154 protein-coding genes (1 of these 154 cut by a window edge) are annotated in these 187,358 nt (G+C 57.3%); 70 read left to right on the top strand and 84 right to left on the bottom strand.

From position 1 onward, the window contains the following. Positions 1 to 227: 227 nt before the first annotated feature. The 10 genes from CLV84_RS18080 to CLV84_RS22350 form a co-directional block, all read right to left on the bottom strand. Complete coding sequence (locus CLV84_RS18080; protein WP_104421151.1) at positions 228 to 1,193, bottom strand: Fic family protein; 966 nt, start codon at positions 1,191 to 1,193, stop codon at positions 228 to 230. Between the two features lie 354 nt (positions 1,194 to 1,547). After that, entirely contained in the window at positions 1,548 to 2,033 is a 486-nt protein-coding gene (locus CLV84_RS21545) for a hypothetical protein (protein ID WP_146088863.1), read from the bottom strand. Between the two features lie 1,604 nt (positions 2,034 to 3,637). Further along, entirely contained in the window at positions 3,638 to 4,036 is a 399-nt protein-coding gene (locus CLV84_RS21540) for a hypothetical protein (protein WP_146088862.1), read from the bottom strand. Positions 4,037 to 4,487: 451 nt separating this feature from the next. Further along, positions 4,488 to 5,513: a hypothetical protein gene (locus tag CLV84_RS21535; protein WP_146088861.1), complete on the bottom strand. Its 1,026-nt coding sequence runs from the start codon at positions 5,511 to 5,513 to the stop codon at positions 4,488 to 4,490. Between the two features lie 150 nt (positions 5,514 to 5,663). Next, positions 5,664 to 6,743, bottom strand: coding sequence for a helix-turn-helix domain-containing protein (locus tag CLV84_RS18075; protein ID WP_170067763.1), 1,080 nt, complete (start codon positions 6,741 to 6,743; stop codon positions 5,664 to 5,666). Then, a complete protein-coding gene (locus tag CLV84_RS18070; RefSeq protein ID WP_104421149.1) occupies positions 6,718 to 7,335 on the bottom strand; it encodes a hypothetical protein in 618 nt (205 codons plus the stop codon). The genes CLV84_RS18075 and CLV84_RS18070 overlap by 26 nt, the downstream gene beginning before the upstream one ends. A gap of 475 nt (positions 7,336 to 7,810) precedes the next feature. Further along, entirely contained in the window at positions 7,811 to 8,293 is a 483-nt protein-coding gene (locus tag CLV84_RS21530; protein ID WP_146088860.1) for a hypothetical protein, read from the bottom strand. Between the two features lie 685 nt (positions 8,294 to 8,978). After that, positions 8,979 to 10,007 carry a DUF2268 domain-containing putative Zn-dependent protease gene (locus CLV84_RS18065; protein ID WP_104421148.1) on the bottom strand — a complete coding sequence of 343 codons (1,029 nt, stop codon included), beginning with the start codon at positions 10,005 to 10,007 and terminating at the stop codon, positions 8,979 to 8,981. A gap of 226 nt (positions 10,008 to 10,233) precedes the next feature. Continuing rightward, positions 10,234 to 10,710, bottom strand: a complete 477-nt coding sequence (locus tag CLV84_RS18060) for a DUF3368 domain-containing protein (RefSeq protein ID WP_104421147.1) — start codon at positions 10,708 to 10,710, stop codon at positions 10,234 to 10,236. After that, positions 10,707 to 10,946: a UPF0175 family protein gene (locus tag CLV84_RS22350; protein WP_104421146.1), complete on the bottom strand. Its 240-nt coding sequence runs from the start codon at positions 10,944 to 10,946 to the stop codon at positions 10,707 to 10,709. The genes CLV84_RS18060 and CLV84_RS22350 overlap by 4 nt, the downstream gene beginning before the upstream one ends. Before the next feature lie 1,193 nt (positions 10,947 to 12,139). Here CLV84_RS22350 and CLV84_RS18050 point away from each other — a divergent pair. Continuing rightward, on the top strand, positions 12,140 to 13,867 hold the full coding sequence (locus CLV84_RS18050; protein WP_104421145.1) for a DEAD/DEAH box helicase: 1,728 nt from the start codon (positions 12,140 to 12,142) through the stop codon (positions 13,865 to 13,867). A gap of 466 nt (positions 13,868 to 14,333) precedes the next feature. On the opposite strand, the gene CLV84_RS18045 is transcribed toward CLV84_RS18050, so the two are convergent. From CLV84_RS18045 to CLV84_RS18035, 3 genes are all read right to left on the bottom strand, one after another. Further along, a complete protein-coding gene (locus tag CLV84_RS18045; protein ID WP_104421144.1) occupies positions 14,334 to 15,053 on the bottom strand; it encodes a 3'-5' exonuclease in 720 nt (239 codons plus the stop codon). Further along, complete coding sequence (locus CLV84_RS18040; protein WP_104421143.1) at positions 15,053 to 16,987, bottom strand: DUF294 nucleotidyltransferase-like domain-containing protein; 1,935 nt, start codon at positions 16,985 to 16,987, stop codon at positions 15,053 to 15,055. The genes CLV84_RS18045 and CLV84_RS18040 overlap by 1 nt, the downstream gene beginning before the upstream one ends. 67 nt (positions 16,988 to 17,054) lie before the next feature. Then, positions 17,055 to 18,290 carry an ABC transporter permease gene (locus tag CLV84_RS18035; RefSeq protein ID WP_104421142.1) on the bottom strand — a complete coding sequence of 412 codons (1,236 nt, stop codon included), beginning with the start codon at positions 18,288 to 18,290 and terminating at the stop codon, positions 17,055 to 17,057. 83 nt (positions 18,291 to 18,373) lie between these two features. On the opposite strand from CLV84_RS18035, the gene lipA reads away from it, so the two are divergent. Beyond that, on the top strand, positions 18,374 to 19,258 hold the full coding sequence (lipA, locus tag CLV84_RS18030; protein ID WP_104421141.1) for a lipoyl synthase: 885 nt from the start codon (positions 18,374 to 18,376) through the stop codon (positions 19,256 to 19,258). A 271-nt stretch (positions 19,259 to 19,529) separates the two neighbouring features. After that, on the top strand, positions 19,530 to 20,891 hold the full coding sequence (locus CLV84_RS18025) for an HTTM domain-containing protein (RefSeq protein WP_104421140.1): 1,362 nt from the start codon (positions 19,530 to 19,532) through the stop codon (positions 20,889 to 20,891). On the opposite strand, the gene cysM is transcribed toward CLV84_RS18025, so the two are convergent. From cysM to CLV84_RS18010, 3 genes are read right to left on the bottom strand one after another with little or no spacing between them, the layout of a single operon-like run. Then, complete coding sequence (gene cysM / locus CLV84_RS18020; protein ID WP_104421139.1) at positions 20,881 to 21,753, bottom strand: cysteine synthase CysM; 873 nt, start codon at positions 21,751 to 21,753, stop codon at positions 20,881 to 20,883. The two genes, CLV84_RS18025 and cysM, sit on opposite strands and share 11 nt — an antisense overlap. Continuing rightward, a complete protein-coding gene (locus tag CLV84_RS18015; RefSeq protein WP_104421138.1) occupies positions 21,750 to 22,871 on the bottom strand; it encodes a helix-hairpin-helix domain-containing protein in 1,122 nt (373 codons plus the stop codon). The genes cysM and CLV84_RS18015 overlap by 4 nt, the downstream gene beginning before the upstream one ends. Positions 22,872 to 22,888: 17 nt before the next feature. After that, positions 22,889 to 23,398 (bottom strand): DUF1761 domain-containing protein, encoded by a 510-nt coding sequence (locus CLV84_RS18010; protein ID WP_104421137.1) that lies wholly within the window; start codon positions 23,396 to 23,398, stop codon positions 22,889 to 22,891. A gap of 108 nt (positions 23,399 to 23,506) precedes the next feature. Between CLV84_RS18010 and recN the strand changes: the two genes are divergently transcribed. Further along, on the top strand, positions 23,507 to 25,171 hold the full coding sequence (recN, locus tag CLV84_RS18005) for a DNA repair protein RecN (protein WP_104421136.1): 1,665 nt from the start codon (positions 23,507 to 23,509) through the stop codon (positions 25,169 to 25,171). 371 nt (positions 25,172 to 25,542) lie between these two features. Here the strand turns inward: recN and CLV84_RS18000 are convergent, their stop codons facing one another. Together CLV84_RS18000 and CLV84_RS17995 are read right to left on the bottom strand one after the other, a co-directional pair. Continuing rightward, positions 25,543 to 26,391, bottom strand: a complete 849-nt coding sequence (locus CLV84_RS18000; protein WP_104421135.1) for a methyltransferase domain-containing protein — start codon at positions 26,389 to 26,391, stop codon at positions 25,543 to 25,545. A gap of 2 nt (positions 26,392 to 26,393) precedes the next feature. Continuing rightward, positions 26,394 to 27,317 (bottom strand): methyltransferase domain-containing protein, encoded by a 924-nt coding sequence (locus tag CLV84_RS17995; protein ID WP_104421134.1) that lies wholly within the window; start codon positions 27,315 to 27,317, stop codon positions 26,394 to 26,396. Between the two features lie 161 nt (positions 27,318 to 27,478). Here CLV84_RS17995 and ppk1 point away from each other — a divergent pair, with 161 nt between their 5' ends. From ppk1 to CLV84_RS22345, 7 genes are all read left to right on the top strand, one after another. Beyond that, positions 27,479 to 29,557 carry a polyphosphate kinase 1 gene (gene ppk1 / locus CLV84_RS17990; RefSeq protein ID WP_104421133.1) on the top strand — a complete coding sequence of 693 codons (2,079 nt, stop codon included), beginning with the start codon at positions 27,479 to 27,481 and terminating at the stop codon, positions 29,555 to 29,557. Then, on the top strand, positions 29,554 to 30,132 hold the full coding sequence (locus CLV84_RS17985) for an acyl carrier protein phosphodiesterase (protein WP_170067762.1): 579 nt from the start codon (positions 29,554 to 29,556) through the stop codon (positions 30,130 to 30,132). The genes ppk1 and CLV84_RS17985 overlap by 4 nt, the downstream gene beginning before the upstream one ends. Continuing rightward, the gene (locus CLV84_RS17980) at positions 30,125 to 30,586 is read left to right on the top strand and encodes a type I restriction enzyme HsdR N-terminal domain-containing protein (RefSeq protein ID WP_245911550.1); all 462 of its coding nucleotides are present in this window, start codon (positions 30,125 to 30,127) and stop codon (positions 30,584 to 30,586) included. The genes CLV84_RS17985 and CLV84_RS17980 overlap by 8 nt, the downstream gene beginning before the upstream one ends. A 12-nt stretch (positions 30,587 to 30,598) precedes the next feature. Beyond that, positions 30,599 to 32,122, top strand: a complete 1,524-nt coding sequence (locus CLV84_RS17975) for an ABC transporter ATP-binding protein (protein WP_104421130.1) — start codon at positions 30,599 to 30,601, stop codon at positions 32,120 to 32,122. A 31-nt stretch (positions 32,123 to 32,153) separates the two neighbouring features. Beyond that, complete coding sequence (locus CLV84_RS17970) at positions 32,154 to 32,762, top strand: hypothetical protein (RefSeq protein ID WP_104421129.1); 609 nt, start codon at positions 32,154 to 32,156, stop codon at positions 32,760 to 32,762. A gap of 63 nt (positions 32,763 to 32,825) precedes the next feature. Next, positions 32,826 to 34,001, top strand: a complete 1,176-nt coding sequence (locus CLV84_RS17965) for a geranylgeranyl reductase family protein (RefSeq protein WP_104421128.1) — start codon at positions 32,826 to 32,828, stop codon at positions 33,999 to 34,001. After that, entirely contained in the window at positions 33,998 to 34,237 is a 240-nt protein-coding gene (locus tag CLV84_RS22345) for a 4Fe-4S binding protein (protein WP_104421127.1), read from the top strand. The genes CLV84_RS17965 and CLV84_RS22345 overlap by 4 nt, the downstream gene beginning before the upstream one ends. On the opposite strand, the gene CLV84_RS17955 is transcribed toward CLV84_RS22345, so the two are convergent. From CLV84_RS17955 to CLV84_RS17935, 5 genes are read right to left on the bottom strand one after another with little or no spacing between them, the layout of a single operon-like run. Next, positions 34,197 to 35,225 carry a threonine aldolase family protein gene (locus CLV84_RS17955; RefSeq protein WP_104421245.1) on the bottom strand — a complete coding sequence of 343 codons (1,029 nt, stop codon included), beginning with the start codon at positions 35,223 to 35,225 and terminating at the stop codon, positions 34,197 to 34,199. The genes CLV84_RS22345 and CLV84_RS17955 overlap by 41 nt on opposite strands. A 1-nt stretch (position 35,226) precedes the next feature. Further along, complete coding sequence (locus CLV84_RS17950) at positions 35,227 to 36,453, bottom strand: NAD(P)-dependent oxidoreductase (RefSeq protein ID WP_245911549.1); 1,227 nt, start codon at positions 36,451 to 36,453, stop codon at positions 35,227 to 35,229. Positions 36,454 to 36,455: 2 nt separating this feature from the next. Beyond that, entirely contained in the window at positions 36,456 to 37,211 is a 756-nt protein-coding gene (locus CLV84_RS17945; protein ID WP_104421126.1) for a phosphatase PAP2 family protein, read from the bottom strand. Positions 37,212 to 37,228: 17 nt separating this feature from the next. Then, complete coding sequence (locus tag CLV84_RS17940) at positions 37,229 to 38,959, bottom strand: LptF/LptG family permease (RefSeq protein ID WP_146088859.1); 1,731 nt, start codon at positions 38,957 to 38,959, stop codon at positions 37,229 to 37,231. Positions 38,960 to 38,996: 37 nt separating this feature from the next. Continuing rightward, positions 38,997 to 39,320: a hypothetical protein gene (locus tag CLV84_RS17935; protein WP_146088858.1), complete on the bottom strand. Its 324-nt coding sequence runs from the start codon at positions 39,318 to 39,320 to the stop codon at positions 38,997 to 38,999. A gap of 88 nt (positions 39,321 to 39,408) precedes the next feature. Between CLV84_RS17935 and lysA the strand changes: the two genes are divergently transcribed. Further along, positions 39,409 to 40,662, top strand: a complete 1,254-nt coding sequence (gene lysA, locus CLV84_RS17930; protein WP_104421124.1) for a diaminopimelate decarboxylase — start codon at positions 39,409 to 39,411, stop codon at positions 40,660 to 40,662. Beyond that, a complete protein-coding gene (locus CLV84_RS17925; RefSeq protein WP_104421123.1) occupies positions 40,662 to 41,495 on the top strand; it encodes an MOSC domain-containing protein in 834 nt (277 codons plus the stop codon). The genes lysA and CLV84_RS17925 overlap by 1 nt, the downstream gene beginning before the upstream one ends. On the opposite strand, the gene CLV84_RS17920 is transcribed toward CLV84_RS17925, so the two are convergent. From CLV84_RS17920 to CLV84_RS17895, 6 genes are all read right to left on the bottom strand, one after another. Continuing rightward, the gene (locus tag CLV84_RS17920) at positions 41,463 to 42,716 is read right to left on the bottom strand and encodes a tetratricopeptide repeat protein (RefSeq protein WP_104421122.1); all 1,254 of its coding nucleotides are present in this window, start codon (positions 42,714 to 42,716) and stop codon (positions 41,463 to 41,465) included. The two genes, CLV84_RS17925 and CLV84_RS17920, sit on opposite strands and share 33 nt — an antisense overlap. A 77-nt stretch (positions 42,717 to 42,793) precedes the next feature. Then, on the bottom strand, positions 42,794 to 44,854 hold the full coding sequence (locus CLV84_RS17915; RefSeq protein WP_104421121.1) for a DUF4331 family protein: 2,061 nt from the start codon (positions 44,852 to 44,854) through the stop codon (positions 42,794 to 42,796). A 63-nt stretch (positions 44,855 to 44,917) separates the two neighbouring features. Next, complete coding sequence (locus tag CLV84_RS17910) at positions 44,918 to 46,663, bottom strand: DUF4331 domain-containing protein (RefSeq protein WP_104421120.1); 1,746 nt, start codon at positions 46,661 to 46,663, stop codon at positions 44,918 to 44,920. A 172-nt stretch (positions 46,664 to 46,835) separates the two neighbouring features. Next, positions 46,836 to 47,597: a copper homeostasis protein CutC gene (locus tag CLV84_RS17905; protein WP_104421119.1), complete on the bottom strand. Its 762-nt coding sequence runs from the start codon at positions 47,595 to 47,597 to the stop codon at positions 46,836 to 46,838. Beyond that, positions 47,590 to 48,600, bottom strand: a complete 1,011-nt coding sequence (locus tag CLV84_RS17900; RefSeq protein WP_104421118.1) for a N(4)-(beta-N-acetylglucosaminyl)-L-asparaginase — start codon at positions 48,598 to 48,600, stop codon at positions 47,590 to 47,592. Before CLV84_RS17900 ends, CLV84_RS17905 begins: the two co-directional genes overlap by 8 nt. A gap of 5 nt (positions 48,601 to 48,605) precedes the next feature. Beyond that, complete coding sequence (locus CLV84_RS17895; protein WP_104421117.1) at positions 48,606 to 49,595, bottom strand: agmatine deiminase family protein; 990 nt, start codon at positions 49,593 to 49,595, stop codon at positions 48,606 to 48,608. A 41-nt stretch (positions 49,596 to 49,636) separates the two neighbouring features. On the opposite strand from CLV84_RS17895, the gene CLV84_RS17890 reads away from it, so the two are divergent. Both CLV84_RS17890 and CLV84_RS17885 read left to right on the top strand, forming a co-directional pair. Continuing rightward, positions 49,637 to 50,422, top strand: coding sequence for an SUMF1/EgtB/PvdO family nonheme iron enzyme (locus CLV84_RS17890; protein WP_104421116.1), 786 nt, complete (start codon positions 49,637 to 49,639; stop codon positions 50,420 to 50,422). Between the two features lie 599 nt (positions 50,423 to 51,021). Continuing rightward, on the top strand, positions 51,022 to 52,281 hold the full coding sequence (locus tag CLV84_RS17885; protein WP_104421115.1) for a putative DNA modification/repair radical SAM protein: 1,260 nt from the start codon (positions 51,022 to 51,024) through the stop codon (positions 52,279 to 52,281). Between the two features lie 78 nt (positions 52,282 to 52,359). Here the strand turns inward: CLV84_RS17885 and CLV84_RS17880 are convergent, their stop codons facing one another. Further along, on the bottom strand, positions 52,360 to 53,667 hold the full coding sequence (locus tag CLV84_RS17880; protein ID WP_146088857.1) for a tetratricopeptide repeat protein: 1,308 nt from the start codon (positions 53,665 to 53,667) through the stop codon (positions 52,360 to 52,362). Positions 53,668 to 53,856: 189 nt separating this feature from the next. Next, positions 53,857 to 56,421: a DNA gyrase subunit A gene (gene gyrA, locus CLV84_RS17875; RefSeq protein WP_104421242.1), complete on the bottom strand. Its 2,565-nt coding sequence runs from the start codon at positions 56,419 to 56,421 to the stop codon at positions 53,857 to 53,859. A gap of 112 nt (positions 56,422 to 56,533) precedes the next feature. On the opposite strand from gyrA, the gene ubiE reads away from it, so the two are divergent. Next, entirely contained in the window at positions 56,534 to 57,271 is a 738-nt protein-coding gene (ubiE, locus tag CLV84_RS17870; protein WP_104421113.1) for a bifunctional demethylmenaquinone methyltransferase/2-methoxy-6-polyprenyl-1,4-benzoquinol methylase UbiE, read from the top strand. Then, a complete protein-coding gene (gene porT / locus CLV84_RS17865; RefSeq protein WP_104421112.1) occupies positions 57,220 to 57,966 on the top strand; it encodes a type IX secretion/gliding motility protein PorT/SprT in 747 nt (248 codons plus the stop codon). The genes ubiE and porT overlap by 52 nt, the downstream gene beginning before the upstream one ends. On the opposite strand, the gene tpiA is transcribed toward porT, so the two are convergent. The 6 genes from tpiA to gldG all read right to left on the bottom strand — a co-directional run bounded on the left by tpiA (position 57,967) and on the right by gldG (position 65,239). Then, complete coding sequence (gene tpiA, locus CLV84_RS17860) at positions 57,967 to 58,725, bottom strand: triose-phosphate isomerase (protein WP_104421111.1); 759 nt, start codon at positions 58,723 to 58,725, stop codon at positions 57,967 to 57,969. Between the two features lie 70 nt (positions 58,726 to 58,795). Then, positions 58,796 to 59,803 (bottom strand): biotin synthase BioB, encoded by a 1,008-nt coding sequence (gene bioB / locus CLV84_RS17855; protein WP_406603344.1) that lies wholly within the window; start codon positions 59,801 to 59,803, stop codon positions 58,796 to 58,798. Between the two features lie 130 nt (positions 59,804 to 59,933). Further along, on the bottom strand, positions 59,934 to 61,367 hold the full coding sequence (locus CLV84_RS17850) for a glycosyltransferase family protein (RefSeq protein ID WP_104421109.1): 1,434 nt from the start codon (positions 61,365 to 61,367) through the stop codon (positions 59,934 to 59,936). Continuing rightward, positions 61,360 to 62,550, bottom strand: a complete 1,191-nt coding sequence (locus tag CLV84_RS17845; protein WP_146088856.1) for a zinc dependent phospholipase C family protein — start codon at positions 62,548 to 62,550, stop codon at positions 61,360 to 61,362. Before CLV84_RS17845 ends, CLV84_RS17850 begins: the two co-directional genes overlap by 8 nt. After that, on the bottom strand, positions 62,537 to 63,511 hold the full coding sequence (locus CLV84_RS17840; RefSeq protein ID WP_104421107.1) for a hypothetical protein: 975 nt from the start codon (positions 63,509 to 63,511) through the stop codon (positions 62,537 to 62,539). The genes CLV84_RS17845 and CLV84_RS17840 overlap by 14 nt, the downstream gene beginning before the upstream one ends. A 3-nt stretch (positions 63,512 to 63,514) precedes the next feature. Then, positions 63,515 to 65,239, bottom strand: coding sequence for a gliding motility-associated ABC transporter substrate-binding protein GldG (gldG, locus tag CLV84_RS17835; protein WP_104421106.1), 1,725 nt, complete (start codon positions 65,237 to 65,239; stop codon positions 63,515 to 63,517). Between the two features lie 228 nt (positions 65,240 to 65,467). On the opposite strand from gldG, the gene CLV84_RS17830 reads away from it, so the two are divergent. From CLV84_RS17830 to CLV84_RS17820, 3 genes are read left to right on the top strand one after another with little or no spacing between them, the layout of a single operon-like run. Then, positions 65,468 to 66,838 (top strand): vanadium-dependent haloperoxidase, encoded by a 1,371-nt coding sequence (locus tag CLV84_RS17830; RefSeq protein ID WP_104421105.1) that lies wholly within the window; start codon positions 65,468 to 65,470, stop codon positions 66,836 to 66,838. Then, complete coding sequence (locus tag CLV84_RS17825; RefSeq protein ID WP_104421104.1) at positions 66,835 to 67,095, top strand: hypothetical protein; 261 nt, start codon at positions 66,835 to 66,837, stop codon at positions 67,093 to 67,095. The genes CLV84_RS17830 and CLV84_RS17825 overlap by 4 nt, the downstream gene beginning before the upstream one ends. Positions 67,096 to 67,133: 38 nt before the next feature. Then, positions 67,134 to 67,526, top strand: coding sequence for a diacylglycerol kinase family protein (locus tag CLV84_RS17820; protein ID WP_104421103.1), 393 nt, complete (start codon positions 67,134 to 67,136; stop codon positions 67,524 to 67,526). On the opposite strand, the gene CLV84_RS17815 is transcribed toward CLV84_RS17820, so the two are convergent. Together CLV84_RS17815 and CLV84_RS17810 are read right to left on the bottom strand one after the other, a co-directional pair. Beyond that, positions 67,523 to 68,260 (bottom strand): ChaN family lipoprotein, encoded by a 738-nt coding sequence (locus tag CLV84_RS17815; RefSeq protein WP_245911548.1) that lies wholly within the window; start codon positions 68,258 to 68,260, stop codon positions 67,523 to 67,525. The genes CLV84_RS17820 and CLV84_RS17815 overlap by 4 nt on opposite strands. Before the next feature lie 161 nt (positions 68,261 to 68,421). Beyond that, positions 68,422 to 69,333 carry an SDR family oxidoreductase gene (locus CLV84_RS17810; protein WP_104421101.1) on the bottom strand — a complete coding sequence of 304 codons (912 nt, stop codon included), beginning with the start codon at positions 69,331 to 69,333 and terminating at the stop codon, positions 68,422 to 68,424. A gap of 142 nt (positions 69,334 to 69,475) precedes the next feature. Here CLV84_RS17810 and CLV84_RS17805 point away from each other — a divergent pair, with 142 nt between their 5' ends. After that, positions 69,476 to 70,003 (top strand): WbqC family protein, encoded by a 528-nt coding sequence (locus tag CLV84_RS17805; protein ID WP_104421100.1) that lies wholly within the window; start codon positions 69,476 to 69,478, stop codon positions 70,001 to 70,003. Here CLV84_RS17805 and CLV84_RS17800 read toward each other — a convergent pair. After that, positions 69,991 to 70,680, bottom strand: coding sequence for a hypothetical protein (locus CLV84_RS17800; RefSeq protein WP_104421099.1), 690 nt, complete (start codon positions 70,678 to 70,680; stop codon positions 69,991 to 69,993). The two genes, CLV84_RS17805 and CLV84_RS17800, sit on opposite strands and share 13 nt — an antisense overlap. A 64-nt stretch (positions 70,681 to 70,744) precedes the next feature. Here CLV84_RS17800 and CLV84_RS17795 point away from each other — a divergent pair, with 64 nt between their 5' ends. The 8 genes from CLV84_RS17795 (at position 70,745) to CLV84_RS17760 (ending at position 80,021) form a co-directional block, all read left to right on the top strand. Continuing rightward, positions 70,745 to 72,460: a dynamin family protein gene (locus tag CLV84_RS17795; protein ID WP_104421098.1), complete on the top strand. Its 1,716-nt coding sequence runs from the start codon at positions 70,745 to 70,747 to the stop codon at positions 72,458 to 72,460. A gap of 11 nt (positions 72,461 to 72,471) precedes the next feature. After that, a complete protein-coding gene (locus CLV84_RS17790) occupies positions 72,472 to 73,059 on the top strand; it encodes a pseudouridine synthase (protein ID WP_104421097.1) in 588 nt (195 codons plus the stop codon). 87 nt (positions 73,060 to 73,146) lie between these two features. Continuing rightward, positions 73,147 to 73,362 (top strand): PspC domain-containing protein, encoded by a 216-nt coding sequence (locus CLV84_RS17785; protein ID WP_104421096.1) that lies wholly within the window; start codon positions 73,147 to 73,149, stop codon positions 73,360 to 73,362. Positions 73,363 to 73,459: 97 nt separating this feature from the next. After that, complete coding sequence (locus CLV84_RS17780; protein ID WP_146088855.1) at positions 73,460 to 75,934, top strand: PKD domain-containing protein; 2,475 nt, start codon at positions 73,460 to 73,462, stop codon at positions 75,932 to 75,934. Positions 75,935 to 76,072: 138 nt separating this feature from the next. Beyond that, on the top strand, positions 76,073 to 77,323 hold the full coding sequence (locus CLV84_RS17775) for an inositol-3-phosphate synthase (RefSeq protein ID WP_104421094.1): 1,251 nt from the start codon (positions 76,073 to 76,075) through the stop codon (positions 77,321 to 77,323). Positions 77,324 to 77,398: 75 nt separating this feature from the next. Then, on the top strand, positions 77,399 to 78,259 hold the full coding sequence (locus CLV84_RS17770) for a sugar phosphate isomerase/epimerase family protein (RefSeq protein WP_104421093.1): 861 nt from the start codon (positions 77,399 to 77,401) through the stop codon (positions 78,257 to 78,259). Positions 78,260 to 78,398: 139 nt separating this feature from the next. Then, positions 78,399 to 79,385 (top strand): aminodeoxychorismate synthase component I, encoded by a 987-nt coding sequence (locus CLV84_RS17765; RefSeq protein WP_245911558.1) that lies wholly within the window; start codon positions 78,399 to 78,401, stop codon positions 79,383 to 79,385. Positions 79,386 to 79,403: 18 nt separating this feature from the next. Next, on the top strand, positions 79,404 to 80,021 hold the full coding sequence (locus tag CLV84_RS17760; protein WP_104421091.1) for an aminotransferase class IV: 618 nt from the start codon (positions 79,404 to 79,406) through the stop codon (positions 80,019 to 80,021). 2 nt (positions 80,022 to 80,023) lie between these two features. Here CLV84_RS17760 and CLV84_RS17755 read toward each other — a convergent pair whose 3' ends face one another. Continuing rightward, a complete protein-coding gene (locus CLV84_RS17755; protein ID WP_170067761.1) occupies positions 80,024 to 80,635 on the bottom strand; it encodes an START domain-containing protein in 612 nt (203 codons plus the stop codon). A 151-nt stretch (positions 80,636 to 80,786) separates the two neighbouring features. On the opposite strand from CLV84_RS17755, the gene CLV84_RS17750 reads away from it, so the two are divergent. From CLV84_RS17750 to CLV84_RS17715, 8 genes are all read left to right on the top strand, one after another. Continuing rightward, complete coding sequence (locus CLV84_RS17750) at positions 80,787 to 82,151, top strand: 3-keto-disaccharide hydrolase (protein ID WP_104421089.1); 1,365 nt, start codon at positions 80,787 to 80,789, stop codon at positions 82,149 to 82,151. A gap of 12 nt (positions 82,152 to 82,163) precedes the next feature. Then, positions 82,164 to 83,477 (top strand): Gfo/Idh/MocA family protein, encoded by a 1,314-nt coding sequence (locus tag CLV84_RS17745; protein WP_104421088.1) that lies wholly within the window; start codon positions 82,164 to 82,166, stop codon positions 83,475 to 83,477. A 33-nt stretch (positions 83,478 to 83,510) separates the two neighbouring features. Then, entirely contained in the window at positions 83,511 to 85,550 is a 2,040-nt protein-coding gene (locus tag CLV84_RS17740) for a bifunctional riboflavin kinase/FAD synthetase (RefSeq protein WP_104421087.1), read from the top strand. Between the two features lie 106 nt (positions 85,551 to 85,656). Beyond that, positions 85,657 to 86,703 (top strand): ketol-acid reductoisomerase, encoded by a 1,047-nt coding sequence (gene ilvC / locus CLV84_RS17735; RefSeq protein WP_104421086.1) that lies wholly within the window; start codon positions 85,657 to 85,659, stop codon positions 86,701 to 86,703. Positions 86,704 to 86,775: 72 nt separating this feature from the next. Then, on the top strand, positions 86,776 to 88,449 hold the full coding sequence (locus CLV84_RS17730) for a glycerol-3-phosphate dehydrogenase/oxidase (RefSeq protein ID WP_104421085.1): 1,674 nt from the start codon (positions 86,776 to 86,778) through the stop codon (positions 88,447 to 88,449). Positions 88,450 to 88,497: 48 nt separating this feature from the next. Next, complete coding sequence (locus CLV84_RS17725) at positions 88,498 to 88,962, top strand: hypothetical protein (RefSeq protein ID WP_104421084.1); 465 nt, start codon at positions 88,498 to 88,500, stop codon at positions 88,960 to 88,962. 57 nt (positions 88,963 to 89,019) lie between these two features. Continuing rightward, a complete protein-coding gene (locus CLV84_RS17720) occupies positions 89,020 to 91,407 on the top strand; it encodes an endonuclease MutS2 (RefSeq protein WP_104421083.1) in 2,388 nt (795 codons plus the stop codon). Between the two features lie 45 nt (positions 91,408 to 91,452). Continuing rightward, positions 91,453 to 92,565, top strand: a complete 1,113-nt coding sequence (locus CLV84_RS17715) for an Mrp/NBP35 family ATP-binding protein (RefSeq protein WP_104421082.1) — start codon at positions 91,453 to 91,455, stop codon at positions 92,563 to 92,565. On the opposite strand, the gene mqnB is transcribed toward CLV84_RS17715, so the two are convergent. Genes mqnB through ilvA form a run of 4 tightly spaced genes read right to left on the bottom strand, consistent with a single transcriptional unit; the run spans position 92,562 to position 98,047 of the window. After that, positions 92,562 to 93,248 carry a futalosine hydrolase gene (gene mqnB / locus CLV84_RS17710; protein WP_104421081.1) on the bottom strand — a complete coding sequence of 229 codons (687 nt, stop codon included), beginning with the start codon at positions 93,246 to 93,248 and terminating at the stop codon, positions 92,562 to 92,564. The two genes, CLV84_RS17715 and mqnB, sit on opposite strands and share 4 nt — an antisense overlap. Further along, on the bottom strand, positions 93,245 to 96,493 hold the full coding sequence (locus CLV84_RS17705) for a UvrD-helicase domain-containing protein (RefSeq protein WP_104421080.1): 3,249 nt from the start codon (positions 96,491 to 96,493) through the stop codon (positions 93,245 to 93,247). Before CLV84_RS17705 ends, mqnB begins: the two co-directional genes overlap by 4 nt. A 25-nt stretch (positions 96,494 to 96,518) precedes the next feature. Next, positions 96,519 to 96,785 (bottom strand): hypothetical protein, encoded by a 267-nt coding sequence (locus CLV84_RS17700; RefSeq protein WP_104421079.1) that lies wholly within the window; start codon positions 96,783 to 96,785, stop codon positions 96,519 to 96,521. 5 nt (positions 96,786 to 96,790) lie between these two features. Then, positions 96,791 to 98,047, bottom strand: coding sequence for a threonine ammonia-lyase (gene ilvA / locus CLV84_RS17695; protein ID WP_104421078.1), 1,257 nt, complete (start codon positions 98,045 to 98,047; stop codon positions 96,791 to 96,793). Between the two features lie 177 nt (positions 98,048 to 98,224). Between ilvA and CLV84_RS17690 the strand changes: the two genes are divergently transcribed. Then, the gene (locus tag CLV84_RS17690) at positions 98,225 to 98,731 is read left to right on the top strand and encodes a ribosome maturation factor RimM (protein ID WP_104421077.1); all 507 of its coding nucleotides are present in this window, start codon (positions 98,225 to 98,227) and stop codon (positions 98,729 to 98,731) included. On the opposite strand, the gene CLV84_RS17685 is transcribed toward CLV84_RS17690, so the two are convergent. From CLV84_RS17685 to CLV84_RS17670, 4 genes are all read right to left on the bottom strand, one after another. Beyond that, complete coding sequence (locus CLV84_RS17685) at positions 98,728 to 99,738, bottom strand: T9SS type A sorting domain-containing protein (RefSeq protein WP_104421076.1); 1,011 nt, start codon at positions 99,736 to 99,738, stop codon at positions 98,728 to 98,730. The genes CLV84_RS17690 and CLV84_RS17685 overlap by 4 nt on opposite strands. A gap of 89 nt (positions 99,739 to 99,827) precedes the next feature. After that, positions 99,828 to 100,433 carry a riboflavin synthase gene (locus CLV84_RS17680; protein WP_104421075.1) on the bottom strand — a complete coding sequence of 202 codons (606 nt, stop codon included), beginning with the start codon at positions 100,431 to 100,433 and terminating at the stop codon, positions 99,828 to 99,830. A 34-nt stretch (positions 100,434 to 100,467) separates the two neighbouring features. Further along, a complete protein-coding gene (locus CLV84_RS17675; protein WP_104421074.1) occupies positions 100,468 to 102,996 on the bottom strand; it encodes a glycoside hydrolase family 31 protein in 2,529 nt (842 codons plus the stop codon). 148 nt (positions 102,997 to 103,144) lie between these two features. Next, the gene (locus tag CLV84_RS17670) at positions 103,145 to 104,080 is read right to left on the bottom strand and encodes a DUF547 domain-containing protein (protein ID WP_104421073.1); all 936 of its coding nucleotides are present in this window, start codon (positions 104,078 to 104,080) and stop codon (positions 103,145 to 103,147) included. A gap of 1,278 nt (positions 104,081 to 105,358) precedes the next feature. Between CLV84_RS17670 and CLV84_RS17665 the strand changes: the two genes are divergently transcribed. Next, complete coding sequence (locus CLV84_RS17665) at positions 105,359 to 105,871, top strand: O-acetyl-ADP-ribose deacetylase (RefSeq protein ID WP_104421072.1); 513 nt, start codon at positions 105,359 to 105,361, stop codon at positions 105,869 to 105,871. Positions 105,872 to 105,892: 21 nt separating this feature from the next. Here CLV84_RS17665 and CLV84_RS17660 read toward each other — a convergent pair whose 3' ends face one another. Continuing rightward, positions 105,893 to 106,399: a thioredoxin family protein gene (locus CLV84_RS17660; RefSeq protein ID WP_104421071.1), complete on the bottom strand. Its 507-nt coding sequence runs from the start codon at positions 106,397 to 106,399 to the stop codon at positions 105,893 to 105,895. Between the two features lie 57 nt (positions 106,400 to 106,456). Further along, positions 106,457 to 107,527 (bottom strand): PorP/SprF family type IX secretion system membrane protein, encoded by a 1,071-nt coding sequence (locus tag CLV84_RS17655; protein WP_245911546.1) that lies wholly within the window; start codon positions 107,525 to 107,527, stop codon positions 106,457 to 106,459. A gap of 56 nt (positions 107,528 to 107,583) precedes the next feature. Between CLV84_RS17655 and CLV84_RS17650 the strand changes: the two genes are divergently transcribed. Together CLV84_RS17650 and CLV84_RS17645 are read left to right on the top strand one after the other, a co-directional pair. Then, positions 107,584 to 108,447: a C40 family peptidase gene (locus CLV84_RS17650; RefSeq protein ID WP_104421069.1), complete on the top strand. Its 864-nt coding sequence runs from the start codon at positions 107,584 to 107,586 to the stop codon at positions 108,445 to 108,447. 93 nt (positions 108,448 to 108,540) lie between these two features. Then, positions 108,541 to 110,739, top strand: coding sequence for a bifunctional alpha,alpha-trehalose-phosphate synthase (UDP-forming)/trehalose-phosphatase (locus CLV84_RS17645; RefSeq protein WP_104421068.1), 2,199 nt, complete (start codon positions 108,541 to 108,543; stop codon positions 110,737 to 110,739). 419 nt (positions 110,740 to 111,158) lie between these two features. Here the strand turns inward: CLV84_RS17645 and CLV84_RS17640 are convergent, their stop codons facing one another. After that, the gene (locus CLV84_RS17640) at positions 111,159 to 112,556 is read right to left on the bottom strand and encodes a type III PLP-dependent enzyme domain-containing protein (RefSeq protein ID WP_211295281.1); all 1,398 of its coding nucleotides are present in this window, start codon (positions 112,554 to 112,556) and stop codon (positions 111,159 to 111,161) included. A gap of 100 nt (positions 112,557 to 112,656) precedes the next feature. Here CLV84_RS17640 and CLV84_RS17635 point away from each other — a divergent pair, with 100 nt between their 5' ends. Then, complete coding sequence (locus tag CLV84_RS17635) at positions 112,657 to 114,465, top strand: acyl-CoA dehydrogenase (protein WP_104421067.1); 1,809 nt, start codon at positions 112,657 to 112,659, stop codon at positions 114,463 to 114,465. A gap of 2 nt (positions 114,466 to 114,467) precedes the next feature. On the opposite strand, the gene CLV84_RS17630 is transcribed toward CLV84_RS17635, so the two are convergent. Continuing rightward, positions 114,468 to 116,222: a carboxypeptidase regulatory-like domain-containing protein gene (locus tag CLV84_RS17630; RefSeq protein ID WP_104421066.1), complete on the bottom strand. Its 1,755-nt coding sequence runs from the start codon at positions 116,220 to 116,222 to the stop codon at positions 114,468 to 114,470. After that, a complete protein-coding gene (locus tag CLV84_RS17625; protein ID WP_146088854.1) occupies positions 116,222 to 117,979 on the bottom strand; it encodes a hypothetical protein in 1,758 nt (585 codons plus the stop codon). Before CLV84_RS17625 ends, CLV84_RS17630 begins: the two co-directional genes overlap by 1 nt. A 175-nt stretch (positions 117,980 to 118,154) precedes the next feature. Between CLV84_RS17625 and CLV84_RS17620 the strand changes: the two genes are divergently transcribed. The 4 genes from CLV84_RS17620 (at position 118,155) to CLV84_RS21910 (ending at position 123,156) form a co-directional block, all read left to right on the top strand. Continuing rightward, entirely contained in the window at positions 118,155 to 118,652 is a 498-nt protein-coding gene (locus CLV84_RS17620) for a VOC family protein (protein ID WP_104421064.1), read from the top strand. Then, positions 118,649 to 119,071, top strand: coding sequence for an OsmC family protein (locus tag CLV84_RS17615; protein ID WP_104421063.1), 423 nt, complete (start codon positions 118,649 to 118,651; stop codon positions 119,069 to 119,071). The genes CLV84_RS17620 and CLV84_RS17615 overlap by 4 nt, the downstream gene beginning before the upstream one ends. 1,115 nt (positions 119,072 to 120,186) lie before the next feature. Further along, a complete protein-coding gene (locus tag CLV84_RS17610) occupies positions 120,187 to 120,831 on the top strand; it encodes a T9SS type A sorting domain-containing protein (RefSeq protein WP_104421062.1) in 645 nt (214 codons plus the stop codon). A gap of 1,581 nt (positions 120,832 to 122,412) precedes the next feature. Next, the gene (locus CLV84_RS21910; protein WP_170067760.1) at positions 122,413 to 123,156 is read left to right on the top strand and encodes a T9SS type A sorting domain-containing protein; all 744 of its coding nucleotides are present in this window, start codon (positions 122,413 to 122,415) and stop codon (positions 123,154 to 123,156) included. Between the two features lie 85 nt (positions 123,157 to 123,241). On the opposite strand, the gene CLV84_RS17600 is transcribed toward CLV84_RS21910, so the two are convergent. Together CLV84_RS17600 and CLV84_RS17595 are read right to left on the bottom strand one after the other, a co-directional pair. Then, positions 123,242 to 124,084 (bottom strand): S24 family peptidase, encoded by an 843-nt coding sequence (locus CLV84_RS17600; protein ID WP_146088853.1) that lies wholly within the window; start codon positions 124,082 to 124,084, stop codon positions 123,242 to 123,244. A gap of 89 nt (positions 124,085 to 124,173) precedes the next feature. Further along, positions 124,174 to 125,271 (bottom strand): endonuclease/exonuclease/phosphatase family protein, encoded by a 1,098-nt coding sequence (locus tag CLV84_RS17595; RefSeq protein WP_104421060.1) that lies wholly within the window; start codon positions 125,269 to 125,271, stop codon positions 124,174 to 124,176. 135 nt (positions 125,272 to 125,406) lie between these two features. Here CLV84_RS17595 and CLV84_RS17590 point away from each other — a divergent pair, with 135 nt between their 5' ends. Continuing rightward, on the top strand, positions 125,407 to 128,367 hold the full coding sequence (locus CLV84_RS17590; RefSeq protein WP_104421059.1) for a PEP/pyruvate-binding domain-containing protein: 2,961 nt from the start codon (positions 125,407 to 125,409) through the stop codon (positions 128,365 to 128,367). A 10-nt stretch (positions 128,368 to 128,377) separates the two neighbouring features. On the opposite strand, the gene CLV84_RS17585 is transcribed toward CLV84_RS17590, so the two are convergent. Both CLV84_RS17585 and CLV84_RS17580 read right to left on the bottom strand, forming a co-directional pair. After that, positions 128,378 to 129,013 carry a deoxynucleoside kinase gene (locus CLV84_RS17585; protein ID WP_104421058.1) on the bottom strand — a complete coding sequence of 212 codons (636 nt, stop codon included), beginning with the start codon at positions 129,011 to 129,013 and terminating at the stop codon, positions 128,378 to 128,380. Positions 129,014 to 129,051: 38 nt separating this feature from the next. Further along, positions 129,052 to 129,717: a hypothetical protein gene (locus CLV84_RS17580; RefSeq protein ID WP_104421057.1), complete on the bottom strand. Its 666-nt coding sequence runs from the start codon at positions 129,715 to 129,717 to the stop codon at positions 129,052 to 129,054. 184 nt (positions 129,718 to 129,901) lie between these two features. Between CLV84_RS17580 and CLV84_RS17575 the strand changes: the two genes are divergently transcribed. After that, entirely contained in the window at positions 129,902 to 131,245 is a 1,344-nt protein-coding gene (locus CLV84_RS17575) for a dihydroorotase (RefSeq protein ID WP_104421056.1), read from the top strand. A 195-nt stretch (positions 131,246 to 131,440) separates the two neighbouring features. Here the strand turns inward: CLV84_RS17575 and CLV84_RS17570 are convergent, their stop codons facing one another. Next, positions 131,441 to 132,844 (bottom strand): S8 family serine peptidase, encoded by a 1,404-nt coding sequence (locus CLV84_RS17570; protein WP_170067759.1) that lies wholly within the window; start codon positions 132,842 to 132,844, stop codon positions 131,441 to 131,443. Positions 132,845 to 132,848: 4 nt separating this feature from the next. Continuing rightward, positions 132,849 to 133,364 (bottom strand): shikimate kinase, encoded by a 516-nt coding sequence (locus tag CLV84_RS17565; RefSeq protein WP_104421054.1) that lies wholly within the window; start codon positions 133,362 to 133,364, stop codon positions 132,849 to 132,851. 139 nt (positions 133,365 to 133,503) lie between these two features. Here CLV84_RS17565 and CLV84_RS22010 point away from each other — a divergent pair, with 139 nt between their 5' ends. Genes CLV84_RS22010 through CLV84_RS17550 form a run of 3 tightly spaced genes read left to right on the top strand, consistent with a single transcriptional unit; the run spans position 133,504 to position 135,241 of the window. Then, positions 133,504 to 133,974 (top strand): DUF1573 domain-containing protein, encoded by a 471-nt coding sequence (locus tag CLV84_RS22010; RefSeq protein WP_211295280.1) that lies wholly within the window; start codon positions 133,504 to 133,506, stop codon positions 133,972 to 133,974. A 9-nt stretch (positions 133,975 to 133,983) separates the two neighbouring features. Beyond that, entirely contained in the window at positions 133,984 to 134,295 is a 312-nt protein-coding gene (gene yajC / locus CLV84_RS17555; RefSeq protein ID WP_104421053.1) for a preprotein translocase subunit YajC, read from the top strand. Next, complete coding sequence (locus tag CLV84_RS17550; RefSeq protein ID WP_104421052.1) at positions 134,264 to 135,241, top strand: CdaR family protein; 978 nt, start codon at positions 134,264 to 134,266, stop codon at positions 135,239 to 135,241. The genes yajC and CLV84_RS17550 overlap by 32 nt, the downstream gene beginning before the upstream one ends. An 11-nt stretch (positions 135,242 to 135,252) precedes the next feature. Here CLV84_RS17550 and CLV84_RS17545 read toward each other — a convergent pair whose 3' ends face one another. Next, positions 135,253 to 136,893, bottom strand: a complete 1,641-nt coding sequence (locus tag CLV84_RS17545) for a caspase family protein (protein ID WP_104421051.1) — start codon at positions 136,891 to 136,893, stop codon at positions 135,253 to 135,255. Between the two features lie 612 nt (positions 136,894 to 137,505). Between CLV84_RS17545 and CLV84_RS17540 the strand changes: the two genes are divergently transcribed. Beyond that, positions 137,506 to 140,136 carry a M14 family metallopeptidase gene (locus CLV84_RS17540; protein ID WP_104421050.1) on the top strand — a complete coding sequence of 877 codons (2,631 nt, stop codon included), beginning with the start codon at positions 137,506 to 137,508 and terminating at the stop codon, positions 140,134 to 140,136. 2 nt (positions 140,137 to 140,138) lie between these two features. On the opposite strand, the gene CLV84_RS17535 is transcribed toward CLV84_RS17540, so the two are convergent. Next, entirely contained in the window at positions 140,139 to 140,840 is a 702-nt protein-coding gene (locus CLV84_RS17535; protein WP_104421049.1) for a DUF2490 domain-containing protein, read from the bottom strand. A gap of 90 nt (positions 140,841 to 140,930) precedes the next feature. Here CLV84_RS17535 and CLV84_RS17530 point away from each other — a divergent pair, with 90 nt between their 5' ends. After that, positions 140,931 to 141,716 (top strand): MBL fold metallo-hydrolase, encoded by a 786-nt coding sequence (locus CLV84_RS17530; RefSeq protein WP_104421048.1) that lies wholly within the window; start codon positions 140,931 to 140,933, stop codon positions 141,714 to 141,716. Here the strand turns inward: CLV84_RS17530 and CLV84_RS17525 are convergent, their stop codons facing one another. Further along, entirely contained in the window at positions 141,717 to 142,364 is a 648-nt protein-coding gene (locus CLV84_RS17525) for a hypothetical protein (protein WP_146088852.1), read from the bottom strand. Positions 142,365 to 142,372: 8 nt separating this feature from the next. Then, complete coding sequence (locus CLV84_RS17520) at positions 142,373 to 143,290, bottom strand: hydroxypyruvate isomerase family protein (protein ID WP_104421238.1); 918 nt, start codon at positions 143,288 to 143,290, stop codon at positions 142,373 to 142,375. 227 nt (positions 143,291 to 143,517) lie between these two features. Here CLV84_RS17520 and CLV84_RS17515 point away from each other — a divergent pair, with 227 nt between their 5' ends. Together CLV84_RS17515 and CLV84_RS17510 are read left to right on the top strand one after the other, a co-directional pair. Then, positions 143,518 to 145,224 (top strand): PA14 domain-containing protein, encoded by a 1,707-nt coding sequence (locus CLV84_RS17515; RefSeq protein WP_104421046.1) that lies wholly within the window; start codon positions 143,518 to 143,520, stop codon positions 145,222 to 145,224. A 41-nt stretch (positions 145,225 to 145,265) separates the two neighbouring features. Further along, on the top strand, positions 145,266 to 147,194 hold the full coding sequence (locus tag CLV84_RS17510) for a plastocyanin/azurin family copper-binding protein (RefSeq protein WP_104421045.1): 1,929 nt from the start codon (positions 145,266 to 145,268) through the stop codon (positions 147,192 to 147,194). Here the strand turns inward: CLV84_RS17510 and CLV84_RS17505 are convergent. From CLV84_RS17505 to CLV84_RS17490, 4 genes are read right to left on the bottom strand one after another with little or no spacing between them, the layout of a single operon-like run. Further along, positions 147,191 to 148,327 (bottom strand): beta-ketoacyl synthase N-terminal-like domain-containing protein, encoded by a 1,137-nt coding sequence (locus CLV84_RS17505; protein ID WP_104421044.1) that lies wholly within the window; start codon positions 148,325 to 148,327, stop codon positions 147,191 to 147,193. The genes CLV84_RS17510 and CLV84_RS17505 overlap by 4 nt on opposite strands. Next, positions 148,324 to 149,442, bottom strand: coding sequence for an aminotransferase class I/II-fold pyridoxal phosphate-dependent enzyme (locus CLV84_RS17500; protein WP_170067758.1), 1,119 nt, complete (start codon positions 149,440 to 149,442; stop codon positions 148,324 to 148,326). Before CLV84_RS17500 ends, CLV84_RS17505 begins: the two co-directional genes overlap by 4 nt. A 4-nt stretch (positions 149,443 to 149,446) precedes the next feature. Continuing rightward, positions 149,447 to 151,051: a S26 family signal peptidase gene (locus CLV84_RS17495; RefSeq protein WP_245911544.1), complete on the bottom strand. Its 1,605-nt coding sequence runs from the start codon at positions 151,049 to 151,051 to the stop codon at positions 149,447 to 149,449. Positions 151,052 to 151,096: 45 nt separating this feature from the next. Next, complete coding sequence (locus tag CLV84_RS17490) at positions 151,097 to 151,456, bottom strand: DUF1573 domain-containing protein (RefSeq protein ID WP_104421042.1); 360 nt, start codon at positions 151,454 to 151,456, stop codon at positions 151,097 to 151,099. Positions 151,457 to 151,567: 111 nt separating this feature from the next. Here CLV84_RS17490 and CLV84_RS17485 point away from each other — a divergent pair, with 111 nt between their 5' ends. Next, positions 151,568 to 151,945: a hypothetical protein gene (locus CLV84_RS17485; protein ID WP_104421041.1), complete on the top strand. Its 378-nt coding sequence runs from the start codon at positions 151,568 to 151,570 to the stop codon at positions 151,943 to 151,945. Here CLV84_RS17485 and CLV84_RS17480 read toward each other — a convergent pair whose 3' ends face one another. After that, on the bottom strand, positions 151,946 to 153,874 hold the full coding sequence (locus CLV84_RS17480) for an alpha-1,4-glucan--maltose-1-phosphate maltosyltransferase (RefSeq protein WP_104421040.1): 1,929 nt from the start codon (positions 153,872 to 153,874) through the stop codon (positions 151,946 to 151,948). A gap of 208 nt (positions 153,875 to 154,082) precedes the next feature. Here CLV84_RS17480 and lpdA point away from each other — a divergent pair, with 208 nt between their 5' ends. After that, positions 154,083 to 155,480 (top strand): dihydrolipoyl dehydrogenase, encoded by a 1,398-nt coding sequence (lpdA, locus tag CLV84_RS17475; RefSeq protein ID WP_104421236.1) that lies wholly within the window; start codon positions 154,083 to 154,085, stop codon positions 155,478 to 155,480. Positions 155,481 to 155,787: 307 nt separating this feature from the next. On the opposite strand, the gene CLV84_RS17470 is transcribed toward lpdA, so the two are convergent. Beyond that, positions 155,788 to 156,093 (bottom strand): type B 50S ribosomal protein L31, encoded by a 306-nt coding sequence (locus CLV84_RS17470; protein ID WP_104421039.1) that lies wholly within the window; start codon positions 156,091 to 156,093, stop codon positions 155,788 to 155,790. 121 nt (positions 156,094 to 156,214) lie between these two features. Between CLV84_RS17470 and CLV84_RS17465 the strand changes: the two genes are divergently transcribed. The 5 genes from CLV84_RS17465 to radA all read left to right on the top strand — a co-directional run bounded on the left by CLV84_RS17465 (position 156,215) and on the right by radA (position 161,593). Next, positions 156,215 to 157,822 (top strand): lamin tail domain-containing protein, encoded by a 1,608-nt coding sequence (locus CLV84_RS17465; protein ID WP_170067757.1) that lies wholly within the window; start codon positions 156,215 to 156,217, stop codon positions 157,820 to 157,822. A 5-nt stretch (positions 157,823 to 157,827) separates the two neighbouring features. Continuing rightward, positions 157,828 to 158,379, top strand: a complete 552-nt coding sequence (locus CLV84_RS17460; protein WP_104421037.1) for a phosphatase PAP2 family protein — start codon at positions 157,828 to 157,830, stop codon at positions 158,377 to 158,379. A 47-nt stretch (positions 158,380 to 158,426) separates the two neighbouring features. Beyond that, positions 158,427 to 159,152: a ZIP family metal transporter gene (locus CLV84_RS17455; protein WP_104421036.1), complete on the top strand. Its 726-nt coding sequence runs from the start codon at positions 158,427 to 158,429 to the stop codon at positions 159,150 to 159,152. A gap of 65 nt (positions 159,153 to 159,217) precedes the next feature. Next, positions 159,218 to 160,123 (top strand): DMT family transporter, encoded by a 906-nt coding sequence (locus tag CLV84_RS17450; RefSeq protein WP_146088850.1) that lies wholly within the window; start codon positions 159,218 to 159,220, stop codon positions 160,121 to 160,123. A 60-nt stretch (positions 160,124 to 160,183) separates the two neighbouring features. Further along, on the top strand, positions 160,184 to 161,593 hold the full coding sequence (gene radA, locus CLV84_RS17445; protein WP_104421034.1) for a DNA repair protein RadA: 1,410 nt from the start codon (positions 160,184 to 160,186) through the stop codon (positions 161,591 to 161,593). Between the two features lie 8 nt (positions 161,594 to 161,601). Here radA and CLV84_RS17440 read toward each other — a convergent pair whose 3' ends face one another. Beyond that, complete coding sequence (locus CLV84_RS17440) at positions 161,602 to 162,873, bottom strand: HlyD family secretion protein (protein WP_146088849.1); 1,272 nt, start codon at positions 162,871 to 162,873, stop codon at positions 161,602 to 161,604. Continuing rightward, a complete protein-coding gene (locus CLV84_RS17435; protein ID WP_104421032.1) occupies positions 162,863 to 165,061 on the bottom strand; it encodes a peptidase domain-containing ABC transporter in 2,199 nt (732 codons plus the stop codon). Before CLV84_RS17435 ends, CLV84_RS17440 begins: the two co-directional genes overlap by 11 nt. A 93-nt stretch (positions 165,062 to 165,154) precedes the next feature. Between CLV84_RS17435 and mnmA the strand changes: the two genes are divergently transcribed. After that, a complete protein-coding gene (gene mnmA, locus CLV84_RS17430; RefSeq protein WP_104421031.1) occupies positions 165,155 to 166,258 on the top strand; it encodes a tRNA 2-thiouridine(34) synthase MnmA in 1,104 nt (367 codons plus the stop codon). A 76-nt stretch (positions 166,259 to 166,334) separates the two neighbouring features. On the opposite strand, the gene CLV84_RS17425 is transcribed toward mnmA, so the two are convergent. Next, positions 166,335 to 167,495 (bottom strand): THUMP domain-containing class I SAM-dependent RNA methyltransferase, encoded by a 1,161-nt coding sequence (locus CLV84_RS17425; RefSeq protein WP_104421030.1) that lies wholly within the window; start codon positions 167,493 to 167,495, stop codon positions 166,335 to 166,337. Positions 167,496 to 167,549: 54 nt separating this feature from the next. Next, positions 167,550 to 168,140: a UbiX family flavin prenyltransferase gene (locus tag CLV84_RS17420; protein WP_104421235.1), complete on the bottom strand. Its 591-nt coding sequence runs from the start codon at positions 168,138 to 168,140 to the stop codon at positions 167,550 to 167,552. Positions 168,141 to 168,224: 84 nt separating this feature from the next. Between CLV84_RS17420 and CLV84_RS17415 the strand changes: the two genes are divergently transcribed. Then, positions 168,225 to 169,004, top strand: a complete 780-nt coding sequence (locus CLV84_RS17415; protein ID WP_104421029.1) for a hypothetical protein — start codon at positions 168,225 to 168,227, stop codon at positions 169,002 to 169,004. Between the two features lie 5 nt (positions 169,005 to 169,009). On the opposite strand, the gene CLV84_RS17410 is transcribed toward CLV84_RS17415, so the two are convergent. The 3 genes from CLV84_RS17410 to CLV84_RS17400 all read right to left on the bottom strand — a co-directional run bounded on the left by CLV84_RS17410 (position 169,010) and on the right by CLV84_RS17400 (position 171,577). Further along, positions 169,010 to 169,510, bottom strand: coding sequence for a GbsR/MarR family transcriptional regulator (locus CLV84_RS17410; protein ID WP_104421028.1), 501 nt, complete (start codon positions 169,508 to 169,510; stop codon positions 169,010 to 169,012). A gap of 102 nt (positions 169,511 to 169,612) precedes the next feature. Next, positions 169,613 to 171,262, bottom strand: a complete 1,650-nt coding sequence (gene groL / locus CLV84_RS17405; RefSeq protein ID WP_104421027.1) for a chaperonin GroEL — start codon at positions 171,260 to 171,262, stop codon at positions 169,613 to 169,615. Positions 171,263 to 171,313: 51 nt separating this feature from the next. Then, positions 171,314 to 171,577: a co-chaperone GroES gene (locus CLV84_RS17400; protein WP_104421026.1), complete on the bottom strand. Its 264-nt coding sequence runs from the start codon at positions 171,575 to 171,577 to the stop codon at positions 171,314 to 171,316. A 225-nt stretch (positions 171,578 to 171,802) separates the two neighbouring features. Between CLV84_RS17400 and purL the strand changes: the two genes are divergently transcribed. Both purL and CLV84_RS17390 read left to right on the top strand, forming a co-directional pair. Next, a complete protein-coding gene (gene purL, locus CLV84_RS17395) occupies positions 171,803 to 174,043 on the top strand; it encodes a phosphoribosylformylglycinamidine synthase subunit PurL (protein WP_104421025.1) in 2,241 nt (746 codons plus the stop codon). Positions 174,044 to 174,089: 46 nt separating this feature from the next. Then, complete coding sequence (locus tag CLV84_RS17390; protein ID WP_104421024.1) at positions 174,090 to 175,193, top strand: peroxiredoxin family protein; 1,104 nt, start codon at positions 174,090 to 174,092, stop codon at positions 175,191 to 175,193. On the opposite strand, the gene galK is transcribed toward CLV84_RS17390, so the two are convergent. The 6 genes from galK to CLV84_RS17360 form a co-directional block, all read right to left on the bottom strand. Further along, a complete protein-coding gene (galK, locus tag CLV84_RS17385) occupies positions 175,190 to 176,359 on the bottom strand; it encodes a galactokinase (protein ID WP_104421023.1) in 1,170 nt (389 codons plus the stop codon). The genes CLV84_RS17390 and galK overlap by 4 nt on opposite strands. Next, positions 176,360 to 177,082 (bottom strand): YebC/PmpR family DNA-binding transcriptional regulator, encoded by a 723-nt coding sequence (locus CLV84_RS17380; protein ID WP_104421022.1) that lies wholly within the window; start codon positions 177,080 to 177,082, stop codon positions 176,360 to 176,362. Positions 177,083 to 177,256: 174 nt separating this feature from the next. Further along, complete coding sequence (gene ribB / locus CLV84_RS17375; RefSeq protein WP_104421021.1) at positions 177,257 to 178,432, bottom strand: 3,4-dihydroxy-2-butanone-4-phosphate synthase; 1,176 nt, start codon at positions 178,430 to 178,432, stop codon at positions 177,257 to 177,259. Next, complete coding sequence (locus CLV84_RS17370) at positions 178,392 to 179,540, bottom strand: glycosyltransferase family 2 protein (RefSeq protein WP_104421020.1); 1,149 nt, start codon at positions 179,538 to 179,540, stop codon at positions 178,392 to 178,394. The genes ribB and CLV84_RS17370 overlap by 41 nt, the downstream gene beginning before the upstream one ends. Before the next feature lie 191 nt (positions 179,541 to 179,731). Next, entirely contained in the window at positions 179,732 to 180,811 is a 1,080-nt protein-coding gene (fbaA, locus tag CLV84_RS17365; RefSeq protein ID WP_104421019.1) for a class II fructose-bisphosphate aldolase, read from the bottom strand. 42 nt (positions 180,812 to 180,853) lie between these two features. Beyond that, positions 180,854 to 181,690, bottom strand: a complete 837-nt coding sequence (locus CLV84_RS17360; protein WP_104421018.1) for a 1,4-dihydroxy-6-naphthoate synthase — start codon at positions 181,688 to 181,690, stop codon at positions 180,854 to 180,856. A gap of 81 nt (positions 181,691 to 181,771) precedes the next feature. Between CLV84_RS17360 and CLV84_RS17355 the strand changes: the two genes are divergently transcribed. Continuing rightward, positions 181,772 to 182,470, top strand: coding sequence for an RluA family pseudouridine synthase (locus CLV84_RS17355; protein WP_104421017.1), 699 nt, complete (start codon positions 181,772 to 181,774; stop codon positions 182,468 to 182,470). Positions 182,471 to 182,491: 21 nt separating this feature from the next. On the opposite strand, the gene CLV84_RS17350 is transcribed toward CLV84_RS17355, so the two are convergent. Next, on the bottom strand, positions 182,492 to 184,147 hold the full coding sequence (locus CLV84_RS17350) for a S41 family peptidase (RefSeq protein ID WP_104421016.1): 1,656 nt from the start codon (positions 184,145 to 184,147) through the stop codon (positions 182,492 to 182,494). 125 nt (positions 184,148 to 184,272) lie between these two features. Between CLV84_RS17350 and CLV84_RS17345 the strand changes: the two genes are divergently transcribed. The 3 genes in view from CLV84_RS17345 to CLV84_RS17335 are tightly spaced (at most 24 nt apart) and all read left to right on the top strand, a layout consistent with a single transcriptional unit that may run on beyond the window. Further along, a complete protein-coding gene (locus tag CLV84_RS17345) occupies positions 184,273 to 186,570 on the top strand; it encodes an SDR family NAD(P)-dependent oxidoreductase (protein WP_104421015.1) in 2,298 nt (765 codons plus the stop codon). Between the two features lie 2 nt (positions 186,571 to 186,572). Continuing rightward, the gene (gene tmk / locus CLV84_RS17340) at positions 186,573 to 187,190 is read left to right on the top strand and encodes a dTMP kinase (RefSeq protein WP_104421014.1); all 618 of its coding nucleotides are present in this window, start codon (positions 186,573 to 186,575) and stop codon (positions 187,188 to 187,190) included. A gap of 24 nt (positions 187,191 to 187,214) precedes the next feature. Further along, a protein-coding gene (locus CLV84_RS17335; RefSeq protein WP_104421013.1) for an MBL fold metallo-hydrolase crosses the window boundary here: on the top strand, positions 187,215 to 187,358 show its start. Its footprint extends 750 nt past the window's final position; 144 of the gene's 894 nt are visible here — the first part of the coding sequence; its start codon is at positions 187,215 to 187,217; its stop codon lies off the right edge, out of view.

Genomic DNA, 187,358 nt, shown 5'->3' with positions numbered 1-187,358 from the left:
CTCTGTTTATGTTTTGATCTAATTGCCATTGATGTGTAAGTAGTAGCGGGATGCTTATAGTTGGCGACCTAAATGTCGTCTATTTCGCCCAACGGGTGCGCCACCGCTGGCCGGCTCCACCAGCCAACTTACGGATCAGTAGCATTCTAACCTAGCCGATGAAGCATCCTCGACACCCAAAAGCGTTACCGCCGGCTTGACGATGGCGCTGTGTTGGGTCCAGTCCTTTATTTTTTAATAATTTGATACTCCGACGTACGGTCTTTTCCACTTCTTTTGAAGTAGCCATTCTCCGTACCATATTTTAGATCTCTCGTTGCTGTTGCCGTGGAAATATCTTTAAAGACAGTCATATAGTCCTTCCTGGTGAATGAGTCTTTCCCACTAAACTCGATAAAGTGTTCTATTCTCTCGGTGTTGGTTAGGCTTCGCCTTTGCGTCTCGATTAGATCTTCTAAACTAAAAAATATTTGTTCCAGCATGTATTCCACAAACGCAGTGCATATTCCAGCCTTGTCGGATTTCGCCAAAGCGTCATAATAGTTTTGTTGATTCTCTTTTATTTGTCCCTCTATAGGTAGGTATTCGAAGACTGGGTTGTATTTCATCAATAAAAGCGTTTGCCATAGCCTGCCCATTCTTCCGTTCCCATCCATGAATGGGTGAACGAATTCCATTTCATAATGAAATACACAGCTTTTGATTATCAATGTATCATCCTCTTCATTTAAATAACGGAATAGATTTTTCATCAAGTTGTCTACATTCCAGGCTGGTGGCGCCATATGTGCCACCGCGCTTCCTTTAAAAATTCCTACTGACTTCGTTCTGTAGTTGCCCGCCCCGTCAATCAGACCCTTCATCAGCATCTGATGTGCTCGCAAATAGGATGCTTCATCTAATGGGTCAAACTCTCTTAGGTGATCATAAACTTCGATAGCGTTCTTAACCTCTATTATGTCTTTTGGTGGTCCAGTGACCCGCTTGTTATCTATCATATCTGACACCTGATCAACTGACAAGGTGTTTCCTTCGATCGCCAGTGAGGAGTAGATCGTCTTGATCTTATTGTCTCTTCTGAGCTTTGTAGTTGGCTTCTGCAGGTAGTTTGAGTCGACAATTCCAATCAGGCGTCCGATCTCTGTACTGAGCTCGATGATTCTACTTGTGCCCTCGTAGTATTTCTGCAACATGATGCCATCATTTGATAGCATCAAAGATACGAAACGTGCTACCTATGTCACTTCTCGTCTGGTGTGATCTGTTGTGGATTGGACCCAACGGTTACGCCGGCGCAGACCGGCTCCACCCACCAGCTCATCGGACCATCACCAACTTTATCCCCCAATATAAAACACCCTCGACACCCGCCCCCTCAACTGCCGGTTTGTCGCTGGCGTGATGTTGGGCGATTACTTCTACAATTTTGGGTCATTAAACCCTTCACGACGCCCCCTCCTTTGCAAGTTTAGCATTAAGCTTTAAATGAAAATCTTTTAATAATCTCATCATATGTATAATATACTGCATTCTGTAAGACAGTTTTTTCATTCCGCGCGTAATAATGTCTTGCTTTTCATATCAACAACTACTCTATAAGTTTTGCCAACCGATATGGAAGTAAACATTGCTTTGTCTACACGATATTTTACAAATGCATCGTTCAACTCACCTACAATTTCATATTCATTTAAAGAATACCACTTTGACTGTTTTTTCTTCACTACAAATTCTCCAGTTTGAAGGGCAATGTTAGACCATATGTTATCAACACTTTTGAAATACTTATAAATTGATATTAGTACTACTAGGAATACAGTAAACAAGTCAATATAAATTACCTCATACACCGCATCCCAATATGGCAATTCATTTATTAACGGTCCTCTACCACGTTTTCTCGGAATAAAGGGATGAACAAATATTATAATCGGATAAATGCAAAGCACCTGAATTACAATGTCAGCATACTTATGCTTTAATCCATCTTTAATTTTAGCTAGCTCTGTAGATGAAAGTTCTGTTGGTAGCATAGGTTACCGTTGTTGCTGTGTATTCTATTGATTTTATCTATACGATAATCAGAAATAAAAGATTGTAGAACTACCTTTAAAATGTCTCGGACCGCCTTGAATGGCGGTCTGTGTACCAAAGACCTGGATAATAGAAGTCAACCCAGCTGGGTAACACTTTTGACGTCACTTATTTCATCTGACTAGTTATTTTCCGCGCTCTAAACCTCTTACCTTTGCTATGTTGTCTCGCCTGCTTATGCACTATAAGTTTATAGCTAATTCTCATTTTCATTATAGACAATATAGTATAGAATTCCTATAGACATGACTATACCTAAAATCAGGTAGAAATAGATGCTTTCCTCTTAGAACATATCTTGAACTTATATTTCTTGTGCCTTCGCACTATCGAGAAATGAACTGTAGGTGTAGTTTAAAATTGAACTGGCTTTGATGGCGGTTCTTTCGCCCAACGGGGGCATACCCGCATGCCACCATTTCCAGTAGGTGCATCGGGTGGTGACGTTTAATTACGGCCGGTTGCAAAGCAATAATAGCACCCAAAAGCGCAACCGGTGGCATGACGCGGTATGCAGTGTTGGGCCCAGTGGCTTTATAGTATGGACCTTGGACCAAGGGACATTCCTTTTCTTAATTCTTCGCAGGAATAGTCTTTTCTATGATTGGAACCATCACAACTGACCTTATTAGTTCGAGGATTGTGTCCCCGGCGTCCCCACTTTTTCGGCGTTGCTACAGCTTTGATCTTTAACGGATAGTCTATTTCGGCAATGATTAGCTATTCCACCGTCGTCCCGGAAACGTCTAATTCAATTTATACTGGAGCGGCGACCCTGAATGCAATTGATGAAACTCTCTTTGGCTTCCTTCAATGTGCGGCAGCTTTTACCAGCGGCGATAAACAGTTGGCCTGTACATTCTTCCGGACGGCCAAGTTCTCCCTTTCCCTACCAGTATCCAGGTACGGTCGTAAAACCAAGCTCAAATTGCCATTTACCTGTGATGCTGGAATTTTATAATTCACCGGAGTTGGGGTGCTTTACCGTCCTGGATCAATTCGAAGGTGACTATACTATTCATAGCAGGGGTAGAGTCAATACCACCCAAGAAGAAGCGCTACGGGGCAGCTAATTTCCATTTTCATCGACCGGAATGAATTAAGCTCTTACCGGGTAATTTATCCGTAATCCAGTAGTAGTTAGGTCGTAGCTGATAGACTTCAATTACCAAGGCACACGATTTATCAGGTCCTATTTGAAGGTTTCACTACCTACCATAATCACTTTCCCTGCGTGTCTGGGCTTCAAACCCGCCAGTAACTAACCCTTCGGGTGTCTCTGCCATCGGGCCCAACGGATGCGCCACCGCAGGCCGGCTTCCACCAGCCAACTTACGGATCAAGCGATTGCTTTCCTAGCCGATAAAGTATCCTCGACACCCGCCAATTCTACCGCCGGCTTGACGATGGCGCAGTGTTGGCGGAAGTGCTTCTTTTTTGATTAATAATGTGGGCACAGTAGTGTGCAGTAGCTTTCCTATAGCTTACAACAAAGTAATTTCCAGTAGCTTCAAACTAGAAATTATGCAAGACATGTGTGATTTTATAAATATGTAACTGTGTCGATCTTTAGTGCCAGAAGGAGAGATGAAACATCCTCAATCTCTTTATAGAATATTAAGTTGACAACTGTTCCACTTGGCTTGCGATATTTGATTTCCAATGCCTCGCTGTTCCTTATTAATAATGCGTGGTCTCCTAAATTATCAAGTATACTTTGCAACAGTTCTATTGCCCGATCGTCATCAATTGTTTTTGGATCTAACGATTGTAATGCTAATCTATCTATAAATGACTCTAGATCTTCTGATCGCCAATAGTTATTCAATTCGTACTCAGAAATATGCTTTCCAGTCAAATCCATAATTTGTCTTAGTGTATGCTCTGCTGAAATTTGATCGTTCAAGTAATCAATTATCAAACTTCTTACTTGGGGTCTCATATTTCTCACTGTTCATTAATTTTTCCCTCTCTCAATGGAATGCGCTCTTTATAGCGAGAATTTAGTCCAAGGGTGGGCAGACATATAGTTGAATAGCAAGCGGTAGCTTTTCCTTTGGCTGATGGCGAAGTGACTCGCTGTAGCTTCAATTTGTTAATTCGAACTGAGTAAACTGCAGTTGCTTTTCTTTGGCTGAAGGCGGGGTAGCTCGCGGTAGCTTATTCCTGTTTTGCGGGCATTATACTAACGATTCAGTGGGCTGTCTTGCTGTGCATTTCCGCCAACGGATGCGCCACCGCTGGCCGGCTTCACCAGCTAGCATCCGGATCTCGACCAACTTTAAGATAGCCTTTAACGGCTCATCGACGCCCAAAAGCCTCACCGCCGGCTTGACGATGGCGCGATGTTGGGCGAATTTGTCTATTCCTTTGTTAAAACTTATATCTATAATTCACTGACTAGCAGATTCTTCAGCTTGAATCAATGGCCGATGCCAATCCTGAAGTTCTTTTAAAGTCTTAAAATTTGTGGGTACGGGGTTAGGCTCTCGAAACATTTCACCTGGAGAAATTGGTTGGTAGTGATGAAAAAAACTCTCACTAGTTCGGCGAGGATTTTGAGCGAGCGATGAATTAAAATAGGAATTAGTAGTGTTATAATGATGAGTATGAATAAATCCATTCCACTTCTGTCTAAGAAACTCATCAGGAGCTATATCAATAATTTCAAATTGCTCCATTTCTCGTTCTAGTGAGGTACCATAAGCCTCATTCAATAATGAGACAGCCTCAGCATCCGATTCTGGCGCACCATATCCAAAAATCGTTACCCTAACAGTCCCGCTATCTTTGGAAAGCATGTGTTTGGTAAGATCCCACTCTGACTTTATGAATTCGTCGTCATTGTAGTTTTTACGGGCTATAGGATATAACAATTTAGTTGGCTGAAAGATATTTCCATTCTTAGTTTTCGTGCCAGCATGTCCCCTAACTCCCTCTTCTTTACACAAGCCAATAATTACGCTCCCATGAAGAAATGCAAGCATTGGTGAGCTTCCAACATGATAATTTCTACTGAATGCTTGATATAAAAACGGATCCCAATTGAATGTAGCAATTAAATCTTTGGATCTTAAAGCCAAAACTAGATAGTCATATATTGTAGGTTCATCCGGCAATTGCATATCACTGAAATATGCTTTGATTCTGTTTTCTATCTCGACTAATAAATGCGACTTTGGATTGTCATTGTGAATATTTGTGTACAAATCTTCAAAATTTCGGGCTTTCAATTTATCTGGCAGACCATCTACAATATCTTGCAAGCCTACTACTTCAACAAAATTATCCATCGATGGCAATGCCTTTCCCCCTTTCTCCGAATTTCTGTAGGTAGAGGCTATACTTGCTCCAGCACCTAATATTACAACATGACCTCCACCGGCCATCACATTGTTGATACCTTCTTTCCTATTCATGTCTAAAGATCTACCTTTTATTCTTGTTTACAATAATCTCTTCCAGTTCGTCATTCAACAAAATGTTGTCACCAAAATAGCGGTAACAAACCTGCTAAATACACATTGAATTTTCGTAATTCAAGTGGATGATGAAGAGATTTCAGAATTTTAACTTTTTTTAGAATACTGCAATTTGAGATTGTTGACTCTATACATTTCTCTGAATTCATCAATTGTCAATCTAAGCAGATCCGCAAGTTGTTTCTCTGTGTATTCTAACTTTTTAATATACTGATCCACCAAGAACCGTAATAATCTTGATTCTTCCTCTGGAATACCAAAGTCTGGTTCATGTTTTCTATATCCAAGTCTACTGATCTCGACATTTAACGACCTATACCTTTGAGGTGTAATTAAATTTAAAGTATTGAGCTTTCGTAATAGAGAAGCCATGGAAACCCTCCAGTATTTCTTTAAAAATCCTAGTTCTTCTATAGTTATGTATTTCCCGACACACATAGACTTGAATTCTTGGGAAGGAACAAGGAACTCTGAAGCAAATCGATCGGCTTCATCTTCTACATCGTCATCGAGAGAAGGAATGTAATTCGTATGCATTACTATGTGTCCCAATTCGTGACTCAATGTAAATCGCCTTCTATCAATGGGTTTATTCTGATTTAGATAAATTATGGGTATATCTTCAGTGTTTGGAACAGCCATACCATCTAACTTGTCCGAAGTAGCAACATCGACTATAATAGCTCCTTTACTCTCTAAAAGGCCAGTTAAATTTTTTATAGGACCCTGAGGTATTTTCCAGTACAGTCTCAACTTTCTAGCTATAATTTCAGGATTCCCGTAATCTTCGACCCCCAACCTAGGTATGTCGTCTGAAATCTTTAGTGACGATAATAGCTTAGTAATGTGCAATCCTTTAATTGCGAGATTTGAGTCAATGTTTGAAAGTACTTTTTTTCCTATCGATTTGCGTTTCCGATGGAACATATGATTGACGGGAAGCAAACTAATCTTTTCTTCAAAAAACTCTTTCGGGTATCCTAATTGAACCGCTAAGCGATCTAAAACCTCTTCTGTAGGCTCAATAAGTCCTTGCTCAATTTTTGAAAGGTTTCCTTGTGAAATATTTGAGACTTTTGAAAGTTGCGACTGAGTGAAGCCTCTTGCTTCACGCGCAATAGTTAACATATTGGGATTAAAATTACACTGCTTGAATAAGTTGTTCATCTGATTTGTTTTCATCGTCACCCACTACAAACGTCAATTCCGGCAAACCGTAATCTGGCTGAGTATCGTCGACTACGATGTTGTCAAACAGGTCAGGTAGGTAATGTTGCCCCAACTCCTTATTCAAATTAATTGTCCAATCATTCTGGTTCTCATTTTTCGGACAAACTATATGTACATCTGTGATTGCAGCACCCACGTAATCGACCACATAACCTAATTGTAAGTGGGTCATAGGTTCCATTTCATTGAACAACTTCTGTTGCCGTAAGAAGCGATCATTGCGTCGACTTTTAATATTACTTGATTTCAGATCATTAGAAAGCTTTTTTACCTTAAATAAGAAAAGATCATCGAGCTTAAACAATTTCAATCCTTCAACAGTAAAGCAACGCAGTCTGGGGTCTGATACACTTCTTCCAGCAAGATCATGGAAGATGTGATTATGAGCCATGTTTGCTCTGGTTGTCGAGTCATAAACTATGGCATTGGAACCCATAGATTGGATGAAGGATTTGTAACCATCTACGACAGAATCGTAGAGCAGTTGGAAGTATGGTTTAAGGATGGCGCTAGCCTTTGCTTGAGTCACAATTCATGATTTGACTACAAAGCTATGTCAATTAATTTTACCCTGCAAATTATTCTTGAAATTATTTCGGAAAGCCCTGAATCCTGTTTGGTAGCTAGTAGACTGATCTCCAAGAGTCATGTTTGGGGACCGGCCTAATGCCGGTCTTTCGCCCAACGGGTGCGCCGGCGCAGACCGGCTAACACCAACCAGGTCACCGGACTTCGATCAACCTAAAGGTAACTTTTAAAGCTTCATCGACGCCTATCCGCACTTTCGGCGGTTTGTCGCTGGCGCTATGTTGGGCGATTCTCTATATCTGTAGAAAGGGAGTATTCTCTCCAAGATTATTTCTCATTCAGTATATTTTAAAACGGTTGAAAACCTAATGTCTCAAGTTCGAAGTTCTATTAGTAGATTGGCTTTTTTTTTGCAACGGCAGAAGTTATTTAATGATTATTACAAACGATTCCCTTTCTATGTCAATTATGATGTATCAATAACAGTCATTGTTGTCCGTTACGATCCTTCTTCTTGCTCTAAATTCTGCAATTTTTCTAATTGTATGAAGGCTACTATCAGCTAATATGTCTTCAGCAAGAAATTTATGAACTCTATCCCCGGTGATAATAGTCAGTGTGTCAGAACATGGTTTTTTAATCAGGGTATTACCTGGTTCAAGAAACTTTCGCAGCCAATACGCCTCAGATGACCCATGAGTAAGGCTACGACTATCGCGTATTTGAACTCGCCGATCAAACCCGGATAAAAGCACGTAATTGTAAGAACGTGCTGAGTATGTATCAATAATTTCATTATTAAACGCATCACTCAACATCAACTCTTTAAAATCTCCAATCTTCCAGCTCTGATAAATGGACATCCCTAATATAACGGAACCAAATACTATAGCGAATGTATATCTAATATACTTTAACCATTTTGCCTCGCTTTTTTCATTTATGTTTTCATGCTTCATCTTCATTGAAGTAATTAGTAAGCTAATTTTTAATAAACTACAAAGTAGCGCTCAAGTTAACCATGATTTTGCGTTCTCACCGCTCCATAATCTAAAACCAGCCATATCTTCTAGACAAAACGAATTTCCTGTCCAATTGTTATTTATTGCCATACCTCGGATTAATAAATAATAGATGATTTCTTTGTAGATAATTATTTTGAATTGCTACGCCTGATACTTAAATAATACTATTTGCTCTAACCCTGCCATCTATTTAAGTTTAAATCTTGTTAAGATATAGGCAATACAAAGAACACAAGTACATTTTACTTCTTGTGTTTAAAATAGTAGAAATGTTGAACATGCAATTGAATTCTCTCTAGCGCTCAATATTATAGCTTGGTAGGCTATCAAGACAAATTCATCTTTCGATATTTTTTTGATTAGTCTTCCCAGGTTTTCTAATTTCAAAATTCTTGTCGTGTCAGGCATTGCATGTTCGACGTCTCAACTGTATTAGTTGGCTTACCTCGGACCGCCTTTAATGGCGGTCTGTCGCCCAACGGGGGCCTACCCGACGGCCGCCTAAACTAGACAAACACTACTTAGTGTCTATTTTCATCTTGGTTGCTCATAAAGCACTGATAGCACCCAAAAGCTTCATCGGCGGCTGTACGTGGTAGGCGGTGTTGGCTGCATAATTTTATTCTTCGAATTTTTCTGCATAGCCACTGTTGTGATATATCTCTTCATATGACATATACGACAAATCTTTTAAACTTTTACCCGAGTGAGTATCTAGATAACTTTCCACTATTCGATAGCCAAGCCAGTATTGAATTGACCTAGGAGAATCTTTAAATACATCGTGCTGTTTGTTTCTCAGTAGAGGATTATTGCCTGATGTGTCATCAAAGTATTGCTTCATGGTATTGTATATCTTCTTCTCCCTCTTTACATAGTAATTCCAGTCAGTTTCTGTCATATTTTCAACTGCTTCATATTTTGTTATTTCACCTTCAAAATAATGATGAGTAAAATGGCAAGCTAAACCTTCATTTATTGCTAAGTCAAGTGCATTCATTTCCGGAACTTCGCCTAAATTTTTCTCATTGATAAAATGGTAAATTTCGTGTGGCAATCCCTTTTCTAGAGTGTAGATTATTTCAAACTCAGGATTGTTAAGCTCTAGAATAAATTGATCCCTAGCACAACCTCCAAAACCTATCCCGGGAAACGGGGTAAATGCAATAGTGATTTTGGCCTCTGGTGTCTCATAGCCTAAGGAGTCAAATCTTCTATTGTGGAATTCAAAAAGAGAATCAATATTATAATTTTGCACCACTTTAATTAATGAGTCTATCTTGCTGTCATCCTTAAATAATAATTGTTCATTCCAATTTACCATACCACTAGGCGTTTGAAATTTATCTGCATTGTCGGGCCCAAATATCATCCCATAGCAACTGTCCCACATAATTCTATGTCTATTGTAAAGCTTATCAATAATTAAGTTCGAATCAATCGAACCGTTTTTGTAAACTTCCATTTGCTGTTTGAATCCATTATAAACGACAATATCGCCAAACTTTAGACTATCAGGTATTCCTCCAACTTCTCTAGTTGATTTACTGCTATGGGGTTCTGTTATATCAGATCCCTTGCAACCTATAAAAGTCAGCAGTATAAAAAATACTAATGCAGTAGCAAATCTATGTGGTAACTTTGACATCCGATCTCGTTATATATTCTAATAGTTTGCCTAAGATAGCTAACTCATAGTTTTCCGTCTTGATAACGTAGTGTGTGGTTTAATTGCAGCCAACGGGTGCGCCACCGCAGGCCGGCTTCCACCGGCCCACTTACAGATCAAGAGATTTCTTTACTAGATGAAAAAGCATCCTCGACACTGAAAAGCTTCATCGCCGGCTTGACGATGGCGCAATGTTAGCGGCATTTTATTTTTCTCCCAGAGCAGTCAATACTTTATCTACAAGACTACTGTTCAATCGAAACCCATTGCTCATTATCGTTTCAAGTAATGATTTTATAGATTCGATGTGACCACAAGTCTTTGCCGCAATCAAAATACCCAATAAACCTACTATTTTTACCCCTTTCTTTTCTGCAATCGCTCTGCCCTTATATTCATCGATGATTAAATATTCGGCATCTAGCTCAATCGCTAAAGCTATTGCCTCTGATTCTCCTAAATCAAGATCCTCAAGCAATTCAGCTATTAGCTGTTGGTCGTGGGGATATTCTGTACTAATCCAATCCAGTTTATCAATGATTGTCTTTTGCCCTTCGATTCTGTAGAGTTCTCTTCTTACCCCGGGTGGTATAACAATGTTACCATACAACGACTTCAGTATATCAAGTCGATTAATCTGGAGAAGGTTTGTTATTGTCGATGTATCACTAACAATGATCATATTTTGATACCGAGGTTTTTCAAATCAATGTTTAGATCTTCCTCCGCATACTTGATATCAATGCTCCTCTCCGCCAGGGCCTTCTGAAACTGCAAATAATTTAGTCCACTGAGCTCACTTGCTTTGCCAAAGCTTAGCCGACTCTTGTCATACAAATAGCAGGCTAGATCCGTTAATAAATCTTCCCCGGTCATGTGGACTTTTTTTAATACTGCGTCTGATATTACTACAGCCATGGCTTACTCTTTCAGATGAAACATCAATCGGCTTCCCTAAGGTTGCCTAGAATGTTAAGTTACAAATCTTCTAGGTCTACTCGGCGTAAGAATCTTGTCACCCTTGAGTTCACGAAGCGAACATTTGGCGAAACCCGTAGCCTTGCAGAGGCTTTCGACAAATTGAGAGCGCACGGGTCAGGAGCCAGCTAAGAGGGTCGGACTCTTAATCCTCTCCTGGTTTGTGATGACTTTATGGGTCTGCATTCTTCCTGTGGTGCCTGTTTTGGTTGCCGCTAACGGGTGCGCCACCGTCTGCCCGGGATACACCGACCACGGCACGGAATTCGGCCCCCAAAACTAGCCTTTCTGGCGATTGAGAACATGGGCCAAAACCCGCAGCGGAAGCGGAGGCTTTTGGCCCATTGTGAACATCGACAGAAACGCGGGGCTACCGACCACCAGACCGTTGCTTAGCCCACCGCACGCCCGGGTTGACGATGGCGCAATGTTAGCTGCTGCGGCCGACGCACTGCACTTCCTTTTGGCGGGGATTGCGCCTTCCGCGTTGCGAGACGCAGGTGGTCGAGCCGCAGGCTCACCACTTGCCGTTTCGGTGCGGAATGGCGCAGTCCCGATGATTCCGCCACTCCCAGACCCGGGAGCGGAGTAAAGCAGCCCTTTGGAAATCATTACTCCTACGACTGACCACGCCGTTGCAGCTAACATAAACGCATCCGAATTGCGCATACGCGCACAATGGCCCCGCTATTATTGACGGGTGTGCACCCCCAGCCGCAAGTATCACGCAACTTCCAACTTTCGGAAAACGTCAATTGGCGGATATGCGGTAGTTGACGGGTGTGCACCCAATCCGGTACGTAAAGCGAAACCCGCTCGGAAGCCGAGCGCCATCCCCCCGACCCGGATCCATCTGCCACCCCACGGCTTCGCCCTCCATCTGTCGGGGGAACTGCAGTGGGTAGAAGTGGTTACTAGGGTAGGGCACACCCACCCGGCTAAAATAGCCCCACCCGGCAAAAAGCAGGCACCAAGCTCCCGTTTTAAGAGAATTCTTTCCACCCGCGCTCCGGCGCCGAAAAAAAGTGTACCTTTGCGGCTTCTTACATCACACGGGTGGTTGAGAGTCTACGCCGGGTGCTCCGAAAGCGCAATTTGTAGTAGACCGTTTCGCCCGTTTAAATACCGGTGAAATGGAAAATTTCAATGAGACCTCGCTCAGCGCAGAGGTCAAACAGGCCGTGGCTTACCTCGGCTTCACTACCCCTACTCCCGTTCAAGCCCAGACGATCCCCGCTATCCTGGATTCCGAGCGCGACCTCATCGCCCTGGCACGTACCGGCACGGGCAAAACCGCCGGCTTCGGCCTCCCCGTCGTTCACGGAATCGACGTAGACCTGGACGCCGTACAGGCGCTTATCCTTTGTCCTACCCGCGAGCTATGTCTGCAGATCTCCCGGGACCTTACCGAATTCGCCCGCTTCCGCAAGGGGGTAGAAGTAGTAGCCGTTTACGGCGGTGCCAGTGCCGGCGACCAAATTCGCGCTATCCGCAGCGGTGCGAAGATCGTGGTCGGAACCCCCGGCCGTACGCTCGACCTAATCAACCGCAAGAAATTGGTGGTCGATCAGCTAAAGCGCGTCGTACTCGACGAGGCCGACGAGATGCTCAATATGGGATTCCAGGAGGAGCTCAACGGCATCCTGGACGCCACCCCCAAGGAAAAGCAGACCCTTCTCTTCTCCGCTACCATGCCGAAGGAAGCCCGGAAGATCTCCACGGATTACATGAACAACCCCCAGGAGATCAGCATCGATCACACCGACGCGGGTAACTCCAACATCACCCACCTATACTATAAAGTCAAGTCGTCCCACCGCTTCGGACTGCTGAAGCTGCTGGTGGAACTCAATGACGACATGTACGCCGTGATCTTCTGCCGCACCCGCCGCGAAGTCGATGGCGTAGCCGAAGACCTCCGCTTTGCCGGCCACGCGGCCGACGCCCTCCACGGTGACATGAGCCAGGCTCAGCGCGACGATGTCATGAAGCGCTTCCGCAAAGGACGTATCAAGCTGCTCGTGGCTACCGACGTCGCTGCCCGCGGACTCGATGTCTCCGACCTCACCCACGTGGTCAATTACAATCTACCCGACGCCCCCGAAGTGTATGTCCACCGCAGTGGCCGGACCGGCCGGGCCGGAAAGGAAGGTATCGCCATTTCCATCGTCAGCGGCAGCGACCAGCGCAAACTACGTGACATCGAACGCTACGGCAAGATCGAATTCACGGAAGCCGCCATCCCCACGCAGGAAGAGGTGTACCGCCAGCGGGCGCTTCGCTTCGTCGACTCCGTGAAATCGGCCGAGATGCAGGATAAGCAGCTCTTCAGCTTGATGCCTGAAATCGTCGAAGGCCTGAAGGACCTGCAGCGCGACGACCTCATCCAGCAGTTCGTGGCGTTCAGTCTGGCCGACTTTAGCAAGCAGGTCGGTGCCAGCCGCAGCATTGAAGCGCCCAAGGACAAAGACCGGGATGCAAAGCCCGACCGCAAGCGCCGTACCAACGTCAGCTACACCCGTCTCTGCATGGCCGCCGGTCGCAAACAGGGCTATACCGTCCCCCAGGTGATTGGCATGCTGAACCGCAACGTGCCCGGCCGCAAGATCGACCTGGGCAAGATCGATCTCCAAAATAACCTCACCTTCATCGATGTCGACGAATCCGAAGCGAAGCGCGTAGTCGCCGCACTCGAAGGCGTCAAGGATAAAGGGAACGACCTCCGGCTGAGCATCTACGACGGCGACGTACCGCCGAGCGATGACTCCGGGCCACGGAATAAGTACAAAGCCTTTTCCAGCAACGGCCCGGCCAGCTTTAAGCGGGCTAAAAAGAAACACCGGAAGGGGCAGGGGAAGTAGCGCTGGCCTGGCCAACAGGTCATTCGGTAGGTATGTAGTGGCCTCATAGGTTACTTCTTGCCTTGGTGCGCCGCTACCGAAGTGCTGGACGCTCTCCTCTTGAGTCGAAGGCTTCGCCAGCGGGCTGGAGATAGGCGGTAGTGAGCCGGAGCAGTCGCCTCTTGGATTTGGTCGCCGTTTCTTCCACCATGGCGGCCTTACCCCGGAGCAGCTGTTTCGCTGGCTTCGCCTGCTTGTATCTTGTCTGTCACCGTCGATTGACGCCAACAACGCCAGTAGCTCTGGCGTGGGAAACAAGGTGGGTAACTCCGTCTACGGCAGTTACTAAGCAATAGGCCAATCCTCGGTTGCCGACTACCTCCGTGTGCCTTCCCCTGTAGACTGGGGGCAAGTTGCGGCCGATGACGCACTTCCTTAGCGTAGCCTATCTCCTCTGTGGCGCCAAAGGGCCTCGCCCAAACATTTTCTACCGCTTCAAAACGTCCCCCAACACCAAATCCCGATCCAGCTTGACGGCCAGGCGGCGAAGTAGTTTTAGCCAGAGGACGGCGGTAATATAACAATCGCCCAGGGCGGTATGGCGGTCGGAGAGGGGGATGGTATAGCGCTTGGCCAGGGCGTCCAGGCCGTAATCGTGCCGGGGCGTCCAGTAGCCGGCGGGCCGCAGGCGCTTGGCCAGGTCGGCGGTATCGACCACCGCATTCCGTAGAGGGGGGGCGCCATGGCGCAGGAGCGAACGGTTGATCATTTCAACGTCGAAGCCAATGTGGTGACCCACGATCACTTTACTCCCGAGGTAGGTAAGGAACTCAGCCAGTAGGGTGGGTTCGTCCGTGTGGTCGTAGCGGGAAGAATTTGGGATGATGCCGTGGATGCTCACGGATTCAGACCCATCGAATCCGTCGGGGACCGGCAAATATGCCTCGAACTTGTCCGCCAGGGATATGCTGTTTCCACTGACCCGCAAAGCTCCGAGGCTGAGGATGCGGTCGCGGCGGACATCCAGACCGGTGGTTTCGGCGTCCAGTACAACTACCGGTAGCTCGTGGAGGGGGGTACCGGGCGGTGGCGGCGACTGAAAGCTATCGGCATATTCCCGATACCAGCTCGGCCAGTCGGCACGGCGGTCTAAGCCGTTGCCCGTGAGTCGGTCCTGTATGCGACGTAACCAGCTTGTTTCGCTCATCAGCGGATGTAGTTGAGTTGGAAGCGCACTTCCAGCAATTGCTGAATCTCCTTGACGGGCGTGAAGCTGTTACGAAGGAGCAAGCGGTGAATCTGGGACAGTTCCGACGGCTTGACGAAGCGACCGTTGTCCCCCCGTTTTAGGCCCAGCTCCGTCCGCAGGCGGGTAAGTACCTCGTGGGCCTTCGCGGCTTCCCGGTAGAGCTCGGCGTTTTGGGGTTCGAGCTTCGCTAGGGCCTCGTAACGTTTGAGGGTATTGTTTATGTTGCCCTGTTTGGCCTGCAGGATCAGTACCCGGGCCGCATCCGTGAGGGGGCGCATGGCTCGTGACTTCAAATCGAAAAAGTCTTTGTGCTCTCCGGAGCGCTCGACCACGAAGTTACGGAAGAAGGTCAACGGACTCGGGTTCTGCAACGCGGCCGAAGCCAGACTCGCCAGGAAGCGCGTATTTTTGAATTTCATCTCCCCGAAGATGTGCTGCGTCAGTTTATCGGGTAGGCTACCGTCGCCCCACACCCCGCGGTAGTCGAAGAAGATGGAGGTGTTGAGCATGTTCTCCGCCGTGGTCTCTGTCATCCAGTTGGTGAACTGTTCCTTCCACATGCTCACGCTCAGGCACCACTTCGGGTTACTGGCCATCATATCGCCATCGCAGTAGTCGAATCCAACCTCGTTGAGGTATTCGGTGACGTAATCGGATAACTTCAGAAAATAGTCTTTCACGGTATTGTACCGGGCCGACGTCACATCCTCGAAAATCAGGGCATTGTCCTGGTCGGTTCGCAGCAATTGCTCGCCGCGGCCCTGACTCCCCAGTGCCAACCAATCGAAGAGCGCAGGTGGGTTACCGTGGCCCTCGGCCTGCATACTGGCCAGTCCCAGCTTAATGCATTTTCGGATAATCTCGTCGTTGATCTGAGTCATCACCGCGGTGATGTAGCCGATGGCCACCTCCTTGTCAATGTAGCTGCCGAGTAGTCGTTCGGCCCGGTCGCGGAGCTCGCGCAGGTAGGCGGTGGTACGCGCCCGACTGATTTCCTGAATGATCACCGCCGGACTGTTCCCCTGGAGAAGTAGGAGGTCATGCTCGCTGACTACCCCGGTGACCGGGCTTTTATCCGAGCCGTCCACCGTCTGTACCAGGTGATGGTAGCCCGAGCGGATCATTTCGATTTGGATTTCCGTAACGGTAGCGTCGCGCTCGATGCACAGTACCGGGCTGGACATAATCGTAAACACCGGTGCTTTGCGGCTCACCATCCCCGTGGCGACGCTGCGGCGTAAATCGCGGTCCGTAACGATCCCGATGGGCCATTGTTCGTCGTTGACCACCACGACGGAACCGACGTTCATTTCCGTCATCCGTTTAGCCGCATCGATAATCGTCTCGTTAGCTCGACAGATGACCGGTTCTCGGGATTGGTGGATGGACTGCAACGCCGGCAGATCGGGTGGCTCGTCCGCCTGGATAGCGCGATCCGGCCGGTGGGCGGCCCGGTATTCGAGGGCGTAGCGGCTACTACCGGCCATGCTAGTGGCTAAGTATTCCAGCACCCGCGGATAAGTGCCGATAAGGTCACGGAAGCCCTCGCTGTTAACGGCATACAAAAGGCTCTCCTCCGCAGCCCGCGCCAGAAAAATGTAGTTGTCCTTGGCCAGCAGCGGCCGGATCCCGAAGATGTCGCGCTCCCCGCAACGTTCCACCAAGAGTTCGTTGCCTTCCGCGTCTTCGCTGAACAGTTCGATGGCACCCTCCTTGACCACGAAAAAACGGTCGCGGGGCGGTTCCCCGGGCCGGAAGACGACGGTGCCGGGAGGTTGGTAGCGGACCTCGACGCGGCTGGCCACCCGCAACAGGTCCTCCTTCTGTAGGTAACTGAAGGGAGCGATCTCCTTGAGAAAGTCGTAAACGCGGTAGGCTACCTGGTTCGGCATGCGGGAAAGATACGGGCTGGGCCGTTTTCCGCCTATGGCCGTGACGCGGGAAAAGCATCCAACTAGATCACTCGTACCGCAATGACTCGATCGGGTCGAGGGCCGCCGCCCGCATGGCGGGGTAGAGACCGGATAGCAGGCCGACGAAGGTACAAATCACTAACGCCAGGCCGATCCATAGCCAGGGTACGATAAAGGCCCCGCCGGTGACCACGGCTACGATGTTGCCCGCCGCGACACCTAGCAGGATGCCGAGAAACCCGCCGAGCTGGCAGATCACCACGGCCTCCGCGAGGAACTGTAGCAAGATGTTTCGACGGGTAGCTCCCAGGGCCTTACGCACGCCAATCTCCCGGGTTCGCTCCGTTACCGAAACCAACATGATGTTCATCAGGCCGATGGCCGCGCCGAGCAGCGTCATCAGGCCGATACTTACGGCGGCGAGGCGGAGGGTTACGGTGTTCTCCTTGATAATGCTGACAAGGTCGGAACTGTTCTCTACCTCGAAATCGTTCTCCTGGCCGGCGCGCAGTCCGCGTACCCGTCGCAGGGTTAGCGTGGCTTCGGCCATGGCGGCATCGATGGCCGTCGGGTCGCGGACGGCTACCAAGATGTCGTAGTTCGTGCGGTTGGAAGCGTAGAAGCGCTTGGCGGATTGCAACGGGATGAGCACCCGTTTGTCGTTGCTCGTCATGCTGGCTCCCTTGCTCTTCAGGGTGCCGACTACGGTATACCGAGTTCCCGCGGCGGTAATCTCCTTCCCGATGGCGAACTGGTCGTTGCCGTTGAAGAGATCTTCCACCATGTCATAGGCCAGGATGGCGATATTGCCCCCGTCCCGGGACTCCCGTTCCGTAAAGTTGCGGCCCGCTTCGATCTCGAATCCCTTACTGGTCAGGTAGTTCGGGGTGATGCCGTACATACTCACGTTAGGATTCGTCTCACGGTCTTCGTAAGTAACGGTAGTGGCGCCCCGCGCGGAAAAGCTTACGCTAACGTCGGCGGGGAATTCATACGATTCGGCGAACTCCATGGCCTGATCGTAGCTAAAGGGCTCGGAGCGTTTGTTGTCGCCCCCCCCGCCCTGGGTCCGGGTGGTCTCCCGTTTGCGTTCGACTTCGAAGGTGTTAGCGCCCAGGCTGGAAAGGTTGGACGAAAGAGAATAGATAGCAGCGTCGATGGCCGTCAGGATACCCACTAGTGCCATGATGCCCACGGCAATGATGAGGGTAGTCAGCAAAGCCCGTAACCAGTTCGCGCTCACGCTGCTCAGGGCAACGCGGATGTTTTCCATAAAATCCATAGTGCCCAAAAGTAATGGTGGGACCTAGAAGGGCGAATGTTTTTCGACGAACAACCAATTTGGGGTAGCTTTGTAATTAGAATATGATCGATCTACCCGTAGCATCCCCCGATCGTTATCGGGGCCCCGAACGTCAACGCAAGCCCGACTGGCTCCGCGTGAAGCTGCCCATCGGTCCCGATTACAAACGGGTCCGCAAGCTCGTAGACGAATACCAGCTCCACACCATCTGCCAGAGTGGCAACTGCCCCAACATGGGCGAATGCTGGGGAGCCGGCACCGCCACCTTTATGATTCTCGGCAACGTCTGCACCCGCTCCTGTAGCTTTTGTGCCGTCAAGACCGGTCGGCCCACCGAATACGACGAAGACGAGCCCCGCCGCGTTGCCGAGGCCATCGATCTGATGCAGGTGAAGCACGCCGTCCTCACCTCCGTCAACCGCGATGAACTGAAGGACCGTGGTGCCGAGATCTGGTACCAGACCGTCCGCCAGATCAAAGACCGGACCCCCCAGGTTACCATCGAAACCCTCATCCCCGACGTCCGGGGCAACTGGGATGCCCTCTACCGCATGATCGACGGCGGACAGGAAGTAGTCAGCCACAACATGGAAACGGTAGAGGAGCTCTACCGAAAGGTCCGACCCCAGGGCCGCTATAAGCGCAGCCTGGAAGAACTGAAGCGCATCAAGGAGGTTGGCAAGCGGACGAAAACCGGCTTCATGGTCGGCCTCGGCGAAACGGAGGATCAAGTCGAACGCATCCTCGACGACCTGGCCGAGTGCGGCGTCGATGTGGTTACCATTGGTCAGTACCTGCAGCCAACGGCGATGCACCTGGCGGTCGATAGTTTCGTTACCCCTGACACCTTCGCTCACTATAAGGCCTTAGGTATGTCGAAGGGTTTTGACTTCGTGGAAAGCGGTCCGCTGGTCCGCAGCAGCTACCACGCGGAACGGCACTTGTAAAAACAAGTTCTTAGACCATCAAAACAGATTGTTGTGTGGGGCTTATTGCTCAACGTAACAGTTCATGGACGGACTGCCCACTTGAAGAGGCCAAATCCGTGCCCTAGCGCAGCGATCCGCGCAATCCGGGTTCCAAAAAAGACGAGTCGCAGGCGAGTAGCGCCGTAGGACCCACTGGCCGTCAGGCCAACACCAATTGGTACTCATCCATAGTTTTCTCAATTAGAGGATATAGATCTACCCCGGCCAAATCGCCGTAAATTCGCCGCCAATGAGCCTGACTAGCCTCCGCAGCGGATTCACCACCCGCACCACCGTACCTATTTACACCCTGGTGTGGTTGCGCATCGCGCTGGGGCTGCTCGGAGCCGGCGACATCCTAGGCAACGGCATGTACTACCACTGGTACCTCGACAGCTTTTCGGGCTTTACCTTTCGGTACCTCGGATTTGAGTGGGTACACCCGTTGCCGGAGCCTTTTCTGAGCCTCTTTTTTATTGTCGGCTTTCTGGCGGGGATCGCCGTTGCGCTGGGCTGGCGGTTCCGGTTCACCGCACCCTTTTTTGCGCTATGTTTTACCTACCTTTTTCTCCTGGAGAAAGCCCACTACCTCAACCACGCCTACCTATTTACCTGGCTGGCCTGGCTGCTGGTGTTCACGCCTGCGTGGCGGGAGTGGTCGCTGGACGTGCGGCGCGATCCAACGCAGTGGTCACCGGTCGCGCCGAAGTGGAGCATCTACGTTTTTCCGCTGCTAATGGGGCTGGTCTACTTTTTTGGGGGGATAAACAAGATCAACTACGACTGGCTCATCGAGGCTTCCCCTCTGCATTTATGGTTGCGGGGGCGGAGCGAAATGCCGGTGTTGGGTCCGCTGTTCGCCGAAAAGTCCACCGCCTACCTGATGGCCTGGGGCGGTATGTTGCTCGATCTGCTATCTCCCTTCCTGCTGCTGCACCGGCGCCTGCGGTGGGTGGCCTTAAGCCTTCTGATTTTCTTTCACGCCACCAACCACCTGATCTTCAACATCGGCATTTTTCCTTATTTGTCGTTGGTGCTGACGAGTCTTTTTTTCGAGCCCGACTGGCCGATGCGCTTCGTGAAATGGCTAGCGACTAAATCGGTCATCGTAGCCCGGTGGCGGGAGGGCTGGCGGAAAAGGGTAGGGAAGCCAATTGCTCCGGCCGAGCTTTGGCACCCGCGCCCCGCCGCCATTCTCCTGCTGGTCGGGTTGCACGTTTTTCTGCCGCTACGGAATTACCTGTTTGCCTCCGACGTGAACTGGACGGAGGAGGGGCACCGCTACAGTTGGCGCATGATGCTGCGGTCGAAACAGGGGACGGGCTACTACACGGCCGTAACCCCCGACGGAGAGAGGAAGGTGGTGAATCCGCGCGATAGCCTGGACGCCCGCCAGTACCGAAAAATGGTGACCCACCCCGACATGATCCTGCAGTACGCCCACTACATTCGGGATCAATACGCCGGACCGGTGGAGATTTACGGACACTTTCGGGTGCAACTCAACGGTCGGCAACGCCGGCCCTTCATCGATCCGGCGGTTGACTTGGCAAAAACGGAATGGAGCTGGCTTTCGCGCAAACCCTGGGTGCTCGACGAGGTCAGAGAGTAGAGAGGTATCGGTCGCCGCGATCGCAGATGATGCAAACGATGAGGGCTGCGTCCAGGGTTTCCGCCAATTTGAGCGAGGCCGCCGTGGCACCACCGGAACTCACTCCGGCGAAAACGCCGCATTCCTTGGCCAGGCGGTGCATCATGGCGACGGATTCTTCCTCGCTGACGTCGATCTTCAGGTCTACCTGCTTCTCGTCGTAGATCGCCGGCACGAATTCGGGCGACCACCGCCGGATGCCGGGTATGCTACTACCGTCGGTGGGTTGGACGCCCACGATCTTCACCCGGTCGGACTGTTCGTGGAGGTACTTTCCGGTTCCGGTAATGGTTCCGGTAGTGCCCATACTACTCACGAAGTGAGTGAGTTGTCCGTTGGTGTCCCGCCAAACTTCGGGGCCGGTGGTCCGGTAGTGGGCTTTCCAGTTGTCGTCGTTGGCGAACTGGTTGAGCTGGACGTAATCGCCGCTATCTTCCATCTCCTGGGCCAGTTCTCGGCTGTATTCGATGGTGCGGTCGGCGGGGGTGAGGATGACATCCGCGCCGTACGCTTTCATGGTCTTCACCCGTTCCTCGGTGCTATTTTCCGGCATGATAATCGTGATGGGTATGTGGAGGGCAGCCGCGATCATGGCCATGGCGATGCCGGTATTGCCGCTGGTGGCTTCCACGATCCGCTTACCGCCGGCGAGACGTCCGGCCGATAGTGCCCCCTGCACCATGCTGAAGGCGGCGCGGTCCTTAACCGATCCGCCCGGATTTTGGCCTTCCAGCTTCCCGTAGAGCTTGATGCCGGGCCGGTCGACTAACGAACTGAGATCTACCAAAGGAGTGTTGCCGATGAGATCGAAAAGATGGTTCATAACGCGAAGTTGAGGTAGGGCAACAGCTTGTCGAGGGTTTCGGTGGTGACCGCCCGCACTTTTTTCAGGTCCTCCACCGAGTGAAAGGGCCCGTGGTTGTCGCGGTAACGCACGATGATGGTGGCCGTGGACCGCTTCAGGTAAGGGTGGGCCGAAAGGGTCGCGGCGTCCGCCTGATTTACGTACAGCGGTCGATTGACGGGACTGGCCGTCAGGTAAGGCTTGATTGCCTGATAGGTGGAATCGGGAAGTCCGTAAGTTTCCGCCACTTGCTCCACGGAGGCGAACCCTCCCAGTCGTTCCCGGAACTTTACGATGCTTTCCGCGCGGTAGCTCCCGATGCCCGGCAGTTCTTGCCACGCGGCGGCGGGCGACCGGTTGACGTCGAAGGAACCGGCGGCATAAGTAGGTCCGGGCGCCGCCGGCGCAGGTGCAAAAACCGTGTCGGACGCCGGAAGGCGAATCAGTTCCATTAAATCCCTGACCTTCAGGCTGTCGATGGCCCTCACCCGGAGCAGGTCCTCCGGCTTCCGGAAAGTGACGGGACGGTAGCTGCGGTAATTGACGAGTCCTTTCGCCTCCCGCTCCGATAGCCCGAGAAGCAGCAGACTATCGAAGGGAAGGGTATTCGGGTCGAAGGCAAAACGCTCGACCGGAATTACCAGGTCGGTGCGGTAAACATCGGGCACCGCGGCCGGGTCACCGGCAATGCGCACCAGTGGAACCAACTCGCGGGCCTGGTCGGGATGCAGCACCCGTAATTGCAACATATCCTCCGGGCGGCGGAAGCGGACCTTCTGCCGGTACCGCTGAAAGGCAGTCGCCTGCTTTTCGGATAACCCCAAACGGAGAAGGTCCGGCTTACTGACGGTATTCGGGTCGAACGGGAAGCGTGCCCGCGCGGAACGTTCGCTCCTTGGTTCGGTCGGCGTAAACGACCGTAGGGTAGCGGCAGTGGCCAGTAGCTCAGTATCGTCGACCGATTCCAGTGCTCCACGATCGTTGTTGAGCACGCGGGAAACGCCGTAGCAAACGGCAATAAGGAAGAGCAACGCGACCAGTCCGATCCGTTGCTGGCGGGTGTAAGCCCAGGGATTGTTAGGGGTAGGGTGGTGCAATAGAAACGAGAATAGGATCAGCTAAGGGTAAGGTACTGACAGAGTACGCCGCCCATCAGGGCAAGGGTGATCGTCCAGTAGCCTACGTGAATGAGTACGTAGTTCCAGCGTCGTCGCTCGAAGAGGGCGTTGATGGCGAGGACCGATCCGACGAAAACGATGGCGGTGAGCGCACCGTGCAGCGCGCCGTGGCCGAAGGTCCGGTGGAGGCTCATCAAACGAGTTTGCTCGTCGAGTTCCGTGAGCTGTTGCATTACCGGGCTTCCTGATTCACCCCACCCGTGTACCTCCATGAGGAGGCTACCCAACGCCATCTGGTGAATGACCATGGAGGACAGAAAAACGGCCACCAGGATGCTGAACAGGTACGTCATACCGAAAATGATTGCGAAGTTGCCCTGCCGCAATCGCTCCGCTTCCAGGCCCGTGGCGCGCATCCACGCGCCGCCTACGATACGTTCGTTGTAATAGATTGCCCCCACGAACAGGGGAATAAGCGCCGTCATCGGAAACAACCACCAGTTCATATGTTAAGCTTAGGGTGAGGGAGGGAATGCCTCGTGAATTTAAACAAAACTCCATTTCGAAGGGCATGAATTACGTTGTAAATTTGTGCTTTTCCAACAAATACGTCTATGATCAAGCGGCTGCACATCAGTAACTATGCCATCATCGAGGAGTTGACCCTCGATTTTGCCGACGGACTGAGCATCATCACCGGTGAGACCGGTGCGGGTAAGTCCATCGTACTGGGTGCCCTTAACCTGATCCTGGGCGGTCGTGCGGACACCAAAACACTCTTCGACGAAACCGAGAAGTGCATCATCGAGGGCCGTTTCGACATTGCCGCCTACGATCTGCGGCGTTTTTTTGAGGCCAACGATCTCGACTACGAAGCCGAATTGATCATCCGCCGGGAGATTACCCCCTCGGGCAAGAGCCGTGCCTTCGTCAATGACACCCCTGCCAACTTAAAAGTGTTACAGCAATTGGGGGCTACGCTGATCGATTTGCACCAACAGTTCGATACGCTGTACATCAACAACAGCGACTTTCAACTGGAACTGCTTGACGCACTGGCCGGACAGCTGGCAGCGGTCAAGACCTATCGGAAGGATTACCAGTTGCTACAGGAGACCCGTCGTAAGCTGCGCGCGCTGCGGGAGGAGCAGGCGCAGGCCGTTCGCGAGCAAGAATTCCTTGAATTCCAGGTCAACGAACTGGAGGCAGCCAATCTGCAGGCGAACGAACAGGAAGACCTCGAAGCCGAACGCCACCGCCTCAGCAATGCCGACGAGATCAAGCAACTCACCTCCGGGGCTTTCCACTTTCTCAGCGAGGGCGACGATGCAGTGACCGATCGCCTCCTGGCCATCACCGTGAAGCTCCAGCCCCTGGCCGCCGGCGATCCTCAACTACGGGCTATCAGCGAACGCTTCGAAAGTTTGCGGTTAGAGTTGGACGAGGTGGCCGCCGACCTGGAAGCCTTTGGCGAGGAGACCGACGTTAACCCCCAGCGACTTAATGAGATCGAGGAACGGCTGAATATGCTCTACCGTCTGCACGCCAAGCACGCCGTAGCAGACAATACCGAACTGATCGCGATCTACGAGAACCTATCCGCCCGCCTCGGCCACTTTTCCGACCTCGGCGGAAAGATCAACAAGCTGGAGCGGGACGAAAAGCAGTTGCTTAAACAGTTGAGCGAGCAGGGTACGGCGTTGCGTGCGGGAAGGGAGAAGGTCGCTCCCCAGTTCGCCGGCGACGTCCAGAAGCAACTCGCCGAACTAAGTATGCAGAACGCGCGGTTGCGGGTGGATTTCGTACCACTCGATCTGCCAGGTCCGAACGGACTTGACGAGGTCCGTTTCCTGTTCTCCGCCAACAAAGGAGGGAAACTGCAGAGCATAAAGGACGCGGCCTCCGGGGGTGAGATGTCGCGCCTGGCCCTGGTGACCAAGAGCTTGGTCGCTAGCGCCATGGAGCTACCTACGCTTATCTTCGATGAGATCGATTCCGGCGTCAGTGGCGACGTCGCTCAGAAGATGGGACGTATTCTTACCGACCTGAGCCGTCACCACCAGGTAGTGGTGATCACCCACTCTCCACAGGTAGCCAGCCGCGCCCACCGCCACTATTTCGTATACAAAACCGATAAGCAGGACGCCGACCGGACCATTACCCGGGTCCGGGAGCTGGATGGCGATGAGCGGGTGCGCGCCATCGCGACGATGCTGAGCCAAAACCCGCCGAGTGAGTCGGCCCTTAAAAACGCGCGCGAGCTTATTGAGGCTGAGTAACGCGTAGCGTCCACTTTAGTGGATTGGCTGCTGGTACAACCTGAAAAAGCGGCCCCGCCTATATCGCGGCGGCTACCGCTTTTAGCAGCACGACGGCTGAAGCCGTCGCTACGCGTAGCGTCCACTTTAGTGGACTAGCTGCTGGTACGAATTGAAGAAAGCGGCTCCGGCTATATCGCGGCTACCATTATTAGCAGCATGACGGCTGAAGCCGTCGCTACGCGTAGCGTTCACTTTAGTGGACTAGCTGTTTTATCCTTCGTGTGCCTTGCAGCATGACGGCTGAAGCCGTCGTTACGCGCTGACCTAGCTGCTTTAAGTACAGGCAGCATGACGGCTGAAGCCGTCGCTACGCGTATCTACAGCCATCGCTATTTGGTGGCACTCAAAACGGCGTACCGTACGGTCCCGGAAGCGTAGCCCCGGCGCATGTATTTCATTGCCCAGGCGCCCTTGATCGTACCCATCCCGGCTCGAATCAGCCCGGGCCAGTTGCGCGGATCGAGTCCACTTCGGATCACCGCTCCCCAGAAGGGTTCCACGGCTGGCGACCAGTCGTCGGTACGGACCTGCTGGAGCCCACCTCGCACCGCCGCCTGCTCCAGTTCCGGGATACTCACCATGGGGGGAAGGTGATACAAATTGCAAATCTTCTTCAAAGTGTACTGTTCGGACGGTAGCAAGTCAGGCGGCTCGGGGCGGTGACACCAGGTGGCCATGAGCAATCGACCCCCGGGCCGGAGCAGGTGGTGAAACAACCGGAACAGCCGTTCTTTGTCTTCCATATGCTCGGCCGATTCCATGCTCCAGATGAGATCGAAGGTGCCGGCATTCTCGGGGGTGAGCTCGTAGACATCCTTGGCGATGATATTGAGTCGATCCGACAGCCCGGCTTGTCGGTTGTATCCGTTACCACGGTGGGCCTGGATCGGGCTCAAGGTGACGCCCAGGCCCTCCGCCCGCGGATAATTGCGTGCCAGGTACCGGCTACTGCCACCTACGCCGCATCCGGCATCCAGGAAACGGTCGACGCCCTCGGTCGGTGCGAGCCCCCACTCCAGCAGCGCGTCGATCATGTCGAGCTGCGCCTGCCGGTGGTTGACCTGTCGCCTGCCGTTCGCACCGTAATAGCCGTGGTGCATCTGCTCGCCCCAGGTGTCAAGCCAAAGCGGTGTGGACCGGTCGTAGAAGTCCCGGATCCGGTGATTGAGTACACTCATGGTTATCGCTTGCGGAAAATGGCACGCAGGACGAAAAAGGCCGTGACCGCGCCGAGGCCATACAGTACCGCTTTCTGTTCCCGGTTGAGGGGTTGTACTTCTCCTTCCACGCCGCGCAGCGGAGCGGTAACGTGGGCGAGCAGGGCCATCGGAATGAATAGAAAACCCGCCAGCGATCCGGCCAGCAGCCGGCCCGTCAGTAAGAGGTTGCGGCCTAACCAGCCTCCTTCGGGATCGGCTTCCACGAGGGCGTGGCTACCGCGTTGCGGTGCGGCGGGACTCCGCCCCGGAGCGGGTTTAGTGCCGATAATCGCAATGCCGTACCGTTCGTTTTCCTGCCAGTGCGGGCGGATGTAGGTATAGCGGATATCCTTAAAACCGGCCCGCTCGTAGTAGCCGTGGTATTCATGCTCGGGGGGGAAGAGCATCCAGGCGTTTGCGATAAATTTACTGATCGGATTGACCGGTTCGATGGGGCCGATGAGTAGGGCCTGACCACCTTCCTTAATCACCCGGTAGGATTCGAAAACGCCCTGCTGGGGATCAGGCCAGTATTCAATGGATCCGGCGGATACGTAGCGGTCGAAGGTGTCGTCAGCAAAGGGTAGGCGTTCGGCGTCCCCGAGCCGGAAGCGGCAGTCGTCCAAATCGGGCTTCACCATGGCCCGTTCCATTTGCTCCGGGCTCTGATCAACGCAAATGATGTTTTTGGCCGGTACCCGCCGGGCAATGCCCTGGGTGGTGAAACCGGTCCCGGATCCCACGTCGACGACTTTCAGCAGTTCCCCGCCGGACCAATCCGCCAGGTCGAGTGCTTTTTCCCGCATGGGTTCCGTCCAAAAGAGCGGATTAACTAACTTATCGTAGAAGTTGGAAAGGTAGCGGTAGAACCAGTAGGCCTCCCGCTTATGTTGCATCAGTCGCATAGGTCGAATTTATACTGGGATGTAAGTTAGACCGGCAGATATTGTTCGTGGCTCCGGTGCCGTGCGGGAACTTACTCGTGCTATTAACTATTCTTTAATATGGGCTAGGTAGCAAACTCCCGGCCGATGTGGGGCGTTCCGGCCCTGTAATCCACATCATCTTGCCGACCGATTTAGTTAAACGCGACACTTCCTGGTTAGACTTCAACGCCCGAGTTCTGCAGGAAGCCGCCGACCCACGTGTACCGCTTTACGAGCGCATTCGCTTTCTGGCCATTTACAGTTCGAACCTGGATGAATTTTACCGGGTCCGGGTTTCTTCCATGCGGCAGTTCAAAAAACTTCCCAAGACGGAACGCCGCCAACTTTTCGATTTTCGTCCGAAGCGGGAACTGAAGACGATCCGCAAGATGGTCCACCGGCAGCAGGAAGAATTTGGCCGCATCTTTCGGGAGGAGATCCTTCCCCAGCTGGCGGAGGAGAACATCCACCTTATCCATTCGGACGAAATGACCGAAAACCAGCGGGAATTCGCGGCCAAGCATTTCGACGACAACATCCGCCCCCATCTCGACCTGCACTGGCTCCCGAACGAGGACGTCGAGCACGGCGAACGCGAACTGCCCTTTCTCGACAATGCCCAGTTGTGCCTGGCCGTTTGTTTACGGGAAAAGGAAGCCATCGAAAAGAAGGAAGTAGCCTTGGTTCCCCTGCCCGTAGAAGCGTGCGGTCGCTTTTTGGTACTGCCGAGTCCGGAGAGCGATCCCGATGGGTATTATGTCATTTTTCTCGATAGTGTGGTGCGGTCCAATCTCAGCCGGTGGATGGAGCGGGACGTCGATTTCGGGTATTGCTTCAAACTGAGTCGGGACGCCGAGCTCTACATCGACAACGAGTTCGACGGCGACCTGCTGCGCAAAATCGAGCATAGCCTGGCCAGCCGCGACGTGGGCCTGCCCACCCGGTTTCTCTACGACGGCGACATGCCCAATTGGGTGTTGCGCCGGCTAAAGCAGGTGCTGCACCTGTCCAAATACGATATGATCCCGGGTGCTCGCTACCACAATTTCAACGACTTCTTTTCCTTCCCGCAACCGCCGGACCACGACCATCTGGCCTTCGAACCGTTACCGCCGCTTCCCCATCCAAAGTTGGAAGGAGCCGAAAGTTTACTCGGGGTGATCCAGGCAACGGACATCCTGTTGAGTTTCCCCTACCAGAAATACGACTACGTTCCCGAACTTATCCGGGAAGCAGCCGACCATCCCGAGGTGACGAAGATCCGCATCACCCTGTACCGGGTAGCGAAACAGTCGAAAGTAGTCACCAATCTCCTCTACGCCCTCGAAAAAGGGAAGCAAGTGGAAGCGTTCGTCGAGGCCAAGGCCCGCTTCGACGAGGCCAGTAACCTGTACTGGGGAAATCAAATGAAAGAGGCCGGCGCTTACGTACGCTACAGCTACCCCGCCGTGAAGGTCCACACGAAGTTGCTGCAAATTTACTGCCGCACGGCCGACGGCGACGAAAGTCACTACAGCTACATCGGCACCGGAAACTTCAATGAAAAGACCGCCAAGCTCTACACGGATCACGCCCTGCTGACCAGTCGCCCCGGCATCGGGAAAGACGTCGAACGGGTTTTCGACCTGCTCCGCGGCAAGCTCATTCTGCCCCGTTGCAACCACCTGCTCGTGGCACCCTTCAACATGATGGATGAGTTCCTCAACCTCATTGATCGCGAAATCGAGATTGCGAAATCCGGCGGCCATGCCTACCTTTTCCTGAAGATGAACAGCCTGGAGGAGGAGACCATGATCCGCAAGATCCGCGAAGCCGCCCGCGCCGGGGTGGAAGTCCGCATGATTGTGCGGGGCATCTGCCGGCTGCGGCCCTCCAAACGGGAGAATATCCAGATCATCAGCATCATCGACCGCTTCCTGGAGCATGCCCGCATCTTCATCTTCGGCAACGGGGGTTCGGAGCGAGTATACATGGGTTCGGCCGACTGGATGAACCGGAATCTGTACCGCAGGGTAGAGGTCGTTACGCCGATCTACGATAACCTCATTCGCCTCGAACTGCGACGCATCATGGATATTCAGTGGCGCGATAACCAGCGCGCCCGGGTCATCGGCACCGACCGGCTGAACGAATACCGCACGACCCTGCCGGGAGAGGGACACTTCCGCGCCCAGCTGGATATTTACGATTACTTCAAGCGCCAACTGGAGGAAGCGTGAACTTCCTGGCCCACCTGACGCTCTCGCATTTTTCCGCGGATCTGCAGGTCGGTAACTTCATCGGTGATTTTATCCGGGGCCGGGAACTCGCCGCACTCCCCCCCGGCATTCGGCGGGGCGTGCTTTTTCACCGGGACATCGACGCGCTGACCGATGCCGACCCGGGCGTACGGCAACTCAATGACCGATTGAAATTAGACCATGGCCGCTACGCCCCGGTGATCTCCGACATCGCCTTCGATTATTTTCTTTACCTCAATTGGGCGGAGTGGGGACCGCAGCCCTTCGGTCTTTTCAAAGCCACCGCCTACCGCAGATTGCTGGACGCACGGCCTCACCTCAGCGAGCGCATTACGGGCTACGTTGAGGATATGACCCGTGGCGACTGGCTGGAGATGTACACGAGCCCCGAAAATATGCATGCCGTGTACGATCGACTTACCGGGCGGCTCAGCCAACCGGATTTATTGTCGGGCGTGGACGAGACCCTGATCCGGCATGCTTCGCGCTTCAACCACGCCCTGCACGGGCTGTTCCCCCGGCTACAACAACTTGCCGATACCTACCGTGACTAACCCCGAACCCCTCGACCTGCGCTTAGAGCGATTCACCCCCCGACTAAACCTGCGTACGGAGGGCAATCGACGTATGGTAATGGGTGAAATCCGCCGAAAATGGCTGGTCCTGCAGCCGGAAGAATTCGTGCGGCAACTACTGATCCATTTCCTGATCCAGGATATGCGCTACAACCGCAACCGTATCACCGTGGAGCGGGGCGTAAAAGTCCAAGGGGATCCCCGGCGTACCGATATCCTGGTTTTCGACCAGCAAATGCGCCCGTTTCTGCTCATCGAGTGTAAAGCTCCTTCGGTCCCGCTGCGGACAGACGTATTTCGGCAGGCCGCCCACTATAATGGCCCGCTTCGCGTTCCTTATCTGATGGTATCGAACGGTAGAGAATCGTACGTGGCCGCAATCGATTACGCAGCTGAATCGTACCGCTTTCTACCTATGGTTCCCGAATGGTAAGCAAATGAATCCTTGATCGAGCTACTAAACGTAACGTCCCTCACTGTCGCCTACGGTCGGGCTCAACCGGCAGTCGAAGGTGTGAATTTCTCCGTGTTGCCGGGGGAAGCGGTGGCGCTGGTCGGTCCTTCGGGGAGTGGTAAAAGCTCCTGCGCGGCGGCGCTATTAGGGTTGTTACCTAAGAAAAGCAGCACGGTGACGGGTGAAGCTCGGTTTCAGCGGAAAAACGACGGAGTTGTGGAATTGCTTGGCGCCGGCCCGTTGGATATGCAGGCCATTCGCGGTCGGGAGATCGGTATGATTTTTCAGGACCCATCCGCCGCGCTGAATCCCGTACTGAGTTGCGGCCACCAGCTACGCGAAGCCGTCCGGCAACTTAAACCACCGTCCAAGGACGAAGATGCTTACATCGTCGAATTACTAGATCAGGTCGAATTGTCCGTACTGCGGTGCAGGTTGATGACCGCCATGCCCGGGCAGCTCAGTGGCGGACAATTGCAACGTCTGATGTTGGCGATCGCGCTCGCTGGTCAACCCCGGTTGCTCATCGCCGATGAACCGACCACGGCACTCGACTCGATCACGGAACTGGAAATCGTCCGTTTGCTCGATACCTTCCGCCGCGAGCGCAATATGGGGCTGCTGTTCATCACCCACGATGAAAATTTAATTCGCCGAGTAACCGACCGCTCCGTCACGTTGCCTGGAGCGGGGGGGCGGTCGGGAGTCCGTCAATTGGGCGCGGACGCAGGTGCCATGCCGGTCCACAACAAAGAACTTCCCCCCGTTTCCCTGATCGAGGTCAGCAACCTCAGCATCCGGTTTGCCGATGCCGAAATGGGGGACCCGGCGATAACGGATTGTGGATTCCGGCTTATGCAGGGAGAATGGATCGGACTGATCGGTCCGAGCGGATGTGGGAAAAGTACGATTGCCAAGTGGCTCTCCGGGCTTAGCCCCGCGGCGGGTGGGACGTTACGATGCGGTGATTTCACCTTTCCCGCAACCGCACCGTCTACTACCATACGCAAAGCGGTTCGCGCCCAGATGATCTTTCAGGACGTACTCGCCTCCCTAAACCCGCGGATGACGGTGAGGCAGTGCATTCGGGAGGCTACTCCGGATCAGGATGTTGGCCGTACCGAAGATTTATTACAAGCCGTCGGGCTAACTCCCGAGCGACACGGTCGATTAAAGCCCCACCAGCTTAGTGGCGGCGAACGACAGCGGCTGGCCATCGCCCGGGCGCTCGCCGCCGAACCCCGAATACTGATTTGTGACGAGGCCCTCAGCGGACTGGATGTTCTACTGCGTTCGGAGGTGGTAGGCGTGTTACAACGGGTATGCGCGGAAAAAGCGATTACGGTTATTTTAATCACCCACGACCTGCACCTCGCCCGATCCGCGACCGACCGCCTGCTTTTGATGGAGGCGGGACGTATCGTCGAACGGGGATCGGTGGAGAAAATCCTGACCAGCCCCGAGTCCGACCTCGGCCGCAAACTCGTGGCCACCCTGGAGCTCCGGCAACAATAAGAATGGGATAGGCGTACGCGTTATAGTGCCTATGAAGCTGACTACCATTTGCTGTTTATTTCTACTACCGCTGTACGTGGGTTCGCAGTCTTACGACTTGGCGATCGGTATGCGGGTCGGAACGGAATGGGGGGCTACCGCCCAAGTACGCCTTCCCCAGATTCACAAGAACTTCGTGTTGGAGGGAATCGTCCACCAAGCCATCGGCAAAGACGAAGGCAGCGTGACCTTGCTCGGTAAGCAACACCAGCCTATCCTAAGTCGCCGGATCAACCTCTTTTACGGTTTGGGCGCCCACGCTGGCTGGAACAACGATATCGACGTGGAAACGGGGCAAACCTTCAACGGACCGATCGGACTGGACGGTACCATAGGGCTGGAAGCAACCTTTAACCGCATCAACGTCAGCTACGACTATAAGCCGGCCATTAACATCCGGGGCGGGGAGTCGGTACTGTACACTCAGACCGCCGTCAGCGTCCGGTACGTATTGGGTAAGCGGTATAGCATTTGGGATAAAGACAAGGAAAAGAAAATCCGGAAGCGTAGGAACCAGAAACGCCGGGATCAGCGGCGGGAGGAGCGGGCGCGTTCCGGCAACCGGTGGTATGAGATTTGGAAGAAGCCCGCCGGGGGCTAATGCCACGGGCGCTGGTTGAACACAGTCGGTAGGCAGGGGTTTGGCTGTAGAGAATCGCGTTGCATGCCCCAATTAGACTACGATGTCATCATTATCGGATCCGGTCCGGCCGGATCCACTACCGCCCGGTTCGCCGCCAATGCCGGCTTGCGGGTATTGTTAGTAGACAAGCGGCAGGAACTCGGCGCGCCCATTCAGTGTAGCGGCGCGATCAGCCGCCACGCCCTGGAACAAGTAGGCATCGTTCCGGATGCCGAATTTATTCACGAGGCTATTTACGGGTTTGCTATTTATGACGAAAGCGGCAACCGCACCGTCCATGATTACCGCCAGTTGAAAGCGGATGAATACGGTGTTGAAGCCGGTAAGAAGCCACTGGGTTACGTAGTCGACCGGCGGCGTTTTGATCGTTACCTGATGACCCGGGCGGAACGGGCGGGGGTGGACGTTTGGCTGAAAACGGAGGGTCTCGGCTATACCCCCCATCCGGATGGCCACTGTACGGTCCGCCTGCAGCGCTACAACGAGATCAAGGACCTTACCGCCCGCATCGTGGTCGGTGCGGACGGGCTTCAGTCGCAAGTCGGAAAGTGGGCGGGACTGCAGACCCACATCAAAATTACGGAGCTGGCCGGTTGTCTTCAATTTATCGTAGACGGCGTGGAAACCGAGGGGTTACTGGAGATCATTACCGGCCACCGGTGGGCGCCCGGGGGGTATGCGTGGGTATTTCCGAAGGGACATGGCTACGCGGAGATCGGGCTGGGCGTCGTCGCCACGATGACCGACGAACCCGCGCGCGATCACTTACACCGCTTTATCTCCGAAAGCTTTTTCGCGGACCGATTTAAGAACAGTCGGATCCTGGAGGTGCAGGGTGGGGGGGTGCCGCTCGCCGCACCCTTACGGACCCAGTTCGCGGACAACATGATCCTGGTCGGAGATGCCGCCCGTCACGTCAACCCCATTACCGGGGGCGGATTGCACACCGCGGTCGCCGGTGGAAAGATCGCCGCCAATTTTTTGGTCGGCCACATAGGGGATAAACTGCCGCTTACCGATGGGGCGCTTAAAGCCTACCAGGACCTTTGGCTGGCCGAGCTAGGAAATAAGATGTGGAAGCTGTACGATATCAAAACCGATATCTTCCACAATATGAATATACCGGAGCGCGACGACCAGCTTTACGCCACGATGTCCGACTACTTCAGTCCGACCTCCGAATTCAAAAAGATATGAGCAAGCAGCAACCCGTACTCTTTAGCATCGGCTGGAATGCCTGCATCAACTGCGGTGCGTGCGTGGCGATTTGCCCCCAGGAAGCCGGCTTCGTGAGTCCATTCGATACCATCGCCGTGGATCGTCCTTGTGATATCGCCTGCCTATTGTGCGAGCAGATCTGCCCCGTAGATACCATCCGTCACGAAGTGGTGGCTACTGATTCCGTCCGGCCAGTTTCGGCAGGCATTCGATAACGTAATCGATCTGCCGGTCGTCCACGCCGAGGTGGGTGGTGAACCGTACGGTCTTCTGGCCGAAGGGGGTTGCCTGGATGCCGTGCTCCGAAAGCTGACGCAGGTAAGTTTCCGCACTGCGGTCCTGCAGGTGGAAGATGCAGATATTACTTTCAGTCTTTTCGGCGGATGCCACGTATGGCTGGCGCGAGACTACCTCGGCGAGTTTGCGGGCGCGCTCGTTATCCTTCCGCAGCCGATCGCGGTGGTGGCGAAGGGCATACAGCCCCGCCGCGGCGAGGTAGCCCGCTTGGCGCATCCCGCCACCCAGCACTTTCCGGTAGCGACGGGCTTCACGAATCTCCGTTTCGGGGCCTAAAAGCAGACTTCCCACCGGTGCACCGAGCCCCTTGCTCAGGCAGATGGAGACGGTGTCGAAAAGCTTTCCCCAGTCGGCGGGGGATTCGCCGGTTTCGGCGAGGGCATTAAACAGGCGGGCACCGTCCAGGTGAACCCCCAAACCGTGTTGCCGTGCTTCCTTCACCAGGGTTTCCGCTTCGGCCAGGGTATAGATGCTGCCCCCACCCTTGTTGCAGGTATTTTCCAGAACTACCAGCCTCGTGCGGGGGAGCCAGTCGTACTCGGGCTTCACCGCTGCGGAGATCTGGCCCGGCAGGAGCTTTCCCCGCTCACCGTGGAGCGTATTGAGGCTGACGTTGGAGATAAGGCTGTATACGCCGCCTTCGTACTGATAAATGTGGCTCTTCTCCTCGCAGATCACTTCGTCGAGGGGGCGCGTATGCACCTTGATCGCGAGCTGGTTGGTCATGGTGCCCGAGGGGCAGAACAGGGCGGATTCCATGCCCATGAGCTGCGCGGCAAAGGCTTCGAGTTCGTTTACGGTCGGGTCCTGGCGGAAGACGTCGTCGCCCACCGGAGCGGAAAACATCGCTTCCAGCATGGCCGGGGTCGGCTGGGTGGCCGTATCCGACACCAGATTGACGTGCAGCTTACTCATTAGCGGGGGCGGCTGCGAAGTCGGACAAATAGGTGAATTCCGGGCCGAGGTTTCCGGCATGGGTAATGGTGGCACGACGTAGAATGTCGCTGGTTTCCTTATCGAACTCCGGGAGAATATCTTCCACGAGAATGGATCCGAATGCCTCGCTGGCATCCCGGGGCAGCTCGCTGGGTAGGTTATCGATCGACATGACATCCACGTATTCAGCCTGGAACGGCGCGGTTTCCGTACCCGTGGCGGGGTCGTACCCAAAAACCGGGTTTGCAATGGTACTGGCCTTCAGCGTAGAGGGAACACTGGCGGCCGGGGCGATATCGCAGGTGATGTCGGCGATGGTGGCAATGGCAAAATCCGGCGATTGCATCATTTCCCGGGTAAAAAATGCCGGAGCCTTACCGTCCCAGAAGATGCCGTTGATGAAGATGTCGGCCCGTCGCGCGAAGCGATCGAAGGTGCTGACGTACTCTTCCGCGTGAGCGTAGAAGTGCTGTCGGTCCACCGGTCTGCCACTGGGATGGGCGGCGTAGTCTTCTACCGCCAGCTGGGTGAATACGGGGCCGGAGGTGGCTTCGAGAAATGCAGCGGGAGCAACTTCCCGGAATCCGAGGTCCTTGAGCACCCGCGCCGCGCCGCAACCTACCCGTCCCGTACCCGTCAGCACGACGCGGATTTCGGGTAAGGAGATGGCGCGGTACACCTCCTGGGCGGCTGCGTAGTCATACAGATCCTTCAGGCGCGGCAGCTCCAGCTTCCCCGTGCGCTTACCGTAGGCCCAGACGCCATTATGGGCACCGACCATGCCGGCCCAGTAGCCGAAGGCGATAAGGCGGGCACCGCGGTCGTCCGTAAGGTATTCGTAATCGATGTGGGTTATCCGGCGGTCGAGCAAGGCGCGCAGCAGGGCCTGGTTATAGGGTTGAAACTTCGCTACGTGGGCGAAATTACAGTAGGTTTTGCCGGGTAAGAGGCAGTTGATCGGTACTTCCTTGATCCCGAGCAGGAGCTCGCGGTCGGCGAGGTCTTCCTGTAGTGGAATGTCCAGGTCCCGGTATTCCGTATCGGTGAAGCAGCGATTGGAGGAAGGCTGAACGACGATGTCCAGCCCCCGCGCCCGTAATTCAGCGACTTGCCGGGGTGAGAGGGGCACCCGGGCGTCGGGGGGCTGTTTGTCTTCGCGAATGACGGCGATCGGGATCTGTTGAATTCGGGTGGGCATACTTATTCGGTGTCGGGGTGGAGGCGCTCGTCGGAAGCCGGCAGGTTGCTGGTGCTGGTCCAGCCCAGGCCATCATTTAATAAACGGTTATCGGGGGCCAGTTTCCACTGTAGAAAGTACATGGCAATCGCGATCACCAATCCCAGGAACGCACCGGCGGTGACGTCGCGTAGAAAGTGGTACAGGAGGTACATTCTACTGAAGGCCACCTCGGTAGCGAGGAGAAAGCAAAGGATGCTAACGAGGATCTTCGGGCGGCGAACGTTGAAGGAAACAAAGCTAAACAGCGCGAAGGCGGAAGCGGAATGCCCACTGGGGAAGCTGGTGTCGCCCCAGTTGCGCATCGATTCGTCAAATAGGTTCAGGTTGTGCCAAGTGGCTTCAAAATTGTCGAAGAACCACCGCATGGGTCGTGCCTCGGCAAAGTAGAGTTTCAGCAGACCCGTGATAATGCCCACGGCGCCGCCGGTGAGGGCTACGAATATGGCCGTCCGGATTCGGTAGCAAAGAAAGCCGATAATGACCGCTACGTATGCGATCGGTTCGCCAAGTTGGGTTCCCACGATAAACACCCAGTCGAGATTATCCGTCCGCAGGCGATTGATCGCGATCAGCTCGTCTCCCTGCTGGTTGGTGAACACCAGGTAGGCGTTGTACAGGATGAGAAGCAGCACTCCGATCAGGAAAAAGCGGTTTGCCCGCAAAAAGGTACGGAAGCGTAGACTCGGGGGAGTGAAGTGGCGTCGAATGAACGGCATGCCGCGAAGGTAGAGATTTACGACTTGGCTATCATTCGGCGAAGCGCCACTACTTGCTTGTGGTCGCGTGCCCGTCGGAAGGCATCCTTCGCGAGGTCCAGGTCCAGCAGCTTGGCATCGTTCATCGCGCTGTAGGTGATCCACAAGCTTACCGGGAACAGGATGATGCAGGGCAGCCACCCGGCGAAGACGCCGTTGACCACGAAGCTCTCCGCCAGTTTGCGGCAAAAGATGGTCAGGATAATGAAAATCACGAAGAAGACGATGCTCACCAAAATCGGATAGCCGAATCCGCCCTTCCGGACGATTGCCCCCATCGGTGCGCCGATGAATACGAAGATGATACAGACGACCGCCATGCTGTACTTCATGTGCATGTCGTAGATGTGCTTTACCCGCGACTCCTGAATGCCCGGGAGCAAGCGGATGGTGGACTGTGCCTGACCGGTAACCGACCGGATGCTGGAACGGGCGCGATTGTAGACCCGCTCCCGGTCGTCGGAAGGCAAGCTATCCACCAGGCTTTCGATACCCTTCCAGTCACTGGCCCCCGTTACCAGGGCATGCTCCTGCGCGCTTTGCAAACGGTTGTTCTGACGAGTCTGGGCCAGCGTCTTAGCTTCTTTTCGCCGTTTTTGCTCTGTTGCACCACCGTTGTCCGGACGGTCGCCTCCGGGGGGCGCCGCTTCTGCTGGCCGGTAGGTGGCTACGGTAGCGTTGGCGATGGAATCCGCCGCCTGCGCTGCGAGCGTAGCTTCCGTCGTTGCTCGCTGGAGGCTGTCCTGGGCGACGAAGTCAATGTCGTAGGCCCTGCTTCTTACCGGCGGCCGGTACTGCACCGTATCCCGCGGCAGGGAGGGCAGGTAAGCGATTAAGTGGTTGCTCAATCCCTGTTTGCGCACGGCGATATCCAGGTCGATACTGTCGACGCCCTGTTGCAGCTGCCAGGTCGAGAGCATGCTCCGGTTCGTGCTGAAGAGGGAGGCGGCATGGCGCTCCAGAAGAAACTCACTGAGATCGAAGACCTTGGTGTAGGTAGCGAAGCTTGTCCGCATGAACGGCAAGCTCTGGCCGTTGCGGCCACCCGGCCGTTGCTCGACGTACTGGTGGCCGTCGTACAATTGCATGACGAAAGCCGCCCCGCCGTCAGCGGTGTACATCTCGCCTTCGGTGGCGGTAATCTGGCTCAACTCGCCGACGTTGGCCTTGGTATGGTCGTAAATCAGCACGTCCGATATCTCCCGGCCATCGTCCGACCGGCCGCCCAGGCGTATGGTGAATTGGTTAAAGTCTTCGTTGAAGACCCCGGGCTCCATATTCAGGGTGGGTTTTTTCTGCTGGATGTCATACATCCGGGCCCCGAACTGCAGGTTAGCGGCCGGAATGACGTAATCACTGCATAAATAAGAAACCAGCGCGCCCGTCGCGCCGAAAATGATCATCATGCGGATCACCCGCAGCAGACTCACCCCAGAGGATTTGAAACTGGAGAGCTCATAGTGCTCGGCCAGATTGCCCAGTACCATTACGGAGGAGATCAGCAGCGCAAGGGGAAGCGCCAGCGGTACCAGGCCAACGCATTTGTAGGCCAACAGTTCCATTATGAGAAAAAAGCTGAGCCCTTTACCCGCGATGTCGTCCAGGTAAAGCCAGAGGATCTGCATCAGCAGAACGAACAGGGCAATCGCGAAGGTGACAACGAATGGCCCTACGAACGACTTGGCCATCAATTTATCCAGCTGCTTCATCGGGTAAGAGACGCCCGGGACGCGGTGAATGTTGCTTCTAATCCTTCTTCATGTCGTCCCGCAGATCGTGAAATTCCTCATCACTCGGGATGTTACCGCTGCGTTTCATGTCCTCGGCGGTCTTTTCGGCCTCGGCCTTCGTCATCCCTTCGGCCCGGTGACCGTCGATGCCCTCCTGATTGATGTTGTAGCTACTGTCGTTGACGACGTTCTGGAAGGGGTCGTTCGTTTTCAGGTGCTTGGCCCGTTCGGTGTTTTGGGCCCGTCGGGTCATGTAAAATACGGCGGCGAGGACGACGAGGGCGCCTAGAATCCACCATAGATCGTCAGTAAGGCCAGGGCTTTGCAGGTATATAGACATTTCGCTTTTTCATTTGAACCTGCGCGGCATGGGTTATTGTTCATAGCTTTTCTACCTTCGGGCATCACCCCAACAAAAGATTTCTCGCATGCAGTTTGCCGACGGACGCTATTCCATTGCCGGTCTTGACCTTCTCTCCGTCGTGGAAGAGTTCGGTGCACCCCTCTACGTTTACGATGCCGACCGGATGAAACGGCAGTACGATCGCATCAACCGCGCGTTTTCCGGCGTAAAACGCTTGCGTATAAACTACGCCTGCAAAGCCCTGACCAACCTCAATATTCTCCGCCTGTTCCGGCAGTGGGGCAGCGGGCTGGATACGGTATCGATGCAGGAAGTGGACCTCGGCCTGATGGCGGGTTTCGATCCCCACGACATTCTCTTTACGCCCAACTGTGTCGGACTGGACGAGGTCAACGAGGCCGTCGGAAAGGGTGTACGGATGAACATCGATAATATCTCGATCTTGGAGCAATTCGGGGATCAGCACCGGGGCGTTCCCGTTTGCATCCGGCTCAATCCCCACATCATGGCCGGGGGCAACAGCAAGATCAGCGTGGGGCACATCGATTCGAAATTCGGGATCTCGATCCACCAGGTACCTCACGTACTCAAGATCGTCAACGCCCTGAATCTTAAGGTAGAGGGATTGCACATGCACACGGGGTCGGACATTCTGGACGCCCAGGTCTTCCTCCAGGGGGTTGAGATTCTCCTGCGCGCCGCCGCCGATTTTCCGGACCTGGATTACATTGACTTCGGGTCGGGTTTCAAAGTGCCGTACAAGGAAGGGGGCATTGCAACGGACATCGAAGATCTGGGTCAACGGCTCAGCACCCGCTTCAACGAATTTTGCGGTGAATACGGCCGGGAGCTTGAACTGATGTTCGAACCGGGTAAGTTTCTCGTGAGTGAAGCCGGTACCTTCCTCGTGAAGACCAACGTGGTGAAAACGACCCCCGCCACGGTTTTTGCCGGTGTGGACAGCGGACTTAATCACTTTATCCGCCCCATGTTCTACGATGCGTATCACCACATCACGAACATCAGCAACCCCTCCGGGAAGCCCCGCATCTATACCGTGGTCGGTTACATTTGCGAAACGGATACCTTCGGCATCAACCGCCAACTAAGTGAGGTACGCGAGGGCGACATCCTCGCACTGGCCAACGCGGGCGCCTACTGCTTCATGATGTCGTCGAACTACAACAGCCGGTACCGGCCGGCGGAAGTCATGATCCTGGACGGAAATGCCCACCTCATCCGCCGCCGCGAAACGATGGAGGACCTGCTCAATACCCAGGTGGAACTTCCCCAACTCGCCGAAGCGTTGGGGGCGTAATGCGGGTAAGTGCCCTTTACCGGTATCCCGTAAAGAGTCTCGGGGGTACGGCGGTCAACGAAGCCATTGCGGCGGAGCGCGGGTTCCAAGACGACCGTCGATGGATGCTGGTGGATGCCGACGGCCGCTTCATCAGCCAACGGCAGTACCACCACCTGGCTAAACTGCGGGCGGAAGTCCTCGGAGCGACGGGATTGCGGATCGGGCGGTCAGACTCGGACACGGAAGATTTCCTAACGATTGCACATGCGCGCCCATCGGCTGCTCCGAATTTGGAGGTTACCGTCTGGGACGACACCTTCATGGCCTGTACGGTGGCTGCTCCCGGCTTGCCCGATCTTACCGGCATTCCCGGCGTCCGGTTAGTGTACATGAACGAGGCGGTGAAGCGGCCGGTTGACAAGCGGTACGCTAAACGGGGCGAAACCGTCAGTTTTGCCGACGGTTACCCGTATTTAATTGCTACTACCGCGAGTTTGAAGTCACTATCCGATCGGCTGGGCCGGCCCGTCAACATGCTTCGCTTCCGCCCGAACATCGTGGTGGAGGCGGAGGACGCCTTCGTGGAGGACGGGTGGTCGCGCATCCGCGTCGGCAGCCAGGGCTTCTATTTGCCCAAACCCTGCGCCCGGTGCATCATGGTAACCGTGGATCCCGCCGGTAGCGGGGATAAAGACTTGTCCGTACTCAGCGAGCTGGCCGCCTACCGGAATGAGGGCAACAAGACGCTGTTCGGTATGAACGCGATTTGTGAGGCCCCTGCGGGCCGGCCTATCCGGGTGGGTGATGCGGTCCAGGTGCTACTTGCTGGTAGTCTCCAGGGAAGAACGTAGCGCGAGTAATTCCGGGTGCTTACTGTCCGTAGCGCTCGCCCGTTGAAAGTGTTGGCGTGCGGAGGCCGTGTCCCCCAGGTCGAGGTAGATCGCGGCCAGCATCCGGTTGACGTCGATGTTGTCCGGGCGGGCGGCGTATTCCGGCTTCATGTACTCGAGGGCGCGGGAAGGGTCTTCGAAGTGGTCGTGGTAGAGGGTGGCGTACTCCATGTCCATATTATGCCCACTGTCGACGTCGTCCTGCAGCATGACGAGAATTTCCTGTTCCGTTTTTTTCATTTCCCCGGTCCTGCCCTGTTGCTTATACAGTTCGGCTAATTGGATATAGTAGCCTACCTCGGGAATGATGGCCGTGGCCTGATGGAGCAGCTTTTCGGCCTCCGACAAGTTTCCGGCGGTCATGGCCAGGTCGGCTAGTGCGGCGATGGCAAAGGGGTAGTTGGGCCGCTCCATCAGGATGCGCTTATACTCCTTGGCGGCTTTTTCCGGCTGTCCGTACCGTTCGTAAAGGCCACCCAGCGTCAGTCGGGCCCAGGCGGTGGATTCGTAGCCGGGTGCACCCGCCCGTACCGCCCGTTCCATCGCCTCGATGGCGCCGTCAGTATCGCCGTGGATTTCCCGCAGGTAGGAGACCCGGCTGTAAGCACGGAGATCGGGACGGATCTCGTTCATTTTGTCGGCGGCGGCAATCGCTTCCGGGTAGTGACCGAGTTCGACATAGGCATCGACGATGGCCCCGTAAACCTGGGCATTGTGGGGATTGATGCTAGCGGCTTCCTTTGCCGTGGCCAGCGCCTCGGCGAAGGCATGCTGCGAAAGCAACACGCTGGCCCGGGCCGCCATGGCATCGAATTCGAGGTTTGGGTTTCTGGGGCCAGCGTGGTTGAGGGCGAGGGCGTCGTCCAGTAGCTGGAGGGCGGCGGGGTAGTAGTGACCGTGTTCGCCGGTCACCCGGGCTTCATTAATGAATATTTTGGCCAGGGTAATGCGGGGCTCGATGGCATCGGGGTTCTCCAGGCGCAATTGAGCCGCCATCTTGGAGTAGCCGCTTTGGGTGTTGTCCCATTCCGCCGCAGCCTGCAGGGCTTCCGGGCGGGGCAGTAACTCGGGGATCGTAGGGGCTCCGGAATCGGGCCGGTCAGCCGCTGGCTCCCCCCCACAGGCTGTGAATAGGGTGCACAGTAGGAGCAGGAGAGCGGGTAGGGTATGGAATGACGACATGACGAAATATTGAAGGAGAAAATCGGGGTACCCGACACATACCGGATACCCCGAAAAAGAGAAGAAACGCGGTGATCTTAATGGGTCTTTACCAGACGGATAGTTTGGATGATCTCGCCGCGCCCCCCGGAGATGACCGCGAAGTAAACCCCTTGGGGCAGGCCGGCGACCTGCACCGGTACCCGGTGTTCGCCGCTATCGAACGTACGACGTACGAGGGTAGACAGATTTCTTCCATTCACGTCGTAGAGGTCGATGTTGATCGCGGCGGCTTCCCGCACCCGTAGCTTAATTGTGGTATTGGTCTGGAAAGGGTTTGGAAAGTTGATCCCGATCACGTTGGGTGCGTCGATGCCGAGGCCGGGATTGTCGTAGAAATCCTCGGCGGCGGTGGTGGCGATCATGCCGCTGCACTCGCTGACGCCGCTGTGGGGCAGGGCGAGGAAGGGAAATTCGTTCCGGAAAGGCTCGTCGTTGGCTTCTACGCCGGTGGTATAGCCCAGTACCGAGGTGAGGCCGGCGGTTACCGGGCTCTCATCACTCGCCGGATCGTAGTCGTCGTACCAGAGGCCGATGGCGGCGAGTACGACGCCCGATACGGCCTGCAGTTCGATCCGGGTCACGTCGTCTTCCAGTCGGCGACCGTTGGGGAAGCCATCCATATTCGGGATGAATTGCAGGGTATCGCTGCCGTTGAAGCGCGGGTCGGTGAGGCCGAGGACGGCCGCCTGGACGAGTCCCAGGGAACTGAAATCGTCACTGTCCCGGTCCGTGGCAGGTACGGCCATATTCAGCCGAAGCATGTCACCGCCGTTGGGCAGAAAGTTGTTGATGAAGGGTTTGCCTGCCGCCAAGGGGTTTCCGTCTTTACCGGTAGCGAGCTGGTAGGGGGGCATGTTGGGTACGCCGGTATGGAAGATCGGCCAAAGGTCGACCGAGCGGGGCATTCCCGGTCCGGGGAGGAGCAGGTCACCGAAGACGTTATCTGCCAGGGCAGTACCGTCGAGGGCTTCGTTCCCCTTGAGGCCGTAGAGTCCATCGGCGCCGTTGGTGAAATCGTAGGCCCCCAGGCTGTTTTCCTGAATGCGTAGTGGAGCGAAAGCAGGCACGGCGGCGGCGAAGTTGTCGGGGTCCATATAAAGTGCCAGCTCCGGATTGTAGAAGTACCGGTCCAGCAGGGTGTCGGCAATCTCCTCGTGAGGGGTTAGGGAGTTCCAGTAATCCTTCATGCCCACCGGAATGACGGCCTCGTTGGTCAATGGCATGCCCAGGCGGCTTACCTGAACGTAATCGTCGTCGAGGATCTCAGGCCGGGAGCCGTCTTCCTGTAGTACCCGAACCCGCGGCCGGGAGGTGGAGGCCCAAACGCCAATGATGTAATCCGGGTCGAGGATGCCATTCGGGGTCACTTCATTCGCGCTCCGCTTCAGCAGATCGCGAATTGGGACGTGCATGACGATGGCGCTCGTATTGAAACAGGCAAGTCCGTCAACGGGGTCGCCATCTTGCCGCGGCGCGTCGCCCAGGTCGAAGATGCCGCCCAAATCGACGAAGAACGGATCGTCTACCGGACCGACGAACACCTCGAAGTCGTTGTCGTAGCTGTTGATTTTACTATCCGCATAGTCGCCGTAGCTGTCCTCTCCCAGGCCTACGGGCGAGGTAATGGAACGGGGGCCGATGTTCGGGGCGGGAACCTCGCCCTCGGCGACGAACAACTTTACGTTGCCTTCACCGTCGATCATTTCCAGGCGGTAGGTGGTCTTGAGATTTTCCTGTCCGAGCCGGACGTTGAAGAAAGTGGTCGGATCTTCATTGGTCCGGGTGAAGGTGAACCGGTAGGTGATCTCGTCGCCAGGGGTGCGGGTGTTATTATCGACGTGAATCTCGTACCGGATGTCTTCCCCGAAGTGGTAGTAGTTCGGTCCGCCGTGGGGCAGCTGCATCGGAATGAAAGTAGCCACCAGGGTGATCAGGCTGGAATCCTGGGGCGAACGAAAGGCGTATACATCGACATTGTCGGCGAGGGGGTCATCGGCGATGAGGGGGGCTTCCCGGTGGCTGGAAGCGAAAGCGGGGCTACTGAGCGCCAGGGCAAAAAGTAGCAATACACCGCACAGGGGTTGAATTGATTTCATGATTTGTATGATGAGCCGCGCCCGGTTCCGGCCGCGGCGGTTCAGTTAATGGATGGCTACGGATTATTCGGCGAAGTTGGTGTGGTTGACTTCCGTGCCTCGCCAGGGCATGGCTACGTAAGGAAAGGCCTGACGAAAGGGAACGTCATTGGCTTCCACTTCCGTGGTATAACCGAGTACGTTCAGAAGCCCGTCCGTTACCGGGCTGCTATCTACCGCCGGATCGTAGTCGTCGTACCATAGGCCGATGGCAGCTAGTACGACACCGGATACGGCCTGCAACTCAATGCGGGTCACGTCGTCTTCCAGTCGCCGGCCGTTGGGGAAACCGTCCATGTTCGGAATGAATTGGAGGCTGTCGCTGCCCGCGAATGCGGGGTCCGTCAGTCCCAATACGGCCGCCTGCACAAGCCCCAGGGAGCTAAAACTTTCGCTGGTACGGGGGGTAGGGGGCACAGCCATGTTCAGTCGCAGCATGTCACCCCCGTTCGGGAGGAAGTTGTTGATAAAGGGTTTGCCCATAGCCAGTGGGTCGCCGTTTTTGCCGGTGGCTAGCTGGTAGGGAGCCAGGTTCGGAACGCCAGTGTGGAAGATGGGCCACAGGTCGACCGAGCGGGGCATACCGGGGCCGGGAAGCAGGAGACCGCCAAAGGCAGCTTCGGCCAGGGCGGTGCCATCCAGGGCCGGATCTCCCTTTAGCCCGAAGAGGCCATCCGCCGTGTTGGTGAAGTCGAATGCACCCAGGCTATTTTGCTGAATACGCAGAGGCATGAAGGCGGGCACGGCGGAGGCGAAAAAGGCGGTATCCATATATAGCGCCAGCTCGGGATTGTAGAAGTAGGTGTCCAGCGTAGTATCGTCCAGTTCCATGTAGGGGGTGATCGCGTTCCAGTAGTCTTTCATACCGATGGGAATGACCGCTTCGTTGGTGAGCGGCATACCGAGACGACTAACCTGGACGTATTCGCCGCTGTCGACGATGGAATCACCGGAGACAATGGTGCGCACCGCCGGCCGGCTGGCGGACGCCCATACGCCGATGACGTAGTTCGGATCGAGGATACTCGTGGGGCTCGCGGGCGCTCCCGCTTTTTTAAGTACGTTGACGGGAATCTTCAACGCTAGGGTATGCACGTTAAACTGGCTCAGGCCGTCGCGGCTATTTGCGTCGCTTCCCTGCCGAGGACTATCCCCGAGGTCGAAGATGCCACCGAGGTCCACGTAGAAGGGGTCGTCAGCTGGGCCGGCGAAAACCATTTCGCCAGAGGTGGTTACCGCAACGGCGTTTTCCCAAACTTCGAGGTAGGTGGAATCCAGTCCCACCATGCCGTCGATTGAACGGGGGCCGATGTTGTACGCCGGGCAGATGCCGTTGCGCAGAATGGTGTCGAAGGACATACCGCCGTTCAGGCTGCGCTCCAGGGTGTAGGTGGCCTTAATGTTTTCCGCACCCAGACGGACGTTGAAGAAGGTAGTAGGATCTTCGTTCAACCGGTCGAAGGTGAAACGGTAGGTGATCTCGTCACCCTTAATGGCGGCATCGTTATCGATGTGGATTTCGTAGCGGATGTCTTCCCCGAAGGTATAATAGTTTGGGCCGCCCTGTGGCAATTGCATCGGAATGTAATTGGCAATGATCGTGACGGTCGATGGATCGTCGGGACTCACGAAGGCGTACACGTCCGTGTTGTCGGCGAGGGGGTCGTCAGCGATGAGGGGCGCCTCCCTATGGGAGGAGGCGGAAAGTGAGGGAAGAAAGCCCAGCAGGAGGATAAAACTCCCCAGGCATTTAGGTAGCAGTGGATTCATGGACCGGTAGTTGCGTTATCGAGTCACTTTAGCGTGACCTCGATTGTCAGTTACGCGGTAGCCATGCGTGGCGGATTGGAATAGGGAAAAAAAGGTTAAGGAATTTCGGCAGACACGCACCTATACCCTTTTTTCGACTTTTAATCCCTCGTTTCGGAATACTTTATATGGGTTACCGTAGCGGCGACCGATCAAATTGCCGGCTAACCGCTACGAATTTGCGCACTTCCTCGGCGCTGGTAGCCTCTCGTTCGTATTCCGGAAGGCCGGGAATGCCCATATATACGCGGTCGTTGCGGTGTTGCATCCGACTCTCTTCCCGTCGGAACGCGGTGGCATGAAACTCCGTGGCTCCGGTGGCTTGCAGTACCGTTCCCAGGTTCTCCGCGGTAATGCCGCAGCCGGGCATAATCGTCATACCTGCCGGGGCCGTTTCGATAAGCTGGCGAATCAACTCAGTGCCTTCGGGCACCGTCGCCTGCTGACCCGATGTGAGGATGCGGGAAACGCCTAAATCAGCCAGCTGGCGCATGGCCAGGTGGGGGTCCCGGCAAACGTCAAAGGCCCGGTGGAAGGTTACTTCCAGGGGGGCGGCGGCGCGCAGGAGCCGGCGGACCCGGTCAACGGCTATGGTTCCATCCGTATCCAGCAGCCCGATGACGACCCCGCGTACGCCAAGATCCCGGCAGCGGATGATGTCATCTTCCATCGATACAAATTCCCGCTGGGAGTAGTCGAAGTCCCCGCCGCGCGGTCGGATCATCACCATCATATCGATCCCCACGGTCGCCGCGGCCGAGATGGTTCCCCAGCTGGGAGTAAGGCCGCCTTCGACCAGTGCGGCGCAGAGTTCGACCCGGTCGGCACCGCCTTCCTTAGCCGCTACGACGTCGTCCACCCCGCCGAGGCAGACCTCGAAAATCGGCTTACTCATCCCGGGGTACTTTACTTTCCGGGAGTTCCATCCGGCTGCCCCGTGCGTCGTGGACGGCGTAGTCGAAGTTGGGGTGGATGCAGTATCCACCAGTGCGGCCGTCCTTGTGCAGGGCGATAAAACCGACCTGGATATCTTTCCAATCCGGGTTTTTGGCGATGACGCGCTCCACGGCCAACCGACAAGCCTCGGTCGGGTCGTGCCCCTGTCGCATGAGCTCGACGACGAGGAAGCTGCCGCAGGCCCGGATGACGGCTTCCCCCCAGCCCGTGGCCGTGGCGGCCCCGACCTCGTTGTCCGCGTACAATCCCGCCCCGACGATCGGGGAATCGCCTACGCGCCCGTGGTATTTGTAGGCGGCGCCGCTGGTGGTACAAGCGGCGGCCACGTTGCCTTCCCGGTCTAGTGTCAGGAGACCGATCGTGTCGTGGTTCTCGACGTTGATCGGGGGGCGGTAGTTACCATCTTCTTCCAGCCATTTTTGGTAGTCTTTCCGACTGGCCTCCGTGAGCAATTCCGTTGGTGCAAAACCTTCCGCGATGGCGAATTGCCGGGCACCCGCTCCCACGAGCATAACGTGGGGCGTTTCGGTCATTACCCGACGGGCTACCGAGATGGGATGCAGGATGTTTTCCAGCGCGGCTACGCTGCCGCAGTCACCGCCCCCGTCCATGATCGCCGCGTCTAGGGTGACGATGCCGTCCCGGTCCGGGTAACCACCAAGCCCCACGGTACGGACTTCAGGGTCTGCTTCAGTCACCCGTACCCCGGTTTCCGCCGCATCCAGCGCGCTGCCGCCCGCCTCGAGTACCTTCCAAGCGGCTTCGTTGGCCGCCATACCGTGTTGCCAGGTAGCAATGACGACCGGCCCGCCCGGGGGGGCTACGGAGGCTTTAGCCGGTTGTGCGTTGATGGTGTCTCTACAGGCAACAAGTAAGGGCGTTGCCGCTACCAGCGGTACCTTAGTTAAAAACTTCCGACGGCTTGATCTTGGGGTATTCATGGGGATTATTTGTCCGGCCAGGTTGGGATTTGCATCGTTAGGCAGTGCAGCGCACCGTGTTGTTCCACGAAGGGAAGGCAGTCTATGGGTTCGACGCGGTAGGGCCCGCGGTCCTGCAGCAGCTTGATCGCGGCCGCGTCGGTGTCGATGCCGTAAACGGGCAGGAATAGCGTTCCGTTGCTAATCAGGAAATTGGCGTAGGAGACGGGTAGGCGGTGGCCGTCGACCTGACTGACTACCGCGGAGGCCCACGGTAGCTCTAGTAGGTCGTATCCCGTGGCCCGTTCTTGCAACTCTTCTCGCATGGTCATGAAATCCGCGTAGTGCGGATCTTCCGGCGGGGGAGGACCAACGTAGGCGATCGTCCGCGCATCGAGGAAACGGGCGACGGTGTCGACGTGGGCGTCCGTATCATCACCGATCAATTCCCCGTGATCCAGCCAGATAATCCGCTCGGCGCCCAACTGCCCGTGCAATAACTTTTCCGCGGCCGCTTTGGAGGCGAAGTCGTTCCGACCCTCGGACAGCAGACACCGGCTGGTCGTCAGGAAGGTTCCCTGTCCGTCCGTCTCGATGGCTCCACCCTCCAGTACAAATGGGATTCTTTCGTAGCCAACGGCGGGAAACAGCCGGCGATGCAATTCTAGCGGAACGCGGTTATCGTTTTCGGCGGAAAATTTGCCTCCCCAACCATTAAAAGTAAAGTCGAGGAGGGTAGGAGCGGGGGTGAACACGGTCAGAGGCCCGGAATCGCGGATCCAGCAATCATCGGTAGGCAGGTAAACGACCTGGCCGGTGAAGCGGGGGGCGTATGGTTCGTAGTGTTCCTTATCGCCTACGATCAGGATGACCGGACAGGCGCTTGAAATGAGCTTGGCGGCTTCGATCATTGCCGAGGAAGCTGCTGACAGGATGGCCCCCCAATCGCCCCCGCGTCGGGGAAAGGACAAGAGAACAGCCTGCTGTGGCTCCCATTCGGCCGGTAACCTAATCATCTGGTAAGTAACTTTCGGGGCCAATATCGCTCATTCTATTTATGTGGATCCATAAACCGGTGCTTTGCCTGCTGCTGTGGGGTATATTTTTTTCGTGTAGCGACGTGGATAACGGTAGGCAGGCCGCAACCACCTTGCCGGAAGTAGAAGGTATGGTCCGAATCGATCACCCGGATGGCGGATACTGGATGGATGCCACCGAAACCACCACCGCCCAATTCGCGCGATTTATCGAAGCCAGCGGCTACCGTACCGAGGCGGACAGTTTTGGTTGGTCGGGGGTGTTTTCGCTGGAAACGCTTACCTGGGTCCCCGTGAATGGCGCGAATTGGCAATACCCACTGGGCCCGGACGCACCGGCCGCCGCTCCGAATGACCCCGTCACGCAGGTAAGTCTCCGGGATGCCCTGGCCTACGCCGAGTGGGCTGGCAAGCGATTGCCGACCGAGCAGGAGTGGATGTACGCGGCCAATCAGGGTGACGGTGATCAAGAATATCCCTGGGGTAAGGAAATGCTACCCGAGGGAGAATATCTGGGTAACTGGTGGCAGGGTCCCTTCCCGTACCGAAACGAAGTGCGGGACGGCTTTGCGGGCGTTGCCCCGGTGCAGAGCTATCCGCCATCCGGCAACGGATTATACGATATCAGTGGCAACGTGTGGGAGTGGACCACTTCCCAATCCCCCCACTCACAGGAGCGTATTATTAAGGGCGGCTCATTTCTCTGTAGTACCAGTTATTGTACCGGATTCAATCTCCGGCAGCGACAGTTCACTCCGCCCGACAGTGGATTGAATCACCTTGGATTTCGCTGCGTGAAGGGATAAAAAAGAAACGGCTCCCAATCGGGGAACCGTTTCGTATAAAGCTTAAAGTCGATCATGCCACAATAGAGAATCGGAGGCGGAAAACGATTGATGGCCACTTGGCTGCCGGATCATTCGTGGAATCCCTTTCTTCCGATTGACATTACAAGTATACGGGCCCGAACCCCACCGAAACGAGCTCTCTTCTGTCAGCTCTGTGATTGTCACAGCAACGAATTGAACCGGGGGGGCGGGGGGTAAAGCAAAATAAAATGTTATTTTTCGGATAATTGTAGAATAATACGGTATTAGAAGGAGGAAAACATAACTTTATATGGAGGTTTAAATTATGACCGCTAGCCGATCTGTCACCGTCAGGCGTGCCGGTAGATTGATGTATTAACAATAAATTAGCATAAATCGCTCCGGAAAACCTAGCTGCCGGGATATGGTCTAGTGCTACCCCTACCAAGCTCATAAAATCATCACCTTGGTAATTCGCCGCAAGCAGAAATTTTTAAGTAGCCAAGCTGACTCCTTATCCGGAATTCACAACAAAATCTGGTATATTCTATTGTTAGGGTGTGCAAAGTTGTATTTTGTGCGATCACCTATCTCCCATGAATCAGCGTACCGCGGAAAAGCTTACCATCCTGGCCGATGCAGCTAAATACGATGTCTCCTGTAGCAGCAGCGGCAGCAAACGGAAAAATACCGTGGATGGCCTCGGTAATGCGACAGGCATGGGCATTTGCCACACCTACACTCAGGACGGGCGCTGCGTTTCCCTGTTAAAGATCCTGCTGACCAACCACTGTATCTTTGACTGTGCCTATTGCGTGAGCCGCAGGAGCAACGATGTCAAGCGAGCCGCCTTTACCGTGGAAGAAGTGGTCGATCTGACCCTCAATTTCTACCGCCGCAATTATATCGAAGGGCTGTTTCTCTCGTCCGGCATCTTCAAAAGTGCCGACTATACGATGGAGCGGCTGGTGCGGATCGCCAAAAGCCTTCGCACCGAGCATAAGTTTAACGGGTACATTCACCTGAAGGCCATCCCCGGAGCCAGCGACGAACTTATTCACGAAGCCGGACTATATGCGGATCGGCTGAGCGTGAATCTGGAAATGCCCAGTGAGGAAAGCCTCAAGAAGGTAGCGCCCGAAAAGAATTACCCGGAGGTTTATCAACCCATGAATTATCTGAAGGAGTCGATTACCGGGTACCGTGAGGAGAAGCGATCCCTTATGAAGACGCCGAATTTCGCTCCCGCCGGACAATCGACGCAGATGGTCATCGGTGCCAGCCCGGAATCGGATAAAGATATTCTCAGCCTGGCGGCCAGCTTGTATAAAGATCAGGAGCTCAAGCGCGTCTACTACAGCGGCTACGTGCCAATTAGCGACGACAGTCGACTTCCCACCTTGTCCGCCCCGCCGCTGCGCCGGGAAAATCGCTTGTATCAGGCTGATTGGTTGATGCGATTTTATGGCTTTCGAGCCGATGAGATCGTAGATAACAGCCAACCCAATCTGGACCCCGATTTAGATCCCAAACTTGCTTACGCGCTCCGGCACCCCGAATTATTTCCGGTGGACGTTAATACGGCTTCCTACGAAATGATTTTGCGTATACCCGGCGTGGGAGTAAAATCCGCCCGCAAGCTCATCGATGCGCGTCGGTTTCGCCCATTACGGCGGGAGCACCTTCGGAAAATCGGTGTGGTGTGGAAGCGAGCCCAGTACTTCCTTCTTTGTTCGGACAAAGATTTTCGCACTTTAAATTATGATCCCCAGGTCATTCGACAGCAAATCGTTTTTGGTGCTTCCCGTTCCGGTCGTCATGCCACCGAGTCGGGGCAATTAGCTCTATTTGGCTGACCCTACAAAGGTGTACAATAACAAAGGCCCCGCCGATTTGATCGGCGGGGCCTTTATGCTTAAAACCTTGAAGCTTGCTTACTCAAAGTAAGAAGACTCGATGGTTTCGCCTGCTTCGATACGGTCCAGACGATTTTTCATCTCGGTAGAACCTTCGAAATTGTCGCGGCGGGCAAAGATTTCCTTAAGGGCGATCAGGGTATTCCGGTTGTTGGGGTCGGTCATTTCCGCCTTCTGAAAGTAAGGGAAAGCCTGGTCGAACTCGTTATTGATCTCCTTTTCCAGTGCTTCGTACTTTGCCTGACCGTCCTTGCTCAGGTCGCTGCTCAGGTCAACGAGTTGCTCGGTCATTTTGGCAGCCCGGTTAAAGTAAAGCGCACCGAGGCTGTAAATCAGCGAAGCATTTTCCGGCTCGACTTCCAGGCCGCGCTCGTAGTTGCTTTTAGCCTTTTCGAAATACTCCGTAGCCGCTTCAGGATCCGTTTCGCGCTGTTTGTTGTACAATTGCTCGTACACCTGTCCCAAGGTAGCGTAAAGGCTGACGTTCTCGGGTTCGGCGTTGATGGCTTCCTGCAGTTTATCCGTCAACTCGTCCAGCCGGCCTTCGGCTAGATAGTAGTTGATTTCCGAGAAAAGCAGTTGGGTATTTTCCGGGTACTTTTCGCGTCCTTCCGAAAGGTACTTACCGGCCGATTCCATATCACCCTTGCCGCTGTATACTTTGAAAAGACCATCGTAGATACTGGCATCATCGTAGTTCTCTTCGTAGAGGGCAATGAAAAGTGGCTCGGCGGCATCGAAATTTTCCGCCAGTACGGCGGAAAGGGCAGCGTAGTAGCGCTCCTCGTTCAGTTTCGCTTCGTCTCCTTCAAACGCACTATCGCCGTCGTTGTCGGAAAGAAACTCGTGGACGGTAACGCTGGTGTTAAAGGCTTCAAAGCTATCTCCGTAGTTTTCATCCTGGATAGCGTAAATGCCCTCGTTGGAAATATTCGCCTGCAGATTTTGTAGGCCTTCGAGCGCATCTTTCTGTCCGCGGCGCTTATCTGCCAGTTCGTACGCCTTCATGTAAGCCTGTGCGGCCTTGGAAGCGGCACGGGCTACCATCGGGTTGACGGTTTCGCCGGGGCTGATGGACCGTTGCGTGACGTATTCATTGATGGCGGCTGCGTAAATATTACCGGCTTCCAAGTACGCTTCATAGTTGCTCTGCATCTGGCTGTCGTCGAGGGCGACCTCGATGGCGTCCACGGCGGTCTGCAATTCCATTACATCGCTGGAAGAACTGTATTTACTGTAGGATTTAGTGGCATTCTTCAGGGCGTCTTCCCCCGACTGCGCGAACGCAGCCGAAATGGCAAAAACGGCGAGAAGTGCGCTAAGCATGAATTTTCGCATAATTGTGGTTGTTGGTTTCGAATTAGATTGATTAGTGTCCCCCCAGGTGGTATGCAACACCTACGGAAAATAATAAAACAGGTCAGAAATGGCAAGTATCGTTAATGCCGTCCTAAAATATGCAACGGATCGAGAAAAAAGGTGTTCGTGCCCGTCGATGTCCGGGAGCAATTCCTCCTATTCTTCTTCACCGACCAATTCGGTTTCATCGATGCTGACTACCGCGACATCCGCGATGGCATCGTCGCCGTCCAGTTTGATGAGGCGGACGCCCTGAGTCGACCGTCCCATCACCCGAAGATCGTTCATGGAGGTGCGGATGAGGATGCCCGACCGGTTGGTAATCATCAGGTCGTCGTCGTCGCTAACGGCTTTAATGCTTACCAACTCCCCGGTTTTCTTGGAAATTCGCATCGTCGATACGCCCTTACCTCCGCGGTTGGTGATTCGGTATTCCGACCATTCCGACCGTTTGCCCATGCCTTTTGCGCTCACGACGAGGATCGACTTGTCCGAATCCGTTTCGTGTTCAATGGTCACCATTCCCACGACCGCATCATCATCACCGTTAAGGGAAATGCCGCGTACGCCAGCGGCATTCCGGCCCATATTCCGCACTTTCTCTTCCTCGAAGTGAATGGCCTGCCCTTTACGGGTGGCCAGGAACACGTGGCTGCTTCCGGTGGTAAGCCGGGCTTCCAGGAGTTCGTCTCCCTCGTTGATGGTAATGGCATTGACACCGTTCGTGCGGGGACGGCTATACTCTTCCAGACTCGTTTTCTTCACCTGCCCGCGTTTCGTGGCGAAGATGACGGAATGATTATTGAGGAACTCCTCGTCGGTCAGGTCCGCTACGCTGATGTAGGCGCGTACGCTGTCCTCCTTGGGCATGGCCAGGATGTTCTGGATCACCCGCCCGCCACTGTTCTTACCGGCCTCCGGAATCTCGTAGATCCGCAACCAGTAGCAGCGTCCCTGCTCGGTAAAGAGGAGCAGATAATTGTGGTTGCTCGCAATAAACAAGTGCTCCACGAAATCCGCATCACGGGTTTTGCTGCCCCGGCTTCCGCGGCCGCCCCGCCCCTGCGCCCGGTATTCGGCGACGGGGGTGCGTTTGATATAGCCGAGGTGGGAAATGGTCACCACCACGTCCTCATCGGCTATCATATCCGTAATGGAAATGTCGGCCGTGTCCAGGCTGATTTCCGACCGGCGTTCGTCACCGAAGCGGGCCTTCACGTCCTGAAGCTCTTCCTTAATAATATCCCGTTGCAGTTCCTCGCTTTCCAGGATGGCACGCAGCCGATCGATGAGGGCACGGATTTCCGCGTATTCGTCCCGGATCTTGGTGATCTCCAGGCCGGTTAACTTCTGCAGACGCATGTCCAGGATGGCCTTGGCCTGCTCCTCGCTCATGACGTTGCCATCCAACACCATCAGTTCCTCGGTCTGTACCTCCTGGACGAGGTCGCCGAATTTTTCCCAGAAGGCAGCCTTGTCCTGAACGAAGTCACCGGCCATCAGCCCGGCTTTCGCGTCTTCGGGGTTATCGCTGGCGCGGATCAATTTGATCACCTCGTCGAGGTAGTCCAGCGCGATGAGTAAACCGATGAGGATGTGGGCCCGTGCCAGGGCCTTATTCAATTCGAAGCGGGTCCGGCGTTGAATGACTTCCAGGCGGAACGCTACGAACTCCTCGATAAGGTCCTTTAGATTCAGCGTCATCGGCCGCCCATTCACCAGGGCGACGTTGTTGACGCCGTAGCTGGACTGCAGCGGCGTGTATTTGTAAAGGTAGCTGAGAACGATGGTGGCCATCGCGTCCCGCTTCACCTCGATGACGACGCGTACGCCGTCGCGATCCGATTCGTCGCGTACGGCGCTGATGCCGGTGATCTTGCCGTCGTTGACGAGCTCGGCGATCTTGGCGACCATCGTCGCTTTGTTAACCTGGTAGGGGATTTCGCTGATGATAATGGTCTCGCGGTCGTTGTCATCCACCTTGATGTCGGCACGACCCCGCAGAACGACCCTACCACGGCCGGTGCGGAAAGCTTCCCGTACACCGTCCATACCGTAGATGATGCCACCGGTGGGGAAGTCGGGCGCCTTGATGAACTCCATCAATTCCTCGACCGTGATATCGGGCTTGTCGACCGTGGCGATCACCCCGTCCACCACCTCATTCAGGTTGTGGGGCAGCATGTTGGTGGCCATACCGACCGCGATACCGCTGGCACCGTTGACGAGTAAGTTCGGGATGCGGGTGGGCATCACGGTGGGCTCCTTAAGCGTATCGTCAAAATTGAGCTGGTAGTCGACCGTATCCTTGTCCAGGTCACCCAGGATGCTGTCGGAGATCCGCTGGAGGCGGGCCTCGGTGTACCGCATGGCGGCCGGGCTGTCGCCGTCCATCGAGCCGAAGTTACCCTGGCCGTCAACCAGGGGATAGCGCAACGACCAGTCCTGGGCCATACGCACCATGGTATCGTACACCGACGAATCGCCGTGGGGGTGGTACTTACCGAGTACCTCACCGACGATACGCGCGCTCTTCTTGTGGGAACCGCGGTAGCTGAGCCCGAGCTCGGACATCCCAAAAAGTACCCGGCGGTGAACCGGTTTTAGCCCGTCCCGCACATCGGGTAGGGCACGACTTACAATGACCGACATGGAGTAGTCGATGTAAGCCGATTTCATCTGGTCCTCTATGTTGACCGGGATGATTCTTGAATTTGGCATAAATGGCAAGGAGTTAAAAAATTCCGGCGCTTTCGCCTTCCCGCGAAGGTACAAAAATCGTGCCTACAATCATAGCTCAACCAAAGCTAATATGGGGGGTTAAGTAATCCATATGTCAGGTACGGAACGAGTCGTCAAGCCCTACGGAGAAGGGGAATCAAAAAAGGAAGAGGTTGGACGTATGTTCGACTCCATCGCCCCCACTTACGACCTGCTTAACCGCGGCACCTCCCTGGGGATCGACACCATTTGGCGCAAGCGGATGATCGCCGAGCTGGATCCCCAAAAGCACCAACGCATATTGGACGTTGCGACCGGCACGGCCGACGTTGCGATTCAAACGATCCTGCGCACCGGCGCGCAACACGTGACCGGGGTGGACCTCAGCGAGGGAATGCTCGCTTACGGCCGGAAAAAGGTCTCCGCCGCCGGGCTGGACGGTCGCATCGTACTGGAACAGGGCGACAGCGAACGGCTGCCCTACGCCGACGCCTCCTTCGATGCGGTAACGGTGGCCTTTGGGGTACGGAATTTCGAAAATTTAGAGAAGGGGTTGGCCGAAATGCGCCGCGTGCTTCGGCCCGGGGGGAAATTGGTGATCCTCGAGTTTAGTCGGATACCTTACGCTCCCGTTCGCTGGGGCTTTAATCTGTACTTCGGCAAAATTATGCCGCTTATCGGCCGTTTACAGAGCAAGGACCCCCGGGCCTACGCCTACCTTTTCGAGAGCGTCCAGGCATTTCCGAGCGGCAAAGCGTTTCTACAGATCCTCGATCGGGTCGGCTATAACAACACTGAATGGCAAGCACTTACCTTAGGCATCGCAAGCATTTATACCGCCACCCGTTAACCCTGGCGCTGCTCTTTGCCCTTTGCTTTTGCTCCGGTTTACGTGCTCAGTTCGTCGGAGGGAAGAACTACAACTTCTACGACTTTCAGTCCAAACCCTATTACTTCGGCATCACGCTGGGTTTTAATTCCAGTCGGTATACCCCCTACCGGAGCAAGGACTTCATTTATACCGACTCCATAATCGGGGTGGAAAGCCTGAACGGTCCGGGCTTCAACCTGAACCTGATCGGTAACCTCAAACTTGGCAAGTATTTCGACTTTCGCTTTACGCCGGGGTTCAGCTTCGCCGAACGCACGCTGAATTATACCCAAAGCACCGTCAACAGGGTGGAGAGCCAGGAGAAGATCGAATCGGTATTCCTCGAACTGCCCTTTTATTTCCGGTACAAGAGCGCGCCCTACCGCGATAAGCGGTTGTTTCTCGTGGCGGGTATGAAGTACAGCTACGACGTGGCCACCGAGTCGCGTACGCGGCAGGCGGAGGAGCTGGTCCGCATCAGCCCCCACGATTTCGCCGTGGAGTACGGTGCGGGAATACAGATTTTCTTCCCTTATTTCATCCTCTCCCCCGAATTCAAGATCAGTCACGGCATTGGCAATAGCCTGTTGTTCAACCCTACCTTACCCGAAAGTCGGGTACTGGAGAAGGTGACCAGCCGGACATTCACCATTTCCTTTCACATCGAAGGCTGATCAGCTGCCGGCCGCCAGGATGATCGCGGCGAAGCTGTCCGCGTCCAGGCTAGCGCCGCCTACGAGGCCGCCGTCTACGTCCGGCTGATCGAATAGCTCCTTGGCGTTATTCGGTTTGACGGAGCCACCGTACAGGATGGTCATGTTCTGGGCTACGTCCGTACCGAACTGGTTGGCGATCATGCGCCGAATCGAGGCGTGCATTTCCTGGGCCTGCTCCTTGCTGGCGGTCACGCCGGTACCGATGGCCCACACGGGCTCGTAAGCGATGATCACCTTCGAAATCTGGTCGGGGTCGAGGGAATAAAGCGCCTGTTCTACCTGCTTGCCAACGACCAGCTCCTGGTTTCCCGCCTCGCGGATGTCGAGTTTCTCCCCGCAACAGTAGATGGGCTGGAGTCCCGCTTCCAGCGCCCGCTGAATTTTCACGTTAATGAGATCGTCGTCTTCTCCCGCGTAATCGCGGCGCTCGCTGTGGCCGAGAATGACGTATTCGATACCTACCTCGGTGAGCATCTCCGCGCTGATTTCGCCGGTATAGGCGCCATTGGCTTCCTGGTGCATGTTCTGCGCCGCCAGGGCATAGTTCGTATGTCCGGCAACTAACTCCTGCGCCTGCATGAGTTGAATCGCGGGTACGCCAAATACGACGCGGGTTGCCGGCGTTCCGACCTTTTCCATCACCTCCCGGATCAGGCTTGCTCCCTGGGAGGGCGTGGTATTCATTTTCCAATTTCCGGCGACCATTGTCCGACTCATAATATGCTGTTTTATTCCTGAAATGTCTTCTCCATCGGTTGGCAGGGATAGCTGGAGCGGCTACTATAAATCACTTCCGCTTAGCCTCGTTGCGTTCGATACGGTGGCCCGGACGGCTCCATTTAATGCGTTGCTTGTCACCGGGCCGGCCGGGATCGACACCGGGTTCGGGCCGTTCTCCCTTGGCGTAGGCGCGGGTCGGCTTCAGCCCGAGGGCACCGAAGAGCTCCATATCCGCGAATGCCTCGGGATTGGGGGTAGTGAGCAGTTTGTCGCCGGCGAAAATCGATCCCGCTCCGGCGAAGAAGCACAATGCCTGTCCTTCCGGGCTCATATCCTTCCGGCCGGCGCTCAGGCGCACGGTGGTTGTGGGGATGACGATGCGGGTGACGGCGATCATCCGTACCATTTCGAAGATGTCAACGGGCTGCTGGTCCTCCAGGGGCGTACCCTCAACCGCTACCAGGGCATTGATGGGAATGGACTCCGGAACGGGGTCCAGGGAAGCCAGGGTGAGTAGCATTTTCAGCCGGTCGTCAACCGTTTCGCCCATGCCGATGATGCCACCGGAGCAGACGGTAAGTCCGGCCTTGCGCGCGTTGCCAATTGTTTCCAGCCGATCCTCGTAGCCACGGGTCGAGATCACCTCCCGGTAGTATTCTTCGCTGCTGTCGAGGTTGTGGTTATAGGCGTAGAGTCCGGCCGCGGCGAGGCGTTCGGCCTGGTTAGGGGTAAGCATGCCGAGGGTCGCGCAGACTTCCATGTCGAGTCCGTTCACCGTTCGGACCAGATCCAGTACCTGGTCGAATTCATCATCGTCGCGGACGTTGCGCCAGGCAGCTCCCATACACAGCCGGCTGCTGCCCAGGCCTTTGGCGCGCTCGGCGGCGGTGCGCACCTGCTCAACGGTCATTAGGGCATTTTCCTCGATGTCGGTGTGGTAGCGGGCAGCTTGCGGGCAATAGCCGCAGTCTTCCGGGCAACCGCCGGTTTTGATACTCAGCAGGCTCGATACCTGTACTTCATTGGGATCGTGGTGCTGGCGGTGCACGGAGGCCGCGCGGAATAGGAGTTCCATCAGCGGTTGGTCGTGGAGTTGCTGCAACGCTTCGAGCGTCCAGTGGGCGGAGATATGTTCGGGTTGGGCGGTCATAGGGGGCAAATATAGGAAGGCCGTACCGGTTAGCCGCCCCCCGGGCAAGCTTTCCCTACACCTCGTAGATGTACCACCACTTTTCCCGCGATAGCAAGCCGAAGGGCAGCCACGATAAGAGCCAATCCGGCCGGTCGGTATAGACCAATTTTGCTCCATCCGGAGGGCGCGGATCGCCGTTGGTGCGCCGGAGGTAAAGGCAGGGCGCCGGAGCGCAGGTGCCATAGTCCGTCAAACCGGGATCAAGTCGGTGACCCCGACGGTGGAAAAAGCGCCCGGTAGTTTCCTCCGCCACGATAATGCGGGCTTCCGCCCCGGTTAGCGTGGCCGGCCCGGGGTAGTGGCGGTAGAGGAAGTGCAGCGGAGCGATCTCGGAGGCGGCCGGTCGGAAGACGACGGCCGCTAAGAGCAAGCCGTTCACCACGATACAGGTCCAGACTAAAGGACGTAATCCTCTCTTCAGCCGGGATGACAGCAGAAAGTCCGCCAGACCGCGCCAACTTCCGGCGATCAGCACGGGTAGCACCGGAATCAGCGGAAACAGAAAACGGATATCCTTCCGCCCGAGTAGGGAGTGCACCAGTACGAATGCACCAACCGACCACGCCACGGGATCTTTCCGGTAACGGTATACGAAGTACAGCGTAGCCGCCACGTACAGCAAGCCCAGGGGGGGGACGCCCCGCAGGAAGACCAATTTCAGGTATGCCCACCACGGAAGCGTTCCGTAACCGGCCGCTTTTCCCGCCACCAGGTTAGCGGTGAAGTAGTTCCAGGCGGGTATGGTCCATTCACCGTACAGCCAGTACGTCAACGGATAGCAAATGGCGAGCACTGCCAGACCGCCGGCAACCGATGTCAGCAGTTGGCCCCATTCCTTCCGGTAGAACAGCAACCACCATACGTAAAAACCACCTACGAAGAGCGCCAGCTGGTACCGGAACAAAAAAGCCAGTCCAAAAAAGACACCCGCGAATACCGCTCCGTATCCCCCGGTGGGCGTAAAGGAATGCCGATCGTTCCAGCGAATGGGGAAACTGAGCAGTCCGGCGATCGCGGCCAGGCCGCCCCAGTTCTCGCTCGAAAAACGAACCCCGTTGTAGTACAGGCACCAGTTGAACAGCAGCAGCAATAGCCAGCCGGTCCGCTCGCCGGACAGCAACTGATCCCGGTAGCGAAGGTGAAGGACGGCAACCAAACCCAGCGTAGCCCCGGCCGACAGCAGCCGCAGCAGAAAAGCCACTACGAAGGGGTTCACCGGACCGAAAACTTCCAGCACCCGGTACAGACCGAAAACCATCGCCGGCTGCAGGGCGGGGCGCATGGCTTCGTGGTATTCCCAGCTGAGGTCGTCGGATGCTGCGAGGCCCAGCTTGTAGGCCGCGAACTCGAGAATCTGAAAGTGTTCGTCGCCCTGGTGGTGACCGACGCTAAAGTAAGCGGTCAGTAAAAATAGAAAGGCGGCCAGCATCCACCAACGTTTATTCATGGGGACGGAACTGGTTTATATCGCTAGTAATCGCGAAGGTATCGAGGGGCTCGATCGACGCCCCCGACAGCAGCGAAAGGTCGGGCTGCCCGGCGTCCACCCAGCAACTGTACCACACGGAACCGACCCGGTGAATGGCGGCCCGGAAGCGATCTTCCACCATGCCGTGCATCGCCTTCGACCAGGCCTCCGCGTAGCCGCTGCACTGGGTGCGCACCTGGCGACCGAGCCGCTCCTCGAAGCACATCTGCTGGTCGGCCCCGAATTCGTTTCGCAACCGCAGTTCCGTGTTCAGTACGCTGTCGACCAACGCATGGCTTTCGAGCACGATGTCCCAGTAATAAGACTCCGGATCTTCGATGTACTCCGCGGGCCCCACGAAGTAATCGTAGTTTTGATCGGCGAAGAGTTCCGGTAAGCGACTTTCCCAGAAAGCGTGAATGCCCGTCTGCCCGGTCAGCTGCCCGTTGTAGTTTTCCGTGGTATGCAGGGGCACGTGGGCGTCGCCGACGTAATGACCCATTTCGGCCGCCAGTTGCAGGATCCGGCCACCGTCGCCGGCGATGAAAGCGCGGGTCAGTTGGCGGTGGTAAGCTGCTAGATGGTAGGGTAGGATCCCGTGATCGCTGAAGGATTCGCGAAATTCGAAACGGTAGCCGGTAAGGGGAAGGCCGAGCTGCTGCAGGGTGTCGGTCCGGTCGTTCTCCAGGTTCCCATACCAGAGATTACGGTAGGCACGGAAGGGAAGGTCCAACGTTTGACCTGCGGAACGTAGGAGCACGATATCGTCGCTGAGGAGTACGGTATCCACTTCCCACGTTACCGTATCGCCATGGGGACCGACGTCCAGGACGTGGCCCCACCGCATCCGGGCTTCCGCATAATTCCGAGGCAACCCCGGGAAGGGGGCGGTGCCGAAATGATCGAGGTCCATGTAGTGGCGGATGGCCTCGTCGCGGGCGGCATACCGGCGTTTATCGGGGTCCACGGCGTGCTCGCTGAGGTAGTCGATTTGCGGGCGGAAAAAGGACATCATTTCCGCCGGTAGGGTAAAGGTGGCCAGCCGGTTGATGCGTCGGTGGCCAAAGAAACCCCAGTCTTCGGCGGTGCTTGCAGCGGTAAGGCTTACCATGGCGGCGACGCACGCCGGCACAAGGAACGTGATGACCCTAGAACGAATCATAGCCGACTAGTAGCGGTTGGGTGGTTTCGGTGGCGAGGAGCGCCCAGTCTTGATCGTCGTTGACGAAGGCCGTATAGGCCTGGAGCTGTTGTTGGGGCGAGCCGGGAAATCGATATTGGGGGTAGATGCTGGCTACCTGTTCGGGCTTGCCGGCTTCCTTAATCCGGACGATCGCGAAGGGGAGGCGTTCCCGCGCGGTCAGCATCCCTACGGTATCCTCGTTCTGGTAGCGACTGACGTAGTAGTCCTCATACCGGCTTAGTATCCCTTCCGCGACCCCGAAAGGGATTTCCTTGACGCCGCCCACCGAGGCCACCAACGGGGTAACGCGGAATTGATTTTCCCGCGTCCGCTCCATCCGGAAGGCCTTGCTTTGCTGCAGGGGGTAGTCGATGCTCAGGTACTCCACGGCTTGCGGATCGACGTCGAACAATACTTTCGACCGCCATTCGTCCCCCCGCAGGTTGAAACGGTGGCGAACGTTGCCGCTCCACATGGGGAGGTGGACGACGTAAGGGTTGTCACTGCCCTCCATGATGGCCGCTGCTCCGAGTTCACCGCTGGTCCCTCCGCCGATGTAATACCCTCTGAGCTTGTTGCCTTCCCCGTCGTAGACCCGAACCAGGATGCCACCGCCGGCCAGGTTACGGACCAGGTTCGGCACGGCCGTACTGGCCGGTAAGCTCCGGACCTCGAGCTGAGCGACGGCCTGTAGCAGGTTTTTCATTACATTTTCGTTGGCCGGATATGCGCCGTAAGTCCAGCCCGTGGGCCCGCCCCGGCGCAGATCGGCTACGTTACCCTCCCGATCGGCAATGTAGATCCGCTCGATGTCTTCCAGTTCGGGGTAGCCAAAGGCCCGTTCGTCCGCGACCTCGGTTTCGGTAGGGTCGAGCGAGGCAAAATAGGCGAGGCTTCCTAGCAGAATGACGGCGGCGAAGAGAAGGAGCGTTCTGCGCATGAATTAATGGCGGGCGTAGCGGCGGCGGCGGAAAAAGGTAAAGAGGAATCCGAAAGCCGCGAGTAACAAGAGGGGTGCGGCCAGATTGAGCGCCCGCCAGTAGCCGGCTTCGGCGAGTGCCCGGTTTTGGTCCAGGAGCCGCAATTTGACCTGTTTGCTCCGGCTCGTGATCACCCCGGCGGGATTCAACAGGTATTCGATGGCATTAAGTATAAAGGCCTTGTTGGCGTAGGGGATCTTCGAGTAGGGGTTGACGCCGAGGAATCCGATCTCGCCACGGCTGTTCACGCTGTTGGCCAGTACGTCGCCGTCGCTGATGACGATCATGGACGTGGAAACCGATTGCTGGCGGTAATCCATTCCGCTCTGGCGGAGGGCAACTTCGTTCTCCCGGCTAAGTCGGTTGGCGTAAGGACTTTCGAAGGTTCCTTCCAGCAGCAATGCCAGGGGTAGATTAGCTTCATCAAAGCGGTCCAGATCGACACTGAATTTCTGGGCGTCGAGATCGATCGGGGAGGGCAATCGTTGGCGCCGACTGTTGCTGCTGCTCGAGAGCAAAACCGTTTGCCGGACGCCCGCGCTGCCGGCCACTTCCTCAATGAGGGTAGGGTAGCGCAGGTCCACTCCATCAATGTTCTGTACGATGGGGTGGTCGGCCTCCGGTAGGGCGAGTACGTGGTAGGGAAAGGGCACGAGCGTTGGCTTTGGCCCCGACTGACCCTGGGTCGTCACGATTGGGATCGGCGTGTTCACCAGGTCGAGTACCAATTGGTTCCCCAATCGGAATCCGTACCGGAAGAACAGGTCCTCCAGTCCCAGTTCCCGGGACTGCGGATAGGCCTCTCCGGTGGCGCGCAGGCTGTCGAAGTCCATGGCCACCGCATCCATCGCCCAGATCACCTTCCCGCCGTTCATCACGTACTGGTCGAGTTTGAACGCCTCGAAATCGGTGAATGGTTCGGTAGGTTTCGCCACGATCAGCAGGGCGATTTCCTGGGGAATGGTGGCGAAACTGTCGAGGTAGACCGGACCGACTTCGTAGTCCTTGCGGAGTTCCGATACCAGGTCGGCGGTGGCGCGGGCACCCAACTCGCCATTGCCGAGCGCAAACCCGATGATGGGCTTTTCGTCGGTCGTCAGGCTGGTGATGGCCTGCATGAATTTGTATTCGATCAGGTTTTCGGCCTGATTGAGCTGGCGGGCGAGGGGAACGTCCGGCCGGGTGGTTTCCAGGAGCGGTACCACTCGGTACCGGTTGCCGTAGTAAAACAGGGCGTAGGGGTAAATGGCCTTGGTGGTGCGTTGCCCGGCCGTTTGTTGGTAGTCGGTGAGGGGTACGATGCCATCCTCCAACATGGCTTCCTGCCGTTCGCGGACCTCGTCGGCGTTGCCGGCGAGCGGATCCACGAATTCGTATTCCAGCGCATCGGTATAGCCCGTGAAATCTTCCAGGGTTTCCGCCACCCGCGTGCGTAGTCGATCGTAGCTGGCGGGCAACTCGCCGTCCAGAAGGATGCGGATGTATACCGGCTCTTCCAGCTCGCTGAGTCGTGCGGCCGTATTATCGGTGAGGGTAAAGCGCCGGTCTTCGGTAAGGTCCAGCGCCGTATACAGCCGGGTACCCCCGAGGCGTGCGTTGGCCAGTACGTTGATTACGACGAGCAAGACGAGCGCCAGCACAAACTGTAGCAACGACTGGAAACGGTGTTTTTTCTCGAGTGATGGCATGGTGAGCGGCGGCGAAGATAGGGAACGCGAGGACTAACGAGCGGTGCGGTCGTTTCGGTGCCCCCAACGAATCGAGCGGTTGTCAGCCCGGCACCAATTCGGGGTGGCATGGCGTGCTTAAAGCGCGAGTTTGTCGTCCCCGGATTCCTACGCCTTGCGTGCGTGTTGTACCTTTGGTATGATCTGCAAAGACGTGCTGTCCCGTACCGCAATAATCCAGCACCTACTATGAAGCGAATTAGTCGATTAAGCTGCCTGTTCTTCCTGTTTGGCTTGCTCGTGGCCTGCGAGGAGGATATTAACCCGGATTACGCCAAGGACGTAGCCGATCCGGAATACTACCATCGGTCGGTCAAGCAACTTACCGACGTGATCGTCCACGATATTTTTTCTCCCCCGGTAGCGAGCCGGATCTATTCCTATTCGAGTATCGCCGGCTACGAAGCGATGGCTGCCGGGGATCCAAACCTGGTGAGCCTCTCCGGCCAGATTTCCCACCTTTCACCTGCGCCCGCGCCGCCCCCTAACGTGGAAATCGCATACCCCCTCGCTGCCGTGGTTGCCCAGTTCAAGGTGGGTAAAAGCATGGTGTTCAGCGAAGACAAAATGGATGCGTACCGCGACCAGCTCTATGCCGAGTACCGCGAGATCCGAATGCCCGAGGAAGTGTTCGAGGCTTCGGTCGCCTACGGGGAAGCCGTCGCCGATCACGTGATTAAGTGGTACGACGGCGACATGTATAAGCAGACCCGCACCTTTCCGAAGTATTCCATCACCGACGACGAGTCGAAGTGGCAACCCACGCCACCCGATTACATGGACGGGATCGAACCCAGCTGGATGAAAATCCGGCCCTTCACCCTCGACAGCGCCAGCCAGTTTTCACCGCCGCCGCCGACGGAGTATAGCCTGGAGCCGGATAGCAAGTGGATGCGGGAAGTCAATGAAGTGTACACCGCTTTGACGGGAGTCGACGAGAAAACCTCCGCCGAGCGGCAGGCCATCGCGCAGTTCTGGGACTGTAACCCTTACGTAAGCCATACCGTCGGCCACCTCATGTTCGCCACGAAGAAGATTACCCCCGGGGGGCACTGGATCAATATTGCTTCCATCGCGGCCAAGAAGGCGGACGCCGATTTCGCCCGGACCGTGGAAACCTACGCGGCAACCAGCATCGCTATGTTCGACGGCTTTATCAGCTGTTGGGAAGAAAAGTACCGGAGCAAACTGGTGCGTCCCGAAACCTTCATCAATCGCCACATCGACCAGGAGTGGCGGCCGCTGCTCCAGACGCCGCCCTTCCCCGAGCACACCAGCGGTCATTCGGTCGTAAGCCGCGCCTGCGCCATGGTCCTGACCGACCTCTACGGGGACAATTTCGCTTTCGACGACGACAGCGAGATGGAATACGACCTGCCGACCCGCAGTTTTCCCAGTTTCCTCGCGGCGAGCGAAGAGGCCGCCATTAGCCGTCTCTACGGTGGCATTCACTACCGGCCGTCCATCGATTACGGTATCGCACAGGGGGAAAAAGTCGGCAAACACGTACTCGAAAGCTTGCGTACACGGGCCATGATTACCGAGGAACGGCCACGGTGAATGTAGTACTGGCAATTATTGTCCAACTCGTCGCCTACCTCATTGTGTTGCTGGCGGATCCCTACACCGGTACGTTGGTCTGCGCGGTGCTCGGCGCGATCGCTTTCGCCATTTGGCTGCTGAGCTACGTGGTGGAATGGGTCGAGCCCAGCCGGGTTACCCGCAGCTATTATCACTACGTTCTTTCCGCGTGGGTGGCCCCGTGGTTGGCCCTGGTCGGATTCGTGCTCCTAAATGGCGAAATAGGCTGGCTGTGAAGCCGAACATGCAGCCGATACCACCGCTTGAATAAACCATGAAGCGATTCATTCTCTACTCGCGCGGGCGGCTTTCCGCCTTCGGTTATGCCTTTCGGGGTGCTTACGACCTGCTGCGCAACCACGCTCCGTCGAAGATTCATATCCTGGCCTTCATCGGCATGATCACGGTATCCTGGTGGCTGGAATTCCCCCTCTGGAAGTGGGTCGCGGTTCTGCTTTGTTCCGGTATGGTGTTGGCCGCCGAAGCCCTCAATACGGCGGTGGAATACGTCGTCGACCTGGTGAGCCCGGATTACCACGTACTAGCGGGAAAGGCCAAGGACGTAGCCGCCGGGGCTGTGCTGTTTACAGCCGTTTTTTCGGGGCTCATCGCGATCTTGCTGATTGCCGATGCCCTCTGGTGGCACCATCCCGAACTTCTCTACTAGTAGGTTTTGGTCATATTTTCCGGAACGAGCAGAATGAAATCCGCCGTTCCTTCGCTGTCTTCGCGCAGATCGCTCATATCCCGTTGCTCTAGGGTGGAAATGGTGACGACCTTCAGTTGGGGCTTATACTGCCGCAGGTACCACACGATCCCCTCGTAGTTGTCGCTGTGGTAGCTCCCGTTGATGTGCAGAAAGGGCCGGCCGGGTCGGGCATGGTTGACGATCTGCCAGGCCATGGTAGCGTCCTTGATCGCCTGTGCCTTGGGGAAATTTTCCCCGGCGTGGGGGTTGGCCTGGTTTGGCATCCGCATCGCTTTGTAACCGGGAAGTTCCGGATCGTAGGGCGGGGGAATGGGCGGGAGCGATAACTGGTCGGAGGCCTTCAACGTTTTCAGGTAGATGAACCCCCGCTGAAAAACCATCTGGGCGTATTCCCGGGGAACGTTGGTAGCTACTACGTCCACACTATCCGCGCGAGCCCGCAACAGGATGGGCAGATAATCCGTGTGAAAATTGGGCCACACTCCGCCGGTATAGTGATCGAGCTCTTCCACCGTCAGGCTATCGGCCATAAATTTGGAAAGCGCGTCCTGCTCGTCGGTCTCGAACATCTCCATACCGAGGCCGTAGCTACCGAGGGCCTTCATGATTTCGAGCTGCATCCAGTGGGAGATGGGGTTGTTGTGGTACTCTCCGAACAGGATCACGTCAGCGGTACGTAGCTGTTTCACCATGTATTGAAAGGGAACCTCCCGTCCGCGACTATCGTATAGTGCAAAAGCACGTGGATTAGCTTGGGCCCCGAGCGTTACACTCGCAAGCACCAAACTAATCCACGTAAATAGTAATCTCATGGCTTAGACGTTTACGTCCAGCCAAAGATAGATAACTTAGGCTAGTACGGCATCTCTCCACCGGTAGCGCCAATCACCTCGCCGGTCATGTAACTGGCTTCCTGGGAAGCTAATAGTACATAGGCGGGGGCGAGCTCGACCGGTTGGCCGGGCCGCTTGAGGAGGGTGGAGCTGCCAAACTTTTCGATCTTGTCCTGCGGCTGTCCGCCGGACGACTGCAGCGGCGTCCAAAACGGGCCCGGAGCTACGGCATTGACGCGAATGCCTTTTTCGGCTACCTGGGCCGCCAGGGCTTTGGTAAAGGCGACGTTGGATGCCTTGGTCTGGGCGTAGTCAATCAGGCTCGCGGACGGATCGAACGACTGTACCGATGCGGTATTGATGATGGAAGCACCGGCGGTCATGTGCTTCAGCGCGGCTTTGGTGATCCAAAACGGAGCGTAGACATTGACTTTGAAGGTGTTATCGAACTGCTCCGTGGTCAGGTCCTCGATTTTCGACTGGGCGGTCTGCCGGCCGGCGTTATTCACCAGGATATCAATTCCGCCGAGTTCCTTCACCGCGGTCTCCACGAGTTCGGTGCAGAATTTCTCGGATACGATATCACCGGGAATGGCGACGGCTTTCCGGCCCTCGGCTTCGATCAGTTTGATGACTTCCCGGGCGTTGGATTCCTCGCTCGGCAGGTAGCAGATGGCCACGTCCGCACCCTCTCGGGCGAAGGCAATGGCCGCGGCGCGTCCGATTCCGGAATCACCTCCGGTAATGAGCGCCTTGCGGTCCTCGAGGCGGCCGAAACCGACGTAGCTCTCTTCACCGTGATCGGGCTCCGGCTCCATTTTATTGACCGACCCAGGGCGATTCTGGGGCTGGCGGGGAAACGGAGGTGCCGGATATTGCTTGGTCGGGTCCTGCTTCTTGTACCGATCGGTTAATTTGTCTGTGGTAGTCATAATTTGTTAGTTTAATTAATGCGGTTACCGGGGAAACGGGAGCCATTTAGCATATGTTTGGCGAATCCCTCGCCCAAATTCTAACAAATTGTTTACCAGCACGACCGCCTATTTTCCCCCAACGTCCTGGTTCATCGCAGCCATGACCGCTGGCCAGTGGACTTGGGAAGCGCACGAGAACTACCAAAAAGGCGGCTGGCGCAATCGTTGCCGCATCGCCACGGCCAACGGACCCCTCCTACTCTCCGTGCCCCTGGAGGGCGGCAAACACCAGCAGATGCCGATCCGGGACGTGCGCATTAGCTACCGGACGGACTGGCAGCGGCAACACGAACAAAGTATTCGCAGTGCTTACGGGCGGGCGCCCTATTTCGAGTATTACGCCGATGCGGTCTTGGCTGCCGCCACCGCGCATACCGAACTACTCTGGGATTACAATTGGCTCCTTTCCACTACCGTCATCGAACTGCTTTCCCTAGACGTGGAACTGGATACGACCGAACGTTTTTGCGCCGGGAGCGCGGGTGCAACGCCTTTTCCCAAACCCGTGCCAACGCCCCCGTACCCGCAACTTTTCGAAGACCGCCACGGCTTTCTAAGTCAACTCAGCATCCTGGATGCCCTCTTTTGCCTCGGGCCCGAATTACCGTTGCTGCTTCACCAACGGTAGAAAAACCGGAGGTCCAGCGGAATGCTGAACGTCGTTTGCCGCGCCGGATCGCTGTAATCGAAAAAATCCTCGGCGTTCCCCTCCCCGAAATATGCGTCTTCCGGATGGATACGGTCCAATTGCACGACCCGCCTCCAGCGAATGCCCAGGCCAACGAACATGTCGACGGAGAATCGACCGTGCCGCGACTCCCATCCCACCAATCCATTCAGGGTGGTGATCCGGGCCGTCACCCGAATGGAATCCGCGTAGGTGTACGCATCCGCCGGCGTGTTATCCGGTGCGATAATTGGGACTACCGCCCGGTGGTCCCGGCGTAGGTGGTCCAGGCGGAGACCCATGTAGGGGGCTAGCGGCCGGTCGTTCGTATTGCCGAGATACCTTCTGACGCCGAGGTGCAGGCGGTGACCGCGAAGGTCGGTGATCTGCTCCCGTTCCTCGGGTATGGGAAGCAACCATAAGTGACCTATTTCCATCCCGTAGCCCGAAGACCAGATTTTTCCCACGCCGTATAGCACACCCGGATTTACCTGGTCGACCACCTTGAAGGGGGAGAGGAACAGGTAATTGCCGGCCATGGCCGAAACGGTGGAATCGGCGATCTGCTGGGCCGGGATCGGCGTCGCTAAGCAGAGCAACGTGACGAGCCAGCATCCCCTGAAGCGTAGTTTGACCATGGGTTTCGGGTAGGTACAATGGGAACGCGCCGGGGGTAACCCCCGCTGCTTTACCTTCGTTGCTATGTCCAATCTAATCGACGCCGGACTCCAGGCCGACCGGGCCCGCCTGGAGGAGATCATCAAGCGGTTGCACGAGCTGACCATACGGATCGGTCACGACGAGCTGGCTACCACCGTCAGCGACTTGCGCAACCGCATTTTCGAACCCTTCATGTTCGTGATCGTGGGCGAGGTAAAAGCCGGTAAATCGAGCTTCGTCAATGCCCTGCTGGCTACCGGAGAGGAGATCGCCAAGGCCGCCCCCCAACCGATGACCGATACGATTCAGCAGATCATCTACGGCGAGGAACGCCGGGAAATCACCGTCAATCCTTACCTGAAAAAGATCTTCCTGCCCGTGGAGATCTTGCGGGAGATCGCCATCGTGGATACGCCGGGCACCAATACCATCGTCGAACACCACCAGGAGATCACCGAGCAATTCATCCCGGCCAGTGACCTGATCGTATTCGTTTTCGAGGCTAAGAATCCCTACCGCCAGTCAGCCTGGGACTTTTTCAAGTACATCCACGGGGACTGGCGCAAGAAAACCATCTTCGTACTCCAGCAGAAAGACCTGGCCACCGAAAACGAACTGGCCGTCAACACCGAGGGGGTAGCCGAAAAGGCGCGCAAAGAAGGGATCGAGAAGCCCAACGTTTTTACCGTTTCCGCCCGGGAGGAACAATTGGGGATGGAGGGTAGCGGCTTCGCGGAGCTGCGGGAATACATCGCGGGAAACATCACGGGCGGGCGGGCACCCCGGCTGAAGCTCAACAACAGCATCCTCACGGCTCAGACCATCAATCGCCGGATCGCGGACGGCCTCGAGGTACGGCGACGGCAGTACGAGGCCGATAACCTTTTCCGGGCCGACATCGAGGAAACCCTCAACTCCGAAGTAAGCCAGAGCAACAAACAGGTCGACCTGATGGTGGAGAACCTGCTCCATACCTACGATAACATCACCCGCGAAAAGCAGGAAGAGCTGCGGTCCGGGCTGTCGATGTTCGGCCTCATCAAGCGGAGCGTAGTATCGAAATTCGGCAGTACGCCGAACGCCAAGGCCTGGTTGGAGGGGGTGGCGAAGGACCTCGAGACCGACCTCAATGACAAGCTCCGCGGCCGGCTCAACGAACAGGTCGTGGATCTGGCCGAGCGGATCCAGCAAATGGTGAAAACGATCGACCTGAAGATCCGCAACAGCGAAACGATCCTGCGCAACGACCATGACCTATTCAGCAGTATCGCCGAACGGCGGGAGAATATTCTGCGCGACCTCCAGGATGCCTTCAACCGCTTCGTGGGGAAAACGGAAAATTTTACCGACGACAGTCTGCTCTCCGGGCGCGAAAATCTGGCCCCGAACCTCGCGGCGGGGGGTGGGGTAGCGGCTCTGGGAGTAATTCTGATGGCGCTCAGTAGCCTCCCCCTAGTGGACGTCACCGGCGGCATTCTGACCACCGTGGGCGTGATCTTTACCGGCTTCAGCACCCGCGGCATGCGCAAGCGGGTCACCGAGGGCTTCGATAAGGAAGTCGCTGCCGGACGCGTCCAACTGGCACGCGACCTGGAGGATCGCCTGAAGTCCTACATCACTACCCTCCGCAAGCGCATCGAAGCGAATTTCGGCCGTTTCGACGAAATGCTGGAGCGGGAAGAAAAGAACCTGCTGATCCTGGAAGGTACCCACCGGGAAGTTGACGAACAGTTGGATGCCCTGACCACCGAAGCTTAAATCACACCAGGTTGCCACACCGTTACTTCCTGATTAACAAGCCATACGGGGTCTTGAGCCAATTTACCCGGGAGGTGCCGGAGCACCGTACCCTGGCCGACTTATTTCCCTTTCCCCGCGGGGTCTATCCCGTCGGACGGCTGGATCGGGACAGTGAGGGGCTGCTAATTCTCACCGATGATCCCCGGCTGAATGACCGCTTGCTTCACCCCCGCCACGCCCACGCTCGTACGTATTGGGTACAGGTCGAGGGGGAACCGGGAGCGGAGGCACTGGAAGCCCTCGCCCGGGGCCCGGAGATCCGAATAAAGGGAAAGGTTCATCGGAGTCAACCGGTAGTAGTGAAACCCATTGCACCTGCGGTCCCGCGCAGAAACCCTCCCATCCGCGAGCGGAAACACATTGCCGACTCCTGGCTTCAACTTACGCTGACGGAGGGGAAAAATCGGCAGGTGCGGCGGATGTGCGCGGCGGTAGGGTTTCCGGTACTCCGGCTACTTCGCTACGCCATTGAGGGACTGTCGCTGGAGGAGCTGGAGGGGGAAGCCGTCCGGGAGGTTACGGGTGACTGGTTGCGGACGAAGCTCGAACTTAGGTAGGGAATTTCCGTGTTCATGAAGTAAATTGTCCCATAAAGCGTCTGGTGTTTGCCGGATACGCGGGTCATGGCACTTAAATCTCGTCTCATGGAAAGACTTCGTCGCAAATTGGAGCATTCGGCTTTCGGCGTGTGCGCCTGGCTGGGAGACAAGATGGGCATTCAGCGCAGCCGCGTCCGCATTTACTTTATTTACTTGTCCTGCTTGTCCCTCGGTTCCTCGTTGCTCTTCTATTTCTTTATTGCCTTTTGGCTGAATATCCGGGAATACCTGCGGGAGGGACGGCGGCAGATAGGGCTCTAGTCTACTGGGAGTAGGTGGGGCAAGAAGTCTCCCCGGTATTCGTTTTGAAGAACAGCTAGGTCCGGAGCCGTTTCGCCACCGTTTTAAATCGAATCTCTTGCTACGCGTCGCAGTCCTGTTGGTTCTACTGACTTCCCTTTCCAGCTCTTTACGGGCCCAACAAGTTTATCTCGAACCGCTGCGGATCGGAAGCAGCGTTCTCACGGTCACGGCAATACAAGGCGTGGCGGTGGGCGATGCGTTGCTCGTCTACCAATTTGGTGGGGCCCGGGCTACGGAAAGCGGTGCGAATGCCGGTAAGGTCGTCGACTACCTTGGCGCCGGACAATACGAAGTGACGCGAATCACCCGGATCAGTGGCGATTCGCTATTCGTTTCTCCCGGCCTCACGCACACTTACCTGCCGGCTTACACCCAGCTCGTGGTGGATGCGAGGGTTGAAGCACGGACGGTAGGGAATCTAACGGCACCGGACTTTGACGGTCGAACGGGGGGCATATTGTTTTTGACCGCAACGGAGCACCTCCGGGTCACGGGCTTGCTCGATGCCGCGGGTCGGGGCTTTCGCGGTGGTCGGGGCGTGCAAAAATCGGATGATTGCATCTTTTTGAGTGCGTCCGACGACTACACCTACGCCGATGGCAGTTTCGAGGGCACGCGTAGGGGGGAGGGCATCACTCCCTTACCCGCCGGTCGCGAACTGGGCCGCGCGCCGCTGGCGAATGGCGGGGGGGGCGGTAACGATCACAATTCCGGCGGTGGCGGGGGAGCGAACTGGTCCGGTGGGGGACGGGGTGGGTTGAATATTACGAATTCACCCTTTCGGTGCAGTGGGCGGTATCCAGGCATGGGAGGTTACGGCCTGCACGATGATTATGGCCGGATCTACTTTGGCGGCGGCGGTGGTGCCGGACACGCTAACAACACCTCGGCCGCCGGTGGCGGTGCGGGCGGGGGCATCGTCGTACTGTGGGCGCCCACCGTGACCTTCGTGGAGGGCGGGGCCGTTCGGGTAAACGGAGCGCCAGGAGCCAGCGTGAGTGGAGACGGGGCCGGGGGCGGCGGCGCGGCGGGAACCATCCTTATCCTGGCCGACTACACTACCGGAAGCGCGAATCTCCTTCTTCGGGGCGGCGGGGGTGGCAACACGGACAACCAATCCGACCGCTGCTTCGGTCCAGGTGGCGGCGGAGCGGGTGGCCGGCTGCTCATCAGCAACGATTTTTCCGAACTATCGCTAACCGAGGATTACGCGGGCGGCGCGGCCGGAATCCGCATCGGTAGCAGCATCTGCCAACCCACGGACGGACCCGCCGAGCCGGGCTGGCAGGGTGGACTCACGGAAATTACCTTCAAGCGGCCGGTCAGTCGCTTTACTTTAAGCAGCCCGGTAGCCTGTCCGTCGGACCTGATAACCGTAATCGACCGGCATACCGGGAGTGATAGCGTAAGCTGGCAAATCCTTCCGGATACCACCGGTCTTCGGACCAGCACTACGGCAGACGGGTTCACGATCGCGGTTTCCAAACGGGCTATCGGGACGTACGCCGTTACCCAGACGCTGTACGCAGCCGGAAACAACTACCCCGGAGATACCCTCCGGTTCGTCGTCGCCGAGGCGGCTGCGGCCGATTCCATCGTAGCGGAGCGCATGGGTGATTCGGTTCGGGTAAGGGTGATCAACGGAAGTGGCTACGATTCGATCCGGTACGCTTTCGGTGATGGAAGCGATATCACGACTGATCAACCGACCGCCACGCATCGCTACACCACTACGGGTGCGTTTACCGTTACGGTGACCTTGTTCAACGGCGCTTGTGGTGCGCTTACCCTCTCCACAACTCCTCCGCCGCCACGGCAACTCACCCGTGCTCTCATCCTGGAGAAAGATCCTACCGGCTGTCCCCCGTTGATCATCACCCCGTTCGCCCTGAGCCAGGGCAACTACGCATCCCGACGCTGGGATTTTCCGGGCGGAGAGCCGGCCACTTCGACCGAAGAAAAGCCTTCGGTCATCTACCGTACCCCCGGCATCTATACCGTCACGCTGACCCTGAGCGGTAGCACCGTCGGGGGGGATACCATCGCTACGCTACGGGTTACGGTTTTCGACGCTCCAACGGCCGGTTTTGACTACTCCTGGTCGGACGGCAGGGTAGTGTTTACCAACCGCAGCGAGAACGCCGTATCGAGTCAGTGGTTTTTCGGTGACGGCAGTACCAGCCAGGAGGATCACCCCGTACATGCTTACCCCAAAGACAGTACCTACCTCGTCACCCTGGTGACTACCGGGCCATCGTGTACCGATACGCTTCGCCGGGAAGTTTCCACCCTTCCGCTCGCTACCTCCAGAGACCCGATGGAACCGGAGATATGGGTCTACCCAAACCCCACGGAAGGCGCGGTTTACGTAGCCGGCCCGGCCCGCATTATCGGCGTGTTGGATGCACGGGGTCGCCGTCTTCCCACGGGGGAGGACACCGTCGATCTCGGTCCGCTTCCGCCCGGCGTGTATTTCATCCGTTTGCAAACTAGCCGGGGGATACGAACGGTACGGGTAGTTAAATCTTGAGGCGGCGCTGGCTTCTTTTCACCCGATAGCCGGGGAAAATGAATGCGGTGGTAAACTATCGCTACCGGCCAACCATTAGCAGCCAGCGCCTTTCATCTTATCCCGTTGCCATGCAGGTAGCGGTAAATTCTTTCCACTTTGACTAAGCAACATTCCCAACCGAATTCCGCCAACCTAGGCATCGCGATCATCGGGCTCGGCGGGGCGGTGGCGACCACGGCGGTGGCAGGCACCGAGCTCATCCGCAAGGGGCTGCAGGACACTACCGGACTTCCCCTGGCGGAGCACGACCAGCTGGACCTTATTGATTACGGCAACGTCTATTTTCGGGGATGGGACCTGTTCGAGGATGACCTCTACGCCGCGGCGGCCAACCACCGGGTTCTCAGTAGCGAGCAATTGGCATCGGTCCGGCCGGCGTTGTCCGAAATGCGTCCCTGGAAGGCCATCAGTAACCGCGATTACTGCGAGGGAGTGGTGTGCGATGAAGACAGCAAGGGCACCCACCGCGAGCACGTGGACAGCATCGGTCGGCAACTCCGGGAATTTGCCGGCGAGATCGGGGGGCGCGTGGTAGTCATCAACCTCGCCAGCACGGAGCACGCCCTTGATGTGTCCGACCAAATCTACCAAACCGTAGCGGCCTTCGAGCAGGCGCTCACCCAAAACCATCCCGGCATCAGCCCGGCTATGCTTTATGCCTATGCATGCATTCAGCACGGCGTTCCCTACGGGAATTTTACTCCGAGTCGGGCGGCCGATATCCCGGCTCTCCGAAGGTTAGCTGCCGAAAAGAACGTGCCGGTAGCGGGTAAGGATGGTAAAACGGGACAGACCTACATCAAAACGGTGTTAGCCCCGGCCCTGCGCGCTCGGGCCCTGCGCGTTCGGGGGTGGTTTAGTACCAATATTTTGGGTAACCGCGACGGGGAAGCCTTGCGCCAGCCCAAGTCGCTGGAAAATAAAATCGGCACCAAAGGGGACGTACTGGCAAATTGTCTTGGCTACCCCGTCGAGGATCACCTCGTAAAGATCAATTACTATCGGCCGCGGGGTGACGATAAAGAGGCATGGGACAATATCGACATAGATGGATTTCTGGGCCAGCCCATGCAGATCAAAGTGAATTTTCTGTGTAAAGACAGCATCCTCGCCGCACCGCTCGCCATTGAAATCGCCCGCTGTCTGGAACTGGCCAGTCGGCGCGGACAGGGCGGCGTCATCGAAGAACTGGGGGTGTTTTTTAAGGCTCCCATGACCGGAGATGGACGGGAACCAAATCACAATTTTACCGAGCAGCACCTCACCCTCCTCGCTTGGTTGGAGAAAAATAGTCGGGTGGCCTCGGAAAGCGGCCGGGAAAACGCCGCATCCGATTCCGTAGCCTGATCGAACCGGGTGACGGTTACGTGGACCATCGGCCCGCCGGCAACCCCGTGATCTCCCTGCCGCAACGTTAAACGAATGCACCAACCCCTCCGCTACGCTTACAACACGAATGGTTGTACGAACCACCGCCTGTCCGATGCCCTGCGCCTGATGGCGGATGCCGGGTACGATGGCGTGGCACTAACACTGGATTGGCACCATCTCGACCCCTTTGCGGCCGACTGGAAAGAACAGGCTCGGAAGTTGCGCGGCGAGCTTGGGGGCTACGGCCTAGGATGTGTGATCGAGACCGGCGCGCGCTACCTGCTCGATCCGGCGCATAAACACCAACCGACACTCCTACATCCCACGCCGGAAGGGCGGCAACGTCGGGTCGACTTTTTACAACGGGCGGTGGATATCGGAGCCATTCTGGAAGCCGAAACCGTTTCGTGTTGGTCGGGGATCCAACCCCCGTCATTGACGCGATCCGAAGCACACCAGTACTTGGTGGAGGGGCTCGTTCGAGTAGCTGATTACGCGTCTGCCAGGGGTGTGAGCCTCAGTCTGGAACCCGAGCCGGGCATGCTGATCGAACGGAACGCGGATTATGAGGCGCTTCTGGGCAGCCATCCCGCCCTGCAGCAACATCTTCGTTTGGCCCTCGATTTAGGCCACGTGTGGGTAACCGGTGAAAGCGCTCCGGACACCGCGATTACCCAGTATGTCCACCGGTTGGGTACGGTATCCATTGAAGGCATGGCGCGGGGCGTGCACCATCATCTTCCCCTCCACGAAGGGGATATGGCTATCCCCCCCTTGCTGGCCGCCCTTAAAGCGGTTGCCTTTCGGGGGCTGATTTGTGTAGAATTGAGCCGCGAATCGCCGCGAGCCCACCTGGCCATTCCGGAGAGTATTCAACTACTGCAAGCGCTCGAGCGGGAAATTAATAGCTGAACGATCTAGCGCGCGGCGCACGCATAACCATTTGCATAGACTGGCGTATTACCCCTATGATCCGGAATAAGCTAAACGATACTCAATGTCCGCGCATTTGGATCGGGTAAAGCACCATACAAAGAGCCAATGGGATCGGCTGCACCCGCATACCGTCCCCGACTGGGTAACCGAGCTGAACCGTACCGGTAAGGCCGGGCAGCCCTGTTTCTTTTTACTCGATTTCGAGCTCCGCAAGCCGCAGGTATTTACCGGTGACCTAGGGGCCTCCCGGGGGGTACGATTTAGCTTTCCCGGGAGGCGCGATCCGTTTTGGAGCACGTCTAGGCAACCGGAAATGCGTCCGGATTATCTGCCCTTCTCCGCTTTCGAGCCTCCCTTCCAAATCGTGCAGCAGGGGCTGCAACGCGGCGATAGCTTTCTCACTAACCTGACCTTTGCTACGCCGGTAGCGTTGCTGGCGGATGGGTTGGAAGATGTGTATCGCGCCACTCGGGCCAAATATCGGGTCCTTTTGCCCCATCACTTCGTGTGCTTCAGCCCGGAGACGTTTGTGACTGTCGATGACCACAATCAACTGGAAACCAGACCAATGAAAGGCACTGCCCCTAATACGGAAGAAGGAATTGATCACCTCTTGTCCAATCCGAAGGAGGTGGCCGAGCACGCCACGATTGTCGACCTTATGCGCAATGACCTGAGCCGGGTGGCGTCTAACGTGCGGGTGACGGATTATCGGTATGTGGAGCCGATCGAGTCCGCGGCGGGGGGACTGGTGCAAACCAGCTCGCGCATCGGGGGGGATTTACCGGTCGATTGGCCTGACCGCCTTGGAAGTCTGCTTTACGAATTACTTCCCGCCGGATCGGTAAGCGGGGCCCCAAAACCGGCTACCCTGGACCTGATCCGCCGGGCGGAGGGCACCGACCGGGGGTATTACTGTGGCATCGCCGGGTACTTTGACGGACGAACGTTGGATAGTTGCGTGTTGATCCGGTATTTGGAGCAGGTCGACGATCGCTACCTTTTTCGTTCCGGAGGTGGGATTACGGCGCGTAGCTCGGCCCGGGAAGAATACGAAGAGGTCAAGGCGAAAATCCGCCTCCCGCTGAGAAAGCCCCGGTAGCCATATCTTCGCCAACCGATGCCCCATTCCCCCTCACCCTTATTGCTTGAATCCATCCGATTGGAAGATGGCAAGGCGCCCTTGTTGGCCCGTCACCAACTCCGGGTAGACCGGTCCAGGCAGCGGTACTACGGCAAAGCACCGGCCTTTAAACTCGCTGAGGTACTGGAAGGGCTCGAACTCCCCGAAAGCGGTGTCCACAAGTTGCGCTTATTGTACCGGGCTGGTCTGGAAAGTTACGAGATTCTACCCTACACCGTCCGTCCGGTGCAATCGCTGCGGATCGTGGAAGCCGACGACTTGCGGTACTCGCGCAAATACGCCGACCGAAGCGGTATCGATGCCCTTTTCGCCCGCCGGGAAAACTGTGACGACGTATTGATCGTGCAGCGGCAGCACATCACCGACAGTAGCTACGCGAATTTGGCTCTCTACGATGGCAGCCGGTGGTATACGCCCGCCTGGCCCCTTTTACAGGGCACGCGCCGGGCCGAGCTCATTCATACCAACGTGCTGCAGCCTTCGGTGATCCGGGTAAAGGATCTGGCCAACTTCGAACGCATCCGACTGGTGAATTCGATGATGGATTGGGAAGACGGTCCAACGGTAAGAATTACCGCCGTTCTCGGCTACTAAAGTTAGCGGGCAGCCTCCAGGCGCCGCCGCAGGTTGGCAACCGTTTCGGCGGGACCACCGGTGAGGATTTCCCGGCGTAGCCATCCCGGCAATCCCGATCCGGCGTCCGTGCGTACCGTACACTGCAATTTGATTCCTTCGCCATTGGGAAGGGGAGTGATGATCCACTCGCCGAAATACGTCGTCAGCCGGTCCCGACCGGATTCACTGGGAATAGCGTCGGGCGTTGACGTAATCGTTCGGGTCAGTACCCCTTCCGCGTTGATCCACTGCTGAATACGGGCGACTACCTCTTTATCCCGGAAGGGAAAAGGTAGATCGATTCCGGATACGTAGACGTAATCGTCCGGGGTGCCACCCGCCACGATGTAAGCGCCGTCGCAGCGGTGGACCCATTCGGGGTAGCTAGCGGCATCGTCCAGCGTCTTTTTCGCGGCCATTACGTCGGCGTCGGCTACGGTAATTACCCGAACGGACATGTCGCTGTTACTTTCCTCCCGGACGTAAACCTGCACGGCGCCATCTTCGGTCTGCAGGACGAAACCGTCACTGGTTTGGGCGCGGACGCAGGTGCAAAAGCATATCGTCAGGAGCAAGGTGAATGGGTACAACATGGACATTTGTTAGGGGCGAAGTAAACGAATGAACGTTCGCGGGTGGATGGTAAGTTGTCGGTTCAACCCCGGCTCGGACAATTTTTTGTTTTGGACATCCCCTAATTTCCGTACATTTCCGATCCACGTCGATCATTAATACAACGTATTTATGCGCTTTAAAGCATTTGCCAGTGTTTTGCTGGCTACCCTGGTAACACCAGTAGTTGCCCAGGAAGGATTCACTTCCCTCACCCCAGGCAACGACCTTAGCGATTGGGAGTCTTACGGGGGAGTTGCACCTTTCGAACTGGTTGGTGACACCGTTATCGGCACCGCGATCACGAATACGCCCAATACATTTCTTTGTACCGAGCGGCCCTACGAGGATTTCATCCTCGAACTCGAATTCTTTGATGAAGCGCCCCTTAACAGCGGTGTCATGGCGCGGGGACAGTGGCGGCAACAGGACGACGTTCGTCGGGTATACGGCTACCAGGTCGAGATCGATCCTAGCCCCCGCGGCTATACGGCCGGTATTTACGACGAGGCGCGCCGGGGATGGATTTACCCGCTGCACTATAACGACCCGGCCCGTACCGCTTACCGACACGGCGAGTGGAATTCCATGCGGATAGAATTTATTGGCGACGAGCTTCGGACGTTTATCAACGGCCAGTCCGCCGCCAATCTCATCGACAGCGTTGATGCATCAGGTATGATCTGTCTGCAGGTCCATTCCGTGTACATGCCGGATATGGAGGGTAAAAAAGTGATGTGGCGCAACATTCGCGTGAAGGATAACGCCACCGAAGCCGACCGGATGCAGACCGTGCTCGCTCCCGAGGAAAACATGCTGGTGAATCAGCTTACGGAAAGAGAAAAGCGACAGGGTTGGCGATTGCTGTTTGACGGGCAATCCACCCAGGGGTGGCGCGGCGCGAAGCTGGAGGAATTCCCGGAGTCGGGTTGGGAAGTTGCCGATGGTGAACTACGCGTCCTGGCGGGTAACGGCGGGGAATCAAACAACGGAGGAGACATCGTTACCAAAGATCAATTCAGCGACTTCGAGCTGGTCTTCGAATTCAAACCTACCGAGGGGGCCAATTCGGGGGTGAAGTATTTCGTGGATCCCGATCTCAACAAAAGCGGCGGTTCGGCTATCGGGCTGGAATATCAAATCCTGGACGACCAACGCCACCCCGATGCCAAGGCCGGCGTGATGGGCAACCGCACCATGGCTTCCCTGTATGACCTCATCCCCGCCGATCCGGTGGATGTGGACCGCCGTAAGGATTATGCCATCGACGACTGGAACCGGGGCCGGATCAAAGTGAAAGACGGCAAAGTGGAGCACTGGCTGAACGGCTACAAGGTGGTGGAATACGACCGATACAGCCAAATGTTCGGCGCGCTTGTCAACTACAGCAAATACAAGGATTGGGAAAATTTCGGCCGGTGGCCGCAGGGACCCATCCTCCTCCAGGATCACGGTAACGCCGTGGCATTTCGTACGATCAAAATTCGTGAACTTTAAACATAGCCGATCATGTCAAACCGTAGATCCTTCATCAAAAAAACCGCTCTTGCCGGAGCCGGTCTCACTATGGGCATGCCTGCTTTCGGGAACGTGCTCGGCGCTAACGACCAGGTAAACGTGGCTGTATTCGGTACGAACAGCCGGGGCAATTACCTCGCTCACACCTTTGCCGGAGCCAAGAACTGCAAGGTCGTGGGAATCGGTGATACGGATACGCGAGCCATAGAAAAGGGCCAGAAATCCGTCATGGACGTGACCGGCGAAAAGCCGACCGGTGGACAGGATTTCCGCCGCTTTCTCGACGATCCGGATATACAGGCGGTAGTGATCGCCACGCCGGATCACTGGCACGCCCCAATGGCCATTATGGCCCTCGATGCCGGAAAGCACGTGTACGTGGAAAAACCCTGTAGCCAGAACCCCGCCGAGGGGGAAATGCTGCTGGCCAAACAAGCCAAAACCGGCCTGAAGGTGCAGATGGGCAACCAAACGCGCAGCAGCGTATCGCTCAATCGGATCATGAAGGAGATCCACGACGGCCTGATCGGGAAGGCCTACGCCGCCAAGGCGTGGTACGCTAACAACCGGGGCCCCATCGGTGAGCACGAATTCGGTCCGGTGCCGGAATGGCTCGACTGGGATCTATGGCAGGGCCCCGCTCCGCGCCAAGAATTCGATAACCTGCTCGTGCACTACAACTGGCACTGGTTCTGGAAGTACGGCACCGGAGAACTGCTCAACAACGGTACGCACGAAGTCGATATGTGCCGGTGGGCGCTCCAGGTAGATTACCCCAGTCAGGTGACCAGCAGTGGCGGTCGTTACCACTTCGACGATGCCTGGGAAGCTTACGATACCCAACTGGCCAGTTTTGAATTCGCCGACAATAAACAGATTCACTGGGACGGCCGGAGTTGTAACGGCATGCCGCTGTACGACCGGGGCCGCGGCGCCATCGTCTACGGCACCGAAGGATCGGTCATCATGGATCGGAGTGGCTACGTGGTGTACGATCTACGCGGCAATGAGATCCGGCACGAACAGGAAACGGGGGCTACCATAAGTATGGATACCCGGGGTGGGGGGAACCTGGACGAGATGCACATTGCCAACTTCATCCGGGGAGTTAATAGCGGGGAGGAATTAAATTCCGACATCAACAGCGCCCGCCCCAGTGTACTGATGTGCCACCTTGGGAATATGGCCCAACGCACGGGTGAGATCCTGCACATCGATCAGGAAACCGGCAAGCCACAGGATAGTGAGGCCGCCATGGCGCTTTGGGAAAGGGAATACGCGGACGGATGGAGGCCCCAAGTGTAAGTTCTTAGCCCGGGTCGTGCTACCTTTGGGGCAATGGAAGTCCATTACCGCCTCGCCGACCTGCCTCGATTTCGTAGAGCCGTTCTCACCATCGGAAGTTTCGATGGGGTGCACCGCGGTCACCAGCAACTGCTGAAGCGTATTCGCCGGATGGCGGAGCGCCGGCAAGGTGAAAGCGTCGTGATTACCTTTTACCCGCACCCCAGGACGGTGCTACGACCGGAAGACAATACCCTACGGCTGCTTTCGACTACCCGCGAGAAGGAGCGCTTCTGTGCCGAGCAGGGCATCGATCATCTCGTTGTCGTACCCTTCGACCTGACCTTCAGCGAGCAAAGCCCATCGGAGTACATCGAGAACTTCCTGGTACGGTATTTTAATCCCGACCGGATCGTTATCGGGTACGACCACCAGTTCGGAAAGGATCGGTCGGGGGACGTCGAATTTCTCCGGTACTACGGCGATCGGCTGGGGTACGAGGTGGTGGAGATTGCCGCCCAGGAAGTGAACGCGATTACGGTGAGTTCAACGAAGATCCGGCAAGCCCTCTCCCAGGGTCGGGTGAGCGAAGCGACGGAACTGATGGGACGCCCCTACGAGATTACCGGTGAGGTGGTGAAGGGCAATCAAATCGGCCGGACCATCGATTACCCGACGGCCAACCTTCTTCCGGAAGACCCGGTCAAACTCATTCCCGCCCACGGTATATACGCCGTTACCGCATGGGTAGACGGGGTACTACGTGGGGGCATGCTCTACATTGGGGACCGCCCGGTGGTAAATGACGGGCGAGGAACGATCGTCGAACTCCATCTCTTCGACTTTGCCGGTGATTTATACGGTCGCTCCGTCACGGTATACTTTCACGAGTACTTGCGGGGCGACCGGCAGCTTAGTGACCTGGAATCCTTGCGGGAACAACTCCGCACCGACGAATCGCGGGCACGGGCGATCCTCTCGGAACGGGAAAGCCAAAAAAAAAGCGACGATGACTTCGCTCCGGATACCGCGGTGGTTATCCTGAACTTCAACGGGGAAGGCTACCTCAGGAAATATTTATCCACCGTGGAGGAGTATTTGCCGGGTCACTGCCGCGTGGTCGTGGCGGATAACCGGAGCACCGACGGCTCGGTACCCTATCTGCGCGCCCATCACCCGGGAGTGGAGGTAATTGTCCTGGAGGAGAATTACGGGTACGCTGGGGGGTACAACCACGCGCTGCAGCTAGTAAAGGCCGATATCTATGTCTTGCTCAATTCTGATGTACGCGTCACACCGAAATGGCTGGAAACCATCCTGCCGCATTTCCGCGATCCGTTGGTGGGAGGTATACAGCCCAAAGTGCTGGCGGAGCACCATCCGGAGTGCTTCGAGTATGCCGGGGCCAGCGGGGGGTACCTGGACTTTCTGGGGTATCCTTTTTGCCGGGGGCGCATTTTCGCTCACACCGAGCGCGACGAAGGGCAGTACGACGGTTGCCGCGAAATTTTTTGGGCTACCGGGGCGGCTTTCTTCGTCCGCGCTACCGCTTTTCACGCCATGGATGGATTTGAGCCGGAATACTTCGCCCACGCCGAAGAGATCGATCTCTGCTGGCGAATGAAACGGGCCGGATATAAGATTTTGGTGGAGCCGGAATCGACGGTTTACCACGTGGGTGGGGGTACCCTGGCGTACGACACCCCGCGGAAGGCTTTTCTCAATTTTCGCAATACCTTGATTACCAGCTTTAAGAATGAGGAGGCTACCCGACTGTTCTGGTGGCTGCCGGTACGGCTGTTACTCGATGGGGCAGCATCGGCGCTGTTTTTAAGCCAGGGTAAATTTGCGCACGTGATGTCGGTATTGCGGGCGCATTGGTCCTTTTATTTACAGCTACCGCTCTGGATTTACCGGCGGGCACAACGTGACCGGGAAATCGAACTCGGCAGGGTAGGGCCCCCCCGAACGGACGCCGGGCGGGTCGCGGATAGCATCGCCCTACATTACTATTTACTCGGCCATCACCGGTTCTACGAGATCGTGATCCCCCAGATCCGCGTCGAGCCGGGGGCGGATGCGGTCGCCTCCTAGCGCAGTGGGTTGGTTCGGATTAGCCGTCGTAAAAGATGGGGAGTTTAATTGAGCCCTTCCCGGTGGCTTTTGTTTCTTTGCCCGAACACAAAAAATATCCCATTTTATGGCAATGCTGAACTTTGGTGGCACGGAAGAGAAAGTCGTCACCCGCGAAGAATTCCCCCTCGAGAAAGCCCGCGAGGTACTCAAAGACGAAACCATCGCCGTCATTGGCTACGGCGTTCAGGGGCCCGGCCAGAGCCTGAACCTGCGCGACAACGGCTTCAACGTGATCGTAGGCCAACGCAAAGGCGGCGCATCCTGGGATAAAGCCGTGAAGGACGGCTGGGTACCCGGTGAAACGCTGTTCCCCATCGAAGAGGCTGCCGAGCGGGGCACCATCATTCAGTACCTACTTTCGGACGCCGCCCAGATCGAAGTATGGCCGCGGATCAAACCGCTGCTTACCGACGGCAAGGCCCTGTACTTCAGCCACGGTTTCGGGATCACCTACAACGAACGCACGAAGATCGTAGCGCCCGAAGGCGTTGACGTCATCCTCGTAGCTCCCAAAGGTTCGGGAACGAGCCTGCGCCGTCTCTTCCTCGAAGGGCGGGGACTCAACTCGAGCTACGCCATCGACCAGGATGCGACCGGCCGGGCCTACGAGCGCGCTATTGCCCTCGGCATCGGGGTAGGTAGTGGTTACCTGTTCGAAACCGACTTCAAGCGGGAAGTATACTCCGACCTCACCGGGGAGCGGGGTACGCTGATGGGGGCTATCCAGGGCATCTTCGAAGCACAATACGACGTGCTGCGGGCGAATGGCCACAGCCCCTCCGAGGCCTTTAACGAAACCGTGGAGGAGCTCACCCAGAGCCTGATGCCGCTGGTGGCGGAAAACGGCATGGACTGGATGTACGCCAACTGCTCGACCACGGCACAACGAGGCGCCTTGGATTGGAAGGACAAATTTCGCGACGCGGTAAAACCCGTCTTCGAGGATCTCTACCAGAGTGTAGCCAGCGGAGAGGAAGCCCAACGTAGCATCGATTCCAATAGCCAGAAAGATTACCGGGAAAAACTAGAGGTAGAACTCAAGGAGCTCAGCGACAGTGAGATGTGGCAAGCCGGGCGCACCGTGCGTAAGCTGCGTCCGGAGAACGCCTAGGGTAACCAAAGCGGCGCCGTCGTGTTGTAACTTGCGTTCCACCCGCGCCCCGGCGCCCATCAACACGCACGCATGCAGGCTTCCCAAGACCGAACAGATCGGATTCATCGACTTGATAGCGAACCCTTCGACCTAGTGGTCATCGGTGGCGGCATTACGGGCGCGGGCGTAGCCCTGGATGCCGCCAGCCGAGGCCTTAAAACCGCCCTGATCGAGCGCAATGATTTTGCGTCCGGAACCAGCAGCAAGTCGACGAAGCTGATCCACGGTGGACTGCGATACCTGAAAAACCTGGAGATCGGCCTCGTTCGGGAAGTCGGTCAGGAGCGCGCCGTGGTGCACAAGATCGCCCCTCACCTGGTGCGACCCGAAAAAATGCTCCTGCCGCTCGTCGAAGGTGGTTCGCTGGGTAAGTTGTCCACCAGCATGGCCCTGTGGGTGTATGACTTTCTGGCCGACGTCGAGGGAGAGGACAAGCGCGTGATGCTCAGTAGGGAAGAAACCCTGGAAATGGAGCCCCTGCTGCGCGAAGACATCCTCAAAGGAGGGGGATTCTACGCCGAATACCGTACGGATGATGCGCGCCTGACGATCGAGAACGTGAAAACGGCGATCGGTAAAGGCGCGCTGGCCGTAAACTACGTCGAGGCTACCGGATTCGTCTATGATAAAGAAGGTAGGATCGAGGCAGTGGAATGTCGTGACCGCTATGGGCTGCGCGACTTCGCCATAAGCTGCAAACACGTGATCAGCTCCGCCGGACCATGGGTGGATGACCTGCGGAAGATTGACAAGAGCATGAACAACAAACGGCTCTTCCTGAGCAAGGGGGTTCACATTGTCGTGTCGCGGGAACGCCTGCCCCTAGCCCATGCCTGCTACTTCGATGTCGCCGACGGGCGAATGCTCTTTGCCATTCCCCGGCTGCGGTGCACCTACATCGGCACCACCGATACCCCGTATAAAGGCAATCCCAACGCCATCCCCGTGTACCGGGAGGATGTGGAATACCTGCTCGACGCAACGAACGCGATCTTTCCGACCGTAGACCTGACACTGGAGGACGTGGAAAGCAGCTGGGCCGGCGTACGGCCGCTCATTTTCGAGGAGGGGAAGTCGGCCGGGGAAATGTCGCGGAAGGACGAGATATTCGAGAGCGATTCCGGGCTGCTGAGTATCGCCGGGGGTAAGCTCACCGGCTACCGCAAGATGGCGGAACGCGTCGTGGATCGACTCGGAAAGCAGCTCCACGGCGAGGGGGCCGAACTTGGTGACACGACAACCCGGAAGATCGTACTGAGTGGGGGCCCCTTCCGGGACTTCGACGAGGTGCTGCGGTACGAGGAGGAAATGGCCGGAAAGCTTGCCGAGGCAAGTCTGGCCTCCGACCGTGCGGCCTACCTGGTGGCGAACTATGGTCGACAGACGCCGCAAATCATCGAACTCGCCCGCATACGGTCGGAACAAACCGATGTGGCACGGCTGGCAACGGCCGAGGCCGACTGGTGCATCCGCCACGAGCTGGCCCTCTACCCGATCGACTGGGTGGAAAGGCGTTCCGGCAGACTGTACTTCGATATGCCCAGCATCGAGCCGGTGCTGGAAGACGTGCTGGAAGTCTTCGCCAAAGCCTACGGGTATTCGGACGAAGATCGGCAGCGGGAAAGACAGCGGGTACGGGATGCGATAGAATGGGTGAGCACCTTTGAGCCGGAGAAAAAGGAGGACGGGGTACAGGTGGATTAAGTACTAACAATTGCGTCTCGGTACTGTTAGGCGATAAACAAGCGCGGCATGGCGAGTGAATTGTCCATTTTCGAAAAGCGGATCGACCCCGTAATCCAGGCGGGCGTCGTGCTCGTCATGGTGCTTCTCATCGATGTGTTCGGCGTGATCGTATCCGGAACCAATACGGTAGGGGTGAGCAACCGCTTCCCGTGGCTCTGCGCGGCGAGCTTCATGCTGTTCTTCGCTCTCTTCAACGCGGTGCTGAGCGCCTCCGCCGAAAACATCGCGAAGTACTGGGGACGAAGCATATATAGCTTCATGGGCTTAGCGCTCGGAGCGGGTCTGCTGGCTTGGGGATTTAGCGGGCTAACCATTGGGGAAGCCGGGTCCTATCGGTGGATTTATCTGGTGGTAACGGTGGGCTATCTCGTTTTCCTGGGAATGATCGCGATTATCAAAAACGTCGTGACCTTCGCCCAGCGAGAGGAATGGAATCGCCCCCGCACGAAAAACCGCGAACGGGAGAAGTAAATCCACCAACCATCCGCCCGGGGCATCCGTTAGTGTTTTTTACCCTGTTCTACCCCTATGCAGTTACTGCCCGCGGACACGCTTGAAAAGCTTGAATTCGATAAAATCCTCGCCCTCCTCGAGCGCCACTGCAACGGCGATCTGGGGCGGGAAGCCGCCCTGTCGGTGACTCCCTCCACCAAAGTGACGGAGATTAACCAGTGGTTGGACGAAGTAACGGAATTTCGTCAGGGCACGGAGGACAAGAATATGTTCTCCATTACGGCCTACGATGACGTTAGTGAGGAGTTGAAGGCCCTCCGGGTCGAAGGCTACGCGCTCGTGGAATCCGGACTTGCAAAGCTGAATGTCCTGCTTTTACAGGCGAAGCAACTCTTTACCTTTTTCCAGTCTAACGCTCGGCAAAATGCCTTTCCGACCCTTTTCGGGGTGGTGAGCGTAGTGGAGTACGTACCCGAACTGAGCGCGGCCATCGAGGCGGTGATCGACGCCGAGGGGAATATCCGCACGGACGCTTCCGACGAACTGAGCCGCATCCGCCGCCTGCTCGGCAGCAAACAGCGGGAGGTGGAGAAAGCCTTCCGGTCGGTCATCGAGAAGTACCGACGGGCCGGTTACCTGAGCGATACCGTCGAAAGCTTTCGCAACGGGCGGCGGGTACTCGCGGTACCAGCGGAGCATAAGCGGCAGATCCGCGGCATCATTCACGACGAGTCGGCTACGGGTAAAACCGCCTACATCGAGCCCGACGAGGTGATCGGCATTAACAACGACATCTTCGACCTGCAGCAGGAGGAAAGGCGGGAAATCTACCGGATCCTGCGCGAGCTATCGGCGCGGTTGCGCCCCTACGTCGACCAGATGGTCAATTACCGCGACCTGATCGTCTACATGGACCTGGTGCAGGCCAAAGCCCGGCTCGCCGCCCAGATGAAGGCCGAGCGACCCAAGGTCGACCACCGTCCGACGCTGGATATCAAGGAGGGCCGCCACCCGCTGCTCTATCTGAAGAACCGGCCGTACGGCCGAAAAACCGTTCCCTTCGATCTGGTGCTGAAGGGGAAGAACCGGATTTTGATGCTCTCCGGACCGAACGCCGGGGGAAAGTCAATCTCGATGAAGTCGGTAGGCCTCTTGCAGCTAATGGTTCAGAGCGGGATGCTGGTCACCGTCGATAAGGAATCGACCCTGGGTACCTTTCACAAAGTGTTTACCGACATTGGGGACCAGCAGAGTATCGAGGACGACCTATCAACCTACAGCAGCCGGCTGAAGAACGCGCGGGAATTCACCCGGGAGGCGGACGACCGCACCCTCGTCCTGATCGATGAGTTCGGTTCCGGCACCGACCCCATGCTCGGCGGCGCCATCGCGGAAGCGGTACTCGAACGCCTTAACAAGGCCGGGGTATACGGCGTAATCACCACCCACTACAGCAATTTGAAGATCTACGCCTACAAAACGTCGGGGATCGTCAATGGGGGAATGCACTTCGACAAGGATAGCCTCAGCCCTACCTATGAGCTTCAAGTCGGGCGACCGGGCTCCAGCTACGCCTTCGAAATCGCCCAGAAAAGCGGGCTACCGCAAGACGTGCTTGACCACGCCCGCATGCGCGCCGGTAAGAACGAACGGGCGGTGGATCAGCTCCTCGTAGATCTGCAACGGGAAAAGCAGGAGGTGGAGGAACAGCTCGCCCGCATGGAGCAGAAGCAAAAAACGCTCGATGCGCTTACCCGCACCTACGAGGAATTACACCGTGACATCGAAGTCCGCCGCAAACGCCTGAAATTGGAGGCCAAGGAGCAGTCCCTGGCCGAGACGGCGAAGTACAACAAGGAGATGGAAAACCTGATCCGGAAGCTGCGGGAAGAAAAAAAGCTGGACGAGGCGAAGGAGAAGGCCAAAGCGCTGCGCGACGAACGCGAAAAAATCAGTGAGCAGGTGACGGATCTTCGCGAGACGATTTACTACCAGCCAAAGTCCGGAAAGCAGGGCCGGCGGCAGTTCAACGAGGGCGACTACGTGAAGCTACGCACGGGGGGCACATCGGGAACCATCGAGACCATCGATAAGAAGCGCGCCATCGTGATCGTGGGAGACTTGCGGCTTACAGCCAACCTGCGGGACCTGGAGCACGCGGAGAGTCCGATGACACTCCGGCGGGAACGCAGCGTATCCAGTGATATACAGGGGGTAGCCTCCTTCAGCAATAAGCTGGACGTGCGGGGTATGCGCTTCGAAGAGGTACTGAATACCACCCAGGCTTTCGTAGACCAGGCCCTGATGGCGAATGCATCCCAGTTGCGCATCGTACACGGGAAGGGAAGCGGGGCGCTCAAACGGGCAGTCCGGCAAAAACTCAGCGAATACAATCATCAATTCAACCTCAGCACCCCGCCCCGGGAACAGGGGGGGGAAGGGGTCACCATCGTCGATCTGTAAATCGACCAACCGCCCATAGCAGTTGAACGTCAAGAACCTCACCGAATGGAAGTAAGTAAGATCGCCGAAGCACTGGCTACCGTCACCGATCCGAAGACCGGACAGGACATTATCACCGCCAATATGGTGCTGCACCTGAAGGTGGAAGCGCCGGACGTTTCCTTTACCCTTCAGCTGCCCAAACTGGATGATAATTACAAACAGCAGCTTAATTTCGCCTGTCAGGAAGCTATCCTGAGCGTGTACCCCCAGGCCCAGGTGCATGTTCACATGCAGCAGCCGGGCCTCAATCCCGGTGCGGGGCAGGGCGGCGGGCCACAGAAGAGCAATCCGTTACCCCACGTCCGGAACATCATTGCCGTGGCCAGCGGAAAGGGCGGGGTTGGCAAAAGTACGGTGGCCGTGAACCTGGCACTGGGGCTGCAGGAACTGGGGGGGGCGGTGGGCCTGCTCGATGCCGACGTTTACGGTCCTTCGGCTCCCACTATGCTCGGGCTAGCCGGACAAAAGCCGCAAGTGGAAAAAATCTACGGGAAACCCAAGATCAAACCCCTATACGCTTACGGCCTCCCGGTCATGAGCACGGGCTTCGTGGTTGACCCCGAGCAGGCGGTGGTGCTGCGCGGTCCGCGACTTGCCGGTATCGTCCGCCAGTTTATTGAAGAGACGATCTGGCCCCCCCTGGACTACCTGGTGGTCGATTTACCACCGGGCACGGGGGACGTGCAGCTTTCGCTGGTACAGTCGGTCAGCGTGACCGGCGCGGTCATGGTTACCACGCCCCAGGACGTTGCCCTAGCCGATGCGATCAAAGCGATGAATATGTTCTTCCTGCCCGACGTCCAGGTGCCCGTACTGGGGGTGGTGGAGAACATGGCTTACTTCACGCCCGCCGAACTGCCGAATAACAAGTACTACATCTTCGGCCAGGGTGGAGGAAAGACGCTTGCCAAAAAGAGCAACAGCATGCTCCTGGGGCAGATACCCCTGGTACAATCCATTCGCGAGGGTGGTGACAGCGGCAAGCCGGCCATTCTGAACCGGGAAGACGAAATTACCCGGGAGGCCTGGCTCAACGTTGCCCGCAACGTGGCCCGTCAGACCGCGCTCCGCAACGAAATGATGGACCCCACGCGGCCGGTAGAAATGAAAAACTAGGCCTGCTCCATAAAAGCGCCGAGAACCCGTTGCAGGGCCCCGTCCAGCGCGGCGATCGCTTTCCCGATCTGCCAGCTTTCGCGGTCGCGTTCGGTTACGTAGTTGCTGATGGCCCGCAATTGCAGGGGTTCGACGCCCGCCATTTGCGTGGCGTAGAAGAAGGCCGCACCCTCCATGGTTTCGATCTGCACCTCCGGAAATTGGCGACGCAAGCGGTCGATGGTCGACCGGCTTCCCGAACTCCGTCCGGTCGTCCCGCCGCTGACTACCCGGTACGGGAGGTACTGGGCGGAGACGGTAATGGGTTTTAACGATCCATCCTCCTGAAAGGGAGTGGCGTACCGGAAACCCATATCAGCCAGGTTTAGCCAGGAACCGTCGCGGTCTTCGGCACCAAAGTCGAGCAAGCGGTCATTTTCGACTCGCACGACTTCGCCGATCGCCAAGTCCCGATCGAAGGCTCCGGCAATGCCTCCCTGAATGGCCAATTGAACCGCGTGGTTGGTCAGGTACGCCCCAAGGGCGTAGGCCGTAGCTAGTGGCCCCATTCCCGTGAATAACAGGTGTACCTCCACGTTTCCGAACCGCATGAAATTACGTTCCGTACCGTCGGCACGCTCCCGCAACCAGGCGAGGGTAGGGGCGAGTTCTTCGGGGGTTGCAGCCGTTAGTAGGATATTCACAGCTTAACTTCGATGAGCTGGCCGAGAATCAGCGGATGCAGGAAGGCGGTAGTCACCTGAAATCTCGATGTGGCACCGAGTAGCCGTGCCTGAAGCCGTAGCTCGGCCATGCGGGCACCGAGTTGGTTCGGAAGCTGTTTGGCGGATTGGCAGACGTCCAGTAAAAGAATACATTCCCCCCCAGGCGTTTGCAGCAGCCAGTCTACTTTCTTTTCGTAACCTCTTCCGGCGCAAGTGCCCCGTAGGGCAAGCTGCCGCCTGACGGTGGCATCCGGCCAATGCTCCGCGAGGGTGGCGGCAAAGCTATCCGACTGCTGCGGAAAAAGCGTGGGGTCTACCGAACCGCCCGGTGCCCAATCCATCAATAAATCTCCGGCCAGTTCGGTACGATAAGCCATGGAAGCGGCGTCGCGCGGGTCGCCGGCTAGAAAAATACTCAGGCAGCGCGCGAGTATGCGCCCATCCGTGGCGGGGTCGAGCTCTGGCGGTTGGAAATAGGAAAGGGTTATCCCCGGTCGGCTTTCGCCAAAGTACTCCGCCAGGAATGCATCATCGACCACCCGCGACGCATACGGCGAACGGCCGGGCCGTTCGGAATCGATGAACCGAATGGGATGGTGTGACATTTCGGCCGCCGGCTGGCTGGCGGGTTCGGTCCAGCTATGGAAGCTCTTGTCGACGTCCACGTCATTCCAAGTGAAGGGCGTCTCGGTGGTATCCGGTGCCAGGACCGGCGTGGCCTTCCCTCCTCTGGCGAACACCCGATCAACCCAGGGTGCGCCATTTCGCTGACTGGTGGGCAGCACGAGAAAATCGCGGGCGCGGGTCATGCCTACGTACAGCAACCGCGCCTCCTCTGCAAGCGCCGCTTCGGTCGTGGCGGCCTTGTGCCGGCTTTCTTCCAGTGCGTCCACCCAGGGAATTCCGGAAGACAGGCGACCGTAGGGATTCACCCAGTAGCGAAGCCACCGGTCCGCAAGCGGCCGACGGAGATCTACCGGTGCGGAGGGGTCGTCGGGAACGACCGCGCGTCCCCAAACGTCGGCCCGCAGGGCTTGATCCAGGTCGAAGCATACCACTACCGGCCACTCCAGTCCTTTACTCCGGTGATAGGTGAGCACATTGACCGCATCCGGTCGCTCGCTGGCCCCCTGCATATCTTCCCCTTCCCGGATCAATTGATTCAGGTATAGCAGATAGCCCCCGAGGGAAGCCGCCCGGTGCTGCTGGTGGCAATTCTCTTCGTAGGCCATCGCCAGCCGCCGCAGTTCGTCGATATTAGCCAGTCGCTGTTCTCCGTCACCCCAACCAGCCGCTATGCGCCGGAGGTCGATGCGTTCTACGACCAGGTTGATGATCTCACTGGTGGAATGCTCGGCCGTGGCCTCGCGCAGCGATTCCAGCTGCCCCAGGATGGCTTCCTCCGTTCCCCAGGCCGCCTTGGGATCGTACTCCAGGTGATGGAGGCGGTGATCGATGATGTCCGGCAGGTCGCGCCGGCTACCAAAGAGCATGATCTCGGCGATCGACAGGCTATCGGTACCGTCCAGCATATATTTCAGACACGCCAGCAACAGGGTGGCCTCGGCGGTCTCGAGTAATCCTTTACGGGCAATGGCCGCCGGAATGCCCTGCTTGGCCAGCTCGGCGGCTACGTCCGCACAGCGGTAGTTGGACCGACACAAAATGGCGATATCCCCCGCCCGGAGCTTCCGTTCTTCACTGCCCCCCTTGGGGAGTACCGGGTGGGGATTAGCCAGCAGTTCGCGGATCGCCTTCACGAGGGTGGCGATCATGAAGCCGTTGCTGTGGCGGGTCTTTCCCTCCGGGGTGAAGTGCCAGTGGATGAGTCCGTGTGTCTCGGATAATTGCTCGCTCTCCTGCGGACTGAACCGGCTGCCCCGCCGGGTCCGTACCGGTTCCAGGGCGACCTCCGCCGCGGTAAATTCCGGAAAGGCGGATACGAACAGGCTATTGCAGGCGTAGACGATATCCTCCCGGCTCCGCCAGCTTTTTCGCTGGATGTTTGCCGGATCGATCGGTCCGTTGGCGTGCATCACCGCCGCCATCAGCCGGGGTTCGGCGCCACGAAACCCGTAAATGCTTTGTTTGGGATCTCCCACCCATACGCTCTGCTTCGCCAGTTGACTCAGCTGTAGGAAAATGGCCAACTGGATCGGAGAAGTATCCTGGAATTCGTCGACCATCAGCAGATCGAGCTCCCGGGAGAGCGTCTCCCGTACGCTGTCGTTCTCCAGAAGTCTGAGCACGAGCACCTCCATATCGGTGTAGTCGATCCGGCCGCGGCGCTTTTTATAGCTGTCGTATTCCTCGATGGAGGCCTGGGCGAAATCGAAGAGCATTTCCTGGTACCGGCGGAGGTCTTCCTGGAAATCGGCGAGGCTGGCGTGCCGCTCCCCGAGTTCCACCAGTTCGGTCACCAGGTCCCGGCTCTTCGCACCGACCTCACCGGCAAACCGTCCGAGTTTGGCGTAGTTGACCCAGGGAAGGTAGCCGCGCTGTTTGAGGTCGCCGAGCATGGACCGCAGGGCCTGCGCGGCGGTATCCGTTTTCTTGGTTCCGTCCGCCTCGTTGTCCAGTAGGGCTTCGAAGGTTTCTTTCAAGATGCGTTCGGCCCGCGTCCGGTACTGACTCAGACTTAAGTTCGTATCGACGGGGGGAAGAAATTCCTGCAAGCTCTGCCAGCTATTGGTCTTACTGCGCTCGATATCCGCTGGAGTAAAATTGTTGCCCCGGATCACCTCGACGAGCCCCAGGACGTCCTTGCGCCAGTTATATTTCTCCCCGGAGGTGCTCAGGCTCAGTCGGTCCACCAGGGCTTCGATCTCCTGAATCTGGCCCAGGCTTATCACGGCGGCCATGCTTAAATTGAACAGTCGCTGGTGGTCGCCGTCGGCAATGATGTCGACCTGCGGACTCACCCCAGCCTCGAAAGCGAAGCGTCGTAAGAGCTTGACGCCCAGCCCGTGGACCGTACCGATCAGGGCGTTCGACAGCTCTCCGGCCTCGCGGGTCATCCCTTCCCGCAGTAATTTGACGCGGACGCGCTCCTTGAGCTCCGCCGCCGCCCGCTTGGTGAAGGTGGTTGCGATAATCCCCTCCGGCCGAACCTCGCCGCTCGTCAGCAAAGCGGCCATCTCCAGGGTCAGGCGGTAGGTTTTTCCGCTACCCGCCCCCGCGGAGATGAGCTTGAGGTTGTTGAGCAGGCCTGGCATCTTCGTCATGCCGACAATGTAAACAAAATGTTAGTCAATCCTTCCCCGCCGCGGTCAACACCCGTTCACGAATTTTTTCCAGTTGCTCCCGAAGCCACCCGTCCAAATTGCGGTACCACTCCAGGTGGGGGGAGAATTCGGTACATTCAACGCACTGCGTTTCCTCGAACCCTTTCGTGCAGTTCGGGCAGATCGCGGTCGTTTCGAAGGTGTCGAAACGGGTTCCGCAGGCATCGCAGGTCCAGTACGGCCGACCGTCCGGCTCCCAATCACATTTCGGGCAGGCAATTTTTACTTCCATATTCTTCAGATAAGCATCTCGAATAGAATCGGCTGGTCGTTCAGGTGTTCGTAGCGCAGGCGGCGGGCCTCCATACGCTGCACCAGCTCCTCGAAATCGCCCCGCCTTCCGAGTTGAATGCCCACCAGCGCGGGGCCCATGGCGCGGTTGTGTTTCTTGGTGTACTCGAAGTGGGTGATATCGTCTTCCGGTCCGAGTACGTCGAGGAAATCGCGCAGGGCCCCGGACCGCTGGGGAAATTCCACGATGAAGTAGTGCTTCAGCCCGGCGTACATCAGCGCCCGCTCCTGGATCTCCGGGGTACGGGTGATGTCGTTGTTGCCGCCACTGACCACGCACACGATGTGCTTCCCGCGCAGGTCGCCCAGTTGATCGAGTACGGCGATGGATAGGGCACCGGCCGGCTCCACCACCAGGCCGTCTTCGTTGTAGAGGTCGAGCATGACGCCGCAAACCTTTCCCTCGTCCACGAGCTCAATCCGGTCCACCGTATCCCGTACGATGGGGAAATTATGCTTGCCCACCCGGCGCACCGCGGCGCCGTCCACGAAACTGTCGATCCGGTCCAGGGTGATCACCTCACCCGCCTGCAGGCTTTTGAACATCGCGGGGGCCCCGGAGGGCTCGACGCCGATCAGCTTGGTCTGCGGACTGAGCTGGCTGAATACGCTGCCGATGCCGGCGCTTAGACCGCCGCCACCTACCGCCATCACCAGCAGGTCGATTGGCTTGGTTGCCGCGTCGAGGATTTCCAGTCCTACCGTTCCCTGGCCCGCGATCGTTTTCGGATCGTCAAAGGGGTGTACGTAGGTCAGCCCCCGCTCCTCGGCCACGCGCATGCTCTCGTTGTAGGCGTCGTCGTAGGTGTCGCCGATCAGTACCACCTCCACGTAATCGCCGCCGAACATGCGCACCTTGCGCACCTTCTGGGCGGGGGTCACCACCGGCATGAAGATCACCCCTCTCACCTGCATGGCGTTACAGGCGTAAGCGAGCCCCTGGGCGTGGTTGCCCGCACTGGCGCACACGACGCCGCGTTCGCGCTCCTCCTGGCTCAGGGACGCCATCTTGTTGTAGCTGCCGCGGATCTTATAGCTCCGTACTTCCTGCAGATCTTCCCGCTTCAGGTAAATCTCCGCGTCGTACAGCCGGCTGAGCCGGGTACTCTTCATGAGGGGCGTTTCCAGCGCGATGCCCCGTAGCCGGTGCCGCGCTTTGATGATTTCTTCTACCGTGATGGGGCTGACCGATTGCTGTGTCATTCCGTAAAGGTAGCTAGCCAAACGTTGTGCGCCGGGGCGCGGGTGCGCCGATTTTCCGATACCTAACACCAACTTTACTACCCAATTACCCTCGCTAATCCCGGGCCGGATAGAACGTACGTTGAGCCGCCAGGCCGGCCCCTGCGCGAACCGAGTTGCATCCAATATCTTTACCGCATGGAGGTAATCGAAATCGGCCGCACGGGTAGGCCCCATGGCATCAAGGGGGAACTCAGCGTATTCGTGGAGGAGGTTTACGAAGACGATCTGCTGGCTGCGAAGGCGGTGCTCATCGGGGAGCCCCCCATCCCCTACTTCGTACGATCGTTCCGTACCGGAGGAAAGCTGACGGTCAGTCTCGAGAATTTTGATACTCGGGAGGCCGTCGTTCTCCTGTCCGGAAAGCCCCTCTGGTTGCCCGCCGATCAGGTGACCGGCGAGGCCGAAGTGGAGGGTACGCCCTGGGACGGCGTAGTAGGTTTTATGATCGAAGCCGAGGGCTACCCGCCACTGGGGCCCATCGAAGACATCATCGATCTCCCCGAGCACTACCTCGCGGAGCTTACCCACAACGAAAAGACCGTATTCATTCCCCTGCACGAGGACCTGGTGCTGAACGTGCGGGAAACGGATACGGTCCTGGAAATGCAGCTGCCCAGGGGCCTGCTGGAGTTGGGGAGCTAGTGCACCATCAGCTTTCCCGACTGGCGGCCGGCGGGGCCGTCCACGTGGAAGAGATACATGCCGGCGGGTAGGTCGCCTACCGGCCAGTCCATCTGGCTGTTGCGGTTGCCCCCTTCTATGACTTGTTGGCGGAGCTGACGACCGTTTAGATCCGTAAGCGAAGCACCGTAGCGGCCGGGCTGACCGGCGTTAAAACGGACGGTCACGGTTTCGGTAGCGGGGTTCGGCGCGATCGAGGCGGCGTAGTCGGCGATCGGCTGTCGAGCCGACGTCGTCTCGGTTTCGATGATGGTTGCCATGAAAAGTTCAAGATTTACCCCCCAGCTCTCATAAAAGGTATCGTAGTAGAGTTGGGTGCCAATCGGATATATTTCGAGGACATTAGTACCGTCACCACAATTGAAGTACGTAGAAGCAACACCGATATAACCTGTAGTATCCGCAACATCGTTGTAGACGCCAGTAAGGTTAATCCCTACGAAAAAGGAATCATTGGATACTTCCACTGGATTGGAGAAGGTAAACGAGATAAAATCTTCTAAATCGATGTCTTCAAGGAGCACGGTATCGCTGGTGCCTAAAGGAGCGTCGAGATTGCCGCTCGCATCCAGTTCGTCGTAGACGACGGCAAACAGATAGCCATCGTTTATTGTTTCGGCGCCAATTTCAAAGAAGGTCGTAATAACCTCAGTGATTTGAAAGTTTTGCGTCTCGGTATAAACAAACCGTTGAAGCTTCTCATAATCGGAATAGGTATTTGAACCAGTAAGAAATCCTTCGAATGCTTCGTTTTCGTCAAAATAGGCCGTAATCCCTTTGTTTGGATTTGTGAAACAGGTATCGTTTACAAATCCAGGAAAAATGGTGTCGGAAACCGCTTTGGCCAGTGATACCGGTAATTCTAGCGATCGCGAGGGCATCGCCTTCAACTGGGTGATTGGTCGCTGGGCGAAGGCAGTAAACGGTAAAAGGAAGAGAAAGAGCAGTTGGAGTAACATTTTCATCATCGGGGGAGGTTTGTGTTGTTCGGTTGTAGATGATGAATGTCGCCATTTTGTTGATTCTTTCGGCTGATTTCGTCGGCGTTGGGAAATAATTAAGACGGCATCCTCACTTTTGTCCGGTAAGCGGCCATATGGCGGGCGATGTATTTACCGAGGATGTCGAACTCCAGGTTCACCCGGTCGCCGGGCCGCAGGTTCTTGAAATTGGTGTGGGCGTAGGTATAGGGAATGATCGCCACCTTGAAGCTGTCGTCGTCGGGCTCCACTACGGTGAGGCTCACGCCGTTGACACATACGCTGCCTTTGTCCACGAGTAAATCCTCGCTGTCGTAGCGAATCGTGTAGTACCAGCTGCCCCCGGCTTCTTCGACCGCCACGCACTCCCCGACGGTATCGACGTGGCCCTGTACGATGTGGCCGTCGAGCCGGGCCCCGGCCTGCATGGCCCGTTCCAGGTTTACCTCACTGCCCTCGGTCCATTCAGCGAGCCGGGTCCGGTTGAGGGTTTCGCGGATGGCGGTCACGGTGTGGGTGCCATCCGCTTTAGCCACCACCGTGAGGCATACCCCATCGTGGGCCAGGCTCTGGTCGATCTTCAGGTCGTCGCTGATCGGGCTGGCCACGGTGAAGTGGACGTTGTCGGCTTCCCGTTCGATACGGACGACGGATCCGGCGGCTTCGATGATTCCGGTAAACATAATGGGTGGGTTTTACGCGATCCGCTTCCGGTCGCTATTCGATGACGACTTTATGGAAGTCGAAGGGTACAACAACCGAAGCGCTGCGGCGGTCGAACTGCAGAGAGTGGGGGAGGAGTGATCCGTTCACTTCCACCCGACCCGGGGCGTGCTCCAGTCCGATCAACCGAATGTTGGCGTAGCGGAAGCTGGCGTTGTATTGTCCGCTTTTTTCCTGTTCAATGGTGATGGATTTGCCTTGCTGCCGGAGGTGAAAGCTGCGTTTGGTAAATTGATCGACCTGGTAACCGTAGCCTTCTCCCGCGTCCCAGTACATTGCTCCTGCGCCCCGCTCCGCCAAAAAGACGGTCAGGTTAAGGGTATCGGCCCCGGCCAGCTCCCGGGTGTGCTGAACTACGTCAACCGTAGGCACGATAGCCCCCGCCCGCACGAAGATGGGAAGCCGGTCCGCCCGCAACCGCGCCCGCACTTTCTGGGCGCCGTTGTAGCGCTTGCCGGTGAAGTAATCGTACCAGTCCCCCTTTGGCAAGTAGACGCCCAACGACTTGTTGCCAGGCTCCACTACCGGACATACTAACAGGTCATCCCCGGCCAGGAACTGGTCGCCGAACTGCCGGCAGAGCGGATCCACCTGATCGTAAAAGAAGAGATTGCGCAGCACGGGAATACCGGTTTCCACGTGGCGCTGAAAAGCCGTGTACAGGTAAGGCAGCAGTCGGTACCGTAGCTCGATGGCCTTCCGGTTGTGGTCGGTATGTTGGCCGCCGTGGGCCCAGGGTTCCTGGTCCTGGCGGTTCAAGGCCTCGGCTTCCTTCACCTCATCGGCTTCGACTTCGGCTGCACCATCCGTGTTGTTCCCCATACTGTGCACCCGCATGAGGGGGTGGAAAACCGCCAACTGCAGCCAGCGAGTCAGCAGTTCGGGGGAGGGCTCGTCGACGAATCCACCGATGTCGGTGCCGCAGAAGCTATAGCCGCTAATCGCCAGACGCAGGCACTGGCGGTTGGCGAGTGCCAGGTGTTCCCAGCTGGCGATATTATCGCCGGTCCAGAGGGAGGCAAAGCGTTGTCCACCGCTGAAGCTGGCCCGACCGAGCAGGAAGGGACGCTTCGCGGGCAGCAACTGCTTCAGTCCCTCGAAGGTGGCCCGGGTCATCTGCATGCCGTAAATGTTGTGGGCCTTTTTGTGGTCGCCGGTAAAGCCGTCGTAATCGTGGCGTACGTCCAGGGGGAAGGTCAGGGCCGTGACCTTGAACATTGCCGGCTCGTTCATGTCGTTCCAAAAGCCGCTCACGCCCTGCTCCACGTAGAGTTCGCGGTAGAGGGTGCCCCACCAATCCCGCACCCGGGGGTTGGTATAGTCAGGCCAGACGCACTCCTGCGGCCAGACCGGGCCGATCATCATTTCCCCGGTACTGCGGCGGCAAAAGGCATCGCGTTCTACGCCGTCTGAATACACGGGATAATCCGGATCGACGCGAATGCCCGGATCGATCATCACCACGGTGTGGAAACCGTCTTCCCGTAGTTCCCGGATCATCCGTTTTGGATCGGGAAAGTGCTCCGGGTCCCAGGTGAAGCAGCGGTACCCGTCCATGTAGTCGATATCCAGGTAAATGGCATCGCAGGGGATCTTTTTCTCGCGGAAGGTCGCCGCGACTTCTTTTACCCGGGTTTCGGGGTAGTAGCTCCAGCGGCACTGATGATAGCCGAGGGCCCACAGCGGGGGGAGCTCCGGTCTACCGGTGAGGTCGTGGTAGCGGCGGGCCACGTCGTCGAGCCGGGGACCGTTAATGAAGTAGTAGTCGAATTCTCCGCCGTCGGTCCACACGGTAGCCAATCCGTCGGAATGGCTGTTGAAGTCGAAGCAACTGCGGTAAGTGTTGTCTACGAAGATTCCGTAAGCTTTGCCTTCCCGGAGTCCATAAAAGAAGGGGATGGTTCGATAGAGGGCATCGCGTTCTTTTCCGTAAGCGAAGGAGTCGCTGTTCCAGTTTTCGAACCACCGGCCCTGCAGGTCGGTGTTCCAGGCTTTATCGCCCAACCCGTAAAAAGCTTCGCTCGGGTCGGTACGAAATTGCAGGCGCATCTGGTCGAGTCCGTGCATGAGGGTGAAGCGGGAGTAGAACGGCGCCGCGTAAGCGTGCAGGACGGTTTCACTTCCCCGCTCGGTGATGCGGATGGAAGCGTCCGCCCTCTCGATCCGGATGGCGAGGGTCCGGGTGGATAGGACGAATCCATCCGGATCCTCCTCCAGGTCGATCGCTGCTTCCTGCGGCTTGGCCTTCGGATCCCGGGCGTAGCTGAAATCGTCGGCTTCCCGGCCGTAGGAAAAAAAGAAGCGAACGATGTCGTCGTTCCATATCTGTAGGCCGAGGTGCACCTGGCCCTCTCCCTCCACGAGGTACGTTTGTGAAGACTGCTGCCGGATGGCGCTGACGCGGCCGACGTAATGATCGTAGTACACGTCATCATAGCGCAGGGTACTGACCGTGTCTTTTTCATTAATGGTACCGGGGGCGGTGTGGTAGGGCAGACGCGCGGTCTTCTGAATCTTGGCCATGGGTGCAAGGTAAGCGGTTAACAAAACTTACGCACCCCGGTCACCCGATAGGGCAGGAAAGTGCATAAGGGCATTGCCAATGAGAAAACGATAAACCCGGAAAGACGGATCCGGATCACCAAACCCATAGCTCGAGGGAGCAAACCTACTAAACGCCGCCGTTCAGCGACCAGTCGTACTCCAGGAAATACAGTTGCTTCTTGGTAGGGATGTCGGTTCGGAGATAGCGATTCAGGAATTCCGTCACGTTGCCGAAGTCCTCGGCATACCAATCGAAGAGAGGGCTGACCCGCACCACTTCCTCCTGGGTGACGTTGAACTCCTCGTTGTTGATGAAATTCCGGGTCTGCCGCTCCAGCATCGCGTCCAGGTTCTCCGCGGTGTAGGCCGAGGTGGCCAGGGGCGGACAACTGACCGCCGCACACACCAGGGCGAAGTGGATGCGGGGCTCGGCGAAATTGGGCCGAATGATTTCGTGCTCGATTTGGTTCAGGCTATAAGCGTCTCCGTCCAGGGTGATAAATTTTTGATCCCAGGGTTCGTCGATTTCCCGGATGCTTTTTACGGACCAATTGTCCAGGATCAGTTTGATGGTGAAGGCGTTGTACGCATTGATCCAGTAGGCAAGGGCTTCCTCGTTACTCCAGGAGTTGTCCGGAACTTCCTCCGCCAGGGTGCTTAGGTAGCCGTTGAGCGCTTCTACGTCCTGGCGAAAGCCCGCATAATTCACGGTGCCGGAGCCGCTTACGTGGCGGGATAGGAGCGACGACCAGGCGGCGTGGCTAGGTCCCTGCGGGCGAATAGGTTGTTGAGCGGCAGGCGTGGAAATGGGTGCCGGGGCCTTGTTGGTTGGCGGGGGTGGGGCAACGGCAGGACGAAGTGGTGAGGCTACTTCCCGGACGAGCGTCTCCTGCGGGGGGGCCTCCGGTGTTTGTTCCCGGGTGTATTCGATCTGGTCCTGGACAATGGTATCGGCCATGATCGGTTCGGATACGGATTCGGCTCCTTGGACATCGGCGGGAGGACCCTCGGTACAACCAAGCAACAAGGGGAAGATACAGATCAGCGTAAACGCCTTGAACATGATACAGAGTTTCGGATACGGTCAGGTAACGCCGCTGACCGGGCCGGGAGTTCAAGGGTGGCGTTTGGAGAAATGGTTTATTCACCCTCGACTACAAATTAGGAAGCGGTGGCCGTAGGGAAGGGTGCGGTGGATCCGCATGATGCACCGAAATTGATGTATTGCTATTTAAGGAACATATTCAGGAAATAGTCACATGCTATTACTGAAACCTTAGGAGGAGACAAAAAAAGACCCGCGCTTGCGCGCGGGCCGAAAAAAAGCTTTCTAACTACCATAATAACAAAAGTCACGGCGCAAAATGCCGTTAAAAAACTGCTCTTATTGATGCGGGAGGATTTTCATCCGGGTAAGCCAGCCCCGGACATGGGGCGGCAAGTTCTAGAGTAGGTTAGGTGTTGGGGTTTCTCATGGAGTTACAGCATTAACGGCCGAACCCACCCACAATCACCCCATATACGTGGGGGGACCAGAAAATTTAGTTGGTAAGCTAGCTGGCAGGCACCAACGAACAAGGCCCCCACGCACAGCGTGGAGGCCTTGATTGAATGTAAATTTACCGTTATAACAAAGCAATTTAAAGGTTTACAATCGCAGTAAGTTGGATAAGGGAGCAGCGACAAAAGTTCATCTGCGCCGGTAATACTAGGTTTGAATGAGAGACACAAGGATGGAGAAAATATTCCCCTTAAATCGTTAAAACAAATGTAGGGCAATGCCCGAGGGGTCCGACCCCACACCCGTGGGGTTTTCATAATTTTTTTCTGCGTTTAGGTTTCGACACCGGCTGGTATTGCCGGAATCCCGGTAAGCGGGCAACCGATTCTACTTTGCGGTTCCAGTTTTCCTTACGGGATGCTGCAGACAAGATTCGGTTGATGGGCGCGATATTGGCCCGACCGGTCAGGAGGGCGCAAAAAAAACAGGTCCGTACGTTGCACCGTACGGACCCTATTAATCTTAATTTGTCTACTAAGTTAACCGTCAACGGGCGAATGGCCCCAAAAAACACTTCGAAAAACTCGAGTAGAAAGCTAAAGAAGGCTTCTACTCCCGTGAGTAAATAGGTTTATAAATGAGAGATTTGAAAAAGCGGGACAATTCCCGCTGTCGATAAATCAAAGATAGGCTACTGTTAAACCGGTATTACCCCACAACAATGGGGTCCCCCCATTTTCCGGTTAAATTTTTCTCAACGCCGCCATTTTTTTCCGGGTCGTTCGGAGAACTTGTCCCGGGGGTGGTGAGGTTGTGCAGCCATTAGCCCCCCTGTAAACCATGACCATCACCCTACACCAAGGAGATATCACCAAGCTGGAGGTAGACGTCATCGTAAACGCCGCGAACAGCAGTTTGCTCGGAGGGGGTGGGGTAGACGGTGCAATTCACCGGGCGGGTGGAGAAGAAATTTTAGCGGCCTGCCGGAAAATCCGGGCGCGGCAGGGGGGGTGTCCTACGGGAGAAGCCGTGATCACTACGGGCGGAAAGCTCCCCGCGCGGTACGTCGTCCACACCGTCGGTCCTGTCTGGCAGGGGGGAGCTTCGGAGGAGGCCGAACTGCTGGCCCGGTGCTACCGGCGCGCACTGGAATTGGCCGAAGGGGTTGAGGCCCGCCGCGTCGCTTTTCCGAATATCAGTACCGGAGTCTATGGCTACCCGAAAGAGCAGGCTGCCCGCGTGGCCTGGTCAGCGGTACGGGATTTCCGAGCTACCCACCTACGGGAAGTCGTATTCGTCTGTTTTGACGCGGAGAATTTTTCCGTCTACGAGCGGTTGATCAGCGAGGAATAGAAGGAGGCGTGAGGGCCGAGCTTACTTACTGGATGCCTCCAGGTAATCCTCGAAGGAGGTCGTGGTGTAATGACCGCCACCGATGTACTGAATTTCCCGGAGGAGGTTCTCAGCAGGTTTGAAGCCGGGGCTGATCGAGATGCGTTTCTGTTCGGCGTCGAGATAAACGATGCTCGGATAGCTCATCCGGCCGTCGAGCAGCGCTACGGCTAGTTGGTGGACGCCGCGACGCCCCACGGATTCATCGTAGTCAAACTGGTGACCGTCGTAGGTGATGGTTTCCCGCTGCTCGGCGTCCAGCTTTACCGCGTAGAAGTGTTCCTTTATGTAGGCTACCACCGCTTTATCCTGAAAGGAGGTCTTATCCATGCGTTTGCACCAACCGCACCAGTCGGTATAGACGTCAACCAGTAGTTGTCGTGGCTCGGTCTTACTGCGCTCGATGGCCTCCTCCCAGCTGATCCACTCGATTTGGGCGGAGAGTGTACCGGATAGGAGAAGCAGAAGGATAGGTAGGATTGTTTTCATAGCAATGCGGTTGCACTATTGATAAATGCTTAGCCCCGTCGGATATTTCATTTTCGGTCAAAATTTAGGACAGGGAACCGCCGCATCGTCGTCTGACAAACCGATAAAGGAGGCACTTAGCTCGAAGGTGCTTCGGTTTCGACTGCCCCCCATTCCGTTTCCGAAAACACCCGCATCGTAGCTAAAGCCGAACAGAAAATCGCCTACTTCCAGTCCGGCGAAACCAATTACACTGCTTCCCTGGTAACTACTTTGCTCCTGCGCCAGCCGCAAAAGCGCCCCGATCTGGAAGGCCGTCTGTTCATTGCTCGGCGCTTCGAACCGCAGGTGGGTTCCGAGGAGGGCCATTGCGTGCGGTCCCTGCGTGAGGTAGTAAACCCGGGGCAGCAATTCGATAGTCCGGTTGAGGGGCAAACGTAGGCTGAGGTAACCACTGTAGCGGGCATAGAGGGTATTGGTTACTTCGATGTCTTCGCCGGCGGTTTCGGAAGCATAAAAGGACTGTTCGGGCTGACTGATATGGTGGACCGCCAGCCCGGCCACCAATCCGGCGCCCCGTTGGGGGTTGGAACTATAGTTGATACCGAAGTGGTAATCGCCGAAGGAGACGCTGCTTTCGGGTAACACCTCGCCGCCGCTACCCGGCAGGTAAGTCGTGCTGCCATCGAACTCATCCTCGAAGGTGAGCTCCCCGTAGCCCAGACTACGTTGCGCAATGCCGACCTGAACGCCCGCACTTATCTGCTGAATCCCCCGGCCGTCCAGGTGTTTGTGGTAGGCGCCGCCCAGCAGCATCTGGTTGCTCGACAGGCCCGCTGCGGCCATGCGATCGTTGAGGAATACGACGCCGCCGCCGAAGGCATCGCTGCTGCGTCTTTTCGGGTCGGTCCGGTAGTGAAAGTCGGCGGCGAATGCCGTTGTACTGAAGGGCGTTTCCATCACTTGCGCCCACTGGCTACGGTGGTTGATCACTGCGCGGTAGCGGCCGGCAAAGAGCCCCGTAAGGGCCGGATTCAGCGTGGTGGGAGAAGCGAAAATTTGGGAAAAGGTGGGGTCCTGGGCAGCAGCCGGAGCACTGCCCAATCCGATTAAAGCCCCGATCACTACCATAAGTCGCCAATGCACCATACCACAAAGGTAAGCTGCCGCATCGCATCCCGCCACCGGCTGCCTATCTTGCCGCCATGCCATCCGAACCCGCCCTCGGGCGATATACCGTAGCCCCCATCTGGAGCCGACCCCGGGCCCGTAGTATCATGCGCAGTCAGCTGTTGCTCGGCGAGCCGGTCGACGTCCTGGAAGATTTTGGAGAGTATGCCCGCATCAGTTTTGACGGGGGGCGGGCCGAGGGCTTCGTGTCGCGGGATCAATTGTTACCGGTATCGCCCGCCCTGCACGCCGCCCAGACCACCCATCCCGCGTACGCGCTGGAACTTTTCGGTATGCTGCTCGGTGATTCTTTCGGGATGCCGGTTACCTTCGGTGCCCGGCTGCCGGCCTACGACGGACTTCAACTCCACCACGACGGGCGGCGCTTTCTATATTCCGGACAGGCGGTCCTTGCCGCCGACCTCACGCGGGACGCGGCCCTGCTGCTGCGACTCGGCCGGAAGTGGCTCTACGTACCCGAGCTGCCCGGGGGCCGGACGCCGACCGGTATCGGGAATGCCGAGCTCATTCAGCTCCTTATCGGGTTACTCGGCGTTGATTTGCCCCGCACCGTGGCCCCCATGAGCACGGGCGGCACACCAGTGGATTTCGTGGAGCAGTGCCAGAGCGGCGACCTGGCGTTTTTTGACGACGGTCGGGGCGGCATTCGTCACGTAGGTATCCTGCTGCCCGGGAGCCAGGTGTTGCACGTCTACGGCCGGGTAAGGGTAGACGCGGTGGACCATTACGGGGTCTTCAACCGGGAAACCGGCCGGTACACCCATCGCCTGCGCATCGTCCGGCGTTTTTTGCCGGATACCGCCCCGGCCGGGCAAATCCGCCTGGACGATCGCTTCGCGGAAGGTCCAAAGGACAGTCAACAGATACTAATTTTTTGATTACCTTTCGCTACTTGCCGTTTCGTCCGAACAACCTTCGGGGTTTAGCGTAGAAGCAGCAGTATTTCATCCTTCGGGAAACCCATAATCTGCATGTCGAGACTCGTTATCATATCCAATCGTTTACCGATCACCGTCAATCGTACGGACGGGGAATTGCATTACCACCCGAGTGCCGGCGGACTGGCCACGGGCCTGAATTCCCTCGACGATTCCTACAATAAAATCTGGATCGGCTGGCCCGGCCAGGATATCACCAATGAATGGGAGCGGGAAGCGATCCGCAATGACCTGATGAAGCGCAGCCTCGTACCGGTGTTCCTCACCGAGCGCGAAATCGATTTGTACTACGAAGGCTATAGCAATAAAACCATCTGGCCCCATTTTCACTACTTTACGGAGTATACCGTTTACGACGATGAAATGTGGGCCGCCTACCAGGAGGTCAACTTCAAGTTCTTTCAGGCCGTGGAAAACGTCCTTCGGGAAGACGATATGGTCTGGGTACACGATTACCAACTAATGCTGCTTCCGGCCATGATCCGGGACAAATTTCCCAAGATCAGCATCGGCTTCTTTCTGCACATTCCCTTCCCCAGCTACGAAGTCTTCCGCATCCTGCCGTGGCGTAAGGAGATCCTCGACGGTATTTTAGGGTCCGACCAGGTCGGTTTCCACACCTTCGGCTACATGCGGCACTTTCTGTCGGCCGCCTACCGCATCACGGGCTACGAGCACGAATTCGGCCGCCTCTCCATCGGGGACCGGCAGGTCAACGTGGACGTATTTCCCATGGGCATCGACTACGAAAAATACGCTCACCCCGACGTGGACGCCCAAAGCGACCAGAGTAGCGGGGAAATTCGAAAGCTGCACGCCAGCCGGAAAATCGTACTGAGCGTCGATCGCCTCGACTATACCAAAGGCATTCCGAACCGTATTCGCGCCTTCGGTCAGTTTATTCGCAACAACCCCGAGTACATCGGCAAGGTCAACCTGATCATGATCGTCGTGCCCAGCCGGGCCAACGTTCCCCAGTACCAGAGCCTGAAAACCGAGGTGGACATTCTGGTTAGCCAGGTCAACAGCGAATACAGCACCTTCGACTGGATGCCCATTCACTATTACTACCGCTCGCTGAATTTCGCGGCCCTGACCACCCTGTACAAGGAAGCCGACATTGCTCTGATTACCCCGCTGAGGGACGGCATGAACCTCGTAGCCAAGGAATACGTCGCGGCTAAGGAAGAATCTAAACGCGGCGTGCTGATCCTCAGCGAGATGGCCGGAGCCGTCTACGAACTCAACGACGGAGCGATCACGGTCAATCCGCAGAGCAGCCAGGACATCCAGGACGCGCTGGTCAAGGCCCTGGAAATGAGCGTGGAGGAGCAGCGGGAGCGGATGATAGAAATGCAGGAAAAGCTTCGCCAGTACGACGTCAAGCACTGGGCGGCCACCTTCATCAAAGAGCAGAAAAAACTTAAAGAAAAGAACAAGATGCACAGTACCACCCACCTGAGCGAAGCGGCGCTCGACGTCGTAGCCGACAGTTACGAGCAAGCCGGCCAGCGGCTGTTATTCATTGATTATGACGGCACGCTGATGTCTTTCGACCCGGATCCGCAAGCCGTTTGTCCGGACGATGAGGTACTCAACGTACTGAAGACGCTCGCCGCCGATCCTAAAAACACGGTGGTCATCAACAGCGGCCGGGACAAGGCTACTCTCCAAAAGTGGCTCGGCGATCTCGACGTCGAAATGGCCGCCGAGCACGGCGTATGGATGAAGGAAGGCGGTCGCTGGCAACTCAATCCCAACGTGGTGGACGGCTGGAAGCCCAAAGTCCGCGAGCTGCTCGAAAATCTGGTGGCCCGTACCCCCGGTTCCTTTATCGAGGAGAAAGATTACAGCCTGGCCTGGCACTACCGCAACATCGACCGTGACCTAGGTAACAAACGCGTCCGCGAATTCCGCGACATGCTCACTTACCTCATCCAGAATCAGGATCTTCAGGTGCTGGAGGGCAACAAGGTCGTCGAGATCAAGAACGCCGGCGTCAATAAGGGCAAGGCTACCCAGCATTGGGTCAATAAGGAAGAGTGGGACTTTATCCTCGGCATCGGTGACGACAGCACCGACGAGGATATCTTCCGCGCGCTGCCTGACTGGGGCGTTAGCATCAAGGTTGGCCCGGGACGTACCGCTGCCCGCTACAGCCTCACTGGCGTTACCGAAGTGCGGCGGTTTTTCAGCAAGCTCGGTCGCATAGCCGAACAGGCTAAATCCTGACGCAGAAAGGATTTTCCTTACGGGCGCCAGCTTCCGGTATCTGCGGAAGCTGGCGCCCGCATGTAGGCCCGAATGACCGGAAAGACACCAATTTCTGATGTCCTAAGGTTAAACCCCAAAGCATCACGCTGGTAGGGTCGTACCGGACAACCGGGACCTTCAGCACCTCGATGATGATTTACGGTGTAGCTTAGTTTGGTATCCGCGCACTAGCGTTAGGGGACCCAAGAGCCGGTGAGATTTACCCTCGTGCCTTGTCCTCAAACAACTCCACAACTACGCACGATAATCCTTCGGGATAACCAGCCATTTAAGACCGCAGCGCGGTCCAACCCACATTGCCCGGAGTGAAACTCCGGGTATGTGGAGGAAAGTGTCATCGACTGCAGTACAGTCGAACCCAACGCCCGTATGAGGCCCTAATACCCCAGGATCTGCAGCATACTTTCCGCCGACTGCTTACCGGCCAGTACGCGATCCGTCAGGTTGCCCTCTTCGTCGATGTCGATGATGATGTGCTGCGGGCTAGGTATCATGCAGTGCTTGATACCGCCGTAACCACTGATGGAGTCCTGGTAGGCACCGGTGTGGAAGAACCCGAGGTAGAGCGGTTCGGTATCCCCCTCCTTATCCACCGGGAGGTAGACCTGGCTTTCATGAATCTCGGAGTTGTAGTAGTCCGAATTGTCGCAACTGAGCCCGCCGATGTTCACCCTTCGGTAGTCGCGGTCCCACTTATTGATTGGCAGTAAGATAAACCGTTCCCCGATGCCCCAAGCGTCGGGTAGGGTGGTCATGAGCGAATTGTCGATCATGTACCACATTTCACTGTCGTTCTGTTGCTTACGGGCGAGGACCGAAAAGATCGTAGCGCCGCTTTCGCCGACCGTGTACTTACCGAACTCGGTGAAGATGTCGGGTTCCGGTACGCCATCCTCCTCGCAGGCATCGAGGATGTTTTTGACGATTTCCCGGACCATGTACTTATAGTCGAACTCGAAGCCGAGGCTGTTGCGGATCGGCATACCACCCCCGATGTTCAGGGCGTGCAGATTCTGACTTTCTTTCTTCAGTTCACCGTACAGCCGTACGGCTTTCTTTAGCTCCCCCCAGTAGTAGAGGGTATCCTTGATTCCGGTATCGACGAAAAAATGAAGCATGTGGAGCTCGAGCTTCGCGCTGTTTTTGATCCGGTCGCGGAACAGCGGCAACACATCGCCGTAGCGAAGGCCGAGGCGGCTGGTATAAAACTCGAAGTTGGGCTCTTCTTCCGTAGCCATCCGGATGCCGATCTTGGCCACGCCTTCCACGTGCTCCTCGTAGTAATCGAGTTCGTGGTAGTTGTCGACCACGGAAATGACATTCTCGAACCCGTCGTTCATCAGCCCCACGATGCCGGCCAGGTAGTTTTCGGGTTTGAAACCGTTGCAGACAATCTGGATCTTTTTATCCAGCTTCTTGCGGGCGTGCAGTCGCCGGATGAGATCTACGTCGTAAGCGGAACTGATCTCCAGCTGTACGTCGTGGTCGAGGGCCTCCTCCACCACGTGGGCGAAGTGGCTGCTTTTCGTGCAGTAGCAGTATTCGTACTGGCCCGCGTAGCCCTGTGCCCGCATGGCCCGTCGGAACAAATTTCGCGCCTCCTTGATCTTTCGTCCGATACTCGGTAAGTAGGTAAGCTTGAGCGGGGTGCCGTATTTCCGGATCAGGTGGATTAACGGGATGCGGTTGAAAGTCAGGTACCCGTTGTCCATATCGAAGCCTTCCTGGGGAAAGTAGAAGGTCTGGTCAATCAGGTCGAAGTATTTGTTGGCCACTAACAGCTGGTTTTGGGGCCGCAAAGATAGCGCATGGCGACGGAGCGCGGGTGCAACATCAACAAACCGGTTTTTAGCGCGTGAATTCTATATTTACCGGATGCAGTACATTAGCCTCCGCAACCTAAAATTCATGCTCCACGAAGTCCTCGACCTGGCCGGGCTGCAGGACAGCGAGCGCTTCGGCGGGTTCGACGACGAGGCCATCGACCTCAGCCTGGATGCCGCCCGCCAGCTGGCCGACCAGTACCTCTGGCCGGCCTACCGGAAGATGGATAAGGAGAAGGCCTACTACCGGGACGGGGAGGTCCACGTGCTACCCGAGGTTCGGGAGGGGATGCGCGCCCTCGGAGAAAGTGGGTGGCTGAGCGCCGCCTGGGGATTCGAGGAAAGCGGACAACAAATGCCCCTCACCGTCCAGAACGCCGGAAGCATGATCTTTCAGGCCGCCAACGGGAACCTGGCCGCCTACGGCTTTCTGACCACCGGCGCGGCCAACCTCATCCGCGAGTTCGGCTCCGACGATCTCAAAGCCACCTACCTCCCCCGCATGGCCGCCGGGGAATGGCAGGGCACCATGGCCCTCACCGAACCTCAGGCGGGAAGCTCCCTCACCGACATCACGACCTACTACGAACGACAGGAAGATGGGAGCTACCGCGTCAACGGACAAAAGATCTACATCAGCGGCGGCGACCACACCGGCGTGGACAATGTCGTACATCTCCTCCTAGCCCGCCAGAAGGACGGCCCAAAGGGGATCAAGGGCGTTAGCCTGTTCGTAGTGCCCAAGTACCTCCCGACCGACGGGGGGCTACGGGACAACCACGTCACCACCGCGGGTATCTACGGCAAGATGGGCCAGCGCGGTTACGTGGCCGCTCATCTCATGTTCGGCGAACAGGGGCCGACCCGGGCCTTCCTGGTGGGGGGAGAGTTTCGCGGGCTCAACAATATGTTCCTCATGATGAACGAGGCCCGGATCGGTACGGGCATGATGGCGGCCGGCTCCGCCTCCGCGGCCTACTACGCCAGCCTCCAGTACGCCCGCGAACGGCCCCAGGGGCGTCACCCCGGAAATAAGGACGTGAACGTCCCCCAGGTACTGATTATCGAGCACGCCGACGTACGGCGTATGTTGCTATTCCAGAAGGCGGTAGTGGAAGGCAGCATTGCTCTTTTGTTGCAGTGCAGCCTGTACGAGGACACCTACCGCCTTCAACGGGACGAGCGGAGCAAATTGCTGTTGGAACTGCTCACACCGGTGGCCAAGAGCTTTCCTAGTGAGTACGGTAACGAAGCGGTGAGCATGGGTATGCAGGTGCTCGGAGGGGCCGGCTATACCGACGACTTTCCGCTGGAGCAGTTGTTCCGCGACATTCGGGTTAATTCGATTTATGAGGGAACGACCACGATTCACGGATTGGACCTGCTCGGTCGCAAAGTGATGATGGAAGGGGGGAAAACGGTGGCATACCTCTCCGAGGAAGTTTCGCTGGACCTGCGCGCCGCCGCCCGCTTCGACCGCGTCCGTGGGGTAGCCGAGAAGTTGGGAAGGGGCTTCCAGCAACTGGAGGAAGTACTCCGCCACCTGCTGGGACTGGCCCAACGCGAGGAAGATTCCCGTGTTTTCCTGGCGGACGCTACCGTATTCCTCGATTACTTCGGCCTCCACGTTATCGGGTGGATGTGGGTCAAGCAGGCCACCGCGGCGGCCGTTGCCTTCGAGGAGGCCGCGACGGTGGGTGGTCGCGACATGGGGGTAGACGAGCAGGCCTTTTACGAATCGAAGATTCGGACGGCCGGGTTCTTTTTCGACTACGTATTCACGCGCACGGCCGGGTTCCGGCGTACGCTGCTGAGCACCAATCGGATAACCCTGACAACGGCATCCGAGTACATTATCTAGGCTTATTCCGGCACCGTAGGTAACCGAAAGATTTGGGTAGGTTTATCCATTAGGACGAAGAAGCTCGTGCCGGCCGCTTCGTTGAGGGCCCCAAGCATCGCAATACCCGCGAACGGCCGGATAAGATTGTCGACCTCGGCATCGATGATCGCGTAGTTGCCGATGCCAACGCGACCGTCAGCGGAAAGATCCAGCAATCCGGTATCGAAGGTGGAAACCAACCGTTTCAAATCACGGGAATCGTGCTTTTCGGATCCTACGATGACGTAGCGATTGTCTTCGGGAACGAAACCGCGTATCGGTGATGAAAAACCATGGAGCATCTCCTGTACAAGGACGAGCCCATCAGCGGTTACCGAAAATTGACGGACGTGATAGTCGGTTATCGCGTAGAGAAGGTCGCCGCCGGGGGGATGGACGAGATCGGCTACGGTGAAGGGATATTCGTCGATTACCGCTACGGTTTCACCGGTCCGGGTATCGGCAAGGACGAGCTTACCGGCCAGCTCGCCGTAACCGGTATAAACGATATTGCCACCGGTCAGCGCCGCAATTTCGATCGGGTAGGTTACCGCGTCGGGTCCCGGGTCAGCGGCGTAGACCGGGAGGGACCGAACGAGGTCAAGACGGTCGGGGTCGATGACCGCTATGGTGCCCTGGCCCTCCATACCGACGAAAACCTCCTTGCCATCCGGAGACTGTTCCATGATTTGCGGAGCGCCCGGCAGCTGAATGGTTCCAATGCGGGTCATCCGCCGGCTGTCGAAGACCTTGACATCCGAAGTACCCCAAGACGTAACGTATAACCTTGACCGGTGATCGTCCATCAGCAACTCCCGGATGGGTTGGTCGAGGTCAAGACGGTCGACCGAGGATTTGATGCCAACCGTATTGGAGGTAAGCTCCGTGTCGTTGTAGAGGTTGAGTACCACCGAGTACACGGCATCACTGCCAAAGCTTAAGTCCGTATCGAGGTAGGTGGTATCCTGAGGATTGTGGTAAAATTCGATCGAGCCCGGATAATCCCCCTCCCGGCTGGCCCGCTTGACCGTGTAACTGCGAAAGGCAAAACTGCTCGTCGCGGTCCACGTGAGCGCCACGCCCTGATTCGTTAAAACCGCGGAAAGCAGAACGGGGGCCGGGGGGACCGGTTCTACTTCCACCGAAAAGGCATTCGTGGTTTGATGGCCACTTTCCGCCGTAACGGTAAGGGTCATGGCATGGATACCGATATTCAGCCCTTGGACCTCGGTGTAGATTCGATCTTCGACCGGACCACCGGCCACTACCCCCTGGATACTACTATACAAGGTGTAGGTTAGGGGAGAGCGGGCTTCGTTATTCGCGTACACATTCAGGAGCAGCGGATCACCGGCGATCAGCCGGGAGGGGAGATCGAGGTTCGGATGGTTGAAATGCAGGCTCGGAATATTGGGGTCGGAAGGCAACGCTACCACCGCCCGAGCAACCGGATGGTCCGTAACGGTGATTACAAGGTCTACCGATTCGTGGTAGAAGTGGGAGATGACGACCGCGTACCGATCGGTAGGGATATCTATGAACCTCGCCCGACCCAGCGAGTCGGTTGTACCGGTGCGCGACAGGCTTTCGATATGGACATTTGCTCCTGCGACCGGCGCCCCGTTGGAATTTGTTACCGTTACCTCCAGACTGCCCGTCAGGATAAGTTCCGCTTTCTCGCAAGCCGACAGCCCGAGGAAAAGCAACGTTAAAACGGTCAGAAATTTTGTGGCCATTAGCGAAAGGGAACCAGGGTGATGAGATTGCTGTAATACTCGTGGTGAAAGGCAATTCCGCTTACCGGATCGTAGGCCAGCACGCGGTTGGGGGCGCGAACCGGCCCGATGGGAGTCAAGGTGGCAGTGCTGTAATAGGTATCCGGTGTCATGACTTTGCTGCCATCACCGTTCGTAAGGCGAACGTCGTTGTAATCCGGACTGCCGAACGAACCGAGAATCTCCGTGAGCTTATCGGCACGTAGCATAGCATTACCGAAGAAGAGATAGCGGCCGTCGGAGGAGAGGACCGCGCGCAAGCTCCCGGATGACGGTTCGCTTACATCTGCAAGGATGAGGTTGCCGGCCGGATCGGACTCGTAGCGATACGCCTGCTGACCGCCGCCTCCGTGGTCGGTAACGTAGAGGAACTCTCCCAACGGATCCGCCACGAGATTATTCGTAAAACTGTGGCCGACGCTTACGAGGGTAAGCGTGTCGTCTCCGGGGCGATAGAGGTACAGCCCGTCACTAGGGGCGGCAATCATGGCGAGTCTTCCACCGGATAGAGCGGCGATGCGTAGGGGCCGTATGGAGGCGTTATACCTTCCGGTGGGCAGATAGATGAGGTGACTCCGCGTTTCCTTCTCCAGGTCAAACACGGTGACCGATGTGCCTCCGGAGGCAGCTACGTATAGGGTGTCCCCATTGGGTGAAAGGGTCAAATCCTCCGGTTTGCTACCCGTAGGCAGGGTTTTCGTGACGGCCAATCGATCCACGTCCATGATGTACAGTCGGTCGAGCTCCCGGCTGATGCCGTAGAGTTTACCCCTTTTTGGATCCGCTAGCATCCGGTCTACGGTGGCCTCCAGGGTAATCCGGTCCGTCAGGAAGGTGGTGGTACGGGAGGCAGTCTGCTCCTCGTGAAAATAGCCCCCGCCTAAATCGTAGCTGGCAGTGACCCGATAGTCTACCGGTCGATTAAAGGGAACCGTTTCGTCGTTAAACACGGTATCTTCCAGGTGGCTGATCTGTCGAAGGAATCCGAGCGCATTCTCCCCGGGATCCCCGCGGTAAATGTTATATGCGATGAATCCCGAACCCTTCCAGCGGGACCATTCCAGGCGTATACCTGCGGCTACCGGATCCGCACGGTGCAGCGTCATGGTAGGAAGGGCAGGAAGCACGGTGATGGTTACTTGGTCGGCCGCGGAAAATCCTTTGGAGTCCCGAGCCGTCAGGGTAAGCGTATGGTCTCCCTGCTTTAGGTCACTGACCGCGAGCGCTACTAACCCTAGGGAATCCGTCCCGGACCCCAATAAGCTGTCCATACTACTGCTTAATTGCCAGGCGATGGTCCCGGGCGGGTCGTTATCATCGGTGACCCGCGCCTCCACATACAGGGTCTCGGTCTCTCTTAATTCTACGACGTCATCCTTGCCGGGAAAGATGAATGCTACGCCGGGGGGCTGATCGAAGCGGCCCGATAGGTTGATACTTGCGCGACTCGTTACGCCCTCGGCCACCGAAACCAGGGCTGAGTTGGTACCCAAGACTGGGTGACTGGCCACCACGGTGTAGTCCAGCGGAGGGATGTTAGGGAATAGCAATAGCCCTGTGGAATCGGTGAGGCCGGTCAATCCCCCCGGGTCGAGGGTAATGCTTACCCCTTCCTGGACACCATCCGGGTTGGTCACGTATACCTCGAGGATGGCCGGATCATCCTCCTGACAGGACCAGCTAACAACGAGCAGGGAAAGCAGGAGGGGAAGGGGCAAAAGTTTCACCATTGGGCTTAGAATAATGCATCGAAATTACGCTGAAGCGGATAGCGCCGTACGAAAGGGTTGCATTCTTTTTTTGATTTTGCTGTCCCGATTCGGAGGCTTGGATCCCGGGCATGAAATCCGAAGTTCTGTCGGGCACCTTATCTTGCCGGCCTAATATAGTCGCATGCGGTATCTGATTCTTTTTGTTGTTTGTGTGGGTGCTTTGGCTTGTTCACCCCGATCAATTCCCTTCGGTACCGAGAACGGTCCCTTTCGGGCCAGCTTCGATCATTACGCCATCAACGTGACCGATCTGCCTGCGAGTTCCGCCTTTTACCAGCGGGTGTTTCAGCTCGACACCATCTTCAACGGCACCGGCAATAACCGCCGGGTTTGGTTTTCACTGGGAGAAGGAATGGCCCTGCACATTATCGAAACCGACGAGGTGGATGTAGTCACCCCCAAGGGCGTGCACCTCTGTATCGCCATGGCCGACTTCGACGGTTTCGTCGAACACCTGCGGGAGGAAAACATCGCTTTCGAAACCTGGACCGGCGAAGCGATGCAAACCAATGAGCGGCCCGACGGGGTACGGCAGGTCTACATTCAGGACCCCGACGGGTACTGGGTAGAGATCAATGACAACCGCTTAGCCTGGCAAAAAACGCGTAGCAGTAAATGAAAGTAGAACTTACCCGGCTCGATAAAGACTTCAACTTCCAAATCGCAAACGAGGATGGCCTCACCGTCGGGACCGACGGCAGCCCCGATATCGGTGGGCATAACCTCGGCATGCGCCCCATGCAGTTGGTGCTGGCCGCCGTGGCCAGTTGTTCCAGTATCGATATCGTACTGTTGCTCCGAAAACAACGACAGGATTTACAGGATATCCGGGTCTCCGTCGAGGCCCAGCGCGTGGATACCGAGCCGCGGGTCTTTACCGATATTCATTTGCACTATCGGCTCTACGGAGCGCTGGATGAAAAAAAGGCGGAACGCGCCTGTCGGCTAAGTATGGAAAAGCTCTGTAGCGTGTCTTTGATGCTGAAGGCGGGGGGCGTGAACATCACCTGGTCGTACGAAGTATCGGCCGCAGAATAGGCCGGTCGATGCTGTTCCGCGGAGCTACGGTTACGCTGGTCCGCCGAGCTACGGTCACGCTGGTCCGCCGAGCTACCAGGGAAATGCATTGCCGCCGGTGCGCTGTCGATCGCTCGTCGGCCCAGCTACCCAGATAATGCTATCCCCCCGACCCGTCGGCCGACCAGCGGAGCCGTGCGGACGACGGGTCGTAGCTGCTCCGCCGAGCAACCGGGAAAATGCATTGCCGCCGGTGCGCTTTCGATCGCTCGTCGGCCCAGCTACCCCGATCAAGCTATTCCCCCGACCCGTCGGCCGACCAGCGGAGCCGTGCGGACGACGGGTCGTAGCTGCTCCGCCGAGCTACCGGGAAAATGCAATGCCGCCGGTGCGCTGTCGATCGCTCGTGGGCCCAGCTACCCCGATCAAGCTATCCCCCCGACCCGTCGGCCGACCAGCGGAGCTGTGCCGACGACGGGTCGTAGCTGGTCCGCCGAGCTACCGGGGAAATGCAATGCCGCCGGTGCGCTTTCAATCGCTCGTCGGCCCAGCTACCCCGATCAAGCTATCCCCCCGACCCGTCGGCTGACCAGCGGAACCGTGCGGACGACAGGTCGTAGCTGCTCCGCCGAGCAACCGGGAAAATGCATTGCCGCCGGTGCGCTTTTGATCGCTCGTCGGCCCAGCTACCCCGATCAAGCTATTCCCCCGACCCGTCGGCCGACCAGCGGAGCCGTGCGGACGACGGGTCGTAGCTGGTCCGCCGAGCTACCGGGGAAATGCATTGCCGCCGGTGCGCTTTCGATCGCTCGTCGGCCCAGCAACCCCGATAAAGCTATCCCCCCGACCCGTCGGCCGACCAGCGGAGCTGTGCCGACGACGGGTCGTAGCTGGTCCGCCGAGCTACCGGGGAAATGCAATGCCGCCGGTGCGCTTTCAATCGCTCGTCGGCCCAGCAACCCCGATAAAGCTATCCCCCCAAACCCGTTGGCAGACCAGCTACGCTGGGCGGACGACCGATGCTTTCCCAACCACCGCGGCAAGCCAAACCGTAAGGCTTAACAAGAAATCTTAACTAGCAATAAGGCCTATACCCCCCCGTTGAAGGAATGTGATCATCGATCAATTTTCTCTCTATGAAACAAAACCTTACTCTCTACGGCCTCGGCCTGGCTTTTGCCATGCTGCTGCTGCCCCCGACCAAAGTGCTAGGTAACCCTGCTGTCCCGGCACCAACGACTGTCGTCATCGGCCTCCACGGCGAGTACATCGACGGAAGTGGCGTCGTGCTCTATTGGCAGGCACTCTCCCGGGAAGATGACGCGGTCTTCGAAATACTGCGCTCTAAAGACGGAAGCGAATTCCAGCCCGTCGGTCAAGTCGATCCCCCGGATGATTTGTCGTCCGACGGACTCTACCGCTACCGAGATGCCGACGTACTGCCCGGCGCCTATTCCTACCGGCTGAGACGACTGGCTACCGGAGGTGCTTTCGAACTTTCTGAAGCGATCGACCTGCAAGTTCGCTCTGAAATGACGACGAATACCTATGTCTACCCCAGCAAGGTTAACGGGGCGGTCACGATAGGGCTTTCCCGTGACTGGGAAGGTGCGAACGTCGGCGTCGAGGTGGTCCGCAACAGCGGTCAACCCGTAACCTACTTCACTTACGCTATCGGCACCCCGCTGGAGGTTCGTGTACACGATCTCGGCCCCGGCACCTACACCGTACGCATCAGTGAGGGCGACCGCACCCTCACGCGCCACGTCGTCGTTCGGTAAATACATGGCTCACTTTCACTCACCTTCCTTCGTTCACTCACTTAACCCCTTACCCTTATCCTTCCGCGGTCGAACCGCCGTTTTCAGGGCTGACCCGCCGGGTCGCCCTTTGCCTGTAGCTAGCAGGCAACTACCAGGTAGGAACTTCCCCATGACCATGGGGGGGTGGATGCCTTCCTATTTCGTTTTACATTCTTTGACACTTTACAAACATGAACTCTTATGAATCAAACTTTACTGATCGTTCTTGATCGTCCATATAGATACTTGGCCGTATCATTGATCACATTCCTATTGGCATCTGCCACTCTTCTATCACAAACTTATCCGAGTAGTGTTGAATTTAAAACCCAAACTGACATTGATAACTTTATGTCTGGAGGTAATAAATTCACCTCTGTTGCCGGTTCTGTGACCATAAACCCAACTGAGGTATGGAATAACCTAGACAATTTAGATGCCATCACAACTATTGATGGCGACTTAGTAATTGTCAACTATACCGCGTCACAGGTTAATGAAAAGGATCCACTCGCAGCCTTCGCTAATCTATCCAGTTTAGGAGGGCTAATCATCGGTGGTCCTGGAACAACAAATGTGTTTCCAAAGCCGATGTTTTCCAATGCAACTATTACGTCCAGTGTCCAGCAAATCCTTGGCGATATTATTATAGCCGAAAATCCAACTGTCAGTAGTGCATTATATACATTGCGGTTGCCAAATTTGACATCAGTTGGTGGAGATATTCGTGCCAGTGATACAAACCTAAGGGTGTTAAATGCAACTCTATTGGCTAGTGTCGGCGGGGGGATGTATTTCATAAACACCGGCTTAACCACTTTTACCAATTTGTCCTCTGTCCAGTTTGTAGGAACCAACATTATCGTACGTCAAAACCGGTCTTTATCAACGTTTGGTACGTTCGGCCAATCAACGGAGCTGAATGTTGATACACTTTGGATTGGATCCAACGCTAATCTTCTAACTGTGTCAAGCTTAAAGGCATCAGTGAAAAAGGCTCTGATCATTAATAAAAATCCCTTCTTAGAGACTATTAGCGTAGATTTAAATCTCGCCATGCCTGAAGGACCAGATTATGTGAATTTGGTGAGGATTGAGGAGAATTCATCTTTACAATCCTTAAGTCCAATATTTAACGTGCCCGATTACTTCGCAGTCATGCATGATCTAATTGTCAGAAACAATGCATCTTTAGAATCCATGGGTACCCAGTTCTTATTCGTGTTTGACAACATCGATATTTCAGATAATGAACAATTGAGGTCTATTGGGGAATTCACGGGTATAACTGAGTTATCTGGTGATTTAATTTTGAGTGGTAACACAATACTTCCTGGTACTAGTCAGCTATATGGACTTGAGACTGTAAGCGGCCAACTTGTTATTGAGGAAAATGACGCACTCTCGCCAAGTTCCTATAACAATGTCACTGCTGGAGTCATTGAATCCGGACTAAAAGGATTTGAATTGCTTGGTTCAGCAGGTTCGATATTTATTAGCGGTAACGACTTGATAGAAAACCTATACGATTTCAGTTCACTCAATACAGTGGATGACTCATTGGCAGTAGTCAACAACGCCGCCCTAAGCGACTGCACCCAACTCCCCTGCAACGTAACCGTACGCGGTGCCCTAGTCAACACCCTAAATCCCGCCGTAGCCATCTACGGCAACATGGGCAATTGTGAAGACAAGGTGGCCCTGCGGAACGACCCCACCATTCAGGACCGGGCGTGCATCATCCAGGCGATCGCCCTGCCCATCGAGCTTCTCACCTTCGACGGCACGCTACGCGACGATCACGTTGCCCTGAGCTGGGAGACCGCCAACGAGACCGACAACAGCCACTTCTTCATCGAGCGGTCGATCAACGGCTTCACCTTTACGGCCATCGGCCGGGAGGAAGGCGCGGGTACCACCACGGAAATGCGGTACTATACGTACTACGACAGCGATTTCTCGACCGGCAAAAATTACTACCGGCTCCGGCAGGTAGACTTTGACGGTACGGAGGCGCTATCGGACGTGATCGTGATCGACGCGGGTACGGCTACCGAGGGACTAAAGCTATTCCCCAACCCGATCGCCGCCGGAGCCGAAGCTAGCCTTCAGCTCGGTGAAGACTGGGGCCGGGAGGGCATCTCCCTCGAACTGTTCGCCGCGAACGGGCAGCGGGTCGTTCAACTGCGGTACGCCCATGCCGACCGATTGGGCTTACCGACCGCCGATCTGACTCCCGGAATTTACCTGGCCCGGATCAGCAACGGGCGCCGCTCGGTTACGGAACGACTGGTCGTCCGGTAGCCGAACCCTTCTCAGGAAATATAAAAGGTCCCGTGGTTGGAAACCACGGGACCTTTTCATTTGGTGACGGCTGGTACCCGATTATTCAGGAATCCCGCCGGTTCCCCAGTGCTTTTTCCACGGATACGCCGAGGCGGTTGATCAGCTTTCCCTGTTGGGCGATGGTGGCTTTAAGTTCCTTCATCTCGTCGTGAACGTAGCGCTGGATGTTCTGGGGGGAGGGCAGGAAGGGGGTGATGCGGGCACGAACGTACCAAATCTCCCGGAGGTCGGAGAGGGGCACCCGGTAGGTTTCGTAAAAACTGTTGTCGGAGATGACCTCAAGTTCCTTCGTGTCGTTCAGGTAATTGCGGACGCGTTTCACCACCACGTCGCTACGGGTGACGATCACGTAGGCGTAGTTATCCTTGATGCCGCTTTCCCAGAGTGTGGGTTCCAGGAAAGCACATACTACCTTATCTCCCTCGAAGAGGGTAGGCTCCATGCTGTTTCCGGGAACGTCGAAGCTCCGGTGGGTGCCCACCTTGTATTTGTAATCGGGCAGGCTGAAGGCCGGCAGGCTTTCCACGAAGGAGGGGTCGCCGAGTTCGCCGGCGTAGACCGACTGGGCGGGCAGGGGAACGTGGACGATCATTTCGTCGCTGTTGGGCGTGGTGATGGTCGTGAGTACCCGGAAGTTCTGGTTGCTTTCCTCCGTCATGAACATCGGGCCGTCGCCGGTAAACAGGTAGACCGGGTTGAGCTTATACTTATTGATGGCCTGCCGGAGCAGCTCGATGGTCACGTCGCGGCGGCCCTTCAGGATCTCGCTGAGCGACTGCGGCAGGTAGTCGAGCGACATGGCGAAAGCGCGGCTGGACCGAATGCGTTTCTCCGCCTTGAGCTTATCGTGACATTTGATAAAGCGTTGAGAAACGACATTTTTCATGGAGCGGTAAGGTTAGCGGGCGGCAAATATAGACTCGGCTAACGTAAGGGATGAGGTGACGGGTCTGGGAGTTATTCCTTTTTTGCGAATTACTCATTTTTGATGACGGCATCATCTTCGTTGCGCTCCCCCATCTGAATCGTTTCGCGGGCTTCTTCCAGGTCGTCGGCTTCGGGCGTTTCTCCCTGGTTGTCGTCCTGCTGCGGCTCGTAGCTTAATCGGATGAGTACGGGGAAATGGTCACTGCCTACGTAGGGAAGGCGTTCCAGCCCGGCCACGGTAAGGTCCGAGGAGTGAAACACGTGGTCGAGCGGCCAGCGTAGGAGGCTATATTCGGCGTGAAACGTAGAGAAGAGGCCGCGGCCCCGGCGGGGGTCCAGCAGTCCGCTGATGCGCTGGAACAGGCGGGACGAGTGAGACCATGCCACGTCGTTCATGTCGCCGGCGACGATGGCAGTACGGTGTTCCCTTTCCTTAACCTGCAGGCCGACCAGCGAGAGTTCGGCGTCGCGGCCGGTACTTGCGTAAGCCTCGGTGGGACTGGGGGGCATGGGGTGTACAAAATAGAGATCTACCTCGCGGCCGTTCGGCAATTTGATGTGGGTATCGATACCGGGGATGTCGTCCTTGATGCGGTACTTCACCTCCGGATTTATCAATTCAATTTTGCTCCAGAGGTGCATACCATACAGGTTCTCCAATGGGATATTGACGCGGTACGGATATTTTTTGGCCAACCCTTCCGCCAGCTTCTCCTCCCACCACTGGTTGGTTTCAACGGTGAGGAGGATGTCCGGATCCTTTTCGAGCACGAGGTCGATGACCAGGTCGGTACGGCGGTTGGTCTGCAGTACGTTGCTCATCATGATGGTCAGGTGTCCGGAAGTGTCGTGGAGGACCATTGCCGCCCGGGCATCCTTCCCGTGTAAAGGGGTGTAAGGATAAATTCGGTACGCCTGATAGAGCGCCGCGAGGGTCAGAATTACGCCAATCGAGATATTGAGCGTGTCACTCGACGAATTGGATAGGAACCAACAGACCGCAGACAGCAGGAGGATGACGACGAGCTGCTGTCGGGGGTAATCAAACCCTCTGATCCACCAGTCGTCATACTTTAAAAACGGGAGTAGCGTTCCTACGACTCCGATAATACCGAGTACGTAAGCTAATATGCGGAGTGCAATCACGTGTACAAACAAATTTCGTGTATAAAGGAGTATTCCGACCTATGTTCACACGGGTACCTAACAAAGCTTACACCTCAGCGAACGGGGCATTGCTCCTGGTTGTATATGATGCATTGCCCTTCCAACCTACAACGAATGATTGCGACCTCTACGCGCCCCTTTAAGTTGCTATTTCGGCTGACCCTGCTCAGCTGCCTACTTTGCTTCGCACCCGCGCTCGGCGCCCAAAACGAGGACGAGCGGATCGCGGAACTGATCGAAAGCTACCGTGCCGATGCCCGGGGGCCCTACCGGGGCATTTTTTGGTTCTGCTCGGACGGTAGCCTGCGCGCCGCCCGCGACCCCTGTCCGGACGATGCCGATGCCCGCCAGCACGCCGACTACAAGCCGGAGATCAAGCGCCTGATGCGCGAGGAAGACCTTTATTTCGGCCAGATTCTCGCCGACACCGAATATGATGCGTTCTGGGACGCGGAATCCGACCACAGCCGGTTGAAGCAGTACCAGCTGAACGATTACCTCGTCGCCGCAGACAATGGCTGGATCCTCGAACGCGCCCGGTATTACCGCGGCGCCTTTCAGGTCGAGGACGAGGAGGAATGGGGGCGAGGCTTCTTCCGCTGGCTACTCGACCGGGAGGACGTGCTGCGGGAAAACTTTTACCTGATCGTCCAGGCGGCGCGCGATATCCCCCACCGGGGTGATACCGACCTGAACCAGCGCATCCGCGCGGTGAGTAAGGAAATTGCCGACCAGTACGAGCCGTTTATGGACCTGCGCATCAAAATCCATGGCCGCCCGGGTGCCGGAGACGCCGGTGCCGTGCGGGAATTCACGGCGGACAACGAGAACGAACTACGCGAGCGCGATCTCTACACCGCCGCCGAAACGCTGGCGGCCGATATCGACCGCGCTTACGGTGGCAGCGGCCTCCAAAACATCGCCGAATTGGTGCGCCAGTTGCCGACCGGTGATCCGCTGAAAGATCGCCTGTCGACCTTCGTAGCCCAGCAGGAAGCGGCCGACGCGGTTTCCCGACTCACCGCTGCCGCGGACCTGCTAGTGACCATCCGGGAGGACCTGGTCGCTTACGACCGGCTGCCGCTGGATCGGCTGCGGCTCATCGACGTCGTGAACGAACTCGGTGACCTGATCTTTCGTACGGCCGCCGAATACCCGGCGGAAACCGCCCGCGACCAAATGGAAAAAATCTGTTACCTCGGTCAGGCCGCCGCCGGTACCGGCTTCGTCGAGCTGTGGGAGTACGATGCTGCCTGGTCGATGCTGGCGGATCCCGGCTACCAGTACATCTGGCCGAGGATGCTCGACGACTACCTTGATAACGCCCGCCGCTTCGTGGAGTGGGGGACGGCCACCAACCGGGCTACCTACGGCGACGTCGTAGATCGGTACGCCCGCTTCGAACCCGCAGCCCTCGGTTTCCTGGACGACCAGATCCGGGGGTCGGTGCTGTTGCCGCTCGGGCAAGCCGTTGGCGAGCTGGGTGACTGGCTGGCACGGAACAGCGACTCCGGGAACGCATTAATGGACATCAACACCCAGGCGCAGGCCCGGGGGCTAAATCCGGGGTACGCCCGCGGAACCCTTCACCTGATCGAAGGCGCACCGGATGAGGTGGAGGTCAATAACCGCGATATATTCGTCTTCAGCCGTCCTCCGGCGGATCTGAAACCGGTAGGAGGCATCCTGACGGTAAGCGAGGGCAACCCGGTCAGCCACGTACAGTTATTAGCGCGGAACCTGGGCATCCCGAACGCCGTCATCAGCGAGGAGCAGTTCCAGGAATTGCTGGAATACGACGGAGAGGAAGTATTCTTCGCCGTATCCAGTGGCGGAACCGTAGTGATGAAACCGGCCGACGAACTCTCCGAGCAGGAACGGGAGCTTTTTGCGGTAAAGGAGCGTAACCAGGAACGAATCCGGGTACCGATCGATCGCCTCGACCTGAGTACCCGGGAAGTGCTCAACCTGAGTGAGGTCAACAGCGAGGACAGTGGCGTACGTAGCGGACCGAAGGCGGCAAACCTCGGACAGCTCAAAGAACTTTTCCCGGAGAACGTGGTCGACGGGCTCGTCATTCCCTTTGGCATATTCCGGGAGCACCTGGACCAACAGATGCCCGGACAGGCGGAAGGAACTTCCTACTGGCAGTTTCTCAACGACCGCTTCGCCGAGGCCGCCCGCATGGAGGAAGCGGGCCGGAGCGAGCGCGAAGTCGAAGCGTATACCCTTGAGCAACTGGCGACGCTGCGGAATGCGATCGACCGGATCGAGCTGTCGGAGCATCTTTTGCGGCAGTTGGATGAAGGCTTTCGGAACCAACTGGGGGGTGATTTCGGTGAGGTTCCGGTATTCCTACGGTCCGACACGAATATGGAGGACCTGGCGGAATTCACCGGCGCGGGCCTGAATAAGACCGTTTTCAACGTCGTCGATCGGGAGGGCATCATCGAGGGCATTAAAGAAGTGTGGGCGAGCCCCTATACCGAACGGAGTTACCGCTGGCGGCAGCGCTACTTGCTCAATCCGGAAAACGTGTTTCCGAGCATCCTTATCATTCCCAGCGTGGACGTGGCGTACTCCGGTGTCATGATCACCAAAGGGGTAAGCAACGGCAACGACGACGACATCACGGTGGCCTTTAGTCGCGGAGCGGGTGGAGCCGTGGACGGTCAGGCCGCGGAAAGCTACCTTATCGACCGGTACGGTAGCGCGACCCTGCAGGCGCCCGCCCGGGAACGCATGCACCGTCGGCTGCCGGTTACCGGAGGAAGCGTCATGGTTCCGGCCGCCTTTAACGAACGAATACTCACCGATCGAAATCTGCGGGACCTCTACGAGCTCGGGCAGCGGGTGGAGCGGATCATGCCGAAAGCGGATGGAATGGAAGACCAGGGCCCGTTCGACGTGGAACTGGGCTTTCAGGACGACAAGATTTGGTTGTTCCAGATCCGTCCTTTCGTGGAGAACGACCAGGCGCAGTCTTCGGAATACCTGCAGGGCATCACGCCCCCCGACCGCGAAGGGGTGTACATCGACCTGGGAAGCCGACTGGACGTGGGGCCGGAAAGCTGACCCCGATTACCTACTGAAATAAGCCGTGGAGCTTGCCGCTGACCATCTCGATGACGCGGCCGAGGTCTTCCTTTTTATTGACGAAATCGACCTCGTCGACGTTGATGATCAGAATGTTGCCGTCGTGATAGCTGCGGATCCAGTCTTCGTAACGACGATTCAGTTGCTTCAGGTAGTCGAGGCTCATACTGCCCTCGTAGTCGCGACCGCGATTCTCGATGTGCGCCACGAGGGTGCCGATACCCGCACGGAGGTAAATGAGCAAATCGGGTGCCTTGATGCGACTGGTCATGGTATGGAACAGCTGGCTGTAGCTGTTGAAATCCCGTTCCGTCATCAGGCCCATTCCGAAGAGGTTGGGCGCGAAGATGTGGGCGTCTTCATAGATGGTCCGGTCCTGAATGACGGTGTGGTTGCCCTCCTGTATGTCGATGATCTGCTTGTAGCGATTATGCAGGAAGTAGACCTGGAGGTTGAAGCTCCAGCGCTGCATATCGTCGTAGAAGTCGCTTAGGTAGGGATTATTTTCCGCGCTCTCGTAGTGGATTTCCCACCCAAAATGCTGCCCCAGTTGACGGCATAGGGTGGTTTTTCCCGCGCCGATGTTTCCGGCGATGGCAACGTGCTTGATGGGCGTATTCTCCATAGGCCCGCAAAGGTAAAGCGGAGCCGGCGGAGTTCCGCTTACCAGCTCCAGCCAAAGCGCGCTTCGATCTGAACGACGGCACCGCTGACGTCGGCGGCGGTCACCTTCTCGGAGTCCACACCGCTGGCGAAGCGGTAACCGCCTTCGATGCCCAGACGGAACCACTGGAAGAGATTTAGCTCCACGCCACCCATCAATTGTCCGATGAGCATCCGGTCGCGCACGCCTTCCACGTCGATCCGGCCGGGACCGACGATGGCCGTGAAGCGGGGGTGAATTACATTGTCGGCCCCGGGGCTCACCGCAATGATGAATCCTCCGTGCCGGAAGTCATACTCCGGAGCGTCGACATTATCGTCGGCATCGTCCGTCGTGAAGGATTCGCGGGCGCTCCAGCCACCGTAGCCGAGAAATACGGTTTCGCTAAACTCGAGGCCGCCGAAGCCGCCGCGGACGAGCGCCCAGTCCTGTCCGGTAGAGGAGTAGTTGTAAGTGGGGCCACCCCAAGCACCACTCAAATCGAGATCACCGAGGAGGGTACGCTCCCGGCGAAGGGAAAATCGGTGGGTACCTTCGTCGTCGGCGCCAGCAGCGTGGTATGCAGGGACGACCGTCTGCGCGTGGTAGGCGAGAATCGGAGAGGTGTTCTGGGCGGATAGGAGAACCGTCGCGAACAGGAGGGAAAAGGTAAATAGCTGTTTCATAGCGTTGCGTTTTACTGAGTGAACATTGCTCCCGCGTCCTCGCCGAAAGCCGGAACGCGATGGTAGTAAGGGCGAAGCAATACGGTAAAGGTTGCACCTGGCCGTCTTAAATTGTGTGATGAATCTATTAACGGGTTCCTAAAGTCGGTGGACGCTTGCTTACTTTGGCGCAAAAGCAACAACCATGGCCAAAGGAAGCATTCTGATCAAGGGGGGAACCATCGTCAATCGGGGCAAACGAACCGAAGGCGACCTGCTTATTCGCGACGGTATCATCGAGCGGGTAGGGGAGGCGATCGATGTCGCGGCCGACCGGGAGATCGACGCCACCGGCTGTTACGTCCTTCCGGGGATCATCGACGACCAAGTTCATTTTCGCGAGCCGGGCCTGACCCACAAGGCCACCATCGGCAGTGAGGCCAGGGCCGCCGTAGCTGGCGGGACGACGAGTTTTATGGAAATGCCCAATGTCGTCCCCGCCACCCTGACCCAACTTTTACTAGAGGAAAAATACCGGATCGGTGCGGCCACCAGCGTCGCGAACTACAGCTTCTACATGGGCGCGGCGAACGATAATCTGGATGAAGCGCTGCGGACCGACCCCAAGCGGGTTTGCGGCCTGAAAATATTCATGGGCAGCAGCACCGGCAATATGCTGGTGGACAACGAGAAAACCCTGGATGCCCTCTTCTCCCGCAGTCCGCTGTTGATCGCTACCCACTGTGAGGACGAGGCGACCATTCGCCAAAATGCTGCTGCCGCCCGGGAGCGGTACGGGACGGAAATCCCCGTGTGGGAGCACCCCAATATCCGCTCGGCGGAAGGCTGCCTCCTCAGTAGTAGCCTGGCCATCGAACTGGCACAACGCCACAACACCCGCCTGCACATCCTCCACATCAGTACGGCCGACGAGGTGTCACTCTTCCGTAACGATATTCCGTTAAAGGATAAGCGCATTACCGCCGAGGTATGCGTGCATCACCTGACTTTCAACGCCGATGACTATACGCGGCTGGGCAACCGCATCAAATGTAATCCCGCGATAAAGTCGGAGCACCACCGGTCGGCGCTGCTGCCCGCTCTGCTGGACGACCACTTCGACGTGATTGCCACCGACCACGCCCCCCACACGGCCAGCGAAAAGGCACAGGCCGACTATTTCAAGGCGCCGGGAGGCCTGCCACTGGTGCAACACAGTTTGGACATGATGATGCGCCTGGAACAAGCCGGACACATCACCCTGGAAAAGATCGTGGAAAAAATGTGCCACGCCCCGGCGATCTGCTACCAGGTGGCCGGGCGGGGCTACCTGGATACGGGATTGCACGCCGACGTGGTGATCTACGATCCGCAGGAAACCTGGACGGTGGCTCCCGAGAACATCCTGTACCACGTGGGGTGGTCGCCGCTGGAGGGCATGACGCTGCGCGGCCGGGTACGGGAGACCATAGTCAGCGGCCGGTTAGCCTACGCGAATGGTCGGGTAATCGACGAGGTGAGGGGGGAACGGCTGGCATTTGACCGCTAGCCAAAAAAGAACCCCGGTCATCAATGATGCCGGGGCTCGTTCCAACTTACTGATACCAAATAAAAAAGTCGGTGCCGGCGGGGTGCCGGCTTTTTCCTGGCTTCCAACACCAACAATACGATGTGGTTGAGGTTGGGAACTCCCAAAAATACACATCTCCGCTTGCTGGAACAAATTCTGCCGAAAAATTTGGTCCTAAGGCTGTCCGACCTCCCGGAGGAGGTAGCGGTAAGCGGCGGCAAAGTCCGGTTTGCCGTATCCAATGGCCTCGTCGGGTGCGTCGGTCAGGGAAGCGGTAGCCCGAATGGCGTCGAGAACCTGCTGATTGGTAGCCTCCGGTACGGCCTGCAGCAGACACGCGACCAGCCCGGTAATCAAGGGCGCACTGAGGCTGGTTCCATTCGCGCCGGTCATGCCCTGTCCGTTCGCGGCCACCGCGGCGACCATCACGCCCGGTCCGCTAACGTCTGGCTTGACCCGTCCGTCGGGGGTCGGTCCGAAGCTGCTAAAGTAAGCCCGCTCGTCGGTTGCGTCCAGGGCTCCGATACTGAGGGCCTGGGGCGCGTCGGCCGGAATACCGATGTACTTCCACTCGTCTGCTCCGTTATTCCCGGCGCTGGTGACGATGATCATACCGCGTTCGAACGCCCGACCGATTGCCACGGAGGCCGGTGAGGTGATGCCGTTGAGATCTTGGTAAGTATAATCCATGGAGGGGTCCGTGAAAGTGGTATAGCCCAGGCTGCTGTTCACGACGTCCACGCCTACACTATCCGCCAGTTCTAGCGCAATGGCGTAGTTGACCTCTTCCATGCGGTGTTCGCCCCGGCTGTTTTCGGTTTTAAACAGCAGGTACTTAGCTTCCGGAGCCGTGCCGATGAAGAAAAAAGGGTGGTGGGCGGCCATGGTACTGAGCACCGTTGCCCCGTGGGTGGAACCGTCGAGGGCCGTACTGTCTTGCTCCACCAGGTCGTAGTTACCCGGGACGGCTTCCAACTGGTCGTAGCCGAGGAAGTCTTTGTAACCGACGCTGGGAAATCCTCCGTCAAAAACGGCCACCCAAACCCCGCGGCCGCGGTATCCCAGGCGGTGGAGGCTATCGCCGTTCATCCGGGCGAGATCCTTGTAGCCGAAGCCGTAGAAGGTTTCCGTGACGGGGACGGGCTGAACCACCGGCGCGGGCTGGTTGAAGTCGGTGGGGCGGGGTGCCGAAACCGAGCGTTCGTACTGTAGGGGAGCGGCGAAGAAGGTGGTGTCGACGAATTCCAGGGAACGGAGTTCACCGACCTGTTGCTCGGTTGCAGGCACGACTACGCCATTCATCCATTTACTGCGGAGCCAGATGTCGATCCCGCGCTCCGTGATGCGGGATTCGTAGTCCGGGCTGATGGGCAGATCCAGTTCGGTGATGGCCTGACCGACCTTATCGCGGCGGTCGAGGGCCCGCGTACTGAGAAAGGCACTTGGCTCCTCGATGGTGTACGGGGTGCCGACCTTGTCGCGAAAGCCGATAAAGTACAGACCCTTCGCTGCCGCTTCCTGGGCGTGGAGACCGCCACCGAAAACCAGCAACAGTAGGAGGAAAAGAAGTTTATTCATGGAGTTAAAATGCGTCGGGTTGTTGCAGGAGCGCATCGATCAAACGCACCATGTCCTGTTTTGGATTCGTCTGGCGGACGTGATAAGTGGCCTTTTCGTAGCAACTCCGTCGCGACTGCAATTTCGTTTCGATGAGGCTGACCAGGTCGTCGCCACCGTGGAGCAGGGGGCGCTTGTCGCGTTCTTTACTCAGGCGGCGGGCGATGATGTCGACGGTCGGGTCGATAAAAACGGTGAGGCCGTGCTGGTTCATCCACTCCATATTGTCGTGGAAGCAGGGCGTACCGCCGCCGGTGGCCACCACGAACATGGGAAGGGTGTCGAAGCCGCGCAGCAGCTGGGCTTCCAATTGCCGAAAATGGGCTTCCCCGTGGTTGGCAAAAAGCCGGGTTATCGGCATGCCGGCCCGTTGCTCCAGCAGGTCATCCAGATCGATGAACGGCAACCCCATTTTCGCAGCGAGCCGCAGCCCGGAGAAACTCTTTCCCGAACCCATAAAGCCGGTAAGAAAAACGCGCATTACCGTTGCTGATTTGTGTGATCCAGGCGAAGATAAGCGCTCGCCAGGGTTTAATCCTCCCGCGCGGGCCGGCGGACCCGGCTAGTTGGGTATGCGGATGGCGCTGGGTGTTTATCTTTGGCGCTCAACTAACCCCCGTATGCTCAAGCTGCTGCTAAACTGCCTGCCGCTTACCGTAATTTTGGCCTGCGCGGAAGATCCGCAACCGCCGGCCGAGACGGTGGCCCCCGCGGCCGCCGGCAACGCGGCGGTAATCCGCAACGCCGTGGCGGAATCGGCGCCGGACAGCTCAACGGCGGCCACCATGGATTTCGCCGAAACCGAATATGTTTTCGGGGAGGTAAAGGAAGGCACCATCGTGCGGCATACCTTCGCGTTCACCAATACCGGTAAGCTGCCGCTTCTCATCACGGATGCCCGTTCCACCTGTGGGTGTACCGTTCCGAGTTACCCGAAGGAGCCGGTCGCACCGGGAGCAACCGGAACCGTGGAAGTCGTTTTTAATACCACCCACAAGTACGGCCGGCAACGCAAGCCCGTGACCCTTACGGCCAACACCAATCCGTCCATAACTACGATTTACGTAGACGGGACGGTCATCAATGAATAAACGTTACGTATGAATATCTATTTACAAGCCGGTGGCGACATTTTCACCAGCGGCTTTTTTATGCTGGCCATGCTGGCCGTGATCGTATTCACCATGATCATCCCCCAACGCCGCCGCAGCAAGCAGCAAAAGAACTTTATGGAAGGCCTGACCAAGGGGCAGCGCGTCGTTACCGCCAGCGGTATTTTAGGTATCGTCGATAAGGTCGAGGATAAGATCGTCACGATCAACGTGGGTAATAAAACCTACATTCAGGTTACCAAGAATGCCATCTCCCAGGAACTCACGAATGCAATTTACCCTCCAAAAACTGAAGGATAGTATTCCCCTGCGGAATATGGCCGCCACCGACCGGCAGGTACTGCTGTTCTGTATCGGCCTGGCGTTTGTCTTCTGGCTGATCCTAAACCTCTCCCAGACCTACGAGATCGACAAGACGGTCAATATACAGTACAACGTGAGCCCGAATCGGGCCATCGCTGGTCAGCCGCCCCGGTCAATCCCCGTACAAATCCGGGGTAGGGGATGGAACCTGATCGTGGAGAGCATCCGGGGGAAAACCGTCGACATTCTGCTGGACGTCAACGACGACGAGCAGTACCTGCTGAGCGGCAACGTGCTCGAGCAAGCCATTCGCAGGCAGTTGAGCAGCGGAGACCTGGAAGTAGAGAATATGGGCTACGAACCGCAGCGGGTTTTGACTACCCCCCGCGACGGGAAGCGGGTGCCGGTAGTATCCAACGTAGCCGTCAGCTTCGAGGTCGGGTACGCCGCGGTGAGTGACGTGCGGTTCAGTCCGGACAGTGTAACCATAAGTGGCGCGATCGATGCGCTGGAGGATATCACCTCCTGGCCGACTACATCTTTGATCCTGGATGACCTCCGGCAGGACGTGGAAGCCACCGTACCCCTTGAACCCACGCCGGAGGGGTTGACCCTCAACTACACCAGCGTAGCTTTATCTTTGGAAGTGGAACCCTTCATCGAACGGCAGTTTCGCGTACCCATCGAATTGTACAATGCGCCCTCGGTGGATTCCTCCCGCGTCTTCCCGGCTTATGCCACGGTGACGGCCACCGTTCCCCAGCGCGCGTTCGGGCAAATTCGCCGGTCGGATTTTCGCGTGGAAGCCGACGTCAGCCGGCTGCAAACCTCGGATGGAATGAATACTGTTCCGGTACGGCTGACCCGGGTCCCGGAATATATCCGGGATGTCGAATTCTCCCCAAAGGCCGTAGAGTATTATATCTATACCCAGCCCGATTAGCTGGGTAGCAATTACCTGGCGCGGATAATCGAAATCGGCATCTGTTCGTCGTAGCTGCCCGTTAGGGTCGGCGTCTGGATATTGCCCGTGTATCCCCGTACCTCCCGGTGTACGAAGGCAAACAGCTCCTGAATGGAAACGATCCGGTCGTGATTGGCGTCGGCCTCGCCCTTCATTCCCCGGATGAGGTAGTGGCTGAACACTCCGGAGCGCAGGCCACCGTCTTCCAGGCTGATCTCTTCCCCTTTGCTGGACATCATCAGCGCCGTGGAGGAACGGGCGCTGTTCAGCGCCGAATAGTAGTCGGATAACATTTTTTCGTTACTTCCCCCGCTGCGGGCCGCCAGGCTGCCACTGTGGCAGGCATCGGCGATAACCAGCTTATGGCGGGAGCGGCTCATCTGGAGGGCCTGGTGTACCTCATCGTGCTTTAACGCCCGCTCGGTACCGTCGTAATCCACCGGTAGAAAGGAGCCGGGAAGTCCATGGCCGCTGAAGTAGAAAAGTATGACGTCGTTCTCGTCGGCCTGGCGGTAGGTATCCCGCATGGCGGCCAGGATGTTGTCGTGGGTCGCGTCTTCGTCGATAAGCACTTTTACCTGGTCATCGCTGAGGGCTCCGCCCTCAATACTTTTTAGAAAGGCGTAGAATTGATAGGCGTCGTCGTCCGTGTACCGCAAGGTCTTCATGTGTTGGTAGTAAGCGCAACCCACCACTACCGCCCACACCTTCACTTCCTCGTCGTACTCGGTGGCCAGTTCCGGCGCGGGGGAGCCGCTTCCTTCGTAGAGACGACGGTAGAGGGTGCCGTTTTCCCATACACCCCCTTCGATGGATCCGTTGCGGTACTGCATGACACCCAGGCCTTCGGGAAGGTGTTCCCGAAAATTACCGTGGTAGGTGTTGCCGTTGGGGAACAGTACCGTTCCCCGCCCGTCGGGAATACCGTTGCGGATGGTGCCGAAAAAGGCCGTTCCGTCGGCGTAGGTATAGCGGCCCGTTCCGTCGGGACAACCTTCGTTGCAGTCGGGTAGCTCAGCGGTATTGCCCACGAAGCCCAGTCCCGACCAATCGATATCCAATTTACCGTGTTCCCAGACGCCGGATACCATGGTGCCGTTTCCGTATTCCAAGCTGCCTTTCCCGTGTTTGACGTTTTGCGACCAATTGCCGGTGTAGCGGTCGCCGTTGGCGTACTCCATGCGACCGTAGCCGCTCATCATGTCCTCCTGCATGCCCCCTTCGTAGAAATCCCGGTTGGCAAAGGAGAAGGAAACCTCCCCGTTTAGTTTATCGTCTACCCAAGTACCCACGATTTCACCGCCATCGGCGAACATCGCGCGGCCCTTGCCGTGCCGGCGTCCGAGGTGCCACATCCCTTCGTAGCTATTGCCCCGGGCATCGACCAACCGCCCCGGACCATCCTGCAATTGGTTGCTGAAGTTGCCACGGTAGACCGATCCGTCAGGGTACGTCAGCGTTCCCTGGCCGTCGAATTTTCCTTCCTTGAACGCACCGTTATAGAGGGCCCCGTCGGCGAAGCGAAGGGTTCCGGCTCCGTCGTAGCAGTTCCCGCGTTGACAGTGGCCCTGGGCGCGGAGCGCCGTAGTGCACATAAGGAGCACCAACGGCAGGATAAGCAGTTTAGACATGTGTTTGACGTGTAAAAGAGTGTGTAGGGTATCAGTTTCTTCTCAAACGACCGCTCCGTAGAGCCGGCCGGGACTCACCGGTAGTGACCGAATCGCGGCCACGGCGGGGACATCACCAAGGCTAAGGCAAAAACGCTAGGCTTGTTTCGAGAGAGACACTATAAACCAAATAATCAGTCGATTATCCGCGTCTATAGCTTGTTTCGCTTCCCTAAAATTGTCCTCCTTCGCTAGAATAATGAAATGATTGAGGAAACGGTAGCTATAGGTTAGAATGCGGTCGTCGTATGCAGCTTTTCGCTATAAGATAGAAGAAGATTATTAGAATGTTCGGCTAATCCATTGAAAATGATTCGGTAAACGGCCTGCTCCACGATATTTTACGTTCCGTCCTTTACGGGGTGAAAACAAGTCGAAATGACTGCACGCACACTGATCCCCCAAGCTACCCCGATTGGCGTTACACGGCAGTTGCTGTAACGACTCAACCATTGATGCCACAGCAGAGGAATTGATACCCTCCCATTCTCAAATAGCCGCCTATGTGATTCGGCCCGGAGGGGGCGAGGTCCCGGAGGGTATCTTTACGGCCACACTCCCGAAATACAACTCATGAAACTTTACTCATCCGTAATTTTCTTTTTTTATTTAGCCTTTTTACACGCGCAAACTGATATCTACGAGCGTCTGGATTTTCCGGAAAATCTGGATCAGTCCGAGATCCTTAGTCCACGGCAGTTTCTGGGCTATCGACTGGGGGAACGATTCACGGAATACGCCGCATCGGTGGCTTACTTCGATTACCTTGACGAGCAGAGTCCGCGCCTCCGGGTAGAACGCTACGGGAGTACCTACGAGGGACGCCCGCTTTTGCTGGTTATCGCCACCAACGCGGAGAACATGGAGCGGTTGGAAGCTATTCGAGCCACCCAGCTACAATTGGTAGACAGTTGGGAGGGCGACGGCGCGCAGGTGGAAAGCCTGCTGGCAAGCCAACCCGTTATCAATAGCTACAGTTACAACATCCACGGCAACGAAGCGAGCAGCACGGAAGCCGCCATGCAGGTTGCCTACGAACTAGCCACAACCGAGGACCCGGTCACCGAGACCGCCCTGGCCAGCACCGTCAATCTACTCTTCGTCTGCATCAACCCCGATGGCCGCGACCGCTACGTGTACTGGTATAACGGCATGGCCCGCGCCACCGGGGGAGAAGAACCCCACGATCTGGAGCATTACGCCCCCTTCCCGAACGGCCGAACCAACCACTACTGGTTCGACCTCAATCGGGATTGGGTATGGGGCGTCCATCCCGAAAGCCGCGGTCATACCCGTGCCTACCAACGTTGGATGCCGAGCGTGCACACCGATTACCACGAGCAAGGGTACGACGCCAATTACTTTACGGTACCCGGAACGATGCCCCGTAACCTGCTGCTTCCCGACGCTTACGAGTACTGGGCGGACACCTTCGGGCGCGCCAATATCGCGGCCTTCGATCCCAAGGGTATCAGCTACTTCACCCGCGACCGCTTCGATTTCTTTTACCCCAGCTACGGAAGCAGTTATCCTTCCGTGATGGGCGCCATCGGTATGCTGGTCGAACAGGGCGGAATCGCGGCCGGTCGTGCCGTGGAGACCGAAGACAGTTACGTGCTGACGCTCCGGCAACGGATCTGGGATCACTATTCCACCAGCATCGCCCAGCTCAGAACGGCCGCGAAGCACAGGGAGGCCCTCCAGCGGTACAGCCTGGCCGCCTGGAATCCACTCAACAGCAAGCAGCAAACAACCGCCTACCTCATCGAAAACGATGGCAATCCCTATTTCGACGACTTCCTCCAGATGCTACTGATGAACGGAGTACGGGTGGAGCGCACCACCGAACCGCTCGACGCTCCCGGCCTGTCCTACCGTACCGGGCAGGTAGTAGCGGACCGTATTCACCCGGCCGGCAGCCTGATCGTCGGTACCGAGCAGGCCCGTCACCTGTTTCTCAACAGCATCCTGGCTAATGATCTGGCGATTGAAGACAGTGTGATGTACGACATGTCCACCTGGTCCGCGCCCCTGGCCTACAACCTGGAAGCCTATACCTTCGACGCTCCCGTGCAGGTCAACACCGAGCCGGTTACCGTTATCGAGCGCCGGGGCACGGTGAGTGGCCCGACGGATTCCCCGGTCTACGCCTACGTCATCGACTGGTCGCAGCGCAATGCTCCCCAGGCCCTCGCGGCCCTGTGGAAGAACGGCCTTCGGGTGCGGGCATCGCTGGAACCCTTCTCTACCGATGCAGGAGCAACGTACTCCGCCGGAAGCCTGATCGTACTGCGGGGACGCAACCTAGAGAAAGAAGGAGAGCTGCCGGCCCTCATGCGGCAACTCGCAGCCGACTTCGGGCTGCGGATCGAACGCTTCACCACCGGCCGCATGCGCGATGGCAACGACCTAGCCAGTACCCGGAACTTTCCCCTCCGCGAGCCGCGAGTTGCCATGTTGGTAGACGAGCCTTTCGACACCTACACCAGCGGGCAGATCTATTTTCTGTTCGACTGGGAAACGCAGTTGCCCGTTACCCGCATCCGTACTTCCGTGCTTCGGCAAACGGCCGTACCGAAATTCGGACAGCGGTACGGCTATGCCGACCTGTTCGATTACGACGTGGTGGTCCTGCCCGACGCGAATAACCTGGAGGAAGTCTTCGACAAGGAGCAACGGAGGGTGCTCATGGACTGGATTACCGCCGGTGGCACCCTAGTGACGGTGGGAGAAACCGCGGAGTTCTTTACCACCTCCAATGACTTTACCGATCAGCAACTCAACGTCGCCGACCGCGACACCTCCGAGCGTGCCAGCCTTCTGCCCTTCGCCGAACGCACCGATTACTACGGAAAAAAGAACATCCCGGGAAGCGCCCTGCGCGCCTCTCTCGATACGACCCATCCACTGGCTTTCGGGATGCAGCCGGAGGTCTACACGCTGAAGTTCGGTAGCAGCTCTCTGGAGCCTGAACCGGGGCTGCAAACCGTTGGGCGGTATACGGCTGACTCGACGAGGCTACTGGCGGCCGGTTACGCTCCCCGGGAAGCGATCAACCGACTGGCGGGGAATGCCTGGGCGGGGGTACGGCAAATCGGCCAGGGTCAGCTGGTGTATTTACTGGATAATCCGCACTACCGCATGTTCTGGCGCGGCCCCAGTCGCCTGATGCAAAACGCGGTGATGATGGTTCCCGGGATGTAGGCCTACCAGAGCAAACTCCGGCCGAAGGGGCGCCGGTACTCCCAGTCGAGGTGCCTGCGGTCGGGCAGCACGTAGTTGATCAGGATGCCGGCCACTACCTCTTCATCCTCGGGCTTTCGCTCCGAATCGAGGCGGATGAACGATTCGACGCTCACCCGCGTCGAAAGCAGCACACTGAGCCCGAGGGTATAGCGATACTCCGTGATCCCATCGATGACGTCGAAGCGGTAGCGGGTCTCCATTTCCCCCACTACCACGACGGTTTCGTGCAGTTCACACGCCAGTCCGATGCGGGGCCGGACCGCTACCTGGGCCGACGACGGTCGCTCCGTAAGTTCGAATTCGTACTGGGAACGGAGCCGGCCTTCCAGGGTCAGCGGACTATCACCGAGCGGGTAATCGAGATATAGGTCCGTAAAGATTCGTACCTCCGTCGGGTCCTGACCGTAAAACGGCGTAATCCGCAGTCCCGGCGCGACACTGACATACCGACCGATCAGCCGGTTGATCGCACCGGTGACCAGGACCCGGTTTTCGGCACCCGTATTGACGATCTGGCGGTGTTCGATCTCGAATTCGTACCCCCAGTTGGGCGTGACTTCGTGCTCAAAAGCCGCACCGCTGAAAAGGTGTAGCTGGCTACGGAGATCGGAGGCCCGAACAAGGGCGGCAAGGAGGAAAATATACCGGACCCAGTGGGGCATGATCGGATAGCTAGGAAGTTGGGGCGCGCAAAATACAATCAACTACCTGGTACATTCATCGTTCTACCGTAAATGCAGAATCCTCAATCTATGAAACACCTTTTCTTACTCGTATTCCTATCCGCGCTATTCCCCGCTTGCGCGAATAATTCCTCGGGGGTCACCGACATCGAACCCGGGCAGGATGATTCCTCCGACGCATCGCAGTTGCCTGACTCCGTAGCCGTTCATCCAATCTACCACGGTTCCATCGTACTGACCTACGGCGACCAAACGATTTTCGTTGATCCCTACGGCGGAGCGGAACGGTACGCGTCTTACGGTAACCCCGACCTGGTTCTCATTACCCATACCCACGGCGATCACCTGGATCCCGAGACCCTCGGCGGCATCGACCTGACCCAGGCAACCCTGGTGGCTCCGCAGACGGTCATGGATGCCCTGCAGGATACCTCCTTCGCGGAAATGCATACGCTCGCTAACGGGGAGAATTGGAGCTGGGAAGACATCGGCATCACGGCCGTACCGGCATACAACCCCCCTCCGAAAGAAAATTTCCATCCCGAAGGAGATTTCAACGGCTACGTGCTAGACTTCGGTCAGGAGCGGGTCTACATCAGTGGCGATACGGAAGGAGTGCCGGCCATGCGCGATCTGGAGAATATCGACGTCGCTTTCGTTTGCATGAACCTTCCCTACACGATGGACATCGAGCAGGCAGCGGACGCCGTACTGGAATTTGCCCCCCAGGTCGTCTATCCCTACCACTACCGTAACCAGGACGACACCAAAAGCGACGTGGAGGCATTCCGGCAAATGGTGACCGCGGAGAACGAAGACATCGAGGTCCGACTTGGAAACTGGTACGGGGAATAGCTACTCACACGGAACCGTATCCCCAAGGATCGTTTCGCGAACGACCTCGCTGCCGAGGCCGCCACGAACGCCCCGGCCGATCCGTTGGTTCGGAACCTGATCGGTGACCGGGGGAACTGTCTCGGAGGTAAGGGTATAGTCCTTGTAAAGCCGATCGATCAGATTGCCGTTTTCGTAGTACAGATACGCTTCGTGGATTGCGTCGATCGGGTGGTCGATGCCTGCGGTAGAGTTGGCGGCTTCGCCAGCGCGTTCCGTCAGGTGAGCTAAATAAAGCTCGGTTCCGTCGTAATAGTAGCGCTCGTACAGCGTGGGATGGTCGTCAGGTCCCCGTTCGTGTTCGGCGATTACCAGCTCTTCTTCGACGTAGCAGGCCACGAATAGGCCCCGCTGGGCGGCTTCCGGGCAGGCATACCTCAGGGTATCGCAGCGCAGTTGACCGGCGGCTCGCATCCGGGTGATCCGGTCGTACCGCTTTTGAATCCACTCGGTTCCGGCTTCGATGTTGCGCTGCCCGGTGACGTTCATGGCGGGCGCAGGGGATTGATGTTGTTCCTGCGCTCCGGCGCCCTCCCCGGAACAGGTGAACAACAGGCAACCGAGACAAAGACTCAGCACGTAGGGGTAGGTACGGGTTTTGCTGTGCATTCGCCGGATTATCGGGCGGGTACGTCCACCTTGCGGTACGCCTCGATCACGGCGGTTTCGCCGGCTTTTCCATCCATACTCTTGCCGTGTTCCATGCCGTATACGCCCTCGAAGCCTTTTTCGTGGATGTGGGCGAGGACGCGGCTGTAGTTGATTTCGCCGGTGGTGGGTTCCTTTCGTCCCGGATTATCTCCCAGCTGGAAGTAAGCGATTTCGTCCCAGGCGGCGTCGATGTTGGGGATGAGGTTGCCTTCCTGAATTTGCTGGTGGTAGATGTCGAAGAGAATCTTGCAGGAGGGGCTGCCCACGGCCTGGCAAATCGCGTAACCCTGGGCCGCCTTGGTGAGGAAAAGTCCCGGATGATCGCGGTAGTTGAGCGGCTCGAGGACCATCACCAAGCCATGCGGCTCCAGAAGAGCGGCTCCCTGCTTGAGGGTTTCCACCACGTTGGCCATTTGGTAAAAGGGTTCGAGGCGCATTTGTACGAACCCGGGAACGACCGTCATCCATTTGGCGTTACACCGCTTGGCCACCTCGATGGATTTACGGATGTCGGCAAGGAAGGCATCACGGTGTTCTCCGGGGCCGTTGGTCAGGGTTGGCTCGCTCCAGTTAATTTGGTTGGCGACGAAGACGCCCATTTGCATATTGCGCTCGGCGAGGAGTTCGCCGATTTTGGTTTGCATGGCCGGCTCCCGTCCGCCCATTCCGTTGTCTTCCCAGGCGTGAAATCCCATTTCGGCGGCCCAGCGTATCTGGTCGAGGATGTCGTTGCCGGCGTGGCCGGAAAACATCCCCCCGTGCGGGGCGAAGGCGAGGTTGAAGCCGGTTTCCTTCGGGTGCCCGGCAGAAGCGGTGGCGGATTGCCCGATGGCGGGAAGTCCCAAAGCGGCGGTGGTCAGTTTGATGGCGGTACGGCGGTGCATGATCGAGTTACTTATTTGCCGTAATGTAATAAACATTTCCATCCACGCCTCGCTGCGTACCGGCCTGGTTTGCCCTTGGGGATTCCGGTCTCCGGCCTGGTTTTTACCCATTCGGCGCGATAACATTTTCCGAATGATTAGCCTGACGTCGTAAATCGCCCAACGGAAATAGGAAGGTTACCGAGTAGGCGACATCCCGAATCGGTGCAATAGTTTACCTTGCACCCATGCTGCGATACTTCTTATTCCTGACCGTAACCGTGCTCCTAAGTTGCGAGCAGGATCCGCTGACCGTGCGAAACGTTGACATTGACGAGCGAACCGAATCCAGTGGTCTTACGGAGTTTGATCCTACGGTGGAAACCGGCTGGACCGCGTCCGATGGCATACGAACGGCTACCGCTCCGGCTAGCCTGGAATTACTTCCGCAAGACGAAGCGCTGACGCTGTCCTTCAATTTCCGCATGTCGGAGAACGCGGAAGCGAAGCTATTACTCGGGGGGCAACACGCGCTAGCCTTACCCTCCCTCACCCTCGATACTACCGCCTTCATGCGAAGCGCGGTGGATATCCGTCCCGACGTTTGGCAGAATTTGGAAATTGCCTACCTCCCGGCTACCGCCACGACGCCGGCACTGCTGGTTGCAACCTATCTGAATGGTAACCTAGTGTACTACCAGCAGCCCCTTCCGGACGTCGAATCCGGCGGCCCCCTAACCCTGGAACTGACGGAAGGGGAGATGTCGGTGACCAACCTACAGCAATCCGGGGAGGCGGGAAAGGCCTCCTCCCTGGCCAGCAACGGAGAGGTCAATCTTAACCTTCCGCTGATCCACTACGCTTATTACGCTGTGGACGGCCGGCCGAAAACGTTCGATGGTTGGGCAACCCAAGAGCCCGCCAAGGAAGGCTATATCTCTCGCTTCGATCTCGGCGCGATCCGGGAGGCGAACCGCGATTACGCCATCCGCTTTGAAGGCAACCTTCAAATCCCTAAAGCTGGTCCGTATACCTTCCACCTTCGCTCCTCCACCCATTCGGCGCTATTCATCGACGGCGAACCCGTGGTAGCCCTGGGCCCGGATACGGAAGGAATCGAAAACGACGGAACGGTCACGCTGTCGGAAGGTACCCACGAAGTCCGCCTCGACCACTACCAGGAGACCAACTGGAATCACCTGTTGCTGAAGTATAGCTACGGAGAGCAGGAGCGGAAGAGCTTCAACGATATGCCGGAAGGCCAGGCCGTCGCCACCCCCCGCAGCCAGGAAACCACACCGGTGGAAACCGACGATCGGCCCTACCTGCTGCGCAGTTTCCTCAACTTCCCGATGGCGCGTGTTTACGATTACACCCAAAAGCGTACCCACGTCGTGAACGTGGGCGAAGCGGACGGCCCCCACTACAGCTACGACCTCCAGAACGGCGCGCTGCTCCAGGTATGGCGTGGCCCGTTCGTCGACGTCAGTGAAATGTGGGAAGATCGGGGCGAACCGCAAGTGGTGCGCGCGCTCGGTCCGGCGGTCTCTTTTGACGGACGGCCCCAGTGGGCCACGGATGCCAATGAATGGCCGGTGGAGGCGGACGGTTTGCGCCACCGTCGCTACGAGTTGGATGCCGAGGGACGACCCACCTTTATTTTCAGCCACGGTGAGGCGGGCGAGGTATCCGATCACTTGGTCCCTAATGCACAGGGCCTCGAGCGGACCCTCACCAATCAGACGGGCGGGGAAACGCTCCTTACCACCATCGCCTCCGCCGCTTCCATTCGGGAAACGGCACCGGGCGTTTTCGAAACCCTGAACCCGGGGCTCAACATCCAGGTGCTCGAGTTGGCCTCCGGCGGCTTGCGTTTGCTTAAAGGCGAAGGAACCCAGCGCCTCGTGGCGGAACTTCCCCCCGGGGAGCACCTGACCTACGCCATTGACTGGTAAGGCCGTCGTTCCGCCCCCTCCTAACGCTACAATTCAAGATCATGTCTCGTATCCTCCTAGTTCTCTCTACGCTGCTGGTGCTGCCCGCCCTTTCGGCCCAGGATGAAAGCGATTACTACAGCATTGAAAAAATCTCCATTCCCGAAGCCATCGAGCTTGAAATAGGCGGAATGGACTTCCTGCCCGACGGCGCCCTGGCCGTAACCACCCGGCGCGGCGAGGTTTGGATCATCGACAACCCGACTACCGATAAGCCCGAGTACCGGCTTTTTGCCCGGGGATTGCACGAACCCCTCGGTTTATCCGCTCACGACGGAGCCATTTACGTAGCCCAACGGGGGGAGGTGACCAAGCTAACGGATCGCGATAACGACGGAACGGCCGACGTGTACGAAACGGTTTACGATATGCCCCTGACCGGCAACTACCACGAGTATCACTACGGTCCGCTCTTCCTCCCCGACGGCAGTTTCCTCACTACCCGCAACGTTGGTTGGGAAGGCAGCGGAGTCAGCAAAGTTCCCTTTCGGGGCTGGATGATGCGCTACGTTCCCGAGGAGGACCGCCTGATTCCCTGGGCGGCGGGCATGCGGAGTCCGGCGGGATTCGGCACGAACGCCGAGGGAGACATCTTCGTGGCCGAAAATCAGGGCGACTGGATCGGCTCCGGACGGATTACCCACCTCGAGGAGGGCGACTTTGCCGGTCACCCCGCCAGCCTGCGCTGGGCGGATGAGGAGGGATCCGAAGTGGACCTGAAGGAAGACCAGCTGAACGACGAATTTCAGACGATGTACCGGGCCCGCGAGGAACTCGGTAACGTCAAGCTACCGGCCGTCTGGTTTCCGCATGGCATCCTGGGTATTTCCACGGCGGCCATCATTACCGACCGCACGGAGGGGGCTTTCGGTCCCTTCGCCGGCCAGCTGCTCGTAAGTGATCAGGGGCAGAGCAAGATCATGCGGGTTGCCCTGGAGAAAGTGGACGGGGAATACCAGGGCGTTGTTTTCCCCTTCCGGGAAGGATTCAGCTCCGGTCTCCTGCGGCTGGAGTTCGGGGAGGATAATGCCCTCTACGCCGGCCAGACCGCGAGAGGTTGGGCGGCCACCGGTGGGGAGGAATTCGCCCTCGAGCGGATGAAATGGACCGGTAGCACTCCCTTCGAGATGTATGCCGTTCGCGCTACGGAATCCGGCTTCGAGATCGAATTCACCGAAGCCGTCGATCCCGCCGGCGTCCGTCCCGACCGGTTCAAGCTGCAAAATTTCACCTACCTCTACCACCATAACTACGGCAGTCCGGTAGTGGACATTCAACCGAATACGGTCACCTCGGCCGAGCTATTACCCGATGGGAAGACGGTACGGATCGTACTCGACGCCCTTCGCCCCGGCTACATCTATGAGATCAAACTCGGGGATATTCGAGGGGCCAACGGCAAGGAGCTACTGCACGATTTCGGTTATTACACCCTCAACGCCATTCCCGGCGGGAGCGGCACGGTAGCTTCCGCTGACGACAATATTGCGGCAAGCGCAGGTTCGGCAAAGCGGCCGACCGAGATGCCCGCGGACTGGAACGGATCCTTCGACCAGGAAATCCTGCTGGAATCCGCCCTGGGCATGAAGTACAAGCAGAACGTCCTCAATGCCACCGCCGGCGCCCGCATCAAATTCACCTTCCAGAACCCCGACGATATGGAGCACAACTTCGTGCTCACCGCCGGCAAGCTGGGCGACCGGGTAGGGGAAGCCGCTCTGGAGCTGGGACTCAGCGGCGCGGCCAAGGACTACGTGCCCGATATGGATGCCGTGCTCGTACATACCGAGCTGGTCGCCCCGGAAACGGAAGACACCATCTACTTCACCGCCCCCACGAAGCCTGGAGTATACGAATACGTATGCACCGTGCCGGGTCATTATAAAGTGATGCGGGGAGTACTGATCGTGAAAGAGGCTGCGTCGCGCTAGGTTGCTGCGGACAGCGTCACCGATATACTGACGGCATTCCCACCGAATCCCGTAGCGTTGATCAAGGCGTTTTCGGGGGGCTTCGCCACCTCCGGGGTCGGCAGGTACGGCGGAAGCCAGATCGCCTTGGCTTCCATCATTTGCAGGGCGGCCACTACTGCGAGCGGTCCGCTGGCTCCAAAAGTGTGTCCCGTGGCCCACTTCATGGACGTGATGATGGAAGCTTCCCTACCGAATACCGCCTCGATCGCCGCCCGTTCCGCGGCATCTCCCTTTCGCGTTCCCGGCGCGTGGGCAAAGATGGCATCGGGCTGCCTGTCCGACTGGGTGGTCGCCGCTAGCATGGCAGTTTGGAGGGCGGTTCCGGCCGCGCTGATGCCCGTGGAGCTCTGGTGGCGTTCGCGCGAAAAGCCAACGCCATCCAAGGCGAACGGGTGGTGATTCGCTCGCCGCTCCAGTGCTAGAAAAGCCGCCCCTTCCCCCAGGGCCATACCCGTAGGATCGCCGGTCAGGGGCCGGGTGGGGTAGCGTTCGTCGTCGGCCGGCTCGGCGTAGACCCTCAGCGCCTGCATTTGCCGGAGGGTAAAGGTGGTCAAGGGGGCTTCGGTGCCTCCCACCAGCACCCGGTCGGTCATGCCCGACTGGAGTAAAGCAACTCCCTGGAGGATGGCGTGGCTACCGCTGGAACAGGTGACGCTCATTCCCGTGGCCAGCTCGGTGGTGCCGAAGTAATCCGCCAGCAGAAAGGCCAGACTTCCGAGGGTAGTCAGTGGGGAAGTCCGCACCGGGGGCCTGCCTTCCCGTAGGAACTCGTCGTAGGTTTGTTCCCAGGATTCGGTGGGGCCCCGGCTGCAACCGACCAAGATGCTGAATTCCTTCCCCCGCCAGCCAGCAGTTTCGACGGCCATTTCGGCGGCCGCCAAAGCGAGTTTTCCGGCCCGGTCCGTCGGTCGCGCTCCGGAGAATATGGCTGCGTCCGGTGAGTGCTTCAGGTTCGTTACCGGGAATACCGGTAGACCAGTAGCCGGGTCTCTCCGCGAGCAAGGGGACCCGGAAGCATACGTTTGCGCCGAGGCTGCCCGGCTGGTTCCCGCAGCCGAAACCGCGCCGTATCCGGCTATGCTGCACGTCATGGGATAGGGTTGGTGGTTTCACCGAGTAGCCGCACCAACGAAGTGACTTCCGCCGGGGTGTTGAAGGCGTGCAGACAAACGCGGAGCCGCTCCGTGCCTGCAGGTACCGATGGAGAGCGGATTCCCTTTACTAGCAGCCCCTCCGCTCGCAACCGCTCCTCCAGGGCCATAACGCGGTCGTTACCCGGTACGGGAACGAGTTGGATGGGACCGGAAGCAATCGGTAGGTGAGCAGGTAAATACGTGGCTACCCGCTTTTGGTAGGTGGCGATCACGTTTTGGAGGTTGGCGAATGCGTTGGGTTGACGTTCCCTAAGTAGGGCATATATCCGTCTGATTCCGGAAATCTGCATGGGCCGTGGACCGGTGGAGTAGATGAAGGGCCGGGAAAAGTTGATGAGGTAATCCCGCAGGGCAGTCCCACCGAGAATGGCCGCCCCGTGGTATCCGGGAGCTTTGCCGTAGGTCGCTACGGCGGCGAAGACCTGATCCTGCAGGCCGAGCTCGGCTACCATTCCCGCGCCATACGTCCCTTCCAGACCGGTGGCGTGCGCCTCGTCGACGATTAGGTGGGCGCCGTGGCTATGACATAGTTCGGCGAGCTCCCGCAGCGGCGCGGTGTCGCCGTCCATGCTGAAGCGGCTTTCGGTGACGAAGAAGGTTTGGCCGTCCGACCGGGATTGGGACAATAGTCGATCGGCTTCCCCCGTGTGGTTATGCCGGCACCTGCGCCCCGCCGCCCCGCTTAACCGGATGCCGTCGCGGAGACTGGCGTGAATCAGTTCGTCGTAGACGACCGTGTCCGTGCGCCGGGCAACGCAGCTGAGCAGGCCGAGGTTGGCCGTATACCCACTGCCGAACAAAAGGGCGGCGGGGAAGCCGTGAAACGCGGCGATCTCGGCCTCCAGATCGGTGATGCTGGAGTGGTTGCCGGAAATCAGGCGGCTACCCGGGGCGATGGCAATCGTTGTCGATTCCGCCCCCAATAACCGGCTGAACCCCAGGTAATCGTTCGACCAGAAATCTACCCCGTCGAGGTCCCCGGGGAGTTCGCGGAACTGACCGGTGGCCCGTAGCGCCCCGAGTCGTTGGTGTAGAAAATCTGGCTGCTCCAATGCCTTAATCGCCCTGTTTGGTGGCCGAACGGAAGATGCGGTCCCAATTGATGCCGTTGAAAAGGCTGCCTTCCTTGACCGAGAACCAGATGAAGAGTGGCTTACCGAGAATGTGGGTTTCCGGCACGAAGCCCCACACGCGGCTGTCTTCCGAGTTGTGGCGGTTATCCCCCATCATCCAGTAGTAGTCTTGCTGGAAGGTATACTCGGTAATTTCCTGACCGTCAAGATAAAACCGGCCATTACGCATCTCGAAGCTTTCGTTGCCTTCGTAGACTTTGATGGGACGCCAGTAAAGCTCAAAGTTCCGCTCGTCCAGGGTTACGGTCATACCGCGTTCCGGGATGAGGATCGGGCCGTAGTCGTCCACCGTCCAGCTGCCGAAGTACTTTGCGCTGTGGGGGTAGAGACGCACGCCGTTCGGTTGGGTCTGGTCGAAGAAGTCGATGGATGCCTGAGGATCGCCGCTGCGCAGGGCTTCCACTTGGTCTTCGTCGAGATCTAACAGAAACCGCGTAGCGCTGACCTGCTGGATGTCCATTTCGGCGATGCCGATGTCGGACCAGCGGGAACGGTTCGGTGGGCCGGTGAAGGTGATGTCGTAGCGGAACTGGACATTTTCCGGTGCCTCGATGGCTTCTCCGTTGATGTATAGCTGGCGATTGCGGATTTCGAGGCGTTCGCCGGGCAGGCCGACGGCCCGTTTGACGTAGTGATCCTTTTTATCGCGCGGACGGGTAACGAGTTCGGCTTGCCCGCTTTGGATGGCGGCCGCCGCGTTGGCATCGATGTTTCCCATCTCGTAGTCGTTGGCCGAATAGGTGCGGTAGGGGAAAATGTAGACACTATCACCCGAGGGCACGTTGAAGACGACGGGGTCGTAGCGGTCGATGCTTTCCAGGGCCGGGAGCCGGCGGTAGGGTAGGGCGGCTCCGTCGATGTAGCTCTCTCCGCCGACGACCGGGGCACGGTTGTGAACCAACGGGAGCATCAGGATGGTCTCCGGAAGTCGCAGTCCGTAATTCACTTTCGAGACGAACAGGAAGTCACCCACGTTGAGGTTGCCTTCCATCGATGGCGTTGGGATGATGTAGCTTTCGATGAGCAGCAGGCGGATGAGGGCAGCCGCGAAGATGGCAAAGATGGCCGCCTCGGCCCAGTCGCGCAACACCGGTTTATGGAAGGGCGAGTTGTTGCGCAGTTTACGCACTTCCCGTTCATCCTTAGCTTTTTCGGCGGCGGCGATCCGCTCCTGCCACTCCCGCTCCTCTACCAGGATGGGGCCGCGGTATTCGGGCTCCTGGGTGCCGAGCCAGCCAAAATATCCCCAGCTGGCAACTACCGCGAGCACGTGCTCGAAGAATCCGAAACGGTTAAAGGAGCGCGCCAGGTCGACCATCAGTCCGGCAAACCAGATCATGTTGAAATACGGGATCAGGAGCAACAGGCTGTAGCTGCCTTTGCGGCCAACCAGTTCGGAGACGACCCACATGTTGTAGCCGGGGATCAGCCCGTGTTTGGCGTCCCGACCGGCGTAGGGAAAAAGTCGGTAAAGGGCCAGGCTCAGGCCGATGTAGCCTAGGAGTAAGACCCAGAGCAACCAAGTCATAACAATCGTTTAATGTGGCGGCGAAGGTACGCCTTCACCGACGGTTCACTCCGTCGATTCGACGAAACCTTCCATCCACAGTTTATGTCCCCCGCGGTGGCCGGCGAAAAATACCTTGACGTATTTGCGGTAATAGCCCGGGCTGGCGGCATCGTAGGTCACTTCAATGGTGCCGGTTTCACCCGGGGCGACCGGGGTTTCGGAAAATTTCGAGGCCGTACAACCGCAGCCTACCCGTACGTTATCGACCAGCAGGGGCTCGTCGGTAAGGTTGCGGAATTCGAAGCGGTAGGTTACCGCCTCGTCCTGGAAGGTGTCTTCCAGCGTGACGGTTGCCGGTTGCAGCCATTCGACGGGGCTATCTGGCGGGGCCAGCAGGGAAAGCGTGAGGATCAGATAAATCATTGGTGGGTAAACGTCGTGGGTCGGCGCCTATTTCGTTAAGGAAAACCTATACTTGGGCCACCGAATATCCGATTCGCCGTCCGGTAAGGTTTACCGGTAAATACTACATTCATGAAAAAGCTGTTTTTCGCCGTGGCCCTTGTATTCGCCGGTTCCACGGTCGCCTTTTCCCAAGTCGTTGTCGACGGGGTCAACATCAACAACCTCCAGGAGGTCCAGATGATCCGGATGATCGCACAGGAACGCTTCCTGTCGAGTAAGGTGACCATTTTCATCGATTACGGACAGAGCATCGGTGGCGCGTCGCGACAGCGGATGGAAGTAATCGACCCGCGCAGCAACGAGCGTATCCGCTTCAACAGCGTGATGCACGCCGTCAACTACCTTATCGCCAATGGATGGCGGTACGAAGAGGCCATGGTGCTGCCCACCGAAGGCAACGCCAGTTCGACCGGCGGCAGCACTCAGTACATCTTTATCCGTTCCTGATTACAGGTCCACCCGCAGTACGTGGGCGGGCCAGTAACCGGGGTCCAGCCGGACGTAGTTGGCCTGGGTGTTCCACCAGAAGGTATCGCCGGTGAGCAGGTCCGTAACCTGGAAGCTGTTGGTGCCGATAATGTCCGTAGGTACGCCGCAGTATCCTACCTGGGGATTGTACTGGTCGAAGTTGACGATCGTCCAGATGATGCTGCTCCGATCTTCGGAGTATTTGACGTAGCTCAGCAGGTTGGGATTGTTCGTGTCGGTGAAGACGATGTTATTCGTCTGTTGCAGGGCAGGATGGTCTTTCCGGATCTGGTTGATCTTCTTGTACGTTTCGGTGATCCGGTTGCGGTAGGACCAGTCGTAGTGACGGGCCATATACTTTTCACTGTCGTAGTACTCCTCCTTTCCGTTGGTGTTGCCCCGGTTCTCCATTAGCTCGTAACTGGGGCCGTAGAGTCCGTAACTGCTGGAGAGGGTGGCGGCGAGTAGCAGTCGCTTGACGAACTGATTCTCGTTGGCGCCCATCATCTCGAAGGCCAGAATGTCCGGTGTATTCGGCCAGAAATTGGGCTGCATGAAGTCCTTGAGCTCCGTAATGGTCAGTTCCTCGACGTACTCCCGCATCTCCTCGGCGGTGTTACGCCAGGTGAAGTAAGTGTAACTCTGCTGGAAGCCGCGCTTGGCGAGTTCGGCCATGATGGCGGGGCGGGTGAAGGCTTCGGCCAGGAAGATTACGTCGGGGTAGCGCTCGTTGGTTTCCCGGATGATGTATTCCCAAAAGCGATAGGGCTTCGTGTGCGGGTTATCGACACGGAAGATGCGAACGCCGGCTTCGCACCAGTACAGGGTCACCTCCAGTAATTCTTTCCAAAGCGCCTGCCAGTCGTCGGTTTCGAAGTTGATGGGCACGATATCCTGGTACTTCTTCGGCGGATTTTCGGCGTAGGCGATGGTGCCATCCGGCCGCCAGATGAACCACTCGGGGTGTTCCTCAATGTAGGGATGGTCGGGCGCGCACTGGAAGGCGAGGTCCAGGGCCACCTCCATACCGAACTCCTTGCACCGGTGCAGCAGTTGCTTGTAGTCGTCGATGTTGCCGAGCTCCGGCAGGATAGCCTTATGGCCGCCCTCGTGGGAGCCGATCGCCCAGGGGCTGCCGGGTTCGCCCTCCATGGCGTTGGTGGCGTTGTTGCGGCCTTTACGGTTGCGGTAGCCGACGGGGTGGATGGGGGGCATGTAAAGAACGTCGAAGCCGAACTCCTGAATCCTCGGAAGCAACGCCTCGACGTCCTTGAAGGTGCCGGGGCGATTGATGTCCGGGGAGGTGGAGCGGGGAAACAGCTCGTACCAACTGCTAAAGCGCTCCTTCAGGCGGCCGACTTTCACTTTCAGCCCCAGGTCGTAAACCGTATTCAGTTTCCGCAACGGAAAGTCGTGGAGCAGGCGGGCAAAATCGTCGCTGAGGACGTAATCGACCGAACCGCGCTGGTCGTCCCCGCCGAGTCGCTGGATAGCCTCGGTGACGCGGTGGCGGTCGTCTCCGTCGAGTTGGTCGGCCTTTTCGCTGAGGAAGTTGGCACCGATCTGTAGTTCGACGCCCATGTCCTGACCGTCGGCTTCTTTTTTCTTAAAGCCCTTGTACCAGGTTTTCAGGTGGTCAATCCAGGCGACCAGCCGGTAATCGTAGAAGCCTTGCTCGCTCACTGTAAAGGCACCTTCCCAGAGATCGTTGGCGGCTTCCTCCATTTCGACTTCCTGCCACTGCTCCTCACCGGCCTTCCGGTACTCGATGAGGGCGCGGATATAGTCATGGCTGTCTCCGAAGATCTTTGCGGATACCTTCACGCTTTCGCCGACAACCTTTTTGATGGGAAATCTTCCGTTGTTAATCTGGGGTTCGACGTGGTCAATTACGGTCCGGTTCTGCATAGTCTTGGGATAGGTTTGCTGGTTATTGAGGTAGGGATGCGCTTAAAGGGATATAAAGGATTAGCGGGTGCGACGTTCGGTGGGGGAGCTCCTTTTTGTTCCGCGGGTCCGTACCGCGGGACATAAATAGCCCGGAACCCTATCTTCGCCGGCCGAATCTAACCCCGTGGCTCCGCTTTTGGCGCCCGGCCAAAATAAAAGTAGCGTTATGGCTTACGATCTAATCGTTGTCGGAAGTGGCCCCGGCGGATACGTCGCGGCAATCAGAGCCGCCCAACTGGGCATGAAGGTCGCCGTCGTGGAGCGAGAAAGCCTGGGCGGCATCTGTCTGAACTGGGGCTGTATCCCTACCAAGGCCCTGCTGAAGAGTGCCCAGGTATTCGAATACATCAGCCACGCCGCCGATTACGGCATCGAGGTAAGCGAAGCCACCCCTGACTTCGGCAAGATGATCGGCCGCAGCCGGGGCGTCGCCGACGGGATGAGCAAGGGCATCAACTTCCTGTTCCGCAAGAATAAGATTGAGGTGCTTACCGGCAACGGAAAACTCGTGCGCGGCAAGAAAGTGGAGGTGACCGACGAAAACGGGAAGGCTACCACCTACGACGCCGAACACATCATCGTCGCCACCGGGGCCCGGGCCCGGGCGTTGCCCAACCTCCCCATTGACGGGGAAAAAGTGATCGGTTACCGCAAGGCGATGACCCTGGAAAAGCAGCCGAAGCGCATGGTGGTCGTCGGCGCCGGCGCCATCGGCGTCGAGTTCGCTTATTTCTACAGCAGCATCGGCACCGAAGTGACCATCGTCGAGTTCCTGGAGCAGGGATTGGTCCCGCGGGAAGATCCCGACGTCTCCAAGGAGCTGACCAAGATCTACAAGAAGAAAGGCATCAAAACCCTGGCCAACACCAGTGTCGAGAAGGTCGATACCAGCGGCGATACCCTCAAGGTCACCGCCAGGAATCGCAAGACCGGTAAGGAAGAAGTCATCGAGTGCGACATCGTGCTCTCCGCCGCCGGCATTGCGCCGAATACGGAAAACATCGGACTGGAAGATCTAGGTATCGAGACCGATCGCGGGATCATCCAGGTTGATGATATGTACAAAACCAACGTCCCGGGAATTTACGCCATTGGAGACGTGGTGCCCGGTCCGGCACTTGCCCACGTTGCCAGCGCCGAAGGGATCATCTGCGTGGAAAACATTGCCGGCCTCAAACCGAAACCACTCGATTACGGCAACATCCCCGGTTGTACCTACTGCTCTCCGGAGGTTGCTAGTGTCGGTATGACCGAAGCCGAGGCACGCGAAAAAGGATACGAAATCAAAGTCGGCAAGTTTCCCTTCTCCGCATCCGGAAAGGCCAGCGCCGCCGGAGCCAAGGAAGGATTCGTCAAGGTCATTTTTGACGCCAAGTACGGCGAATGGCTGGGCGCCCACATGATCGGCACCAACGTGACGGAAATGATTGCCGAAGTGGTCGCCGCCCGCAACCTGGAGACTACGGGCCACGAGATCATTAAGACCGTGCATCCCCACCCGACGATGAGCGAGGCGGTGATGGAAGCCACGGCCGCGGCTTACGACGAGGTGATCCACCTGTAGAACGGGGTAGCAGGCTAGGTCGCGGAAATTCACCGCTTTGGTGCTAGGGAACGCTAGGTTTCGCTGAGGTCGCTCGGCGAAACTTAGCGTGCTCCCGTGGTTGGCCTTGTTTCCTCCGCTGCTTCGAAAAGTATGCCCGCTCGGAGATCTTCCATGGAGCAATACACCAGGGAACACCAGCGGCTCTTGGCGACTTTACGGTTGCCTTTGCTATCACCGCCGGCTCCTAGGCCTTCACCCAACGACAAAAGCCCCGTAGCACCAATCGGCACTACGGGACTTTTTATTTCTTAAGCCAGTGGCTGAATTACTTCGCGCTGGCTTCTTCGACCGGCTTGCCCTCTTCGTCCACTTTCTTGGCAAAGCGGCTCTTGCCAAATTTTTTGTTGAACTTGTCGATCCGGCCGGCCGTGTCGACGAACTGCATCTTACCGGTGAAGAAAGGGTGGCTCTCGCTGGAGATTTCCAGTTTGATCAGGGGGTAGTCCTTTCCGTCTTCGAAGGTATCGGTATCGCGGGTCTTGGCGCAAGACTTACCCAACCAGCTAACGTTGGCGTTGATATCGCGGAAGATGACCGTACGGTAGGATTCGGGGTGCAGATCCTTTTTCATCGCTTTTTAATTTTAGGAGCGCAAAGGTAAGGATTTTTTATAAGAATCCCTAACGGCACCCGCGCTCCGTCGCAAATTCTATCTTTGATCCGTGGCTCGCCCAATGTTATCGCTGCTCCTTATGCTTCTTGCCCCCGTGGTCTTGCCGGCCCAGAGGGTGATCGTTACCGAGTTCATGGCCGATCCGACGCCGAGTCGGGGCCTACCGCTCACGGAATTTATCGAGCTCTACAATTCCGGGACGGCACCGGTTGCCTTGCAGGATATCGCCATCGCCAGTGGCGGGAGGGCGGCGAGCGCAGGTGCGGAGGATGTTCTGGAACCCGGAGACTTTTTGGTCCTGGTGCCGATCGACTCCCTGGAAAGCTGGCGGCGGCTGAACGTGCCGGTCGTCGGCATGGCACTACCCGGACTGACCAATACGGCGGACGTAATCACCCTCCTAGTAGCGGGCGATACGGTAGCCGACATCCACTATACCAAGGGCTGGTACGGCGATCCCGACCGAGACGATGGCGGTTACAGCCTGGAATACAATGGCCTCGGTCCGCCGGACTGCGCCGGGAGCTGGTCGGCTAGTCGTGCCGATGGCGGCGGCACCCCGGGCCTCCGAAACAGCCTCGATGGTCTGCTGCTGGATAGTTCGCCCCCGGCTTTGCGAACAGTCAACCTGGATAGCAGTGGGTTTACCGTCGTCTTCGACGAGCCGTTATCCGGCAACCTGGCGGAAATTTTCCTTTTGGATGGTGCGGTCATCCGTCCCACCTGGCAAACGAACATGGAATTCGTGTTTGAATTATCCATGGATAAAGGTTTGATTTACAAGCTTTCCATTGTTCCTAACTACAGTGACTGTTCGGGAAATTTTCCGGTGGATACCCTGGGTGCGGACCTTTTTGCCCCGCTACCGATCCGCTCCGGTGATTTATTGATCAACGAGCTTCTTTTCGATCCCGTTCCCGGTGGCGGTGATTTCGTCGAGTTGCTTAACCATTCCGAGCAGGTCATTTCCCTCCGGGGACTCCAGGTCGCTAACACGTTCACCGGGGTTACCAAGACCGTCACGGCGAACCATTTCCTCGGTCCGCAGGAGCTGGTCGTGCTAACTAGCGACCGACACCACGTGGTATCCTATTTTCCGGCTGCCCGTTCCGAAGCCATCGTGGAAACCGAGCTGCCGGCCCTAGCGAATGAACGGGGAAACCTGACACTGGTCGCAACGGATGGAACGGAGGTGGATGCTTTTGACTACCACGAAGATTACCACGATGCGTTGCTCAACCCGCTAGAGGGGGTTAGCCTGGAACGCCTGGATCCCGATGCCCCGACCCAGGATCCCGCCAACTGGTACTCCGCCTCCTCCACGGTAGGGTTCGGAACACCTACCCGCCCGAATTCACAGCTTGGGGATTGGGAGGAAACCACATTTTTTTTGGAAACCGAATCCTTTTCGCCCTTTACGGCCGGAACCAACGAGCTGCTCGAGGTACGTTACCGCACCGTTCGGCCGGGCGTACAGGCAACGGTGCGGGTGTTTGACGTAGCGGGACATCCGGTACGGAGCCTGGAGCGTATTGCCTTACTGGCCCGACAGGGTAGCATTTTCTGGGACGGCCGCGACGATAGCGGGAAGCCGATGCCGGTGGGTCCTTACATCCTGCTTGTGGAAACCTTTTCAGCGGCCGGGCCCGGAGAACGAATAAAACTGGTGGCCGTTCTGGCCGGCTAGCACTTATGGAAGCAACGATATTCGAATTTTTAAACCAGGACCTGGCCAACCCCTTCTTCGATGCCGTTCTACCGGTGTACCGGGATAAGCTCACCTGGATACCGCTCTACGTCCTGATCGCTTACTTGATTTGGAACCGGTGGGGCTGGAGAAAAACGCTGTATCTTCTGCTGTGCATGGCCGCCGTCATCGCGGTGGCCGACCAGGTTGCTGCCGGAATTATCAAGCCCTGGGTGGGAAGGATTCGCCCCTGTGCCGCGGAGGATTTGGCGGGCGAAGTGCGGGTGCTGGTCGGATGCGGGGGGAAATTGAGCTTTCCGTCTAACCATGCCACCAACCACTTTGCGGTGGCTACCTTGCTCTGCCTCACGTTCGTGCGGAAGTGGTACTGGCGCTGCGCCTGGTTGCTATGGGCACTGTCCATTTCACTAGCCCAGGTGTATGTGGGCAAGCACTATCCGGGTGACATTCTGGCCGGGGCCCTGCTGGGTACGGCCATCGCAATACTGGGATATATGGTATACCGGCGCGTTGCCGCGGAACATGCGGTAACCTAAACCGGGACTCGGACGTTTGCAATCCTTCCAAGCCAGTACACTCACCTATGGCCTTATGGCATTATTTCCTGTTGCTCGTCAGCGCCCTCGTCGGGGGCGGATTGGCAATCGTAGGTAGTGACCGCTACCGTACGTTGCTACCCCGGCTACTTTCCTTCAGCGGGGCTTATTTGTTGGCTATTGCCGCCCTCGAGCTTATCCCCGAGGTATTCGGTACACCCGCTCCCGGGGTTGGCGTATGGTTGCTGCTTGGTTTTTTCATTCAACTTATCCTGGAAGGATTCAGTCAGGGAGTAGAGCACGGCCACGTTCACGCCCACCAGGGGGTAGGGTACGGTTTCGCCCTGCGCGTGATGATCGGTCTGGGGCTTCATGCCCTGCTCGAGGGACTGCCCCTTGGGACCGGCATCGGCATGAGCGTCGACGGCCACGATCACGGTGAACACCTCTTGTACGGGATCGTGCTGCACAAACTACCGGCGGCTTTTGCTCTGGGCCTCCTGCTGCGGGGATCGGGCTATGGCCGCCGCGTGATTTGGACTTGTCTTACGGTCTTCGGCCTGTTATCTCCCCTGGGCGCGGTGTTAGGCGACCTATTAAGTATCGACTCCGTGTGGCGAGCGCGGATATTAGCGCTGGTAGTGGGCAGCTTCCTACACATTTCGACCACCATACTTTTCGAGGCGGACGGGCCAAACAGCCACGGAATTTCCGTCCGTAAGTTCCTGATCATCGTAGCGGGCATGGGAGTCGCTTACCTTACGGCCCACTAATCTGCCACCGTAATTTGCGCGGTAACGAGCTTTCGCTGCCCGAGCGAATAGCCGACCTTCGCGCCATGACCGAACGTACCCCTATTAGTCCCCGTACCGTCGGGATTTGCTGCCTGTTGCTGGGCGCGGTACTGTTCAGTTGCAAAGGGGTGATCATCAAGCTGGCGTACGGCTACGAGGTCAGTAGTATTAGTTTGCTCGGTCTGCGCATGATCTTTTCCCTGCCCCTTTTCCTATTGATCGGGTATTTCCGGGGCGGTAAAAAAGGGCAGCGCGCCGAGATGACGGGGCGTGACTGGCTTACGATTATTACGCTGGGGGTGGTGGGCTACTATTTAGCCAGCTACACCGACTTCCTGGGGCTGCAGTACCTATCCGCGAGTATGGAACGGGTGATTCTCTTTACCTATCCTACCCTGGTCCTGATCTTGCAACGGCTCGTTTTCGGAACCCGGATTCGGCCGGTCCAGTGGGGAGCGACGCTGCTCTGTTACCTGGGGATCGTCGTGGCGTTTGCCGGATCGGATTTTGGTATCGGGACGAATTTCCTGCGGGGTGCAGCCCTGGTTTTCCTCAGCGGATTGTTGTATTCCACCTACGTCATCGGCAGTGGCCGGCTGGCCCCGCGGATCGGTAACGTTCGGTTTACGAGCCTGGCGCTCGTAACGGCGGCCATCGCCGTCATATGCCACGTTTCCGTAAGCAGCGAACCGGTGCTCGGCCTTCCCAAAATGGTGTACGCATACGCCGTGGTGATGGCTATATTCTGTACCGTTATTCCCAGTTATTTGGTTACCGAAGGCATCAAGCGCCTCGGGGCCGGTGACGCCGCGATCGTGGGTGCGATCGGACCGGTGGCTACCGTACTGCTGGAGTATTACTTCCTCGGGGAAATCATGACCGTACTACAGGCCGCTGGAGCCGCGTGTATTGTTGCCGGCGTGGTGATCATCGGCCGAAGTAAAGGGTGATAAAACAAAATGTTTTATATTTGCGAATTACCGTCTAACCTAACTGCTTAACGATTCTTCATGGCCAAAGTAAAAGTCGCCTTCTTCTGCACGAATTGCGGTGCCGAAAGTCCCAAATGGATGGGACAGTGTCCTTCGTGCAAAGCCTGGAATACCCTGGTGGAAGAAAAAGTGGTGAAGACGAAGAACGACCGGCTGGAGAATCAGCCGGACTGGCGTACGGTAGGAAACGGAACATCCGCGGTAAGTGCCGGTCCGATCGGCCGGGGGCCCCGTCCGATTCCCCTGAACGAGGTGACCGCCGGGGAGGTGGAACGCATCGAAGCGCCCGACCGCGAGCTGAATCGCGTGCTAGGCGGCGGCATCGTTCCCGGGAGCATCGTACTCTTCGGCGGCCAGCCGGGAATTGGTAAATCGACGCTGTTGCTCCAACTGGCGCTGCGACTGGGCAAAAAGGTACTCTACGTCAGCGGGGAGGAAAGCGAGGAGCAGATCAAGATGCGGGCCGACCGGCTCGGCGGGGCGGACCACAACTGTTACCTCCTGACGGAAACCAATACGGATAAACTGCTCAAACACGCCGCTTCCCTGAAGCCGGATCTCCTGATCGCCGACTCCATTCAAACGCTGACCAGTCCGCACGTGGACAGTATGGCGGGAACGGTGAGCCAAGTGCGGGAGTGTGCGGCGGAGCTACAGCGGTTCGCCAAGGAAAGCGGTATCCCGGTCTTTCTGATCGGCCACATCACCAAGGAAGGAAGCATCGCTGGGCCTAAACTGCTGGAACACATCGTCGATGCGGTACTCCAGTTCGAGGGAGATCGCAACTACACCTACCGCATCCTTCGGACCCTTAAGAATCGCTTCGGTTCGACCGACGAACTCGGTATCTACCAGATGGATGCAAGTGGACTGCGGGAGGTCAGCAACCCCAGTGAACTGCTCCTCAGCGAGCGGGACGAGAACCTCTCCGGCTCGGCGGTCTGCGCCACGTTGGAGGGCATGCGGCCTATGCTGATCGAAGTGCAGGCGCTGGTCAGCGCGGCGGTATACGGCAATGCCCAGCGTTCGGCCACGGGCTTCGACCTCCGCCGGCTGTCGATGCTACTGGCCGTGCTGGAAAAGCGGGCCGGACTGTCGCTGGGCAACCAGGACGTCTTTCTGAATATCGCCGGCGGACTCCGTGTGGACGATCCCGCCATCGATCTTTCCATCATCGTGGCGCTGCTGTCTTCCGCCCAGGACGTTAGTATTTCTCCGGAGCTCTGCTTCGCGGGTGAGGTAGGACTGAGCGGAGAAATTCGGGCGGTTACCCGCATCGAGCAGCGCATCCAGGAGGCGGATCGACTGGGCTTCCGTGGCATTTACGTGAGCAAATACAATGTGAAGGGACTCGACCCGGACCGTTACAGCATCCGGATTCACACCGTCTCTACCGTTCGGGAACTGTACGACGAGTTGATTGCCTGAAGCAATTCCTATCCCACGCCCAGTAGGCGACGAATCAGCGGGCGCTTGTCGACGATAACCGTTGCCTTACCCTGCAGAAAGGGCTCGGCTGTGACCCCGAATCCGGTATTGGTCACCAGACCATCCGGGAAAGCGATTAGGACGGAGACCTTACCGTCCACCGGTACGAGACCGACCTCGGTAATCACGCCGGTGACGGAGCCATATTCCAGCGCCGGCCATTTGGGAAAATCTATGACCACCCGCTGGCCGGGTTGCACCCGCCCGCTTCCCCGGATGTCGATATCCAGTCGCCCGAGGGTACTACCCGCGTCCAGCGGAAAAACGGTCACCATTAATCTACCTTCGGTAACGTAGCTGTCTTCCGTAATGGACGGACTGAGCACGACCTGGCCGGTGACGGGGCTGGTGACGGTGAAATCGCGGCTCCACGTCGCGACGGCTTCCAGTAAGTCTTCGTAGGCCTGCCGGAGCTGAATACCGGCTTGTTCGGTGCTCCCCTTGCGACCCGAGCGATAGGCATCGATCTGGTTGCGCATCATCTCGATTTCGAAACGGATGGACCGTAGTTGGCTGTAATTCTTCTGCAGCGCTTCTTCCGCGCGTTCTACCCGCCGCCGCGCCGCGTTCACGCGCTCGGTATACTGGACGCCGTTACTGGCCAGTTCCACTTCCTGTTCGAGTTGGCCGCGGGCCAGGGTAAGGGTCTCCTGTAAGCTTTCCGCCTCCCGTTGGAGCGTTCGCACCTGCGCTTCGTCGCCCGAAATCAGCTTAGTCAACTCGGGGGTGGTATACTTTTCCAATCTTCGGGCCAGCAGGCTACGATACAGCTCCTGTCGGTCTTGGAAAGTATACACCTCGTCCTGCAATTCGCCGAGGGTGAGCGTCGGGGGGATTTCCAGCCGCGCCAATCGATCCGCGCTACCGCTATCGATGCTCATGAGCTGATCGTCGAGGTACTGGACGTGCTCCCACTTTGCGCCACCTTGTTTCGCTACGATCAGGGTCTGACCCGCTTCCACCTGCTCTCCGTCGGTGACCAGTACCCGTTGGATCTCGGTAGCCCGACGGGCCTTCAGCTGCCGGGGGGGATCGACCGTTGTCAGCACCAGGTCGCCGCTTACCGTGGTCGGGTAACTGTAAAACGAGGCGAGGATGGTTAGGGAAGCGATGAGTACGCCCAGCATCCACGTACCGTTGCGGGTAAGCCAGCCGGCCGGCGTTCCGATGATTTCCGCTACTTCCTGGGATCGCTGTACGGGCATGAGACTAACTGCCAAGCAGGGTTTGATTTTTCACGAGCCGGAAGTAATTGCTGCGGGCTTCCATTAGCCTGCGGTGGCTGCCGTGCTCCACCACCTTGCCGTCCTCGACCACGATGATGTGATCGGCCTGCTCGAAGGTAGCGTAGCGGTGGGCCACGATGACGACCGTAGAGCCACTGAGGTGTTCGAACAGATTGTCCATAATGGTGACCTCGGTAAAGGCGTCTAGCCCGCTCGTCGGCTCGTCCAGAAAAACAAAGGGAGGCTGATGGTAAATTGCCCGGGCCAGTAAAATCCGCTGGTGCTCTCCCTTGCTCAGGCTTAGCCCGCTGGCTCCGATCCGGGTTTGGTACCGCTCGGGCAGGCGCTCGATGAAGCGCTCGATCTGCGCCACCTTGACGGCCTTCAGCAGTCGGTGTTCGTCGATTGCGCGCTCGCCCAGCACGATGTTACGGGCCACCGTATCGCTGAAGATGAACCCGTCCTGGCTGACCACGCCGATATTTTTGCGCCAGAACGCGGGATCCAGGCTGTTGAGGTTGGTACCGTCAATCAGCACTTCCCCACTTTCGGGTTGATAAAACCCCAGTAGTAACTTTAGCAGGGTGGATTTGCCACTGCCGGAGGCCCCGACAACGGCGGTGATTTTGCCGGCGGGAAAGCGGGCCGTCACGTTATCAAGCACCAGCCCCGATCCCGGGGTGTTGTAGCGGAAGCTAAGGTCACGGACACTCAGTTCGCCCTCCCCGGGGATGATCCGTAACCGGTGCTGCCCGCCGGTCGACTCGTCCTCCTTCCGGTAAATTTCATTCATCCGCTCGAGGCTGATGGCACTGTCCTGGTAGCCCCGGAAGAATTCGCTGAGATCCTCAATGGGGCTATTGAGCTGGGCCAGAATGTAGTGAATCGCCACCAGGGCCCCGATGCTCAGCGAGCCGTCGATCACCGCCAGGGCGGCAACGAGGGTAATGCTCAGGTTCTTGATGGTATCGACTACCGTGCCGCCGGTACGCTGGAGCTGGTCGAGTTTAGTGAGCCGCAGCTGCGTCCGGTAGAGGCCGGCCCGCTTGCGTTCCCAGGCCCAGCGTTTGTGCCGCGCCGCATCGTTTTGTTTTATCTCCTCAATCCCGTCGATGATCTCCATCAACTGTTCCTTGTTGCGCGCCGATTGCTCGAAGTACTCGAAATCGAGGTCCCGACGGTTCCGCTGCAGGTAGCCCACCCAGCCGAAGTTCAGGAGGGTGCCGACCAGGAAGATGACGAAAATCGTGAGGTTCCATACGGCCAGCACCATGGCGAAGGCGAGAAAATTCAACAGATTGAAGACCCGTAATACGTTGGTACCGGTCATAAATTCCCGCAGCCGCTCGTGGTCGATAAGCCGCTGGAAGATGTCCCCCCGGCTACGGCTGTCGAAAAACTCCATCGGAAGCCGGGTAAGCTTGCTGATGTAGTCGCTGACGAGGCTCACATCCACGCGGGTGCCAATGTGGGTAACGGCGTACTGGCGGAGTGCGGCTAACCCCACCATGGTGAGCATCAGTACTGCCTGGGCGATCACCACCAGCAGAATGAAGTCAGGGTCGTTCAGCACGATCCCGAAGTCCACCATACTCTTCAGCAGGAAAGGCATGGCCAGCTGGAGCAGCAGGGCCAGGAAGAGCCCGATGCCTACATTCGAGAGTAGTTTGCCGTAATTGAGCACGTACTGGAGGACGTAACGCAGACTGCTTTCGTCGTTTCCCACCTGATCGCGCCGTCGGAAGGCCGGCGTGGGCTCCAATACGAGTACGTTGCCATGGTACTGGCCATCGCCGCTTAGACCGTGTGACCAGCCTTCGACGAAGTGCATGCGGTCGTACGCCTTTTTTTCGACGGTTGGGTCGGGATCCGCCACGTAAAAAAGCCCGGCGTTCACCCGGTACAGCACGACGAAGTGATTCCCGTTCCACGGAAGGATACAGGGCAGGGGAATTTCCTCCTCGATTTGCTGCAGGCTCACCGGCAGCGCCAGCGTCTGCAGGCCGATGCTTTCGGCTCCTTCGCTGATTCCCAGCAGACTGACCCCCTGACGACTGATTCCGGTACGCTCGCGGAGCTCTTCCAGGTCGTACTCCTGGCCGTGAGCCCGGGCGATCATGCGCAGGCAGGCGGCCCCGCAATCCATCTCCTCAAACTGTCGGTAGTACGTGAATCCGAGCATCGGCGTAAATATAGCAACTCTCCTGGCCCGCAAACCGTTACCTTTGCCTTGATTTTGGCCGGGCCCTTTACCCCGTGCGAAAAGCTAATACGTATGAGCAAACTAGGACGGGTGCTCGTCGCGATGAGCGGCGGTATCGACAGCACCGTAACGGCCATGATCCTGCACGAGCAGGGCTACGAAGTGGTCGGCATCACCATGAAAACGTGGGACTACGCCAACAGCGGCGGAAGTAAAAAGGAAACTGGCTGCTGCAGCCTGGACTCCATCAACGACGCCCGCTCCGTGGCCGTCGAAATGGGTTTTCCCCACTTCATTATCGATATCCGCGACGAATTCGGCGATCACGTCATCGACAACTTCGTCGACGAATACATGGCGGGACGCACGCCCAACCCCTGCGTCCTATGCAACACCCACATCAAGTGGAGCGCCCTGCTGAAGCGGGCCGATGCGATGGACTGCGAATTCATCGCCACCGGGCACTACGCCCAGCTGCGGCAAACCGACGCCGGCCGCTGGCACGTGCGCAAAAGCGCCGATGACAAAAAGGATCAGAGCTACGTACTCTGGGGACTTAGCCAGGAGTGTATGGCCCGCAGCCGCTTCCCCCTGGGGCACATGACCAAACCGGAAGTCCGCCAACTTGCCTACGACTTCGGCTACGAGGAACTGAGCAAAAAGGCCGAAAGCTTCGAGATCTGCTTCGTACCCGACAACGACTACCGCGGCTTCCTGAAACGGCGGTTGCCGGAATTAGAAACCCAGGTGGCTGGCGGCCGATTCGTCAACATCGAAGGGGAAACAATCGGCACCCACGACGGCTATCCCTTCTACACCATCGGTCAGCGGAAGGGGCTCGGCCAGGCCTTCGGCCAACCCATGTACGTCACCAAGATCGACGCCGATACCAATACCGTCACGCTGGGGCCCGTGGACGCCCTCGTCAAGAACGGCATGATGGTCGGGGGAGCCACGCTGCAGAAGTACGCCGAGCTTCCCACCGAAGGGGTAGAATTCGTGACCAAAGTGCGCTACAAGGATCCCGGCACCCTCAGCCGGGTGACCCAGTTTGCCGCCGACCGGATGGAAGTGGAGTTCTACGCCGACGTACGCGGCGTTGCACCGGGGCAAAGTGCGGTCTTCTACGAAGGCGACGACGTGGTAGGGGGCGGCCTGATTCACGCCTCCCGCTAGCGCTACTACTTCAAGGGATTGGGCGGCGGAGCGCAGGTGCCATCTCCGGCAAAACACGGTAAGCTGGATCGCCAATTCAGTCTTTGGAACCGCGGTACAGTTCGTACTTGACGAAGCGGGCCTCTACCGGGCCGTTCATGACGGGGATTTTCCGGCTGCTGCGCAGCCCGACCGACTTCACGGCGGCCGGATTGGCGGAAATTAGCCAGGCGGTGTATCCCGCCCAGTTGGACTTTAGCGTATCCCCGATCTCCCGGTAAAAACCCTCGATGTCGCCGGTTTCCATCCGCATTTCATAGGGCGGGTTGGTTACGATCAGTCGCGCAACATCGGGATCATTACGAACGGAGGGTGGAGCCAACTCCCCGAAGGCTGCCTGTCGCAGTTCCACGCATCCATCCACTTTGGCGCGCTCTACCGTGGCGCGGGTGACGGCTACGGCGAGTCCGTCGATGTCCGATCCGAGGATGGGGTAGGGAGCAGGCCGGATCCGGTCCAGGGCTGCCTGGCGAACGGCACTGTAGGCGGGAAGGTCGAAGTCCGGCCACCGTTGGAAGCCAAACTCCCGGAGCAGCCCGGGCGGGCGGCGGGTAGCCAGAGTGGCGGCTTCGACGAGAAAAGTGCCGGATCCGCACATGGGATCGACGAGTACCTGGTCGCCGGTGTAGCCGGCCATCTGCAGCAGACCGGCCGCCAGCACTTCGTTGATGGGGGCTTCCCCCGTACGACGGCGGTAGCCGCGGCGGTGAAGACCGTCGCCGGAACTGTCGACACTCAGCAGGGTTTCTCCCCGACCCGTGATGCGGAGGTGAATGCGTAAGTCGGGGGCATCTTTATCGACTCCCGGCCGGGTGCCGTACTTATCCCGAAACTGATCCACAACGGCATCCTTCGTCAGCTGGGCAATGAAGTGGGTATTCCGAAACCACCGGCCGGGATCTACCACGTCCACGATCAGGGTGCCTTCGGGGAGCAAGTACTTCCGCCAATTGTTGGCCCGTAGGCGGTCGTACAGCTCCTGTTCGTTGTTGACTGTGAACGAATCGATGTTAATGAGCACCCGGAGTGCCGTTCGAAGTTCCAAGTTGGCCCGGTATACGGTCTCCATGGTTCCCCTGGCGGTGACCACCCGCCGGCCGACCTCCACGTCTTCCGCTCCCAGTTCCCGGACTTCAGCGGCGAGGACATCTTCCAGACCGGCGAGCGTAGGAAAAGCTAAGGTGAGGGAATCGGACATGCTGGTAAGGGCTTTGTAGTGTATGATGGAAGGGGGAAAGGGGTGGCTGGGGCTTTAGTCCCCGTCATCGTGGGTTTCCCGGTCCCCCCAGCGAAAGGTGTCGTCTAAATCGAATCCAGCGAGGTCCAGCACCCGGTCGACGATTGTACGCACGATTTCCTCCGCGGTTTCGGCCTGGTTGTAAAAGGACGGTACCGCCGGACAAACGACGCCACCGGCCTCGGTGATCGATACCATGTTTTTCAGGTGGATCAGGCTGTAGGGAGCCTCCCGCGGCACCACGATGAGGCGCCGGCGCTCCTTAAGTACAACATCGGCGGCCCGCGTGATCAGGTCGTTGGAGATGCCCCCCGCGATCCGTGCCATCAGTCCCATGCTACAGGGGCAAACGATCATCGTGTCGTAGCGGGCACTTCCGGAGGCAAACGGGGCCATGAAGTCACGCTGGCCGTAGTAAGTGAACGGATACTGCTTCCAGTCTTCGTTCCCAAGTTCGAATTGCCAGTTGTATTTACCGTTCTCGGTCAGTACTACTCCAACATTTTCCCATTTTGACTTTATATCTCGGAGGCGGTCGAATAACACCTTGGCGTATAGCGACCCGCTGCTTCCGCCAACGGCGACTACGATATTTCTACCTGACATCTTAATCATTCTTATCCGGCTAACGCCGGGCTAGGGTATAGGTTGCCTTAGTTCCGATTGTCGGGCTAATGCTAACTTGGGAGCGTGAAGATACTGCGCTGGCTCGCCATTGGACTAATTGCTTTGGCAGGGTTGACCTCCTGCGAAGACGCCATTCGTGACGGGGGCACCGTCGGTCCGATCATACCGGAAACCTGGACGGAAGATTCTACCTATTTCACGATCGACGGATCACCGAACCTGCTGCTCGGCTTTGATTTACGCGGGCAGCCGCTCGATACGTCATCTCTCGGGGAGCTAATAAACCGAATCGCAGTCAGCGGTGGCAACTACCTCGCGTTCAATGGATCGGAGCTATCCAACACAATACTTAGTTCGGCCTACTCCCTAGGCGCGAAGCTCGGGGTAGTAATCGATACCTCCGGCCTGCCCTATGGGTTTACCGTGGCAAACAGTGTAGCTTCCTTCAACGCGGCCCTGCTTGCCGGCAGCCCGGCGGCGGGATACCGACAACCGGTCCAGACGGCGCTGAACAGCTTTCGGGCGGCCCGCACCGTGGAGCGCCACGTGCGTTTCTGGGATATGCGGATCGACGACGAATTGCTCGGGGAAGCACCGCCTCCGGGTACGGTGGCGGCCACCGATGCGGAAAACAATTACCTGGTTTATATCGCGGATGTCGGCAGGGTACAGATCATCTTCCGCGACAGCAGTCAAGCCGCCCGGCGGGTAACCGTGGTGGGGCATTTGGGTACCCAGCGGTCGGAGATCCTGTATCCGCCGTACGACCGTAGCTTCACGCTGCAATCGAACGAAGCGAAGGGAGGCTGGATGCTCATCGAGCCGCTGGAAGAAGGCCGCTAGCCCGACTATTTAATCATGGTCAGGAAGGTGGAGAAAAACCAGTTGCTATCCACTTTCACCAAAGCGGCCAGGGCGGAATCCGCTTTGTGGCTGTACAGCTTTAAGTCCTTTACCACGGTACGGAACTCATCGGCTTCCTCCGACTTCCCTTCCACTCCGGTCAGGTCGTCCAGTAGCCGGAGCATCGGTTCCAGTTCCCGCTTTTTGCGGGCAATGATGATGTTTTTCACCACTTTGGACATATCTTTTTCACCGATAAAAAATTCCTTGCGTTCGCCGGTGATCAATTTTTTGTGTGCCAGTCCCCACTCCAGAAGCATCCGGGTATTGGTATTGACGTTCCCGCGGCTGATCTGGAGTTGTTCCATAATGTCATCGGTACTCAACGGCTCGTTGGCCACCAACAACAGGGCGTGAATCTGGGCCATGGTGCGGGTTACGCCCCAGGAACTGCCGAGCGTTCCCCAGGCTTCGATAAACTTTTCCTTTCCCTCTTGTAATTCCATTGATGATCAAAGAATAAATGCTGATAATTGGTTTACTAAAAAGAGAAAACCCCGGTGGCGGAAGCCATCCGGGGTTTTCCTTAACGGTGTGGGTGGGCGTGATTACATCATGCCGCCCATGCCTCCGGGCATGCCGCCACCGCCATGGGAGTGACCGCCCATGCCGTTGTCAGCCTCGGGCTTGTCGTTGATCACGCATTCGGTGGTGAGGACCATTCCGGCAATCGAACTGGCGTTCTCCAGCGCGATACGGGTGACCTTGGTGGGGTCGATTACACCGGCCGCCTTGAGGTCTTCGTATTCACCGGTACGGGCGTTGTAGCCGTAGCTGCCCGTATTGGTGCGAACGGTCTGTAGCACGACGCTGCCCTCTACTCCGGCGTTGTCGACGATCGTACGGAGCGGCGCTTCCAGTGCCTTGCGGACAATCTGGATACCGATCTTCTGATCTTCGTTTTCACCTTCCAGACCTTCCAGGCTGTCGATGGCGCGCACCAGGGCAACACCGCCACCGGCCACTATACCTTCCTCTACCGCCGCACGGGTAGCGTGCAGCGCATCGTCGACGCGGTCTTTCTTTTCCTTCATTTCCACTTCGGTAGCGGCTCCGACGTAGAGTACGGCTACACCACCGGCTAGCTTGGCAAGCCGCTCCTGGAGCTTTTCGCGGTCGTAGTCGGAAGTAGTGGTTTCAATCTGCTGCTTGATCTGGTTGACGCGGCCGGTGATCTGGTCGGTAGAACCCGCACCGTTCACGATGGTGGTGTTGTCCTTGTCGACGGTGATCTTTTCGGCGCTACCCAGCAGGTCGAGCGAGGTCTGATCGAGTTTGTACCCTTTCTCTTCACTGATGACGGTCCCGCCTGTCAGTACGGCGATATCTTCCAGCATGGCCTTGCGACGGTCACCGAATCCGGGAGCCTTGACGGCCACGACCTTCAGCTGGGCACGCAGACGGTTCACGACGAGTACGCCGAGTGCCTGGCTTTCGAGATCCTCGGCGATAATCAGCAGCGGCCGTCCGCTCTGAATAACTTGTTCGAGAATGGGAACGATGTCCTGCATGTTACTGATCTTCTTGTCGTGGATCAGGATGTAGGGATTCTCGTACTCGGTAGTCATGCTCTCCGTGTCGGTCACGAAGTAGGGGCTCAGGTAACCGCGGTCAAACTGCATACCCATTACTTCCTCCACGTAAGTGTCGGTACCCTTGGCTTCCTCAACGGTGATGACGCCGTCTTTGCTGACGCGCTTCATGGCGTCGGCGATCAGGCTACCGATTTCGTTATCGTTATTGGCGGAAATGGCAGCAACCTGCTGGATCTTTCCGAAGTCGTCACCGACGACTTCACTCTGGCCCTGCAAGTGCTCGATGACCTTCTTGGTGGCCAAATCGATACCGCGCTTCAGGTCCATGGGATTGGCACCGGCGGTTACGTTTTTCAGACCGGCCTGAATCATGGCCTGCGCCAGTACCGTGGCGGTAGTGGTACCGTCACCGGCAATGTCGGCGGTTTTGCTGGCGACTTCCTTGACCATCTGGGCACCCATGTTGGCGACCGGATCTTCCAGTTCAACCTCTTTGGCGACGGTTACACCGTCTTTGGTAATCTGCGGGGCACCGAAGGATTTTTGAATAACGACGTTGCGACCTTTAGGTCCTAGAGTCACCTTAACGGCATTGGCAAGGGCGTCCACACCCGTGCGCAGTTTTTCGCGAGCTACGCGATCAAAGCTAATATCCTTAGCCATAGTTGTTTATTATTTTATCGGTTGGTTAAATGCAATTGCTGGCTGGAAATCCTAAAGGATAACGAGGATGTCGTCCTCCCGCATGATGAGCAGGTCCTGACCTTCGTGCTTAAGTTCCTGTCCGGCATATTTGCCGTAGAGAACGATGTCGCCAACGCTCACGGTCATGGCGTTGCCTTCTTTCCCCGGTCCTACGGCGATTACTTCGCCACGTTGTGGCTTCTCCTTTGCGGTGTCGGGTACGATGATCCCTCCGCTGGTTTTTTCTTCGGCGGGAGCGGGCTTGACCACTACTCGATCGTTGATCGGCTTCATGTATGGTATGTTTTGGTTGAAATAATTAGTTTGTTCTCACCGACGGCAATGACCGTCGTGCTATCCGGGGTACGAACACCATGCCAGCTAGCGTTGGCAGACAATTTGTCAGATGCTGGACACACATGCCGCCGGTGCGTGACAGTGCTGCTCCCGGGGTGCTAGCGTGCGTAGCGGTTGCATTGGCTATTTTTCCTACTTTTGGGCGCTCAATCAACCCCGTACATGGCCACAGATAACGCTATTTCCGTTGACGTCGACGTTGCAAAGAATTTAGGGCTTACCGCCGAGGAATACGACCGCATCGTCGAGATTATCGGGCGCACCCCGAATTTCAACGAGCTCAGCATTTTCTCGGTCATGTGGTCCGAGCACTGCTCCTACAAGAACTCCATTATGTGGCTGAAGACCCTGCCGCGGGAAGGGGAGCGCCTACTGGTCGGTGCCGGGGAGGAAAACGCCGGTTTGGTAGACATTGGTTCCGGACTGGCATGTGCCTTCAAAATTGAGAGCCACAATCACCCCTCGGCCATCGAACCCTATCAGGGGGCGGCCACCGGGGTAGGGGGCATCCACCGGGATATCTTCACTATGGGCGCCCGCCCTATTGCCTCGCTCAACAGTCTGCGGTTCGGCGATCCCCACCTGGCACACACCAAACACCTGGTAGCCGGAGTGGTCAAGGGTATCGGCGATTATGGTAACTGTTTCGGCGTGCCCGTAGTGGGCGGGGAAGTCTACTTCCACCCCAGCTACAACCAGAATATTTTGGTTAATGCCATGTCGGTAGGCATCGTGAAAGTAGGCGAGACCGTCTCCGCTTCCGCCGACGGACCCGGCAACCCGGTCTTCATCGTTGGTTCCGCCACCGGGAAGGACGGCATTCACGGCGCCACCTTCGCCTCGGCGGACCTCACCGAGGATAGTGCCGAAGACCTGCCGGCCGTACAGGTTGGTGACCCTTTCCAGGAGAAGCTCCTGCTCGAAGCCAGTCTGGAAGTGATCGCAACGGGTGCCGTAGTCGGCATGCAGGACATGGGGGCGGCGGGCATCACCTGTTCGACTTCCGAAATGAGCGCGAAGTCCAAAACGGGCATGCGCATCGACCTGGACAAGGTGCCGACGCGGCAGGCGGACATGAAACCCTGGGAAATCCTACTGAGCGAAAGTCAGGAGCGGATGCTGATCGTCTGCCAAAAGGGCCGGGAAGCGGAATTACTGGCGGTCTTCGACAAGTGGGACCTGGAGTGCGAGCAGATCGGCGAGGTGACCGACACCGGTCGCCTGGAGTTCTACGCCGGCGGAGAATTAGTCGCCGACGTGCCGAGTGAACCCCTAGTGCTCGGTGGTGGCGCACCGGTTTACGAGCGAGAAACCCGCCGGCCGGCCTATTTGGATAAGGTTGACCAGTTCAATATGGACGACGTGCCGGTTCCCTCGGACCTGCGCTCCGTCGCGGAAAAACTATTCAAAGCCCCGAGTTTGGTGAGCAAGCACTGGATTACGGACCAGTACGACGGTACGGTACGTACCAACAGCATCACGGAAGTCACCCCGTCCGATGCCGGTCTGGTACGGCTTAAGGGTACCGACAAGGCACTTGCGGTCACGACCGACTGCAATTCCGCATATGTTTACGCGGATCCCTACGTCGGTACGATGATCGCGGTAGCGGAAGCGGCCCGCAACATCGTTTGCTCCGGAGGCGAGCCGGTGGCCATCACGAACTGCCTCAACTTCGGCAATCCATACAATCCCGAGGCATTTTACCAGTTCGTCAACGCGATCAAGGGAATGGGAGAGGCCTGTCGCGCCTTCAATACGCCGGTAACCGGGGGCAACGTCAGTTTCTACAACCAGTCTCAGTACGAGGGCGGCCGGGTAGAGCCGGTTTACCCGACCCCAACGATCGGCATGCTCGGCATCGTTGATAATATCAAGCGGACCATGTCGCTCGATTTCAAGGATCAGGACGACGTGATTTACCTCGTCGGCGATAGCAAGGAAGATCTTGGCTCCTCGGAGTACCTGCGGACCATCCACGATATTGAATTCAGTTCCGTTCCGTACTTCGACCTGAAGCAAGAACAGAAATTGCACGCTGCCATCCTGGCTGCGATCCGGGGAGAACACATCAAGAGCGCCCACGACGTGAGCGACGGCGGGTTGTTCCAGTCGTTGGCCGAGTCGGCGATCGCGGGCGGCCATGGCTTCACGGTTGAAACGGACCAGCAAATCCGCAAGGATGCCTTCCTGTTTGGCGAGGCCCAGGGTAGAGTGGTCGTCAGCGCGGACGAGTCGCGGACCGGCGATCTGGAGGAATTGTTGCACCACCACGGTGTCGGATTTCTGGTGCTGGGCCGCGTGGCGGGAGACAACTTTACCGTTGACGGGGAAGATTGGGGTAACCTCCTGGCCTGGGAGATGCGCCATAACGACACCCTGGCGACCATACTCGAGGGATAATTCAACCTTGCCGGCGGCCTAAGCTTTTTCTAACAAACGAAAACTGATGCGGTACCACGTCCTTCTTTTAAGCCTGTGGGCGCTTATGCTTTCGGCCTGCTCTTCGGATTCGGGTGGAGGCACGACCATCGACGTGCATCTCCAGGATGCCGCCGGCCTTTCCGCTAACCTCGACCGGATCATCCTCGGCGGGGAGAAAGAAATGCTACGCAGTGCCACCATCGACGACGGTGGCCATTTCACCTTTGCTTTCGATCAACCACTTGCCGACGGACTGTACCAGATTCGGGTGGGAGCCCAGAAAGCAACGCTGGCACTGGCCGATACGGACCGCGAAATCACCATCGACGGACAACTTGGCAGTTTCGGTGATTACGATTTCACGGTAGACGGTTCGGATAGTGCCTTGGAGACCGCGGAAACGGTGCGTACGATTTCACAGGTGAAAGGACTGGAAGAGCTTGAGCGAACGATAGATGCCGTTGAAAACGATTACACGGCAGCGTACATTACCTTTAACAGCCTGTTGCGGGCGGGAGAGCAGGGCTTACCTATCCACGAGCGGGTGGTAGCGCGCTTGCCCCAGGACGACGCCAACCGGATCAACTATACCCAGTACCTGGACCAGCTGCGGCAGCAAATTGCCTTTCAGAAAAGTCAGCAGTTGATCCAACCGGGAAACCCCGCGCCGGATCTTAGTCTGCCGGGTCCGGACGGAGGGACCGTCTCGCTGTCCGATTTGCGCGGCCAGGTCGTCCTCCTCGACTTCTGGGCCGCGTGGTGTAGGCCCTGCCGCCAGGAAAATCCGAACGTGGTAAAGGTTTACGACCGGTACAAGGACCAGGGCTTCACCGTTTTCAGCGTGAGCCTGGATGGTGTTGATGACAGACAGGCCGAGCGCCTCACGCCGGAACAATTGGAAGAAGCCCGGGAAAATCATCGGCAAAAATGGATCGCCGCCATCGAGCAGGATGGGCTAAGCTGGGATAACCACGGCAGCGAACTCAAGTTCTGGAGCGGTGAGGCATCCGCGAAGTATGGCGTTCGCGCCATTCCGGCGACCTTCCTGATCGACCGCGAAGGCAACATAGCCGAAGTAGGTCTGCGGGGTGCCGCTTCCATCGAACGGGCTCTGCAGAAGGTTCTTTAGAGAAAGTCGGTACCGCCCCGGATCACTACCGGGTAGCACTCCGCGCCAATACCAAAAGCTTCCTCGTAGGCCTGCACGATATCGGCTTTGAAGTCGTCCATCCGGTCCAACTTGACGAGGTTGATCGTGCAGCCGCCGAATCCGCCCCCCATGAGACGGGAACCCGCCACGCCGGGATACTGCTCGGCAAACGCCTGGAGAAAATCGATTTCATCGCAGCTCACCTCGTATAAGTCCCGCAGCCCGGCGTGGGTTGCATTTAGGAGATTGCCGACCTCGATACTGCTGCCAGCCTCGAGGGCGATGACGGCCCGGGTTACTCGTTTGTTCTCGTCCACGACGTAGGTGGCCCGTTTGCGCGCCGTGTCATCAAGGCGATCGCTCACCGACTGGAGTTGGTCCGGCAAGGTGGCGCTGAGGTGAGTGACGCGGGGGAATACGGACTGAATGGCTTCCAGCGCCCGTTGGCATTCGGCGACGCGTTGGGCGTAGGCACCGTCGCTAAGGTTATGGGACACCATGGAGTTGACCAGTACGAAACCGTAGTTTTCCAGAGCGTTCTTTACGGGTTCGGAAGATAGGGTGTGGCAATTGAGGATGATCGGGCCGGATTCCGACCCATTCAGACTGGCGAACTGGTCCATTATCCCCGAGGGAATACCCAGGTAGGTGTTGCTAGACCGCTGGCAGAGAGCGGCGAGTGCCGGACGGCTGTACCTCGTATTGAGGAGCGCGTTCAGTAAAAAAGCCATTCCCCCCTCCAGGGCGGCCGAGCTACTCATACCGGAGCCCCGGGGCAGATCGCCCCCGAAAACCACTTCCAAACCGGGTAGAAACTGGCCCTGATCCTGGAACTGCACCCCGATCCCGGCCAGATAATCCGCCCACAACGTGCCGCTGCGCCCGGTCAGGGGCAGGGGGAGGGTAACTCGCTCGTCGAGGTCGACGGCATGGAGGCGCCACTCAGGTGCCTCGATTCGACGTGCCAGGAAGTAGATTGCGTAGTTGATCCCCGCTGGCATCACCAGCCCGCCGGTGTAATCGACGTGCTCCCCGATGATATTTACCCTTCCGGGCGACCGTAAAGCGTAGGTCCAGGCTTCCGGCTTTTCCCCAAATTTGTCCTTCAAATATTGGGTAACGTGACCCGGCAGTGATGCCTTCATTTATTCGGTTTCGTCCATCGTGTGGAATACGTTAGCTACGTCATCGTCTTCCTCGAGCATGTCGATAAGTTTAATGACGGCCTCCGCTTCCGTGTCGGATAGGGTTTTGGTGTGGGTGGGAATACGAACTAGCTCCGCGTTATCAACCGGGATCTTGCGATTTTCCAGTTCGTTCTGAAAACTGCCGAAATCTTCGAAGGCGGTATAAAAGACGATCTCATCCTCTTCCCGTTCCACGCTTTCCAGGCCCGCGTCGATGAGTTCCAGTTCGATCTCTTCGAGATCGCCCTTGAACTTTTCCTGCTTCACGCGGAACTGCCCCTTCCGCTCGAACATGTAATCGACCGAGCCATTTACCCCGAGGTTGCCGCCGTATTTGCTGAACACGTGGCGGATGTTCGCCACGGTCCGGTTGTTGTTGTCGGTGGTGGCATCTACGAACACGGCAACTCCATGGGGCGCATAACCTTCGAAGGTGACCTCATCGAAATTCGCGGCGTCTTTGTCGGTAGCCCGCTTGATGGCCGCGTCCACGTTCGCCTTTGGCATGTTGACGGCTTTGGCGTTGGCGATAGCCAGCCGCAGCCGCGGGTTATAATCCGGGTCGGCCCCACCTTCCTTAATGGCGATGTTGATCTCCCGGGTAACTTTGGTAAACGCTTTGGCCATGCCTGCCCAGCGCTTCATCTTCCGGGCTTTGCGGTATTCAAATGCTCTTCCCATACCTGTGCAATTTGCGGCAAATATACATTGTTCGCGTTCCCGTGGAAGGGGATCGGCAGTTAATGCAGTCGGATTGAAAAATGCGGACCAATTGCGCGCGCAATTAATCGCTCGGTCGTGATTCGATTCGCGGCCCCCTCGCCGGCGTGAAAGCTAGACCGTTCGGTTCTTCTCCTACATCGATACGAACTCAACAATCTCGAGTCCGTAGCCCTCGAGTCCGATCCGATGCTTAGGGGCATTGGACAGCACCTTGAGCTTGGATATCCGAAGGTCGCGAAGGATCTGCGCGCCGATTCCAAAATCGCGCTGTTCCTCGCTGCGGGGTTCAGGCGGCCGTACCGTCTTGCCATCCTGCATCCGTGATTTGAGTAACCGCAGTCCGGCGATGATGTCGTTCGCGTCCTGGTGGGGGCGCATGAAGAGCAATACGCCCTTTCCGGCCTCCGTAATCTTTTCGAGCGGTCCGTGGAGCCCGGTGCTGTAACCACTTAACAGACTGTGCAATAAGTCCCGTGAGCTGGTGCTGCTGTGTACCCGGGTTAGGACGGGCTCGTCAATCTGCCATTCGCCGTGGGTGAGCGCCAGGTGGACGTCTTCATTCGTCGTTTGGCGGTAGGCGTGAAGGCGGAAGGGACCGTAGCGGGTATCCAGGTCCATGCTGAATTCACATTCGACGAGCCGTTCCGTCCGCAGTCGGTAAGCAACGAGGTCCTCGATGGTAATGATCTTGAGATTGTGGCGTTCGGCGATGTCCAGGAGTTCCGGCAAGCGGGCCATGTTGCCATCCGGCTTGAGGATTTCCACGACGACACCGGCGGGGTAGAGGTTGGCCATGCGGGCCAGATCCACGGCGGCCTCCGTATGGCCGGTCCGCCGCAGCACGCCACCCTTGACGGCCCGGAGAGGAAATACGTGTCCGGGACGGGCGAAATCGGAGGGCCGGGCGCTGCGTTCGGTAAGCCGGCGGATGCAGGTTGCCCGGTCGTAGCTGCTGATCCCGGTGGTGCAGCCATGTCCGATGAGATCGATGCTGACCGAAAAGGCCGTTTCGTGGATGTCCGTGTTGGTGTTGACCATCATGGGCAGGTCGAGATCGTCGGCTCGCTGCTCCTCTATGGGGGTGCAGATGAGTCCGCGCCCGTGGGTGGCCATGAACGTAATGATTTCCGGAGTGACCCGTTCGGCTGCGCAAACGAAGTCGCCCTCGTTTTCGCGGTCCTCGTCGTCAACCACGATGATTACCCTGCCGGAGCGGATGTCGGCTACGGCTTCTTCGATGGTGTTGAGGCGGGAGCGGATGGAGGCATCAGCCGTCGTCTTGGTGTCGGTGAGAGGGTTGCCAGACATTGGTTTTAATTCCGGTTAGATAATCGACCAGGCCAAGCAAAAGGGCCACGTTCATGGCTGAAAAATAACGGACTGCCGGGCTTGCGGCGCAAATTAGCGCCATCAGAAGCAGAAACGTAGCCGCGATCCAATAGTTGCCGTCAAGCAATAGCAAGGCGAGGAGACTCAAGCCCCCGATACTGAGCAGTAGGGGGGTGAGCCAGCGCAATATTTTGTGACTGAAAAAGGCATAGGCCAAGGGATCGCGGCTAGGCGGCCACCAGAGGCGCCGGAAGCGCAGGAGGTTTTGCCAATTGCCGGCCCCGATGCGCCGCTTTCTGCGAAATTCATCGCCCAGGCGCAACCCGACCCCCTCGTAGGCCACCGCTTCCGGCGCGGCAGCACCCCGCCACCCGGCCTCGTAGGCTGACATGCAAAGGAAAAAATCATCGACCAGAAAGGTATCCGGTACGGGGCGGAAAGCGGCGGCGCGCATCGCCCAGCATCCGCCGAAGGGGCCGATCATCGCCTGCCACAGGCAACTTTCCGCCCGCTTCAGGGCAACCTCCCGTCGGATATACTGGTCTTCCAACGATCCCACCCCCCCGCCGGGCACGCCGGTGTGGACCATGGTAGCATCCGTGACGCCGATCGACTCGTCGGTTAGCATCGGCCGCACCAGTTCCGTAACGGTATCGGGGCGTAGGATCACACTCGCATCGGTGAAGACCAAAACGCCATCGGTGTCGATTTCGCGGACCAGCCGGTTGATGGTGCCGGGTTTACCCAGACGCCGTTCATTCAGTGTCAGGGTAGCCGAGTGTGCGGCCGCGAAACGGTGGAGCAATGCTTCGGAGCCATCCGTGCTTCGGTCGGAGCCCAGGTGGAAGTGCAGCGGCCCCGGGTAATCGATGCGAGCCAGGGAGGCCAGCTTTTCCGGCAGAACGACCGCTTCGTTATGGACGGACATCAGGACGTGAACGCGTGGCCAATCACCGATGGGGCCCGGGGGAGACGCGTCTTTGCACCTGCGCTCCGCCGCCCCTAAGGTCAGGTAAGGATACAGGACGTAGGTATGCAGCACACCGAGTAACGAAACGATCAGCAGGAGAAGTAGCAGGGCATGCACGCTGCGAAGGTAAAGTCCGTAGTCCGTTCCCGGCAATCACTTTCCGCCGCGGTCATTCAGCGGAGGCGTCGAGCGCGAAGAGCCGAAGGAGAGGCAACGGGAAAGTTGGCAAAAGCTAGGTGGCCCGTACGTTCCCACGCGGATGCCGGCGGCGCGGACGGCGACGCGGAGCGTACGGGGGATTACCATCGTTAGCTAGCCAGGACGTCCAGGCAATTGAGGTCTTCAAAGGCAGTTTTCAGACGCTCCTTAAAGCTGATCTCCGCCGACCGGACCCAGACGCGCGGGTCGTAGTTCTTTTTGTTTGGCTTGTCGGTACCGTCGGGGTTGCCGATCTGGGCCTGGAGGTAATCGCGCTTCCCGGCTTCGTACTTCCGTACGCCGTCCCAGTAGGCCCACTGCAGGTCGGTGTCGATGTTCATTTTAATCGCGCCGTAGCTGATCGCTTCCCGGATGTCTTCCTGGCTGGATCCCGACCCCCCGTGGAATACGAAGTGAATGGGGTCCTTATCCTGGATATTAAGCTGTCCTTTGACGAAGTCCTGGCTGTTCTTGAGAATGATGGGGCGCAGCTCCACGTTTCCGGGCTTGTATACGCCGTGGACATTTCCGAAGGCGGCGGCAATGAGGAAGCGGTTACTGACCTCGCTGAGCTTTTGGTAACTTTCAAAAACCTCCTCCGGCTGGGTGTAGAGGCGGCTGGAATCGATGCCGGTATTGTCTACCCCATCCTCCTCGCCACCGGTGACACCGAGCTCGATCTCGATGGTCATGCCGATCTTGGCCATCCGCTTAAAGTACTTGACACTGATGTCGAGGTTTTCCTCCAGGGGCTCCTCGCTCAGATCGAGCATGTGGCTGCTGTACAGCGGAAAGCCCCGCTTGGCGTAGAACTTCTCGCCGGCGTCGAGCAAGCCGTCGATCCAGGGCAGCAGGTTCTTGGCACAGTGATCGGTATGGAGGATGACAGGTACGCCGTAGGCTTCCGCCATGGTGTGGACGTGCATGGCACCGCTGAGGCCACCGGCGATGGCGGCCTTCTGATCGGTGTTATCCATTCCCTTTCCGGCGAAGAACTGGGCGCCGCCATTACTGAACTGGATGATAACCGGGCTATTCACTTCCTTGGCCGTTTCCAGCACCGCGTTGACGGTGCTGCTGCTGGTCACGTTGACCGCGGGCAGGGCAAAGTTGTTGGCCTGGGCGTAGTTAAAAAGTTCGGTGACCTCGTCGCCGTACAGTACGCCGGACCGGAAGGATTGCTTTGCCATGTGCTCGATTATTTTATGGTTAAGGCGCAAAGAAACGTAAAACTAGACAATGTAGTCCTCCGCGCCGGGTTGGAGCAGTCCCTTAGCCCGGCCGTCCGTGATGAAGTGACGCACCGCCGCCTTGCCCTCCTCGCCGAGGGTCACGGTGTACTCGTTGACGTAAAGGTCGATGTGCTGCTGCATAACATCCGGGTCCATTGCCTGGGCGTGTTGTTGCACGAATTCCTGGCTGGCCGCGGGGTGCGCCCTGGCGTATTCTACCGACTTGCGGACGAGCCGGTCGATCTGCTCCTGCTGCTCGCGTACGATGTTGCGCTTGATCGCGATGCCGCCGAGCGGGATGGGCAGGCCGGTCGTTTCCTCCCAGAAATTACCGAGGTCCCGGATTTTCTCCAGTCCCCGTTGCTCGTACGTAAAGCGGTTTTCGTGGATCAGCAGCCCCGCGTCAAACTCCCCGGCGAGCACCGCGTCCTCTATTTCGCTAAACACCACCTCGGTTTTGTCGGATATGCCCGGGTAGGCGAGCCCCAGGAGGTAATTCGCCGTCGTGTAGTGGCCGGGAATGGCCACCCGTCGTGGCGCGGCGGGGGCGCCGCCTTCCGTTTTGGCACGGACGAGTAGCGGACCCACCCCGTGACCGAGGGCGCTCCCGGAATTGAGCAGAATGTAGCGGGCGGTGAGTCCGCCGAAGGCACTGAAGCTCAGTTTAGTGATGTCCAGTTCGCCGCTGATCGCACGGCGGTTGAGGTCTTCAACGTCACCGATGTGGACGTCAAACCGGATCCCTTCGGTGTCGATGCGGCCGTTCACGAGGGCGTCGAAGATGAAGGTGTCGTTGGGGCAAGGGCTAAATCCGAGGGTGAAGTGATCTTTGCGCAAGGCGGATAAATTTTGGTAGTGCTTTAACGTTTGGTCGTCCCGTCCGTTACTTGGCGGTACCGGTAACGTAGAGACACCACCATGCAATTACAAGTTTTATTCGAAGACAATCACCTAATCGCGGTCAATAAACCGGCGGGTTACCTCAGCCAGGGCGACCAAACGGGTGACGTAACGGTCATGGACCTCGTGAAGGAATACATCAAAGTCCGCTACGGTAAACCGGGTGAGGTTTTTCTGGGATCCATTCACCGGCTGGATCGCCCCGTATCCGGCGTGATCCTTTTCGCCCGGACTTCCAAGGCGCTGTCGCGAATGACCGAGGCCTTCCGCGATCGAAAGGTGACTAAAACCTACTGGGCCATCGTCGACGAGCAGCCCGCACCCATTGAGGGGCGCCTGGAAGGCTTTATTTATAAGGATGCGAAAAAGAACATCAGCAAGGTGCTTCCCAAGGCAAATTCAAACCGCCACCCCGGGGCAAAACTGGCGGTACTGGACTACCGCATGCTGGGCCGCATCGGCTCGAACGTTCTGCTGGAAGTAAAGCCGGAGACAGGTCGTCCCCACCAGATCCGCGTTCAACTCGCCCAGCAGCTGGAGAGCCCCATCCGGGGCGACCTGAAGTATGGTTTCCGTACGCCGAACGAGGATGGCAACATCAACCTGCACAGTCGCCGGCTGGAGTTTCAGCACCCCGTAAAAAAGGAACCGGTATCCATCACCGCGAATCCACCGCGTCGCGATCAGCTTTGGGAGCTGTTTTCCGACCTGACCTAAGGGAGAGATGGGCTGCTGGGGCTAGGATCCGCCAGTCTGGCCGGCGCGGGCGGCGGCGAGGGGATCCGTATCCCGGAGTAGCCGCAATGCTTCCTGGACGATCTCGTCCTCCCGGTTGTAGACCTCGTAAAAGGCGGCCGTGCCGAATAACTGACGGGCGAGCCGGCTGCGGAAGTAAAGCATGAGTTCGTCCCGGAGGTGTAGCGGTAGATCGGCGTCCAGCTCGGGATAGTCGGCGACCGCCGCTTCACGCAAATCCGTAATAATTTCCCGCACGTTGGGCGCGAAACCCCGCACGAACGCTTCGACGTTTTCGTATTGCTTCACCTCCGGATGACGGCGTATATAGCCGAACATGTAGGGAGCGATCTGCTGGCGGAGCCGAAGGAAGTCTTCGTTGTTCAGGCTGCTGTCGAGGGGCACGAAAAAGTCGGGCGTAATGCCCCCGCCCCCGAAGACCGGATAGCCATTATCCGTGTAGTAGATCAGGGAGCTATCCACCTGCACCGAGGTCCGGCCGGTAAGCTCGCCGCTTTCGAAGCGACGGTGCAGATCACCGCGGTAGTCTTCTTCGTCTTCGTAATTACGCTGGATGCTGCGGTCACTGGGCGTGTAATAACGGGCTACCGTAAGTCGCAGCGCGGAGCTATCCAATAACGGATACTGCTCCTGCACCAGCCCCTTTCCGAAGGTGCGCCGACCGACGATGATGCCGCGGTCATGGTCCTGTACCGCCCCCGCCACGATTTCGCTCGCACTGGCCGATCCTCCGTCGACCAGCACGGCCACTTCCTGAATGTTGTACCGGGCCCTTCCGGTAGATTTGTACGGTTGGCGGGTAGAGTTGCGGCCTTCGGTGTAAACGAGCAGCACCCCCCGCTGGACGAAGATCTCGCTCAGCAGTTTGGTGGCTTCCTGTAAATAACCGCCCGGATTTCCCCGGAGGTCGAGGATGAGATTCTTGGCCCCTGGTTTTTCCAGGTGTTCCTCCAGCGCTTCCATGAACTCGCTGTAGGTGTTTTGGCTGAAGCGGTTGATTTTTACGTAGGCCGTCTCGTCGTCGATCGTATAGGCGGCATCGACGCTGTATACGGGGATCGGGGCACGGGTAATGCGGAAGGCGATGAGCTCCGGTGTGCCCGGCCGGCGCACGCGGATGGCGACCTCCGTACCTCCTTCCCCACGCATGAGGCTGGCGGGGTCGATGGCGCGTTCTTCCACTCCGGTAACGAGGCTGTCCTCAACGTAAATAATCTGGTCGCCGGGCAGTAACCCGGCATTGTCCGACGGGCCCTGCGGCAGGGCACTGACTACCGTTATCGTATCGTCGACCACGAGGTATTCGATACCGATCCCCTCGAAATTTCCTTCCATGGATTCGGTAAGGGCCTGCATTTCGTCCTTCGGAATGTAGCTGCTGTGGGGGTCCAGCTCGTCGAGTACGGCATGGATGGCCGCCTCGTACAGCTTTTCCCGGTCCGGCTCGTCCACGTAACGGGCGTCGATGTACCCCATCAGTTGCTCGACGCGGCCGCCGCCACTGCCACCGTGGCTGCCGCTGCCGAAACTGATCAGGGGGGCATCCGTATTGAGTAAATAGCCGGCTAGCAGCCCGATACCGAGTAAGGCACTATAAAAAAGGGGCGTCCAGATGTTGAAAGAAGTCTCGTTGCGCATAACCAAAAGGGAAAGGATAAAGGTAAATATTAGTTTGCCCGACCGGAAAATAGTTTGTCGGCTGCCGGGTATGCGGCTCGGGCAGTGGGGCGTTTTTTGGTATTTTGCCGCCCAGCAATTCCCCTATGTCGATACTCGCCATTGCCTATAGCCAAGAAGACCTTTCCGCCGCCCAGCGTATTTCGGCGGCCGTGGAGGCTGATATTGAACTCGAGCACTATCCCGTGGGCAGGGCAAACGACGGAGAGCTGCTGACGGACATTCTCCGCAAGAACCGCCTTCCACTCATCTTACTCATCAGCGACAGCCTGCTCACCAACCCCAATGCCATGCAGGGGTTGATCGGGGTAATGGAGCGTACCGACCAAATCCTCCCGCTGGTTATCGACGCCCACCGGTTGGAGCCCAGCACCGGAGAGGTGATCAGTGTGGAAACCCGCCTTTTCGATCGCACGGACGTGATGCACTACCTCAGTCACTGGCAAGACCGCTACATCGAGCTGCGGCGGGGGGGCGACGACTACACCGATGCCGTTAGCCAACACGCCTTTAAGGCATACCTGCGCAAAATCCGGGAGACGAGTGTAGGAGTGGAGGAAGTACTCGAACAACTGCTGGACCTCGACCCGCTCCCCGACCGGGAATTGCGGGAGGCCGATTACGACCCCATTTACCAGCTCGCCGGACTTCCGGCTCCGGAACCTGCACAGCAACACCAGGAAGAGTCGACCGCCTCCGCAGCGGAGCAAAGTGAAGGTGGGGCGTCGGGCGCGGGTGTAACGATGCGGGATAAAGTGGCCGACCACTCCGGCAACGACCGGCCCGGCTCCGAACCGGCGGATGCGATCATCCGGCGTGCCTGGCGCATGTCGGACGCCGGCAATACCGAAGAGGCCCTGGAAGAATTGACCGAGGGACGGGAGGATCGCCCCGAGCACGCCGAACTTCACTACCAATACGCGCTGATGCTGGCGCTGGCCGCCGACCGCATTGATGCCGCCCGCACCGAGATAACCGAGCTGCTGACCCGCGAACCCAACCACGCCGAAGCCCTGTTCCTCGCCGGAGAACTGCACCTCGCCGCCGGTGATTACCTGCTGGCGCGCCAAAGATGGCAACGACTGGCCGACCTGCAGCCCGGTTACCCCGAGCTGAACCAACGCCTGGGCTACCTGCTCACCGATCACTTTCCCGCCGACCACCGCGAGGCGGCCACCTACTTGAGTCGGGCCACCAAGGACAGCTCGGTTCGGGGAGAAACCTATTATCGGTACGGCAAGCTGCTTGCCGGTCCCCTCGATCGACCGAAGAAGGCCTTTAAAGCACTCCAGATGGCCGTCGAAATCGACCCGGAACACGCGCCGGCCCACTACCTGCTGGCGGTGTTGGAGTTCGATCGGGGCCGCTTAAACCACGCCAGGCAGAACTTTCTACTGGCTGTAAATCTGGAGCCGGCGTACGGTACCCCGGCCAATCGCCGGGCCTTCAGCGCCGGCCATCATGCTCCACCCGTCGAAAAAAAACCGCCCGTGGCCAGCGATGCGCTATCCGCCCTCAAACAAAATATTGCCGAGTTGGAAGCCATGCTGTCCGACCGGGAGGCTCCCCACGCCGAAGTGAAAGTGCGGCGCGGTGCCGGCAAAACGGTCTTTCTGTCCGGAGCTACCAGCGGTATCGGACTAGCCACCGCCCGAAGGCTAGCCGAGGAAGGTTACCGGCTCATCCTGGCGGCCCGCCGGAAAGAGCGGCTGGATGCCGTCGCCCGGGAACTACGGAATGCGGCAGGCATCGATGTGCACACCCTGGAACTGGACGTTACCGATCGGGAACGGGTAGGGGAGGAGCTCGCCAATCTTCCCGAGGCTTGGCGGGCAATCGATATTCTTATCAACAACGCCGGTAAGGCCAAGGGATTCGACCCAATTCATCGCGGCGATCTCGACCACTGGGATGAGATGATCGATGTCAACCTCCGGGGACTACTGTACGTCACCCGCGCCATTTCCCCGGGGATGGTGGCTCGAAAAGGGGGGACCATCATCAACGTAGCCAGTACGGCGGGCAAGGAAGTGTATCCCAACGGCAACGTGTACTGCGCGACCAAGCACGCCGTGGATGCCCTGACCCACTCCATGCGGCTCGATCTCGTCGAACACGGAATTCGGGTCGGACAGATCTGCCCGGCACACGTGGAGGAAACGGAATTCGCCCTCGTCCGCTTCGACGGCGACCGCGAGCGGGCGAAGATTTATCAGGATTTTCAACCGCTCCGCTCCCGTGACGTAGCCGAAACCATTCACTTCATGATCAGTCAGCCGCCCCACGTCAATATTTTGGACGTGGTGTTGCAGGGTACCCAGCAGGCAAGTTCCACCGTCGTAGACCGCAGTGGTCGCGCCCGCTTCGCACCCGAGGAAGAATAAGTATGCAACGACCTTTATTTATTGTCATCGAAGGACTCGACGGCAGCGGTAAATCCACCCAGATCGACCTGCTCCGAGATTATTTTCATTCCCGGGGGGAAGCATGTCACGTAACGGCTGAACCAACTGGATTTCCTACAGGCAAACTCATCCGCAGCGTACTACGGAAGGAAATCGAGGTCGACCCCCGCACCCTTGCGGCCATGTTTGCCGCCGATCGGATCGAGCATCTCTTTCATCCGGAAGCGGGCTTGCTCGCTAAACTTGCCGCCGGATACCATGTCGTCGCCAGCCGCTATTATTTCAGTAGCCTGGCGTACCAAAGTGAATTCGTCGATCCGGGTTTCGTGGCCTCCCTCAATCGGCTGGCGAAGGCGACTCTCCCGGCGGACCTTACCGTTTTTCTAGACTTGGATCCGCAAGTCAGCATGCAGCGCATCCAGGCACGTCCCGGGGAGGACGAGTTGTTCGAAACGTTGGATAAACTGCGTCACGTACGGGAAAGCTTTCTGAATGCCTTTACCGTTTTCGGTGAAGATGAAAACATACAGACCGTGGATGCCAACCAGCCACTACACGTGGTGGCGGAGACCATCCAGGATTTGATCGATAAATTGTAATTACTCATTTAAAATTTTCTCAAAATGGTTAATACAATTGATCTGCTATTCCTAAATAAACCTAAAGCGATTGCCGCGTTCGCCATCCCGGATGATCAGGGGTATACCCTGGTAGAATGTGGACCATTTTCCACCCATCATAAGTTGTTGGCTGGATTGGAAGCGATC

The organism is Neolewinella xylanilytica (genome assembly GCF_002934605.1).
Classification (GTDB): domain Bacteria; phylum Bacteroidota; class Bacteroidia; order Chitinophagales; family Saprospiraceae; genus Neolewinella; species Neolewinella xylanilytica.
The sequence above is the reverse complement of the archived record's forward strand: the minus strand, read 5'-3'. Positions and strand labels throughout refer to the sequence as shown.

Bases quoted from the DNA above. Each gene is read 5' to 3' on its own strand.
- CLV84_RS21535 (WP_146088861.1), bottom strand. From the start codon at position 5,513: ATGAATAGGAAAGAAGGTATCAACAATGTGATGGCCGGTGGAGGTCAT.
- CLV84_RS17920 (WP_104421122.1), bottom strand. From the start codon at position 42,716: ATGTCGTCATTCCATACCCTACCCGCTCTCCTGCTCCTACTGTGCACC.
- CLV84_RS17890 (WP_104421116.1), top strand. From the start codon at position 49,637: ATGTGGATCCATAAACCGGTGCTTTGCCTGCTGCTGTGGGGTATATTT.
- CLV84_RS17770 (WP_104421093.1), top strand. From the start codon at position 77,399: ATGCACCAACCCCTCCGCTACGCTTACAACACGAATGGTTGTACGAAC.
- CLV84_RS17580 (WP_104421057.1), bottom strand. From the start codon at position 129,717: ATGAAACAGCTATTTACCTTTTCCCTCCTGTTCGCGACGGTTCTCCTA.
- CLV84_RS17655 (WP_245911546.1), bottom strand. From the start codon at position 107,527: ATGGTGCATTGGCGACTTATGGTAGTGATCGGGGCTTTAATCGGATTG.
- CLV84_RS18080 (WP_104421151.1), bottom strand. From the start codon at position 1,193: ATGTTGCAGAAATACTACGAGGGCACAAGTAGAATCATCGAGCTCAGT.
- CLV84_RS17570 (WP_170067759.1), bottom strand. From the start codon at position 132,844: ATGAATAAACTTCTTTTCCTCCTACTGTTGCTGGTTTTCGGTGGCGGT.
- CLV84_RS17455 (WP_104421036.1), top strand. From the start codon at position 158,427: ATGGCCTTATGGCATTATTTCCTGTTGCTCGTCAGCGCCCTCGTCGGG.
- ilvA (WP_104421078.1), bottom strand. From the start codon at position 98,047: ATGACACAGCAATCGGTCAGCCCCATCACGGTAGAAGAAATCATCAAA.
- CLV84_RS17590 (WP_104421059.1), top strand. From the start codon at position 125,407: ATGATTGCGACCTCTACGCGCCCCTTTAAGTTGCTATTTCGGCTGACC.
- CLV84_RS18010 (WP_104421137.1), bottom strand. From the start codon at position 23,398: ATGAACTGGTGGTTGTTTCCGATGACGGCGCTTATTCCCCTGTTCGTG.
- CLV84_RS17665 (WP_104421072.1), top strand. From the start codon at position 105,359: ATGACCATCACCCTACACCAAGGAGATATCACCAAGCTGGAGGTAGAC.
- CLV84_RS17575 (WP_104421056.1), top strand. From the start codon at position 129,902: ATGGCCAAAGGAAGCATTCTGATCAAGGGGGGAACCATCGTCAATCGG.
- fbaA (WP_104421019.1), bottom strand. From the start codon at position 180,811: ATGGCAAAGCAATCCTTCCGGTCCGGCGTACTGTACGGCGACGAGGTC.
- CLV84_RS17965 (WP_104421128.1), top strand. From the start codon at position 32,826: ATGCCCCAATTAGACTACGATGTCATCATTATCGGATCCGGTCCGGCC.
- CLV84_RS17785 (WP_104421096.1), top strand. From the start codon at position 73,147: ATGGAAAGACTTCGTCGCAAATTGGAGCATTCGGCTTTCGGCGTGTGC.
- CLV84_RS17540 (WP_104421050.1), top strand. From the start codon at position 137,506: ATGAAACTTTACTCATCCGTAATTTTCTTTTTTTATTTAGCCTTTTTA.
- CLV84_RS18000 (WP_104421135.1), bottom strand. From the start codon at position 26,391: ATGAGTGTACTCAATCACCGGATCCGGGACTTCTACGACCGGTCCACA.
- ribB (WP_104421021.1), bottom strand. From the start codon at position 178,432: ATGTCTGGCAACCCTCTCACCGACACCAAGACGACGGCTGATGCCTCC.
- CLV84_RS17610 (WP_104421062.1), top strand. From the start codon at position 120,187: ATGAAACAAAACCTTACTCTCTACGGCCTCGGCCTGGCTTTTGCCATG.
- CLV84_RS17620 (WP_104421064.1), top strand. From the start codon at position 118,155: ATGCGGTATCTGATTCTTTTTGTTGTTTGTGTGGGTGCTTTGGCTTGT.
- cysM (WP_104421139.1), bottom strand. From the start codon at position 21,753: ATGAACCATCTTTTCGATCTCATCGGCAACACTCCTTTGGTAGATCTC.
- CLV84_RS17995 (WP_104421134.1), bottom strand. From the start codon at position 27,317: ATGCGACTGATGCAACATAAGCGGGAGGCCTACTGGTTCTACCGCTAC.
- CLV84_RS22350 (WP_104421146.1), bottom strand. From the start codon at position 10,946: ATGGCTGTAGTAATATCAGACGCAGTATTAAAAAAAGTCCACATGACC.
- CLV84_RS17810 (WP_104421101.1), bottom strand. From the start codon at position 69,333: ATGACTACCACAGACAAATTAACCGATCGGTACAAGAAGCAGGACCCG.
- CLV84_RS17510 (WP_104421045.1), top strand. From the start codon at position 145,266: ATGTCTCGTATCCTCCTAGTTCTCTCTACGCTGCTGGTGCTGCCCGCC.
- CLV84_RS17880 (WP_146088857.1), bottom strand. From the start codon at position 53,667: ATGCTTAGCGCACTTCTCGCCGTTTTTGCCATTTCGGCTGCGTTCGCG.
- CLV84_RS17815 (WP_245911548.1), bottom strand. From the start codon at position 68,260: ATGGTGAAACAGCTACGTACCGCTGACGTGATCCTGTTCGGAGAGTAC.
- CLV84_RS17915 (WP_104421121.1), bottom strand. From the start codon at position 44,854: ATGAAATCAATTCAACCCCTGTGCGGTGTATTGCTACTTTTTGCCCTG.
- CLV84_RS17565 (WP_104421054.1), bottom strand. From the start codon at position 133,364: ATGCGCGTTTTTCTTACCGGCTTTATGGGTTCGGGAAAGAGTTTCTCC.
- CLV84_RS18035 (WP_104421142.1), bottom strand. From the start codon at position 18,290: ATGGATTTTATGGAAAACATCCGCGTTGCCCTGAGCAGCGTGAGCGCG.
- CLV84_RS17645 (WP_104421068.1), top strand. From the start codon at position 108,541: ATGTCGAGACTCGTTATCATATCCAATCGTTTACCGATCACCGTCAAT.
- CLV84_RS17450 (WP_146088850.1), top strand. From the start codon at position 159,218: ATGACCGAACGTACCCCTATTAGTCCCCGTACCGTCGGGATTTGCTGC.
- ubiE (WP_104421113.1), top strand. From the start codon at position 56,534: ATGTCAGGTACGGAACGAGTCGTCAAGCCCTACGGAGAAGGGGAATCA.
- CLV84_RS17940 (WP_146088859.1), bottom strand. From the start codon at position 38,959: ATGAAGCAGCTGGATAAATTGATGGCCAAGTCGTTCGTAGGGCCATTC.
- bioB (WP_406603344.1), bottom strand. From the start codon at position 59,803: ATGGAACTCCTATTCCGCGCGGCCTCCGTGCACCGCCAGCACCACGAT.
- CLV84_RS17535 (WP_104421049.1), bottom strand. From the start codon at position 140,840: ATGCCCCACTGGGTCCGGTATATTTTCCTCCTTGCCGCCCTTGTTCGG.
- CLV84_RS17585 (WP_104421058.1), bottom strand. From the start codon at position 129,013: ATGGAGAATACGCCCATCAAGCACGTTGCCATCGCCGGAAACATCGGC.
- CLV84_RS17745 (WP_104421088.1), top strand. From the start codon at position 82,164: ATGTCAAACCGTAGATCCTTCATCAAAAAAACCGCTCTTGCCGGAGCC.
- CLV84_RS17635 (WP_104421067.1), top strand. From the start codon at position 112,657: ATGCAGTACATTAGCCTCCGCAACCTAAAATTCATGCTCCACGAAGTC.
- CLV84_RS17820 (WP_104421103.1), top strand. From the start codon at position 67,134: ATGAAGCGATTCATTCTCTACTCGCGCGGGCGGCTTTCCGCCTTCGGT.
- recN (WP_104421136.1), top strand. From the start codon at position 23,507: ATGATCAAGCGGCTGCACATCAGTAACTATGCCATCATCGAGGAGTTG.
- CLV84_RS17800 (WP_104421099.1), bottom strand. From the start codon at position 70,680: ATGGTCAAACTACGCTTCAGGGGATGCTGGCTCGTCACGTTGCTCTGC.
- radA (WP_104421034.1), top strand. From the start codon at position 160,184: ATGGCCAAAGTAAAAGTCGCCTTCTTCTGCACGAATTGCGGTGCCGAA.
- CLV84_RS17350 (WP_104421016.1), bottom strand. From the start codon at position 184,147: ATGCGCAACGAGACTTCTTTCAACATCTGGACGCCCCTTTTTTATAGT.
- tmk (WP_104421014.1), top strand. From the start codon at position 186,573: ATGCAACGACCTTTATTTATTGTCATCGAAGGACTCGACGGCAGCGGT.
- CLV84_RS17465 (WP_170067757.1), top strand. From the start codon at position 156,215: ATGCTTCTTGCCCCCGTGGTCTTGCCGGCCCAGAGGGTGATCGTTACC.
- CLV84_RS17615 (WP_104421063.1), top strand. From the start codon at position 118,649: ATGAAAGTAGAACTTACCCGGCTCGATAAAGACTTCAACTTCCAAATC.
- CLV84_RS17600 (WP_146088853.1), bottom strand. From the start codon at position 124,084: ATGAAAAATGTCGTTTCTCAACGCTTTATCAAATGTCACGATAAGCTC.
- ilvC (WP_104421086.1), top strand. From the start codon at position 85,657: ATGGCAATGCTGAACTTTGGTGGCACGGAAGAGAAAGTCGTCACCCGC.
- CLV84_RS17460 (WP_104421037.1), top strand. From the start codon at position 157,828: ATGGAAGCAACGATATTCGAATTTTTAAACCAGGACCTGGCCAACCCC.
- CLV84_RS18050 (WP_104421145.1), top strand. From the start codon at position 12,140: ATGGAAAATTTCAATGAGACCTCGCTCAGCGCAGAGGTCAAACAGGCC.
- CLV84_RS17410 (WP_104421028.1), bottom strand. From the start codon at position 169,510: ATGGAATTACAAGAGGGAAAGGAAAAGTTTATCGAAGCCTGGGGAACG.
- CLV84_RS17925 (WP_104421123.1), top strand. From the start codon at position 40,662: ATGCGGGTAAGTGCCCTTTACCGGTATCCCGTAAAGAGTCTCGGGGGT.
- CLV84_RS17725 (WP_104421084.1), top strand. From the start codon at position 88,498: ATGGCGAGTGAATTGTCCATTTTCGAAAAGCGGATCGACCCCGTAATC.
- CLV84_RS17630 (WP_104421066.1), bottom strand. From the start codon at position 116,222: ATGGCCACAAAATTTCTGACCGTTTTAACGTTGCTTTTCCTCGGGCTG.
- CLV84_RS17525 (WP_146088852.1), bottom strand. From the start codon at position 142,364: ATGCACAGCAAAACCCGTACCTACCCCTACGTGCTGAGTCTTTGTCTC.
- CLV84_RS17685 (WP_104421076.1), bottom strand. From the start codon at position 99,738: ATGATGAAAATGTTACTCCAACTGCTCTTTCTCTTCCTTTTACCGTTT.
- CLV84_RS18075 (WP_170067763.1), bottom strand. From the start codon at position 6,743: ATGAACAACTTATTCAAGCAGTGTAATTTTAATCCCAATATGTTAACT.
- CLV84_RS18040 (WP_104421143.1), bottom strand. From the start codon at position 16,987: ATGCCGAACCAGGTAGCCTACCGCGTTTACGACTTTCTCAAGGAGATC.
- CLV84_RS18060 (WP_104421147.1), bottom strand. From the start codon at position 10,710: ATGATCATTGTTAGTGATACATCGACAATAACAAACCTTCTCCAGATT.
- CLV84_RS17910 (WP_104421120.1), bottom strand. From the start codon at position 46,663: ATGAATCCACTGCTACCTAAATGCCTGGGGAGTTTTATCCTCCTGCTG.
- CLV84_RS17715 (WP_104421082.1), top strand. From the start codon at position 91,453: ATGGAAGTAAGTAAGATCGCCGAAGCACTGGCTACCGTCACCGATCCG.
- CLV84_RS17480 (WP_104421040.1), bottom strand. From the start codon at position 153,874: ATGCAGAACCGGACCGTAATTGACCACGTCGAACCCCAGATTAACAAC.
- CLV84_RS17750 (WP_104421089.1), top strand. From the start codon at position 80,787: ATGCGCTTTAAAGCATTTGCCAGTGTTTTGCTGGCTACCCTGGTAACA.
- CLV84_RS17680 (WP_104421075.1), bottom strand. From the start codon at position 100,433: ATGTTTACCGGAATCATCGAAGCCGCCGGATCCGTCGTCCGTATCGAA.
- CLV84_RS17805 (WP_104421100.1), top strand. From the start codon at position 69,476: ATGACCGCTGGCCAGTGGACTTGGGAAGCGCACGAGAACTACCAAAAA.
- CLV84_RS17905 (WP_104421119.1), bottom strand. From the start codon at position 47,597: ATGAGTAAGCCGATTTTCGAGGTCTGCCTCGGCGGGGTGGACGACGTC.
- CLV84_RS17495 (WP_245911544.1), bottom strand. From the start codon at position 151,051: ATGACTTGGTTGCTCTGGGTCTTACTCCTAGGCTACATCGGCCTGAGC.
- groL (WP_104421027.1), bottom strand. From the start codon at position 171,262: ATGGCTAAGGATATTAGCTTTGATCGCGTAGCTCGCGAAAAACTGCGC.
- CLV84_RS17740 (WP_104421087.1), top strand. From the start codon at position 83,511: ATGGAAGTCCATTACCGCCTCGCCGACCTGCCTCGATTTCGTAGAGCC.
- CLV84_RS17390 (WP_104421024.1), top strand. From the start codon at position 174,090: ATGCGGTACCACGTCCTTCTTTTAAGCCTGTGGGCGCTTATGCTTTCG.
- CLV84_RS17485 (WP_104421041.1), top strand. From the start codon at position 151,568: ATGAAAAAGCTGTTTTTCGCCGTGGCCCTTGTATTCGCCGGTTCCACG.
- CLV84_RS17675 (WP_104421074.1), bottom strand. From the start codon at position 102,996: ATGGCCAAGATTCAGAAGACCGCGCGTCTGCCCTACCACACCGCCCCC.
- mnmA (WP_104421031.1), top strand. From the start codon at position 165,155: ATGAGCAAACTAGGACGGGTGCTCGTCGCGATGAGCGGCGGTATCGAC.
- CLV84_RS17345 (WP_104421015.1), top strand. From the start codon at position 184,273: ATGTCGATACTCGCCATTGCCTATAGCCAAGAAGACCTTTCCGCCGCC.
- lipA (WP_104421141.1), top strand. From the start codon at position 18,374: ATGATCGATCTACCCGTAGCATCCCCCGATCGTTATCGGGGCCCCGAA.
- porT (WP_104421112.1), top strand. From the start codon at position 57,220: ATGGCAAGCACTTACCTTAGGCATCGCAAGCATTTATACCGCCACCCG.
- CLV84_RS17690 (WP_104421077.1), top strand. From the start codon at position 98,225: ATGGAGGTAATCGAAATCGGCCGCACGGGTAGGCCCCATGGCATCAAG.
- CLV84_RS17885 (WP_104421115.1), top strand. From the start codon at position 51,022: ATGAATCAGCGTACCGCGGAAAAGCTTACCATCCTGGCCGATGCAGCT.
- CLV84_RS17355 (WP_104421017.1), top strand. From the start codon at position 181,772: ATGCAATTACAAGTTTTATTCGAAGACAATCACCTAATCGCGGTCAAT.
- CLV84_RS17845 (WP_146088856.1), bottom strand. From the start codon at position 62,550: ATGATTCGTTCTAGGGTCATCACGTTCCTTGTGCCGGCGTGCGTCGCC.
- CLV84_RS21530 (WP_146088860.1), bottom strand. From the start codon at position 8,293: ATGAAGCATGAAAACATAAATGAAAAAAGCGAGGCAAAATGGTTAAAG.
- CLV84_RS17700 (WP_104421079.1), bottom strand. From the start codon at position 96,785: ATGGAAGTAAAAATTGCCTGCCCGAAATGTGATTGGGAGCCGGACGGT.
- CLV84_RS22345 (WP_104421127.1), top strand. From the start codon at position 33,998: ATGAGCAAGCAGCAACCCGTACTCTTTAGCATCGGCTGGAATGCCTGC.
- CLV84_RS17840 (WP_104421107.1), bottom strand. From the start codon at position 63,511: ATGCGCAGAACGCTCCTTCTCTTCGCCGCCGTCATTCTGCTAGGAAGC.
- CLV84_RS18045 (WP_104421144.1), bottom strand. From the start codon at position 15,053: ATGAGCGAAACAAGCTGGTTACGTCGCATACAGGACCGACTCACGGGC.
- gldG (WP_104421106.1), bottom strand. From the start codon at position 65,239: ATGCCATCACTCGAGAAAAAACACCGTTTCCAGTCGTTGCTACAGTTT.
- CLV84_RS17795 (WP_104421098.1), top strand. From the start codon at position 70,745: ATGTCCAATCTAATCGACGCCGGACTCCAGGCCGACCGGGCCCGCCTG.
- CLV84_RS17900 (WP_104421118.1), bottom strand. From the start codon at position 48,600: ATGAATACCCCAAGATCAAGCCGTCGGAAGTTTTTAACTAAGGTACCG.
- CLV84_RS17425 (WP_104421030.1), bottom strand. From the start codon at position 167,495: ATGTCCGATTCCCTCACCTTAGCTTTTCCTACGCTCGCCGGTCTGGAA.
- CLV84_RS17670 (WP_104421073.1), bottom strand. From the start codon at position 104,080: ATGTTCAAGGCGTTTACGCTGATCTGTATCTTCCCCTTGTTGCTTGGT.
- CLV84_RS21540 (WP_146088862.1), bottom strand. From the start codon at position 4,036: ATGAGACCCCAAGTAAGAAGTTTGATAATTGATTACTTGAACGATCAA.
- CLV84_RS17650 (WP_104421069.1), top strand. From the start codon at position 107,584: ATGCCATCCGAACCCGCCCTCGGGCGATATACCGTAGCCCCCATCTGG.
- tpiA (WP_104421111.1), bottom strand. From the start codon at position 58,725: ATGAGTCGGACAATGGTCGCCGGAAATTGGAAAATGAATACCACGCCC.
- CLV84_RS22010 (WP_211295280.1), top strand. From the start codon at position 133,504: ATGCTCAAGCTGCTGCTAAACTGCCTGCCGCTTACCGTAATTTTGGCC.
- CLV84_RS17380 (WP_104421022.1), bottom strand. From the start codon at position 177,082: ATGGGAAGAGCATTTGAATACCGCAAAGCCCGGAAGATGAAGCGCTGG.
- CLV84_RS17830 (WP_104421105.1), top strand. From the start codon at position 65,468: ATGAAGCGAATTAGTCGATTAAGCTGCCTGTTCTTCCTGTTTGGCTTG.
- CLV84_RS17520 (WP_104421238.1), bottom strand. From the start codon at position 143,290: ATGCACCGCCGTACCGCCATCAAACTGACCACCGCCGCTTTGGGACTT.
- yajC (WP_104421053.1), top strand. From the start codon at position 133,984: ATGAATATCTATTTACAAGCCGGTGGCGACATTTTCACCAGCGGCTTT.
- CLV84_RS17970 (WP_104421129.1), top strand. From the start codon at position 32,154: ATGAAGCTGACTACCATTTGCTGTTTATTTCTACTACCGCTGTACGTG.
- CLV84_RS17545 (WP_104421051.1), bottom strand. From the start codon at position 136,893: ATGTCTAAACTGCTTATCCTGCCGTTGGTGCTCCTTATGTGCACTACG.
- CLV84_RS17950 (WP_245911549.1), bottom strand. From the start codon at position 36,453: ATGCCCACCCGAATTCAACAGATCCCGATCGCCGTCATTCGCGAAGAC.
- CLV84_RS17755 (WP_170067761.1), bottom strand. From the start codon at position 80,635: ATGTTGTACCCATTCACCTTGCTCCTGACGATATGCTTTTGCACCTGC.
- CLV84_RS21545 (WP_146088863.1), bottom strand. From the start codon at position 2,033: ATGCTACCAACAGAACTTTCATCTACAGAGCTAGCTAAAATTAAAGAT.
- CLV84_RS17470 (WP_104421039.1), bottom strand. From the start codon at position 156,093: ATGAAAAAGGATCTGCACCCCGAATCCTACCGTACGGTCATCTTCCGC.
- CLV84_RS18065 (WP_104421148.1), bottom strand. From the start codon at position 10,007: ATGTCAAAGTTACCACATAGATTTGCTACTGCATTAGTATTTTTTATA.
- CLV84_RS17505 (WP_104421044.1), bottom strand. From the start codon at position 148,327: ATGACGTGCAGCATAGCCGGATACGGCGCGGTTTCGGCTGCGGGAACC.
- galK (WP_104421023.1), bottom strand. From the start codon at position 176,359: ATGAAGGCATCACTGCCGGGTCACGTTACCCAATATTTGAAGGACAAA.
- CLV84_RS17420 (WP_104421235.1), bottom strand. From the start codon at position 168,140: ATGTCAGGTAGAAATATCGTAGTCGCCGTTGGCGGAAGCAGCGGGTCG.
- CLV84_RS17550 (WP_104421052.1), top strand. From the start codon at position 134,264: ATGCAATTTACCCTCCAAAAACTGAAGGATAGTATTCCCCTGCGGAAT.
- CLV84_RS18025 (WP_104421140.1), top strand. From the start codon at position 19,530: ATGAGCCTGACTAGCCTCCGCAGCGGATTCACCACCCGCACCACCGTA.
- CLV84_RS17730 (WP_104421085.1), top strand. From the start codon at position 86,776: ATGCAGGCTTCCCAAGACCGAACAGATCGGATTCATCGACTTGATAGC.
- CLV84_RS17720 (WP_104421083.1), top strand. From the start codon at position 89,020: ATGCAGTTACTGCCCGCGGACACGCTTGAAAAGCTTGAATTCGATAAA.
- CLV84_RS17435 (WP_104421032.1), bottom strand. From the start codon at position 165,061: ATGCTCGGATTCACGTACTACCGACAGTTTGAGGAGATGGATTGCGGG.
- CLV84_RS17490 (WP_104421042.1), bottom strand. From the start codon at position 151,456: ATGATTTATCTGATCCTCACGCTTTCCCTGCTGGCCCCGCCAGATAGC.
- lpdA (WP_104421236.1), top strand. From the start codon at position 154,083: ATGGCTTACGATCTAATCGTTGTCGGAAGTGGCCCCGGCGGATACGTC.
- CLV84_RS17850 (WP_104421109.1), bottom strand. From the start codon at position 61,367: ATGAATAAACGTTGGTGGATGCTGGCCGCCTTTCTATTTTTACTGACC.
- CLV84_RS17945 (WP_104421126.1), bottom strand. From the start codon at position 37,211: ATGCCGTTCATTCGACGCCACTTCACTCCCCCGAGTCTACGCTTCCGT.
- lysA (WP_104421124.1), top strand. From the start codon at position 39,409: ATGCAGTTTGCCGACGGACGCTATTCCATTGCCGGTCTTGACCTTCTC.
- gyrA (WP_104421242.1), bottom strand. From the start codon at position 56,421: ATGCCAAATTCAAGAATCATCCCGGTCAACATAGAGGACCAGATGAAA.
- CLV84_RS17935 (WP_146088858.1), bottom strand. From the start codon at position 39,320: ATGTCTATATACCTGCAAAGCCCTGGCCTTACTGACGATCTATGGTGG.
- CLV84_RS17705 (WP_104421080.1), bottom strand. From the start codon at position 96,493: ATGACGAAGATGCCAGGCCTGCTCAACAACCTCAAGCTCATCTCCGCG.
- CLV84_RS17660 (WP_104421071.1), bottom strand. From the start codon at position 106,399: ATGAAAACAATCCTACCTATCCTTCTGCTTCTCCTATCCGGTACACTC.
- CLV84_RS17530 (WP_104421048.1), top strand. From the start codon at position 140,931: ATGAAACACCTTTTCTTACTCGTATTCCTATCCGCGCTATTCCCCGCT.
- CLV84_RS17400 (WP_104421026.1), bottom strand. From the start codon at position 171,577: ATGAAGCCGATCAACGATCGAGTAGTGGTCAAGCCCGCTCCCGCCGAA.
- CLV84_RS17895 (WP_104421117.1), bottom strand. From the start codon at position 49,595: ATGATTAGGTTACCGGCCGAATGGGAGCCACAGCAGGCTGTTCTCTTG.
- purL (WP_104421025.1), top strand. From the start codon at position 171,803: ATGGCCACAGATAACGCTATTTCCGTTGACGTCGACGTTGCAAAGAAT.
- CLV84_RS17760 (WP_104421091.1), top strand. From the start codon at position 79,404: ATGCCCCATTCCCCCTCACCCTTATTGCTTGAATCCATCCGATTGGAA.
- CLV84_RS17515 (WP_104421046.1), top strand. From the start codon at position 143,518: ATGCTGCGATACTTCTTATTCCTGACCGTAACCGTGCTCCTAAGTTGC.